Below are 230,686 nucleotides of genomic sequence, written 5' to 3' on the forward strand. Positions count from 1 at the left end.
GTCGGCCAGCGTGCGGGCGTCGACCCTGGCGTCCTCACCGAGCAGGTCGCCGATCGCGTCCAGGTCGATGTCCTCCAACCGGGCGCCCGGGTAGCTCTGCGCCAGCTGCTCCGCCAGCGCGTCCAGCTGCCCGAGCTCCTCCATGGCCCGGGTGGCCTCGCCCATGCCCATCGGGTTGTCGCCGCGGAACCGCCCGGAGCCCTGCCAGTCCTCGCCCGGCCGCAGCCCCTGCAGCTGGGCGTCCAGCTGGGCCAGGGCCTGTGCCAGCCGGGGGTCGCCGAACGCCTGCTGGGCCAGCTCGGCCAGCTCGGCGCGCTGCTCGGCGGACATCGAGTTGAGCATCCGCTGCGCGGCGGCCGCCCGTGCCGCGAGCAGGTCGACCAGCTCGTCGGTGTTCTGGGGGTTCTCCGGGAAGAACTCGCCGTGCTTGGCCATGAACTCGCTGAACTGCTGTGCGGTGTCCTGCCCCTGGGCATGCTGGGCCAGGAGGTTGTTGAGGTCGTCGAGCATCTCGCGAACCCGCTCGACGTCCTCCGGGCTGGCGTTCTCCATCGCCTGCTTCATGCCCTCGAAGCGCTGGTCCAGCATCTCCCGGCCGAGCAGGTCGCGGATCTCCTGGTACGCCTCGCGGGCCTCGGCGGAGCGCCAGTCGTAGGAGTCCAGCTCCCGGACCGCGCCGCCGGTGTCGCTCGGCAGCGCGTCGAGCTGCATCTCCCGGAACCGGGCGTCGTCACTGTCCTCGTTGCCCAGTGCCTCCCGCTCGGCGTCCATGGCGCGTTGCAGCAGCTCGCGGACCTCCTCCAGGGTGCCGTCCAGCCGGTTGTCGCGTTGCAGGTCGCGGCGGCGTTGCCAGACCTGGCGGGTCAGGTCGTCCAGACCGCGCCGGTTCTGCATGCCCCGGCGCAGCAGTTCCTGCAGGGCCTGCCGGGGGGACGAACCCTCCATCACGTCCCGGCCGATCTCGTCCATCGCGGCGCGGATGTCGAACGGCGGGGCCAACGGGTCCGGCCCGCCGGCGTAGGGCCCGTACGCGTACCGGCGGCGGCGCCGGCCGCGCTTTCCGGTGAACGGGGACTCAGCCATAGCTGACCGTGTCACCGTCGTCGGACTCGTCCTTGGCCAGCTTGCGGGTGAGGAACAGGTACTCCAGAGCCAGCTCGGCGGCCGAGGCCATCGGGCCGGGATCCTCGGTGCCGGACGCGTCGAGGCGCTTGGCCACCTCGGTGAGCGCGGATACGGACGGCAACGCGGCCACGACCTCGGCCGCCGGCACCCGCTCGCCGGTGCGCACCGGTCGGTTGGCGACCTGGTCGGCCAGCTCGGACAGGTCCACCCCGCGCAGCGCGAACCGCGCGGTGTCGGCGATCGCCCGGCGCAGCAGGTGCTCCAGGATCTCCTCCTCCCGGCCCTCCTCGCCGGAGGCGAACTCCAGCTTGCCGCGCAGCACGGCCGGTACCGACTCGAGATCGACGGGGCGGGCGTATGCCCTGGTCTCCCCGGTGATCGCGGCCCGGCGCAGCGCGGCGGCGGCCACCGTCTCGGCGGCGGCCACCGCGAACCGGGCGGACACCCCGGACGACTGGTCGACCGCCGTGGAGTCGCGCAGGTGCCGGGTGAACCGGGCGACCACCTCGATCAGGTGCCTGGGGACGTCGGCGACCAGCTCGGCCTCCTGCTGGACGAGCGTGATCTCGTCGGCCACCTCCAGCGGGTAATGGGTGCGCACCTCGGCCCCGAACCGGTCCTTGAGCGGGGTGATGATCCGCCCTCGGTTGGTGTAGTCCTCGGGGTTGGCGCTGGCCACCAGCAGCACGTCCAGCGGCAGCCGCAGCGTGTAGCCGCGGACCTGGATGTCGCGCTCCTCCATCACGTTGAGCAGCGAGACCTGGATCCGCTCGGCCAGGTCGGGCAGCTCGTTGATGGCCACCACGCCGCGGTGCGCCCTCGGCACCAGGCCGAAGTGGATGGTCTCCGGGTCGCCCAGCGAGCGGCCCTCGGCGACCTTCACCGGGTCCACGTCGCCGATCAGGTCGGCGACCGCGGTGTCCGGGGTGGCGAGCTTCTCGGTGTACCGCTCTGAGCGGTGGCGCCAGCGGACCGGCAGGTCGTCGCCCAGTTCGGCGGCCCGCCGGATGGAGATGGGTGCGATTGGCTCATAGGGGTGCTCGCCCAGCTCGGAGCCCTCGATGACCGGGGACCACTCGTCGAGCAGCCCGACCAGGGAACGCAGCAGGCGGGTCTTGCCCTGGCCGCGCTCGCCGAGCAGGACCACGTCGTGGCCGGCGATCAGGGCGCGCTCCAACTGGGGGAGAACGGTGGATTCGAAGCCGACGATGCCGGGCCACGGGTCGCGGCCCTCACGCAGCGCGGCGAGCAGGTTGTCACGGATCTCGTTCTTGACGCCCCGCAACGTATGACCCGACGCGCGGAGCGCGCCGAGGGTGCGGGGAGCTTCTGTGGGTGCTCGATCATCTGCGCTGTGAGGTACTGGCACCTCTCCACGCTACGTCGCAACGGCGTAATCCGCCGCACACTTGTGGTGGTCCGATGGATCAGTGCCGATGTCCGCGGTGATCCACTGGAGCAGGGCGGCGGCTTAGAAGGCCGGCCAGGGGATCGCCGGGCCGTACCCGGACGGCTCCGGGAACCTCGGGGTCGCCAGCAGCCCGTCCACCCGCTCGGACAGTGCGCGCAGCTCACGGCGGGTGAGGTGGTCCGCGAGCCGGGTGCGCAGGCCGTTGTCCAGCTCGCGGCGCACCGCCCGCACCGTGGCCCTCAGCTCGGTGGGCAGCTTCTGGCCCACCCAGCCCCAGAGCACGGTGCGCAGCTTGTCCTCCTCGTGCAGGCAGATCCCGTGATCGACGCCGTAGACGCGTCCGTCGACACCGGCGAGCACGTGCCCGGCCTTGCGGTCGGCGTTGTTCAGCACGACGTCGAGTACGGCCATCCGTTGCAGCTCGGGGTGGTCGGCGTGCACCAGCACGGCCGGCTCGCCGAGGGAGTCCCGGGCCCGCAGCACGGTCAGCCAGCCGTCCGGCACGTCGCTCGGCGCCAGCACGTCGACCAGCCCGCCGTCCTCGTCGGTGTCGATCCACAGCTGCACCATGCCCGGGCCGAACGGGCCCTCCCGCAGCAGCGTCGGCGGCACCATCACGCAGCCGTCCGGGGCGAACGCCTCGGCGAGCAGGTAGCTGGCGTACTCCCGGTCGGCGAGCGTGCCGTCCGGGAAGTCCCAGAGCGGCCGCTCGCCCCGGATCGGCTTGTACACGCACTTGGCGCGCACCCCGTCGAGCTCGATGTCGCAGAACAGGGTGGCGTTGGAGGCGTTCACGATGCGGCCGGTGACCTCCAGCCGCCCGGCGCTCAGCAGCCCGGGCACGGCCGGGTCGAGTGGATCCATCGGGGTCAGTGTCTCGCGTCCACGCTCAGGCTTCGGGTTCCCCGGTCACCGCACGCCGGTGGAAGCCGTTCTGCCTCGGGCAGATGTGCCCCTCCGGGTCCAGCGGCTCGGCGCACAGCGGGCACGGTGGCCGGCCGGCGGAGATGACCCGCTCGGCGCGGGTCGCGAAGGCACGGGCCTGGATCGGGGACAGGAACACCCGCACCGCGTCCGGGCCCTCCTCGGTGTCGTCCAACACCACCGACTCGTCGACCTCTTCCTCAGTGAACGCCAACAACTCCACCACTATCGAGCGAGAGTCGGCGTCCCAGCCGAGGCCCATGGTGCCGACCCGGAACTCCTCCTCGAGCGGCACGACGAGCGGCTCGGTGTCCACCTGCTCCTCGTCGACCTCCTCGGTGACCTCCGCGCCGAACCGGCGGGAGATCTCGGTCAGCAGCGCGCTGATCCGCTCGGCGAGCACGGTGACCTGCTGTTTTTCCAGCAGCACGCTCACCGTCCTCGAGTCTTCGACGGCCTGCAGGTAGAACGAGCGCTCGCCAGGCTCCCCGACGGTGCCGGCGATAAACCGGTCGGGCTGGCGGAAGACATGAATGACACGTGGCATGACAACCTCGACACTAGGCCACCGACCGCGCCCGGGCACGGCGGTACCGTCAACTCAAGATACCCCGGTTGCTCCGCCGACCACGGCGTCGGAACTCGGTTTCGCGGGGCGCCGGCGGCGGCCCCGCTTGGGTGGTGGCAGCAGTCCGGAGATGTCGCCCCCGGTGTCGTTGACCCGGCCGACGAACGGCCGCGTCTCGGTGTAGTGCACCACACTGATCGAGCACGGGTCCACCACGATCCGCTGGAACGAATCCAGGTGCAGCCCCAGGGCGTCGGCCAGGATCGACTTGATCACGTCACCGTGGCTGCAGGCGACCCACACCGCGGTGGGACCGTGCTCAGCGGTCACTTTCGCGTCGTGCGCCCGGATCGCGGCCACCGACCTGGCCTGCATCGCGGCCAGGCCCTCGCCGCCGGGGAACACCGCGGCCGACGGGTGCTGCTGCACCACCCGCCACAGCGGTTCCTTGAACAGGTTCTTCAGCTCCCGGCCGGTCCACTCGCCGTACTCGACCTCGGCGAGCTGCTCCTCGACCGCCGCGGTGAGTGCCCGCCCGGCCAGCAGCGGCGCCACCGTCTGCTGGCAGCGCTGCATCGGCGAGGTCACCACGGCCGCGATCGGTACCGGTTTGAGCCGCTGGGCGAGCGCCCAGGCCTGCCCCTTCCCGGTGTCGTCGAGCTCGACACCGGGGCTGCGGCCGGCAAGGACGCCCGACGTGTTCGACGTGGACCGGCCGTGCCGCAACAGGATGAGGGTCGTCACGACCGCCCACGTTACGTCCCGATCAACGATCCCGCCGCCGGCCCCCACTGAGTCCGGCGCTGAGTCCGGACTATCGGACCTGGTCGGTCGGCCGGATCAGCACCTCGTTGATCGCCACGTGCGCCGGCTGGGTGACCACGTAGAGGATGGCGTTGGCGATGTCCTCGGACTGCAGTTCGCGCATCGACTCGCGCATCTTCTCGGCGCCCTGCTTGGCTCCGGGGTGGGTGATGTGGTCGACCAGCTCGGTGGCCACCGCACCGGGTTCCACCAGCGAGATCCGCACCCCCTTGGCGGTCACCTCCTGGCGCAGCGACTCGCTGAACGCGTTGACCGCCCACTTGCTGGCGTTGTACACACCGGCACCGACGCGGGCCTGCCGGCCGGCCACGCTGGAGATGTTCACGATCTCCCCGGAACCCTGCTCGAGCATCCCCGGGACGGCGGCGTGGGTGAGGTACATCAGCCCGAGCACGTTCGTGTTGACCATGCGGCGCCAGTCCTCGGTGTCCGCGTCCACGATCGGGCCGAGCAGCATCACCCCGGCGTTGTTCACCAGCACGTCCAGGCCGCCCAGCTCGGAGCGGGTGCGCGCCACCGCGGCCTGGCAGGCGGCCTCGTCGGTGACGTCGAGCTCCAGCGCCAGCACCGTGACGCCTTCGCCGCGCAACCGCTCCGCCAGCGCGTCCAGCCGGTCCTTGCGCCGGGCGCCGAGCGCCACCGAGGCGCCCGCCCTGCCCAGTGCGACCGCGGTGGCCTCACCGATGCCGGAGGAGGCGCCGCTGACCAATGCAACCTTGCCGGCCAGTGCGGCCGAAGACGGGGTGCTCACGTTTCGCCACAGTAGGCCGGGGAGCCCCGGCCCGCCGCGCGGGACCTCAGCTCGCGGTCAGCCAACCGGCCGACAGCGTGATGATGATCGCGATCCCCAGCACCACGCGGTACGGCACGAACGCGGTGATCCGGTTGGTCGAGACGAAGCGCAGCAGCCAGGCCACCGAGGCGTACGCGACGATGAAGCTGACCACGGTGCCCACCGCCGTCGGCAGTGCCCCGACGCCCTGCCCCAGTGCCTTCGGCGTCTCCAGCACACCGGCCCCGACCAGCGCCGGAATGCCCAGGTAGAAGGCGAGCTTGGTGGCGGTGACCCGCTCGACCCCGCGCAGCAGCCCCGCGCTGATCGTCGCCCCGGAGCGGGACACCCCGGGGAACAGCGCCAGACACTGCGCGAAGCCGACGACGAGCACGTCGACGACTCCGAGGTCCGCCTCGCCCTTGTTCTGTGCCGGGTTGCGCTCGGCCCACCACATCACCGCGCTCCACAGGATCAGCGAGAAGGCGACCACCCACAGGCTGCGCAGCGGCCCCTCGATCAGGTGCTTGGCCGCCAGCCCGACGATGCCGATCGGGATCGACCCCAGGATGATCAACCAACCGAACCGGAACTCCTCGGAGCCCCGGCCGGATGGGCGCACCAGGCCGATCAGCCAGCCCCGGATGATCCGGGCCAGGTCCTTGGCGAAGTACACCAACACCGCGATGATCGCGCCCACCTGGATGACGGCGGTGAAGGCGGTGACCGCGGGGTCGTCGGTGCGCAGCCCGAGAAGTTTCTCGGCGATGGTCAGGTGCCCGGTGGAGGAGACCGGCAGGAACTCGGTCAGTCCCTCGACGATTCCGAGAACCACGGCTTGAAAGAGGTTCAACCCACCACCCGAGTCGGAGTCCGGGCGCGGCCCATCCGCACCCGGCGATCAACCTATCGCCCAGGCGCGACGGCCTCACCGGGACCCGTCCCTCGCCGCGCTGGGCCACTCGGTGGCACACACTTCGAAGGACTACCCGAGAAGGTGACATGAACCTGAGCCGGCGAGCTGTTGACATCTACCGACCATGAACAGCGGCCCCTAAGGTGGGGCCACCACGCCACATCGAGGTGGCTGTGGAGGAAGTTTCGCGGACCATGGGTGGAGGTGGCCGGTGGAGCGGACGAGCACTGGCACGATCGAAGGAGACAGCGTCGACGGGGAATGGGAGTACCGGCCGCTCCGGCTGCCGCCCGATGTATCTCGGGTCACGGCGTCGGTGCGGCTGGCGATTCAGGCCGAGTTCGGTGGTTGGGAGCTCTCCCGGGTGCGGCTCTACCCCGGCGGCGAGCGCAGGGTGTGGCTGCGGCGGCGGCGCACCAAGCACATGTTGCCCAACCTGACCGACTGAGTAACCCCGGGCGGGCGCTCGCTGGCATGGAGCCCGCTAGGGGACGAGAACCACCTTGCCCACGGTGCCCCGGCCGGCCAGCCTGCGCAGCGCCTCCGGCGCCTCGGTGAGCGGCAGCTCGGCACCGACCAACGGGTTGATCTTGCGCTGGGCCCACAGCTCCACCAGCGCGTCCTGCCACCTCGGGATCAGCTCCGGCGCCATCCGCTGGTAGTAGCCCCAGTGCACGCCGATCACGCCGTAGTTCTTGACCAGGATGTGGTTGGTCGGCGCCTCGGCGAACCGGCCGGCCACGAACCCGATCACCAGGATCCTGCCCTCGAACGCGACCACCTTGCGGGAGGCGTCGAACACGTCCCCGCCCACCGGGTCGTAGATCACGTCCGCGCCCCGGCCGCCGGTGATCTCCTTCACCCGGGCCACCAGGTCCTCACCGGAGTAGTCGATCACGTGGTCGGCACCTTGCGCGCCGGCCACCGCGCACTTCTCCGGCCCACCGGCGCTGGCGATCACGGTGGCACCGGCGGCCTTGCCCAGCTGCACCGCCGCACTGCCCACACCACCGGCGGCGGCGTGCACCAGCAGCGTCTCACCCGGCTGGAGCCGGCCCCGCTGGTGCAGCGCGCAGTAGCCGGTCTGGTAGGTCACGAACATGCCGGCCGCCTGCCCGGCGGACATCCCGTCCGGCCAGGCCCAGGTGTGCGACTGGGGCACCGTGGCGTACTCCGCGTAACCGCCGCCGTGCGCCCCGGTCTGGCCGATCACCCGGTCGCCCACCGTCGACGTCGTGCCCTCCCCGACCGCCACCACCTCGCCGGCGAGCTCCATGCCCGGGGTGAACGGCAGCGGCGGCCGCTCCTGGTAGCGGCCCTGGCAGATCAGGATGTCCGGGAAGTTGCAGGCCACCGCCGCCACCCGGACCACCACCTCGCCGGGCCCCGGGGTCGGCACCGGCAGCTCGACGAACTTGAGCACCTCGGCCGGTTCACCGAGCTCGGCCACCTGCCAGGCGCGCATCAGTGGCTGAGCTTGAGCGACGGCGGCGGGGTGCCACCGGCCGGGCCCGGGACGCCGCGGAAGCCGTACGGGGCGGGTTCGCGGCCGGGCTGGACGTACCACGCCTCGCCGGAGTTGCCCCGGTCCAGGATGCCCTCGACAGCGTCGGCCACATCGTCGGGCACGAGCATCGGGAAGTCGCCGAACTGGTCGCGGTGGTCGGCGATGAGCGGGGTGTCCACGAAGCCGGGGCAGACGGCGCAGGCCCGGATGCCCTCCTCGGCCAGCGACTGGCCGACCGCGCGCATGTAGCCGACCACGGCGTGCTTGGTCATCGTGTACAGCGCGTCACCAGCCATCGGCAACAGCCCGGCCAGCGACGCGGTGGCGATGATCGTGCCGCCGCCCGCCCGGCGCAGCGCCGGCACGGCCGCGCAGGTACCGAACACGACGTGGTCGACGTTCACACCGACGAGCTGGCGGTACTTGGCGACGTCGAGGTCGGTGACCCCGGACTGGCCGGCGGTCAGCCCGGCGTTCAGGAAGACGATGTCCAGCCGGCCGAAACGGTCCTCGGCCACCGAGGTCAGCATCGGCATGATGTCCGGGTCGGAGACGTCGCCCGGCAGCGCAAGGCCAGCCACCTCGTCGGCGATCCGGCGGGCGGCCTCCTCGTTCCGGTCGATGATCGCCACGTGCGCGCCGGCCGCGCTCAGCCGCCGGACCACCGCGGCGCCGATCCCGGACCCGCCGCCGGTGACCAGCGCGCCTCTACCCTTGAGATCCATCCCGCAACCCCTTCCCGCGACTGCTCGCGGTCTGAATGTCCATGGTCAGCTCCGTTGCCGCCGATGAGGGTGGCGCGGGTGTCAGCAGGTGCGCAGGAACCGGTCCAGCACGCGGGCACCGAACCGCAGCGACTCGACGGGCACCCGCTCGTCGACACCGTGGAACATCGAGGCGAAGTCCAGCTCGGGCGGCAGCCGCAGCGGCGCGAACCCGAAGCAGCGCACGCCCAGCTTCTCCTCGAAGTGCTTGCCGTCGGTGCCACCCGAGAGCATGTAGGGCACCGCGCGCGCGTCCGGGTCCTCGGCGCGCAGCGCCGCGCCCATGGCCTCGACGAGATCGCCTTCGAAGCTGGTCTGCATGGCCGGCAGGTGGGTGACCCACTCGCGGGTCACGTCCGGGCCCAGCAGCTCGTCCACCTCCCGCTCGAACGCGGCCTCCCGCCCGGGCAACACCCGGCAGTCCACGACGGCCTCGGCGGTGGACGGGATCACGTTCGCCTTGTAGCCGGCGCTCAGCATGGTCGGGTTCGCGGTGTCCCGCACGGTTGCGCCGACGATCCGGGACAGCGGACCGAGCTTGCGCACCGAGCCTTCCAGGTCGTCGAGCGGGAACTCCAAGCCGGTGACCTCGGAGATCGTGTCCAGCAGCTCGCGAACGGTGTCGGTGAGCACGATCGGGAAGCGGTGGTTGCCGAGCCGGGCGACAGCCTCGGCGAGGGTGGTGACGGCGTTGTCCTCGTGCAGGAAGGAACCGTGGCCGGCCTTGCCCCTGGCCCGCAGCCGCATCCAGGCCATGCCCTTCTCGGCGGCCTCGATCAGGTAGAACCGGGTGGGGTCGCCCTGGCGGTCGGGCAGTGTGAGGGAGAACCCGCCGACCTCGCCGACGGCCTCGGTGCAGCCGGCGAACAGGTCCGGCCGGTGCTCCACGAGCCAGCCCGCGCCGTACTTGCCGCCGGCCTCCTCGTCGGCCAGGAAGGCGAACACGAGGTCGCGGGGCGGCACGACACCGTCGCGCTTGAACCGGCGGGCGACGGCCAGGGTCATCCCGACCATGTCCTTCATGTCGACCGCGCCCCGCCCCCACAGGCAGCCGTCCTGGATCGCCCCGGAGAACGGATGCACCGACCACTCGGACGGGTCGGCCGGCACCACATCCAGGTGGCCGTGCACCAGCAGCGCACCCCGCGACCGGTCCGCACCGGGCAGCCGGGCGAACACGTTGTCCCGCCGCGCGGCCCCGGACTCCACCATCTCGATCTCGTAGCCGACCTCGGTCAACTTGGCCGCCACGTACTCGGCGGCCTCGCGCTCGCCGACCACGGTCGCCGGATCCCCGGTGTTGGTGGTGTCGATCCGGATCAGGTCGGCGGCCAGTTCGACGGCCTCGTCCTCGGCAGAGATGCTGGGTGTCACCGGATCTTCCTACCATCGGTGGTGGGGTTACGGGTGCCCCGCGGGGGTCAGCTATCCTGCTCCCACCACGGTCCGAGTGGCGGAATGGCAGACGCGCTAGCTTGAGGTGCTAGTGCCCTATTAACGGGCGTGGGGGTTCAAGTCCCCCCTCGGACACGCGCACTACCTACACGGGGCTGGGCTGTGACATCTACGGCCCGCTCGTGGGGCTCGTATCGGAGCTGAATCCGAAGTTGCTGGTAGAGGCGGCTGAGGCTTGCCGACCTGGCGTCCACGAGCGTCGCCCCTACATCTCCGAGCGAATCGACCATGGCGTAGATCTCGGCACCGGCGAGCAGTTCCGGGGCAGATGTGTTCTCCAGCTCCGCTCGTGCCGCGACGCGTTCGGCTTGTGCCTCATTGATGCCCTCGACCAGGGCAGCGGGATCAGCCCCCGCCTCGATGGCCGCCTGAAGTCGGCGCAGTCGCGCGTCAGCCTTGGCGAGTCGGGCCTTCACCGCTTCTTTCGCGCTGGAGCGACCGCCAGCACCGTCCTGCGATGCGACCAGCGCCGCGACCGTCTGGTCGACGTTCTCCCGCGTGAACAGGGTGCCGCCAACGCCGCCGCCCCGGGGGCGAGCGTGCGCGCCGTGCAACGGTAGTAGGTGCCGCTCCGGATCGTGGAGCCCTGCATTTTGCGGCTACAGATCCCGCAGCGCATCAGCCCACGCAGCACATAGTCGCGCGCCGTCACTCGGCCACCCCGGTCCGACTTCCGAGCAGTGGCAAGACCGCCGACTGCCTACGACCGACGGAGTAGCTGCACCTGGGTAAAGTCCTCGACCGACACGATCGCTGGATGCGCCGGCTGTCGCGAGCGCACCACCCGCTCCGCGTTGGCCCGCCGGAACCGGACTACATGCCCGGCCGCTACATCATCGGGATCGAGCAGCATCTCGTGCTTCACGTACCGGCCGAAGATCGCGTACCCGGTGTATCGAGGGTTGTCCAAGATCCATCGCACGGTGCTGCCCTGCCAGCCGTCAGCGAGCCGGTGGCGGTTCTGGTCCGGCCGCCGCGCGGACGGGCAGGGACGTCGTCGCGGTTGAGCCCGTGGGCGATGGCCCGGTCACCCCGCCCGTCAAGGTACTCGGCGAAGATCCGCCGCACCACCTCCGCCGAGGCCTCCTCGATCGCCAGTACTCGCAGTCGATAGCCCTCCGCGGCCTTGCGTGGATTCTGGTGCGGCCCCGCGTCCACGACGACATAGCCGTACGGCGCCCGGCCGCCCTGATGCCGACCCTCAGTCACGACTTGGGCATCCATCGCGGCGCGTACCCGCGCCTGTACATGCTGGCGCTCGGACTCGCTCATCCCGCCGAGCACGCTCATCAACATCTTGTGCGACGGGTTGCGGGCCTCGAACTTCCCGCCCAGCTCAGGTACCCATAGATCCACCCCGTACGCGGCCGGGCGCTCCGTCGACCTCGGTGACGCCGCACCGGATGTCGATGGCAGTGTCCGAGCGCCTCCTGGGGGTGGCCGAATGGGCGGTCCGCCATCTACCGGAGTGAGGTGTTTGCGTCACCGGTTTCCCGGCGCTCCGCGCGGGTACCGCCAGCGCCATGGCAACCAAGACCGACTTCACACCCGAAGAATGGACACTGCTGCGAGCCGCGCCGGTGCTGGCCGGGCTGCGGGTCGCCGTGGCCGACCACGGCGGGAACTTCGACGAGGTCGCCGCGATCGCCCAGGCCTTCGTCGAGGCGCACGAGCGGTTGTGGTCGACACCGCCCAGGGGCGGGGTGGTCGAGGAGATCATCGCCGACGGGCCGTTCTACGACCGCGCCCACTTCGGCGACTCGCCCGACAAACTCGACGCCGAGCGGATCACCGAGGCGAGCACCACGAGCCTGCGTGACGCCGTCGCCCTGCTGGAACGAAAGGCCAGTGCGGCCGAGGTGCAGGCATACCGCGAGTTCGTGCTCGACCTGGCGCGACGGGTCGCCGAGGCCCACCAGGAGGCCGGAATGTTCGACCACCGCGCCAGCCCGGTCAGCGAACGCGAACGCGCCGCGCTGGCCGAGCTGGCTTCGGTGTTCCCGGCCGCGCCAGCCGCAGGTACCGTCAACGCCGTCACGAAGACCGACTTCACACCCGAAGAATGGACACTGCTGCGAGCCGCGCCGGTGCTGGCCGGGCTGCGGGTCGCCGTGGCCGACCACGGCGGGAACTTCGACGAGGTCGCGGCGATCGCCGAGGCCTACGGCGCGGCGCACGAGCGGTGGTGGTCGAACCCCGGCGAGGGCGGGCTCGTCAATGAGATCATCGCCGACGGGCCGTTCTACGACCGCGCCCACTTCGGCGACTCGCCCGACAAACTCGACGCCGAGCGGATCACCGAGGCGAGCACCACGAGCCTGCGTGACGCTGTCGCCCTGCTGGAACGAAAGGCCAGTGCGGCCGAGGTGCAGGCATACCGCGAGTTCGTGCTCGACCTGGCGCGACGGGTCGCCGAGGCCCATCAGGAGGCCGGCGTGTTCGACCACCGCGCCGGCCCGGTCAGCGAACGCGAACGCGCCGCGCTGGCCGAGCTGGCTTCGGTGTTCCCGGCCGGCGTGCGGTCGCCAGCGCTCCAACCGTAGAGAAGTCACTGCCTCCAACAGGTCGCGCGCCCGGGCGGCCGCCGCGGGGGCACGCCGGCGGGTCGATTGGCGTCGTTGCCTCCGGACCGCGGCGAGAGGGAAACTCGATTGCACGACGATGGAGGGCGTGCGTAAGGACCACGCGCTGCACACAGATGGTTCGAGCATCAACCCCGCGACTGATGTCGAGCTTCGCTTCGGCTGCGCGGCGGAGGTGGCCATTGCGGTGGGCCGCGGAGGCGGTCAGCAACCCGGTGGAGCTGTGGCACCAGCCGGGGCGACCTGGCCATCAGCATCTATCCGCCAGCGGAGACCGGGCCAACCACAATCTGAGGATTCCCCTCGCCGGCGTTGAACTCGAAGCGGACCTGGGGATGCCCGAGACGCCGCGCGGGGCGGTGCTGTTCGCCCACGGCAGCGGCAGTGGCCGGCACAGCCCACGCAACCGCTTCGTCGCCGCGGAGCTCAACCGCGCCGGCCTGGCCACCGTGCTGGCCGACCTACTCACCCCGAGGGAGGAACAGCTCGACCTACGGACCGCGGCGCTGCGGTTCGACATCGACCTGCTCGCCGCGCGGTCACCAGGTTGTCCGACTGGGCGACCTACGCCGCGCCCACCGTCGGCCTAGGTATCGGCCTGTTCGGGGCCAGTACCGGCGCGGCGGCCGCGCTCATCGCCGCGGCGAACCGGCCCGCCACTGTGCAAGCCGTCGTATCCCGCGGCGGACGACCCGACCTGGCCGACGCGCACCTGCACCAGGTGCACCAGCCCACCTTGCTGATCGTCGGACAAAAGCGACCCCGTCGTCATCGAACTCAACCGCCAGGCGATGCGGAAACTGCGCGGGCCGAGCCGTCTGGAGATCATTCCGGGTGCCTCGCACCTGTTCGAAGAACCCGGCACGTTGGAACAGGTGGCGCGCCTGGTGCGGGATTGGTTCCTGCGCCACCTCCAGCCAAACCCACCCAGTGGCAACCATGGCTGAGGCCTGATCGGCGGCCAGCTCGGCCACCCGGGATCCGGTCCAGTGCGGCGCGAAGGCCCTCCCAGATCAGCTGTTGGTATGTCTCACCGCGTCGGCCCGCTTGGGAGGTCGAGGAAACGGGGCGCGACGGGGAGTCTCGCAAGGTCGGCGACCTGGCGTGGGTACCTTTCAATGTCGCCGGCGGCCACCGGCAGTGGTCGAGGCCGCACGCCGTGCGCCGTGCGCCGTGCGCCCGCATAGCGTTGCTGGCGAGTGCAACAGGCGCTCGTAGAGCTGAACCGTCTCGGTGGCAACCCGACGCCACCCGTAACGTGCCAGAACACGGTCCCGGCCGGCCAGCCCCAGGCCGGTTCGGCGACAGGGTTCGCGCAGCAGCACGCGTGCCACGCGAGCCAGCTGATCGGGTCGGCGCGCTGGGACATGCAACCCGGTCACCCCATCCACGACAGCGTCCGCGAGGCCTCCGACGTCGGCGCAGAGAACGGGGAGGCCGCAGCCCATGGCATCGAGTGCAAGTTTGCCCGTGCTATGCGACCACGGCACGCTCACAACCGCGTCTGAGCTGCGCAGCAGGGGCGGCACCTGGTCGGATGGGATGCCGCCGAGCAGCGTGACCCGGTCCGCGACCCCAACCCGATGGGCGAGATCCCGGATCCGCCGGGCGTCCCCATCGCCGGCGAGCGCGGCGGCTGGCGGCCCGCCCGTGACGATCAGTTCGGTGTCCGGCAGCGCGCTCAGCGCGCTCACCACGTCGTCGACGCCGTGCTGAACGGCAAGCGGGTCGAGCACGACGAGCCGGTACCGCACCGAGTGGAACAGGGCACTGCCGTCGGGGCTCATCCGCTGCACGTCCACCCCGTACGGGATCACGGAAATTCGGCTCCTGGGCACACCGAGGCGGACCAGGTCGGACAAGTCCGTCGCGCTGTGCGCGATGACGGCGTCCGCCTTTCCCGCGATGGTTCGCTCGACGTGCCCGCATCGGTGTCCCGCCAGTGACACGGTCGGCCTGGACCAGGGTCCATCGACACCGAGCCCGTGGAACGTCTGCACCACCGGGAGACCACGATGCCGACGGCCGGCCAGCAACGCGGCCAGCCCGTACACCCAGGCGTGCGCGTGAAGCACGTCGGGGGGCTCGCCGCGCCATGCGCCGGCCAGCATGTCGGCAAACTCGCCGAGATGCTGGCAGACGTCGACATTGTTCAACGCGACCGGCGGGCCGGCGGGCAGGGCCGATATCGCGGGCCCCAGGCCGGTCCGGAGCCGTTGGACGTCCTCCGGCCCGCATCGACGGGTGTAAATGATCACTCGATGGCCCAGGCTTCCCAATGCAATGGCCAACTGATGCGACTGGACCTCCCCGGCGTCCCGATACGTGCCGTTCAAGCCCGGTGAGTGAACGCCTGGAATCAGCATGGCGATGTTCACGCATGGGCCTCTCCCCGGGCGTGCGGTGTGTGGGATGTATGCGGAGGAAACACGGAGCCTGCTCGACGCCTTCGGGCCCGGCCACGCCTTCAGAACCCGGGGTCGTCGGCGGGTGCCCCGTTGGCCGGTGCCTCGGCCGGCGGCGGCATATCCCGTTGGCCGTTCAAGCGGCGCACAATCTCAGGGTCCGGCTCGACGGGGTGACCGAGTACCGGTCGTTTCTCGACGGCGATCTGAGTCTCCGCGATCAGCGTGCTCAACTGCTGCTCCCGAAGCCTGGACAGAACCGCCATCGTGACGCCGTGCGCCAACGCGGTGAGCAGCAGCAGGACACCGATCCGAGCCAGCAGCGGCTGAATGCCCGCATTCGGATCAAGACCGACCGAAGCGACGAGCGCAACCGCGCCCAACATGACCAGGTGAAATAGCACAGTGGCCAGCGTGGCGACCTGCCGGGCACGCCCGGGCCGGTAGACCTCGCCCAGGTAGCCGACACTGCCCCGGAACACCAGGTGGCCATCGATCGCCACGATTAGCGCACCCAGCAACAGGATCAGCAGTGGCTCAGCGCCGTCCATCGCGTCGCTCCTCCCCATTCGAACGTCCGAAGAGACCGCGACCCGGAACGACGTGGCAACCAAGCGACTCAGTCGGCCCGGGCCGACGTCCCACCCCACTCTGGGGACTAGCGGCGTCCAACGCAGCGGCCTGGGGTTGCCAAATCCACTAGGCCGATACTGCCATCACGGGACAGAGCCAGCCTTCGTGCATCCTGGCCGGGCCGCTGTCTGATGGAAGCGGCCCGGGCCGCCGGAGGTTCTCCCTTGTCGTGACACGGCACATCGGCTCTCCCCCGCGGCACCGGGGCAGGTACCGAGTCAATGGGACAGCGTCTTGAGTGTCTGAATCATCAGTTCAGCGGCTTGGGCAGCCTTTCGGCAGGCGAGGGGACGTGTCGAGGGGACTCCATTCGATGGATTGGGTCCGCCGACGTAGGCGACCAGCAGGCTCTGTCCGTCAGCCACGTCGATGTACAGCTCGCAGGCGTGGTTGGGATCGGCGGTGGGGTCGCTGGTTTGCACCGCGGGAAACCCCGCGACTTGAACGGTCTGCGCATGAGGATCGCTCAGCGCGGTCGCCGCGCTTTCGGAGACAAGAGTGCGCGCGATCCAGGTGTCTGCGGGGTCCGCCGAGGCGGTGCTCCACACACATTCCGCATCTCCTTCCTCGGTGCTGCCGTAGGGGGTGCCGGCGCCCACTCCCAGCTGACTAACCTGAGGACCGACCAACAGCGCGCACGGCTCGACACCGGTCAAGGGCAGGTTGGCAGGACGAGGCGGAAGAACCCGAGCTCGAGCGGCTGAATTGGCCGCGCTCGAGGACCGCGGGGCCGAACCGGGCGCGCCACCCGTCCCTGATCCGCAACCCGCCGTGCAGCGCAGCAGCAATCCGAAAATCAACGCCAGCCACATACGCCAACCCCAAACCGGGACCAGTGGCTGGTCAGCCTCATCCGACATCGGTTCCTCCTCCCCTGTCACGCGCGTACGCCTCGCCGAGATTCGGAAGCGTTTGGCAAGGGGCGGGATCAACGCGGCGGCTGCGACATCTCCGCAACCTCAATGATTCGCTTCGCCAAGACGAGCGAGGAACGGTACGGCTCCTCAGTCGTTGATCCGCCCGCGACGAGGGTCTTCTCGGCACTCTGGGCGAGGGCATCAAGTAACGTGGCGAGAGGGAAATCGCCCCACCACGGCGGCGCCGCCATTGCATGGCGAGCAAAGCGTCGCACTGCCTCAGCGGCATCGCGAAGCCAGTGCACGACGCCGGACACTTCCTCATCCGGGACCATTGTGAGCCCTTCTGTCAGCGCATCGTGTACGTGTCACTAATTCGTGGCCGCACGGAAGCAAGGGCCCGATCCAGCCATGCCTCGACCCACTCCATAAACAACGCCGCAGTGAAGACTCCCAGGGGTATCGCAATCACCACCACTTCATCCCACCCATCCAGTCGGCTGCGTTTCGCATGAGTCAGGTTGTTCTCCAGTGGCTGTTCTGACGGCTGTCGTCCGTCGTGACCACTAGCCGCGCTGCCCACCATGCCCGAACGAGGTTTGTCGGTCCTCGGCCTTTCGGAGCCAGGTTCGTCGGCCTCAGCGCTCTTCCGAGAGCAGCTATCGGCGGAACGCCCGCTCGAGTCCGTCGGAGGCCCTGCCACTCCACGGGTCCACGACAGCGATCGACTCCACCGGACCAAGAGAAGGGACACGTCCGGGCTGTGTGAGTCAACGTCAGAGACCAACGTCGCAATGCTCGCCCACACCAGGTCGTCCGTCCTAGTCGGCCGCGAACCGGCCCACCAGAGCCAACATGGTGAATGAAACCTTCCGACCTCACCAGCGCAGGGTGAGTCGGCGATCAACGAGGTCATTCCGAGATGGCTGCAGCAGCCGCAATGCACCGGGACGTACATCGAACGCGAGAGGGCTTTCGAGCTCAACGGCCTCTCCATCGATCCCTGCAGGAATCGACCGCGTGTCGGTGGTCATCGTCTGGTGCACCGTCGGCCAGGCAGCGACCAATGCACGACCGCTGACTAATCGGCCTGTTCCGCGCAACAGCCGCGCCGCGAATGGGCGGTCCGCTCCGGGAAGACCGACCAGGTACACCCACAACGTGCCCTCATCTAGACGGGGACGGAGTGCCGGACCTGGCGCGATACCCGGGGAATAGGCGTTGTTCGACACCAGCGCTACCAGCACCTGTTCGGGGGCCAGCACCCGGGCGGGAATCGCGGTGCTCAGCGACGCGCATCGGCCCCGCTGAAACATGGCACGCCGGACATACCGCGCCGCGACACGAACACGGCGGTGGCGATACTCGGGATCGCGAACCATGGCTGCGTAGAAACCCACCGAGACATTGTCCAGGAACACCCGCCCGTTGACCGTTCCCACATCGACTCGGACCTCGTGCCCGTCCGCGATGGCCGCGAGCTGACGGGCTGGATCGATGAGGTTAGCGCCGCAATCCTTGGCGAAGTGGTTGCGCGTGCCACAGGGCACAACAATCAGGGGAACGTCGAAATCGACCGCGACAGCCGCCACCGCGCTCATCGTCCCGTCACCCCCCGCCGCTGCCAGAATCTGCGCGCCTCCATCCACCGCATCCCGCGCAAGGACATCAGGCCCACGACCCGCACACACCTCATGAACGTCGATCTGCCGTGCGTGTGCGACCTGACGCACATGAGCCTGCAGCGTGCCCTGGCCCGCCGCCGGATTCAGGATGAGGCCGACGGTCGGTATCGCCGCCGTCTCGTCGTGTGTCGGAAGCACGTTGATGGCCAGACAATTCACTCATTACGCCGTTGCTTTTGGCGTGCTTTGGACGGAGGCCGCGGCGCGCCTCGAGTGAAGCGCGTGGGGACCAACGGGACGCTCGAAGGTCCGGATAAGCCCGGCGCAAGCATGGGACCCACGCTCTCAGCCGTCGCCGGGATGCGCCTGCATCCACCATGCCCGGATCGGCTCCCTGACTTCACGCCCGGGGGACCAGGCGACGCACCCGCGACGCAAGGACTCTGCTGTCTGTCGCCTGGCGCATGTCACGAGCATGAGATGGTCCCGAACTGTTCGGGCTGACCCACTCAGCGATCAGAGCGTCTCCCACCTAGCCGATAATGTCGCACTCCTTCAGTACCGAGACATTTGACCACCCGATATCCCGCACGCTCACGGATGACTCGACGCGTCCCGCCCCATACTGGTACCGGAGGTCGAATCGCAATCCGGTGTTGGACTTGCTGGACCGAGGCGGCCCTGGGCTCGGGAGCTGATCATTATCGACGGATAGCGGGGCGACCTGCTCGGACCGATCGGAAGGAACAGGGCAATGACCCTGCCCGTGAAGCGCGAAGACCGGATGCCGACAGAACGAGGTTGGGATCGGCTCCCCCAGCTCCAGGACATCTATGCGGAGATGGGTCGGATGTTCCGGGACTCGGCTGGACAACTCGGCGCGAGCTCGAACCCGTGGATGCCCTGGTCACCGGCGATCGACCTAGAAGAGACCAATGACGCCTACCTCGTCGAGATGGAGCTCCCCGGAAGCGAACAGGGGCGACGTCTCGGTCGACGTGGCCCAGAACGAGGTCCTTGTGCACGGCGAGATCAAACGCCGGGAGCGTAAGGGCATCCTGCGCCGACAGACTCGCAAAATCGGTCAATTCGACTACCGTTTCACGTCGCCCAGCGACGTCGATACCGACAAAATCACCGCGGAGCTGAGAGAGGGCGTCCTCAGCCTGCGCGCCCCAAAGGTCGAGGAAGCCAAACCTCGACGGATCCAGGTGACAGTGAAATAGCGGAAGGGCAAGCCGCTCTACCGCCAGGACACGCCGTGGATGTTAAACAATCCGATGGCGGCCCAAGGCGCCAACTCTGGCTTCGATATTGCTGACCCCCTCACCTACGCATGCTCCGGCGGTCAGGTTGGCCATGCGGTGGAGCGGGGGCAGGTCGATCGACACCGGGAATCCGAGTTCGTGCGCCATGTCTGTGCGACCTAAACGATCACCAGCGTCGCGTCGCGCTGCGTACGGCGTCCACACCGGCTCTGATCAGCGGTGCGGCGCTCGTAACTACGATGAGGCCCCGCTACGCAGGGCTCGTGGGGCCCCGCCACAGCCTGACCAACATCAGTTTCTCGGCCCCGGTACCGCTCACGGTTCGGGTCATGGCGCGAGGAAATGGACGGGCGCGGCGTCGAGTGCGCCGCTGTCGCTGCTCTGCTGCCTGTACGGCACGTCACCTACCGCGTCTTGACTCTCGCCGAGATGGCCCTGCCGTGCTCCGACGGCATGCAGGTCTTCATCTCGGCGAGGGACGACTGTGCCCGACATCCGCGCCACCTCCGGCCCGAGCATTGGCACACCAACACGTTCGGTGCACCTCTGCGGACGCAGGCGACCACTTGGGCACATACGTTGCCCCACCACGCTAGCGGAGAGCACACCACCGGCTCCCGGGTCAGCGGTCGACGAGGGGGCGGCGCGGGTTCCAGGTGGTGCCGCGCCGCCGATGGCCGATCTGGACCGGGTGATAACCCGCTGCATCACCCCGGTCGCTCGCGGATCGCGTTCCACACACGAGGAACCGTCCGGGCTGCGGGACTGTGCGCTTGCGCGGGCATCCTCGCCTGCAAGCAACCGCGGAGGCCCGGGCGGCTACGCTGCGGGAGTGACCGGGAATGATCCGGGCAAGGTGGCCGGTCCTGGCCTGGTTGATCTAGCTGGGCAGCTGTTGACGGTTCTGGATGAGTTCAGCGCCCATATCGCGGGGCAGATCCGTGAGCGTGTCTCGTTCTACGCGGGCGAGAGCATCGTGTCGCCGGAGGACCTGCGACTGTCGTGTCGGGCGAACGCCGAGTTCGTGCTGCACTCGATGAGGGATGACCGCGAGGCTGACATCAGTGCCGCTCAGCGGACGGGGCGCCTCCGGGCGGTGCAGGGTGTCCCGCTGCCGTCGGTGATGAGCGCATTTCGGATCATGTTCAGTCTGATCTGGACGCGTCTGGTCGAGCAGGCGCGCGGCACCGTGACGGTGAGCAGTGACGTCCTGGTCGACGCCGCGTCCGGTATCTGGGCGGTGCACGACATGTTCGCGGAGGCGATGGCTTCGGCCTACCGGGAGGCCGCGATGGCGCAGGCCTTGAGAGACGAGCGTGAGCGGTCCGCGCTTGTGGCGGCGTTGCTCGAGGGGCGTGTTCTGGAGGACGCGACCGTCTGGGAGATCGCCGACCTGCTGCGGCTGCCCCGTGTGGGCCCGTTCGTGGTCGTCGCCGCGGAGTCGCCGCAGATCGGGTCTGAGGCGCTGCCGCATGTGGAGACAGGTCTACGCGTCCGTGGGATCGGCTCGGCCTGGCGGCTGCTGCCGGAAATGCATGTCGGGGTCGTGCGACTGCCGGGCGAGCCGGACCGCCGACAGCTGGGCGACGTGTTGTCCGGGCTCGCCCAGCGGCGCGTCGGGGTCAGCCCGCCGTACCAGCGGCTGACCGAGACGGCCACGGCCCTGCGGCTGGCACGGATCGCCGTGGCCGCGGCGCGTCCCGGCAGCCCGGGTGTTTCTTTCTTCGACGACCATCCTCTCGCGGTAGCGGCCGTAAGCGCGCCGGACGCCATGCGGCGGGTGTCGCGGACCGTGCTCGGGACTGTGCTTGATCTACCAGCCGAGCAGTCGGCCGTACTGCTGGAGACGCTGACAGCCTGGCTCGACAACGGCGGGTCGGCCGAAGCGGCCGCCCAGCAGATGTACTGTCACCCCAATACTGTGCGGCAGCGGCTGAGGAAGCTCGAGTCCTGCACCGGCCGCCCGCTGGCGGACCCGCGGGCCGCCGCTGAGCTGAGTCTCGCGCTGCAGGCCGCGATCCTGCTCCCCGACCCGCAGACGTGAGCGCTAAGCGTTCGCGGCGGCGACGATGAGTTCGGTGACCTCACCTGGCCTGCTGATCATGGCGACGTGCGAGCTGGGGACCTCGGTGGTGACGGCCCCGGCTCGCGCTGCCATGGCCCGCTCGGCCTCGGGCGGGATCGTGGCGTCGTTTCCCGCGACCACGTACCAGCTCGGAATGGTCCGCCAGCCGGGGACACCGGACGGCGTGCTCAGGCAGGACAGCGCGAAGCCACGCTGCGCGGCGGCCATGAACCGTGCGAGGTCAGGGGCGACGTCCGCGCAGAACAGATCGTGGAAGTTCTCGGGGTCGATGTACCCGTCGACGTCTCCGTCGGGGGCGCCGGGGTACGAGCGGGTGATCAGGTGCTTGGCCAGGTCGGTCGAGCCACCCCCGAGCGTGAATGTATCCGAGAGCGTCTCACCCTCGTCTGGCGCGAAGGCGGCGACGTAGACAAGCGACTTCACCGTCGGGACCCCGGCGCTGGCGTTGGTGATCACACAGCCGCCGTAGGAGTGCCCGGCCAGGACCACCGGGCCCTCAATGCTCGACACGAACGAGCGAATGTACTGGCTGTCGCCGACCACGCCCCGAAGCAGGTTCGAGGGAGCGTACACCGGATAACCCTGCGCGGCGAGCTCGCGGTAAACCGCCGACCAACCGGACGCATCAGCGAACGCGCCGTGCACGAGGACAATGGTCGGCTTGCTGGCATCAGTCATGAAACGGCCTCCGAGAATGCCGGAATTCATTGGACGTCTCAAGCTAGGGCCCGTGGCGGCGGCACTCCGATGTTCCGGCCGACATCGAATTATCAGCCGGCGTGTGCGCGCGAACATTGCCCGGACGCGAAGGAACGTCCACCGAGCGCGATCGACAGAGCCATGCCCCGAGGATCGAGTGGCCATGAGCCGTGCCCCCCGTGACCTGCATTGCCTCAGATAGGTGGCAGGCAAGATTCTCACTCGAGGCGGGTCGCGCTTTACACCGTTCAGGCCGTTGCCATGGCCGCCTCACTAGCGTTCGCGGTGTGCCTCGAGCGGAATGGCAGCACTGCAACACGGTTGCCGTCGCTGCGCCACTCGGTCACCCTGCTGTGGTGGACGCCAGTGGCGTCGTCGCGTGGCCGGGACAGTCGAGCCAGGGGCACCCCGCCGGCGTCGACCTCGTGGTAGTCGACGTCGGCCGGCTCACCGGTCAGCACGAAGAAGTCCAGCGTGCGGTAGTCCTCGATGCCGAACGGAGTTCCAGTCACCCGCTACGCTCGTGCAGCGCGTCCGCCGCGGCCCGGTACCGGCGGTAGGTGTCCTCGATCGTCACAGCTCCGGGCTGGTCATCGTCGTGGGCAACCGATCCGCCGTACCCGGCAGAGCATCGTCCATCTCGGCCGCCACGGGCGGGGCACGGACCCGCCCGAGCCCTACTACGGCGTCGAAGTTCGCCGTGCCTTCCGGGACCGCGATCTCGATGTCGAGCACGGTCAGCAACCGGCCGAGTGACCAGTCAGAAGCCGATGACCTGCAGGATCTCGACGATCTCCCGGTCGCTGCATAGGTCGCGGACCGGCTCGAACACCGTGTCCGGCACAGCGGGGGAGGCAACGACCGCCGCCACGAAGCGCACTGTGGCGCCATCGTGCTCCGACAGCAGTGCCGACCCGAACTGCCCGCGCCGCAGCAGCTCGCGGGTGACCTCGTCGACCCCGGCGGCCGCGTCGTGGCGGACGTTCTCCCGGCCTGAACGCAGAGCGATACAACGCTGTGGCACCACAAGTGATCTCTTAATCAGCGCGTGTGACGGAGCGTGAGCCGTGTGGTTAGTGCACAACTCCCTCCTCGGACACCAGAAAGGCCCGCTGACCTGCGGGAACCAACGCCAGCCAACACAGTCAACGGAGATCAACTCCGGAGTAAGTGAAAAGATAGGTGAAAATGGCCTGCTTGCTGGCCGCTTGCTCTCGCTAGCACGGTCTGAGGTGCTACCGAGGCGCTAACACCTCCAGCAAGCACCCGTTGACCTGCGGATACCCTAAACGGATGAGCTGACTGGCGAGGCTCGGTCGTGGGTGGATCTAGTGGCCGACCGGGGACCGTTGAAGCTGGTCCACCTGGGCTGAGGCAGCCCGCAGGTACGTCTGATCATGGATCATGGAAAGTCATGCACGTCTACACGTTCGACGCCACGGCCTCGACCCATGACCAGCTGCGGGCCGGCGTCACCGAGGCTCGGATCTACGGCTCCCAGCACAGCCACCACCGGATCGTCGTGGCCGCACCCGACCGAGACACCGCCGCCCTGGTCGCCGCGCAGATGGTCTCCTGTCACCACATGTGCACCGGCCTCTATGACCGCGTCTGAGATGTGGCCACGGCCAAGATCAACGACCACTCCCCTTGGCCATGGCCGTTGATCTTGAGTGCCGTTGATCTTGGCCACTTGGACTAAGGTAAGGCTATGAAGGGGAAGGCACCGGGATGACGACCTGCGAGGGCAACCAGTCCGAGCCGTGAGACGCCGGGATAACGACCTGCGCGGGTTGAGAGTCCTCGTCAGCGAACGCGAGCGGAGTGATCGCCAGCAGGGCGGCGGTGGCAATGCCCACCGCGACTCCAGCCTTCTTTAGCACAATGGTTCTCCTGTTCAGAGCCTCGTAAGCCACGGGCCCAACGCCGGTAGGGGAGCTGGTGATGGCAATACGCAAGATTAGGGCATAAGCGCCAGGTAGCGCCAATTAGTGACCTGATCGTTGCTGGCGAATGTTGGCTACTCCGTTTCACATTTTGTGGCCCTAACCAGGGGGGACTGTGAGCTTGCTCGTTGCATTGCGTCACACAGAGTAGCGGGTGCCAAGTCGTCGTCAGGTCGGCATGGGACATGCCTAATGTCCAGCAATAAAATCAGACATTAGTTCAATCTTTTTATTCACGCACCACCGCTGCTGCGTCACCGACTGAGCTCCCGCCGCGACGACATCGCCCGCTTCCTCGACCGGGGACCACATGCCCACAGGAACCCACCTGCCCACCGAGCACGACGTCCGCGTAGCCGTCACCGAGATGCACCAGGCTGCGGACACCACCGGCGGGCGGCCAACCCCAGCCGGAGTGGCACGCCACCTCGGGCTGGCCAACACCACCTTCCGCCGCCGGTTCCCGCACATCGTGGCCGAACTCGCCGCGCCAACCTCCGATCGCCAGCCCTCCAGCTCCCGCCCCGCACGCACCAGCTATGACCAGCTAAACGACGACAACGCCCGGCTCCGCGAGCACAAGCGGGAACTGGCCGAGCATCTCGAGTTCGCCGTCGCCCAGCTCCAGCGCCTCACCCTGGACAACCACCAGCTCCGCGAGCAGCTCGAGACTGAACGCCAGATCACCCGACTGCCCCGTAGCTCGGCGAACCTCCGACACACAAAGGGTCGACTCATTCATAGACTTCCCAAATCGTCGCTGGGCTGCTGGGTGTCGGCGGCGCTTCGGTGAAGTGGAATTGGGCCCAACTCAGTTGATGGTCTTGTCCGCGAACCGGGCCAGGGTGGCGCGTAAGTATTCCCGTTTGGCCTCGCTGGGGCGGTGGCCCGATTCGTCGCAAACGAACAACTCAGCGCCCGGCCAAGCGCTCGCCAACTCGTAGGCGGTTTCCACCGGACAGCTCAAGTCAAGCCGGCCGTGCACGAGCGCACCGGGGATGCCGGCCAGCCGACCGACGTTGCCGATCAACTCGTCGTCGGCAAGCCAGCCGTAATTGGCGTAGTAGTGCGAGCAGATCCGGACGAACTCGATCAGATCGTCATCGGCGCGGGTGCTGAACGAGGTGGGTTTCGCGTTGGGCTCAAGGGACAACACGGTCTCCTCCCAACGGGCCCAGGCCAGCGCCGCCCGCTCCCGCACCGCCAGGTCCGGATCGCCCAGCAGCCGGGCATAGGCGGGGACCACGCTGGCCGCCTCGTCTGCGCCGGCAACGAACCGTTCGTACTCCTCAGGAAAGAACCGGGACACCCCGCCGTAGAGCCAGTCGATCTCTCTGCGGCGGGTGAGTAAAATGGCCGAGAGCGCGCTCTCGGACACTCGGTCGGGATGTTTCAGCGCGTAGGCCATCGCCAGGGTGCAGCCCCAGGACCCGCCGCGCACCAGCCAGCGGTTGATGCTCAGGTGCTCGCGCAGCAACTCCAGCCGGTCACGGAAGTCTCTCTCGAGGACTGGACTCGTGTCATCGCCGTGACTCAGACCGGCGTCCTGTTAGGGATGCGGGAAGTGATCCCCCACATGCAACGGACCGGCGGCGGAGCAATCGTCAATATCTCCTCCATCTGGGGGAACACGGCGGTCGCCGGCCTGGCCGCCTACCATGCCGCAAAGGGAGCGGTCCGCACTCTGACGAAGAACGCGGCGGTTACCTACGCGCGTGATGGCGTTCGCGTCAACTCGGTGCACCCGGGATTCGTCGACACTCCCATGACACGAGGTGTCGCCCCGGACGCCAACGCTCGGGTCATCGCGGCCACGCCGCTCGGCCGCGGCGCCAAACCGACCGAGCTCGCGTACGCCGTCCTGTTCCTGGCCCGCGACGAAGCCAGCTTCATCACCGGCGCCGAGCTGGCGGTGGATGGCGGCTACCTTGCCGCGTGACAAGGTGAGCCACCTTCAGGCTCCGCCCACTACTCCCCCGATGCCGCGCGACGGCCGGAAGTCGCCACCCGCACGATGGAGCACCGGACTCGATCGGGCACGTCCTAGCGTTCAGGCGACCGGGTGGTGGCGGCCGAGAGGTTCGTCTCGAGGTGTTCGAGCCCGCGCAGCAGCTCTCGGCGTTGGGGTTCGGGCATCTCGCCGACGGTGTCGGCCTCGAGTTGGGTCCACAACTGTTCGATGCGGTCGCGCAGGGCCGTCCCGGCCGGTGTGGAGTCGACCAGGGTGGCGCGCCGGTCGTGGGGGTCCGGGCGGCGGCGGACGAAGCCGGCCCGTTCGAGGCGCTGCACGGTACGGGTCATCGAGGCCGAGTCGGTGTCGAACTCGACCGCGAGGTCGGCCTGCCGCTGCGGCCCCCGGTCCCACAGATGCATGAGCAGCAGCTCGTGACCCGTGTGCAGACCCAGGCCCTGCAGCAGCTGCCGGGCTCGCATCATGTGCAAGCGGGTGATCCGGATCAGGGAATTACTGACCGGGCCACCTAATGCCGCCGTCGAAGACGGTGCGCGCCCGCGCGATGCCGAATCAGTCGCCACGACAACCATCGTAACCGTCCAGCCTGCAGTGAACCTCGAGCACCACGGCTCGTCGGATCCTGCCTGTGCCGCACGACACACAGCAACTAGGGGAATGTCGCGACCCAGTGCCGAGTTACCTGTTCTGGACAGTTAAATTGGGACGGCGAAGTCCGGCCGGCTACGAAGGAGCGACCATGAAAGCGATCGAGATGACCGAGCAGGGCGGCCCCGACGTGCTCCGCCTCGTCGAGCTGCCCGACCCGCAGCCCGGCCCGGGCCAGGTGTTGATCAAGGTGGACGCGGCCGCCGTCAACTTCTCCGACCTGATGCGCCGCCGCGGCGACGTGTACCCGGTCCCCACCCCGCTGCCGTTCGTACCCGGGGCCGAGGTCGCCGGCACGGTCGCCGCCCTCGGCGACGGCGTCGAGGGCCTCCCCGTCGGCACGCCCGTGTTCGGCACCGTCGGCGCCGACGCCTCGGGCGGCTACGCCGAGCTCGCGCTCGCCTACGCCGCGAACCTCATCCCCATCCCGGCCGGGCTGGACCCCGACGCGGCGGCCGGCATCGTCGTCTCCGGTCTCGCCGCGACGGTGCTACTGCACGACGTGGCACAGGTGGCCGCCGGAGAGACCGTATTCGTTCCCGCCGCCGCCGGCGGGGTCGGGACCTACGCCGTCCAGATCGCCAAGCTCCTCGGCGCCGGCAGCGTGATCGCGGGAGCCAGCACACCCGAGAAGCGGGAGATCACGCTCGGACTGGGCGCCGACGAGGCGGTGGACTACCTCGAGCCCGGCTGGACCGACCGCGTCCTCGAACTGACCGGCGGTCGGGGTGTCGACATCGCACTGGAGATGCACGGGCCGGCCCACCTCGGGCAGGCCCTCAAGATCCTGGCGCCCTTCGGTCGTCTGATCAACTATGGCTCGGTGGCCGGCACCGTCCACGGCCTCGACACCACAGACCTGGTGCCGCTGCTCTACGACCCGGCGCCGAGCCAGATCATCACCGGCTTCAACCTGGGTGTCTGGTTCGAGCACCGGCTCCCCCAGGCCATCGCGTCGTTGCAGCGACTGGTCGGGTGGATCGCTTCGGGCGAACTACACACCCCCAAGACCTACCCGTTCCCGCTGGCCGACGCGGCCGAAGCCCATCGCCTGCTCGAGAACGGCGCCACGACGGGGAAGGTTGTACTCAAGCCATGACGACCGGGTCCGGTGGGAGGGATGCCGAGCGCGTTGCCGTGGTTACCGGCGGCGCGGGGGCGATCGGGAGCGCGATCGTGGCGGGGCTCCGTTCGGGCGGTTACCGCGTTGTCGTGGTCGACCGCGACGCAGACATCTCAGCGGACCTGGCCCTCGAGGCCGACACGCGCCGGGCGGCCGCCGAGGTTCTCCAGCGGTACGGGCGCTGCGACGTCCTGGTGCACGCCGCGGCGGCCTTCAACGCCGCAACATTGGCCGAGGTTGACGCGGCGACCTGGCGGCATGTCCAGGCGGTGAATGTCGAGTCCGCGCTGTGGCTGGCCCAGGCATTCACCCCTGGCATGGCCGAGCGCGGCTTCGGGCGCATCGTGTTCATCACCTCGGACACCCTGTGGGACCCACCCGCCCCGATGCTGCTGCCCTACATCGCCAGCAAGGGCGCACTGACCGGCATCATGCGGACCCTGGCCCGCGCGCTCGGCCCGGACGGGATCACGGTCACCGCGGTCGCACCCGGCCTCACCGACACCCCGGCGGCGCGCACGGTGAACAGCGACGACGAGTTCGCCGCCACCGTCACCCGGCAGGCCCTCAAACGACCACTCACCCCGGCCGACACCGCCGCCGCGGTCGCGTTCCTCGCCAGCGATGCAGCCACGGCCATGACCGGCCAAGTGCTGTGCGCGGACGGGGGCCTCGTGCTGCGCTAGCCAGTCGACCAGGCCGGGCCGTGCCCCAAGTCGCCAGGATCCGCTGGCGCGAGCCGATCCCGCACGCTGCCCACTCGGAGCGGCCCGGCTTGGTCAACCCTTACCCCGGACCACCCAGACCCGCTCCATCGTGAGCCTGGAGGACTCCAACGGCGGCATCCCGCGCAGCGCGGCCATTGGCAGACGCCTGCCCATACCTGGCCGCGTCGGCGAGCTGCTGTGTTTGTGGGCGGGCTTGGGAGCAGTGCGCCACCGCGGGGGGTATGCCCACCCGCACGGGCCAGGACGGCTCACAGATCGGGTGGATACCCGACCGACGACGATCACATCCCGGCCTGCGGTCACGCCGATGAGCTGGGCGGTCTCCTAGGAACGGACTTCCTAGCACTACCGCACACTGAATAACGCGCGCCGGCTGCCGCACGCTGGTCGTAGTGGTCGGGCCGATGGAGTCGCGACCGGACACCGTGCGCGATCTCTGGAGGCCGTTGTGGCTGGCACAATCTCCCTGGACACCTACCGGCTGCTGGGCCGCTCGGGCGTGCGGGTCTCACCGGTCGCGCTGGGCACGATGACGTTCGGGACCGACTGGGGCTGGGGCGCCGATCAGGACGAGGCCCGCCGGATCTTCGACACCTACGTCGACCGGGGCGGCAACTTCATCGACACCTCGAACAACTACACCAACGGCACCTCCGAGCGGCTGCTCGGCGAGTTCGCCGCCGAGAAGCGCGACAGCCTGGTGATCGCCACGAAGTACACGATGGCGACCCGCACTGGCGACCCCAACTCCGGCGGCAACCACCGCAAGAACATGGTCCGCTCGGTCGAGGACAGCCTGCGCCGGCTGAACACCGACTACCTCGACCTGCTCCAGCTGCACGCCTGGGACGGGCTGACGCCGGTCGAGGAGATCCTGCGGGCGATGGACGACCTGGTCAGCGCCGGCAAGGTGGTGTACCTGGGCATCTCCGACACCCCGGCCTGGCAGGTGTCCCGGATGCAGGCGATCGCCGAGCTGCGGGGCTGGGCGCCGCTGATCGCGCTGCAGATCGAGTACAGCCTGATCGAGCGGACCGTCGAGCGGGACCTGATCCCGATGGCCGCCGAGCTGGGGCTGGGTGTGCTGCTGTGGTCGCCGCTGGCCAGCGGGGTGCTGTCCGGCAAGTACACGCATGCCGACCTGGCGCCCCGCGAGGGCGCCGACCTGATCGGCTCGCGCCGCGAGATCGCCGCCGGCAACGGCTACCTGACCGAGCGCAGCCTGGCCATCGCGGACGTGGTCAAACAGGTGGCCGCCGAGCACGGCTGCTCGCCGTCCCGGGTGGCGATCGCCTGGACGCTGACCAACCCGGCGGTGACCGCGCCGATCATCGGAGCCCGCACCCTTGCCCAGCTGGAGGACAACCTGGGCGCGCTGGACGTCGAGCTGACCGAGAGCCAGCTGGCCGCCCTGGACAAGGCCAGCGCGGTCGAGCGGGGTTTCCCGCACTCCTTCCTGGCCGGCCCGATGATCCAGAGTCTGATCTTCGGCGGCGCGACGATCCGGCCGAGGGCCTGACGTCCCTGGCCCGGCGCCGCCCGGGCCCGGTTCAGTGGGTCAGCGTGACTTTGCTCAGGCCGGCGGGCTGGTCGGGGTCGATGCCGTGGGCCTGGCACCGGGCCAGGGCGAGCTGCTGGCCGCGCACGGTGGCCAGCAGGCACTCGCCGGCGTGGCCGAGCACCGGCCAACCGACCCGCGCTCGGGCCGCAGCGCAGCGTGTCCTGGTCGGCCGGGCCGGAGCCTGCGAGGAGCACGGCGGGAGCCTCGGGGCGCACACGGCGATCGGGCCGTACCGGAAGTCGGCGGTGGAGAAGCCGTGCGCCATCACGCCGCTGGTCTCCTCCAGCCGAACCTGAAACCGGCGCACCCATCCCCGCGGATCTCATTCGAGCAAGCGGCTCGGTGGTTGATCACCGCAGGCGCACTACTGGGCATCCTGCCTTGGAGCCACCTCGCCAGCTCGGGGCGGCCCTGCCCAGCTCACCAAGCATCAGCCCCGGCAGCCGGCCGGGCCCCGCGGAATCCACGGGTGCCCCGTCGCTGGCGCCGCCTGTGCCAGCCGGGCCTGGCGGAGACCAGCACCCCGCAGGGCCTGCCGAGACCAGCACCCCGCACCCAACCACTCCAGCGGGCAACCCCGGCCACCGTCCCGCCCGATCCCGCCGCGGCCCCACCCCACCCCGGCACCGCACCCACCACCCTGCCCGACTCGCCTCCCACCGCACCACCCACGGCGCCACCGGCAACGGCACCGGACACCGCCCCAGCTCCGAACCAGGCCGCGCCCGAGGGATCGACGGCAGCGCGCAGCTGCGGGTCGCGCAAGCCGGAGACTGGGCCGCGGTGCGGTTACCGTCGAACTACGGTGCGGTCTACTTGCGGGCGTGAGCCGACCATGCCGCACGCGCCCCGCACAGCAAGCGCCCGGCCGGCGTGGCCGCAGCTAGAAGTCTGCAGGCCGAAGGCCCGAGCCAGGCATCTTCCACGAGGTCAACGCCAGCCACTAGCCTTTCGAATCCTCTCGACGAGGTCGGCGAAGGTGAAGTGCAGACCGCCCGCTTCACTCAGCCCTGCCCGGTGAAGATCGCGGGGTTCGCGCCGGCCGGTAACCCGGTGGCCGTGCTCAGCCGCGCGGGTGCGGTGTTCCTTGAGGACAGCCACCGTGGCGGGGTCCAGGGCGACAGAGGCCATGGATTCCTCGGTCTTCGGCGCGGTCTGGTTAGTTCCCAACCGTGTTGGACGATCTGGCGGAGGACCTCGATGCTGGCGGCGTCGAGGTTGATGTCGATCCAGCGCAGCCCGCTCTGGGTCCAGACCAGCGCCGGTGGCCGGTTCTCCGAGGGCAGTTCCACCCATTGTCGGCGTTGAATGTGATCAGTTCTTGGCGGATCGCGTCGTATGAGTGCCTTGCGCAGGGTCGTGCCGATCCCTTGCCTCGAGGGCGCGCGCCGACGGGGCGCTGGTAGCGGACCGCTTCCTGGCGTTCGAGGTCCTTGCTGGCGCAGGCTTTGGCGATCTCGTCGTTGTAACCGACGATCATGTCGAACATGTCCGCGACGTGTTCGACCCGCAGTTGAATCGACCTTCCGTCGCCGATGTGAGCGTCCAGCTTCATGGCGCACCGGTACAGGTTCCAGCGACGGCGTTGGCGATCGCACGGTATACGCGGTCGACGTCGGCGGACGTGGTACGCCAGTTGCTGAACGCGGCGCGCAGCGCGGGCATGCCATCAAGCAAGGTCGGCGTGAGGAACGTTTCGCCACCTGCGGTAACGGCGTCGGCGACCTGATCAGGGGTGAATCCGTCCACGGCGAAACAGACGACGTTCAGCCGGACTGGCGCGAGAAGGCGCACGTTCGGCAGGCCGGCGAGCAGCTCGCCGAGCCGCCGCGCCGCAGCGACGTCGCGTTCCACGATCTCCCGATGGCCGTCGCGACCGTACGCGGTGAGTGTGAACCACGCCGGAAGTGCGCGCAGCCGCCGAGAGGTCTCCGGGGTGAGGTGCACGAAGTCCGGGACGGACGTTGGCAGGCCGAGGTAGACGGCGGCGTTCTCGAAGACGGCGACCTGCAGGTCTCGCCTGCGGGTGAACTGGACGGCGGAGTCGTAGGGCACGTTGAGCCACTTGTGCAGGTCGACGCACACGGAATCCGCATCGGCAATGCCGTTGACCAGGTGCGCGTGCTCAGGGGACAGCGCCGCGAACGCGCCGAACGCGCCGTCCACGTGCAGCCAGAAGTCGAACCGGTCCTTCAGCGCGGCGATCGCGGCGATGTCGTCGAAGTCGACAGTATTGACCGTGCCCGCGTTGGCGACGACGATCGCCGGACGGCCCAGCGCATCCAGTGCGGCGGCGAGCCGGTCGACGTCCACGGCTTCGCGACCGGGCAGTTTCGGCACCAGCCGCATGCTGTCTCGCCCCATGCCGAGCACGGACAGTGCTTTGTAGACACTTGAATGCGGTTCGCCGGAAAGCACGGTGGCGGCACCAAGCGCGCCGACTCCCGCGTGGGCGACGGACACACCGAGCCGCTCGCCGAGCCATTCCCGTGCGATAGCAAGGCCGACCAGGTTGGACATCGTCGCGCCGGACACGAACGCGCCCACGTGGTCGGGGTGCAGGCCGAAAAGCTGGCGCAGCCAGTCGACCGTCTCGTGTTCCAATGCCGTCGCCGCGGAATCCCTCGCGCTATGGACATTCTGGTCGAACGTGCTGGTCAGCCAGTCGCCAGCGAGCGCGGCCGGAGTCGTGCCACCGACGACGAAGCCGAGGTAGCGCGGGCCTGCGCTCCCCGAGAAGCCGGGCGCCCAGCGGAGGGTGAACTCGTCGAGCGCGGCTCGCAGACCGGCGCCACGCTCCGGAACGGGAACGGGAGCGGGTTCGGGGCGCGCGCCGTTGACGACGGGCCGGGAGTCGACACCGGCCAGCACGTCTTCGGCGTACTGGCGGACGGCCTCCAGCAGCGCGGGCAGGTCGGCCAGGTCATCGGCAAGGTGCTCGTCCATTGGTAGTCAGGGACTCGGTGTCTTGCAACCTGGCTCCCCATATCCTTTCAGTCCGCAGCCTATCGACGTCCCAGGTAACGACCGCAGCCCATGGTGACGGCTCGAGGCCGACAGCGGGCGGTGACTGTCCCGATGGCGGATCGTTATTTGGACAGGTGTTCAGCGTGATCTCCCAGCTAGCCGAATACCTCCTGGTGGGGCGGCCGGTATTACGTCCGCGGGAGCGTCGCCGATGTCGGCGATCGGAGCGGAGAGCAGGAGTGCATACTCGGTGCGGCCGAGCAGTGGACTCGTGGCCGGAGCCGCTTCCGGCGCCGGAGCGCCCCCCGACACGGATTCATGCCTGTTGGCCAACTGCGGTATTGCGGCTCGGAGCGGACACCGACTCGGCTGACCTCCGCTGCAGCCAGGAGCGGTAGGCGCGCAGCGCGCGCCACTGCGCCAGCTGGTCGGAAACCAGCGCAAAGGCCGGGCGGGTACCGAGCGCGGGTTCGTGCCCTCGGGCTATCCGTCGCATCTGGTGGTGGACCAGCGCCATCCCGGCCGCCGAGGCGAGAGTCTTGTCCGACCAGGTCACCGGCCGCAACTGCCCATCCGCTTCCCGACCTTCCCGCCAGCGGTTCGGAAGATCCGGAGTGACCGCGAGTGCGGTGCCCATACCGACCACCGCGACACCGCCGGCGCAGACGTTCTCGGCCGTTGCCCGCCGCGTTATCCCACCGGTCAACATCAACGGCAGCGGGCTGGTCCTGACCAGCTCCATCGCCAGATCCAGGAAATAGGCTTCGCGGGCTTGAGTACGGTCGTCGGTGGCGCGGCCCGACATCGCCGGGCTTTCGTAACTGCCGCCTGACAACTCCACCAGGTCGACACCGAGCGGCTCGAGCATGGCGATCACCCGCCGCGCGTCGTCGGCATTGAAACCGCCTCTCTGAAAGTCGGCGGAGTTCAGTTTCACCGCAACCGCGAACGCCGGCGATACCGTGGCGCGCACCGCCCGCACCACGTCCAACAGCATCCTGGCGCGGTTCTCCAGCGATCCGCCCCACTCGTCAGTGCGCTTGTTGACCAGCGGAGACAAGAACTGCGACAGCAGGTAACCGTGCGCGGCGTGAACCTCCACACCGTCGAATCCGGCACGTTCGGCGCGCGCCGCGGTCGCGGCGAACCGCGCCACAGTGGCCTCGATCTGCTCCGATGTCATGGCGACCGGCCGGGCGAACCGCTTGCTGTGCCTGCCCAGTTCGACCCCCACCGCCGAGGGGGCCCATACGACTCCCGGCATGGTGGCCTGTACCTGGCGGCCGGGATGGTTGATCTGCATCCACACCGCCGCACCACCGGCCTTGCCGGCTTTGGCCCACTCCGCGAACGGCTCCAGCGGAGAGGCATCGTCGAGCACGATGCCGCCGGGGCCGGTCAGCGCCTCGGCGTGGACCATGACGTTGCCGGTGATCAGCAGCCCGGCACCCCCAGCACCCCAGCGTCGATACAGCGACAACAGCCGCTGGTCCGGAAGCTGCCCGTCGCCGGCCATGCCTTCCTCCATGGCCGCTTTCGCGATGCGGTTGCCAAGAATCGGCCCGGACCGCAGCCGCAGTGGCGAGAACAGTTCACTCGGCATCAGGTGGCCTCCTGTCGATCGACTATGATGTGTGCAGCGTTTACATTATGGAGCGATGTGAGCACTGTCAACATAGCTGGGGTAGTGATGCCGAAGGCGAGTGACTCGTACCACCACGGCGATCTGCGTGCCGCGTGCGTGCGTGCCGCGAGAGAGCTGCTCGAGGAGGACAGTGCGGCGCTGTCGCTGCGGGCGGTGGCGCGGCGTGCCGGCGTGTCTCCCTCGGCCCCCTATCGCCACTTCGCCGATCGCGACGCGCTGATCTCCGCGGTGGCCGCGGTGGGGTATCGCGAACTGGCCGAGAAGCTGGCCGCGGCGCACTCCTCGCCCTCGACGTCCGACGACCTGGCTGCGGTCGCCGTCGCCTATGTTCAATTCGCGCTCGAGCATCCGGCCCTGTTCCGGGTGATGTTCGTGGAGCCTTGTGATCCGAGCAGCGAGGAACGGGTGGTCGCGACCGCCGCCATCTCCGTCTACGTCGGCAACATCGTTCGGCACGCCTTTCCCGGTGCCGATCCGGATGCACTGGCGACCGCGGTGTGGGCGCTGGTGCACGGCCTGGCATTCCTGCACCTCGACGGCAAACTCGACACCTCCATCCCCGACGCGATCGCCGACCGGGTGCGCGCCGCCGTCCATGCGCTACTCAGCGTGTCGGAGCCGGCATCGCCGGCTGTGACCGCTGGATCATCGAACGGCGAGTAGGTAGGTCCTGCGGTGTCGAGCGCACGGTGGCTGGTGGCGGCGGCGAGCTTTCGGTGCAAAGTTCATGGCTTTGCGTGCCACTGTGCGGTGTCTCCGGAACCTGTGGCCGATGCCGAAGACCAGCGCGAGGCGCAGCGGGTCGGTGCCGGAGATGTGGGCCTCTTTCCCGGCCCGGATGCTCAACTGCGCCCACCGGATTGGCGCCCCGGACCGGCGCGGATTGCCTGCGCAGCCATCGGGCTGCCTTGACCAGGATGCGTACACTCCTGGGGGCTCGCCTGTGGCGGCCGGCGCAGAAACCTCGAAACTCTCCGCACCAGCGGCACGACGCCTAAGGTGGGTCAATATGTTGGAGCTTCGTCAGCTTCGCCATTTTATGGTCGTTGCAGAGGAACTCAGCTTCACGCGAGCCGCGCGGAAGATTCCCATCGCCCAGTCGGCATTGTCGGCCTCTGTGCGCTCGCTCGAGCGGCGCCTTCATACCGAACTGTTCAGAAGAACCGGACATTCCGTGGTATTGACTGAGTCCGGAGAAGTCCTGCTTGTCGAGGCACGCAAGGTGCTGCGGGCAGCTGACGAGGCAGAGGAAGCCGTGGCGGATGTCGAGGGAGGAATACGCGGAAGGCTTCGTATCGGCATCCTGCAGTCGCTCGCCTTCGGCGCGCTCACCGATCTACTCATCACGTTTCGGCGGCGGTGGCCCCTCGTCCAGATGGAGGTGCGTGTCGAACCGCGTGGTTCCCGCGAGTTGCTTCGCGCGGTGCAGCGCAGTCGGCTTGATATCGCGTTCGTCACGCTCCCGGACGCGTACCCGCAAGATGTCCACGTCACCCCCTTGAGCTCTGAGCCACTTGCCTTGGTGACCCCCGACGATCATCCGCTCGCCGGCAAGGAGACGATCGCTATCGACGACCTCGGCGGCGAAGCGTTCGTCGACTATCCGGAGGGATGGGGCATCCGTAGGATGGTCGACCAGGTATTCAGCGAGCGTCATCTCGAACGCGAGATCATTATCGAGGTGGCGGACTGTTCGACAGCCCGCCAGCTAGCGCTTGGCGGACTCGGGGTTGCCTTTGTCATTACCTCGGCGCTCCCGGGGGCGGAACCGGCTCTGCACCGCACCGAGCCAGCGATCGAGTTCGAGGTGTCACTCATCGCGTCGAAGAAGCCCGCCTCGCGGGCCGCCACGAAGGCTTTCGTCACTATGGTCGAGGAGATGTTCAGCCCAATCCCCCGGCGCGCCACGAACTGATCGCCCGCTCGATGAGTACGGCAACGCCTCGGACGGCCCGTCGCCCGACAGCGCCGGGCCCTCCGGGTGGCGTGAGCAGATCACCCCTGTCCGGCGCGGACGCCCTTCTCAACTTGGTCACCCAGAGCCTTGTCAACGTTGCGCCAGTACTCAAAGGCACGCTGGAGCACGGGCTCACTCACGCCATTAAGCAAGTGGCCGACAATATTGCCGACCAGTCGTTCGCGCGCCGCGCCGCCGAGCACGTCACGCACGAGTGTGCCGGCCTGGCGCCATTCGTCATCTTGCGGGCGCAGGGTGTACGCGACGCGGAGCATGTCTCCGTCGGTGTGCCAGCGCACCCCGGCGGCACGGTTGGAGTCGGCTCGCGGCCCGCCGTAGGAGTTCGGCGCATACACGGGATCCGTGGCGTTGCGAATTCGCATAACACCGTCCTTGGAGTAGCTGTGCACGTTTGACCTCGGCGAGTTCACCGGGATCTGTTTGTAGTTCACTCCCAGCCGGGCACGCTGCGCATCGGCATAGGAGAACCCTCGGGCCAGCAGCATGCGGTCTGGCGAGAGGCCGGTGCCGGGCACCTGGTTGTTCGGCTCGAACGCCGCTTGCTCCATCTCCGCGTGCGTGTCGGCCACGTTGCGGTCGAGCACCAGCTTGCCTACCTCGTGCAGCGGGTAGTCCGCCTGCGGCCACACCTTGGTCAGAGCGGGTTGTACCGGTAGGTGTTGGCCTCTTTGAACGGCATGATCTGCACCTTCAGCGTCCAGCTCGGGTACTCACCGCGCCGAATGGCGTTGACAAGGTCGCGCTGGTGGTAGTCCGCATCCTTGCCGGCCATCTCGTCTGCGTCGGCCTGGGGCAGAAACTCGATGCCCTGGTCGGTGATGAAGTGGTACTTCACCCAAAAGATCTCGCCAGCGGCGTTGATCCAGCTGTAGGTATGGCTGCCGTAGCCGTTCATGTGTCGCCAGGTACGCGGGATGCCGCGATCGCCCATCAGCCACGTCACTTGCGAGCGGATGAAGTGCTGGAACTTCATCGGATCGCGGAGGAAGAACACCGGGGTGTTGTTCCCGACAATGTCGAGGTTTCCCTCCGACGTGTACATCTTCACCGCGAACCCGCGGGGGTCACGCCAGGTGTCCGGGCTGCCCCGCTCTCCCGCGACCGTGGAGAACCGGACCAGCGTGTCGGTCTTGGTGCCGGGCTGGAACACCGCGGCCCGCGTGAACTCGCTGACGTCGTTGGTCACCTCGAGCTAGCCGAACGCGCCGTGGCCCTTGGCGTGCGGCTGCCGCTCGGGAATCCGTTCCCGGTTGAAGTTGGCCATCTGCTCGATCAGGTAGTGATCTTGCAGCAGGATCGGGCCGTCCGGGCCAACGGTGAGCGAGAACGTGTCGCTCGCGACAGGGATGCCGGCATCCGTCGTCGTGAGCCTGGGCTGCGTGTCGGTCATGCACAGTCTCCTTTTCTAGGTGGCTTTTCTAGATGGCGCCGAACTCACTTGTCGGCGGGGTTCAGGGCACGGAACACAAGACCGGCCAGTGCCCCGGCACCGAGCTCTACGAGGAAGTAGATCCATAGCGTCGACCAGGCGAACATGCCGCCGGTCGCGCCGCCCAACGTGACGGCCGGGTTGAACGACCCGCCGGAAATACCGCCGACCGCGAAGGCGCCGGCAGTGACGGTGAAACCGATCGCCAGACCGAAGAAGCCGTTACCCGACTGCTGCCGGCTGGTTGCCACGTTCAGTACAACCCAGCACAAGGCGAAGGTGAACAAGAGCTCCGCCAACGCGGCCGCGGTGAAGGCGTGACCGGAGAGGGTCAGAGTGCGAACGGTCGCGGGATTGACGACGGCGTGGCTCACCGCTCCGGCGAGAACGCCGGCCGCGAACTGCGCGATCCAGTAGGCGATGGCCTCGCCGATCTGGATGCGGCCCCGAAGCAGGACAGCCATCGTGACGGCTGGGTTGTAGTGCCCGCCGGAGATGTGCCCTCCCGCATAGATCATGGCCATCAGCACCGCTCCGGCGGCCAAGGGCGTGTACGTGCTACCGCTCAGCACCGCGGCTCCGACGGTGAAGACGAGAAAGAACGTCCCGAGCGCTTCGACGGCATACTTGCGGGCCGCCTCAGCCCACTGGCCCGTCGCGAGTCCCCCGTCGGGACGGCTGAGAACATCCGTCATGGTCCTTGCTCCTTCGTGACAGTTGATCCGGATCTGCCGTGCACCGAGGTCTCCCGCCGTGCGTCCTCTCGGGCACTCAGGCGATTACTTGGCCCGCGTGCGTCGGCGGGTAGGTCCAGTTGCTCCGGCTGAAAACCATCAAAGCGTTCGCTCGGCGTCGGGCGCTGCCCCGAACGCGTGCCAACTCGAGATAGCTGCAATCGCATCTGGCGATAGCCGACGCCGCGGATCCCAGAGTGGCTGCGGTCCGTTCTCGCGGTAATCGATTTGCTCGATAGCAGTTAGCGACGATGTGGCTTGGACGTCGTGCGCTAGCCGCCGTCATGCTGGGCACCGATGAAGCCACGCAGCGAATCGTGAGCAAGGGGAATCATGACAACAACGCCAAGTTGCGTTTACCTGAATCGCGCGGATGCCGGGACGCCGATCGAGTTCACCGTGAACGCTCACGGTGGTCGAGTGGCCGACGCCACGGAGGTGACACAGGCGGTGGCAGCCGTTGCCGAGCGCCCCGGACCGGTCCACTCGCGGCTCGAGCGAGGCCAGACTCCCTCGACGACGACCACATGCTCGACCTGGACAGTCGAGGACTACCGGTTCTGGGAAGCGCCACCTTCCTGGCCCGGGTGGTCTTGAGCTGACCGCGACGCGAGCAAGCTGTATCGCGCCCGGGAGAGGAGCGCTGGTTGGAGATCACTGTCCTCGGTTTCCCCGAGGAGCAGGCGGCGGTGCGGCGGGTGGCGACGCTGGTCGCCGGCGGCGCGCCCCCGGAGGAGGTGTTCGCCGCGGTCACCGCGGAAGCCGGTCGGCTGCTGGGGGCCCAACACTCAAGGATGAGCCGCTATGACCCCGATGGCGCGGCGAGGGTGGTCGCTACATGGAGCGGCACCGGCGCTGCCCACCCCGTCAGTACCCGCACGCCCCTGGGCGGGCGGAACCTGTACACACTGGTGTTCCAGACCGGCCGGGCGGCGCGCATCGACGACTATGCCGCCGCCTGCGGCCCAGCCGCCGGCCTCGCCCGCGAGCTGGGCGTCCGCGCGTCAGTCGCCGTGCCGGTAAGCGTCGAAGGCCGCCTGTGGGGTGCCATTTTCGTGGGCTCCACCCATGAGCCGCTACCTGCGGACACCGAGGCGCGGCTCGCCGGGTTCACCGAGCTGGCCGCCACTGCGATCGCCAACGCGCAGGCCCGCGAGGAGCTGCGCGGGTTCGCCGCCGGGCAGGCGGCGCTGCGGCGGGTGGCGACCCTGGTGGCCCGGGCGGCTCCGCCGCGAGAGGTGTTCGCCGCGGTCGCCGACGAGGCAGGGCAGTTGCTGAAGGTCGACTACACGGTCTTGAGCCGGTATGACTCGGACGGTCTGGCGATGGTCGTCGGCCATTGGGCCCGGGTTGACTCCGGGCGCCCGCTGGCGGTCGGGCTTCGCGTGAAACCCGAGGAACGGAACATCCAGGCGCTGGTTTCCGACACGGGCCGGACGACGCGGATCGACGACTCCGCCGCCGCCTCGGGCGCATTTGCCGATGCCGCCCGCGACTGGCAGCTCCAGACGTCGGTGGACGTGCCGATCGGGGTTGACGGGCGGCTGTGGGGTGTCATGAGCGTGGGATCTTGTTCCGATCCGCTGCCGGCCGGCACCGAGGCGCGGCTGGCCGGGTTCACCGAGCTGGTCGCGGCCGCGATCGCCAACGCCGAAGCCCAGGGCGCGCTGGCCGCCTCCCGAGCGCGGATCGTGGCCGCCGGCGATGCGGCCCGTCGCCGCATCGAGCGCGACCTACACGACGGCGCCCAGCAACGGCTGGTGTCCCTGAGCCTTCGACTGCGGTCGACGCAGGCCTTGGCTCCGGCGGGGGCCGGCGAGCTGGCTGGGCGGCTGGAAGGTGCGATCACCGAGGTGGACAGCGTGCTGGAGGAGTTGCGCGAAATCGCCCGCGGCCTGCACCCGGCCATCCTGGCCCAGAGCGGCCTGAACCCAGCGCTGCGGGCTCTGGCCCGCCGCTCCGCCATCCCGGTCCACCTGGATGTCCAGGTGGCGGAGCGGCTGCCCGAGCCGGTGGAGGTCGCCGCCTACTACGTGGTGGCCGAGGCGCTGACCAACGCGGCCAAGCACGCCCGCGCCCACACCGCCGAGGTGGAGGTGGCCGCCCGCGGGGGCACGCTGCACATCTGCGTGCGCGACGACGGCCGCGGTGGCGCGCACCTCGGCGGCGGCTCGGGCTTGGTCGGCCTGAAGGACCGGGTGGAGGCACTCGGCGGCCGGATCGCCCTCCACAGCCCGCCCAGGGCCGGCACTACCATGCACGCCGAACTCCCCCTCTGCGCCGCTGCCGGCGGCACCTCCCGCTGAGACCCACCGGTCGCAAAGCTCCGGCAAGCCCGCAACGAAGCTGGACGCCCGCGCTCCCGGCGTGGTTCCGGTGCAGGATCGTCCGCGTACACCCTGATCAACTACGGCGCCGCTGGTGGTAGGGCGCCGGCTGGGTCCGTTCGTCGTTCCTCTTCCGCACGCGTTCGGCTCAGGTGCGGGCCTGAGCGAGAGTGGGGATGATGCTGCAGATGAGCGGCGAGATGAAGGCAACGTCTCAGGCACAGACATTTTCCACCGCTCGGTTACTACGTTCGTTGGGTGACCGCGTTGTTCTGCCGGTTCGGCTCGGCGCGTCGGGCCGGCCACGGTTGGGCTGCTGGTCGTCGGTCTCGGCGTCCGGTGGTTGGTCGTCGGACCCTCCAACGGGGTTTGGAGCTCGTTTGTCGGACGGCCGGCCGCCGCCGAAGCCGTTTTGGCGGCAACGGCAACAGCGGGGGCCCGGGCGGCGGGGTCCCGTGAGCCTGACCCGGTGAGTGCCCGCGCTCAGCCCGCGCTCCTCCCCGGAGTAAGCATAATCAGCTGAGATAGTCAGGACCCGTTCTGGAGCTGCGCGGACGGCCATCGTCCGTTACGAACCGACGACCGGATCCGCCGAACGAGTTCCCGTGCCACGATCTCGGCGGCGGCCGAGACCCGTCCCGTCCTGGGCACGCCGAGGACGATCGAGCGCCAGACCTCGGGCGCGCACAGCGGTGCCGCGCTGAGCGTGCCGCTGTCGAGATCGCCCGCGATGCCGACGGCGGGAAGGATGGTCCAGCCTCGTCCACCGCGCACGAGCTGTTTCTGCAGGTTCATCGAGTTGGTCTGCACGACAGCGTTGATCTCCGCGCCGGCCTGTCGGGCGCCAGTGGTGATCAACGCGTGAAGGCCGTGTCCCGGCGTCGGCATAACGATCGGCCTCGCGACCACGTCGGCGAACCGAACCGGGCTCTCGGGGCTCAGGCCGTCGGCGACGGGTGCGACCGCCCACAACTGCTCGCGCACGAGCGGAGTCACGTTGAGCGACGGTGTGCTGGCCAGGTTGTAGAGCAGGCTCAGGTCGAGGTCGCCGTCGTCGAGCCACTGCTGCAGGTGGCCCGAGTAGGCAGTCAATACGCGCAGCTCGATGCCAGGGTGATCGCGCAGCACCGCACTCACCAGTGGCTCGGCCAGCAGTTCAGCCGCGCTCTCCAGTAACCCGACGGTGACGATCCCGGTGACCGCGCCCGGGGTCGGCGTGAGCTCAGCGCGGGCCCGATCGAGTTCGGTCAGCGCGCGCCGGGCCCGCTCGGCCAAGCTGATGCCCGCCTTCGTCGGACGCATGCCCTGGCGGGTCCGCTCAAAAAGTGACACCCCGAGTTCATGCTCCAACGCCCGGATCTGCCGGGTCACGGCCGGCTGGACCAGGTGCAGCAGCTCGGCGGCCCGAGTGACACTGCCGACCTCGACCACGGTCACCAGGGCTTTGAGCTGCTTGATGTCCATCGTGCTCCCGAATCATCTCGGCCACGCATGCAGGTATGCCAGATCGCTATTTTTCTCCGCCCACCATTCTGTTTCATGATATCTCCGGACCGGATGGAGAGGATCGCCGCGATGGACGGACTGACCGAGGAAGAAGCCGAGATCGTCTCGCTCGTGGGCGAGTTCGTCGACAAGGAGGTCCGGCCGCTCGCGCGGGAGCTGGACCACAACAACACCTACCCCGAGCAGCTCATCGAGCAGATGAAGGCGATGGGCGTGTTCGGCCTGGCCATCCCCGAGCCGTGGGGCGAGGCGCAGGTGTCAGCGCGCTGCTATGCGGCGGTCACCGAGGAACTGGCCCGCGGCTGGATGAGCCTGGCCGGCGCGATGGGCGGGCACACCGTCGTGTCGAAACTCGTGGTGGCCTACGGCACCCGGGAGCAGAAGGACACCTACCTGCCCAAAATGGCGACCGGCGAGGTCCGGGCCACCATGGCGTTGACCGAACCCGGCGGCGGCTCCGACCTGCAGGCGCTGCGTACCACCGCCCGGCGTGAGGGCGACGAGTACGTCATCAACGGGTCGAAGACGTGGATCACCAATGCCCGCCGGTCGGGGCTAGTGGCCCTGCTGTGCAAGACCGACCCCGCCGCGCAGCCAGCGCACCACGGCATCAGCATCCTGCTGGTCGAGCCGGGACCGGGCTTCCACGTCTCGCGGGATCTGCCCAAGCTCGGCTACAAGGGCGTGGAGAGCTGCGAGTTGGCCTTCGACGACTTCCGCGTGCCGACGTCCGCACTGCTGGGCCGCACCGAGGGCCTCGGGTTCGCGCAGATGATGCGCGGGCTGGAGATCGGTCGCATCCAGGTCGCCAGCAGGGCACTCGGCGTCGGCAGGGCAGCGCTAGAGGATTCGCTGCGATACGCGCAGGAGCGGGAGAGCTTCGGCACGCCGATCTGGCGGCACCAGTCCATCGGCAACTACCTCGCCGACATGGCCACCAAACTCGAGGCCGCGCGCCAGCTGGTGCACCACGCTGCCCGCCGCTACGACTCCGGCGAGCGCGCCGACCTGGAAGCGGGGATGGCGAAGCTGTTCGCATCCGAGACGGCGATGGAGATCGCGCTGAACGCCGTGCGCATTCACGGCGGCTACGGCTACTCGACGGAGTTCGACGTCGAGCGGTACTTCCGGGACGCCCCGCTGATGATCGTGGGCGAGGGCACCAACGAAATCCAGCGAACGGTGATCACCCGACAGCTGATCAAGCGTCACCCCCTCCCCCGCTGACCCGTCCTTCGAGGAACCACCATGCGTCATCCCCTGGACGGCATCACCGTCGTCGCCCTCGAACAGGCCGTGGCAGCCCCGCTGGCCACCCGCCACCTCGCCGACCTCGGCGCGCGCGTGATCAAAATCGAACGACCAGGGGCCGGCGACTTCGCCCGCGGCTACGACCAGACCGTGCACGGGCAGTCCAGCTACTTCGTCTGGCTGAACCGAGGCAAGGAAAGCCTCGAACTCAACATCAAGAACACCGCCGACCGGGCACTGCTGGCCACGCTGATCAACAAGGCGGACGTGTTCGTGCACAACCTGGTGCCGGGCGCCGTCGAACGACTCGGGCTGGACGCCCGGACTCTCCGGGCGGCGCAACCCGAGCTTGTGCACTGCGCGATCTCCGGTTACGGCCCCGACGGCCCGTATCGCTCGAAAAAGGCGTACGACCTGCTCGTGCAGTGCGAGACCGGGCTGGTGTCGTCCACCGGCACCGCGGACGCGCCGGCCAAGGCGGGAGTCTCCATCGCCGACATCGCCACCGGGATGTACGCCTACAGCGGCATCCTCGCCGCCCTCTACGACCGCGAACACACGGGGCGGGGCGCCAGCCTGCACGTGGCAATGATCGACGCGTTGGGCGAGTGGATGAGCCAGCCCGCCTACTTCTCCCGCTACGGCGGCCAACCACCCCGTCGGACCGGGGCGCGGCACCCCTCGATCTCGCCTTACGGTCCGCATCGGACCGGGGCGGGCACCGTGTTCTTCGGTGTGCAGAACGAGCGCGAGTGGGCCGTGCTCTGCCGCGATGTCCTGCTGCTGCCCGAACTGGTCGAGGACCCACGTTTCGCGACCAACAACAACCGGGTGGCCCACAACGACGAGTTGACCTCGATCATCGAGCGGGCCTTCGCGGAGCTGGACGCCGAGCAGGTCATCGAACGGTTCGACCGGGCGGGCATCGCCAATGCCCGGCTGCGCACGCCCGCCGAGTTCACCCGTCATCCGCAGCTGGCGGCCCGGCACAGGTGGCGCCCGGTCGACACGCCAGGTGGAGTCGTCGAGGCCCTGCTCCCGCCGGTTGTGGCGGATGCCTGGGAACCGGTGATGGGTGCCGTGCCCGCGCTGGGCGCGCACAACGACGCGATCCGGGCCGAGTTGGCCTCGAAGGTCGAATCGGACTGACCGAGGTCGTCGAGCACCACTTCCCGAGCGACCCCGGTTTTCATTCTGTGCATTGCAGGCATTGATGTGCGCCATGCTCCCCGCCGCCCTCGCCAGAAACCGTGCGGCCGAGGGCGCGAATATTGGTCACGTAAATAGCCAGCATACAAACTTCTCATGCTAAGCCCAGATCAATACCGGTCAATCGGGGATACAGTTGGTACATGATTGATCCGGCCGCGTTCAGGCGCAAATCAATGATCTGGATGAGGTGAGAGGCTATGCCATCCCCGACACTGGATGTCGAAGCCGCCGTCGTTGAAGAGAAAAACGGCGAGTTCCGGTTGAGAACGGTGAGCGTGCAGGCTCCTCGGCCCGACGAGGTACTGGTCCGGGTCGTCGCCACCGGCGTATGTCAGACCGACGCACACAGTCGCAGCCAGGATTACCCGGTGCCTCTTCCGGTGATCTTGGGCCATGAGGGAGCCGGCATCGTGGAGTCCGTCGGCTCGGCGGTCCGCGACGTCGTTCCCGGCGATCACGTGGCACTGACGTTCCCGTCGTGTGGCCGGTGTCGGGCCTGCCGGGCCGGGGCGCCGGCCAACTGCCAACACGGTTTCGAGCTCTCCTTCGGTGCTTCTCGCCTGGACGGCAGCAACGCGTACGGCGGCGGCGGGGTCCATGGTCATTTCTTCGGCCAGTCGTCGTTCGCCAGGTTCGCGCTCGCGTCCGAGCGCAACACCGTGCGGGTCGCCGACGACATGCCGTTGGAGCTGGTCGGACCGCTGGGATGCGGGCTGCAGACCGGGGCGGGGGCGGTCATGAACTCGCTCCGAGTGGGGGCGGGCCAGTCCGTCGCGGTGCTCGGCACCGGGGCGGTCGGGCTGGCCGCGGTGATGGCGGCGAACATCGTCGGAGCCACCACGATCGTCGCCGTCGACGTCAACGAGACCCGGCTGGCGCTGGCTTCCGAACTGGGCGCAACCCATACCGTCGACGGCCGGACCGAGAACGTGGCCGACCAACTGCGGAAGATCCGGCCCGATGGGTTCGACTACATATTGGAGATCACCGCCCGGCCGCAGATGTTGGCCATGGCCGTCGAGTTGCTCGCACCGATGGGGGTGGCCGCCCTCATCGGTGGAGCGCCGGCCGGGACGAAAGCACCCATCGACATGAACAGCCTGCTGAACGGCGGCCGGATGGTGCGCGGGATCGCGCAGGGCGATTCCCAACCCCAGATTTTCATCCCGAAGCTGGTGGAGCTCTATCGAACCGGTCGCTTTCCGGTCGATCGTCTAGTCCGGACCTACGAATTCGCCGATATCAACCAGGCCTTTGCGGACGCCTCCCGAGGGAGCGTCATCAAACCCGTCCTCGTGATGGGCGACTAGAGCGCAATCTGCGATCAGATCTGACAGCCAAGGAGAAAGGATGAGCGACATGACAAAGCCTCATTGGCTAGTGGATGACCTCGGCCCGAAGGGGGCGGCGTTCATCGACCTGAGGGATTTCGCACCCCCACCAGAGAACTCCCACGGGAGTCTGTTCCTGCCGGACCGGATTGAGAAGGGCTACCACGTCGAAGAGATCCGCGACGGCGCGTACTGGGTGTCGGTCGGCTGGTACGACTGCATGTTCGTAGTCACCGGCCGAGGCGTCGTGGTGCTGGACGCCCCGCCCGCCGTCGGGGAACGCCTCCTCGAAGCCATCGAGACGGTCACCGACGAGCCGGTCACGCACCTGATCTACAGCCACTGGCACGCCGACCACATCGGCGCCGCCACCATGTTCGGCCCGAACATCGAAATCGTCGCCCACGAACGCACCCGCGACCTGCTCGCCCGGTTCCCCGACCCCTACCGGCCGCTGCCGACCGACACCTTCGCCACCGACGCCACCTTGGACGTGAACGGCGTCAAGATCGAACTGTCGTACAAGGGCCAGAACCACTGCGAAGGCAACATCTTCACCTACCTGCCCAAGCAGAAGGTCCTCGCGGCCATCGACATCGCCAGCCCGGCGTGGGTGACGTTCCGGGACTGCGACTCCTCGGAGAACCTCGCCGGCTGGGAGCAGGCCCACCACCAGGTACTCGAGTACGACTTCGACACCGTGGTGTCCGGGCACGTGTCGCGCCTCGGCAACCGCGACGACGTAGTCGAAGGCGTCGAGTACCTCGACGACCTCGTCCGCTACGCCCGGCAAGCCCTGGAAACCATCCCGATCGAGTACTTCCACACCGGCATGGACGGGCCCTACCGGGCCGCGTTCCGCGCCGTCGAGGAGAACTACTTCGCCGCGCTGGTCAACTACGTGACCAAGAAGGTTCTCGAGCGGAAGACCTCGAACGGCATGCGGTGGGAGGAACGCCTCAACGGTGCCGACGTCCTCACCAAGCACAATGCCTTCGCGATCTTGGAGAAGACCCGCCTGGAGCGGACGCACAACGGCTACCTCCGGCGGGACGGCACGCCGACATCCGACAAGTTCTTCATCTGACCCGGGCAGGCGAGCAATGGGTTCTGATCACGAAGAGATCCGCGCGCTCATCGACAACTGGATCCTCTGGCGCGACGCCGGGGACTGGGCACGGTTCCGCACTGTCTGGCGTCCCGAGGGGCGGGTGATGGCCACCTGGTTCCAGGGCACCGGTGACGAGTTCATCGAGGTCAGCCGGCAGGGCTGGGAGCGGGGGGTGCGCATCCTGCACTCCCACGGCGGCACCACCGTAGAAGTATCGGGTGACCGCGCGGTCGCCCAGACCAAGATGACCATCTCCCAGCGGGCCGAGGTCGACGGCGTGCTCTGCGACGTCGTGTGCACCGGTCGGTTCGTCGACTTTCTCGACCAGCGGGCCGGCCGGTGGGGGCTGGTACTTCGCCAACCGATCTACGAACGGGACCGGATCGATCCCGTCGAGCCCGGCACCCGGCCGCGCCTCGACGAAGGCCTGCTGGCCCGCTTCCCGGTGGGCTACCGCCATCTGGCCTACCTGCAGACCCGCATCGGTTATCCGGTCAAGACCGACATGCCGGGGCTCACCGGCCCGCGAACCGAAGCGCTGTACGCGTTGGGCCGCGACTGGCTGGCGAAGACCACGGACCGACTCGACGACTGGTCATAGGACCGCTCGAGAGGAGAACCGCCGATGCGCGCGGTCAGGATCATCAAGTACGGCGGACCCGATGACCTCGTCGTGGCGGAGGTCGCCGATGCGAGACCCTCGGCGGGCGAGGTGCTGGTCGAGGTCAGAGCGGCAGCGGTGAACCCGGTAGACGTCGCCAACCTCGCCGGGAAGGTCCGGTCCGCGAGCGGGGCGCCCGCGGTCGACCCACCGAGGACCGCCGGCCGGGACTACGCCGGGATCGTCCTCGAAGGGCCCGACCACCTGCGCGGTTTGGAGGTGTGGGGTACCAGCGGGGAGCTCGCGGTCGCGCGGCCGGGCACGCAGGCGGACTACCTGGCGGTGCCCGAGGCTTCGGTTCGACCAAAGCCGTCGAACCTGTCGTTCGTCGAAGCGGCGGCGGTGGGGGTGAGCTACGCCGCGGCGTGGCTGTGTCTGTCGGAGCGCGCGGACGTGCAAGCCGGGGAGACCGTGCTGGTCACCGGGGCGTCCGGCGTGGTCGGCCGGGCGGCCACCGATATCGCGCACTGGCGCGGCGCCCGGGTGATCGGCGCGGACCTGAGGTTGGCCGCCGACCTCAACGTCGACATCGCCGTCGATACCTCGAAGCTGGACCTGGTGGGCGCCGTGCGGGATGCCACCGGCGGGGCCGGCGTGGACGTCGTGCTCGACACGGTCGGCGGGGAGCTGTTCGATTCGGCCGTCGCCACGCTGTGCCACGGCGGCCGATCGACGGTCATCGCCAGCGTGGGAAACCCCGTGGCGTCGGTGAACGTGCTGGAGCTCTATCGCAACGAGCGCTCCGTGCACGGGGTCAACACGCTCGATCTGACGCTCAGCAAGGCCGCCGACGTCCTGGACATGCTGCGCCGAGGGTTCGAGTCCGGCGCCCTGCGCGCACCGAAGACCGTGACCTTCCGACTTGCGGAGGCCCCGCGCGCTTACCGGACGGTGATGTCCGGCACCGGCGGCGCCAAGGTCGTGCTCGTGCCGTAGGAGTCCTACGGCCTCCTGAAAGGATCAACAGAACCATGTCGGAAACGACGGATTCCGAGCAGGGCGTCGCCCAGAACTGGATCGATGGCAGGTGGACCGACTCAGCGGTCCAGGCCGACAGTTTCGACCCCGCCACGGGTGAACTGATCGGTCGCTACGCTTCCGCTTCCCGCGCGGATGTCGAGCGGGCCATTCAGGCCGCTGATCAGGCGTTCCGGACCAGCCCCTGGCGGGCCGACCGCCGGCAGCGGGCACGGGTGCTGAACGCGATGGCCGACCGCGTCGAGCAACGCCGCCAGGACCTGATCGATCTCCTCGCGCTGGACAACGGCAAGGTCAGGGCCGAAGCCGCGATGGAGATCGACATGGTTCCGTCCAAGCTGCGCTACAACGCCGCCCTGGCAATGCGCGAGTACGGGCGAGCGGCCGAGGTCCGGCCGGGCCGGATCTCCATGGTGCTGCGCGAGCCCATGGGTGTGGCGGGGGTGATCACCCCATGGAACTCTCCGGTCATCCTGACCGTTCGGTCACTGGCCCCCGCGCTCGCGGCCGGCTGCACCGCGGTGGTCAAGCTGCCCGAGGAGACGGCACAGATCAACCGGCTGTTCACCGAGGTGATCGCCCAGACCGAGGGCCTACCGGCCGGCGTGGTCAACATGTTCACCAGCGACCGGGACGCGGCAGCGGCGATCATCGAGTCACCGGAGGTGCCCACGATCAGCTTCACCGGCAGCACGGCCACCGGGAAGGCAATCTCCGCGGTGGGCGCTGCCCAGCTCAAACGCTTCGGCCTGGAGCTTGGGGGCAAGACTCCGATGATCCTCTTCGAGACAGCGGACCTGGCCGAGGCGATGCCCGTACTGGAAAAGGCGCTGACGACCTTTGCCGGGCAGTTCTGCATGACCGGCAGCCGCCTGCTGGTGCACAGCTCGATCGCCGACGAGGTCCGCGCCCAGCTGGGCAAACGATTGGCGGCGGTTCGCCCTGGACCGGCCTCGGACCCCGCCAGCGACATGGGGCCCATGATCGACAAGGCCAACGTGGCCCGCGTCGACAAGATGGTCGACGCCGCCATCCAGGCCGGTGCCCGGGCGATCGTCCGTGGCGGACCGGTGACGGACGGCCCGCTCGCGCCGGGTGCGTTCTACCGCCCCACGTTGCTCGAGGTAGCCGATCCGAGCCTGACGATCCTGCGGGAGGAGGTGTTCGGACCGGTCCTGACGTTGGAGGTCTTCGACACCGAGGCGGAAGCGATCGCCCGCGCCAACGACAGCAGGTACGGCCTTGCGGCCAGCGTCTGGAGCCGTGACATAGACCAGCCGCTGCGGGTCGCCCGGGAACTGCAGGCCGGCACCGTCTGGATCAACGACTGGGCGATAGTCTACGACGAGTTCGAGGAAGGCGGCTACAAGCAGAGCGGTCAGGGCAGGCTCAACGGGCTCGCCGCACTCGAGGACTTCACCGAGTACAAGCACATTGCGCTCCGGCCAGGAGACGGCCCGCTCAACCCTGCGTGAGCGCGGCGGTCGGTGACTCGAGCTCGTCGAAGGCCGGGGCGGGAAGCATCGTCGTCAGCAGATCGACGAACGCCTGCGCGGCAGCCTTCAGCCGTCGCCGCGACGGCGATGCCAGGGCAACACTGAAGGTCGGCGCCGGCTCGAGATCGACCACGGCGAGCCGGCCCCTACCCGGGAGCAGCGACAGGGGCAGGGCGGCCACACCGAGGTCGGCTCGGACGAGTTCGACCAGGGTCGACAGATCCGGCACCTCGACGCAGACCTCGTGGACGATGTTGGCGCTGGCCAACTCCATCTCGACGCTCGCCCTGGTGCCGAACCCGGTCGGGAAGTCGACGAATCTCACCGGCCCCAACTCGCGGATCGGGATCGAGGTGCGGGCGGCCAGCGGGTGATCAGGTCGGCACACCAGCCGGATCGGCTCCGCGGCCAGCGGCAAGAGGGCGACACCGGCCGGGGGGCCGGCGGGCAGCGACACAAACGCCAGGTCGAGGTCGCCGCCGCCGACGGCCTCGGCCAGCGCGGCGGACCCTCCGGACGCGGTCCGCGGCCGAATATCCACCAGCGGTCGCTCCCGGTGGTACCGAGCCAAGATCTCGGCCACGTCGATGAGCGGCAACCCCTGCATGAGGCCGATCCGGAGCACGCCGCGCAGTCCACGCCCAACGTCGCCGACCGCCGTACCGGCGGCGTCGACCTCGTCGAGTATCCGCAGCGCCTGGGGCAGGAGCGCGCGCCCGGCGTCGCTGAGCGCCACCTGGTGCGAGGTGCGCTCGAACAGCCGCGCCCCCAGGTCGTGCTCCAGCCCGCGGATCGACACCGAGAGGGTCGGCTGGCTCAGGTGCAGCCGCCGCGCCGCCCGAGTGAAGCTACTCTCCTCCGCTACCGCGACAAAGTGTACGAACTGACGTAGTTCCATGACCGCCCCCTACTGCGGCTCGAGTTTGATCCCATTTCGGTCGGCCAGGTGGGCGACCAGCGCGGCGATGTCCTTGTCCCCCAGCCCCGCTGCCACGACGTCGTTCAACGTCGCGTGGGTGTGGTCGACCAGCGGCGTGTCGACGCGGCCCTCGGCCAACGCTTGCCCCAGGTCGATGTCCTTGACCATCAGCGCCGCCGTGAACGCCGCCGTGAAGTCGAGGGACTTCATCTGCTCCGACTTGTACCTGATGAACGGGCTGCCGGCCGCGCCCGCGCAGACGAATTCCAGCAGGTCCGCCCGCGCGACGCCGATCGCCTCCCCCAGCACGCTCACCTCGGCGACCGCGTGCGCGATGACGGCAACGATGAGGTTGTGCAGGATCTTGACGTGCCGGCTGACCGCACCCTCACCGGCGTAGATCACCCGGTGGGCCAAGGACTCCAGCACCGCCTCGGCACGCTGGTACGCCGACCGCGTACCGCTGCACACGATCGCGAGGCGCCCGTCCGCGATGACGGAGGGGCCGCCCGCGACCGGCGCGGCCAACACGTCGCCACCCACGGCCCGCGCCGCGGCGGCCACCTCGTCGCTGGCCTCGGCGCTGACGGTCGAGCAGTCGACCAGCAGCACTCCGGAGCTCGGTACGTCGAACACCCCGCCCGGACCGAGCGCGACCGCTCGCAGGTCGTCGTCGGTGCCGACCATGCTGATCACGACGTCGCAGTCTCGCAGTTCGCCCATGGTGGCGGCGAAACGCGCGCCGGCCTCGACCAGGGGGGCGGCCTTGGACCGCGTCCTGTTGTACACAGTCAGGTCCCAACCGGATGCCAACAGCCGCTCGGCCATGGGCCGACCCATGTTGCCGAGACCGACGAAGCCGACGCGCATGACGCCCTCTACCCGGCCGTGGCCGGCTGGCGGGCCGCGATGTGTCCGTTGCCCGAGTCGGTCGACTTGCCGGGCAGGTCGATGCCGTTCCAGTAGCGCACGCCGGTGACGAGCAGCTCGTCGGCCGGGAAGCGGGTGATGACCCGCGCTCCGTCCTTCTCGACGACGACCTCCTCCTCGATGCGGGCGGCCGAGCTGCCGTCCGGGGTCGGCCAGTAGGTCTCCAGCGCGAAGACCATGCCTTCCTGGATCTCGACCGGGTGCTCGAACGAGTGGTACCGGCTCATCAGCGGCTTCTCCCATACTGAAAGGCCGACGCCGTGGGCGTACTGCAGGCCGAACGCCTCTTCCTCGGAGGCGAAGCCGATGTCGCGAGCGGACGGGAAGGACGCCACGACGTCCGCGCTGGTCGCGCCGGGCCGCACCTGGGCGATGGCTCCGTCGATCGCCTCTCGTGCCCGCCGGTAGGCATCGCGTTCGGCGGAGGTGGCGCTGCCGACGTTGAGCGTGCGGTAGTAGCAGGTGCGGTAGCCCTGGAACGAGTGGATGATGTCGAAGTAGGCGGTGTCACCGGGGCGGATCATCCGGTCGCTGAACACGTGCGGGTGCGGGCTGCACCGGCCGCCGGAGATCGCGTTGACCGCCTCGACCTCTTCGCTGCCGAGGTCGTAGAGGGTCTTGCTGACCAGCGCGACGGTCTCGTTCTCCTTCACGCCCACCTGCAGGAACTGGTATAGCTTCTCGTAGGCGGCGTCCACCAGGCCGGCTGCCTGGTCCAAGAGTGCGATCTCATCGACCGTCTTGATCTGCCGTGCCCGCATCATGAGGCCCTGGGCGTCGACGACCCGCAGTCCCTCGGCCTCCAAGGCCCGCAGCTGGGGGATCTCGACGACGTCGATGCCGAGCGGCTCGCCGGCGAGGCCGTGTTCGCGCAGCACGTCCGCGATCTTGCGGGCGTTGCCCCGCTCCACGCCTACCTCGGTGTCGATCGCGCCGCGCCAGGTCGACAGGCCCGCCCGCCAGCTCTCCTCGGGCAGCCAGTTGAGGTACCGCTGGTGCAGGCGCGCGGCCGAGCCGATGTCCCACAGGATCGGCGCGTGCCCTCTGATCAGCAGGCACGCGCGGAAGAGCTTGTCTCGCGCCCAGTTGCCGATGTGGGTGCCGGTGGCGTACCGGATGTTGTTCATGTCGTACAGCAGGACGGCACCGAGGTCACTGCGGTCGAGCTCGGCCAGCGCGCGGGCCAGCCGTTGCTCGCGTAGGCGGGGGAAGGAGACGCGGTTCTCCCAGTCGGTCGACATGAACGTGCCGGGCGACGCGACCGGAGTCGTGTCCCGGGCGATCTCGCTCGGCTGCCAGGGTTGGGCCTTGATGGTGGACATCTCGCACCTTTCAAACGGGTGAGTAGGAACCTGCGGACGTCTCGAGCTCGCCGACGATCGGCCGGTCGTGGCCTCGGCCGGCCAGTTCGCACGCGACGTCGACGATGTGTTGTGCGGTCAGGCCGTACTCGGCGAAGAGGAACCGCGCGCTGGCGGCCCGGCCGAACGTGTCCGGGATGCCGATCCTGCGCAGCGGCGCGCCGAGGCCGGCTTCGGCGAGCACCTCGGCCACCGCGCTGCCGAGGCCACCGATCACGGTGTGGTTCTCCGCCGTCACCACGGACCGAGCGTTGGCGGCCAGCGCGCGCACGGTCGTCTCGTCCAGGGGCTTGATCGTCGTCACGTTGGCCACGTCGACGGTGAGCCCCGCTGCCCGCAGGGCCGCGGCCGCCCGCAGAGCGGAGGCCACGAGCATCCCCGAGGCGAAGATGACGGTGTCCACGGCTGCGTGCTCGCGGTGAGGATCGGGATCGACCAACTTCACCCTGTCCAGGTCGAGCACGTGGTCGTCGTCGAAGATGACCGGAATCTCACCACGCTTGAGCCGCAGGTAGACCGGTCCGGGCCGCTGCGCGACGGCCGCGACCGCCTGCGTGACCTCCGTGGCGTCGGCGACGTCGACCACCGTGAAGTTCGGCAGCGCCCGCATGAGCGCGACGTCGTCGATGGCCTGGTGACTCGGTCCGCCCGGCGACGACAGGCCAGGCATGAGTCCGACGATCTTCACGTTCAGCCCGGCGTAGGCGATCTGCATGGCGACCTGCTCGAAGGGCCGGCGCGTGGCGAACACCCCGAACGTGTTCACGAAGACCGTGTGCCCCTCGCGCGCCATGCCCGCGGCGAGGCCGATCAGGTTCTGCTCCGCCATCCCGCCGTTGAAGAAGCGCGACGCGAGGCGCGGGTCGTCCCGGAAGAGATCGGTCTCGGTCTGCCGGGTCAGGTCGGCGCCGAGACAGATCACCTCGGAGTGGTCGGCCGCGTACCGGACGAGAGCCCGTCCGTACGGCTTGAGGATGGTCCGGTAAGGCGGCTGCAGTGGCATGGTTCGTTCACTTCCAGCTCTGATCAAGGACACGATTTGGTTAATTGGCTTAGCCAGTTGTGGAGTGTTGCCGCAGGCCCGGCGCCCTGTCAAGCGCTGGCTAAAAATTTAGCTCGCGAAGGTCAGAGGCTTGACACGCCACCGGTTCGTTCGGATTATTGGCTAAGCCAGTTAGCCGGTTGCCAGGTTGGCGCCGGCTCCTCCAGAGCGTGCGAACCGGGTGGTGACCGAGGATGAGAACAAGACAGGGCGATGACGAAGACCTGCGTCGTGCCGCCTGGCGAATCAGACAGCGCGCCGTCGAGATGGTCGCAATCGAGGGCTTCGGCTATCTCGGTCAGGCGCTGTCCAGCGCCGAACTCGCCGCCGTTCTCTACCTGACCGCACTACGCCCCGGCCACGACCGGCTCGTCGTCTCCCCCGGCCACTACTCGATCGTCCACTTCGCGGCCGGCGTCGAGGTCGGCCTGGTCGATCCGGCCGAATTGGCGACCTACGGCAAGGACGGCAGCCGACTCGAAGCGATCGGCACCGAGCAGACCCCAGGGCTCACCGCGACGTGTGGCTCACTCGGCCAAGGGCTCTCCGTGGCGGCGGGGCTGGCGCTCGCGCTGCGGCTCGCCGACTCCGACCGGCACGTGTACGTGCTCATGAGCGACGGTGAGATGGAGGAAGGGCAGGTGTGGGAAGCCGCCCTGTTCGCCGCCCACCACCGCCTCGGGAACCTCACGGTCGTCCTGGACCGCAACAACAGCCAGGTCGATGGGCCGACCGAGTTCGTCACGACACTGGCCCCCGTCGTCGACAAGTGGCGAGCATTCGGCTGGGCGAGCGCCGAGGTCGACGGCCACGACGTGGCCAGCATTCGGGACAGCCTCGCCGCTCTGCGCGGCGATCCTCGGCCCTCGGTCCTCATCGGGTCGACATGGACGCTGTCCGGACTGGACCGCGTGCTGCCGGACGAGGCCGACGGCCACTTCATCAAGCTCAGCCCGGACATCGTCGAGCAGGCACGCAAGGTCTGCGCCGAAGGCGAGGCGACCGCCGCGCGGGTGCCCGCGCGGTCCTGGTAGTCGGCCCGCACATAGACCAGCGAGGAGATCCCGAATGACCGCTGACGCCTACCAGCCACGTGGCCTGCTCATCGACGGCAGATGGATCACCCCCGACGCGGTGGCCACCCTCTACTCGCCCTACGACGGTGCGCCCATCGCCGACGTGCCGCTGGGCAGCGCGGCACTTGTCGACCGCGCCGTCGAGGCGGCCCGGAACGCGCTGCGCGACAACCGTTTCGACCGGCCCGCTCGCATCGACGTCCTGGAGGCCGCGGCCAGTGCACTACGGACGAGGCAGGAGGAGTTCGCCCGCACAATCGCCATCGAGTGCGCGAAACCCATCAGGACAGCCCGGGCCGAGGCAGCGCGGACGATCGACACGTTCGCCTTCGCGGCGGCCGAAGCCCGCACGTACACCGGCGACATGGTCCCGCTCGACGCCGTCCCGTCCGGCACGGGCAAGGTCGCCTACACGATGCGGGTGCCGATCGGGGTCGTGGCGGCGATCGCGCCGTTCAACTTCCCCCTGAACCTGGTGGCCCACAAAATCGCGCCGGCTATCGCCGTCGGATGCCCTGTCGTGCTCAAACCAGCGTCGCAGACCCCGCTCTCGGCGCTACTGCTGGCCGACATGCTCACCGAGGCCGGGCTGCCACCCGGCTGGTTGAACGTCGTCACCGGTGGTGGCCCCGAGGTCGGCAACGCCCTCGTCTCGCACGCTGACGTCAACTACATCACCTTCACCGGTTCGCCCGATGTCGGCTGGGGAATCGCGGCCCGAGCCCCGCGGAAGCGAGTGCGGTTGGAGCTCGGATCAACCGCACCGCTGATCGTGGACCGCGACAGCGACTGGGAGACCGCGGCGGCGAAGGCCGCGGCGGCCGGGTTCGTCCAGGCCGGCCAGTCGTGCGTCTCCACGCAGCGAATCTTCGTGCACGCCGGCGTCGCCGCGGGTTTCCGGGACGCCCTCGTTGCCGGCGTAGCCAAACTGACCGTGGGGGCACCGCTGGCCGAGGATGTCGACGTGTCGGCGCTGATCAGCGCGAAGGACGCGCTGCGTGTCGAGTCCTGGGTGAACGAGGCCATCACGGGCGGAGCACGCGCCGACATCGGCGGCGAACGGATCGACAACGTCGTCACCCCGACCGTGCTGAGCAACGTCACCCGAGACATGCGGGTACAGGCCGACGAGATCTTCGGTCCCGTCGTGACGGTGACGGAGTTCGACGACTTCGACACGGCGCTCGACCTGGCGAACGACTCCCGCTACGGGCTCAACGCGGGCGTCTACACGAGCAACGTCGCCAAGGCGCTGGAGGCGACGCGACGCCTGGAGTTCGGCAGCGTCTACATCAACGACGTGCCCACCGTCCGCGCCGACCAGCAGCCCTACGGAGGCGTCAAGGACTCGGGAAACACCCGCGAGGGACCTCGGTACGCGATGTCAGAAATGACCGAACCCCGGCTGGTGACGATTCAATGAGCCGATCACTGAGCCGACGTCGAGACGGTGGCCTCTACTATGAGCCGAACGGCCGCGCCGGTGCCTGTGCACCGTGGGCGGCACCCCGGCAACAGACAGGGCTGCGGGAGCACAGTGGCAATGGCAACGCCAGGTCGTCGGTCGGACACCCAGGACATCGCCTCGTCGTTCCAGGTCGAGCCGGTGTCCCGGTTCGCCGACCGAGTGGCGGACCAGATCCGGAACTACATCGTCGACCAGGGCATTGCCGAGGGGCAACGGCTGCCCAGCGAACGGCAACTGGCCGAACTCGTCGGCAGTTCCCGGCCCACTGTCAGCCAGGCGCTGCGCTCGCTGGCGTTGCAGGGCCTAGTGACGATTCGCCCAGGCTCCGGCGCCTATGTACTCCGCAATCCGGCGAGCATGGTCCACGCGAGCATCGAGCTGATGCTGCGCCTCGAACCCGACTCGCTCAACGAGGCCGCACACATGCGGTTCCTGCTCGAGCTGACCGCGGGGCGGCAGGCCATCTCGCACGGCGTACCGAACCTGGAGCCGCTCAACCGCGCACTCGCCGACCTCTCCGAAGCACGCGGCAGCGCCCCCGAGTGGATCGCGGCCGACACGGTCTTCCACGTCGAAATCGTGCGACTGGCCGGCAACCGCTTTCTGACCAGCATGTTCTCGAGCATGCACACAGCTCTGGTGGAGAAGGCCTACGAGTCGTGGGTCTCCGCCAAACGAACACCGCGCTGGCTCACCGGAGCGGCCTTCGACCAACAGATCGCGCTGCACGAGCCCATGGCGCGCGCCCTGGCACAAGGCAAGCGCGAGGAGTTCCAGGACGCGGTGATCGCGCACCAACGCGCACTCCTCGACCACCTCGGGCTGGAACAGCCCAACTGGGACCAGGATCTCTGATCCCTGCAGCGGCGTGCCGCAGTGCACGCCCACCGTTGTTACATGCGGCTGTCCGAGCTGACCCGCGCGCGGGCAACGCCGCGCCATCCGGTCGACCGGGTGCCGATCACGGAGGTCGACACGGTCTGTGCCGACCTATTCGTCCTGGGCCTCACCCGCCTGGAAATCACCCGCCGGACGCAAGGAGGCGACCGCCATGGCTGCAATAGATGTCGGCGTAGGACTGCCCAGTCACATCGAGGGCGTCACCCGTGCCCAGTTGATCAACTGGGCACGCATAGCCGAGGACATGGGGGCGAGCACGCTCGCCTGTACCGACCGGGTGGAATACCCGAGCCTGGAAACGATGCTCACGCTCGCCGCCGTCTCGTCGGTCACCGAGCGGGCAAGGCTGATGACCAGTGTGCTCGTCGCGCCGCTGCGCACGGATAGCGCCCTGTTCCGCAAGCAGATCACGACGCTGGACCTACTCACCGACCAGCGACTGGTCCTCGGCCTCGGGGTGGGCCGCCGGATGGACGACTACGCCGCCTGCCACGTCGACTACGGCCGGCGCGGCGCGATCCTCGACGACCAGCTCCAGTCCGGAAACGCGCAGATCAGCGAGCTGCTCGGGTCGCGGCTGCTGTTCGGCGGGCAGGGTCCGGCGACTCTCGGACGAATCGCTCGACACGGCGGCGGCTGGGTCGCCGCCGCCGGACTCGGCGCCTGGCACACCGCGACCGCATTCGCCGCCGACGTGCGCGGCGCGTGGACCTCGGCAGGCAGGCCCGGGACGCCACGCCTGGTCGCCCTGATCTACGCCGCGGCGGGGCCTCACGCGCGCGACGACGCGTTCGCACACATGCGTAGCTACTACGGCTTTCTCGGCACGGAACGCGCCGACGAGCTGGCCAGCCACGTCATCACCGACCCCGGGCGGCTCGCCGAGACGAGAGACCAGATCGCCGAAGCGGGCTTCGACGAAGTGCTCTTGCTGCCGACCTCGGCGGATCCAATCCAACTCGAGGCGCTGAAAGTGGCTCTCCGCTGAGCTGCACAGCGTCCTCGGCCACACCACTACCCCACCGATGAGGAGGTGCACCGGTGTCCGCAGCGACGTCACCCCCACACGACCGCCACACCAGCGGTTCCGCCGCACACGGCCCCAGCGCCGTCGTCCGCCAGAACTGGGCAACGGCAGCCACACCCTGGCCGTTTGCCGATCATTCCATCGGATTCGACCGGCTCGCTCTACTCGGCCCCGAGGTGGGAACCACCCACACAGACCTCGGGATCGGCAGGCTGGCACCGGGCGGACGGATCCCCCCGCACGTGCGGTCATTCGAGCAGGCCATCTACCTGCTCGCCGGAGAGGTCGCCGTACAGCTCGAGGAACGCGCCTACCTGCTCCGCCCAGGCGACTTCGCCTTCATCCCAGTCGGCGCGCTGCGCGCGTTCGCCAACCGGGCCAGCGAGGAAGCACGGTGGCTCGATGTCGGTAGCCCCGTGTCGCTGCGGCTCGAGTCCGGTCGGCGGGACACCTTCTTCCCGACCGACGCGCCCGACAGAACGGCCGACGCGTCACCTCCAGACCTGGCCGATCCCACGCTCCGGCTGGTTGGTCACTACGAGGGAACCGACCCCGATCACCTGACCAAGGCCGTGACGAGCGCGGCCCGTGGTCGTGAATCGGCCGGGATGTACGCGGGACTGATCACCTACAGCGGCATCTCGGTGAAGATGCTGGTCGACCAGAACCGCGGCGCGCACCTGCTGACCATGTTCATGGTCGACTATGAAGTCGGCGGCGCCGCTCAGAACCACGAGCACCCGTTCGAGGAAGGCTACTTCTTCCTACAGGGAGAAACGGACTTCGAACTAGGCGGCCAGATCCACCACTTCCGCCCCGGTGACACCGCCTGGGCAGGCGTCGGCACCACCCACGCCTGCTACAACACCGAGGGCGGACGGGTCCGGTGGATCGAGACCCAGGCACCTGTACCGCCTCGGCAGCACAGCTATCGGTGGCCAACGGACTGGGAGCGATACGAAGCCGAACACTGCCAAGGAGGCGACAGGCATGCTTGACCATTACGTAGTCTTCCGCCCGGTCGAGGGCAGCGAAGCGGCGCTCGGCGAGGCATTGCGCGAGTTCGCCTCGGTCATCACCGGCTTGGCTTGCGTCCAAGACATCACCTGGGGCGAGAACACCAACGCCTCAGGACTCGGGCACGGCTTCACCCATGGCTGCTTCGTCCGCCTCACCAACGAGGAAGCGCTGCGCTCCGCGTACTGGAACCATCCCGCGCACCAGAAGCTGCTCGGCGAGCTCGAACGGCTACACACCGACCGCTTCGCGGTCGACTACCCGTCCACGGTCGAGCGGTCCTGAGACCAGGTCGCGGACCTGGGAGAGGCTATGGAAGCGCCGTAGAGCCCCGGCCTGCGCCGGCGACGAACTTGGCAGCTGAACTCGGAGATCGCGCGCCTACTTACGCCGTCGCTCACAGGCGAAGGTGCCTACGTGTTCATTACCGGCCGCCGACAGCCGGAGCTCGACGATGCAGTGGGGAGAGGCGTGCTGGTCGGCTTCAGCGGGGTCGACCGCCGCCGGGGCACAGCCATGTCGCCTCCCGGTCACGTCCCACCGAGTGGTGTAGCTCCGTTCGCGGGAGGTTCTGCGGTTTAGATCTGTGAGTGTCGTTGCGGTGCTCCTGGGTTGGAGTGCTTCAGGCTCGGTGGTGGCGATTTGGTGTGACTCGGTTTAGATCTGGCCGCTGCGGTGTGCCTTGGGCATGACCTGTCCGCCGGGTCGCCGGCACCGGCCTGGCCCACCAGGTTGGCCTGATCAGAAGCCTGTCCGCTCGATTGAGCTTCCCCGACTTGTATGTAGTCACCGGTTGGTTGGCGGGATGATCACTGGCCATAGCCTTCCGGAGGTGCCGGGTCGGGATCGCTCGTGAGCTTCCTGCCGCCCTTGAGGGGCTGGCTCCCCGGGGGTTTGTGGCCTGACCCGGCACCGGCCGCGGTCTGGCTCAACAGAGGTATGGGTTTCACAGGCTGAAAGTCGGAGTGCCGGCCGCGGCTTCCTTGTCGGTGATGGAGAGGAACGCGGTCTGATGGTCGTGATCGGAGTCGACCCGCACAAGTCCAGCCACACGGCGACAGCCCTGGATGCGGGCACCCATAAGACGCTGGAGACAGTGCGCGTCGAGGCGACGCTGGCGGAGTATCGGCGTTTGTTGAGCTGGGCGAAGCGGTTCACAGAACGCCGGTGGGCGGTGGAGAATGCCCGTGGGCTGGGCCGCCATCTTGCGCAGTGGCTGGTGGCGCGGGGCGAGACCGTGGCGGACGTACCGGCCACGGCAACCGCTCGGGTTCGGGAGCTGTCTCGGGGTGGCCGCCGCAAGAACGACACCCTCGACGCCGCGGCGGCGGCCTGTGTCGCCGCCCTGCACGGCGACGCGGCCCCGGTCGTGGCCGAGGACGCATCGACGGTGCTGGCAATGCTCGACGAGCGTCGCACCAACCTGACCCAGCAGCGCACCCGCACGGTCAACCAGCTGCATGCGGTGCTGCGTGAACTACTGCCCGGCGGGGCGTCCACCGACCTATCCGCGGATCAGGCGGCCGCGGCGCTCAGCCGGATCAGACCGGCATCGCGCGTGGAGCACGCTCGGAAAGACCTGGCCCGTGACCTGGTGGCCGACATCCGAGCTCTCGACGCCCGCCTCAAAGCCAACAAACAACACATGCAAACGTCGGTCGCGGAGTCCGAAACCAGCCTGACCGCGATCATCGGCGTCGGCCCCGTCGTGGCGACACGGCTGCTCGGCCGCACCGCACGCGCATCGCGGTTCCCCACCGCCAGTACCTTCGCCGCATATACAGGCGTCGCGCCGATCGAGATCGCCAGCGGCGACAAGGCACGGCATCGGTTGTCACGCCAAGGCGACCGCAAGCTCAACAACGCGCTCCACACGATCGCCCTGACCCAGGTGCGCATGCCCGGCACCCGCGGACGTCTCTACTACGACCGCAAGATCGCCGAAGGCAAGACCCACAACGAGGCCATGCGCGCCCTGAAACGGCGCCTGGCCGACCACGTCTGGCATGTCATGCTCGCCGACGAACGCCGACAAACACAAGCGGCAGGCCCGGGAGGACACCCGGGGGCGACTCTGACATCCAGCGCGGCTGACTCGACCCCTACCGCCAGCTCTTCGGAAAAGTCACTTCCCGGACCCACCGAGGACGACCTTACCCACCCCGACGAATCCGGAAGTTGACAAACACAGAGGAACCCCCGAGGCACGGACCCCTCCGGTGTGGGGTCAGCGTTCCTGGTCTGACCGGGTGCGGAGGGTCTCGAAGGTGATCGGGCTGTGCATTCCGATGCTGGAATGGCGCCTGTTGGGATTGTACCAGCACTCTATCCATTCGATACCGCGTTGGCAAGCTCGTCGCGCGCCTGCCACTGTTTCGAGTCGAGTAGTTCCAGTTGCATCGTTCCCCAGAACGATTCCATCATCGCATTATCGTAACAATCGCCGATCGTGCCCATTGAGGCGAGCAGTCCGGCCTCGCGGAGCCATTTCCCGAAGGCCCATGAGGTGAATTGGGAGCCGTGGTCGGAGTGCAGCACGGTCTGACCGTCGGCGCCTTCCTTTGCGGGTCGTCGGCGGATGATGGCCATGCCGAGCGCGTCGGTGACGAATTCGGTGCGCATGTGGTCGGCGATGGACCAGCCGACGATCACTCTGGAGTAGGCGTCGAGTACCGCGGCGCAGTAGATTTTCTCTTCTTCGGTGTGGTGTTCGGTAATGTCGGTTACCCATAGGCAGTTCGGTTCGTCGGCGATGAACTGGCGGTTGACTAGGTCGGTGCTGCCTGGGCGTCGGGGTCGGGGACGGTGCCGTGGCGTCGTCGCCGGTAGAGGCCCTGGATGCCGGCCTCGCGCATCAGTCGGGCGACCCGCTTGAGGTTCACCGGCAGTCCGAGACCGATCGTCAACTCGGCGTGCACGCGCGGTGATCCGTAGGTTCCGCGGGACTCGTGGTGAATCTGGCGGATCTGTTTGAGCAGCAACTCGTTCTCCTGGACACGAGGCGAATCGAGACGACCGATCCAGTCGTAGTAGCCGGATCTCGACACATTGAGCACCCTGCAGGTCACCGCGACATCAATGTTGTCGTCGGCGAGTTCACGGACCAGCGGGAATACTACTTTGGGAGAACATTCTCCCGGGCAAAGTACGCGGCCGCACGCTTGAGGATCTCAACCTCGACTTCCAGACGGCGCTTATCCCGGCGAAGCTCGGCGAGCTCCTTCTTCTCGGCGCTCGTCAGCTGTGTCGCGCTACCTGATTCGTCGATCTCGGCTTGGGTCACCCAGTTCCGCAGGCACGACTCGGAAATACGCAGATCCTTCGCCAACTCAACGAATGACTTGGACCGCTCACGGGCCAACTCGATGGCACGACGACGGAACTCGGGAGGGTGAGGAGGCGGCACGACAACATCCTTCCTGGTGGCCGTAGCCACCTCAGGTCGGGTGTCCGTACTCAGGGGGAAGCTCAACCACAACACCGACATCCACCACGCCTAGCCAGTCACAGAGACAACTGCGCAGGAACGGCCTCGAGCACAGCAATCTCGGCTACCAGGTGATGCAGTTCCTGGTAGCCGAGGTTTGCAGCTCATGATCTGAATAGCGAGCGGCCGGTCGTACCAACCTCCGGAGGTCTCGGTCTCGAGCTCTGCTCGGCTAACGAGGTAAGCCGGTTGACGCCTGCGACGGGTGCCGGTTTCATCACTTCTGCCTCAGAGGTAACACGACGCTAACCAGGTGCGACATCCATCACATGACCATCCGCACGTACCGCGGCGACGTGACCCCGTGACTTGGTGCTGGCGGATGTCGCCCCTCGTCGTCGTAGCATTGGTTGCGCTGCGGGCCAGGTGGCTGGCCGGTCTGGTCACCAGCTCCGCGCGCCGTAACGCCGCGCCCGCGTGGGCGCTGAGCTTGCTGCGGGGAAGCGGTACCGGGGTCTCGCAATTCTTCGTATGGGTCTACGTCGTACTCGGTGTGATCCTCGTCCTCACCGTGATCTCAGGCATCCTGAACTGGGTTATCGGGGAGATCAACCTCCAGCGCGAGTGCTACCGGCCGCTCCGAGATGTCCGGGCACAGCCCGCGCAGCCGAACTGGGCCGGCCCGACCAGAACGCGTTGGACGATCAGTGAACCGGGTACTCACGCCCCGGGGTCGGCCCGCCGGCCCGGAGACGCGACAACTGGACGGCGCTAGCCGTCGCGAACCACAAGCGGGTCCTGCCCGCATCAAGACAGTCTGAGCACCATCTACCCATCGCTCTGGTCGAAGCCCGAGCCACACTACGAAAGCCGGTCAGGAAGCTGCTCCCATCATGGTTGCGGCCGCCGGCGGTAATCGTGGCGCCGGACGAGTCGCAGAGCGAGGTAACCGACGATCACAATGTTGAGCACCAGAGCGCAGACCTTGAGCAGGCTTGGCTTGCTCAACAACTCCTGGACCTCCGGGATGAACAACAGCGCGGTGGACACCACCGTCAGGTACTCCCCCCACTCCCGTCGCCGCAACAGGCCGTAGGCCTCAGCAGCTTCCAACAATCCGTAACCGATCGCGATCCCGCCATCCCGCTGAGCCTTCCGCGGTCCAAATCCGGCTAGCTTCGAGATCAGTCGCCCGGTGACGTTCTGGCTGGGATCCAACCCGGCCCGCTCGGCGACCCGACGCGCAAGATCGGCCCAGTCCGCGTGGGCATGAGTCAACAGGATGAGACCGAGACCGACCAGCACCACAGCCCGCAGCGCCCGCTCGGCCGCGAGCACCGGAAGCAACCGGCTCTGATCCCTCCCCCCACCTCGCCCAGATTCCCCCCTCGGCGCATTACTCTCTGATCGAGTCACCATCCGGACTCCTTCGATCACTGGACACAGCAGTCGGCGCCGGAGGGGTGCGGTGGGGCCGTAGCGAATCAGCCCCTCTGCCACCCATCACGCGCAACCGGGGCGCCCACAGGGGTGGACGGGACGGAGCTTCTCAGAGAAGCGACTCCCTGTCAGGATCGGACACGCCTGGGGGACTCAGATGCCGGTCGAGCAGGAGTAGGAGCCCAGCATGTGCGAAGACTTGGTTCTGCCATCCCCGCCGTGGGGAACCGCCGCCGTCTCCGCCCGCCCCAGTTGAGGACCGGACCAAGGTCCAATACCGTTCAGTTACGGTTTTGGATGAGGTAGTTCGGTGAGTGCTGGGGGCCGGGCCAGGCACCGTGGTGGGCACGTTTGACGTGCCACTTGGGCATCTTTCGCTTGATGACCCTGGGTGCCGCCCGCAGTCGGCGGGCGGGGTTGAGCCGCCGAGCGAGTCGGCGCAGCGCGGTGCCCCAGACGTGGTTGGTGGCCTGGACGTTGTCAGGGGGGAAAGCGCCCGCGAGGGGCGACAGACTGGCGGGCGATGCGCAGGGCTGCGACGAAGCTGACCCGGTCGGGGTCGCGCCCGCTGTGCTTCGCGGTGTCGGTCATCAGGGTGCGGATCGCGTAGTGGCAGCACAGGTGCCCCCAGATCTCCTGCTGCACCAGGTCGGGTGACTTTGAGCGCAGCACGGTGCGGGGTCCGCGTTGGTGGGTCTTGAGCTCGTCGAGGATGAGTTCGATCTCCCATCGCTGGTTGTAGGCGGCGGCGAGGTCAACGGCGGAGACCTCGCCGGGGTCCAGCAGCGTGGTGAACAGTCGATAGCTGGTGTCGTTGCCTCGGCCGTCGTCGACCGTGTAGTCCACCGCCCGAACCAGCATCGGCTCGCTCTCACGGTCCGTACTCTTGCGCAGCATCGCCAGCCAGGAGCCGTCGTCGAGGTCACGCACGTGCTTGGCCTTGGGTCCGAAGGCATCGGTTCGGATCCGCCAGAGCAGGTCCGCGCCGGTCCCAGAGGCCTGGCGCCACAAGCCGTAGGAGAAGAAGCCACGATCGGCGAGCAGCAGCATCCCGGGCTCCAGCCGAGGCAGCAGCCGCTCGGTCAGGGTGGCCTCGGACTCGGAGTAGACGCCGATCTCGGCGGCGAACACCGCATGCGTGCCGCACTCGGCCAACGCCACGATCCTGGCCTGCGGAAACGCTGCCTGCTCGCCCTTGCTCACCCCGGGCCGGCCGAAAAACTTCGCGTTCTCGACGGTGTCCGCTACGTCCAGGCAGGTTCCGTCGATGGCGACCATCCGACGCCCAGCCAGCCATGACCCGGCCATCATCGGGGTCGCGAGAGGCTCGGCGACCCGAGCAAACAACGCCGCCATCGGCTCCGGACCGAGGCGCTGCCGGGCCTGAAAGATCGCCGACTTCGACGGCGGGTTGTAGCTGGCCTCCCATCCCGACGCCCACGCCAGCCCATCGGTCAGCTGACTGAGCACGTCCTCATACGAGCCCTCGGAGTACAGCGCCATCCCAATCGCGAAGTACGCCATCACTCGCGCCGGCAACGTGCGATTGCGCTGCTCGGTGCGGCCAGCCTCGGCGATTACCTCATCGACCAACTCCGGTGGAAACACCCGGGTCAGCACCCCCACCGAGACCAAATCCGACAAGCGACGATCCGAGACGGGCTTCTTCCACCCAGCACGAGGCACATCAGCAAACTACACCGATGTAAGCCTAACTGAACGGTATTGGACCAAGGTCGGCTCCTTGTCTGTGGTCCGAGCACTCGATTGCACGTTCGCACCTAGTGTTCACCTAGAGTTGGCAGCGGTTCGCGCGCGAACGCCCGAGGCTGCGCCCGACTGTTCGGCGTGTCAACACGGTGCTCAAATATTTTCGTCCGCGAGGCGGTTAACGATGTTCTGTCACGGGAAGGAGTGAATGTCACCGCCCTTCGCAGAATGGAGCCCACCGATGTTGCTTGGCCTCGCCGGTTTGTTACTTGTCCTGTGGCTGCTCGGATTCTTCGTGTTCCATCTCGGGGCCGTCGTCCACGCCGCCATCGTGATCGCAGTCATCGTCGCAGTCGTGCATTTCGTGCGCGGGCGCGGCGCACGGGTCTGAACCGACAAAAGTCACCGTCCCGGTGACCCGTTTTCTGCCACCGGGATGGTGACCCTGGTAGTGATCCAGATCGGGAGTCGATGGGTCAGGTCAGTGCTCCCGGAACCTGATCGCCCGCTGCCGCGGCAGCAAGGACGTCGGCGTCGGCGCCCTACCGACCGATGACCCAACATCGCCAGATCGTTCAGTTTTGCTGAACGCTGGACGCAGTGCTGGTGTCCGGTATGCGCGGGTGAATGGTTAGCGGCGGTGTCTATCGGGGCCTGGGCTGTTACCGGGGTCGGGCAGCCTGCCCCGCGCGGCTTGGGTGCCGCCGGGGTCGCCGCCCGGACCGCGCAGGATGTAGCTGGCGGCGACGGCGGCGACCGCGCCGAGCGGTGGGGCGGTGAGATAGATCCACAGGTCGTGCAGGTCAGAGCCGATGAGGGCGGGTGCGAGTGAGCGGGCTGGGTTCATCGAAGCCCCGCTGACGGGGCTGGACCATAGGCCAGCAAGTGCGATGTAGGCGGCAACTCCGAACGCGGACAGCGGGCCGATGTTCTGGGCACTGGAGGCGGTACCCAAGATTGTGCTGACCAGCCCGAGACTGAGGATTGTTTCGACGACGAAGGCCTGCGTGGCGCTGAATCCGGCTCCGGGCAGGGTCGCCCCCAGGTGAGCCAGATCGCCGAACGTCATTCTCAACACCATGCTCGCCAGCAGCGCACCAGCGAGTTGCGCCCCAAGGTAGCCCGGTACCCGGAGCCAGCCGAAGTCGCCTCGTAGCGCGAATGCGATGCTCACGATGGGATTGAGATGCGCGCCGGACACCGCGCCCATGAACAAGATGATCGCCAGGACCATCAATCCCGGCGACGTCACCTCCGCCACGCGGCCGATCTGACCGTGCGTGGCGGCGTCCAGGACCGGTGCGCCTGAGCCGACCAGTACCAGCAGAAAGGTGCCGAACAGCTCGCTGAACAGCCGCCGCCACTCATAACGAAGGTCGGCGAAGTCGCGGGCCCAGACCGGCGCACGTTCCAGTAGCCCGACGAGCTGCTCGCGGTGGCGGGCGTTCACGATGGCTTGGATGCGGTCGGGGTCGGCGTGCGGCGACGTGCGGGTCTGGTCTGGCTTCTCGTCTGGGCTCATCACCGCCGCCGGCTATGCACTGACGGCTGGTGGGTCCACGAGCCGACAGGGGATTTCGGCGTCCTCGTCGAGGTGGTAGCTGGCGCACACTCGGTGATAGCCGTCCGCGATCTGCAACGCTCGATCGGGCCGCAGCTCACCACGGACCAGCAGCACCGGCGACAGCGGCGTGCCCTTGGAGACTTTCTTTAGATCCTTCGCGACTTCGGGATCATCCGCCGGAAGTAGCGGAAGCCGCGCCGCGCGAAGAATGTCTTTCGCAGCCTGGTGCACCAGCGGCGCCTGCGACAGCAGACTCGACAGCGACTCGGCCAATGCGGGTGCGGCTATCAACCGCAAAAACGACGCCGCGGCGGGATAGTCATGCTCGGCCGGAGCGTCAGCCCAGCTCAGGGTCGGTTGCGTGGACTCCGATTTTTTTCCCATTCATGATGGTGACACGGTCCGACTCTCACCGCTGTCGATGTCCGCAACGAACCTCGCCATCCAACGAGCATGGTCCACTGAGCACCGTTTTGCGGATCCTCATCCGTACACCTGGCCCGGTGCCGGGGTGACACCGGCCCGAGAGTGGTCACTGTCGCCTCTTGCCCGCCGCCACCCGCGGTCACCCTCCGCCTCCAAGAGCCGGCAGACGAGTCGAACGTGTGCGGTCGGCTGCGCCGCTTCGGTCCCGCCCACCTGCACGACGTCGCACAGATCGAGCAGTTAGTACTGGACGACCTCCGCCACTAGCGCGGTACCCACCTCGAACACGACAACCTCGCACAGTTCGTGACCATCGCCGCCGTCCGCCTACTGGGGTCCCAGCCATCCGACACACCGCGCCACCCGACCGGGACCACACGGCCATCTCACTGAGAGCAACCTGGGAGACATCAAGTCACCCGGTCGATACGTTGGGTCTCGGATTGGTGACGGCGAGGTTACGAGAAGGCAAGGCTCCCCAAGTCCGTCGGTCCCCCGAACCGACCGCCACCCTCGCCGCACGGTCCGGAGGGTAGGACCATGTCACGGCATCGCTATCGGGTCGAACCTCATGCCGAGGTCGACCTGTTCGACGCTCTCGTTCCCGAACCGCGCTCAGCCACATCGCCACCCGACCGAGCACGCCCCGCACGCCCCGAGTGGGCGGAGTCCTCAGACTGGCCGTTGCTGCCGAGCCCCCGCATCTCCCAGTCAGGGCCGATGTCCGTGGTAGCCCCGGTCCTAGAGGTCCCCGCACCCCGATTACCCGAGCCGGGCTCACATTGGGGCCCCGACGCGCACACGGCTACGCAGCCGGATCCCGCACCAGATGACGTCGTCGACGCCGCGCATGCCCCGGACACCGTCCAGGACTGGCACACATCGACGACCCCCGACCAGGGCTTGGAGCGCGATACGTTCGACTGGGCTCCCTGGGACGGCGCGCAGGATGAGGCGCCCGTCCAGAACTCCCGGTACGCCCAGACAGGCGAGCCATCAACCGCCACGGGCTGGGGCCCCAGCACGAACGTCCAGCCGGTCGCCGAGCCCCTCCCCGCCCTGCCGCCGGTGGAGGACGACCGACCGAGCCACACGTCGACATGGTCCGCCGACCTTGAGCCCAGCACCCCAGCGGCCTACGACACCCCGCCACCAACGGACAGCTTGACGCAGTCACAGAGCGCGCAGCTACCCACCGCGCCCGGCACCGCGCCCGTCGTTACGCCGACCGGCAATGTTGAGCCCACCACGGCGTTGCGCCCGGTTGACGAGATCCGGCACGACGACGTCACCGATCCCACTGAACTACTCCACCTCCACACGACCGGCCCAGCACGGTCTACCCAGCATTCAACACGGGCCGGCACCCACCAGGCGCCCGCCGCGAGAGCGGGGACGCTGGCGCTGGTCACCTGCACCGTCCTCGGGCTCGTCGTAGGGGCCGGGGCCACGGTCGCCGTCGGTAAGACGTTCTGGTCCAACCCCGATCGGGGAGCGAGCCCCGCGCAGGTCGGCGCGGCCCCGCCAAGGGCGGCACCCGCTTCTACCTGCCCACCGTGCAGCGCTACGCCATCGTCGAGGACTCCGGAGCCAGCCCGGCACCGTCCGGCCAGGACGGGCACCTCGACATGTGGGTCGACGGCCAAGGTGGCAGCAAGTCCCCCAGCGACAGCTGCGTGGGCAAGATCACCGGTACTGGCATCCCCGCAATCATGAACCCGCCACCCGGCAAACCCGCCTCGATCGGAGCAGTGCCCTCGGCAGCGGATAGGGCGGCGTCCGCCGGGCCAGCGCCGGATGCGAGCGCCTGTTCGGTCGCGGTGGCTCGCAGAGGGGTCTCGCCCATGTTGGCCAGCGCCACCCGCCCGTCGACGACGGCGACCGCGACGATCGCCCAGTCGTTGGCGCGGTTGATGAACTTCTCATAGCCCCAGCCCGCGCTGCCGACGCGCGGCACCCTGACCTCGACGAGTATCTCGTCCTCGCCCACCGCCGTCTGAAAGTAGCCGCGGAAGAAGTCACCGGCGTCGATGCGTCTTTCCCCCGAGGGACCCTGCACGATAAAGGTGGCCCCGAGCGCCAAGACGGCGCAGGGCAGGTCGGCGGCCGGGTCAGCGTGCTCTGTGCCCGTCGTCTGGGCATCGGCGGACGGGGCCGGCGGTAGGGTTCCGGCAAGGAACACCTGGTCGGCCCATTGAGAATGTCCGAACCGGTGCGGAAAAGTGGTCGGGCTACGCGATGTGGTGTCACCACACCGGCCCAGGCACCAGAATCCTCAAGGACTGACATGCTCATCATGGTCTTACTCGCTCTCGGGTTCGCGCTCATCTTCAGCAACTGACTTAACCTCCGACGATCCGGGACCACCCCCGGCTAGCCCGCTCGAAGCGACGGCAGACCGCGACGTGCGGGAACCGTCCAGGCCAGAGAAGGCCAGGGCAGCCTCCACTCCCTAGACGCGCCCACTCTGGAGCGTTTCAGTGGTGGCATGACTGCAGAGGATGGAGCCGAGCCGTCCCCCGACCAGATCCAGGCTGCGGCGGAGAATCAGCCGACGCACTCCGGCGAACCACACGCCGGCGGCGGGTTGGGACGATTGAACTGGCTGCGCGCCGGTGTGCTCGGAGCCAACGACGGGATCGTGTCCGTCGCCGGCATCGTGGTCGGGGTGGCCGGGGCCACCGCCGCCAGCGGGCCGATCTTCACCGCGGGGCTGGCTGGGCTGGTGGCCGGGGCCGTGTCGATGTCGTTGGGCGAGTACGTGTCGGTGAGCAGCCAACGCGACAGCGAGACCGCCGAGCTGGCGCAAGAGAAACAGGAGCTCGCCGAAATGCCCACAGCGGAGCTAGCCGAGCTGACCGCCCTCTACGAGGCCAAAGGCCTATCGGCAGCTACCGCGCGCACCGTCGCGGCCGAACTCACCGCCCACGATGCGCTCGCCGCGCATCTGGACGCCGAATTGCATCTAGACCCCGCCGACCTGGCCAATCCCGTCCAAGCAGCGGCCGCGTCCGCACTGTCGTTCACCATCGGCGCGCTGCTACCGCTGCTGGCGATCCTGCTTCCCCCGCCGGGCTGGCGGGTACCGATCACCTTCGTGGCGGTCCTGATCGCACTCGGAATCGCCGGGGCCCTCAGCGCCCGCATCGGGGGCAGCAACGTACACCGCGCCGTGGCCCGCGTCGTCATCGGCGGAGCCATCGGACTCGCCTTCACCTACGGCATCGGTCACCTCTTCGGCACCGCGATCGGGTAACCGCACCGCGGATTCGATGGAGGTCGTCCGCGCACACCTGGAGCGCATCGCGGCGGTCGGTGACCGGGTCCACGCGATCGTGACCCTGTTTGGCCGACCAAGCGCTCGCCGCTCCAGCGGTGGTGAGTCTCCGGCGACCGCCAGCGGCATTTCACCGATCGGCCACGGCAGCGATACGATCTTCGTGCGCGGTCTGCCTGACGGGATGGTCCAGGCCCAGCTACGCCAGATCATCGCCCTGCTCGCGCACCAGTTTCCCGACCACGATCCCGGGAAAGCCGCGGACATCGCCGTCGACACCTTGCTCAGCGGAATGGGCCGGAGCTGACCGGCGGCCCAGGGCGGAAGCGACCAGCGTTCGAACATGGGGCGCTGAATGTGGGCGGTCACGAGAGCACGTCTCGGATTTCTCACAGTAATGAAGAACGCATGAGTGTTCTTTCTAAGATGACGACATGCCGGACACGGCATCTTGGCCTGGTCGTCGCCACAAGAGCACCGGTTTCCCCCGAAGTGCCAGGAAGACCCTAGTAAAATCGACGATGGGATCGCCACGGTTACCACGGTGCGGGAGGGATACCAAAGGGTGCGACCCTCCCGCCGCGCGGGGATCAGATTTCGCTACCTTCTTGATCGTCCGGTCCGTACGGGTCTGGGCATCCAGAGGCACCGGATGGCCTTCACAACTGTTCATCCGGCGCGCCGAGAACGCCTCCGGACACGGCATCGGTCTGGCCCTGGCGCGCAGCGTGGCCGAAGCCGAGGGCGGCCGGCTGCGACTCAGCCAACCGATGCCACCGACCTTCACCCTATTAATCCCTACCGCCGCGACCGACCACCCGGAGCCGGACTCGGCGAACGACCAGTCAGAGCCCAACGCCGTAACGTCTTGAATCAACATCACGATCTTGGTCACCAACAGTCGGACCTTGCCACGAATTGCTGTGGTTTACGGACTCCTGACGGACTGGCTGACGATCATCGGCGGCGCAGCCTACGCTGCTAGCTTCCAGACCCAGACAAGATCACGAGTTGCGAGCCGCAGCAGGAGGGTTGATCTCATTGGAAGCGGAGTGCTTCGACGGGTTGGAGTCGTGCTGCTCGTAGTGCCGGGTAGCCGCCTGCGACGAGGCCGATGACGATGCTGACGACGAAGGCGATTGCGACCGCTGTGGGGTTGACGTCGGGGGTGCCATATTTGGGGGCGATGCGCGGCACGAGTTGCGCGGCGGCGAGGGTACAGCCGACGCCGCAGCCGACGCCGGCGAGTCCGCCGAGCCCGGCGAGCACGATGGCTTCGGTCAGGAACTGTTTCATGATCGCGGCCGATCGGGCGCCGATAGCTTTGCGGATGCCGATTTCGCGGGTTCGCTCGGTGACCGATACGAGCATTATGTTGGCGACCCCGAGTCCGCCAACGACTAGCGAGATCGCGGCGATCGCCACAATGAATATGCTGATGAAGCCCAGGGTGTCATTCATTTTGTCGAGTCGGTCTTGCATGTTCTTGACTCGATAGTCGCGTTTGGAGGGATCCTTGATTAGATGGCTTACGTCGAGAGCGGGGACTATCTCGTTCATTGCGGGCATCACTCGAGCAGGGCTGGCGGCTTTGACGATGATTTGGAAGAGTTTGTTACCGCCGCCGAGAAAGGAGCGGGCCGCTTTGAGCGGCACCACCGCTGTATCTTGATTCTGCCCGGAGGAGACGAGGACGCCGGTCACGGCAAAGTTCTCCCGGCCCACGCGGACCTGCGCTCCGATAGGCGAGCGCCCGGTCGCGCCGAAAAGCGCGGCGGCGACGTCGGGGCCAAGAACGACCACCCGCTGGTCGCTCTGTTGATCGCTGAACATCTCGCCGGCGGCCAACTGCTGGTCGGTGATGGTGAGATAGTCGCTGGCTGATCCGGTGACCGCCACTTGATACTTGCTTTGCCCGTACGTTGCCATCGCCGGGCCGGTGACCACCGGGGTGACGCTAGCGAGGTCCCGCGCTCGGGACAGGTCTCGCAGCGCCTTCACGTCGAGATCGGTGAGGTCGTGAGTCTGACCGCCGAGCACGCTTCCGTCGATTCTTTCCACGGTGATCTGGCTGGCCATGGGCGCATAGGCGGCCGCATAGCCGGCCTTGAGGCCATCGCCCAAACCAACGAGAACGATCACCGCGGTGACGCCGATGATGATGCCAAGCGTCGTGAGAACGGAACGTAGTTTGTGCGCGCGCAACGATCGCGCGGCGACAACGCAGGTTTCAGTGATATTCATCAGGTGACCAGGTCGCCGGTCTCGATCGTCAATATGACGTTCTTAAGTGCCCGATAGGGCAGTGTGATCCATCGGTAGAGGCTGGTGGCGTGCTCCACTTCGATCATCCGCTCCTCGCATTCAGTGCTGTCGCCGATGCGAGGCGGTGACGGCTCTCGAATCGACCCGAGAGCACTGCGCGAAACCGCCCAGCCGCAGGCCGGTCAAGGTAGCCACCGCCGGGGTGGGCGAGCAAGGGGCGAAGGCTAGTTCTCAGTTGATCTGAGGTTCAACACGGCCGGGGTCACCTCCGGCACTGGTCTGGAACTGCAACGCGGACGAGCCGGCCTGTAAGCCGGACTCAGATCGGTCCCGACTAGGATCGTTGAATCGCCCGGGGTGTCCGGAGACTCGTTGTTCTGAGTCATCCGGCCTCGGCGAGGTCGGAGTTGTGAAGACGGTAGTAGGCCTGTTCGAGTTCAACGGGCGGAAGGTCTCCGTTGGCTTCGAGCAGGCGGTCGTTGTTGAACCAGTGCACGTAGTGCAGGTTGCGGCTTCGACCTCGTCGACAGTGCGCCAGGGCCCCGCAAGGCTTGATCAGCTCGGTCTTGAACAGCCCGATCACGCTCTCGGCCAGTGCATTGGCGTTGGCACCGCCCACTGACCCCACCGAAGCATCAATACCGGCCTCGGCCAGGCGCTCGGTGAACGCGATCGCGGCGTACTGAGCTGCCGGCGTCGTTGTGATGGATCAGTCCGGCCAGATCAGCGGCGCCGCCACGGAGTCGGGTCCAGACGGCCTGTTCCAGCGCGTCGAGCATCAGCACGGTGTTCGTCGAAGTGGCCGTGCGCCAGCCAAGGATCCGGCGAGCGTAGGCGTCAATGACGAACGCGACGTAGGCCATCCCGGCCCAGGTCGGGACATAGGAGAAGTCCGCCGCCCATAGCCGGTGGGGTGCTAGTGGCGTGAACACCCGATTGACCAGGTCCGGCGGTCGAGTCGCAGCCGGATTCGGTGTCGTGGTGCGGACCTGCCGTCCCCGCCGCGCACCTTGTAATCCCAGCTCACGCGTCAGACGTTCAACGGTGCAGCGGGCCACCGGGGTGCCCTCCCGGTTGAGCGCGAGCCATACTTTCCTGGCCCCGTAGACGCCGTGGTTGTCCCGGTGAACCACGCTGATGTGCTTCATGAGTCGCTGGTCCCGTTCGTCTTGAGCACTCGCAGCGCGAGCCCGGGCGTCGTGTAGGTCGATGGGGAAATCGAGGCGCCGTGCTCGGACAGCAACGCGCAGATCGACTCGACACCCCAGCGCAGGCCGTCGTCCACGCGACGGCCGGCGTGCTCGTCGATGAACTTCACGAGGGTCGCGGTGGCCAGTCGAGCTCGGCCGCGAAGAAAACCGAAGCGGCCTTGAGGATCTCATTGGCCCGCCGCCACTCCGCGACCTCACGCTTGAGGCGATTGATCTCGGCGTGCTCCTCGCTGCTCACCCCGACCCGCTGCCCAGTGTCGACCTCTGCCTGACGCACCCAGATCCGCAAAGTCTCCGCGCAACCGATACCCAACTTGGCGGCCAACGCCTCGATCGCCGACCACTGCGAGTCATAGCCCCCGGTCAACCCGAGACAAGACGGCGGCCAATTCCAATGCCCTGGCCAACCAAGCCGTCGTTGACAGGCCACATCCGCCCAGCCACATCCACCAGTCGCAAACCAACCACGGCTCCCGTCGCCACACCTCGTGGCCACGGCCACCCCGACACGTGGCCGGCAAGCCGCCAGCCTTGCCGCAACCACCGAGCCCGACCCAGCTACGGAGGCAATTGAACTGCGCCGCGCTGCAGTCGCCGCGCAGGTAGAGTCCCTGCGACGCTCGGCCGAGGCGATCGGCCGCGACCTCACCGAGTTCGAGATCTCGGTGACCCCGGTCGAACAACTCACCAACCAGATCGTCACCGACTGCGCCGCCCTCGGCCTACACCGCCTCGTCGTAGCACCCCCGAGAGGCGAATTCTGGCGAGCCGGCTGGTCGTACGCCGACTACGCGAACTTCATCCACCGCAAACGCCCCCGCCCAGATCGGAGCCGCCGAAATACCAGACGCCCCATGAGCGCAACGATGACAGTCGAGATCGGTCAGGGCGAATCTGCCTTCGGCGTCTGAGCGACGATGGCGAGCTCGACTCGGTCGTTGTGGGATCGAAACCGACCGCGGCCCGTGGGTGCAGGCGCCCGGCCGTCGGTCAGGCATCGCCGGTGGTCGTTGTCGGCCGCGAGCACGTCCCCAGCGGGCGCACGTCATGTCAGGCGGCGATCAGTTGTGGACTGTTCCGGTGGACATTGTGGCCTGCACCCCGCAACAGGACGTCGACGGCGATGTCAGCGGCGTGGACGGGATCGTAGTCGCGGAACTGTCGGGCGAGCATGCCCACGATCTGTTTGAGCAGGGCCTCGGCAATCCTATCGGGCAGATCAGCCTGGATGAGTCCTTCATCTATGGCCCGCCGCAGGAAGGCAGCAATTCGTTCATGCTGCCCGAGCCGCCGGCTGCATGGCTCGGCGTCGGAATGCGCCTGGTCCAGGTCGATCGGGTAGCGACGGGCCACCGCGATGACGCCCTCCATGAACCGGTGCAGAGCCACACCGACCGGTGCGCTATCCAGTCGGGCGTCGTCGAGCACCGCGTCGACCGCGTCGAGTTTGGTGTGCAGCACGGCGTCGCGCAGTGCTTCCCGACTCGCGAAGCGGCGGTAGACCGTGCGCCGGTCGACCCCGGCCGCAGCGGCGATCGTGGCGATGCTCGTGCCCGGGTCCTCGGCGAGCAGCCGAGCCCCGGTCCGCAACACCGCGTCGATGTTCCGTTCAGCATCCGCTCTCATAGCATTCAGGGTACTCTTTGTGACACTTGCATGCGCTTGAGTCACACGTCTCACCCTTTTGAGCCCATAATCGCCACAGTCGAGCGTCCGAAGAGGACGAGTGCCCAGGCGAGCAGTCCGAACGCGCCTGTGGTGAGGATGGCGCGGGCGAGGTTCCAGGCGGCCCAGCTGGATTCGTTGAACTGTGCGCGGACCTGGGTGACGTCGATGTGGGCGGGGTCGCCGGCGGCCTCGATCGCGTCGTTGAGCGGCACGTTGACGGCGATGGTGATGAGGAAGGCGACGCAGTAGAGGACCAGCGCGGCGGCGATCCAGACCAAAGCTGTTGTGCCTCGGTTCGCCACCGTGGCGCCGATGGTGAGTACCAGGGCGCCGAGGAATGCGGTGATCATGAACCACGGATTGATGATCGCCCGGTCGATTTGCTGGAAGGCTGCGACGAAGGTGCGGTCGTCGGTCGCGCGCAGGCCGGGCATGATCGTGTGTGCGAACAGAACGAAGCTGCCCGCGGCGAATCCCATCGTCATGGTTGCGCCGAGCAGGGTGACCGCGCGCAGGGTGGTGCTGGTCATCGAGGGCTCCAGACTCCGCTGGCGGCGGTGTCACGGGCGTAGTCTGTGAAGTCGCGCGGGGGACGTCCGAGGGCGCGTTGCACGCCGTCGCACAGATGCGCGTTTCGGCCGTCGAGGACCTCGCCGAACACGTGGCTCAGCGCGGCCACCACATCGGCCTGCACGCCGTGCTCGGTCGCCCCGGCGGCATAGTCCTCGACGCTGACCCGGATGTACTGGATGGACCGGCCGGTCGCGGCCGCGATCTCACCGACCGCGTCGGCGAAGGTGAGCAGGCGTGGCCCTGTCAGCTCGTAGAGCTCGCCGGCGTGCCCGTCCTCGGTCAGGGCCGCCGCCGCCACCTCCGCGATGTCGTCGGCGTCGACGAACGGCTCGCCCACCTCGCCGGCGGGCAGCGCGACCTCGCCGGCGAGCACCGAGTCGAGCAGGAAGTCCTCATGGAAGTTCTGGTTGAACCAGGCGCATCGCACGACGGTCACCTCGCCGCCGCTGTCGCGTACCGCCTGCTCGCACTGCCGTGCGCCTTCCTCCCCACGCCCGGACAACAGCACCAGCCGCCGCGCGCCGCTGGTCACGGCGACCCGGGCGAACTCACCGACGGTGTCGGCCGCGCCGGGGGCCGCGATGTCGGGGAAATAGGAGATATAGACCGCGCCGACCCCGTCCAGCGCGGCGGGCCAGGTGTCGGGCCGCTGCCAATGGAACGGCACTCCGGCGGTGCGGGAGCCGACCCGCACCGGCAGGTCGCGCCTGGTCAAGCGGGTCACCACGCGGCGGCCGGTCTTGCCGGTTCCGCCGAGAACGAGGGTTGGTTGGTCGGTCATTGTCGGGTTCCTTTCGGTGTTGCGCCTGTGGGCCAACCTTCGGTCTTGCCGCCAGGGCGAACAACGACAACACTCGCACCGAGCATTAACCCCGGTGTTAATGACAGTGGGGGTGGAGGATGGAGCGGCGCGATATCGAGATCTTCCTGACGGTCGCGCAAGAGCTGCATTTCAGTCGCGCCGCTGCGCGGCTGCATGTGACCCCGGCCCGGGTCACTCAGTCGATCAAGCTCATGGAACGACGAATCGGCGCCGCGTTGTTCGAGCGCACCAGCCGTCGGGTGGCGTTGACCCCCATCGGGCAGCGCCTCTACGACGATCTACACCCGGCCCACGAACAGCTGGTCGCGGGTATCGAGCGGGCGATACTCGCCGGTCGTGAGGTCCGTGGCACGTTGCGGGTCGGGTTCGCCGGCGCCGCCGCCGGACAGTTCATCCTCGCGGTCACCCGACAGTTCACCACCAGCTACCCCGATTGTGATGTTCAGATCCGGGAGAACCAGGTCAACGACGCGTTCAGGCTGCTCCGCGACGGTGAGATCGATCTGCTGTTCACCACCCTGCCCATCGTCGAGCCGGACCTGGCTACCAGCGAGGTCATCCTGTGCGAGAACCCGCTTCTCGCGGTCTGCGCCCGGCACCCCTTCGCCCGGCGTGAGTCGGTGTCGCTGACCGACCTTGCCCGCGCGACCGTGCTGCGATCTCCCAAAGCGCTGCCGCGGTACTGGGACAAAGCGATCGTCACCGGTGGCGGGGCATTCGCCGAGCGCGGGCCCGCGTTCAGCACGATCCAGGAGATGCTCGCCCTCGTCGGCGCCGACGCGGGGGTGTATCCGGTGCCCGAGCAGGCGCGTCACTACTACGCCCGCCCGGACGTCACCTACCTGCCGATCCGCGACGCCCCGCCCTGGGAATGGGTGCTCGTCCGAGTCACAGCCGCTGAGACCGGGCGAACGCGGGAATTCACCCGAGCCGCGCGCGACCTGGCCCGCACCGGCGCCGGCACGTTGAACCCCCCGGGCTGAGGGCCGGGTTTTGCTGGTGAGCACGGTGCTGGACGGGTTGTTGCTCATCCTGCGGGCTCGGCCCGAGTCATTGGACCATCACGGTGTGGACGTCGTGGATGTCCTCCAGACTCCTCGCTGCCCTCGTGCTCGCCCCCGCCACCTGCCTGACCAGCGCGATCACCTGGTCGCACTGGCGCCGCCGCCGACTACACCACGCCCGAACCTGCCACTACCGACGTCGAGGCCAACGACCGCCGCACTGACAGCCACCTGCCGTTGCAGTACTAGCCCCTGATAGGACCGCCGCGTCCGTGAAAGGTGCCTTGACCCCGGCCAGTCTGCCCATTGACCGGCTCCAAGACCGGGGCCGCCGGCCAGAACGCCCATGCGGTGGTGGTGCAGACCCCCGCCAAGAAATTCCTGTCCGCGACCGTCACCGGCACCATCGTGAACTGGTTCCAAACCAACAATCGGTTGCTGAACGCTGGGTCATACTTTCACCGAAACCCAGGCCAGCAGCGGCGCTCACGTCGCGGTCGTGGGCCCCTCCATCGCCGAAGTACTGTTCGGTTCCGATACGGCTGCGGTCGGCAAAACGATCAGGATCGGTTTCCTGCCCTTCCGGATCCTCGGCGTCATGAAGGACTACGGCTCCAACTTAAACAACAATGTGGTCATGCCCGAGACCGCCGCCCGTGTCCAGGACCGCCGCCAGCGCCCTCGCCTCATTCAGCCCGATCGGGGATTGTCCGCTCTCCAGTAGCGCCAACTCACCGGGGGTCATCGCTGCGCCGGTGGTCGCCTGCACCGCGGCGGCCAGCGATTCCAGCGGGATCCCGATCTCCACGCGCAGCGCTCTGACCCGGGCACCGAACACCGCGTCAGGGGAACGATCGCTGTGTCGCATAGATCACACGCTACGACTCTAACCTCGGCACCACCAGGTGAACCACGGCAACCAACACGAGTGGTGCGTGGTCAACCGAGGGGGTTGGAAGCGCTGGACACTCGGCTTGCGGTGATGGCTGTGCCCGACATGGTCCCTGCGACGTGGGCTATGTCCCCGACCCTGAATTGGTCCTTGGTGGCGGGATCAGTCTTGGTGCCGAACGCGGTCGCGTTGGTGATGATGACGGTGTAGGTCTGGCCGGTTGCCGTTAACACGGTCCAGGTTGATCCGTTCTCGGCTGTGATCGGGCCCGCTACGCGCGGGTGCCTGACAACCCCGGCGGCCGACGAGGTGGTCGGGGCGGGCGCGTTCGAGGAGGATGAACAGCCGGACAGTGCCAGTACAAGCGTCACCAGCGCGACCGCTGTCCTAGCGGTGAGTCGGGGATTCGCTCGGGGCAGCGCTGGGCGGTGGGAGGGGACCACTCGAGGCCTCCGTTGGTCGTGCAGCGACAAACTTGCTATCGGTACGGATAACGAGCACGGCTCGGTCCCGATGTGTACTGCCGCAGCCCGCAGGTCTCGTGGGCCGGCCGCCTTGCCCGTCCGTGCAGGTGGCGCGTCGAGGCGATCTTCCGGTGACCAAGTCTGGCCACTTCTATCCGCTCGGTCTGGTCCGTGACGCTGACCTGGATGTTTTCTGGGCTACGCAGCGACGAGATCGCCCTGCTGCGGGTCGGCTGTGTCCGCTGGCGACGCGATCGGCGGCGACTCCGGCCAGATCTTGGCGCGCGACGTGGTCTGCCTGCTCGACACACTACGAATAAGACCGGCACGGCGTTCGCCAAGCCGACAGATCCGATCCTCGGGCAGGCCCTCGACACTTGGCAGGCGACCCGGCGACTCAGCAGCGGACGCTCGATGGGCGCACTGAGCTTCCCGACTTGTATGTAGTCACCGGTTGGTTGGCGGGATGATCACTGGCCATAGCCTTCCGGAGGTGCCGGGTCGGGATCGCTCGTGAGCTTCCTGCCGCCCTTGAGGGGCTGGCTCCCCGGGGGTTTGTGGCCTGACCCGGCACCGGCCGCGGTCTGGCTCAACAGAGGTATGGGTTTCACAGGCTGAAAGTCGGAGTGCCGGCCGCGGCTTCCTTGTCGGTGATGGAGAGGAACGCGGTCTGATGGTCGTGATCGGAGTCGACCCGCACAAGTCCAGCCACACGGCGACAGCCCTGGATGCGGGCACCCATAAGACGCTGGAGACAGTGCGCGTCGAGGCGACGCTGGCGGAGTATCGGCGTTTGTTGAGCTGGGCGAAGCGGTTCACAGAACGCCGGTGGGCGGTGGAGAATGCCCGTGGGCTGGGCCGCCATCTTGCGCAGTGGCTGGTGGCGCGGGGCGAGACCGTGGCGGACGTACCGGCCACGGCAACCGCTCGGGTTCGGGAGCTGTCTCGGGGTGGCCGCCGCAAGAACGACACCCTCGACGCCGCGGCGGCGGCCTGTGTCGCCGCCCTGCACGGCGACGCGGCCCCGGTCGTGGCCGAGGACGCATCGACGGTGCTGGCAATGCTCGACGAGCGTCGCACCAACCTGACCCAGCAGCGCACCCGCACGGTCAACCAGCTGCATGCGGTGCTGCGTGAACTACTGCCCGGCGGGGCGTCCACCGACCTATCCGCGGATCAGGCGGCCGCGGCGCTCAGCCGGATCAGACCGGCATCGCGCGTGGAGCACGCTCGGAAAGACCTGGCCCGTGACCTGGTGGCCGACATCCGAGCTCTCGACGCCCGCCTCAAAGCCAACAAACAACACATGCAAACGTCGGTCGCGGAGTCCGAAACCAGCCTGACCGCGATCATCGGCGTCGGCCCCGTCGTGGCGACACGGCTGCTCGGCCGCACCGCACGCGCATCGCGGTTCCCCACCGCCAGTACCTTCGCCGCATATACAGGCGTCGCGCCGATCGAGATCGCCAGCGGCGACAAGGCACGGCATCGGTTGTCACGCCAAGGCGACCGCAAGCTCAACAACGCGCTCCACACGATCGCCCTGACCCAGGTGCGCATGCCCGGCACCCGCGGACGTCTCTACTACGACCGCAAGATCGCCGAAGGCAAGACCCACAACGAGGCCATGCGCGCCCTGAAACGGCGCCTGGCCGACCACGTCTGGCATGTCATGCTCGCCGACGAACGCCGACAAACACAAGCGGCAGGCCCGGGAGGACACCCGGGGGCGACTCTGACATCCAGCGCGGCTGACTCGACCCCTACCGCCAGCTCTTCGGAAAAGTCACTTCCCGGACCCACCGAGGACGACCTTACCCACCCCGACGAATCCGGAAGTTGACAAACACAGAGGAACCCCCGAGGCACGGACACCTCCGGTGTGGGGTCAGCGTTCCTGGTCTGACCGGGTGCGGAGGGTCTCGAAGGTGATCGGGTTGTGCATTCCGATGCTGGAATGGCGCCTGTTGGGATTGTACCAGCACTCTATCCATTCGAATACCGCGTTGGCAAGCTCGTCGCGTGCCTGCCACTGTTTCGAGTCGAGTAGTTCCAGTTGCATCGTTCCCCAGAACGATTCCATCATCGCATTATCGTAACAATCGCCGATCGTGCCCATTGAGGCGAGCAGTCCGGCCTCGCGGAGCCGTTTCCCGAAGGCCCATGAGGTGAATTGAGAGCCGTGGTCGGAGTGCAGCACGGTCCGACCATCGGCGCCTTCTGTGTCCGGTATCGGTTTCGCCCACCAGTTGGTGATCGCCATCTTCGGCGGCACCGCCCCCCTGATCGCCGCAGCGTTCGTCGGCGCCGGGCACCCCACGTACGTTGCTCTCTACATGATCGTGATCGTCGCTGTCTGCCTCGCCGTCTACTTCACGCTCCCGGAGACCGGCAGCAAGACGCTGCGAGCGACCGTCGCGCTGAAGGACCCGGAGATCGTGGAAGGTGAGCTAACGGCGCGCTTCCGTGGTGGTCTCGAAGCAGTCCGCACGATGCCTGGCGGCCACGCATGGGCTGAGGTGATCCAGAAGACTCCCGAAGTCGACCGACACTTCGCCATCCATGACGGTCACCTGATGCACCTCAACGAGGCCGACCAGGCCGCCTGGGGACAAGGCGGCAGCTCGATCATCACGGACGTGACCTTCACCGGCGGCGCTGGACGACTTCGAGGAGTGGTCGAGGCCTACGCCGAGCAAGGCGTTACCGAACTCGCGGTCATGACCTCTGGACCAGACATCCCAGGGGAGCTCGAGCGCTACGTCAACGCGCTCGCATGAGCCCGGATCGTGCATGTGAAACAGTTGCGGTCCCGGCATCGCTGGGACCGCCGCACAGCGACCGAGGGAGAACTGATGGCTTTCGATGGGTCCGCGATCGATCAGCTACTGACGGGCGCCGTTGAGAACGGCACGTACGAGGGTGTGGTGGCGACCGTGGTCGACCGCGACGGCGTCCTCTACGAGGGCTCGGCCGGCACGGCGAGCCCCGACACGATGTTCCGCAACGCCTCGATGACCAAGGCCGTCGCGACGACCGCGGCACTGCAGTTGCTCGAACAGGGCCAGATCGCCCTTGACCAGCCGGTCGAGGAGATCCTGCCCGAGTTCGCCGAGCTTCAGGTGCTCGAGGCCGACGGCAGCCTGCGTCCGCCCGCGAGCAAGGCGACGATCCGCCAGCTGATGACGCACACCGCCGGCCTTGGCTATTTCTTCCTCAACGAGGGTCTGCTCACCTACTGCGGCGCCAACAGCCTGCCCAGCCCTCTGAGCGGCGAGAAGGCGTCGCTGACCGCCCCGCTGGTCAACGACCCGGGCACGGTCTGGGAGTACGGCGTCAACATCGACTGGCTCGGTCTGGTCGTCGAGAAGGTCAGCGGGCGCAGCCTCGGCGCCTACCTGGCAGAGCACGTCTGGGGGCCGCTCGGCATGAGCGATTCGACGTTCTCGCCCAGCGACGCGCAGCGCTCGCGGCTGATACCGATCCGCACGCGCGCCGCCGACGGCTCACTTCAGCCCACCGACCTCGACCTGCCGGCCGAGTTCGACTGGGAGGCCGGCGGCCACGGCTCCTACGGCACCGCCCGCGACTACGGCCGCTTCATCCGCGGTTGGCTCCGCGACGGCGAGCTCAACGACACGCGCATCCTCAAGCCCGAGACCGTCGAGCTCGCGCTGCAGGACCACATCGAGGGCATCCCAATGCCCGAGATCATGAAGTCCTGCATGCCCGAGCTGTCCAACGACGTCCCGTCGCTGCCGTTCCCGCAGGGCTGGGGCCTCGGCTTCCACCTCACAAAGGCCGACCTGCCCGGCATGCGCAGCGCCGGGACCGGTGACTGGGCGGGGATCTTCAACACCTACTACTGGATCGACCGCTCCGCAGGCGTTGGCGGAGCGATCATGACCCAGGTCCTGCCGTTCTTCGACGCGAAGGTCGTCGAGGCGCTGCTCGCCTTCGAGGTCGCGGTCTACGCGCAGCTCCGCGCCGCCGTGGCGGCTCATGGTTGACCGCGATCTACGTACGCGAGTTGACCTCGCGACCGCATGGGCCGGGGGCGAACGTGGTGGCGATCGACTCGGGATCGGGGCTAGCGAACGCCACCATCCAGCAGCGTCTGGGTCGATGAGGACTTCGATGGTGCGCATGTTGCGGGAGAAGTAGCCGGGCGCAGGCCATGCGGTGAGGGCATTGCTCGAAGAAGGTGTAAGTGCACACCGCGGGCTCGCGGCAGCGTCCGCTCGACGCTGTTCAAGGTCGGTCGCTGGCTGCAGGCCGAGCACCCCGACGAGCTGGACGCGGCAGACCTGCGCAGCATGGGTCGCCGCGCTGGACCGCATGTCGGTGGGTGACTACGTCCAGCGCACCGCCGGGCTCACAGACCGCCTCGGCAAACCGCTTGAGGCGGCCTCGAAGTCTCTCGGGCATCCGCCGCTGTGCATCCGCGGCAGCTTCGGAGTTTCAGACACTGGTCAGTTCGGGAGAGAGCTGGCTGATGACAGCCTGTGTCACGTCCTCTGTGCTGTCCGTGCCGCCGAGATCCGGGGTGTGTGGGCCTTGCCGAATGGCGGCGACCACGGCGGCGTTGATCGCGGTGGCCGCGGCGATCGCCCGGTCATCGGCTCGGCGCTGGCCGACCCAGTCCAGCAGCATCGCGGCGGAGAGGACGGTGGCGAGCGGATCGGCCAAGCCCCGCCCTGCCAGGTCCGGCGCGCTGCCGTGGCAAGGCTGGAACAACGCGTGGGCGACGCCGATCTCCGCGGACGGTGACAGCCCGATCCCGCCAATCAGACCGGCGGCGAGCTCGGAAACGATGTCGCCGAGGAGGTTCTCGGTGACCACGACGTCGAAGCGGTCCGGGTCGAGGATCATCAGCATCGACGCCGAGTCCACGTAGAGCCGCTCCGTGGTGATCTCGGGGTGGCGGACGGCGACCTCGTCGAAGATCTTGCGCAGGAAAACGAAACTGGGCAGCGCGTTCGATTTGTCCAGCAGCGTCACCGTGCCCTGACTGCCGGCGGCCCGGCGCTTCTTGGCCCGCTCGAACGCAAGCTCGAAGAGCCGCTCGCTGGTGGCCCGCGTGATGGTCAGCCGGTCGGTGACGCTCTCGTCCGGGACGACAATCGGGTCGTTGCGGTGGGCGAACAGACCCTCGCTGGTTTCCCGGATGACCTCCATGCTGACCTTGCCCGAGCGCAGGGTCCGCAGGATGCCCTCGAACTGCTGGATGGGGCGGATGCTGGCGTAGAGCTGGAAGTGCTCGCGCAGTTCGAGCTGGGGGGCCACCTCGCGACCATCCTCCTGTCGAACGTCCGGCAGGCCCATCGCTCCGAAGAGCATGGCGTCGGCCTTGCCGAGCTCGTCCATCACCTCAGAGCTGATGCCCACTCCGGAGCGGCGGTAGAACTCGGCGCCGGCCTCGTATGAGGCGTATCGCAGCTGGTCTCGTGGTGACTCACTGTAACGTGCTCTTGCCGACGCCGTTGCGGCCGAGGACGGCGACGTATTCCCCGGGGCGGATCGACGTGGTGAGCCCGCGAGCCTGCCACTTGCGCTCGGGTGTGACATGAAGCTTCGCTCTGCGACCCACCACGCGAATCCGCGCCCGAGCCGCGCCCGAGAAGACCAACACCCGTCAACACGACGCAACACCCACCGACACACCCCACCGGGCGAGACCAGCCAGAACGGCACATCACGACACCGAGCGACACAGCCCGACACCTCCGGACGCTGACTCTTAATCAGCGGGTTCGGTCGATGCCCAGCCGTGTGGTTAGTGCACAACTCCCCCCTCGGACACCAGCACTATTCACCCGCCTCCCTAGGCGCACACTAACGTCAGCCGCCTTTTCCCTCGGCTCGTAGAGAACCTGCAGGTTAATGCCTGTGTACAGGTTGGCCAGGCTGTCCCGCTTGGCTTCGGATAGCGCCGCGCCCACGTTGCCGAGCGAATCGATCATCGCGTAGACCTCGGCGCCGGTGAGCAGATTCGGGACGGGCGCACGCTCGAGCTCACCCCGCGCCGCAGCCCGCTCCCGCTGTGCCTCGTTGATCACATCAACCAACGCGACGGGATCAACTCCGGACGCGATCGCCTCCTGGAGTCGCCGTAACCGGGTCTCAGCATCAGCAACTCTCCGCTTGCACATCTCCCGCCCGGGCGTGCCTGCCTCCGGGTTGTCCTGTGAGGCGACCAACGCCGTTACCGTCTGCTCAACATTGCCCGATCGAACAAGTGCCCGATCCAGCCGTTGACGGCATCTCTGATCGGATCCTCACGCAGGTACACCGCCGGAGGATGAGACTCAAGCGCCCGCGAGCCTGGGGTGGGAGTCCGTGCCGGACACCGGGCCGACGCGAGCGGACAACACGATCGGGATTGGCTCGCCGGAACCGGACCACATGCCCAGCCGCCACGTCGGCAGGATCGAGCAGCCGGTGGCCTGCGCGACTGAGTGACTGAGAGCTGCTTCAAGGACCCAGCCACGAGTTCACGGGGTCTGCGCCGGCACGTGCGGGGGCCGGCGTCGGTGGTGCCGGCCAGGTTCGACCCCGAAGGGCCAGCCGCCCGCCGCGGATTGCGCCCGGCGGCACGGTTCGACCGGCGGCGGGGCCGTTAGCGTGGTTGGGGATACAGCGGATTTCGTCCCGATCCCTGCCCGTCCAGGAGAGTTCGATGTCGGAGCAGCAACGAGTCACCGGCGCCACCGCCCCGGTCGCCGATCCGGAGAGGCTGTGGCCACCGATGGCGTTCCGCGCCGCGTTGGCGCTGAGCTTCGGGTTCGCCGCGCTGCTCTGGCCGGACATCACCGTGCTCGCGCTCGCGCTGCTATTCGGCGCGTGGTCGCTGGTGGACGGGGTGTCCTTCCTGGTCACGGGGCTGCGCATGGCCCGCGCGCACGCCGACGGGCGGGAGTGGCTGCCGTGGCTGGTCGCCGGACTGCTCGGCATCGCAGCCGCCGCCGTCACCGTGCTGTGGCTGACGATCACCGTGGTCGCGCTCAGTGTCCTGGTCGCCGTGCTACTGGTCGGCGTTGGCGTGGCCGAGATCGTCCTCGCGGTGCGGGTGCGCACGGCGGTCCGAGGTGAGGTGTTCGTGCTGATCGCCGGGATCCTCGCCGTCGCCGGCGGCCTGGCGATCGCGGTCTGGCCCCAGCCGGAGGCCATGACGCTGGCCATGGTGCTCGGCGGCTACGCGATCGCGGCCGGCATCCTGCACCTCCTGGGCGCGATGCGGCTGCGCGGCCTGACGCGGGGCGACCGCGCGGACGTCCGTTCCGAGTCGGCCACCGGGCGAGCCCAGCCGCGCAGCCCGTGAGTGTCGTGGGGTGTGCCTGTGTACCTAGAGGAGAGAACGGAGAGGATGCCTCGACGAGGTGGTTATCGCCGAGGCATCCTCTCCGGCCCTCGGCTAGGCCCCGAGCGGCGATCGCTGTCCACAACGACGCCGAGTGGGGCCATTTCAAACCGCCAGAGCCAGAGTGGGCATTGAAACTGATCGCCGACGTCTCGAGTGACAACCCGTTCTCAGGAGGCGATTGTGTGTGCTTTGGCGGAGGTGCCCGGGCCGGGCGCGGTGACAGGCGCCGGCTCGCAGAGTCCAGCGTCGGCCGATCAATGGTGGAAGAGCGCTGTCGTCTACCAGATCTATCCACGCAGCTTCGCCGACTCGAACTCCGACGGGGTGGGTGACATCAGGGGCATCACGGCCAAGCTGGACTACCTGGTGAAGTTGGGCGTCGACGTGCTGTGGCTATCGCCGGTCTATCCGTCGCCCCAGGCCGACCACGGCTACGACATCAGCGACTACCAGGACATCGACCCGCTCTTCGGCAGCTTGGAGGATCTCGACACGCTGCTGCACGCCGCGCACCAGCGAGGTACGCGCCTGATCATGGATCTTGTCGTGAATCACACGTCCGACCAACATCCCTGGTTCGTGGAGTCCCGGTCGGGCACAACCAGTCCAAGGCGAGATTGGTACTGGTGGCGGCCGCCGCGATATGGCATGCAACCGGGTGCTCCCGGAGCGGAACCGACGAACTGGAGTTCGATTTTCTCAGGCTCGGCATGGCAGCTCGACGACGATTCGGGTGAGTATTACCTGCACCTGTTCTCCCGGAAGCAACCCGACCTCAATTGGGAGAACGCCGAGGTCCGCCATGCCGTGTATGCGATGATGCGCTGGTGGCTGGACCGTGGAATAGATGGATTCCGCATGGACGTCATCAACCTGATCTCCAAGAATCCAAGTCTGCCCGACGGGCATCACCTGCCCCACCAGCCGTATGCCGATGGATCCGAGCACTACGTGTGCGGGCCACGTATCCACGACTTCCTTCAGGAAATGCGCCATAACGTCTTCGCCGACCGGCCTGGAAAGTATCTGACGGTCGGTGAGATGCCCGGCGTGACGGTGGACGAGGGAAGGCTGTTCACTGACCCCGCGCGCGGCGAGGTGGACATGGTCTTCCAGTTCGAACACGTCCAGCTCGACCAGGGCGACACCAAATGGGACTACGTCGGACTCGACCTACGGGATCTCAAGGCGTCGTTCGGCCGCTGGCAGGCCGGGTTGGCCGAGGTCGGGTGGAACAGCCTGTACTGGAACAACCACGACCAGCCGAGGGTGGTGTCCCGTTACGGAGACGATGGGCGGTACCGGGTGGCCTCGGCGAAGATGCTCGCCACCGTCCTGCATCTGCATCGAGGCACCCCGTACATCTTCCAGGGCGAAGAATTGGGAATGACCAACGTTCCCTTCGAGACGTTGGACGAATTCCGCGACATCGAGGCGCTCAATCAATACGCCGAAATGACCGGGTCCAAGCTGGCCACACCTGACGAGGCACTCGCCGCGCTGCGGATCATGAGCCGGGACAATGGCCGCACACCGATGCAATGGGACGCCGGTCCATGGGCTGGTTTCAGCATGGCCCGACCGTGGATTCCGATCAATCCCAATTACACGGAGATCAACGCCGAGGCTGCCATAGTAGACCCCGACTCAGTTTTTCATCATTACCGCAAACTAATTGAGCTCCGGCACTCCGAGCCGGTGGTCGTGCACGGCAGTTTCCACATGCTGCTTCCGCACGACGAGCAGATCTACGCCTTCCTCAGGCGGCTGGGCGGCGTCGAACTCCTCGTCCTCGGGAATTTCTCCTCGGCCGACGCCGTCGTGGACCTGCCGGACGCGGCCGACTGGGCCGGCGCGGACCTGCTGCTGGGGACGCAGCCGGACCCGGAGCCGGGCGCGCCGCTCGTGCTGCGACCGTGGGAGGGACGGGTGTACCGGCGCGCGCGGGAGGTCGGCGCGGCAGGCCGGTGAACAGCGACGGCAAAGCGCGTCGCACATTCCGGTGGGTGGCCACCGGCCTGTGAAGTGGGTACCTGCCGATGCCGTCGACGGCTCCTACGGATCACGCCGCAGCCGGATCCAGCGGTAGCCATAGCCGGCGAGATCGATCGCGCTGAGGTCGACCTTCTCGTCGTAGTAGCCGTCGGCGGCGACGCTGAGCGGCCGGCCGGGTTGGTCGGTCTGCATGCCGACGTCGACCCGGCAAGGCACGTTGGCGAGGTTGTGGAGGAACAGCAGGGCGCCGCTTTCCCCGGACGCGCGGTGCACGAGCACGTGGGGCGGTCCGACGTCGAGCATCATGTGCTGTCCGGAGCCGATCTCCTCGCACTCGCGCAGGGTGTGCAGGGTCCGCTCGAACCAGACGAGCAGGCTGTGTGAGTCGCGGCGCTGGTCGGTCACGTTCACCTGCTTGTACCCGTAGGGACCTTCGCTGATCACCGGCACCGGCAGGTCGCCCGGATCCGCCCGGGAGAACCCCGCGTTCGGGGTGTCGTCCCACTGCATCGGCGTTCGGATCGCCTCTCGCTCGGGAAGCTCGAGGTTCTCGCCCATGCCGATCTCATCGCCGTAGCGGATGACCGGGGTGCCCGGCATGGTGAACTGCAGGCTGTAGGCCATCTCAAGGCGGCGGCGGTCCCCGCCGAGCATGGGTGCGAGCCGGCGCCGGATGCCGCGGTTGTAGAGTTGCATGTTCGGATCGGGTCCGAAGGCGGCGAAGACGTCCTGTCGCTCCTCCGGCGTCAGCCGGCCTAGATCGACCTCGTCGTGGTTGCGCAGGAAAGTCGCCCACTGGCCATGCCGAGGGAGTTCGGGAAGTTCTCGCACCGTTTGCACGACCGAGCGGGCGTCCTGGCGGGCCAGCGCGAGCATGATCGCCTGGTTGAGCCGGAAGGCGAAGATCATGTGGAACCGGCTGGCGGCGCCGTCCGCGTGGCCGAAGTATTCCAGCACCTCCTCGTCCGACACGTTTGCCTCGGCCAGCAGGGCGACATCGCCCCGGTGCCACGACACGCTCTCGCGCAGGTCCCGGAAGCGGGTGTAGTCCGGCTTCGGTTGCTTCAGCGTCGAGCCCGGCTGCTTCGACTCGATCAGGAACGGTGCCGCGTCGACGCGATAGCCCGAGGCGCCGACCCGTAGCCAGGCCTCCGCGATCTTGCGGATCTCCTCGCGCACCCGCGGGTTTTCCGTGTTCAGGTCGGGCTCGAAGGAGTAGAAGCGATGGCGGTACCAGGCTCCGGCCAGCTCGTCGTAGGTCCAGATCTCGTTCTCGACGCCGGGGAAGACTGGTCCTTCGAATCGGTCTGGCGGTTCGGTGTCCGACCACACGTACCAATCCCGGAACGGCGAAGCTCGGTCCGTTCGCGCGGACACAAACCACGGATGCTGGTCGCTGGTGTGGTTGACCACGAAATCCAGCATCACCCGAATGCCGCGTTCACCAGCCCCATTCAGGAAAGAGCAAAAGTCCCCGAAGCTGCCGAACCGGGGGTCGACGCCGTAGTGGTCAGTGACGTCGTACCCGCCGTCCCGTCGCGGCGACGGGTGGATCGGGTTGAGCCAGATCGTCGTCACGCCGAGCCGCGACAGATAGTCCAGCCGTCTCGCCATCCCAGCGAAGTCGCCGACGCCGTCACCGTCGGTGTCCTGGAAGAGCCCAACGTCGACCGAGTAGATAGCTCCGTTTCGGTACCAGCGCTCGACCACGTGCCCCGCACCTCCCCATCCGCGGCCTTCCGGCCATCAGCGCCTCCGGATCACCGGTTCCTCGGCCTTGCCGTATGCCTCTCGCAGCGCCGGGATCAGCTCGTGCGCGGCGTACTCCAGGAATTCCGGCTGGGTGTCCCCACCCACCTGCGCCAGCGCGACGTGCCTGAAACCCGCTTCGGCGAAGGGGCGAAACCCCTCGATGTGCGCGGGGACGTCGGGTCCGCACACGATCGACGCGGCCACGTCCTCGGGTTGCACGCACTGGCTGGCGGAAGGCGAAGGCCGCGGTGCCGGGAAGCTCGGCGTTAACCTTCCAGCCGCCGGCGAACCAGCGGAACTGCTCGTGGGCCCGAGCTACGGCCGTGGCCCCGTCACGGTCCCAGCCAATCGGTAGTCGCCCGATCTTGTGCACCGTCGCGCCCGCCACGTCGTCGAACCAGCGCACCAGGTCGGCCCTGGGCTGCACGGCCACCATCGCATCGGCCAGGTCGCTGACGAGCCGGCGTGAGCCGCGCTGTTCGGTGAGCAGGGTATAGCCGAATGCGACCATGGCGTCCTCTCCAATCACGCCATGCCGGCATCGCCGGCTTATCGGACGATCCTGCTCTGCTGAAGGCGGGTTCACCTCACCCCGACACCGCCATAACCGCGCCCCCTGTCGGACTCGCAAGGGCAAGGTCAGACCTCCTCGTCGATCGGACATCGCGTGGTCAGATGAGGAATATCTCCCACGGGCCACAATGGTGGGGCGGCGTACGAACCTGGGCCTTCATTCGACGGCATCATCGGGCGCGGCGAGCGCGATGGGGCGAGCTGTCCCAATGCCTGGTCCTTGCGTTCGCACAGGGCCGCGGGCAGGGTGAAGCCCCCCACCGGCGACAGCGGTAAGGCCCTCGCGCTGTTGGTGCGCCAGCCGGCAGGGGGATAGCTCAGCAGGCGCAGCTGATAGGCGGTGGCTCGCCCTCGGGTCGGTCAACATCCAGCCCTCAGGTCTATTGCGGGGGTTTCCGGTGAGCACCAGAGGGAGCCGCACGGCCCGCGACGAGGCGGCTGGCGGCCGCAGCTGTGCGCACCGTACAAGTCCGCAGACGCCGGAGATCAGCAGACCGATCATTGCCAAATCGGGGGCGTCGTGCCGCTGATTTGATCACGCAAGATCCGCAACTGCTGGAGCCGTAATCGGGAGTCGGCGCGGTTGCTGCCGGTCGTTCTGCCGGGCCGGTGTGCGCCCGGGTATCTCGCCCCGGTGGGTTGGTTGCAACCGGATAGCCTGCGCGCAGAGTGTTCCCATGGGCGCGGCACACCCGCCTGGTCTCACCCGTCGCGGCCGCACCCGACACTGGTTAATCCACGGTCTGGCCGACAGATCGGCACGACATCACGGTCCGCACACACAGCCACGGCGCGACCAGCGGCGTCACCCGTGGTGGCAGGTCATGTGCCTCACTGGTGTGGACTACTTCTCCACGCTCGGCTATCAGCCGAGTATCGCCGCGCTGGCCGCCGGCTCCCTCTCGCCGCTGGCCACGCTCGTACTGGTGGCGGTCACACTGGGCGGCGTGCTGCCGGTGTATCGGCGGGTCGGCAGCGAGAGCCCAAACGGCGAGGGGTCGATCGCGATTCTGGAACGGTTGCTTCCATTCTGGCGGGGAAAGCTCACCGTTCTGGTCCTGCTCGGATTTGCGGCCACCGACTTCCTGATCACGATGACGCTGTCCGCCGCGGACGCGACCGCCCACCTCGCCGAGAATCCATTTGCCCCGACCTTCGTGCACAGCAATCGGGTGGCGTGCACGCTCTTGCTGCTGATATTGCTCGGCGGGGTGTTCCTTGCCGGCTTCACCGAGGCCATCGGCCTCGCGGTGGGCATAGTCGTAACCTACCTGTCGCTGAACCTCGTGGTGATCGCGACGTCACTCGGGGAAGTCCTCGCACGGCCGTGGCTGTTCGCCGACTGGCAACGTATGTTGCTCGCGGAGCACCATAGTCCGCTGGCGATGATCGGTGTTGTGCTGCTGGTATTTCCGAAGCTCGCCCTCGGGTTGTCCGGATTCGAGACGGGCGTGGCGGTTATGCCGCTGATCGAGGGCGACCCCGACGACACGGAGGACCACCCCGAGGGGCGCATCCGTCGAACGCATGCGCTTCTGGTTACCGCCGCACTGATCATGAGTACGTTCCTCATCTCCAGCAGCACCGTCGCCACGCTGCTGATACCGCCGGCGGAATTCGCCCCGGGCGGAGCCGCGAATGGACGGGCGCTTGCGTATCTTGCGCACCAGCAGCTGGGCAACGGATTCGGCACCATCTATGACTTCAGTACCATCGCTATCCTGTCGTTCGCCGGGGCTTCGGCAATGGCCGGCCTACTCAATCTGGTGCCGCGCTACCTGCCCCGCTATGGCATGGCACCGCATTGGGCCCGCTCGGTACGCCCACTCGTCCTGATCTTCACCGCGATCGGGCTACTGGTCACAGTGCTGTTCCGGGCTGACGTAGACGCCCAAGCCGGTGCCTATGCCACCGGCGTCCTGGTCCTGATCACCTCAGCCGCGATGGCGGTAGCGTTGTCCGCCCGCCGTTCTGGGCAACGGCGTAGCGCGGCCATGTTCGGCGTGCTCTCGGCGATTCTGGCCTACACAACCGCCATGAACATCCTCGAGCGACCGGAGGGTATCCAGATCGCGGCGTTCTTCATCTTCGGCATTCTTGTCGTATCGTTTTCGTCTCGGGTGGTGCGGGCGTTCGAGCTCCGGGTCACCTCGGTAACGCTCGACCCCGTAGCGGAGCGATTCATCAGGCGGCGCGCGCGGGACCCCCTCCGGATTCTGGCCAGCGATCCCTGCGAGGGTGGTGGCCAGGCTGACTACCGCCGGAAGATCGACCGTGCTTGCGCGGTGCACAACATTCCGGACCCGGGCTACATCCTCTTGGTCGAAGTCACCATCAGCGACCCGTCGGATTTCGAGGCGGCACTCCTGGTCACCGGCCAGGAGACTCAGGGATTTCGGGTCCTCAGACTGGTCAGCCCCTCGGTACCGAACGCAATTGCCGCACTCTTACTCGACATTCATGGGCGTAGCGGTACCCGTCCACATGTCTACTTCGAATGGAGCGAGGGTAACCCGGTACTCAACCTGATTCGCTACCTCGTGTTCGGTATCGGCGAGGTAGCCATGGTGACCCACGAAATCCTGCGCGAGTCTGAACCCAACCGATCCCGTCGCCCAGTTGTGCACGTTGCGTGACGCGCGGCGAACGTTACCCGCCATCGAGCCCCACCATGGATGCCGCGCAGCCCGGGGTGATGGCCTGTCCGGGATCGGCCCCGGCTCATCAACTTGGCGCACACGCGCTAATCGAAGTGTGTCTTGTCGGGTTCGTTCAGGGCGTGGGCCAGGCGTCGCCGAATAGCCCGGTGCATGCCCAGCTGGTCGATGGCTTCCGGATCAAACCAGGTGGCGGCCGCGGTCTCCTTGTTGTCGGGCTGGGGTTGTTGATCAGTCGAAGCGGTGGCATGGAAGCACACGGCGAATTGCTGATAGATCGGCCCATTGGCGTAGGCGATCACCTGGCCCGGGTCGCTGTAGATCCCGGCGACGGCGGTGGCCTCGATCGCGATCCCAGCCTCTTCGGCGACCTCGCGGACCAGGGCAGCACGGGCAGACTCCCCGACCTCGATCCAACCCCCCGGGAGTTCCCAACGCCCAGTGTCGGCTCGCTGAGCCAGCAGTACCTGGCCGCGCTGATTACGCACCACCGCGAACACGGCGGGACGGATGGCCTCCGCGCGAGGCGTGTGCGGCCCGCCGAAGTACTCCCTGCGTGCCGCAAACGTCGATTGGCGTGTGCGTGCCACGTCAGCCCGGCCCCGAGCGACCGTCACTGGAATCGATCTCGCTGATCGCGGGAGGTGATCCCTGGAGCGGTTGCTGGGCGGTCTCTCGCATGATCCAGACCGCGACCAGCCCGACCAGCCCAGCGGCCATCATGTAGTAGGCGGGCGTGTAGAGGTTCCCTGTCGTGCGGACGAGGTATTCGGCGACCATGGGCGCGGTCCCGCCGAACAACGAGGCCGCGATGTTGAAGGCCAGAGCCATCCCGGAGTAGCGGTGCGACGTCGGAAACATCTCTGGCAGCGCCGCTGGGGTGGTGCCGATGAACAGCGTCTGGCATAGCCCGAGCAGCAGTAGACCGGCGAGGGTCGCTGACCCGCTGCCGTGCTGGAGCAGCCAGAGTGCGGGCACCGAAAGCACGAGGTAACCCAGGCATGCCGCGGCAAGGACCGGGCGTCGCCCGACCCGGTCGGCGAGTCGGCCCACGAAGGGAATAGCGCCCAGCATCGCCAGCATGGTCACCACGGTGAGCAGCAAGCTGTGGGTGGTGTCGTAGCCCAACGTGCCGCTCAGATAGTTCGGCAAATACGACAGCACCAGATAGTTGGTGACGTCCAGGGCGAGCACCACCGCGATGGCCAAGAGCAACGCGCGTCGTTGCTGGACGACGACGTCGCGGAAGCGGCTGCGAGCCGAGCGCTGCCGCTCCGCACTCTCCGTCCGCTCGAACGCGGGGGTCTCGGCTATGCGAAGCCGCAGCCACACCCCGATCAGGCCGAGCGGCCCGGCGAGCAAGAACGGCACCCGCCATCCCCACTGCTGCATGCTCGCGTCGCCAAGTGCCGCCGTGAGCCCGGTGACCAGCCCCGCCCCGAGCACAAACCCGGTGACCGTGCCGAACTCGAGGAAGGAGGCGAGGAAACCTCTGCGCCGGTCCGGCGACGACTCGCTGATGAAGGTGGAGGCACCGCTGTACTCGCCGCCGGCGGACAGCCCCTGCACCAGCCGCGCCACGAAGAGCAGAATTGGCGCCCAGATGCCGATGGAGTCGTAGCTGGGGATCAGGCCGATGGAGAAGGTCGCCACGGCCATCACCAAGATGGTCGCGGTCAGGATGCGTTTGCGCCCGACACGGTCGCCGAGCAGGCCCAGCAGCACACCGCCGATCGGGCGGACGACGAAGGCCACCGCGAACGCGGTGAAGCTGTAGAGCAGCCCGCTCCCGCCGGTGTTCGGGAAGAACACCCTCCCCAGGACGACCGCCAGGTAGCTATAGATGCCGAAGTCGTACCACTCCATGGCATTGCCCATCGCTGTGGCGAGGACAGTGCGTCGCACCACGGCTTCGTTCATCACGATGGGTTCCTGGCTGCGTACCCGACGCTTGCGCCTACGGGTACGGGAGCCACGCGGTTGATGGCCGGGCATCAGACCTCCCCTAGCGGCTGGGGTTCTCGCCGGAGCCGGTCCGATTCACGCTAGGTGGATTTGCCAGGCGACCGGTATGCCCAGTTGGGTCGAAAGATGAGCACGAACTCACCCCGCGGTGCCGGAAATCCAGCGGAGATCGAACCTGCCGTGCCGTGGTGTGCCCGCCTGCGTCGAGAGCACTTTGAACCGTGCGGGCCGTCCGGCCCGGTCCCAGTACGGAGATGACGCGACTGGATGGGGTGGAGATGGACTATGACCGGTTCCTCTCGATCGTCGCTCGCGGAGCGGGTGTCGACGCGGCAGCCGCCGAGCGCGCGACCCGCGATGTGGTGGTGACCCTGGCCCGCCGAATTCACCGGGGACCACTCGCCGAGGTCACCCGGCATGCCCCCGAGCCGACCCGGGGATGGTTCTCGCCCAAATATCCTCGGGAGACCTTCGACGACGAGGAGTTCGTACGTCGAGTGGCCACCGCGCAGGAGGTCGACGTCGACTCGGCCGCCCGGCGGGTCCGTGCGGTGTTTTACGCGCTGAGCCGGGCAATCCCGGCCGACGCCCTCGACCCCCTCGTCGCGGAGCTCCCCAAGGACTTCGATCCGCTGCTCGGCCCGGCTCGGCGACCGCCGCCGCCGTGGCCTGTCGGGGAGTTTCTGGACCGGGTCGCTGACCGCGCCGGAGTCGATCGAGACATCGCCGCCCGCGCCACCGAGGCAACGCTCGAGATCCTCGCGGAACGGATCACTGGGGGTGAGGTGCGGGATCTCATCCACGAACTGCCCGTTGAGCTGCACCCACCCCTGGAACGCGGACGCGGCAAAATGGCATCCGATGGACTTGCCCGCAAGATGACGCTGGACGAGTTCGTCACCCGCATAGCCGAGCGCGAAAGGGTGCCGGCCGAGGTAGCGCGAGAGCACGCGCGCGCCGTGCTGTCGACGACGCGCGACGCGGTCCTACCCAAGGAGTTCCACGACATCGCCTCCGAGCTGCCGCGCATCTACGTCGAGGAACTCTGCTACCCGTAGGAGGCCGCTTCGTGCACTTCGGGCAGCAGTGAGAGCGTCGGTGAGCGCGAGCCGCGCATGGGGGGAGCTCGGTCCGGCCGCCGTGCACAGTGGCGTTGCCCCCGCTGTGCCAATCCTGCGACGACTATTTGCAGATCCCAGGTTGAAGTTCTCGAGGCCGGTTCCGGGGACGGTACTGACCGTCAACAAGTCTCACGCGCGCGGTGGTTGCGACGGATGATGCGATCTTTAGGTCGGCCGAGGCGCGCCCCGGTTCGTGGCGCTAGGCGGAACTCGTTGAGCTGGACCACACTCTCAGATCGGCGATCATGAGCACGCGTGCCGAGGCGAACAGGCCTGTGATGATCGCTTCGGCGCAGCGAGGCGACCAGGTCACTAGCCTCGGCGGTCGCCCGCTTTTCCCGATCCTCGGTCGGCCGGGCCGATACCCAGCAGGGGCCAGTAGTCGCCCGGCAGTTGCACTCTGATGTCGAAGAACTCGTCACCCATATCTGAGCGCAGAACCGCGAGGACCGCGGGGATGTCGCGCACTGCCCTCTCGACGTCGATCCCGGCGCGATCGGACACCCGCGCGGCAAATTCCCGCGCCGACATTCGCCGGTCCGGTGATTCCACCCCTCGACGGAGAGGTTGGTGCAGCTGCACGGGAAGCCGCGCGGCAAGGTCGACCACATCGCCGGGCGCGATCCGCTGCGCGAGTGTCTCCAGCACTGCCTCGGTCAGGCGGCGTGCTTGCTCGACGCTCGTGTCATTGAGGCTGGCGATCCGGGCCAGCATCCTCTCGCTCGGGTCGAGAACGGATCGACCGGACAGCAACGGTGCGTACTCACGGGGCAATTGCGCGGAGAGGTCAGCGAACTCGTCCTCGCCAATAGCCTGCCTCAGCACCAGGAAGACCGCGGCGGCGAGCTTCTCCGCCGTCCCCGGATCGCTGCCGTCTCGGCGCGCCACTCGGTGGACGAACTCCGCGACCCCGAACCGCTCCGGCGAACCAGCGGTGTGCAGGTACGGCTGCAACTCCGGCGGCAATCTGACCAGAACGTCGGCGGCCTCGCCACGGCTGAGATGCTCGGCCAGGGTGCTCAGCACAGCCTCAACGACCCGCTGAGAACTCGCCCGGTCGATTCCGGCCAGCTGCGCGACAAGCGTAGTGAATCGGTCAATGTCCATAGCGCTACCGGTGCCTCCTCTCGGATCCACGAATCTCACCCACTGTGCACGCGCGTGGGGTGAAGGGCTTCGTCCGTGAACAGCAATTCCGCACCGGTAGCCTGGCCACGACAGGGCAACGATGTCGCCTGTGGGGCGCACCGACGACGTGGACCCTGTGCGAGCGGGGATCCAAGCGGGAGCTCCGCGGCCACTCGTCCTGTGGGGACCGAGTTCGGATTCAACCCTGGTGCCCTCGGGCCCAGGCTTGGGCATTCCCGCGAGGGCACAGTGGAACAGCGACACGCCCCCGAGTACGCGCGCAGGAACGGGCTGCCGGGTTGTGCACGGCAGGGGGCAACGGTCTGCTCAGCCCGCGGAACCGTTTCGTAGCCGCCCAGCTGACATCATCGGTGAACGCGACCCAATCGTCATCGAGATGAAGTCATTCCGGCCAGCGGCCCGATCCACATGGAAAGGATACATCCGCATGGTTGACATTGGATTTCCGCCGTTCGACACCACGATCGACAAGACCAACCACGTGCTCAAGCAAATCGAGGCGGCGCTCGGGTGGTCGAAGGACCAGCGCAACCTGTCTTACCACGCGCTGCGCTCGGTGCTGCACGCACTTCGTGACCGGCTACCGGTAGACGAGGCCGCACAGCTCGCCGCCCAGTTGCCCGTGCTCATCCGCGGCATCTATTACGAAGGCTGGGATCCCAGCAGGGTCCCGATGAAGCTCAACCGGGATCAGTTCTTTGAGCGGATCCGGCGGGAGTTCCCCTACGAAGTCGAAGGCGGCCCGGAACGGCTCGCGCAGACCGTTCTTCGGGCGCTCCGGGAGTACGTTACCGACGGAGAATGGCGGGACTTGAAATCCACGCTGCCGAGCGAATTGGCTGGCGTCCTCCCCTAGGGGGCAGGCGCGAGCTGCAGCCCGGCCAGGATGTTGCGCAGGGTTGTCTGCGCCGCGAGACCAGCAATCGCACCGGCCACACCCGCCGACGCAAGCAGGGACACGCCCAGAGTGCGCAGGGCATCGAACGTCATCAGCATGGCGCCGAGGGCCAGCACGATGACCACCGCGGAGGTCAACCGCCGCATGATGCTGATCTGGGTACGCACGCGGGGGGAATCCGGCAACGGCGACCTCCCGCGCTGCGCCCACCGGGGCCATACGTCCACCGGAGATGGTCAGCTCGGCGACTTCGAATCCGCCCGCTCGATCTCGAGGAACCGCTCGGCGAGCCACACCAGCGCCGGCCCGTTCGGGTTCACCCCCGGAATCAGCTCAAGCACCTCGTACGCCTCGCCAACGCATCGCGAAACGAGTCCGCGCTGCTCGCTCTGAGCCTCAGACGACGCAGTCATGATCACCCCTCAGCTCGAGCGATATGGAGATCAGTTGCTCGGTGTTCGTCGTGCCGGCTCCACCCTGGCAATAAATATTGGTGAGGGCGCCGATCCGGCGGGGTGAGGTTCGGCTACGCGATTCAACCTCATGGACCGGGGGCCGCCCGCGTTCCGGCGGGTCAGTATTAGCCGACACATCCCCACGCTGAGGAGTGCCGGTGACCACCACGCCCAGCCGGACTGTCGGCACCCAACCATGGCTGCACCAACGCGGTCGCGAAGTGCAGTCATTCGGCACAGTGCGACACTTCCCGCTCGCCCTGTCGCGCGATGCCCGTATGTACTCCTGCCAACGGCTGAATCGCATCTCGGCCGACACCCAGATCCTCTACGCGCTGTACAAGAAGCACCACTGGCTGGTGCGCGGCCATACCTTCTACCAACTGCACCTCCTGCTCGACAAGCATGCCGGCGAGCAGCTCGCGCTGATCGACACCCTCGCCGAACGCATCCAGACCCTGGGTGGAGTGGCCGTTGGCGACCCGCGACACGTCGCCGAGCTCACCCAGATTCCCCGCTCGCCGGACGGGGTCGAGGAGGTCCCGGCCATGCTCTCCCGACTCCTGGAGGCGCACGAGTCCATCCTCATCGATGCGCATGACGCCGCTGCTCACGTCGCAGAGCTGGGGGATGACGGCACGAACGACCTGTTGGTGTCCGAGGTCATCCGGACGGGCGAGATGGAGGCCTGGTTCCTCGCCGAACACCTAGTCGACACACCGCTCGTGAGGGCGGACCGCCCGGAGGAAGACCGGTAGGTCCGGTGCGCTAGTGGCCTTGGCTTGCCGGCGCGCCGGACAGCATCGGGAGATCTTCCCGGGTGGCACGGTGTTCGTCGCTGTCCCGAATCCTTCGCCGCGGCCGGCCTTCCGCACCGGGTGGTACCGGGATGAACCGCCGCGCGATCGGTCTTCCCGGTACCACTCGGTGACACACCGGGCAGAACGGAGCACCGTCGACATCGTATGGAGACGGCATCGGCACGCCGTTCAGCGAGAAGAACTCCCACGTATCGCCGACCGCGTCGACGTAGAGCACGACGTCGTATTCAGCCTCCGACTGCCAGTGCGACTCGGGGCAGCGGAAACAAATCCGCTCCACCGCGATATCTGTGATCATTTGACAGCTCTTCCCGCCTAGTCTCCTATGGCCTCGAGTTACGGCTCGTCGGATTTACGCCATCGCCGAGCGCGTGAACCCCGTGCCCGGCCGCATTGACGAATCGCAAAAACGGCGCCGGCGAACAGCCCCGCCACTAGTCCCGCTGCCGGCTCCGACAGGGCTATACAGAGTGTGGCCAGCAGCACCGCGACCACAAGCATAATGTCTTGAATGCGCTTCCTCGCTCGAAATGATGAGGTCGACATGTCCCGCGCCATAAAGGCGGCGAGGCGGGGGTTCTCCGCGGACAGCCGCTTCTCGATTTCGCACAGAGCCTCGCGTTCCCGCTCAGTCGACATCTGATCTCCTCATTCGGTCCGCCCCCGGTCAGGCACATCGGTTGCGACAGTCCGGCTTGGTGTGACCTCCACAGTGGTCCACGCGCGGTTTCGCTGCATCGCGCCATAGGGCGCAACCTCGCGTACCGCTCCTGCCCCCGCGTGACGACATCGCGTGACGATATGGACCGGGCCGGTCATTCCCGTTCGCTGCCCGCCGCGGCCGCCGGTTCCGTTGGCCTCCGGTCCGACGGGAGACACATAACGCTGCCATGCGTACGTGGTGATCGCCATCACCAAGATCAATAACATGAGGATGAGCAACTCGATGCCCTCTGGATTCCATCGGAATGACTGCTCAGATTCACCGGTCACCACAAGCACACGGCGAATTCCAGCAACGCGTTGGCGTTGGCGGCGGCGGAGATCCTACAAAGGCGTTCCGGTCACCGGCACAGTCGAGGAGATCCAGGGCGCTGCCGCCGCGATGTTCTCGCTGTTTCCCGAGCCCCAACAGCTCAGGAAACTTCCAGAAGGTCACCCAGGTCATCCCGGTGAAGATCGCACTCACCACAGCGGAGTCGCTCTAGTCCCCAGCATGAACGTCACCGTGCATCGGCAGGCGAACCTCGGATCACCATTCGGGGCCTGGGTAGGATCTGGCGCCGCTCGCCGGTCACGAACGCACCAACCCCTCGACAACCTCGTGCACCGGGTGCCCGCCGAAGCCGTGCCGAAGCAACGCAACCGCCTTGGCCGCCGGCGTGTCGAGGTCGCGGTAGCTCATGAGCGCTTGCTGGCTGTCAGAGACCACCAGCGACGGGATGTCGCGCTCCAGCGCCCAGCACAGCAACCATTTCACTTCACCGGTGTCCTCGACATAGGTGGACAGTCGTGACAAGTCGGGGTTGTCGCGCAATCCGTCGCGCATCAGTTCCACCAACCACGAGCGGATGACCGAGCCGTGGCTCCAGTTATCGAACACGGCCGGCAGGTCGAGGTCTAACTCCGAGCGCATCAACAGCTCAGCACCCTCGGCGATCGATTCCACCATCCCGAATTCAATGGCGTTATGGACCAGCTTCACAAAGTGGCCCGAGCCGGGCGGGCCCACGAAGAGCGTGGCACGTTCATCAAACGCCAAATCCTTCAGCAGCGGCTCGATCAGTGCGTAGCCCGCGCTGTCACCACCGGCCATAAAGCATGCACCGTGTCGCGCGCCCCACAGTCCGCCGCTCGTGCCGAGGTCGACGAATCGGATGCCGGCCCGGGCGAACTCGCAGTGACGGCGGCGCGAGTCCTCCCAATGTGAGTTCCCGCCGTCCACCACGACGTCGCCGGGCGCGGAAAGTGCCCGCAGCTGCTCGCACACGCGCTCGGTCGGATCACCATGGGGAACATAGATGAGCACGATTCTCGGCGATTTCAGCTTGGCGATCAGATCCTCAAGCGATGCCGCCGGCTCCATCCCGTCGGCGGCGAGCTCGTTCGTGGCGCTCGCCTCCGAGTCGTAACCCACCAGGGTGTGGCCGTGCTCGATCGCGGCGCGCGCAAGGTTGGCGCCCATCCGACCGAGGCCGACAATTCCTAACCTCATTTCATCTCCCTGCTCATTTCTATTGCCCGTCAAGAGTGAAGTCGATGACCGTCTTGATCTCGCTGCCACGCTTGTCGAGGGCCTGCCTCCATTCGGCGAGCGAAACACGGCGAGTGATCAGGCGAGCGAGCCATTCGGGTTCAGCGGCGGCCAGCGCGTCGGCGGCGGCGGCGAAATGGCGACGGTTCGCGTTGACAGATCCGAACACGACATCGTTTCCCAGAACGAAGTTGTTGTTGAGCGTTCCCACGTCGACGTTAAGGGCTCGCCCGCGAGAGGAGACCCCGAGCAAGCACGCAACCGTCGCCGGTGGCGTGACCCGCACGGCGTCGACCACAAGCTCAGGCACTCCAGTGCACTCGAGCACGACGTCGGGATCCGCCGCGTGGCACGCATCCGCGACCGTTCCACTGTGGTACGAGGCGCCCAGCAACTGGGCCAGCTCCGGCTTGGGGCCGTCCCGCACCCGGTCCAGGATGTGGACTTCGAGCCCTCGCTGGACGCCCAGCAGCGCTGCCAGCAGACCGATCGGTCCCGCGCCGGTGATCAGCGCTCTCGCCAGCGGCGGGCATGCCCGATGTTTGATGCGATCGATCTGCTCCCAAGCCTTGGCGACGACGCTGGTCGGCTCGGTCAGGACGCCGAGCGAACCCAGTGACGGGTCTACCTTGACGGCGAACTCCGGCTCGAGCGTCACCCACTCGGCGCCGTAGCCGTCGAGTTCCTTGATGCCCCGCTCGCGGTAGCGGTTGTTTCGGCACATGTCGAACTCGCCCCGAGCGCAGCAGACACAGGGATCGGGATCCGGTCGCCGCACGATCCCAGCGACGAGGTCACCCACCGCGAAATCAGCGCCCTCGGGTGCTACCGCGACCCGCCCGAGCGACTCGTGACCGAGCACCAGCCAGTCGCGCCCCGGCGGAGACCAGCCATAACGGCCCTGAAGGATTTCACGGTCTGTTCCGCACACCCCGAGCGCTAACGTCTTGATCAGCAGTTGGTCCTCGCGCCGGCTCGGCTCCTCCAGCTGGCCCAATCGCTCCCGGCCGGGAGCCCCGGGGCTGACGACGATGCCGAGCATGTGTCTGCCTTACTGTGTAGGCCGACGTTCTTTGTGACTCCGATGTGAACACGTGCGCAGCGGTGCGGCCGGCCGCGGGATAAGCGAGCCGGTTGAGCCTCCCCGCACTCGGTGTCCGCCTCCTGTCAAATCGAACTGGAGGTGAGCCGGTCACGAATCGTGCACCAGGTCGAAATATTGGATCCCTTGTTGGACTCGTCGGGCCTATCAGAGCGAATATGGTAACCGGTACACCGGACAGTGGCGGAAAGGGCGCCATAGATTTGGTGTCGGCAGGCCGAGGTCCGTCAGGTCGGAGCGGGACAGAGTCGGCAACGGTTGTTCGCCACCGTTGGGTGGACGGCGTGGGCGATTTTGCTGGAATGACGAGCCGACTCGATTACCTCTCGCGGCTCGGCGTGACAACGATCTGGCTCAACCCGATCCACCCTTCGCCGCGACGGGACGGCGGGTACGACATAACCGACCATTACGGCGTTCACCCTCAGTTCGGCAGCTTAGGCGATTTCTGTGCTTTTCTGAATGGCGCTGGCGAACGCGGCATTCGGGTGATGTTGGACTTCGTAGCCAACCACACCAGCGACCAGCATCCATGGTTCACCTCTGCCCGGAGAGATCGCGACTCGCCGTTTCGAGACGTGTGGTCGGACACCGAACCCCCCGACCGCTTCGAAGGGCAAGTCTTTCCGGGCGACCGGATCCGGTGCCGCAGCGGCCGACGGTGCGGGGCCAATCGCTGCACGCATGGCGTGCTCGACTGCGTCGCGGAGCCATTCGAAGGCTTGTTGCTTCGCGGTCCAGAACACGACGCTGTTCTCGTCGGTGACTGCTTGGTTGGTCTGCTGCCCGACGCGTGATCGGCGCTCGGTGTCACCGCCGATGCTTCGTGGCCACATTGCCTAGCGGGTGACCGACGCCGAACGGACCCCGCTCATCCCCCGGCCGGATCGTCGGGACGCCTCTCGGACCGCTCGGCCCGCAGTCGGGCCTCCGCGCGCTGCGCCTCGGCCCGGGTGTTGCGCTCGCGGCGCAGCCACTCCGGCTGCTCCTCCTTCAACGCCGCGATCTGGGCCGTGGTCAGCGGCTCGGTGATCTCGGCACGAGCCAGCCCGGAGATCGACACTCCCAGTCGATCCGCGACGACCTGGCGGGGGTGCGGGCCGTTGCGTCGCAGCTCGCGCAACCACTCGGGCGGATCGGCCTGCAGGGCGTCGAGCTCGTCACGCGAGACCACCCCGGCCCGGAACTCGTCGGGCGTCGCGTCGGGGTGCACGCCGAGCTTCTTCGCCGCCGTCGCGGGCTTCATCGTCTGGGTCGACCTCTGCCGCGTCATATGCCCAGGATATCGGGGCCGGACCAGCCGATAGCATGGGCCGGTGACCGAGCCGGGCGACACCGCAGCCTTCCGGCTCGGCTACGTTCCAGGCGTCACGCCGGGCAAGTGGGTGCGGATCTGGGCCGAGCGCTGTCCCCACGTGCCCCTGGAGCTGGTCATGGCGACCACGGACGAGGCGGTGGAGCTGATCCGGACCGGCGCGGTGGACGCAGCCGTGCTCCGGCTGCCGATCGACCGGACCGGGCTCCACACGATCCCGCTCTACACCGAGACCATCGTGGCCGTCGTCCCGAAGGAACACGTGGTCGCCGCGACCGAGGAGGCCACGGTCGCGGACCTGGCCGACGAGATCGTCCTCCGCCCGCAGGACGACACACTCGTCTGGCCCGGTGACCGGCCGGGGCGGTCCGCGGAGTTCGCCCCCGCGACGACGGCCGCGGCGATCGAGCTCGTCGCCGCGGGCGTCGGCCTGCTGGTCGTCCCCCAGTCGCTGGCCCGCCTCCACCACCGCCGGGACCTCGTCTACCGACCGCTGGCCGACGCGCCGGGGGCAGGCGTCGGTCTCGCCTGGCCGGACGCGGAGAACACCGAGCTGATGGAAGAGTTCATCGGGATCGTCCGCGGGCGCACGGTCAACAGCTCACGCACCCCCCACCGAGACGGAACCCCAACACCGGGCAAACCTGCCCCCACAAAGAAGAGCGTTGCCCGGCGCCCTCCCGCCCGGCGCGGTACGCACCGTCGTTGAGTTCATCCACCGACCCGGCCACACAGCCCTCGGCGGTGAAGTCAACGCGTCCGCCATCGCGCCGACCGGGAGGACCGGGAGGACCGGGAGGACCGGGAGGACCGGGAGGACCGAATACCGGGCTGGGACGCAACCAGCCGCCCGGCCTGCAGCGCGTTCTGCAGCAGCCCCTCGGACACTCTGAGTAACCGTCCCTCTACTGTGGATGGCGGGACCGATCCTTTCTGCCTGTCCGGAAGCTCACCTGACAAGATCGATCGCGTAGCGCCTGATCTTGCGGTAGATGGTCGCCCGCGACATGTGGAGTTCCTTGGCCGCGGCGAGCTTGTCTCCGTTCGTCGCGGTGAGGCTGTTGACGATGGCATCCCGTTCGAGCGACTCGAGCGGGGTGAGCATGCTTCGGCTCACCGCGCGACAGCCGGGTGGCAGGTCCTGAGGTTCGATGACACCGGAACGACACTTTTGGACTGCGCTGCTCAGCGCGGCCTGCAGTTCGGTCACGTTCCCGGGCCACCGGCCCCGCAGCAAGTAGTTCATGGCCTGCGGTGAGCAGCGCACCGGATCACGGGGGCGCAGCCGAGTCAGCAGGACCGGGACGATGTCGCGGAGGTCATCCGGCCGATGCCGCAGTGGTGACACGGCGACGGTGACGGCGAACAGGTCGAGAAGCTCGTCGAAGCCGGGGCCAAGGTCGGTTGTCCTGGTCGTCGCCACCAGCCGCGGCGCTGAGCCGCCTCCGGTGTGCTGCGCCACCGGCCGCAGTTCCGCGAGAAGGTTCGGGAGGATCTCCGTCGGCAGCAGGTCGATGCGACGCAGCACGACGGTGCCCCGCCCGGCCGACAGAGCGACCCGCACATTGTGGAGCCAGCTGTCGGCGGTCGCGGCTGCGCCGGCGTCGAACACGTCCACGAACCTCTCCGGCGCGTGATACCGGTGGACGGCGTTCGCCATCGCGAGCTTGCCCGCCCCCGGCTCTCCTACCAGCAGCAGGGGCCCTCCGTCCCGATATGCGCGTAGCGCGTCGCGGCAGCAGCGCTTCCAGGTCAGGCTCGAGCCGGCGAGGCCCGGTACGGCCGAGGGCCCGCGACGGGGAGCGGTCCCGAGGTCCACCACCGGTGCGTCGAATCGGACGGCGACCACGCATCCGGCCAGCCCGGACTCGCTCCACGCCGGCGTGCACTCGAGCTGTGCGACATTGTCGGTGAGCTCGACGAGCAGGGTGCGGGGGCGGCCGCTCTCGATCGTGTCTGCGGCCTGGGCGAGCAACAGTGACTGATCCTCCGGCCCGAGTGTCAGCCGGGCAGCCTCGTTCATCATCATGACGTCGTTGTTCGTCGCCAGTACCGGCAGGCCGGTGCGTCGGCAGGTCGCGTGGTACTGACGTAGCAGTGCCAGCTCCCGTTGGCCCGCCGCGGCGAGCAGGGTCTTCTCGATACAGGTCGCGGTCTTCGCGGCGAGCGCCGCCAGCAGGGGTGTGGCTGTCCGGTGCCAGGTGGTCAGGTCGAGCAGGCCGATGGTCTTGTGACTCACCGGGTTCCGGATGGGCGCGCCGAAACAGGCGAGGTTGGCCAGGCCGTCGGCGTAGTGCTCGTTGCCGATGACCGCGACCGTGCTGTTGCGCTGCAGAGCGGTGCCGATGCCGTTGGTACCCACCTCGCGTTCGGCGTAGGCGAAGCCGGGAGCGAGGTTGACCTGGTCAAGCTTTCTCTCCAGTGCCGTGTCGTCGGTGGATCTGCCGAGAACGACGCCGTCCAGATCGGTGAGGATCACGCTCACCGGTTCGCCGCTCAGGAGGTCGGCCAGCTGGTCCAGCTGCGGCCGTGCGATCTCAACCAGTGGGGTGTCGAGGTTCGCGCTGCCGACATACCGCACCTCGACCCTGTCGGCCGACACGTTCCAGTCCTGGCATCGCCGCCAGGAGTCGAGGATCGCCGCTCGCACGTCTACGGCGGCGCCCTGCTCAGAGGCCAGGAAGTGCGCACGGGCCTCCGCCACCAGGCGTTGTGCGGCCACGCGGTGCCGTCGTGGGTGCTCCATCGCTCTCCCGGTCCGTAGACGCGTACCAAAACGGTAGCCCCGCCTGACTGTGGGACAGGTCTCAGCCTTGAGACGCATCGAGACCGTCGCGCCATGTCTGATTCCAGGCACCGCGATGACGAGCCGACAAAAATCCGAGCACCGGAGGTCAGGCGTGAGCCGACAAAGTCTCAGCAAGGCACACAAGAAGATCACGGAGCTGTCCTGGGAACCGACCTTCGCCACTCCCGCGAAGCGGTTCGGCACGGACTACAAGTTCGACAAGGCCCCGAAGAAGGACCCGCTCAAGCAGATCCTGCGCTCCTACTTCCCGATGGAGGAGGAGAAGGACAACCGCGTCTTCGGCGCGATGGACGGCGCCATCCGGGGCAACATGTTCCGGCAGGTGCAGGAGCGGTGGATGGAGTGGCAGAAGCTGTTCCTGTCTATCATCCCGTTCCCGGAGATCTCCGCGGCCCGCGCGATGCCGATGGCCATCGACGCGGTACCGAACCCGGAGATCCACAACGGCCTCGCCGTGCAGATGATCGACGAGGTTCGGCACTCGACGATCCAGATGAACCTCAAGCGCCTCTACATGAACCACTACATCGACCCGGCCGGCTTCGACATGACCGAGAAGGCGTTCGCGAACAACTACGCGGGCACCATCGGCCGGCAGTTCGGCGAGGGGTTCATCACCGGCGACGCGATCACCGCGGCGAACATCTACCTCACCGTGGTCGCGGAGACGGCGTTCACCAACACATTGTTCGTCGCCATGCCAAGCGAGGCCGCCGCGAATGGCGACTACCTGCTGCCGACCGTCTTCCACTCGGTGCAGTCCGACGAGTCACGGCACATCTCCAACGGCTACTCCATCCTCTTGATGGCGCTGGCCGACGAGGAGAACCGCACACTGCTCGAGCGCGACCTGCGCTACGCCTGGTGGAACAACCACTGCGTCGTCGACGCGGCCATCGGCACGTTCATCGAGTACGGCTCGAAGGACCGCCGCAAGGACCGCGACAGCTACGCCGAGATGTGGCAGCGCTGGATCTACGACGACTACTACCGCAGCTACCTGATCCCGTTGGAGAAGTACGGCCTGGTGATCCCGCACGACCTGGTGGAGCAGGCCTGGGACCGCATCAACAACGGCTTCTACGTGCACCGCGTCGCCCAGTTCTTCGCCACCGGATGGCCGGTCAACTTCTGGCGCATCGACCCGATGACCGACGCCGACTTCGAGTGGTTCGAGCACAAGTACCCCGGCTGGTACAACCAGTTCGGCAAGTGGTGGGAGGCCTACGCCCGGCTGAGCAAGCCCAACGGGCACAAGCCGATCGCGTTCGAGGACGTCGGCTACCAGTACCCGCACCGCTGCTGGACCTGCATGGTGCCCTGCCTCATCCGCGAGGACATGGTCACCGACAAGGTCGACGACCAGTGGCGCACCTACTGCTCGGAAACCTGCCACTGGACAGACGCCGTCGCGTTCCGCTCGGAGTACCAGGGCCGCCCGACACCGAACATGGGCCGGCTGACCGGAAAGCGGGAGTGGGAGACCCTCTACCACGGCCGCGACCTCGCCGAGGTGGTCTCCGAGCTCGGCTACGTGCGCGACGACGGGAAGACGCTGATCCCGCAGCCGCACCTGGACCTGGATGACCCCAAGAAGCTCTGGACGCTGGACAACCTTCGCGGCATCGAGTTCAACAGCCCGAACGTCCTGCTCAACCAGATGTCCGACGCCGAGCGCGCGGCGCACATCGCCGAGTACAAGTCGAACCCGAACATCACGCCGGCAGCCTGACCGGCGCGGTAGCCACCCCGTGGGGACCGAGCCGGGCGCAGCCACCGGAGTGCATGTCGCGGTGCACTCCGTTGGCCCGCCCGGCCGGTCCACCCCACCCCCACCACCGTTGAGGAGTGCGGCTGATGGCCGACAAACACACGGTCCGGTTCGAGCCGGTCGGCATCGAGATCGAGGCCACCGAAGGCGAGACCGTCCTGGACGCGGCGTTCCGGCAGGGCGTGTCGCTGATGCACGGATGCCGCGAAGGCCAGTGCTCGGCATGCAAGGTGTTCGTCCTGGACGGCGAGGTCCAGATGGACCGCTACTCGACGTTCGCACTGGCGGACTACGAGAGCGACGAGGGCTACGTGCTGATGTGCCGCGCGCACGCCTACAGCGATCTCGAGATCGAACTGGAGAACTACGACGAGGACATGATCCGGTCCGGGCTGCCCGTGGTGACGGTGCAGACCACGGTCGCCGAGATCACCGAGCTCAGCCACGACATCTCGCAGGTACGGCTGGCGCTGCCCGATCCTGGCGCGTTCCGCTTCCACCCCGGGCAGTACATCGACATCGCGGTCCCGGGGACCGAGGAACGCCGCTCCTTCTCGATGGCCAATGCCGTGGCGAAGCAGGGCTGCCTGGAGCTGATCATCAAGCGGTATCCCGGTGGGCTGTTCTCCGAGATGCTGGCCGGCTCGCTGTCGGTCGGCGACCAGTTGGAGGTGAGTGGCCCGTACGGCGCGTTCACCCTGCGGGTCTCCTCGGATCGGCGGTTGGTCTTCGTCGCCGGCGGCGCGGGCATGTCCGCGTTGCTGTCGCTACTGCGGCAGATGGCCGACAGCGGCAGTGACCGGGAGGTCGTCTACTACTACGGCGCCCGGACCGAGCAAGACCTGATCAAGCTGGACGAGCTCGCCGAGGTCGCCGGCAGGCTGCCGAACTTCACCTTCGTGCCCTGCCTCTCGGAGAGCTGGCCGGAGGACTGGCCAGGGGACGGCACCGGCGCCACCGGCCTGGTCACGAAGGTCCTCGAGGCGCGGGAGCCCGGACTCGCCCAATGCGACGTCTACCTGTGCGGGCCCCCTCCGATGATCGACGCGGCGCTGCCGCTGCTGGAGAGCGCCGGAGTACCCGCCGAGCAGGTCTTCTACGACAAGTTCACCATCTCGGCCGCCGCCGAGGGCTAGACCGTGCCGCCCATCCCCCAGCAGAGAGAAAGTGCCCGATGACGAGCAGCCCCACCGCGCCCGCCTCCGAGCGGAGCTTCCCGAAACCCGAGTTCACCGGGGCCGAAGCCGGCCTCCTGGAGTTCCCCAGCTCGAAGAGCCGGACCTACAACTACTTCACCCCGGCAAAGCTGCGGGCCACGGTGTACGAGGACGTGACCCTCGACGTCCAGCCCGACCCGGACCGGCACCTGACCCAGGGCTGGGTGTACGGCTTCGGTGACGGCCCGGGTGGCTACCCGAAGGAGTGGACCGAGCTCCGCTCCGAGGACTGGCACCGGTTCCTCGACCCCAACGAGGAATGGGAACAGACGATCTACCGCAACAACGCCAACGTGGTGCGGCAGATCCAGCTGAACCTCGCCAATGCGAAGAAGGCCAACGCCTACCGCAACTGGTCGTCGAGCTGGACCCGGTTCGTCGAGCGGCACCTGGGCGCGTGGATGCACGCCGAGCACGGCCTGGGCATGCACGTGTTCCTGTCCGAGCAGCGGTCCGCGCCCACCAACATGATCAACAACGCGATCGCGGTCAACAGCACCCACAAGCTGCGCTTCGCACAGGACCTGGCGCTGTACAACCTCGACCTCACCGAGTCCGAGATCGATTTCGACGGCACGCTGCACCGCCAGGCCTGGCACACCGACCCCGCCTGGCAGGGCGTGCGGGAGAACGTCGAGCGGCTGACCGCGATCGGTGACTGGGCCGAGTCGCTCTTCGCCGCCAACGTGGTGTTCGAGCCGCTGGTCGGCGTGCTCTTCCGCAGCCACCTGGTCATGCAGATCGCCGCCCGCAACGGCGACTACGTCACCCCGACCCTGGTCGGCGCCGGCGAGAACGACTACGACCGCGACCAGCGCTACACCCGGGCACTGTTCCGGCTGTTGACCACCGACGAGACCCACGGTGAGCACAACCGGGAGGTGCTCGCCGGGTGGTTGGCGCGCTGGGTGCCGCTCAGCGTCAAGGCCGCGCACCAGCTGCAGCCGATCTGGTCGCAGCCGCACGAGAAAGCCGTGACCTTCGCCGACTCGTGGCAGGCCGCTACCGAGGGCTTCCGCGCCCTGCTGTCCGACCTCGACCTCCCCGAGCCCAAGGAGCTGTCCCAGTGACCAGCGTGCAGAAGCCGCAGTTCGGATCGAGCACCGGCTCGTCCAACATGTGCGGCGTCACCCTGATGAACAACCAGATCGGCTACATCGTCGCCGACCTCCTCCGCGGCAAGGAGGACGTCACCGTCGAGGAGTTTCCCTCGATGATCCGGGTGGACGCGAAGAACGTGCTGACCTTCGACTTCGCCGAGATCACCGACATCGTCGGTTCGGAGTTCGACCAGACGGACTTCGAGGAGATCATGTCCACCCACTACGGCCGCATGGTCCATTTCGACGACCGGACGATGCTGTTCGCCAATCCCGAGGACGCCGCCGACTACATCGACTTCGACCTGCGGCCGGTGGAGGACTGACATGTACCACAAAGACGGCGAGCAATACTTCGTGGTGGACAGCCACATCCATTTCTGGGATGGCGGCCCCTCGAACCAGAAGAACCGGTACGGCGAGGGGTTCACCGGCTGCTTCTACGACTACCACCGCAACCTCAGCCCGAGCGAGTACGTCTGGTCGTTGGAGAAGTTCGGCAGCTACACCGAGCAGGACCTGGTGCACGACCTGTTCACCGAGGGGTACGTGGACAAGGCCATCTTCCAGCCCACCTACCTCACCGACTTCTACATCAACGGGTTCAACACCACCGAGCGCAACGGCGCTGTGGTGGAGAACCACCCCGGCAAGTTCATCGTCAACGGAGCGTTCGACCCCCGTGACGGCGAGGGCGGCCTGGAGGAGCTCGAGCGACTGGCCGCCCGATGGGGTCTCAAGGGCGTCAAGCTCTACACGGCGGAGTGGAAGGGCGAGTCGAAGGGCTACAAGCTGACCGACCCGTGGAGCTACCGCTACCTGGAGAAGTGCGAGCAGCTCGGAATCCGCAACATCCACATCCACAAGGGCCCGACGATCTACCCGCTCAACCGCGACGCGTTCGATGTCGCCGATGTCGACGACGTGGCCACCGCATTCCCGAACCTCAACTTCATCGTCGAGCATGTCGGGCTGCCCCGGCTCGAGGACTTCTGCTGGATCGCCACCCAGGAGCCGAACGTCTACGGCGGGCTGGCCGTTGTGATGCCGTTCATCCAGTCCCGGCCGCGCTACTTCGCCAAGGTCATCGGTGAGCTGCTGTACTGGCTCGACGAGAACCGGCTGACCTTCGCCAGCGACTACGCCATCTGGCAGCCCAAATGGCTGGTGGAGAAGTTCGTCGACTTCCAGATCCCCGAGGACATGCAGTCCGAGTACGGGGTGCTCACCACCGACATCAAGAAGAAGATCCTCGGGCTGAACGCGGCGAGGCTGTACGACATCGAAGTTCCGGCTGGTGCCAGATCAGAGGCCACCGCGTCGACAAACGGCGAGGCACCGGCCGTGGCGATCGGCTCGGCAACCCGGATGTCGATATGACCACCGCGAGCGAGCGCCTCGAGTCCGGTGTGCTGCACGATCTGGCCTGGCGGGCACTGGGTCAGGTCCGCGACCCGGAGCTGGACGAGCCGATCACCGACCTCGGCTTCGTCCGCGAGCTAACCGTCTTCAACACCGACGTGGGCGGCCCCGGCAGCGGGCTGAGCGCGCGGCTGCGGCTGCCCACCTACTTCTGCGCGCCGAACTTCGCCTACCTGATGGTCGCCGACACCCGGGACGCGCTGCGGGAGCTGCCCGGCGTCGTCGAGGTCCAGGTGCGGCTGGAGGACCACTTCGCCGCCGAGGAGATCAATGCCGGGGTGGCCTCGGACGCCGGGTTCGCCGGCTCCTTCCCCGGCGAGACCACCGACGAGCTGCACGAGCTGCGCCGGACCTTCCAGCGCAAGGCGCACTTCGCCTGCCTGGACCGGGTGTGTCGGCACCTCATCAACCAGGGGTGGGACATCGAGGCGTTGGCCGACGTGCGGCTGCGGGAGGTTCCCGAGTCGGCGGGGCGCGAGGGGCTGTTACGCCGGCGACGCGATCTCGGACTGCCCGCCGGAGGAGACGACCTGGTCCTGGTCGACGACCAGGGCCAACCGGTCCCGACCCGGGAGCGGGCCAAGACGCTGCGCTTCGCCCAGGCCGTCCGGGTCAGCCTGGAGGGGAACTCCGCGTTCTGCCGAGGCCTGCTGGGCACCCGGTACGGAGATCAGGAGGGCCCGCGATGAGGGCGGTTCAGCTCAGCAAGTACGACCAGAGGCCCGAGCTGGTCGAGGTGCCCGAGCCGCAGGTCTCCGGCCCGCTGGACGTGATCGTGCAAATCGGTGGCGCCGGGGTGTGCCGGACCGACCTGCACATCATCGAAGGACAGTGGGAGCAGAAGTCCGGGGTGGCCCTGCCGTACACCATCGGACACGAGAACGCCGGCTGGGTGCAGGCGGTCGGCGACGCGGTGACCAACGTCGCGGTCGGCGATCCGGTGATCCTGCACCCGCTGGTGACCTGCGGGCTGTGCGGGGCGTGCCGGGACGGCGACGACGTGCACTGCGCGAACTCCGCGTTTCCCGGTATCGATACCGACGGCGGCTACGCCGAGCTGCTCCGCACGAACGCACGCTCGGTCGTCAAGCTCGACCCGTCACTGGAACCGGCGGAGGTGGCGGCGCTGGCCGACGCGGGCCTCACCGCCATCCACGCGGTCCGCAAGGCCGCCGCGACGCTACGCCCTTCGCAGAAGGTCGTGGTGATCGGCGCGGGCGGGCTCGGGCACATCGGCATCCAGGTGCTGCGGGCGCTGTCGCCGGCCGAGATCATCGTGATCGACCGCTCCCGGGACGCGCTCGAACTTGCCGAGCAACTCGGCGCCCACCACGTCGTGGAGGCGAACGGCACCCAGGTCGAGGCCGTCAAGGACCTCACCGGCGGGCACGGGGCCGAAGCGGTCCTGGACTTCGTCGGCGAAGGTGGGGCCGTCGAGGACGGGGTCGCCATGCTGCGCCGGGCGGGCAACTACTACGTGATCGGCTACGGCGGGCGCATCGATGTGCCGACCATCGATGTGATCTCCACCGAAATCAACTTCATCGGCAACCTGGTCGGCTCCTACGCCGATCTGTCCGAGCTGATGGTGCTGGCCGCGCGCGGCCTAGTCACCCTGCACACCGCCCGCTACCCGCTCGAGGAGTTCGGTGCCGCGCTGCACGACCTCGAGCAAGGCACGGTCCGGGGACGGGCGATTCTCGTCCCCTGACCCGCGTTGCGCCGGGTCCCGCTGGCCGGGGTTCGGGACCCGGCGCCCCCGCACTGACACTCACCGCTTCCACACACTCGACGACGAGAAGGATCAGCCATGGCCAAGGACCTGCGGTTCAACATCGAAGCGCGCCGACTGCTGCAGACCGGCGTGGACACACTCGCCGACGCGGTCAAAGTGACGCTCGGCCCGAAGGGCCGCAACGCCGTGATCGAAAAGCTCACCGGGCCGCCCACGATCACCAATGACGGCGTCACAATCGCCCGGGAGATCCAGCTGCGCGACCCGTTCGCGAACATGGGCGCACAGCTGGTGAAAGAGGTCGCGAACAAGACCAACGGGGTGGCAGGCGACGGCACCACAACCGCGACCGTGCTGGCCCAGGCGCTGGTCCGCGAAGGCCTGCTCGCGGTCGACCGAGGCGCGAACCCGATGGCGCTGCGCCGAGGCATCGAGACCGCCGTCGAGGCCATCGTCGAGGCGTTGCGCGACAGCGCGCGCCAGATCCACGGCGAGGCGGAGCTGGCCAGGGTGGCGACCCTGGCCGCCAATGACGAGAAGATCGGCCGCGCCATCGCCACCGCCGTGGCCCGGGTGGGCGCGGACGGCGTGGTCACCGTGGAGGAGTCGCCGTCCTTCGGCCTCGACGTGCATTTCGTCGATGGGCTCGTTCTGGACCACGGCTATATCTCGCCGTACATGGTTACCGACACCGAGCGCATGGAGACGGTGTTCGCCGACCCGTACATCCTGCTGACCAACGAGAAGATCTCCCGGGTACAGGACCTCATGCCGGTGCTGGAGAAGGTCCGGCCGACCGGGCAGCCGCTGGTCGTCGTGGCCGAGAACGTCGACGGGGCCGCGCTGGGCATGCTGGTCGCCAACAACGTGCACGAGACGTTCCGTTCCGTCGTGGTCCGGGCGCCCGGCTTCGGCCACCGCCGGCTCGCCCAGCTCACCGACATCGCCACCGTCCTCGGCGGCAAGGTGATCACCGGGGACGCCGGCCTGAGCCTGCGGAACGTCCAGCTCGACCAGCTCGGCCGGTGCGGCAGGATCACCGTCACCGAGAACGACACCACCATCATCGACGGCGCCGGGACCACAGAGGCGGTGTCCCAGCGCATCGAGCAGCTCAAACGCGAGTTCGAGCGCGCCCAGAACGAGCACGACCAGGACTCCCTCCAGGAGCGCATCGCACGGCTGTCCGGGAGCGTCGCGGTCATCGAGGTGGGCGCCGCTACCGGTGTCGAGCTCAAGGAGAAGCAGCACCGCGTGGAGGACTCGCTGTCCGCGACCCGCGCCGCCCTCGACGAGGGCGTCGTTGCCGGGGGCGGCACCGCCCTCCTGCAGGCCCGCGGTGCGCTCGACAGCCTCGCGCTCGACGGGGACGCCGCCGAAGGCGCCGAGATCGTCCGTAGGTCCCTCGGCGAGCCGCTGCGCTGGATCGCCATCAACGCCGGATACGACGGCGCCCCGGTGCTTGAGACGGTGCGGGAACTGCCGGCCGGCCACGGCTTCAACGCCGCCACCGGAAGCTACGGCGACCTGTTCGACGACGGCGTCATCGACCCGCTGAAGGTCGCCCGATCGGCGCTGCGCAGCGCCGCCTCGATTGCGGCCCTGCTGCTCACAACCGAGACGCTGCTGGTCGAGGAGGTGCTGCACAACCCGGGTGCCATTGTCGATCCGGAGCTCGGAGACCTTGCCGAGGGAATGGTGCGGCCGTCCAACATCTACTGAGTGCAGTGCCAACCGTCGAGTAGGTGAATCCGCGCGGGGAGTTGCACCCGGCTTGCCACGGAATTCCGGCGGTCCGCACCGGGTTGGTTCGGGCATGAGCGTTCAGAAGACGGAGCTCGGCCTCGACGGGCCGGTCGGCGGCCACCTCGCCACTCCACGAGACGGGAACCGCCGCTAATGTCCGGGCGCCCGCTGCATTTCACGGCATTCATCTGGCCCAACGGCTACCACGAGTCGGCGTGGCGAGTCGTCGACGACGACGTGCGCGAGGTCCTGCGGCTGTCCTACTACACCGAGATCGGCCGGATCGCCGAACGCGGTCTCTTGGACTCGATCTTCCTGGCCGACAACATCGCGATTCCGGAGTATCGCGTCACTCACCTGCCGCAGACCCAGTTCGACCCGGTCGTCGTCCTGTCCGCGCTGACGGCGGTGACCGACCGAATCGGGTTGATCGGGACCGGATCCACGACCTACAGCAAGCCCTGGGACCTGGCCCGCCGCTTCGCCACGCTGGATCACCTCAGTGGCGGCCGCGCGGGCTGGAACATCGTCACCACGACCACGCCGCTGGTAGCCGCCAACTTCGGCGAACACAGCCACCCCGAGCACGCCGACCGGTACGCGCAGGCCCACGAGTTCGTCGACGTCGTGCAGCAGGTCTGGGACGGCTGGGACGACGACGCGGTCGTGGGTGACCGCGGCCGGGGCATCTGGGGCGACCGGGCCAAGCTGCACGCGCCCCACTTCCGGGGCGACCACTACGAGGTGGAGGGGATCCTGCCGTTCCCGCGTTCGCCGCAGGGCCGGCCGGTGCTCGTACAGGCCGGGCAGTCCTCGGCCGGGATCGGGCTGGCCGCCCGCTACGCCGACCTGGTCTTCTCCGGTCCTCCGTCGCCTCAGGCCGCGGTCGACCATCGCACCCAGCTGCGCGCTCGAGCGGCCGCGGCCGGCCGCGACCCCGATCACGTACTGGTACTCCCGGCTCTCATGGTGACCCTCGGCGGTACCGAGGCCGAGGCACGGGCGAAAGCACGCCATCTCGACGAGCTACGCAGCCCGGAGTTCCGGTGGCAGAACCTGCTCTACATGACCGGCCACCATCCCGACGAGTTCGACCCGGACGTTCCCCTGCCCGCCAAGCTCTACACCGGCGAACGGCTGCCGACCAGCGGCGCGCAGCGGTTGTACGCGGCGGCGCGGGAGCAGCCGGACCTGCCCTTGCGGGAGCTGGCCCGTCAGCTGGCACAGGGCCCGACCCAGAACCACTTCGTCGGAACGCCCGAGCAGTTGGCCGACCACGTGATCGCCTGGCAGGACGCGGGCGCGGCCGACGGGTTCACGATCATGGGTTCGACGCTTCCGGGAGAACTCAGCACGTTCGTCGACCATGTCGTGCCGATCCTGCAGGCCCGGGGTCGCTTCCGCACCGGGTACGCCGGCGAGACGTTGCGTGATCACCTCGGCCTCGAGCGTCCGGCCGCGCACCGAGCGACCAACTGACGAACAGACAGCCAGCCGGTTTTCCCGTCAGCGAGGTTGCTGCCGATCGAGCTGACCACCCTCGGCGTGGGCCCGTGCCTGGTCATCGGTGCCCTGCTCCGCCCTGTTCTCCCCCGGCCGGGCGCGACACGATGACGCTGGTCAGGAGGCCCCCGCCGCCAGGCTCGACGCGCCGGCCCGCCGACCGGGCCGCTGAGAGCCGACAGTCGAGAGTCGACAGGAGCCCCCATGACCGGTGGACCGGTGGACCCCGCCCGACGCGCGCACTACGACGGCGCCGCGTTCCGGACCCGGGCCGTGCACGCCGGCCAGTGGGCACCTACGCGGTGGCGGCCGCGGTCACGGACCGCACGGCGCTGGTGTGGGTCGAGACGCCGTCCAACCCGACGGCGGGGTGCTGGTGCCGCTGGAGTCCACCATCATCGGCGACTGGTACTACCCGTGGTACCGGGCGAAGATGGACATCGACTGACCAGCCCGCGCTCTGTCCGTCGCCACCGGGCGGGGGTGCCTCAGGGGCGCGGAGGGTGACCACTAAGCTGCTCGGCGTGACAGCCGTCACCCGACCCGCTCCCGATGCGGCCCTGTCGCGTCGGTCGCCGTTGGTGCTGACGAGCGCGTCGGTGGTGCTCGGGGTCGTGGCCCACGTGCTGGGCGGCGGTGGCGCCGCTGTCGACTGCGTACCGCTGCTGGTGGCCGCGGCGCTCGGCGTGCTGACGACGTTCGCCGCTCAGCGGGTCGCGGGTTTCACCTACCGTGGCGCACCCGTCGCCGTGGCGATGCTCGGCGTCGGCCAACTGGGGATCCACCTGGCGCTCAGCGCGTCGCTGAACTCCCATTTCGAGGCGGTCCCGGAACACGCCTCACTGGGGCTGCTCTCCGTGCTCGGCCTTCGCTGCGGCCTGCTCGCCGCGCACGCCGCGGCCACCGCGGTGCTGGTGGTGCTGCTCTTCGGCGCCCACCGGTCCGCCGAGTCGGCGCTCCACCTGTTCTCGCATGCACGTCGGTGCGCCCTGCGCATCGTGCTCGCACCGCCACGTTCCGACGGGCGGATCACGGCTGTCGTGGCCGCACCGGATCGGGTGCCTGCCTTCGTGGCGCAACAGTGGCGGCCGGGAGAGGCCACGTCACGCCGCGGCCCACCGCCGGCGTTCGCTCAGTAGTCAGCGCTTCCGGGTAACTCGTACGCCGCCGCGCTCCACACCTCCTGCCGCCGGACCACCGGCGCTGGCACAGGTCAGCCGTCGACGCCCCAGGCGGGCGTCGGTGGGGCCGATCGCGCACGTCGTGCCCGCGACCTCTCCGGCACGACGACGTCCACGGAACAGGTCGGCCGCTCCGGATCCGCGAGCCTCTCCCGCCGATCCGACTCCCCCACTCCCTCTGCTCACCAAGGACCTCTCATGATCAGTTCAACCGTCACCGATCCCACCGTTGACCGGGATCTGCCACCCCAGGCCGATCAACCCGGATCGCAGCCCGCCACAGCCCGTTTTCTCGACGGCTCTCGGGAGCTGGTGGATGAGCTGCGCTCCCGCCTCGCCAGCCATGACGCCGCCTCGGCACGCCGCCGCGAGAGCCTCGCCGCCGAGCTCGCCCGGCAGGAGTCGCTCTGGGCGGCCAAGGAAGAAACCCGGCTCCGGCTGCTCGCCGTCGCCGAGGAGGAGTACGAGACTGCCCGTCAAGCGCACGAAGCGCTAGCCGCGACCGCCGGCAACGCTGCCGAGGAGCTCTATGCGGTGAGCTGTCGCGCCGCGGCCCTGTTCAAAGCAGCCGTCCGGGCCGAGAGGGCGAGACGTGACGCCGTCCCCGCACTCGAGGCGGCCCACCGAAAGGTTCGCAACCTCGCGGGGGACACCTCAGATCCGTTGAACGTCACCCTCTACGAGTTCGACTTCAGCTCGCACGACCCGAGATTTGGTATCTCGCAGACCGCACTGGAGGTGTTCCCCGAGCTCAGACGCGAGCTGGCGCAGCTTCGCTCGTTCCAGCACGTCCCTACCGAGCGGGCGCGCGACATCGGTCAGTACGCGGCCGCGAACGGAAGTGCCCCCTCGACGCCCTGCGGTCCGCCGGCTGAGGCACCAGCCGGGGCGGACCAGCTCGACATCATCTTCCGCAGGTCGCAGGCAAAGCGGGAGCGGGACGACGAGACCCAGCAGGAGCCGCCTCGACGGCCGTGACCCGATGAGGTGCGACCGCTCCCCGAGATCACGCGGGCGCCGGCTCTACGGCCGGCAGACCGAGGAGGACCTGCTTGGCGCGGTAGGAAGACAGGACACGCGCCAGGAGCATGGCCGTCAGGTAGATGACGATGGTGGTCACCCACGCCTCCACGGAGGGGATTCCGATGTTGGTCTTCCCGAAGCCCGACGTTCCGGGAATGAGGCCACCGGTGATGGCTCCGACCACAAGCCCGGCGAGGATCGCCACGATCCCGCCCACATTTCCTGGTGAGGCCGCCGCCCAGGACGTTACGGCTCTGGATACGCCGTCTTGTCCGGCGGGCCGGCGGCAACCCGACAGCCGTTCCAGGAGGAACACGTCTATCGCCATGACGATGGTCGCGCACGGGAGGAATACCGCGCACATATTGGCCACGATGAAGAAGTTGTCCTGCAGTGAGGACGATTGCTCCATGAATGCGGCGACCGCCGCGCCGAGGACACCGAGTACGAGGATGGTCTCGATACGCCGCCGGCCACGCAGGAAGTTCTGCACGGCGTTGACCGCCTCGTAGAGATTGGCGTCGTTTACCGCGACCACGTTGATGGTGAATACCACGACGGCCAGCGCGGTGAGTCCGAACAGCGAGAACTGGGTGAAGAATTGCATCGTGGCACCCAGGGTCGAGGCGCTGGAGAGCTCGGCCATGAGGTAGCCGGCCGCGGGGAACACCAGCATCCCCAGCCCGTAGCCGACCACCAGCGGCATGATGTTGCGGCCGCGGTCGCGGCGGGCGTATCGGAACAGGTCGGGCTCGTTGCCGTACACGGCCACGCCAACCAGAAGTCCGACCGTGAGGAGGATGCCCTGGGTCGGCGGGACGTGCGGAGCGGCGAACAGGTTGGGTCCCACGGTAAAGGCGAGGGCCTTGATGATGGTGTACGCGCCCCACACAAGCAGAACGGGAGCCGCCAAGCGGGCGTAGCCGGAAACGCTGCGGAACCCGAGCAGGTTGTTCGTGATCATCACGATGGCGAACAACACGCAGAAGAGCTGCAGATGGGTGAGGCCGACCAGGCCGTTGAGGAGTTGCGCCAGGAATACCGCCTGGAACCCGTACCACCCCAACCCGGTCAGGACGAGAAGCACGGACGCCAGGGCACTCCCGGACTTTCCGAGAACCCCCCTTGCCAGTACCGAGTGCGGCTGGCCCGTGATGGTCCCCACGTTGGTCGCCAACAACCCGTAGCCGGCCATGACGACGACGGCAATCAGCGAGGCCCGCAACAGATCACCCAGCGACATGCCTTCGGAACGGGCCAGGTACCCGGTGTACATGTTGGAGACGGTCGCCTGGCACGTCACCCACAGCAGGGTCATCTTCAGCGATCCATCGCGCCGGGACTCCGGTACGACCTCTTCCAGCAAGTCCGACGACTCGAGCTTCGGCCGCTGGCCCGGTGACCCGGTTCCGGATTTCTCGGTCCGCGTCTGCACTGTTGGTGCCATCTTCACGGTGACTCCTGGTTTGATATGCGCGAATGGCCAGGACTATTTCGATTTGCCGTCAAGCCGGGAATTCCGCTTCAATGATGTCCAGAATGTGCTTGGCGATCCGCTCGGCCAGCAGCTCCACGAATCCGGCGTTCTCGAGATGCCGCTGCCCGGTCAGAGGTTGTTCCATGACGCCCTCTCCTTCGTGATTTCCCGCCATTCCCGCCACGGCGAGCTGGTGTAGAAGCGGGCCACAGCGGCCTCGAGCGCCGCGGCGGCGGATTGGCGGTCCCGTTGCCCGGGGCCGACTCGGCCGGCCAAAAATCCGCGTAGTTCCGACCGCATCGCGGAATCGTCGACCTTGGTCGCCCGACCTGCGGCGAAGACGAGTTCGCCGGCGACATACACCTGCCGCACCGCGGCTGGGCGTGCCCGTCGGACGACCGCATCGATCCGTTCGGCCGCGGGGTCCAGGTACGTCCCAGTGATCGACTCCCAGTCCAGCACCAGGAAGTCCGCGGCATAGCCCGGTTGCAGACGGCCGATGCGCCCGGCAAACGGTGTGCTGGCCGCCGAGCCATCCAGCGCCATGTCCAAGGCCTGGGTCGCCGTGGTGCGCGCGGTGGTGTCCTGACCGGGTGCCTGCGCCAGCGCCCAGGCCAACCGGATCTCACTGAACATGTCGCGGTCGTCGGCCAGACCTGCCTCGTCGATCCCGAGTGCCAGCCGGACGCCGTTTGCCCGCAATCGCGCCGTTGGTGCCAGGCCGCTGCGCAGGCGCAGGTTGCTCCCTGGGTTGTGGCAGACGATGGTGCCGCTGGCCGCCAGCAGGTCGATGTCCGCGTCGTCGATCCACACGGCGTGACCGAGGGTTAGCCGAGAGGACAGCAGCCCACGTTCGCGCAGGTACCCCACCGCGGTGCGACCGCCTGACAACTGGGCGGCGTAGACCTCCTGGTAAGGCGTTTCGGACAGGTGCATGTGCATACCGACGTTGTCGCGCTCGGAGATCTCGGCCGCGGCCAGTAGCAGTTCATCGCTGCACCAGTGCAGGTTCGCCGGCGCGAGTTGGATGGCGATGCGGCCGTCGGCGGCCCCGTGCCACTTTTCGCGTAGTCGCGTGTAGCTCGAGGCCAGTTGCTCCTCGGAGGATTCATAGCGAGCGGGCATCACCATGCGCACCGTCGCCTGCTCGTCCGGGGAGAGCGAAGCGATGAACTGCTCGTCGTCGGAGTACACGAAACGGTTCTGGTCCGTCAGCCCCCGGGAGTAGGAGACCCTCATGCCGACGTCGGCGTACGCCCGCAGCACGGCCGTGTCGGCCGCCTCATACTGCTCAGGATCGCCGCGTAGGCGCCCGTTGAGGTGTTGGACAGTGGTCACGCCGCCCGCGAGGAGGTCCACGGCGCCGCACGCGGTGTCGAGGTAGGGATCCACCTCCGGTGGCCCGTGCCTGCGGGCAATCCACAGTTCGAGCGAGTCATCGGGCACCCCGAGCTGAGTGGGGGTGAGTCCGACGTGGTGGTGGGCGTTGACCAGTCCGGGCATGACCAGCGAGGTGGTGGCGTCGATCTCGACCACGTCACCGTCGAGTTCGGGCAGATCCGCACGCGGTCCCGCGTACCGCACCGTCGCGTCCTGGATGACGAGTGCGCCGTCGCTGATCAGGTCGGACGTGTCCTGGTGTGAACCTGTGAGAAGCCTTCCCGCGAAAACCACGGTCGTGGCCGTCACCCGACACCACCGGCTCGGGCAGTGTGGAAGTGCCTTGTCGCTAAGCCTCGCTGCATGACAACACTTCAGCGGCTGTTCATGCCACCCCTGTTAAGTGGTGTAAAGCTCGTGTTAAGCAACCGACACGAGGGCAGTGATCGACAGCCTCGCCCAGGCGGTCCCGGTCCGTTCAGCTGGTCACACCGCTGTTCAGGGGCCGGGGCTGCTGACGAACACACATACGAGCTCGGCGGTCTCCTCCCAGGGATTGGACAGGCGGTGTGGTGTCGTGGCGGGAAAAGTAAGAGTGTCGCCCGGCTTCAACTCGTACCGCTCTGTGCCGACCTCGATGACCAGGCGGCCGGCGGCAAGGTAGTTGAACTCGTGGCCGGCGTGGCGGACGAACTCCTCGCCGGGCGGCGAGGTCGCTCCGGGTTCGTAGGTGAGGAGCAGGCAGTTCGCCCCGGGCAGGGCGTGGCCGCTGAGCACCCTGAACCGCTCGCCCCCTTGGAGATCCACGACTTGCTGGGCTTCGCGGCGGATCAACTCCACCGGCTGGCGCAGATGTGCCACCAGGCCATTGCGGACGACATCCCCGTGGCCGACCGGCGGCGGGAACGGGCCGGCCGCGACGGGCAACCCTGTCCCGTCCAGGCTCGTCGCCCCCGCGGAGAGATCGGTGAGCCGCACCCCGAGTTGGCGGGCGATCTCATAGGCGGTCTTGACCGTAGGGCGAGTCTTGCCCGTCTCGATCTGCGACAACGCGCTGGCACTGATGCCCGCACGCCGTGCCAGTTCGCGCAGGGATACATTCTGCCCCTCGCGCACCACGCGGATGGTGTGACCAAGATCGGCGACAACAGCGTTCGCCGAGGTCACCTGGCGGTCCGTCATGGCGCGGAGTCTATCGAGCCGCCGCTCACCAGAACCGTGGCGCGCACCGCGGACCCCATCCGCGCGGCCCGCGTGTTAAGTAACGTACAGTCGCCCTTAACACCTCCCGACTTGCAGCGCCCCGCGAACATGTTGTCGTCGGTGTCCGGACCCTCGGCTCACGGCACCAGCACGATCCGCCCGCGCAGGCCGCCTCGGGCGAGCTGGGCGTGGGCTTCCGCGGCTTCCGCGAGGGGGTAAATCCGCGCAACGCGTGGGGTCAGCAGACCGACCTCGGCGAGCGCGGAGAGGTAGGCCAGCCGGGCCGCGTCGGGGCTGGCGGCGATGTTCCGCACCACGACGCCCCGCCGCGGTCGCGGCAGCACGTCGACCCGCACGCTCACGAAGATGCCGCCGTCGCGCACAGCCGCCAGCGCGGGCTCGCCCAACGCGGCCGCGTCGAGCACGCCGTCCACGCCCAGTGGCACGAACCGGTGCACCGTCTCACTCAGCTCCTCCTCGCGCGAGACGAACCAGGTGGCGCCGTGGCCGCGGAGGAACCCCTCATCCTCCGGCCGGCCCTGCGCGACAACCCGCACACCCCGCGTTCTGGCCAACTCCACCGCATAGCCACCGACAGCCCCACCGGCGCCGGTGACCAGCAGGGTGTCGCGGGGACGCAGCGGGAGCTGATCCAGGGCCTGTGCGGCCGTCATCGCGTTGAGCGGGATCGTCGCCGCGAGCGTCAGGTCCATCCCCTCAGGAGCAACGGCGATGGAGTTGAGGGGGACAACCAGGTACTCGGCCTGAGCCTTTGTCGGGCGCAGGGCCCCGGAGTCGAACGCGATCACCGGTGTGCCGACCTCCAGCAGAGCACCCAGGCCGACCGCGTCGATCGTCCCCGCCGCATCCAAACCCAGACCGGCGTGCTCCATCTCCTCCAGCGGCCCGAAGACCCCGGCCCACACCGCGGCGTCCGCGGGATTGAGCGCGGCGGCCGCGACCTTGATACGGACCTGGAAGGGACCAGGTTCCGGGAGGGGGACCTCCACGATCTCGACCGCCTCCGGTCCCCCAACCTTCTTGACGACTGCTGCGCGCATCGACGTGCCTCTCTTCTGTTCCCAGCGTGTTGGTGATGGCGAGGGTGTTTCAGCGGTAGAGCGACGTCGACCGGGGCTCGGCGGCCGGGGGCGTGGTGAGGCCACGGGCGAGCAGCCAGGTCATGCGGCGGGGCACGTCGGCGAGCAGCGACGCCGGCGACAGCCGCCTCGGCAGCCGCACCGACCAGCGGTTCTCCCGGACGGCGTCGAGTACCGCAGCGGTGATCTCCGCCGAGTTGAGCTGCCGGTTGAGCCGCAGCCGGTACATGCGCTCGAACATGCCCGCCAGCGCCGGCTCGGTGCGGCCGTGCGCCATCATGTCGGTGCCGGCGATCTCGCCGAGCTCCACGCGGGTCACGCCGACCGGGGTGTCCTTGAGCTCGAACTGCAGGTTGACGGCGTGGTGGCTGAGGAACGCCTTGGTCGAGGCGTAGGTGGCGAGCATCGGCGGCACGACGATCCCCGCGAACGAGGACACATGGACCACGTGGCCTCGGCCCCTGCGGAGCATGCCCGGCAGGGCCTGGCGGGTCAGCTCGGCCGGCGCCAGCGCGTTGAGCCTGACCATGAACTCCAGCGTGTCGGCGCTCAGCTCCGTGAAGCGCCCGATGCCCTCGTCGGCGGCGTTGTTGACCAGGATGTCGACCGGCCCGTCGGCCTCGACCCGCGCGAGCAGGCCGCGCACGGCCGCGCGGTCGGCCAGGTCGCACGGGTAGGCGCGGCCGCCGGTGAGCCCGGCCAGCTCGGCCAGCGCGTCCGCGTTGCGGGCGACCAGCGCGACGTCGGCGCCGGCGGTGGCGAAGCCAAGGGCCAGGTCGCGGCCGAGGCCACGGCTCGCTCCGGTGATCAGGACCCGCGTGCCGGTGATCTCCATCTGGCTAGTCCCGACCAGCCGAGGTGGGGATGGGCTCGGCGGCGCGGTAGGCGCCGAGGATGGGTTCGAGCTCGTCGGGTGTCGCGCCGTGCAGGATCACCCGGTCCGCGCCCAGTTCGAACTCACGGCGGACCCGGGCGGCGCACTGCTCGGGCGAGCCGGTCGCCGACGGCTCCAGCCACTCGTCGGGCAGCAGCTCCGCGACGTGCGCGATCTGCTTCGCGGTCGCCTTGCCGTCGATGGGCTCGGCGAAGGACGCGACGAGCGGATCGGCCCGGAAGCGCTCGAGCACGGCCGGGTCCCAGCGGTTGGTCCGGACCATGAGGTCGCCGTAGTACTGCAGGTAGGTCGCGAGCCGGGCGACGGATTTCTTCAGCCGCAGCTCCTCGGGCAGGTGGTCGCCGATGGTGGCGAAGCACGACCACACCCGCACATCGTCGGGGTTGCGTCCGGCCCGCACGGCGGCGTCCTTGACCGTCGTCACCGCGCGCCGCAGCGTCTCCTGGGTGAAGTAGGTGTGCAGGATGACGTCGTCGAACACCCGGCCACCGAGCGCGAGGCTGTTCGGGCCGAAGGCGACCAGCGCGAGTGGGATGTCCTCGTCGAAGTCCGAGTCCAGCCGCAGGGCACGGTAGCTGCCGGCCGGCCCGTCGTGCCCGACGACGGTCTCGCCCCGCCAGAGCCGGCGCATCAGGTGGGCCCAGTCCTCCATCTGCGCGGTGGTGACCGGCGGCAGCCCGAACGCCTCGTAGAGGGCGGCCACGCCGCGGCCGATGCCCAGCGTGAACCGCCCGCCGGAGAGCCGGTGCATCGTGGTCGCCCAGGATGCGGAGATCAGCGGATGGCGCGTGTTGTGGTTCGTCGCCGCCGTGGCGATGTGCATCCGGGAGGTCACCGCACAGGCCGCCCCGGTCAGCGATGCCGCCTCCTTGACGTTCCAGCGCTCGGAGATGAAGCCGGTGCCCAGGCCCAGCTCCTCGCCGCGGCGGGCCTCCCGGAGCAGGTCGGCGGGGCCCTCCGGGGCGCCGGCGAGCAGGTAGAAGCCGAGCTCGTCGAACCGCTGCGCGCTCATCGCCAGTATCCGTTCTGGTGGGTGTTGTTCCATACGTCGGTGATCCGGCCGTCGACCACGCGGAAGACCTCGATGCTCGCGATCGCGCCGGCGGCGCCGCCAGGACCGGCCGTCTCGGCCTGGTAGACGATGGCGACGTGCTCGCCGTCGTCACCGGCGACGACGACCGGCAGCTCGAACCGGAGGCGCTCGACGCTCGCGCACAGCCGCTCCACCCGCTGCCGGGCCTGTCCCCGGGTCAGCGTGACGACCTCCTCCACGCCATGCCGGGTGACCTCGTCGGCGAGCAGCTCATCGGCCAGCGCGAAGTCGCGCTGGTTCCAGACGACGAGGTTGTACAGCTCGACGACCTCGCGCGCGGTACGCACCGGGGCGGTCACGAGAACACCGCCAGCGCGTCGATCTCCTCGATCGCCGCGATGCCTCGCTCGATCAGGCACAGGCACAGCTCACGTGCCCGGGCGGGCAGCAGCTCCCAACCGCGCACCGCGATCACCGGGAAGAGCAGGAAGAACGCCACCGCGAACCGGTAGTGCCGCCACGCCTGGTCGAAGCCGTAGTCGCGCACGCCGCCCTCGGCCAGCCGCTCGACGTACCCGCGCAGCAGCTCCTCGTCGTGGCCACCCCGTTCCGCCGTCGTCAGGCCCTGGCTGACGAGGTAACCGATGTCGACCGGCCCCGCCGCCAGCGAGGCGAGCTGGAAGTCGACCACGGCGAGCTGTCCGTCGCGGAAGAACAGGTTGTCGGCGCGGATGTCACCGTGGACCAGGCAACGGCGCTCGGTCAGCGCGCCGAGCGCGGTCGCCGTGTGCTCGCCGAAGCGCTCCGCGAAGCCGGCCACCGCCGCCGGGACCGGGGTTGGCGCCTGCTCGCGGTACACCCGCCAGCCCTCGGCGAACAGGACCGGGAACACCTGGCGGGTCACCCGGTCGTCCAGGCTCGGGAAGTCCCGCAGCAGGTCGGCGTTGGCCGGACGTGCCGACCAGGCGTGCAGGTCGGCCAGCTGCGCGATGCACTGCCGGGCGCGTGCCACCGAGAGCCCGGCCAGGTGGTCGGCGTTCTCCCAGTCGCCCAGATCCTCCAGGACCAGGATGAAGTCGCTCGACGCCTCGGCCATTCGCGCCGCGTAGACCCGAGGCGTGCCCAACGGGGCCCGGCCGGCGACCCGCTCGTAGAACGTCACCTCCCGCCGGTAGCCACCGACCAGGTCCATCGCCTCGCGGACGGCCGTGCCCGTCGGCATCTTGACCACGACGCTGGCCGGCACGCCGTCGTCGCCGGTCAGGCGCAGCCGGTAGAGCTCGGACGAGAAGCCGGTCTCCAGCGCGATCCGCCGCACCTCCACCGTGGCGACCCGCGCGCCCGGCCCGATCACCCCGCTCTCCCGCAACGCGGCCGTGAGCCACCGCCCGTCCACCGCTGCGATCGTCGCGGGCAGCGGAACCGTCGACAACGCCGTCACAGGTCCTCCGTGCACATATTTGACAGCAGACAACTAGATGAACAGCCAAGTTAGTTGTCGATCGTCTAATATGTCAACACTATGGCCACCACACGTACCCGCCGGACCCAGGCCGAGCGACTCGAGCTCTCCGGCCGACGGCTGCTGGCCGCGTCGGCGGAGCTGATCGCCGAGAAGGGGTGGGAGGCGACGACCGCCGCCGAGATCGGGCGCCGGGCCGGGTACAGCCGGGCGATGGTGCACGCCCGCTACGGCAGCAAGGACGCGCTGCTCGACACCCTGCTGCGGACCGAGTACGAGCAGCGGCTCGACCCACCCGCCGATGCGGCGGTCACCGGGCTGAAGCGCGCGCTCACACCGTTCGACCGGCTCGGCGAACTCTTCGCGGAGGATCCGGCGTTCCTGGAGTCGATGTTCGTGCTCAGCTTCGAGGCGGTCAAGCGCGGCTCTCCCCTGCGGCCCCGGATCACCGCCTGGATGGAACGGATCGCCGGCACGGTGGAACAGGGTCTCCGCTCGGGCATCGACGACGGCTCCGTCCGGCCCGATGTCGAGATCTCCACCGCCGTCGCCGACGTCGTGGCCGTCGGCGTGGGCCTCGCCTACGGCTGGATCGTGCTACCGGACCGCTTCGACCTCGCGGCCGAGCTCGACCGGACCCGCGCCCGCATCGCGCGCGACTACGGCGTCCCCGCGCCGCTCCACGGCGCACCGCAACGGTCACCTCGGGGCCGATAGCTCTGTTCCGAGGTGGCGACTGGTCAGCCGCCGAGGGGCGATGCCGTGGTCACGGGTCAGCGCGGGAACGTCGCGGTTCTCGCGGAACCAGCGCAGACCGAACACCGCCTGTCGGCCTCATCGGTCATGGGACCAGCCGCGGTGCCGCCCCGGAGAAGAACAGCCGAACGGAAACACTGCCCTCGTTGACCAGCCACGGCATGATCCGGAACCGGCGGGCGCCGGCCACGTGCATGGGATCGGCACCGGCGATCTCCCGGGCTCGCTCCAGCGAAGGCGCCCGGTAGACGAACGCGCCTGAGCCGTCCCAGGACTGCCCGTCCTCGCCAGCGAGCGGGCCGGCAACGAAGAGCACCCCTTCGGATTCCAGCCGCATCTGATAGGCCAGGTGCGGCTCCCGGTTGGCCAGCACCGCGGCCGGGCCGTTCGTCGCCTCGGACAGGACAAGGTAGAGCTGGTGCCCGGGTAGGCCCTTGCCGCGGATGTCCGCCGTGAGTTCCTGCCATGACACCGATTCCTCGCCGGGAGTCAGCTTGGACATGGGTCGATTCCTCCTGAGTGGACTATGGGAGACAGCGCCCGTTCCCGCTCCCTCAGTGGAATCGGGCGTAGTGCTGGCGCAGGAGGTCCTTGCCATAGTCATTGCCGTTGGGTGTGCGCACCACGGTGTGGACGTGGTACTGCTTGGGCTCGTCGTTATCCAGGAAGATCCCGGAATGGTTGTCGTACTCGACGATCAGCACCGGACTGTGGATCTTGTAGTAGCAGGGTTCCGATTCGCCCCAGCCGCCGATCCAGGCGAAATGGGTGTCGTCGAGATGGCGCCGAACCTGCTCGAGCCTGGCTTCCATCGGGCCGGAGGGCAAGGCAGCGAGATACGGCCGGATCAGGTTCACCAGCAGTTCGCGCTGCCCAGGCGACAGTCGGTCGCCCGCGATCCCCTCGTACGGGAGGATCAGATTGTCTTGTCCCGCGCCGGCCCTGGTTCGGCCGTCCGCCGCTCCGCTGAGCGCGGGGGGCAGATCGGCCGACCGGATCGACGGGTACAAGAGCGCGGCGTCCCGCTGGGCCGGGGCAATTGACGTCATCAGTTCGACGCCGGCCCTGATGTGGTCGGCGAACAATTGCTCTCCGTCGAACTCGGTGCCGACGAAGCTCGGCGTGAGCACGATCTGGCGCCCGAGGATAAGGCAGTTGACGTCCAGGTGGTGACCCATCAGCTGCCATCCCCATGGTTCGTCCCGCGATGGCGTGCCGAACAGGGTGAACCAGTACTTCCATTCAGTGAGCGTGTCCGGATAGCTGGCGCAGAGCTCGCCGAGTCGGCCGTTGAGTTGCATGGCATCGCGCACCAGCCCGTGCCCGGCCGCGCTGAGCGTCGCGGCGATTACCGCGAGCGCGGCCGCCCGCTGGCGCTCGGTCAATTCCTCCAGCAGCAGGCCGTGCGACGGGAAGGTAAGGAACGCGTTGATCCACAACCGCCATTCCGGCCCGTCGATCGCCGCGCTGGCCGCCGGACGCTGGCCCGCGTGCAATCCGTCCAGGTAGGCCCGCGCCGCGTGCACGACGCCGTCGACGTCGAATCCCTCGTCAGCGATGGTGAACAGGCCGGGCACGACCGTGCCGTCGGTGGTGATTCCAGCGAACGGCTCGGCGGCCCGCTGCCACACCGGGGCCAGTTTGGCTTCGCCGACGATCGCGGACAGCGCGGCGATGCCGGCCGCGTCGACTGGATCGAAGCTGCCGTTTCGGAACGGCAGGTGATGCGGCCTGGGCCGCGCGCTCTGATAGCGCATCCCACTCATCAAACGCACTCTTTCCACTCTGACCAGCGATCGGTGCGGGGGATCTGGTGTTGGTGAACTCCCTGACACGCTCTACCCGACACGCGCGTTATCGATGAACGCGGTCAACGCGTCCACAGTTGCGTCGGGCTGCTCGTCGGGAATGAAGTGCCCGGCTTCCGGGATGACGACGCCGGTCACGTTCTCTGCCCAGGGACTGACGGAGGCGGCCATGTCGGGGATCGAGCCGTGGGAGCTGGAGATTCCCAGGACCGGGATGGTCAAGCGCCCTCGTCCTGGAGCGAGAGCGTCCTGGTTCTTGCGCGCTGATTCCGGGGCGTCGCGGAAGTAGGCGAGAGAAGCTCGGAGTCCTCCCTCGGCTGCGATGGCGGCGGCGTAGTGGTCGATATCGGCGCTGTCGAACGTGTTCGGGTACAGGGTCTTGACCCTCAAGAACCAGGCCACGTAGTCACGCTCGCGGCCGGTGATCAGCGTCTCGGGCAGTTCGGGCACCAGGTGGAATGCCAAGTGCCAGGTCTTCCAGGCCCGTTCGGGATCCGTTGGGATGGTGTCCGGGAGGGTGATTCCGGGAATGCCGGCGTCGAGTAGGGCGACGCCGTGCAGGCGGTCTTGGTACCTCAGGGCGAGCGAGAAGGCGACGCAGGCCCCGATGTCGTGGGCGACGAGCCAGTACTTCGGCACGTTGAGCGCGGTCAGCGCGGCCTGGACGCGCGAAGCGACGGTGTGAGTGTCGTAGCCCCCTTGGGGACGATCGGAGTGGCCCTGTCCCGGCAGGTCGAGCGCGATTACGTGGAAGCGCTCGGCAAGGCGCGGCATCGCCTTGTGCCAAGCCCACCAGGTCTGCGGGAATCCGGCGAGCAGCACGACGGTGGGCCCGCTCGACCGACCGCCTGCCACGGCGTGAAGCCGGATTCCTTCCGCGTCGACCCAGCGGTGGGTGAAGCCCGCGAGTTCGCGCAGCGGCAGCCCGAGGACGTGGTTCTGGTCGGGAGAGCCGTTTGGGGCGATGGCTGCGTCGGTCACGCCTCGAGCCTAGCTCATCTTGGACTGTTCAGTTCAAGATAGGATGGGCAAGGCTGGCTCGAGAACGGGGTGCATGCGGGATGGCCGGGAAGAAGCAGTTCGACGTGGACATCGTGCTCGACGCGGCGATGGTCCAGTTCTGGCGGGCCGGGTACGCCGACACCTCGCTCGACGACCTCTCCAGGGCGACCGGATTGAACCGAAGTTCCATCTACTCCTCGTTCGGCGACAAAGACTCGCTCTACCTGCGCTGTCTGGACCGCTACGCGGTCCGGTATGGCGACAGGTACGACCAGGCGCTTTCCTCCGGTGCGTGCGGGGAACCGCTGCGGGCGGTACAGGCGTTTTTCGAGGTCACCCTCCAACGTATCGCCGACCCCGACGTGCCGGACGGATGTCTGATGGCTCAGACCGCGATGGCGACACCAGTGCTCAGCCCCGCTATCGCCACGCGTGCGATCGAAGCTGTGGGGCTTCAGCGTGCGCGGCTGCGGACCGCCTTGAACCTCACGGAGTTGACCGAGGGCGACGCCGAGAACTACGCCACTCACATCCTGGCGGTCAACCTGTCGCTGGCCGTGATGAGCAGGGCCCAGGCGAGCCAGCAGCAGCTCCGCACGATCGTCGACATCAGCATGAGCGCGCTCTCGCAGGCTTTACACAGCCGGGACTAGAGCCATAGCGCTCAGCCGTTGAGCGTTCTCAAGCAAGCAAGCCCAAGCCGCTGTACCACAGCGGACCAGGGTTGAGCCGGTCGCCGTGAAGTTTCATCATCTCGTCGAAGAACTCGAGTGGCGTGGGTTTGCCAGCGAGGATGCGGATCGCATCGCGCAGGTATTGGCGAGTCTCGTCCAGGATTTTCGGATCGTCGGGCAGGTTCTTGTTCTTGTGACCGGCGACTACAAGGCGCGGGTTCAGCGCGGCAATCCGATCGATTCCGGCGAGCCACGCTTCAAGGCCGCCGTCGCCGCCTTCGAGCATCATCTGATGGACACCGTTATAGGCGACATCGCCGGCGACGACGAGGCCGAGCGAGGGCACATGTAAGGCGGTGGAGTCGTCCGTGTCGGTGTGGCCAGTCTCGACAGCGCGCAAGACGTGGCCATCCAGCCAAAACCCATCAGCGGGTACAGGGACGGCCAGAACCGGCGTGTTCTCTGGGACCCCGGGAAAGGACTTGGCGAACCCCTCCTCCTTGCCCTCCAGCTGCGCACGCATCTGCCGGATGGTGCCCTCCGTGGCGTACACGACGCTGTCGGCATCGCCAAATCGCTCCAGCAACGACGCCGTCCCGAACCAGTGGTCGGGGTGGCCGTGAGTGATGTACACAACCGCGAGCCGCTTACCTGAACGAGCCACACCATCCGCGACCTGCGCGATTTGCCCATTGGTCAGCGGCGGATCCACCAAGACAGCGTCCCGCTCCCCGTAAATCAAAGTCGACGAGATCGGCGAGGAGACAATCTCCTCGCCGTTCGGCATGCGTAGAGCGATCTTCCTCGGGACACCATCCGAGACAAGGACCTCATAGGACAAACGGGAACCGAGTTCGGCCACTTGGGCAACCTCCGTCATGGATCGTTGCGCACCTTCTAATCCGACTCTACCGAGAGCGTTAAAGATCCAGCTCGGCCCTCAGCCGGCGGGACCACGCAGTCGTACCCGAGCAACGAGATCAACTCGGCGGCCTGCTTCCTTGCGCCCGGGTCGTTGCCGGCGATCGGCAGGGCGGTGCGGTCGGGCGCGTCCACGGGCCGCGGCAGTGCCGCCAGGTGTGCGTAGTCGATGTTGTTGAACCCCTTCACGACGTACGCCCCGGCCAGGTGCCGCTGCACCACTTCGCTATCGGTGAGCTCATGTGTTTCAGCCGGGCGAGCGTGCCACCGGTGTGTCCACTGCCGATGAGTCCAAGTGTTGCCATGCCTGGGAAACCTCCCGGTTGAGTGCCGATGTCGGGGACGGGCCTCAGGGTGATCAGAAGACGTAGGGGATGTCGTGGATGACGCCCAGGTGACGGACGCGCCAGACGCCGTCGGTCCGACGGAAGGCGAAGCGGTAGTACCCGGACTCGATGGGCTTGATGGTGCCCTGAGCGCCGAAGGTGCCGAGGGGCCACCCGCCCTCGGGCTTCGGGGTTCCGACGACGTCGAAGGTGATGAACTGGGTTTCGATGCTGGCCTCGTCGCCGTCGACGGAGACCAGGTGGTCGTAGGTGGTGTGGTGACTCCAACCCAGGGGCGGGTGCGGCGCCATGGCCGTGGACATGGCAGCCGCGATCTGCGCTCCTCCGGAGAGGGTTCCCAGCAACTCATCCCCATCGGGCCCGCGGTGGTGGACCTCGACGACGGCGTCGGCCTCGAAGAGCTTCGCCAGCGCCTCGCCGTCGCGCCGGTCGGCGGCCCGGGTGTATCGGGACACGATCCCCCTGATCTCACTCTCGGTGCTCATGACGTTCTCCGGCTTCTCGCTGTGGTGGCTATCGGTGCCCGGGCTTGTCCGGCAGACGGGCGACCGGTCGCTGGTGCGCCGCGGGCGGGCATCTGGAGTGACCGCAATCTGCATCTGTGAAAAGTACATATCCTCCGACAAAACTGCAACTGTGAAAGTTGCTAATATGGGGACGTCGGGAGCCACCCGGACCAAAGAGGGGTACGAGCATGCTGGACGTGAGGTTCTCCAGCGCACTGAAGGCCATGCTCCTACTGGGCCATGCCGAGGAAGAGGACAGTCCCGTCCTCAGCTCGACCCAGCTCGCCAGGAGTCTGAACACGAACCCGAGCCTGGTGCGCAAGCTGATGGTCACGCTGGTACAGGACGGTCTCGTCGCGTCCATCAAAGGCCGCGGCGGGGGTGTCCGCCTCGGCCGGTCCGCGGACCAGATCACCCTCGGAGAGATCTACCGCTCATCCATCGGCGACAAGCCGCTGTGGGCCCCCCGCCCGGAGGGCCCCCGGGAGTGCCTGGTCACCAACCACTGCGCCGAGTACTTCACCAAGCTCACCGACGAGACCGAGGCAGCCGTCCTCGGCGCATTGGCGGGCCGCACCCTCGCCGACAGCCTCGACGAGTTGCGCGCCATCGACCGAGCCGGCGGTACTCCCGCTCCGGAACGGCCGTTCCCCGCACCCCGTCACTAGCCGGGCTGGTTGACGCTGGGGCTTTCACGCAGGTTGGCGCGTGCCGCGGGTTCCTGTTCGCGGTCCCGTGACGAGGAGGGTGCGCAGCCGACGATGGCCTGGATGTCGACGGGTAGGCAGGCCACACGGGCGCTCCGTCCGGCTCGGCTCGCCTTGACTTGCGCGGTCCGACGGGTACTGTCCGATCAGGAAGTGAATCGAACAGTTCAGTATGGTTTCCACGAGAGGTGACATGTCCTTCATCGCCGCGCTCCCCAAGGCGGAGCTGCACGTCCACCTCGAGGGCACCCTCGAGCCCGACGAGATGTTCCGCCTTGCCGCGCGCAATGGGATCACGCTGCCGTGGGAGTCGACGGACGCGCTGCGTGCCCTGTACTCCTTCACCGGGCTCGAGCACTTCCTGCCGCTGTATTTCGAGGGCTGCAAGGTCCTCTGCCGCCGCGAGGACTACTACGACCTCACCGCCGCCTACCTGCGCCGCGCGGCATCCGAGGGCGTCCGCCGGGCGGAGATGTTCTTCGGCCCGCAGACCTTCCTCGACCGTGACATCCCCACCGCCGATCAGCTCGGTGGCATCCTCGACGCCATCGCCGACGCCCGCACGGACAGCGGCATCGACGGCGCCCTGATCGTCACCGCCCAGCGCCACCGCACCGAGGCGGCCGCGCTGGAGCTCCTCGAGGCCCTGCGCCCGTTCCGCGACTCGATCCTCGGTATCGGACTGGGTAGCGCTGAGGCCGGCAACCCGCCGTCGAAGTTTGCCCGGTTCTTCGCCGCCGCCCGCGACGAGGGCTACCGGTTGACCTGCCACGCCGGCGAGGAAGGTCCGCCGTCCTACATCCGCGAAGCGCTTGACCTGTGCGGGGTCGAACGTATCGACCACGGCTACACCGCCGCGCAGGATCCGGACCTCGTGGCTCGGCTGGCCGACGACGGCGTCCCGCTGACCATGTGCCCGCTGTCGAACCTGCGTCTGCAGGTGACTGCCGACCTCAGCACGTACCCCATCGCGGAGTTCATGAAGGCCGGTGTCCTCGTCACCGTCAACTCCGATGACCCGCCCTACTTCGGCGGCTACGTCAATGACAACTACGCCGCGCTGCAACAGCATCTCGGCCTTGGCCCCCAGGAGTTGGCGGCCCTGGCGCGCAACAGCTTCCTCGGCTCATTCGCAGACCGGTCGGAGATCGACCGGGCACTGGCCGCGGTCGCGGAGCACGAGGCGACCGCGTCGTGACGATCGGCATCAGCGGCACACTCGGGCGCGCCGGCGGTCCGGATAGCATCTCGGTCCGTGGCTAGCGGTCCATCGGAACGTGCTCGCCTCCTGGGGCTGGCCCGCGACTACGTCCTCGAGCACGGCGTCGTCGATCTCTCACTTAGCGAACTGGCACGAGGCATCGGGTCGAACAACCGGATGCTGCTGTACCACTTCAAATCCCTCGACCAGATCCTGGGCGCGGCCATCGACGAGATCCTCGACCGCAGCCTCTTCGTGGCCAAACTGACCGAGCTCATGCTGGCCGAGAAGTCGTCCGAGGCGCGGATCGCGGCCGCCTGGCAGCACATCTCCAACCCCGAGCGCCTGCCGCACCTGAGACTCTTCTTCGCCCGCTTCGGCATGGCCTCCGACCGGCCGGACCGCTACGGGCCGTTCCTGGAACGAACGCGGACGGAGTGGACCGAGGCCGTCGCCGACGCGCTCGCCGACGACGACCGGATCCCGGACCCGCGGCTGACCGCGACGGCGATCGTCGGCGTGTGGCGCGGGCTGCAGGTCCTGCTCATCGCCGGCGATTCGAGGTCCATTGTCGACTCGTCCCACACTCTCGCGATGAAAGCGCTGCTCCCGGCCTACTCGGACACCTGATCCGGGATCCAGTGGGCTTCCTGCGCTCGCTGGGCTGACAATTCCCGAGCCGGGACGGAACCAGTGGCCGCGCGGTGACGAGCAGCCGCTCTGATCCACCCGTCAGAGCCGAGCGTGACTCAATCACCTGCGGTAGGACTAGATCATGCAGGCACAGGCCACCTCGAAACCAGTCGTCGCGTTGGTTGTGGCTCTGATCCTTCTCGCCCTTCATCCCGGGGCGCAGCCATCCTCACCCGCGGCGACCGTGGCCTGCGTTACCCCTCGCGCCTCGAGCCCCGGCACCAGCCCTACCCAAGGAACACGCGGACACCGCGAAGGCGTCGGCGTGGTCGACATCAACACCCGCCTGCCGAAGGCCGCGGGCGCCGGGACCGGCATCGTGCTGGACGCCACCGGCGTCGTGGTTACGAACAACCACGTCGTCGACGGCGCCACCGCCATCACCGCGACCGACCCCAACGACGGACGAACCTACCGAGCGGACGTAGTGGGAACCGACCCACACCACGACATCGCACTGTTGCGGCTAACGGGCGCCACCGCCCTCCCGGTCGCTGTCCTCGGCAACTCCGACAACGTCCAGGTCGGGGACCACGTAGAAGCGATAGGCAACGCCCGCGGCCGCGGCGGCGCACCGACGATCACCACCGGCGAAGTGATTTCGCTCGACCGGTCGGTCGTCGCACGCGACGACTACCAGCACTCGTCGCACCAGCTACGCGGACTGATCGAGGTCGACGCCTCGGTCCAGCCCGGTGACTCCGGAGGACCACTCGTCGGCACCGCCGGTGTCATCGGCATGGACACCGCCGCCAGCGACCAATCCGGCTTCGCCATCCCGATCAACACAGTGCTGGCCACCGTCCACCGCCTCGCCCTCAACCACACGACCTCGCCCCCCAGACGCGGTCGGGCCACTCCCCCGGCAGACGACACGGCTGGCCCCGACGCACGACTGGCCCGCGCCCCACGCCGATAAGCTCAAGGGGACCCCGGTCCCAGACACTGATCGGACCGAGTGACTCCGACGCGTGCGAGGGGCCTCTGACGCCATGGCTGTGCGGGCGCTTGGGTAGTAGGTGAGCTGGCAGCGCCGCGGCACCTGATTATTAGCGGCTTCCACAGCCGAAAGACGGCGTGCGAGCCAATCCCGATCAGGGAGGCGCCAGGTCTTTTAAGCGGCCGCGGGTTGCAGGGTTTCGGGTCGTTCGACGAGATTGCGGCGGAGGCTACGAGTGACTGCCTTCACGGCGTCGATCAAGGCATGAACGACTGGGATCATGAACGGGCCCAGGACGAGGACCCCGTAGCAGATGAAGAGCCACACGAATTCGGTATCCATGACACAACCGTAGAAACGGGTTACCGCTATGACTATGGACTGCTGCCCAGCGTTCTACTGAGGCTATGTGCGGGTGCCACAAAGTCGGCGGACCACCAGTGTTGGTGCCCCAGCGTCCGGCTGAGGCCATGTGCGGACACCACAAAGCTGCTCAGCCCGGGTCGATGACGCGTACCCCGAGCACGTCGGCGACCAGGAGGGCGACCTCGAGGTCCAGCCTGCGTTCGGTCAGCGGGTGCCCGAGAACCTCTTCGGCCTTGCGTGCCCGGTAGTTGACGGTGTTCTTGTGCAGGTGCAGCAGCGCGGCGGCGTCGGTGTAGCTGCCGCCGCACTGCAGGAACACCCGCACCGTCTCGCGCAGCCGTGCCATCGGCTCGTCGTCGCGGGCGAGCTCTCCGAGCGTCCGGGTCACCCAGCGACGCACGTCCTCGAGGTTGTCCGACATCAGCGCGGCGATCGCGACGTGCTCGAACTCGACCACGGAGGGGGCGCGGTCCAGGCCGGCCTCGGCGACCGCCCTGGCACGCAGGGCGTCCCGATGCGAGGACCGGAACCCGGCGAGCCCGGAGGCGAGCTCCCCGAGGGCGACGTGCACCGGCGCAATTCCCGCGAGCTTGCTGTTCAGCAGCTCCACGTCCACGGTGAGCCGGCCGGCTGAGGAGAGCCACGCCCACAGCGTGTGGTCGTCGGCCAGCATGGTCAGTGGCTCGCGGCCGCCCGCCTCGCCGAGCACACGGGTCGCCGCCCGGAGGTACCGTTCGGCGTCCGGCACTCCTGCGTCCACCCAGCAGACCGCCGCGCGGTGCCAGCCGCGCAGCGAGACGCCGAGCATCTCTTCCGCCGCGGCCAGGTCGAGGGTGTCGGTACCCAGCACGACCCGCAGCTGGGCGGCTCTGGCGGAGTCGGACCGCCGGTCCCAGCGTTGCCGCTCCAGCTCGTAGATGTCGATCAGGTTCTCGATGGCCTGGTCGATGTAGCCGTTGGTGACCTTCGCGACCTGGTCGGTGGTGGCGATGACGTCGGCCACGCCGAGGTCGAGTTCCCCCAGGTAGCGCAAGGTCCATCGGACCATGCGGTGTTCCCCGAGCCGGTAGGCACGCAGCAACGCCTCCAGGGACAGCCCGCGCTGGGCGAACCGGCGGGCGTACTCCGCGGCGGCGGGCGGGACGGCGATCCGGGCGTCGCCGATCCCGTGCGCCAGGATGTCGAAGAGCGTGACCAGGTTCGAGGACGTGCTGGCCACCATCAGCTGGCGCACAGCCTCGTCGTGCCGGAACTCGGGGATCAGCTCGACGAAGTGGTCGGTCAGCTCGTCCGTCAGGGACGGAAGGTCCGCCTGAATCCGGCGAACCACCTCGGCGACGATCGGCTGCACATCGCTAGGCATAGACCAAGACCCTACATCGGGTGATCTGTGTTGTGGTCTGCACACAGTGGTCCGCGAATTGTTGTGTACCGCGACCCATCGTCACTGCGTTCACTCGTCGATACCTTTGCCACAGTCTCGAACCACCAATGCAATTCCGTTGGACCGGCAGTAGAGCTCGTCCAGCCACTCGTCTGCCGCACCACCACATTGTTGTGCACACCTAAGGAACTCGCCATGGGATTCACCAAACCGAACTTTCCACCGATCGACCCGGAGGAATTCCTCCGCAGGCCACTCATGGACCGGATGAAGTATCTGGCGCTGTGGTGGGTGGAGAACGGCTTCGGCACGCCGAAGGTGATCCACACCGTCTACGTGTTCAAGCTGCTGTTCTTCTTCATCCTCGGCGGCGTGGTGGTGGCTACGACCACCTCGCACCTGGTGTTCTGGGACGTGGCGAGCTGGTGGAACCAGCCGGTCGTGTACCAGAAGGTGATCTTGTGGACGGTGTTCCTGGAGGCCTTGAACGTCGCCGGGTCGTGGGGGCCGCTGGTCGGCAAGTTCAAGCCGATGACCGGTGGCGTCCGGTTCTGGGCCAAGCTGGGCACGATCCGGCAACGGCCGTGGAAGTGGGTTCCGTTCACCGCCGGTGACCGACGCACCGTGCTCGATGTTGTGCTCTATGTGCTGCTGCTGGCCTCGCTCGTCGCCGCCGTGGTACCAGCCGGGGTGATCACCCCGACCCTGGCCGCCGCTCTGCTGACCAACACCACCGGCCTGGTCGACCCGGTGCTGCTGATCGCCCCGGTCGTGCTGCTGGTGTTGGTCGGGCTGCGGGACAAGACAATCTTCCTCGGCGCCCGGGGCGAGCAGTACCTGCCCGCGCTGTTCTTCTTCGCCGTGCTGCCGTTCGCGGACATGATCATCGCGCTGAAGCTGCTGATAGTGGTGGTCTGGGTCGGCGCGGGCGCGTCCAAGTTCGGCAAGCACTTCGCCAACGTGGTGCCCCCGATGGTCAGCAACAGCCCGGCCATGCCGTTCAAGTGGCTCAAGCGTGCGCACTACCGCGACTATCCGACCGATATCCGGCCCTCCCGGATCGGCGATCTGATGGCGCACGTCGGCGGGACCACCGTGGAGATCATCCTCCCGCTGGTGCTGCTGTTCTCCACCAACCGGGTGATCACCCTGCTGGCGGTGGCCGGAATGGTGATCTTCCACCTGTTCATCGTCTCGACGTTCCCGCTGGCCGTGCCGCTGGAATGGAACATCGTCTTCGCCTACGCCACGATCTTCCTGTTCGCCGGCTTCCCGGCCGGGGCGGGCTACGGCGTCACCGACATGTCCTCGCCGTGGCTGACCGCGGTGGTGGTGATCGGCTTGGTGTTCTTCCCGATCCTGGGCAACCTGCGCCCCGACCTGGTCTCCTTCCTGCCGTCGATGCGCCAGTACGCCGGCAACTGGGCCTCCGCGGTGTGGGCGTTCGCGCCGGGCGCCGAGCGCAAGCTCAACTCGGTGGTCGGGTCCGTGCCGATCCAGGTCGACCAGCTCGCCGCGATGGGCTACGACCCGGCGGTCGCCGAGGTCACCATGCAGCAGACGCTCGCCTGGCGCACCATGCACAGCCAGGGCCGGGGCCTGCTCTCGCTGCTCCTGAAGCACCTGCCCGACGTGGACCAGCGCACCGTTCGGGAGGCCGAGTTCCTGTGCAACTCGCTCATCGGCTTCAACTTCGGCGACGGCCACCTGCACAACGAGGACATGATCAACGCCGTGCAGGCGCAGGCCCGGTTCGAGCCGGGTGAGGTGCTCATCGTCTGGGTGGAGTCGCAGTCCGTGCACCACGACTACCAGAAGTACAAGGTCATCGACCCGGCGCTCGGCGTGATCGAGCGTGGCACCTGGAAGGTCGCCGACGCGGTCAACGAGCAGCCCTGGCTGCCCAACGGCCCGATCCCGACGACCGTGACCTGGACGCGGCGCGCGGAACACGGCGCCGGGATATGAGCACCGCGGTGGTGGTGGGCGGCGGCCCGAACGGCCTGGCCGCCGCCGCGCTCCTCGCCCGCCAGGGCGTGCAGGTCACCGTGCTCGAGGCGGCCGAGGTGGCCGGTGGTGGGACCCGCAGCAGCGACCCGCTTATGCCCGGCCTGCTGCAGGACGAGTGCTCGGCGGTGCACATGATGGCGGTCGGCTCGCCGGCGCTGGCCGAGCTCGACCTGGCCCGCTACGGGCTGCGGTGGTGTGTGCCGGAGATCGACCTGGTGCATCCGCTCGACGGGGGCGATGCCGCCGTGCTGCACCGGTCGGTCGAGGCCACCGCCGAGGGTCTCGGGGCGGACGCGAAGCGGTGGAAGCTGCTCTTCGAACGGCCCTCGGCGACGTTCGACGACTGGGGCGGCGACATCATGGGCCCGCTGCTGCGGGTACCGAAGCATCCCCTGGGGCTGACCCGGTTCGGCCTGCCGACAGTGGTGCCGGCCACGCTGCTGGCCAGCGTGTTCAACACCGAGGGGGCCCGCGCGCTGTGGGCCGGCACCGCGGCGCACGCCATGCAGCCGCTGCACCGGCCGCTGACCTCCGCGATCGGGCTCGGCCTCCTCACGGCGGGCCACCGGCACGGCTGGGTGGTCGCCGAAGGCGGCTCGCGGTCGATCAGCGACGCGATGGTCAAGGTGCTGATCGACCACGGGGGGAAGATCGAGACCGGGGTACGGGTCACGTCCGCCGAGCAGCTCCCGGCCGCCGATGTGACGCTGTTCGACCTCGCTCCGGGCGCGGTCGTCGAGATCCTGGGTGACCGGCTGCCCCGCCGGGTGGCCAAGGGGCTGAGCCGGTTCCGGCACGGCCCGTCGGTGTTCAAGGTCGACTTCGCGGTTCGGGGCGGTGTCCCGTGGACCCACCCCGCCGCGAGCAGGGCCGGCACCCTGCACCTGTCCGGTGGCTTCGCCGAGGTCGTCGCGAACGAGCGCGACACTTCGGCGGGGCGGATGCCGGAGCGGCCGTTCGTCCTGGTCGGCCAGCAGTACCTGGCCGACCCGAGCCGCTCGGTCGGCGATGTCCACCCGGTCTACTCCTACGCGCACGTCCCGCACGGCTACACCGGGGACGCCACCGAGGCGATCATCGGGCAGTTCGAGCGGTTCGCCCCCGGGTTCCGGGAGCGGATCGTCGGCAAGACGGTGCGCTCGGCCGCGCAGATGGCCGCCTACAACCCGAACTACGTCGGCGGCGACATCGTGACCGGTGCCAAGGACATCCGTCAGCTGGTGTTCGGTCCGCGCGCCACCCTCTCGCCCTACGGGCTGGGCGTGCCGGGGATGTACCTCTGCTCGGCGGCCACCCCACCCGGGCCCGGCGCGCACGGCATGTGTGGCGCCAACGCCTCGTCCAGCGCGCTGCGCCACCTGAGCCGCGCTACCTGAGCCGCGCGCCGCACTGATCCGACCGACGACATCTCGGCCGTACTCACCCACCACCACGGAGGAGCCGATGCAGTCTCACACCGGGCCCGGGGATCTCACCTCGGTCGACCTCACCGATCTCGCCCTGTTCGCCGACGGACCGCCGCACGAGCTGTTCGCGCGGCTGCGTTCGGAATGCCCCGTGCATTGGAACAACACCGCTGACGGGCCGGGGTTCTGGTCGCTCACCAGGGGCAGCGATATCACCGCCGCCAGCTTGGACCCCGTCACGTTCTCCAGCGCGCGCGGCGGCATCTTCTTCCGCCCCGACACGCTGATCCCGCTCGAGGTCGGGCGGCGGGACTTCATGCTCTGGAAGGACCCGCCGGAGCACGCGAAGTACCGCAACGTGATCACCAAGTTCTGCCTGCCCCGCACGCTGATCCTCGTTGATGCGGTCGTCGACGACATCGTCACCAACACCCTGGACGCGGTCGCCCAGCGCGGGCGGTGCGATGTGGTCGGCGACATCGCCGTGCCCGTTGTCGCCACGGTGATCGCGCGGTTGCTCGGCGCCCCCGATGAGGACATCGAGCAGCTCAACGCCTGGACCCGCGACATCGAGCAGGGCATCACGCTCGACCTCAACCAGAGTGCCAGCGTCGAGGAGATGGGCCGGTACTGCGCCAAGCTCGTGGGCAGCCAGGTGGTCCGGGGGGTGGACAGCCTGGCGAACACGCTGGCCCAGCCGGACGGTGACGGCAATCGGCTCAGCCAGTCCGAGATCGCCGGGTTCTTCGCGATGCTGCTCTTCGTGGGGAACAACCACCCGCGCAATGCGATCTCCAGCGCGGTCCACGCCCTGCTGGAGAACCCCGACCAGCTCGAACTGCTGCGCGCCGAGTCCCCCAGGATGCGCACGACGCGGTCGGGTCTGGCGCCGGTGGCGCTGGAGGAGCTGCTGCGCTGGTCCACGCCGGTGAACTACCTGGCTCGCACGGCGACCACGGACACCACGATCGCCGGCACGGACATCAAGGCCGGCGACCGGGTCGTCATGTGGTACGCGTCGGCCAGCCGCGACCCGGACCTGTTCCCCGGCGCCGACCGGCTCGACGTGACCCGGGACAAGTGCGACCCGCCGCACTACGCATTCGGTGGCGGCGGTGAGTACTTCTGCCAGGGTGCCGCGCTGACCTACCGGATCATGTCGGTCACGTTGCGCGAGATCCTGCGCCGGTTGCCCGAGCTCGCGCTCGCCGGCCCCGTCACCTACGAGCGGTCCGCGTTCGTCACCGCCCCCACCTCCGTGCCGGTCAGGTTCGACCGGACCGGCTCGCTGGACACCCAGCGCCGCGAGCAGGACCTCGTCGACGAGCTGGAGCGCCTCACCGGGAAAACGGTCACCCTCGAAAGCTGACGGTCGACGACTCGGCACAGCCATTCCCACGAAAGGAGCTCATCAATGAGTACAGCCGAGGCGAGTGTCCAGCCGTCATCGCTGCTGAGTGCCCGACTGGCCGGACAGGTCTGTGTGGTGACCGCCGGCAACCAGGGCCTCGGGCGCACGATCGCCACCCAACTGGCCGCGCACGGCGCGCGGATCGCCTACACCGGCCGGTCCGCCGCGTCGCTCACCGCGACGACCGAGGAGCTGAAGTCACTCGGCGACGGCAACCACCTGCCCGTGGTCTGCGACGTGACCGACGAGGCGGCGCTCATTGCACTCGCGGACACGGTGTTGGAGCATTTCGGCCGGGTCGACACCGTGGTGGCGAACGCCGGCATCTCCGGCCCCACCAAACCGTTGGTCGAGCTGAGTTTGGCCGAATGGCGCGAGACGCAGGCGGTCAACCTCGACGGCGTGTTTCTCACCTTCCGGTCCTTCGCGCCGGCGATGATCAAGCAGGGGTCCGGGAGCCTCATTGCGATCGGGTCGATCGTCGGGAAGCGGCCACTGGCCGGTCGCTCCACGTATGCGGCGGCGAAGATGGGAGTGATCGGGCTGGTCCGGACCCTCGCGGTCGAGCTCGGACCGCACGGGGTCAGGGTGAACACGATCTGTCCCGGTGCGGTGAGTGGTCCCCGACTCGACGGGGTCTTCCGTGAGCAGGCGCGCGCACAGGGCGTTTCCGAGGAGGAGTTCCGCGCGGAGTTCCTCAAGGACGCGCCACTGCGCCGCATGGTCACCGAGACCGAGATCGGCGATGCCTGTGCCTTCCTCGCCTCGTCCGAGTCGCTCTCCATCACCGGCGAAGACCTCAACATCAACGCCGGCGCGGCCATGTATTGACGCACGCCCATGGTGCCCAGGCTCGGTCAACTCGGTGGGCGCCAGGTCCACCTGCACTCAAGCAGCGCCGGCACGGGGCGAGACCCGGACGGTCAGGTCGGCGTCCAACGCACCCGCAATCCGGCTCAAACCGGCAGAGTCGGCGTCGTGCCCCCCGCCTCGAAACGCGCCACAGCGGACTGGGTCATCCCAGCGGCAGCCGCCAGCTCAGCCTGGCTCCACTTGCATGCAACCCGAAGCTCCCGCACCGCGGCACCGAGCTCGAACGCCAACCGCGCTGCCGCGTACGCGGTTGGTAAGTCCCCCCTCGGACACCCTTGAGGGGTCGTGACCGCCGCGCGCACCGGACCCGCCGCGCGGACCCAGCCGGTCGCATGCCCACCGCGTGCGGACGCTTGCCCCACAGACATGAAACACGTTCTAATTCCGGGCATGGACTACGGGCTCGTACTTTTCACCAGCGACCGCGGCATCACCCCGGCGGCGGCCGCCAAGCTGGCCGATGACCACGGCTTTGCCACGTTCTACGTGCCCGAGCACACCCATATCCCGGTCAAGCGCCAGGCCGCCCACCCCACCGCCGGCACCGAGTCGCTGCCCGACGACCGCTACATGCGCACGCTCGACCCGTGGGTCAGCCTGGGCACCGCGTGCGCCGTGACGTCGCGGGTCAGGCTGTCGACCGCGGTGGCCCTGCCGGTCGAGCACGACCCGATCACGCTGGCCAAGTCGATCGCCACGCTCGATCACCTCTCCGGCGGCCGGGTCAGCCTGGGGGTCGGATTCGGCTGGAACACCGACGAGCTCGCCGACCACCACGTGCCCCCGGGGCGGCGGCGCACCATGCTGCGCGAATACCTAGAAGCGATGCGGGCGCTGTGGACCCAGGAGGAAGCGTCCTACGAGGGCGAGTTCGTCAACTTCGGCCCGAGCTGGGCATGGCCCAAACCGGCGCAGGCCCACATTCCGGTGCTGGTCGGCGCCGGCGGCACAGAGAAGAACTTCAAGTGGATCTCGGGGAACGCCGACGGCTGGATCACCACGCCGCGCGATGTCGACATCGACCAGCCGGTCAAGCAGCTCCAGGACACATGGGCCGCCGCCGGACGGGACGGCACCCCTCGGATCGTCGCGTTGGACTTCAAACCAGATCCTGAGAAGCTGGCCCGCTGGGCCGACCTGGGCGTCACCGAAGTGCTGTTCGGCCTGCCCGACCGTTCCGCCGACGACGTCGCGGCCTACGTCGAACGACTCGCCGGCAAGCTCGCCACCACGGTCTAGCACGGCAGCGGCGACGCGCACTACCGATCACCTTCGACGACATCGCCGGCCGCCGCGAGCCGTTCAGGCCGGTGTTCGGATCACGCTGCCGCAACGCCTCCAGCAGCGCCTCCCGCAACGCGTCCAGCGTTCCCGCAACCCCACCGGCTCGGGTTCGGTCAGGTGCCGGTGCCGCCAACGTCATGGCGCGGCCGAGCGCGGATGGAGTGGAGAGGATGAGCAGTTCGAGGGTCTGACGCCCTGGGAAGCAGGTGCGTGCGGCCGTTCGCGGTGAACGCGGTCCCCAGGTCTGCCTGCTCAGCCTCGGTGATCCGAACCAACGGTGCTGCCCGCGACGGCCGCCACCACACTGGATCGACGCACTCCCACGCCTGCGCGCGCAGTGGCTTCTTGTCCAACTTGTTGGTCGGCGTCAACGGCATGCGCCCGACCACACGGACGAACCGCGGTTGCCACTTGGTGCCCAGGTCGGGTTGCTCGGCCAGGAACGCATCGAACTCCGCCGGGTCGAACCGGGCCCCGGGCTCCAGCTCGATCGCCGCCATCACCTGGTCGCCGGTACGCGGGTCCGGCACCGGGTACACCGCGACCACCAGCACCCCGGGCAACCGGGCCAGGATGTGCTCCACCGGGGCGGCGGCAAAGTTCTCACTGTCCACCCGTAACCAGTCGTTGCCCCTCCCCGCGAAGTAGAAGTAGCCGGCGTTGTCGCGGTAGCCCAGGTCACCACTCCAGTACCAGCCATCGCGGATCCGCTGGGCGGTCGCGGCCGAGTTGCGGTAGTAGCCCTCGAAGACGAAGCCGGAGTCACGGCGCACCAGCTCACCGATCGCCGCCGGGTCGGCGATCTCGCCGTACGGACCGAACCGCACTCGAGGGCACTCCACCCCGGTGTCCGGATCGACCACCGCCACGTCCGCCTCGGTAGTGGGCAGCCCCAACGCCCCCGGCGGGGTCCCGGACACCTTGCCGATCGCGATCGGTCCCTCGCTGGAACCGTAACCCTCGATGCACCGGCAACCGAACCGGCGGGGGAACTCGACCAGGTCCCGGTCCGCCGCCTCGGTGCCGTACACCAGGCGCAGCGGGTTGTCGGCATCGTCGCGCCGCTCCGGAGTGGCCAGGATGTAGGCCAGCGCGCGGCCGACGTAGTTGGCGTACGTGGCACCGAAGCGACGCACATCGGGCAGGAACCCGGACGCGGAGAACCGCTCCCGCAACGCCCAGGTGCCACCGACCGCGAGCATCGGCGCCCAGCTCGCCATGAGCGCATTGCCGTGGAACATGGGCATCGCGTTGTAGGCCACGTCGTCGCGGCCGAGCCCCAGCCGACCCGTCATGTACTCGGCGGCCCGGGCGAACCGGCCCTGACCGCAGATCACCGCCTTCGGCGCACCCGTCGAACCGGAGGTGAACAGCAGCAACATCGGCATCGCGGGGTTGATGTCGACATCCAACCGCGCCGCACCGTCGTGTTCGGCCAGCAAACCACGATACCGGTCGCGATCCACCTCCAGAACCCGGTCCGAGGCGACGCCGGTATCCAACCCGTCCAGAAGCTGCCGATGCGCACCATCAGTGATGATCAGCTGACAGTCCACGTGGCGGATGTCGCTGGCCAACTCGGCGCCCCGCCGGGTCGGATTGATGCCCACCGCCACCGCGCCGGCCAACGCCGAGGCGACCAGCCAGAACAGATACTCCGGTGTGTTGTCCAGCAGCACACCGATGTGGAACGGGCCCCCGCGGCGCAACGCCAACGCCAGCACGGCCCGCCGCCGGCCCTCGGCCACAATCCGCACCCAGCTGTAGCGCCGGTCGCCGAACAGCAAGCCGGTATGCGGGTCCTCGGCGCGGGCGGCAAGTAGTTCGGCGGTCGTTCGCCCGGCCGATACCGGATGGGAAAGGCCGCCTCGACGCATCGCCTTCTCATCTCTCGGCACGACTCAACCGCCTCCTCAGGACCAGCACGCAGCACTAGGAAACTCTCAGGCCTTAATAGGGAACGTCAAGATCGCGTAAACTGCCGCCCTGTGAGTGACGATTCCCGGGCGGGCGAGGCCGTCGGCAGCTCGTGGATCGTGCCGCTGCTGGTGCTGGTATCCGGCACCTTCATGGCGGTGCTGGACACCAGCATCACCAACGTGGCCATCCCGAAGATGATGGTCACGCTCAACGCGCCACCGGACGACGTGGAGTGGATCGTCACCGCGTACACGCTGACGATGGGCGTGGTGGTGCCGGTCTGTGGTTGGTTGGGCAGCCGGGTCGGGCTGACCCGCCTGCACCGCTGGTGCATGCTCGGCTTCGCCGCCACCTCGGCCCTCTGCGGCCTGGCCTGGAGCCTGCCCAGCATGATCGTGTTCCGGATACTGCAGGCCGTCCCGGGCGGGATGCTGCCGCTCATCGCGATGATCCTGCTGATGCGGATCGTGCCGAAGACCAACATCGGCGCCGCGATGGGTATCTACGGGCTCGGTGTGACGGTGGCCCCGGCGGTCGGTCCGGTGCTCGGCGGCTACCTCGTGGAGTACGTGGACTGGCGACTGATCTTCTACATCAACGTCCCGGTCGGCCTGCTCGGCGCCACCGCCGCCGCGATGATTCTGCCGTCGGAGAAGCCGACCAGCTGGCCGAAGTTCGACCTGTGGGGCTTCCTGACCGTCGGCTACGGCATGTTCGCGCTGCTGCTGGCCTGCGCCGAGGGGCAGAAGTGGGGCTGGACCGGGTACCGCATCCTCGGGCTGTTCGTCACCGGGACGCTCAGTCTCGCGCTGTTCGTGGTGATCGAGCTGGACGTGCCCAACCCGCTGGTCAACCTGAAGGTGCTCACCTACTGGCCGTTCGTGAACTCGTTGCTGCTGCTGGTGGTGGTGATGACCGGGATGTTCACCGGTCTGTACTTCATTCCGCAGTACCTGCAGAACGTGCAGGGGATGCAGGCGTTCGACGCCGGGCTCGTGCTGCTGCCCGCCTCGCTGGTTGTGCTGACGATGATGCCGATCGCCGGCCGGATCTACGACGCGGTCGGCCCGCGCTGGCCGGTCACCATCGGGATGCTGATCGCGGCGTACGCGTCGTACCAGCTGGCGCAGATGAACGTGGAAACCCCCCGGCATTTCATCGAGCTCAACCTGGCGATCCGGAACCTGGGCCTGGGACTGTCCATGATGCCGATCATGACGGCCGGCCTGGCCGCGCTGCCGCCCACGCTGAGCAGTGCGGGCAGCACGATGAACAACGTGATGCGGCAGGTCATCTCCAGCGTCTCGGTCGCGGCGCTGACCGGGATGAACACCGACGCCGCCCAGCAGCTACTGGCGGACCGGGGAACGCTCTACTCCCAGGGAGCCCAGATGCTCCCCCAGATCGCGGAGTATCAAGCGCAGGGCGCGGGCGGCATGGTCGGGCTCTACACAATGCTGACCAACGAGATCACCACGCAGACCTACGCGAACGGGTTCTACCTGGTGGCGGTGATGTCGCTGGCCTCGGTGGGGCTCACCCTGGCGCTGCGGTCCGGCCGCCCGTCGATGGCGAAGTCGGCCAAACGTGAGGTCGTCGAGGTCTGATCCGCCGCGGCGCGGGTGGTCACCGCGGGCGCAGTCCTAGGGGAAGGTGGCCCCGCCGTTAGGGGCGGTGAGTGGGAGCTCCAGGCGCAGGGTGGTGCCGGATCCGGGCGGGCTGTGCAGGACGATTCGCCCGCCGAGCGCCTCCACGCGGTCCTTGACACCGAGCAGCCCGGTGCCCCGTGCCATGGCGCCACCACGCCCGTCGTCGCGGACCTCCACCCGCAGCAGATCGGCACCGTCGGCCTCGACGATGTCGGCCTGGACCTGGACCAGCGAGGCGGCGGCGTGCTTGGCGGCGTTGGTCAGCGCTTCGGACACCGCGTAGTACGCGGCGATCTCGACCTGCTCGGGCAGTCGCCCCTCGACCCCGACAGCCAGCTCGACGGGGACGGCGCTGCGTAGCGCCAGCGTCTCCAGCGCGGCGGGCAGCCCGCCCTCCACCAGAACGACTGGGTGAATGCCGCGGGCGAGTTCGCGTAGCTCGTCGAGTGCGCTCGTGGCCTCGTTGACCAGCGAGTCCAGCTCGGCCACCAGCTCACCGGAATCGGGCGGTGTCACCGCCTGTGCCGCGCGCAGCCGCAGTGCGAGGGAGACCAGCCGCTGTTGGGCGCCGTCGTGCAGGTCGCGTTCGATCCGTTGCCTGGCCTGGTCGGCGGCGGCGACGATCCGGGCGCGCGAGGTGGTGAGCTCGCCGTAGAGGCGGGCGTTGTCGAGGGAGACGGTGAGTTGGCCGGCGATGAGCGTGACGCCGTCCAGCCGCTCGGCGTTGAACGCGCCTCGGATGAGCCGGTTCTCCAGCAGCAGCATCGCCCCCGGGTTGCCACGGCTGAGGATGGGCAGCGCCAGCAGCGAGCAGCAGCCGACATCGGTGAAGTAGGGGTCGCGGGCGAACCGGTCGTCGCGGGTGGCGTCGGCCACGGCCAGTGGTTCACCGGTGCGTTGGGCGTAGCGCAGCACGGATGTCGGCAGCTCGTGTTCGTGGCCGGTGCCGCTGATCGGGGTGGTGCCGCCGGCGGGTGTCGGCCGTAGCCAGTCGTGCCGGTCGTTATCCCAGAGCAACAGGTGGACCGCGGTGGCGCCGGTCATCGCGCCGAGTACCTCGACCACTCGGGTGTGCAGCCGGTCGATGCTGGTCTGCGCGCTGAGTGCCTGCGACGCGGCCACGATGCCGAGCAGGTCCAGGGTCCCGGTGCTGACCCCAGCGCGGCCGCGCGAACCGTCGGTGGGCTCCTCGCCGCCGACGGTCACCTCGAGGGGGCGTAGGGCGGGGTAGGCCCAGTCGAGTTGGTCCACCTTCGCGCTCGCCCCCCAGGCCAGGTAGTGCTGGCGGGCTTGGGCCAGCAGCTCGAAGCCGGCGTGATCGTAGCTGCGGGCCAGGAGAAAGCGGGCCGCCCGTTCGGTGATCAGGGCTTGATGCCAGGGCCGGGGACGGCCGGCGACCTCGCGGCGCGCGGCGTCGAAACCCAGTGCGGCGGCGCGGAAGTCGCCGAGTGCCCAGGCGCGTTCGGCTTCGAGTAGCCGCAGCAGGTGCAGGAAGTTGTCCGGGGCGTCTGTGGCGCGCGCGGCCAACCAGCCCGTCACCTCATCCAGCTCGGACAGCGGACCGTCGTCGTGGTTGGCCCGTACCTCGCCCGCGAGGGCCAACCCGCGCAGCACGCGCGCCAGGGCGGACGGGTAGACGCCCAGGGCTGCCGGCAGCAGCGGCATCGCCGCCGCGGTGTGCCGCGACAGGCCGGCCGGATCGGCGAAGATGGCGGCGGCCAGCGCGCGGGTGTGGTGCGCATGGAAGAGCGCCAGCGGGTTGCCGACGTACCTGTCGGGCGCCACCTCGCCAGCCGCGGCGGGGCTTTCGCCGCGCAGCACACCGGCCAGCCAACGGTAGCCGTCGATCAACTGGCCGGTCTGTTCGCTGCCGGTACGCCGCAGGAAGTCCAGCCCGGCCTCCACCTCGGCGACGCAGGCGTCCAGCGATGGCGCGGCGTCCAGCAGGCCCGTGACCGCCGGGTAGTAGGTGTATCCCGCGTTCGCCAGGTCACCCCCGGCGATCAGCCCTTCCCGGGCCTGCCGCGCGTCGTGGACACCGTTTTCGATCGGCTCGACCCAGCAGCTGAGGAGAGCGAACCCGAAGCGCGCGTGCGAGGTGCCGGGCTCGTAGCCGCGGGCTTCGCCCAGCGCAAGGATCCGCCGCCTGCCCCGGTACCCGGCGGAATAGTCGCCGCGCAGCACCAGGGCGTAGTAGGCGGCATGACCCGCCGGGCCGACCAGGGCACGGGCCGGGCCGTGCTCGATCAGGATCCGCAGTGCCTCCAGGCCCAGCCACCCGCGCATGGAGAAGTACTGGCCGAAGAAGGTCGGCGGCAGCATCGCGTCGATCAGTGCGGACGCGGCGAGCAGCGTCGGGTCGGTGATGTCTGGCCGGGCCAGATCGTCGGCGGCGTCGGTATGGTCCAGCCACCGGTACAGACGGTCGGACTGGCGGTCGAGTTCGGCGGGGAGATGGTCCGCCGTCGGGACGTTGATGCCGAGCTCACGCAGCGACTCAACGCCCAGCCCGACCGCCTCCGCGAAACGGTTGCGATGGGTCAGGCTTCTCACCTGAACCGCCGTCGGACCCGCGCGCTGCAGGGCGGTGGGGCACAGCCGCATGATCGTCTGGTGTTCCTCGTCCGCCTCGTCCAGACGCCCGATGCTGTACAGGGCGGCGTGCCGGCCGGTATGTACAGCCATCAGCATGGCGGTCTCGCTCGGGTCGATCAGGCGCAGCGCCGCTGTCAGCAGTCCGTTCACCAGCGCGTAGTTGCCGGTCAACTGGGCTTGCTCGGCGGCGCGGCGCAGCAGCTGTACCACCCGGGCGCGTTCCGCGGGCTCTTCGACCGTGTCGGCCACCGGCAGGTACTGCTCGGCCGCAACCGCGAACAGCTCCGGTACCTCGCCCAGTCGTCGTGCCATGGCCAGTTGCAGGGTGCGTCGCCGCGGCACATCCAGGCTGGCCAGGATGGCCTCGCGGATGCGGTCGTGGCGGAACCGCACCGCCTCCCGCGCCCCGGGCTCGGCCACCAGCAGGGCCTCCTCGAGGGCGGGCGCCAGCGCCTGCTGCACCACGCCGGCTGGTGTGGCGGTGGCGGTCTGCAGCAGGCTCAGCTCGGCGCGCCCGCCCAGACACGCCATCGCCTCCAGCACCCGCCGCGACGGTGCCGGTAGGGCCTCGACGCGACCCGCCAGCAGCGCGGCCACGTCGGAGCCGCCGAGGTGCGTGCGCACGGCCGTGGTGTCCCACCGCCACCCGGCGGCGGTCATCGCCAGTAGGCCGTCGCGGCGCAGCGCGTTGAGCAGCTCCACCGTCTCGTACGGATTGCCGCAGGTGCGCGGATGGATCAGTTCGGCCAGGCTTGCGGCCGTGGCCGGGTCCACGTGCAGCATCTCGGCCACCATGCCGACCAGCCCCGACAATGACAGATTCTCCAGCCGCAGCTGCGTTACACCGGCCCGGTCGCGCCAGCCGGACAGGGGTACCACCAGCGGGTGCGCGGCGTCCACGTCGCCGTCCCGAAAGGCGCCCACCAGGAACAGGCCCTCAACGGCCTCCTCGCTGAGGGCGAGGTCGACGGCGCCGAGCGGGGTGCGCCCGGCCCACTGCAGGTCGTCGAGGAACACCACCACCGGTCGTTTCCGGGAGGCGACCGCGCGCGCCACCGCCACGCTCGCGTGCTGCGTACGTACCTGCGCGGTCAGCGGGTCCCCCGCATCCGGCTCCACGGCCAGTAGCACGGCGAACTCCGGTACCACCGCGGTCAGCAGGCCCGCGTTGGCGCCCACCGCCCGCAGGATGCGCTCGCGCAGGTCCGCCAGCTCATCCTCGGGCTCGGCCAACAGCAGCCGACCCAACGCCCGAAACGCCTGATATCCCGCGTCGAACTCGATATCCCGCCGGTACTGGTCGAACTTGCCGGCCACGAACCAGCCATCCCGGCCGGTCACCACCGTCCGCAGCTCATCGACCAGCGCCGTCTTACCCACCCCCGGCGCCCCGCTGATCAGCAGACCACGACATCGGCCGGCGAGCGACTCCTCGAACGCCTCCTTAAGGGTTGCCACCTGCGCCTCGCGGCCCACCAGCCGCGACGGCGGCACCAGCCGGACCGGAAAATCACGCTCGCCGACCCGAACCGCCGCCGCGGCCGGACCTGTCTGGCCGTGCCGGATCCGCTCCAGGTCATAGACCAGGCCGTCGGCGCTCTGGTAGCGGCGGTCCGGTTCCTTCTCCAGCAGGTGCAGGATGATCGCCGACAGCGGGGCCGGGACGGCCGGGTTCAGCTCCGCCGGCGGCCGCGGCACCCGGGCCAGGTGGGCATGGACCAGGCGCAGCGGGTCCCCGGAGCCGAACGGTGGCGCACCGGTCGCCAATTCGTACAAGGTGGCACCCAACGCGTAGAGGTCGGCGCGATGATCCACCGGCCGGCCGGTCCGCCCGGTCTGCTCCGGTGCCAGGTACGCCAACGTCCCCACGATCTGGGTGTGGTGGCTGAACTCGGGGCGCACCTCAGCCAACGGGCTCGCCAACGCGAAATCCACCACGCACGGGGCGCTGTCGCTGGAAACCACAACGTTGGCCGGCGTGATGTCCCGATGCATCACACCCCACCGATGCATGACCGCCACCGCCCGGGCCAACCGCACCGCCAACTCGATCAGCTCAGCACCATTCAGCGGCGTGGGCAGTCCCGCCAGGCTGCTGCCCCCCACGTCCGCCAACACGATCGAGTCCGGGTACGTCGGCGCATCCAGCAGTTGCGCGACCCCCGACACACCGCGCAGCCGGCCCAGCAGCCCCAGCTCATGCCGCAGCCGCCGCGGCGCGTCCGCCCCGATCGGCTGCTTACGGATCACCGTGCCGCCGGGCAGGAACAGTCGAGTCACCCGCGTGCGTTGGCTCTCGTGCACGACCTCGGTCCCACCCGGGGGATCTGGCCCCGGCCCGCCTGCCCCCATCCGACACCCCCAGCCGCCTCCGGACCCGCACCTCACACAGTGCGTACACCCATGCCGGGGCCAAGGCGAGAGCTCAAACCAGCGCAGTGGGCCTGGACGACGATACCGAGCACCCGCCGACGTGCCGGCCGCGGCAGCTGATCGGGTGGAGACGATCTCCTTGTGCTCATGGCCGGACACATCGTCCACGGCCAAACTCTGCACGGACAGATACCGGAGCGACCCCGGGAATGCCACTGGGGACCACCCCGGGTTCCCGCGGGCGGCGTGCCGATTCCGGCATACGGAATGTCCCGGTCCGCCGCGGCGTTCGCCAGTTGAACACTTGGAGGAGTCATGACGGGAACCCTGTGGGAGCGAGTTGATCGGGCACGCATGTTCTTCGACGCCAAGGACTACATCACCGCGGCGCGGATGTTGAGCGAGCTCGTTCCCGAGGTGCCGGAAGATGGCGCACTGCGCCTGCTGCTCGCCCGTGCGTACTACCACTCCGCTCAACTCGGCCGTGCCGAGAACGAGCTGCGCCTGTTGCTGGCGCGGGATCCCGCCTCGGACTACACGCACCTGCTGCTGGGGCGAACACTGCAGCGCCAGAGTCGGCACGCGGAGGCGCACCCACACCTGCGGATGGCGGCGGCCATGACCGGGGAAGCGTGACATCAAGGCCGGCGCCGACCACGTCTGCATCCAGGTGCTGGGCGTCGAACCCCATGTCGAGAAGCTAGCCTAGGAGTTCTGCTCAGCGCTCGCGGAGCAGCGCGGTGTCGGAGACGGCGGCGATGTGCGCGGCCATCGCGGTCGCCGCCGCTTCCGCATCGCCGGTCCGGATCGCGTCGGCCACCTTGCGGTGCGCCAGCAGCGATTCCTCAGGCCGACCGGGCTGTGTCAGCGACTCGATGCGGCTCTCTCGGATCAGCTCGGCGATCTCGGTCATCAGGCCGGCGAGCAGCCCGGAGTGCGCCGCCGCGGTCACAGCGGCGTGGAACTGCTCGTCCCCCGCCGCCCCCCGCCCGCCCTGCGCGACTTCGTGGGCCATCAGCGACAGGGCATCGTCGATGGCCTCGAGGTCCTCGGGCGTGCACCGCGAGGCGGCGAGCGCGGCGAGCTTCACCTCGAGGGCCTCCCGCGCCTCGATGACCTCCCGCAGCCGGTTGCGCCGAGCGCGCAGCGCGGCCAGGATCTGCCGCTCCGCCGGGACGTCGATGACCACCGCGCCGTCGCCGTGCCGCACGTCGATGACGCCCTGCACCTCGAGTGCGACCAGTGCCTGGCTCACCGATGCCCGGCTGACGCCCAGTTGGGCGGCGAGCTCGCGCTCGGCCGGGAGCCGGTCCCCCACCTTGATCCGCTCGGTGTGGATGTAGTCCAGCAGCCGCTCGACGAGCTGCTCGTACAGGCGGGCGCGGCTGACGGGCTGCAAGGCCCCCGGGCGCCGCGGGGGTGTCGCGCGAGGTGCCACCGGTCGGGTGCCGCCTTCCTCGTGTACCAGCTCACAAACGGTTGCCCACAGTCTAAGAGGCTAGTCCACTGGACCAATACCGGGAGCAACACCACTGGCTCTCGCCGGCGAGTTCCTTGGAAGGAAGGTTGTGACATGGCAACGACGGTTGAGGGGACGGGCTCAGGTGATCCGGCCGCGACCGGCCTCGCTGGGCACGACAGGCAGCGGCCACCGATCGTCTGGCAGGTGCTGAGCGCGCTCGTGCTCCTGGCGATGGGCGGGATCCACCTCTACTACGTCGCCGTCCTGGGGGCCGGAGGCCTGATCGGGGTTCTGTTCGTCCTGAACGCGATCGGCGGGCTCGTGCTGGCGATCGCGATGCTCGCTACCCGACGGAGGCTCCTGCGCCTGGCGAGCGTGCTGAGCCTGTTGTTCATGGCGGGCACGTTGCTCGCGCTGGTGCTCGCGTTGACCGTCGGCCTCCTGGGGATCCGGGAGCAGTGGGGCGGCGAGCTGGTCGCGCCGACGCTGGTCGTGGAGTCGATTGGCACGATCGTGCTCGTGGTGACCGCCACCCTGGTGTTCCGGCGTCGCGGGGCCTCCACTGCCGGCTCCACCAACTCTGGCCCTGGGAGCCTCACGTGATGATCAATCGCCGTACCTTCTCCACGCTCATGGCGTCCGGCGGCGTGGCCGCGTTCGTCGCCGGCTGCGCCACGACGCCCAACGCGGGCGGCACCCCGGCCGCTGTGGGCGCATCCGCGGCCGCGGCCCCGCCCCCGGCCGGTCCGCGCAACGTCGTGCTCGTGCACGGCGCCTATGCGGACGGGTCCTGCTGGGCGGACATCATCCCGCGGCTGCAGGCGGCCGGGGTCACCGTCACCGCCGTGCAGAACCCACTGACCTCGCTGGACGCCGACGTCGCGGCCACCCGTCGGGCCCTCGATGCCCAGAACGGGCCCACCGTTCTGGTCGGCCACTCCTATGCCGGCGTGGTGATCACCCAGGCCGGCGACCACCCGCTGGTACGTTCCCTGGTCTACCTCTCCGCCCGGGCACCGGACGTCAATGAGGACTACCCCGCCCTGGCCGCCCGGTTCCCGGCCTCACCGGCCAGCGCCGGGCTGGTCTACCAGGAGGGGTTCGGCGGTCTGACCGAGCAAGCCTTCCTGAACGACTTCGCCAACGGCGTCCCCACCGAGCGGGCCCGAGTGCTGTACGCGGCCCAGGGCCGCGTCGCGCAGACCCTGTTCGCCACCCGGAACAGCGTGGCCGCGTGGCGCTCGAAGCCGACCAGGTATGTGATCACCACCGACGACCGGACCACCGACCCCCAGCTGCAGCGCTTCGTGGCCAAGCGGATGGGCGCGAAGACCCTCGAGATCAACTCCGGGCATCTGTCGCTGATCAGCCATCCGGACACGGTCGCCCCGTTCATCCTCGACGCCGTGGACAGCAGGTAGCGCCGAAGGCCGATTGTCCGAAGGGCGTCCGCCGTGAGCTCGGTCAGCTCAGCCGTGCAGGAGGTATCGGCCGCCGACGAGGAGCGCGTAGATCCCGATCAGAGCCCACAGGACGTGCCACACGACTCCGTGAAGATGAGGCCAATCGCCGGCGTCGCCTGAGTCACCGGCGGTTCAGGCGAACACCGGATTGACGTCCATGTAGATCCGGTAGTCGTCGACCAGTCCGTCACCGCTGAGCCGGAAGATGTTGCAACAGGGCAGTGTCAGCTCGAGGCCGTCGTGTCGGTGGTACGTCACCCGCAACTCCGCCACCATGGTGCCCGGCTCTGGCCGCCACAGATCGGTGATCTCGTGGCGCAGCCCGGCGATCGACGCGGAGAACTGCCGGCTGGCGGCCACCAGGGCCGTCCTGCCGATGAGTGGCTCGGCGCTGCCGAACCGGAACGTGACCCCGTCGGTGACGAAGCCGCCGACCCGCTCGGCGTCACCCGAGTCCACCGCCGCGAAAAGCTCCCGGATGAACTGATCGACATCGCTGCTCGATGTGTGTGCGTTGGTCATGTCATCGGCTCCAGGTCAAGATCCGACGATCCCGAACCTGCTGACCGCGACGAACACGCCCAGCAGGGCCAACAGCAGCGGCCCACCCACCGCCTTGCTTTCGTGGCGGCGAAGGTGGACCACCACGGCGGCGAACATCAACAGCGCCGCGCCGGCGCCGGCCAACGGGGTGAGCGCCGGCGCGACCTGCAACGCCCAAGGCAGCACCAGCCCGACGGCCGCAACGACCTCCAGCAGGCCGATCAGCTTGACCCCTCCGTCCGAGAAGTCCTCGGCCCAAGCCATCGAAGCGCCGGACGAGATGAGGTCCTTCCGGCTCTTGATCAGTTTCACCGCGCCCGCGCCGAGCAGCGCCAACGCGAGGAGACCTTGCACGATCCAGGTGGCGGTATTCATCAGAGACTCCCTTGCCTCGTCGCCAACATGATTGAACTTTCAATCAATATCTTGGCCGACGACGCCGCCGCTGTCAACGATAATCACCCATATTATCGATATTCTTGCTCGACCTCTGCCCGTCCGTCGATCAGGCGTTGGCCGTCACTTCTTGACCAGATAGCCCGCGTCGACCGGAACGACGAGTCCGGTCAGATACCGCGAGGCATCAGAGGCGAGGAACGCCACGACATTGCTGACGTCGGCGGGTGTCACCCAGGGCACCGGCAGCGCGTTCACTGCCACATACCGCGAGTCGGGCTTCTCGGCATCCTCCCGGGTGGGCTGTTCGAGGTGGGGCATGAACAGGCGTCGGGTGACGTCGTTATCGATCATCGGGGTGTCCACGTTGCCGGGGCCGATGCAATTGACCCGGATGAACTCCGGTCCGACCTCCTGCGCGAGAGTCTTGGCCAGCGCGACTACTCCCGCCTTGGCAGCGTTGTAGTGACCGATCCCGGGCGGCGGCATGAGCGCGGCCCCGGAGGAGATCATGATGACCGATCCACCCCGCCCACCCGCCCGGATGTGGGGTACCGCCGCCTTGAGGGTGTGCCATGCGCCGGTGAGGTTGACATCGATCATGTCTTGCCAGGTCCGCTCGTGAATGTCGAGCACCGCGCCCAAGGAGAAGATGCCTGCGTTGGCCACGATGATGTCGAGTCGGTCGAGGCTGGCTACGGCGGCGTCTACCGCGGCGATGAGGGCGGGCAGGTCCCGCACGTCGGCCCGGGACAGGATCGCGCGTCGTCCGAGGTGCTCGATCAGCTCAGCGGTCTCGTCCAGGTCGGTGCGGGTGGCCAGTGGATAGTGCACGGTCGGCTCATCGGCCAGAGCGTCGATGCCGATGATGTCGGCCCCTTCTTCGGCCAGCTTGACGGCGTGGCTGCGTCCCTGGCCTCTGGCGACGCCGGTGACAAAGGCGACGCGCCCGTCCAGTGTTCCCATGGGGGCTCCTTTACGATCTTGCAGGTCAGCTCGTCGCCTCGGCGGTGACGTAGCGGCCGGGCGCGGGATCGAGCGCCGGGTGTTCGGCATCCCCGGGGGCGTCCGGCGCGGGGATGAGTGAGCCGGACCGTTCCTTCGCCCACCGTGCCCAGGGCTCCCACCAGCTGCCCTGCGTGCGGGTCGCCTGCTCGAGCCAGGCGTCCGGGTCCGCGCCCGAGGGCCCGCCGTGCCAGTAGTGCGCCTTGGGGTTGCCCGGTGGGTTGATCAGGCTGGCGATGTGGCCGGAGTAGCTGAGCACGAAGGTGGTGTCGCCGCCGACCAGCTGCGTGGTGCGGTAGCAGGACTTCCACGGGGTCAGGTGGTCGGAGACGGCGCCGGTGACGAACGTGGGCACGGTGATCCGGCTGAGATCGACCGGGGTGCCCAGTGCGGACAGGCCGCCCGGCTCGACCAGGTTGTTGTTCTGGAAGATGTCCAGGAACGTGTTGTGCAGCGCGGCGGGCAGGTTCGTGCCGTCGGCGTTCCAGGCCAGGATGTCGAACGTCGGCGGCCGCTCGCCGAGCACGTAGTTGTTGACCACGTAGCTGAACACGAGGTCGTCGGGCCGCATCCAGGTGAACGCGGCCCCGAGCTGGCGCGACGTGATCACCCCGGCCCGCTTGGACCGTCGCCCCACCAGGTCCAGGAGCGTCCGGTCGTTGTATGCGGTCAGGGGCGCCCGCTGGCCGAAGTCCAGCAGCGTGACCGCGAACGACGCGCTGTGCACCCTGGGGTCCCCGGTGGCCGCGAGATGGCTCAGCACGGTGCTGCTGATGATCCCGCCCGCGCAGAAGCCGACGAGGTTGACCTCCGGGCTGTCGGTGATCGCGCGGACGTGGTCGATCGCGGTGAGCACCGTCGAGGCGTAGTCCTCGAGGTCCCAGCTCCCCTGCGCCGGGCCGGGGTTGCGCCAGGACAGCAGGAAGGTGTTCAGCTGGTTGGCCACCGCGAACTCGACGAAGCTGCGGCCGGGGCGCAGGTCGAGGAAGTAGTACCGGCCGATCGGCGGGGGGACGACCAGGATCGGCCGCTCGTGGACCGTCTCGGTGCTCGGCGTGTACTGGATCAGTTCCGCCAGTGGCTCGCGGGCCACCACAGCGCCCGGGGTGAGCGCGAGGTCGCGCCCCACCTGGAACACGCCGGGCTCGACGGTGGCCGGCATGCCCCCGTTGTGGCGCAGGTCGTCGACCAGGTTGCGCAGCCCGCTCAGCAGGCTCGCACCGCCGGTGTCGAAGGCCCGCTTGAGCCCGGCCGGGTTGGTGACCAGCATGTTGGTCGGCGCGGCGGCCGCGGCGAGGATGTTGGCGGCGAACCGGGCCCGTTCGGCCAACCGGTGGTCCTCGACGTGGGCGTCGAGATCGTCGACGAGTGCGTCGAGGGAACCGGCGGCGGCGAGGTAGGCCTGCACCAGCCGCCGGAACAGCGGGTTCCGCGACCACGCCGGGTCGGTGAACCGGCGGTCGCGCTCGGCCGGGGCCAGCGTCGAGGTGCCGATCAGCACGCGGCCGAGCTCGGTGGCGAGACCAATCAGCTCCTGGCTGACCGCGCCGCCCCTGCTGAGTACCGCCGCGAGGGACTCGATCGCCTGTGTCGCCGAGGGCAGCCCCACCGGCTCGCCACCACCGATCTCGCTGTGGTCGTCAGTGTCGTCGGTGTTGTGGCGTTCACTGCTGTTTCGGCGCGCCATGGGAACCTCCGCGGCGGAACGTGGCGTACAGCTCGAGTAGGTCGGGTTTGTCCACCGCGCCGAGGTCCACGCCGGCGGCGAGCCCGAGGAGCAGCCGCTTCACCGGCACCTCGAGCTTCTTGCCGGTGATGGTGTGCGGAATCCCGGGCACCGCGATGACGTCGTCGGGCACGTGGCGGGGCGAGGCGTCGCTGCGGATCGCGGCGGTGATGCGCCCGCGCAGCGCGTCGTCCAGCGTGTGCCCGGGGCGCAGCGCGACGAACAGCGGCAGCCAGTAGCCGCCGTCGGGTGCTTCGACGCCGATCGCCAGGGCTTCGGCGACCTCGGGGAGGGCTTCGACCGCCCGGTAGATCTCGGCGGTGCCCATGCGGACGCCCATCCGGTTGAGCGTGGAGTCCGAGCGGCCGTGGATGACCGCGCTGCCCCTCGGCGTGAACGCGATCCAGTCGCCGTGGCGCCAGACGCCCGGGAAGGTGTCGAAGTAGCTCGACCGGTAGCGGGCCCTGTCCGCGTCGGCCCAGAAGTACAGCGGCATGGACGGCATCGGCGCGGTCACGACGAGCTCCCCGACCTGCCCGGTCAGCGGCCGGCCGTCGTCGGACCAGGCCTGGACGTCCACCCCGAGGTAGGGCCCGGACAGCTCACCGACCCAGACCGGCAGCAGCGGGTTGCCGCCGACGAACCCGCTCGCCACGTCGGTGCCGCCGCTGGCCGAGAACAGCGGCACCCCTGGGCCGACCCGCTCGTGGGCCCAGCGGAACCCGTCGGCGGACAGCGGCGAGCCGGTGGAGTGCAGCGCCCGCAGCGCGCCGAGGTCGTGGTCCCGCGCGGGTGACAGGTCGGCCTTCAGGCAGCCGTGCAGGTACGCGGCGCTGGTGCCGAACACGGTGACCCGCTGGTCGGCGACGATGCGCCAGAGCTGGGCCTGGTCGGGGTGGGTGGGGTTGCCGTCGTAGAGCACCGTGGTCGCGCCGGTGAGCAGCGCGGACACGGTGACGTTCCACATCATCCAGCTGGTCGAGGTGTACCAGAAGAACCGGTCCCCGGGCCGCACGTCCAGCTGCAGGCCGACGAACTTCAGGTGCTCCAGCAGGATGCCGCCGTGGCCGTGCACGATCCCCTTCGGCGTCCCGGTGGTGCCCGAGGAGAACAGCACCCACAGCGGATGGTCGAACGGCACCGGCGTGATCGACAGCTCGGCGTCGGTGCTGACGGCGCGCTCCCATGTCGTGCCGCCGGACTCCGCCGCGGGGGTATCGACCACGGAGCCGACGAGCACGGTCTCGCGCAGCGACGGGATGGCCGCGCGGATCGCCTCGACGGCGTCCGTGCGGTCGTGGTGGCGACCGCCGTACCGGTAGCCGGTGCTGGCGACCAGGACGACCGGCTCGAGCTGGGCGAACCGGGCCACCGCGCTCGCGGCACCGAACTCCGGACCACAGACCGCCCATACCGCGCCGAGGCTGGCGGTGGCCAGGAAAGCCACCACGGCCTCCGGCACGTTGGGCAGGTAACCGACAACGCGGTCGCCCACCTGTACGCCCTGCTCCCGGAGATGGGCGGCGAACGCCGCGACCTCACGGCGCAGCCGCGCACCGCTCCACTCCTCCGACGAACCGTCCTCGTGGACCGAGACGAGGGCCGGCCCAGCCCGTTCGACGTCGAGCAGGTACCCGGCGTAGTTCAGCCGCGCTCCCGGGAACCACTCCGCCCCGGGCATGGCCCCATCGCCGAGCACAGTGCGGGCCGGCGTGGTCAACCGCACCCCGAAGAACTCCCGCAGGGCATCCCAGAAGCCCGAGGGGTCGGCCACCGACCAGGCCCACAGATCGCCGTACTCGGGCAGCTCGAGCCCGCGCTCGCTCCGCAGCCAGGCGAGAAACGCGGTCATCCGCGCTGCGTCCCGGGTCGCCTGGTCAGGCGTCCACAGCGGGACCGGAGCCGGGGAGCTCATGCGTCCCACCCCGGGACTGTGCGCCGACCAGCACTACAACCAACCATGGCTCCACTATAACGACAGAGTTCATGATTATCGATATTCATGCTGAATTTCATTCGTTTGCCGCTCGCGGGGGTACACGCCGGTGAGCAGTCGTCACCCGCTCCGGGTGATGCGCTACCCACGAGGTCGGGCATGGCGGGCTGACGTGCGGTTCCCGAGAAAGGACACACCCGAGGAACCACGTCGCAAGCGACCCGACTCGACTACCCGAGCACCTGCTCCCCCGGGCCGCGCTCCCCCGCCGTGTCAGCGGGCGGACGGGTGCCCGGCGGTCAGGTCGTGCCGCTCGGAGTAGGCGATCAGCTGCCGGGGCGCGCGCTCGATGTGCTCGGTGAGCAACGCGATACCGGCGTCGGCGTCGCGGGAGATGGCCAGGTCGCGCAGCCTGGTGTGCTCGGCGGGAATGTTCCTGGTGTAGTCCTCGGCCAGCGCCCAGTACCACCGTCGGTAGAGCTCCGCGCTGTCGCGCAGCCCTGCCGCGATCGCTTCCAGCCGGGGACTGCCGCAACCGGCCAGCAGCGCCTGGTGGAAGGCACGGTGCGCGACCGACCAGCCCTCGTTGAACTGGCCGTCCGGGAGCACCGTGGGGGTGCGCTCCAGAGTGTGGTGGGTGGCCACGACAGCGGTCTCCCAGGCCACGTCGCCGTTGCGCACGGCCTGACCGAACGCGAGCGACTCGAGCTGCACCCGTACCTGGGCGAGGTCGGCCAGGTCCGCGACGGACAGCTCCCGCACGCTGAATCCGCGTTGCGGGTTCGCGACCAGCAGACCTTGTTCGGCGAGACGGGTGAGGGCCTCCCGAACCACCGATTGGCTGACGCCGAACCGCTGGGTCAGCTCGGCCAGCTTCAGTCTCGCGCCCGGATGGTACGAGCCGTTGAGGTCCAGGAGCTCGGCCCGCAGCGCGTCGAATACTTCCTCGGTGCGAGTGCTGCCGCTCCGTTCGGCGGACGTTCGCTGTGCGGGCATCACGGTAGGCTAATCAAGATTTTGCCCGTCTGTCGATATTTGGCCGGATGTACCGTGCTGTCGGGCCTAGGCTGGGGCGGGCCGCGCCACCGAGTCCGCAGACGCCACCGACGCTGTCGGCCGCGTGCCCGGGACGGAAAGCACTTCGCGCAGCACCTCGGTGAGCGCCTGGGCGGCCCGCGGTGTGTACTCGTCGGCGCGCCAGGCGATGTGCCGGTCGGGGCGCACCAGGATCGCGCCGCTGGAGCCGACCTCGCGCAGGGCCGCCCAGTCGCCGTAGGCGTCGACCGGTCCGTCCTGGGTGCCGATGTTGTGCACGTCGATGGCCACGCCGGTGGCGTGCGTGGCGGCGGCGGCCGCTTCGGCCCAGCCTTCCCCGCCGAGTCCCGTCAGCAGGCTGAAGTGGGTGCCGCTGACCAGGTCGAGGGTCGAGACCTGCCGCCGGTCGCGGTCCAGCCAGGCGTGCGGCAGGGAGGCGCCGGGCCAGGTGGTGGGGTGGTAGTAGAGCTCGGGGTCCCGGGCGGGCACGGGTTCGGGGGTGCCGTCGGACACCACGGCACCCTCTCGGTACCGGTAGCCGAGCTCGAACCCGTGCGCGTTGAACTGGTAGTTCATCAGCTCCAGCGCGGCGCGCACCTGGGCGCGGCGGGCCTCACCGGCCGGGCCCGGCTGGTCGAGCCCACGCAACGCGGCCCGGCCCTCCTCCTCCGACTGGCCGGGGCTGAACCCGAGCGCCAGGTGTACCTCGGCCATCTCCGTCGCACTGCGCATCGCCCGGTCCACGACCAGACGGCCGACCGGCTGGCGCTCCTGCGTGTAGGTGTCCAGCAGCCCGGCGCCGGCCTGACCGTGGATCACGAGCGCGAGCTTCCAGGCCAGGTTGAAGGCGTCCGCGATCGAGGTGTTCAGGCCGGCGCCGTTGGTCGGCGGGTGGCGGTGCACCGCGTCACCCATCGCGAAGACCCGACGGTCCTGGTAGCGGGCCGCGACCTGGTGGTTGATCGTCCAGGTGGCGAATCCCTTGATCTTGGGGTTGATCGTGTCGTCGCCCACGATCTGCCTGATCCGGGCCACGGCGAACTTCTCGGTGTGCGGGACGGTCTCGGTGGCCGGGTCGTAGGCGATCACCATCACGAACTCGGTCCACGGCTTGTGGCAGATCAGGGTGCCGGCACCGGTCAGGAAGGGAGTACCGGGCGCCGCGTGCCAGTACAGCACGCCCGGCCGGTAGGCCAGGTACTCGGTCAGGTCGGCCTCGAACCACACGTTCACCGCGCCGCCGAGGCCCGACTCGCCTTCGATCGGCAGCCCCGCCTGCTCCACGACCTGACTGCGGGCGCCGTCGGCACCGACCAGGTAGGCACACCGCAACCGGTAGGTGTCCCCGGTGGCCCGCTCCCGCACCAGGGCGCTCACCCCGTCGACGTCCTGGGTGTAGGAGACCAGCTCGTGGCCGAACCGGAGGTCGGCCTCGCGGTGCTCGCGCGCCGCGTCCAGGAGGACCGGCTCGAGCCGGGTCTGCGGCGCGTTGGCCATCGGGCTCGGGCTGGCCGCGCGGTAGTCCGCCGACCGGTCCGGGCCGGTGCCCCAGGCCCAGATCCGGGCCAGCTCACGACCGGCGAGGCTGGTGTGCCACACGTTGTTGGCCATCTGCTCCCTCGGCGTGGCCACCGCGAGCAGCCGCTCCTCGATGCCCATGTGCCGGAAGATCTCCACGGTGCGCTGGTTCACGATGTGCGCGCGGGGCGTGTGCGCGGTGCCGAGGTGCTTCTCCACCAGCACGTGCCGCACCCCGTAACGGGACAACAGGTTCGAGGTCGCCAACCCGGCGGGCCCGGCGCCCACGATCAACACCGGCACCTCCCGGTCAACTCGGTCAACCGCCACGGCCGATCACTCTCCTCAACGAGACGATCTAATATCGATATTCTATGCGAATATCGTTGACATCCGGAAGGGGTTGGCGCAAACTTGTTGAGAGTTCAATGGATGGATGATCCCTGCAGAGAGCTGGAGTGAGGAGCCAACGATGGCCCTACATCGCCTGACGTCGATCAGCGTCGGGGTGCCCAACGTGGCGGCGACCGCCGAGTACTACCGCGACTTCGGACTGACCCCGGTCGGCGAGACCTCCGACGGCGGCCGGCGCTTCGCCACCCGGGAGGGCGGCGAGCAGCTGCTCATCACCTACGCACCACGGCGGCGGCTGCTGAGCATGGGAGTCGGCGCGCGCGACCGCGACGACCTCGACCGGGTGCGCGCCAGCCTGGCCGGGCTGGACATCCCGCACATCGGCGACGGCGACCGCCTGACCGTTTCCGACCCGCACTCCCGGCTGGAGGTCACCGTCGAGGTTGCGCCGCCGGTCGTCGAGGAGCCGGTCGCCGTGGCGCCGACCAACGGGCCCGGCCGGGCGGACCGGCCGAACGGCCGGGCTCCCGCGGTGGAGCGGGAAACCCGGGTGCTGCCCCGCAAGCTGGGGCACCTGGTGATCGGCTCGGTCGACCAGGAGGCCACCCAGCGGTTCTTCGTCGACGGCCTCGGCTTCAAGATCAGTGACGAGATGAAGGGGCAGGCGGCGTTCCTGCGCTGCTCGGAGGACCACCACAACGTCCTCGTGCAGCGGGCGCCGCTGAACTTCCTGCACCACACCGCGTGGGAGGTCGACGACGTGGACGAGGTCGGCCGGGGCGCCTCCGCGATGCTCGCCGACCACCCGGAACGGCACATCTGGGGGCTGGGCCGCCACCACATCGGGTCCAACTTCTTCTGGTACCTGCGCGACCCGGCCGGCAACTTCTCCGAGTACTACAGCGACCTGGACTGCATCGTCGACGACGCCCTGTGGCAGCCGGCCGCGATCGAGGGGGCCCGCGCGCTCTACAACTGGGGTCCTCCGGTGCCCCCGTCCTTCCTCGCGCCCGACGACCTCGCGGAGCTGATGACCGGCTCGCACGCACCCGACAGCGGGGGCTGAGCCCGAGCTGACCGTCACCGCCACCCTCGCGGGCGCGGGCCCAACCACCCACCTGAACGTGAAGGAGCTGACACGATGCGCGTGGCAAGAGTGTCCGGACGACTGTCCCTGCTCGTCGGCAACGGGGCGGTGGACGTCCACGCGGCCAGCGACGGGCGCTTCCCCGCCGACCCGGACGCCGTGTTCGACCAGTGGGACGAGCTGCGCGAATGGGCCGGCGCCCGAGGCAACCACGGCGCCGAGCCCTACTCCCGCGACCAGCTCGGCGCCCCGGTGCTGAACCCGAAGCAGGTGTTCGCGATCGGGTTGAACTACCGCGACCACGCCGCCGAGTCCGGTGTCGCGGTGCCGTCGGCGCCGGCGGTGTTCACCAAGTTCGCCACCTGCCTGACCGGCCCGTACGACACGGTTCAGCTGCCCAGCGACAAGGTCGACTGGGAGGTCGAGCTGGTGGTCGTGATCGGGCGCCGCGCCTGGCAGGTCTCCGAGGAGAGCGCCTGGTCGCACGTCGCCGGGCTCACCGTCGGGCAGGATCTCTCCGAGCGCGCCGTGCAGCTGGTCGGGCCGGTGCCGCAGTTCTCGCTCGGCAAGTCCTACCCTGGGTTCGGTCCGATCGGGCCGGCGATCGTCACCTCCGACGAGCTCGCCGACCCGGACGACCTGAGCCTGATCTGCGCCCTCGACGAGGAGCTGCTGCAGAAGGGACGCACCAGGGACATGGTGTTCTCCGTCTCCGAGCTGATCGCCCGACTGTCCGCGGTCTGTCCCCTGCTCCCCGGTGACGTGATCTTCACCGGCACCCCGCCCGGTGTCGGCATGGCCCGCACCCCCGCCCGCTACCTGACCGGCGACACCACGCTGGTCAGCGCCATCGACGGCATCGGCGAGCTGCGCAACCCCCTCATCGCCAAGTAGGACGGGCCCACCATGACCGCAGCACTGAGCTTCCAACTGCGCCCCACCGAGTCGTTCGCCAGCACCGTCGAGTACGCGCGGCTCGCCGACGAGCTCGGCTACGACACGATCATGTGCTCGCACATCGCCGCGCGGGACTCGTTCACCACACTCGCCGCGCTCGCGCAGCACACCCAGCGGGTCCGCCTGGCCACCGCCGTGGCGCCGATCTACCACCGGTCCCCGGCCTCCATGGCACAGACCGCCGCCACCGTCGACGACGCCTCCGCCGGCCGGTTCATCCTGGGTCTTGGCACCGGCCACCGGGTCACCATGGGCGGCTGGCACGGCCAGGAGATCGGCAAACCGGTCCCGGAGATGCGCGAGTACCTCGCCGTGGTGCGGGCGATCCTCGCCGGCGAGGCCCCGCCCGAAGGGGAGCGCTGGCGGTCGAACTTCGCGTTTGTCGGGTTCACCCCCCGCCCGGACATCCCGATCTACCTCGCCGGGCTGTCCCCCGCGATGCTGCGGCTGGCCGGCGAGCTGGCCGACGGGCTGCTGCTGTGGGCCTGCCCCGCCAACTACGTGCGCGACGTCGTCATCCCCGAGGTGACCCGGGGCCGCGAGCGCGTCGGCAAGTCCCTCGACGGGTTCACCATCGCGGCGTCCGTCCCCTCCTCCGCCGACGGTGACCGAACCGTCGCGCTGGACGGGATCCGCACCGAGCTGCACCGCTACTTCGGGTTGCCGTTCTACCGCGCGATGTTCGAGGCGGCCGGCTACGGCAAGGACCTCGCCGCCTACGACGCCGCCGCCCCCGACCCGGAGGCGCAGAAACGCGCGATCGGCGAGGAGCTCATCGAGAACCTGTGCGCCATCGGCGAGCCCTCGGACGTGCGGCGGGGCATCGACCGCTATCGCGCGGCCGGCGCCACCAACCCGATCCTCACCGGCATCACCGGCACCGACTTCACTGCCACCCTGCGAGCCGCCAAAGCCGCCTGACCGGGCTCTCCGAGGAGCCGGAGCATCGTGTCACTGACGACAGAGGGAAACCCGGGGGCGCCTGGCCACGCCGAGTGCGCGGGGCCGCGCAGCCTCCAGCTGCTCCACCGGAACCGACTCATCGCGGCGCTGGATCGTGCGGCGACGGTCAAGGTCACGCTGATCTCGGCTCCGGCCGGCAGCGGGAAGACGTCGCTGCTGCGCACCTGGGCCACGGTGGCGGGGCAACGGCGCCTCGCCACCGTCGGAGTGCGGCGTGACGAGCAGGACGCCCAGCATTTCTGGCTCAGCGTGCTCAACACCGTCCGACACGCCTCCGGCCCGGTCGGGGACGCGGTGGTGGCCTCGCCGACACCCCAGTTCAACGGGCCGGCGATGGTGGACGCGGTACAGGCCGAGCTCGCCGGTAACCCGGGCGAGATCACCCTGGTCGTCGACGATCTGCAGGAGCTGAGGTCACCCGAGGCGCTCGCCGCGCTCGCCTGCCTGCTGGCCACGCTGCCCGCCAACGCGCACGCCGTACTGGCGACCCGGCGTGACCTACCGTTGCGGCTGCATCAGCTCCGGCTGGCCGGCGACCTCGCCGAGATCCGCGCGGCCGACCTCCGCTTCACCGAGGCCGAGACCCGCGAGCTGCTCGCCGCCTCGGGGATCAGGCTCTCCGGGGCCGCCGCCGCGCGGCTGCACCAGCGAACGGAAGGCTGGGCAGCGGGACTGCGGCTCGCGGCGCTGTCGCTGGCCGGCCATCCCGACCCCGAGCGGTTCGTCGAGGAGTTCTCCGGGACCCATCGCGCAGTCGCCGAGTACCTGCTCGCCGAGATGCTGGACCACCAGCCGGCCGAGGTGCGGCACCTGTTGTTGCGCACCTGCCTGCTCGACGGCGTGCACGGCGAGCTCGCGGACGTGCTGACCGGGCGCCATGACTCCGCCCGGCTCCTGCTGGAGCTCGAGGACGCCAACGCGTTCGTCGTCTCAGTCGACCCCGGGCGCACCTGGTTCCGCTACCACCAGCTGTTCACGGACCTGCTCCGCCTGGAGCTCCGCCGCACGCTGCCCGCCGAGGCGCCCGCCCTGCACCGGGCGGCCGCCGAATGGCTCGCCCGGCAGGGACACGTTGCCGAAGCGATCCGGCACACCCAGGCGGCGGGTGACTGGTCCGACGCGGCCCGCTTGCTCGCCGACCATTCGATCAGCCTGACGATGGATGGGCTCGGGGAGACCGTCGAGGCGCTCCTGCGGGCCTTTCCCCGGGGAGCGCACGCCGAGAATCCCGAGTTGGCCCTGGTGCGAGCGGGACGCAGCCTCGCCCACGGACGCCTGGACGAGGCGCACACCCACCTGACGCTCGCCGAGGCGCACGCCGGGACGACACCCCCCGATCGCCGGTACGGCCTGAGGGTGGCGACCAGGTCACTGAGGCTGGCACTGGCCGTGCGCCGGGGCGACCTCGCGGGTGTGCTGGCCCACGCCACCTCGGACGCGTCCCCGACACCCGGCGACATCGCGCTGGACAACGACCTGCGGGCGCTGGCCCTGCTCAACCTCGGGACCGTCGAAGCATCCCTGGCGCTGCCCGATGCGGAACGGCATCTCCGGGAGGCCACCGCGCTCGCGCACGAGATCGGCCGGCCCTACCTGGCCGCCGCCGCTCTCGCGCGGCTCGGGTTCGCCGCGAGAATCCACCCGTTCGCCGTCACCCGGCAACGCTGCCGCGAGGCGATCGAGTTTGCCGAACGACATGGCTGGGGTGCGGAGCCGATCGTCGCGCCGGCGCTGGTCACGCTGGCCAGCACGCTGGTGTGGACGGGTGAGCTCGACGAGGCGGAGCGGTGGCTGCTGCGCACCGCACGGGCGGTGGAGACGGACACCGGGCCCGACGTCAGGCTGCTCGTGCACATTGTCAGCGGCATGCTGCACTGCTGCCGCGGTCGCCACGGTGACGCGCTGCGCGAGCTCACCTCGGCCACGCGGCTGCAAGCTCACCTGCCGGACCCGCACGCGGTGGCGAACCAGGTCACCGACTGGACGGTGGCCACCCAGGTCCGCGCCGGACTGCTCGACGAGGCGCACGCCACGCTCGCGGGCCTCGACGACGAGCGGGCCGAGATCCGCAACGCCCAGGCCGCGATCCTCCTCGCGGAGCACGACCCGGGCGCGGCGCTGGCCGCACTGCGCGACGTGCTGGACGGCACCGCCCCGGCCATCGGTTACGTCACTGTCGTCGAGGCGCAGCTGCTGGCCGGGCGCGCCCACCGCCGGCTCGGTGACCGACGCGCCGCGACCGCGGCCGCTGAACGCGCCCTCACGCTCGCCGGGGCCGACCGGCTCGTCCTACCGTTCGCGATGACCGGCGCCACCGAGCTGTTGGAGTCGCTGCCTCGGCGGGACACGGAGTACGAGCCGCTGCGCACCGAGATCCTCGACGTGCTGCGCGGCTCCTCCGTGCTGTCCGTCAAGCCGCCCTCCGACCAGCTCGTATCCGGGTACCTCGAGAAGCTCAGCCCCGGCGAACTTCGGGTCATGCGCTACCTGCCCACGAACCTGTCCAGGCCGGAGATCGCCACCGAGCTGTCGATCTCGCTCAACACGGTCAGCACGCACATCCGCAGCATCTACGCCAAGCTCGGCGTCGGTGACCGGTCCTCCGCCGTGCGGCGCGCCCAGGAGCTCCAGATACCCGGCGCCGGTCGCACACGTTAGTCGGGCGGTCACCGGATCCCGGCGATGCGGGCTCACCGCGGCGAACTCCACCATCACGTCATGGACGGGGAGCCGGCGCTCTACACAATCCGAATCAACGGGCACCTTGGCCCCACCGCGCTGTCCGCGTTCCCGACGATGGAGCCGCACTGCTACGCCGCGCACACGGTGCTCACCGGCCGCCTCGACCAGTCCGCGCTGTACGGCGTGCTGGCCGAGGTCGAGGCGCTCGGCCTCGAGCTCCTCGAGGTCCAGAGGCACAACCGACGTGGCCGGTGAATCACCGCAATCAGGCGAGGCCCCGTCACCTGCTTCGCGGCAAGGTTGGCACCTATGAGCACCGACGAGGTTGTGGATTTTCTGGTCGTGGGTGGCGGCACGGCCGGCGCCGTACTGGCGGCCCGGTTGAGCGAGGACCCGCGCCGAAACGTCGTACTCCTCGAAGCGGGAAAGGCATACGCGCCCGCCGATTTCCCCCCGGTGCTCACCGACCTCGCCATCGTCGGTGGAGACCCTGAGCACGATTGGGGCTATACCGCTCGCGGCGGTCGACTGTCGCCGAAAATTGTCGCGCTGCGGGGCCGCACCCTGGGTGGCAGCTCCGCAATCAACGGGGCCGTCGCCGTGCGGGCGCGGCCGATCGACTTCGCCCGGTGGAATGTGCCGGGCTGGTCGTTCGAGGAAGTAGCGCCCATCTTTCGAGGGCTCGAGAACAATCCTGATGGCGCGGAGGAGTTCCACGGACGAAGCGGGCCATTCCCCATTCGCCAGCGGCGGCGCGAAGACCTCAGCCCGTCGGGCCAGGCGTTCATCGACGCCTGTGTACACGAGGGCTACCCGCCGATTCCCGACTTCAATGCCGATGTGCGCGGTGGGGTCGGGCCACTGCCGCTCAACGCGATCGACGAGGTACGGCAGAACACCGCACTCGTCTATCTGACCGCCGAGGTTCGGGCTCGGCCGAATCTGTCAGTTCGCGGCGATGTGGTCGTGGACCGGGTGCTCTTCGCGGACGGTGCGGCATCCGGCGTGGTCGCCGTGGGCGGCACGGTCCTTCGCGCCCGTGAGGTCGTCCTCTCGGCCGGGGCGTACGGATCGGCCGCGATTCTGCTGCGTTCCGGCATCGGTCCCGGGCGCGACCTGAGGGCCCTCGGGATCGAGGTCGTGGCCGATCTCCCGGTCGGCCAGCACCTGCAGGACCACCCGTTCTTCTACAACATCTACGCGTTGGCCCCGGGCCGCACCCAGATGGCACCGGGACCACTCGCCCAGCTGTGGGCGGCGACCAGCGAGGCCGCGACCGGCGAGCTCGACCTGCACATCAACGCGCAGCACCTGCTGGATCCCGCGATCAGCCCGACGGGCGGTGCGATCGTGTTCGCCATCTCGGTCGTCCAGCCGGAATCGCGGGGAACGGTGCGGCTGAGCAGCCGCAATCCCGCGGATCCGCCGATTATCGACAACAACTTCCTCGATACCGATCGCGATCGACGACGTTTGCTCGAGGGTGTCCGGCTCGCGCGCCGAATCGCCCGCAACTCTGTGCTGGCACCGTTCATCGCCGCCGAAATGATGCCCGGCGAGAATGTGCGGGACGACGCGTTACCCGATGCGGTCGAGTCCTCTCTGGCGTCTTACGGGCATCCGACCGCAACGGCTCCGATGGGCCCGGCCGGCGGCGAGCAAACCGTGGTCGACCCGTTCGGCGCGGTTCACGGGGTCGGCGGACTGACCGTGGCCGATGCCTCGATCATTCCGCTCGTGCCCTCCGCCGCACCCAACCTGACCATTGTCATGCTCGCCGAACGGATCGGCGCACAGCTCAGGGAACGGTCGTCCACGGTCCGCTCATAGCTCAGAAACTGCCGGCCGCCCCAGGTCGTTCGCTAGGAGTTCATCATGACTGACACCGCCGTCACCCAAGCCGAATCCATTGCCACGCCGACGTACCAATGGTATGCCGGTGGCCGATGGCGTACCGCTCCCGGCGTTTTTGACGACTTCGAGCCGTACACCGGCGACGTGTTTGCGCATGCGCCCGACTGCGGGGCCGAGGAGGCCAGGTTCGCCATCTCGGCCGCCGCCGACGCGTTCGGGGCCTGGGCCGAGACCGGGCCGGCGGAGAGGGCGCGCCTGTTCTTCAAGGCCGCCGAGATCGTGCGCAGGCGGCGGGCCGAGATCGCCGGGATCCTGGCGCGGGAGACCGGCAGCACCCTGCCGTTCTCCACCTTCCAGCAGGACCTCGTGGCCGCCACGCTCGAGCAGGCGGCCAGCTGGGTCTACCTGCCCAAGGGTGAGGTGTTGCAGTCCAACCTGCCCGGCACCCACTCGATCGGCGTGCGCCGGCCGTTGGGTGTGGTCGCCAGCTTCACCCCGTGGAACGGCGCCAACATCCTGTCCTGGCGGGCCGTGCTCAACCCGCTGGCCGCCGGCTGCACGGTCGTGGTGAAACCCTCGGAGTACGCGCCGATCTCGGCCGGGCTCATGGTCGCCGAGATCGCCGAGGAAGCCGGCTTCCCACCCGGGGTGGTCAACGTCGTGCCGCACGCCCCCGGGGCCGCCGGCCCGATCGCCGACGAGTTCTTCGCCAGCGAGGACGTCCGGTGCATCAACCTCATCGGCGGGGTCAAGACGGCCCGGATGCTCGCCGAGCGCGCCGGTCGCACGCTCAAGCGCACCGTCCTCGAGCTCGGCGGCTACAACCCGATGATCATCCTCGATGACGTCGACGTCGACTACGCCGTGCGCATGGCGACCTTCGGCTCGTTCTTCCACCAGGGGCAGATCTGCCTGAACACCAGGAAGATCATCATCCAGCGGCGCATCTACGACGAGTTCCTCACCAAGTTCGTCGAGCGCACCAGGTCCCTGCCGTCGGGCGACCCCCTCGATCCTCGAACCATCATCGGGCCGCTGGTTCACCAGGGCGCGGTGAACCTGATGGACGAGCGCGTCCGGGAGGCGGTCCGGCTCGGGGCGACCCTGCACACCGGCGGCACCCACGAGGGCCTGGTCTTCCAGCCCACCATCCTGACCGACGTGCCCCCGGGGGCCACGGCCGCCTCCGAGGAGACATTCGGGCCGCTGGTGATCGTCGAGCCCGTGGACACGGCCGAGGAAGCCGTCGCGGTCGCCAACCGGGTCCAGTACGGACTCACCTCGACGATCCTGGCCGGCGACACCTACCGGGCCTTCGAGCTGGCCCCGAAGGTGCTGCACGGCATCGTGAACGTCAACGCGCCGACGGTCAACGACGAGATCCACGCGCCGATGGGCGGCGTCCGGGACAGCGGCTGGGGCCGCACCGGCCCGGACAGCCTGGCGGACTTCACCGACGTCATCTGGATCAACACCACCAGCCAGGAACGCGAGTTCCCCTTCTAGCCAGCCGGGAGGTTGTCGTGACGTTCACCGTCGACATCCATCACCACATGCTGCCCGACTTCTTCTGGGCCGCGACGAACGAGGCCGGCAACCCCGTCGGGGGTGTCACGCCGCCGCCGTGGTCCCGCGAGGCGGCGCTGTCCTTCCTCGACGACGCCGGCATCGACGTGGGCATGACGTCGATCAGCACACCGGGTGTGCACACCGGTGACGACGGTGCGGCCCGCGCCCTGGCCCGCCGGTGCAACGAGCTCTCGGCCGAGCTGGTCCGGGACCGGCCCGACCGGTTCGGCGGGTTCGGTTGCCTGCCGCTGCCCGATGTGGACGGCGCGCTGGCCGAGCTGACCTATGTGCTGGACGTGCTTGGGCTGGACGGGGTGGTGCTGTTCAGCAATGCCCGCGGCGTCTACCTGGGTGATGCCCGCCTCGCGCCGCTGTTCGACGAGCTGCAGCGGCGGCAGGCGCTCGTCTTCGTCCACCCGAACGCCTCCCCCGACCCCGTCGCCCACACCCTCGGGCTGCCGGACTCCCTGATCGACTTCACCGCGGACACCACCAGGGCGATCGCGCAGCTGCACTACAGCAACACGTTCGCGCGGACCCCCGACGTGACCTACGTGTTCTCGCACGCCGGGGGCACCGTGCCGTACCTGGCCGGGCGGTTCGACATCGTCGACCAGATGGGGGTGATCCCCGGGGCGGAGCAGCGCTCGACCGCGGCGGACACCTTTCGCCGGCTCTACTGGGACACCGCGCTGTCCTGGACCGACCCGGTGCTCCGTTTGCTGCGCTCCACCGTCGGCCTGTCCCAGGTCCTGTTCGGCACCGACTACCCCTACCTGCGGCGCGACCTCGCCGTCAGCACCCGTCAGCGCCTCCTCGACAGCCCCGAGCTCGACGCGGCCGACCGGACGAACATCCTGGGCGCCACGGCGACGAAACTGATTCCCCGCCTCGGGCTCAGGCCGGCGGTGTAGCCGGACGCTCTCCGGCGCGCGTCGAGGAATGCTCAGGTGAGTACAAGGTCCATGGCTTCGACGCGAGGCTTGGGATTGACTCCGTTGACGAACGACGCAATGTCTTGGGTGACGGCGCGGGTCGCATCGGTGATCCCGTTCAGATAGAGCATTCCGTGCGGCATTCCGAGGTACCGGCGGGCGGTCGTCGGCGCACCGGCGGAGGCGACTCGACGGGCGAACGCTTCGCTCTCGTCGCGGAGTGGATCGTATTCAGCGGTCAACACCAAAGTAGAAGGGAGCCCGGTGAGGTCGGCTACACGCAGCGGACAGGCGAGCGGAGCGGACTCCGGAGTCGCTCCTCCGAGGTATTGCCGCCAGTAGAATCGCGCCCAGTCCTTGGGCAGCTGGATGCCATCGAAGAGGCTCCACGACTCGGTGTCGAGCGTCCCTCGCCCGCCAGCTCTACCGGTCGGGCCAGCGCGACGGCCAGCTCGGCGATGTCCTCCAGACAGCTGGCCAGCGGGCCGCGCATGGGGTGGCGGCGGTACAGCCGCCCTGACCCACGCAAGCTGACGCGGTTCGCTCGGACTGGCGCCCAGCTCTACGAGCGCGCCGCGTCGTAGAACCTCTCCAGCTCGGCTCCGATGTCGGGGCCACAGGGTTGGAACACGATCTCGGTGACGCCACGGGAGGCGAGGTCGTCCAGCCGGCGCCGGACCTCGTCGCGGGTGCCGGTGATCGTGGTGTCCCGCAGGATCGCGTGGCCGCCGGCCTCCCACGCGGCTAGGTCGGCCTCGTTGAGCTCGACGCAGTGTCCCGCGTGGACCGCGAGGTGCCGCTGCTCCAGGGGTGTCTTGTCCACGACCTCCAGCCACTCGGCGCCGGCGGGGATCTGGCGCACGGCGTCGGGACCGCCGAACTCGTAGGCGCCGTGATAGGCCAGGGCCCAGCCCGGACCCGCGGCGGCGCGGGAGTGCTCCGAGTCCGGCGCCTCCCCCTCGTCGAGCACCGTGCCCCACGCCAGGTACGGCACCCAGGAGTACTCGGTCACGAACTCGGGCAGCTGAAGGGTCACGAAGAGTCCGTCACCGAGTTCATTGGCGACCTTGTTGCCCTTGGGCCCGAGGGCGCCCACGAGAATGGGCACGTCGACCGGCCGAGCGGGGGCGTGTCCGTCCGGATGCAGCATCCGCATCTGCGCGCCCTCCCACTCGACCACCTCACCGCGCAGCAGCCCGCGATAGGCCCGGATGTAGGAGTCCATGTACGACCAGCTGATCGCGCCGTAACCCATGGCCCGGCGGCCGGTGAACCCGGTGCCGAAGGCGACCGCCACGCGACCGGGGGCCAGGGCGGCGAGGGTCGCGGTCGCGGCGGCGTTCACCATCGGGTGGCGCAGGCTCGGGATCAGCACACCAGGGCCGAGGCCGATCCGCTCGGTCCGGTCGGCGGCCAGCGCGAGGGTCATCCACACATCGGGGCTCTGCTGCGGCGTGTCGTAGACCCACGCCCTGGCATAACCCAGGCGCTCGGCAATCGCGATGTTGTCCGGCGAGTCCAGGGCGGTCGGAAAGGCGCAGGACACCTCCATGGGGCCCTCCATTTCACGGCTCGGATCGTGCGGGGGCGGCCGCTCCCGGCCCTCTGGAGCCTCCCATCTAGATCCCCCGCCGGCCACTCATAAGCCGTGTCAGTGAACGAGGTCCGGGGGCGGTTGCACCTCGCGTCGCAGGATCTTGCCGGTGGGGCCCTTGGGCAGGGACTGCGCGAGCCACACATGGCGGGGGTACTTGTAGGCGGCGACCCTGGCCTTCACGAAGGCGCGCAGCTCCGCCGGCTCGGCGGCGGCGCCCGGCTTGAGCACGACGGCCGCGCCGACCTCCTCGCCGAGTTCGGGGTGCTTGAGCCCGATCACGGCGGCCTCGGCGACGCTCGCGTGCTCGTAGAGCGCCTCCTCGATCTCCCGGGGGTAGATGTTGAAGCCCCCGCGAATGATCATCTCCTTCTTGCGGTCAACGATCGTGTAGTAGCCCTCGGCGTCCCGGGTGGCCAGGTCACCGGTGCGCAGCCACCCGTCCGGGATCGCGTCGTCGGTCTCCACCGGCCGGTTCCAGTAGCCCTTCATCAAGCCCTCGCCCCGGATCGCGATCTCGCCGATCTCGCCCTCCGCCACGTCCTCGCCGTCGGCGCCGACCAGCCGCAGCCGCACGCCGCGCACCGGGGTGCCGATCGTGCCGGGCTTGCGCTCGGCGTCCGGGTGGTTGAACGAGGCGACCGGGGAGGTCTCGGACAGGCCGTAGCCCTCCAGGATGATGCAGTCGAACTCGCGCTCGAAGGAGCGCATCACCTCGACCGGCATGGCGGCGCCGCCGGACACGCAGGTGCGCAGGGTGGACACGTCGGCCTCGCCCCGGGTGGGGGCGTGCAGCATGGCCGAGTACATGGTGGGCACGCCCTCGAACACGGTGACCCGGTCGCGGCCGACCACGTGCAGCGCCTTGCCGCCGTCGAACCGGGGAATCAGGGTCAGGCAGGCCCCGCTGAGCACGCTGGCGTTGAGCCCGCAGGTCATGCCGAACACGTGGAACAGCGGCAGGCAGCCCATCACGACGTCGTCGGGCCCGAGCTCGGTGAGCGTCTCGGCCGAGGTGCGGGCGTTGCTGGCCATGTTGAAGTGGGTGAGCTCGGCACCCTTGGGCTTGCCGGTGGTGCCCGAGGTGTAGAGGATCACCGCGGTGTCGTAGTCGTCCCGCTCGATCAGCTCGGTGGGTTCGTCGGGCAGCTCGCCGGGGCCCATCGGCCCGACCTCCAGCACCTGGACGCCCATGGTCGCGCCGGCCTCCCGCGCCGCGTCGGGCATCTGGTCGCCGACCACGACGACCTTCGCGCCGGAGTCACCGACGTAGTACTCCACCTCGCGCGCCTTGAGCAGCGGGTTCATCGGCACCACGGTCGCGCCGGCGAGCAGCGCCCCGAAACACGCGACCGGGAACGCCGGCACGTTGGGCAGCTGCAGGCCCACCCGGTCACCGGGCTCGACCCCGAGCCGGCGCAGCAGGGTGGCCATGCGGGCGGCGGCATCGCGCAGCTGGGCGTAGCTGAGCACCTGCTCGTCCAGCTTGACCGCCGGCCGGTCCGGGTGCTCCGCCGCCGTGCGCAGCAGGTGGTTGGCCAGGTTCGTCATCGGAGCCGGTCCTTCCGGGGGAGTTGGTCGAGAATCGAGGAGGCCACGGTGTCGGGCGGGCCCGTCGCGGCGACGGTGCACAGCAGGCCCCGCTCGGCGAACAGGTCGAGCACCGGTCGGGTGCTCTCGGCGAACACCCGCAGCCGGTGCTCGATGACCTCGGGGGTGTCGTCGGCGCGGCCCTCCAGCCGGGCCCGCCGCAGGATGCGCTCCACCAGCACCGGCGCCGGAGCGTCCAGCGCGAACACCCGGTCCGGCGGGATCTCACTGTCCAGCAGCGCCCTGGCCTGCGGCAACGACCGGGGGTACCCGTCGAGCAGGTAGCCGGTCGTCGCCGCGGCGGCCCGCGCCCTGGGCAGCACCAGCTCGCTGACCAGGTCGTCCGGGACGAGCGCGCCGGCCGAGACCACGCTGGCCACGGCCTTTCCGAGCGGGGTGCCGGCGGTGATCTCGGCGCGCAGCAGGTCACCGGTGGACAGGTGCGCGCAGCCCAGCGCGGCGGCGATCCGCACCGCCTGCGTGCCCTTGCCGCAGCCCGGCGGCCCCATCAGCACGATGTTCACCGAACTGTTCACCGTGCTGTTCACCGTGCTGTTCACCGCCGGCGCGCCGGGCGGGCGGTCATACGAACGCCCCGATCCCGGTGATGTCCCGGCCGACGATGAGCGTCTGCATGGTCTCGGTGCCCTCGAAGGTGTGCACCGCCTCGTTGTCGACCATGTGCCGGATGACGTGGAAGTCCAGCAGGATGCCGTTGCCGCCGAGCAGGTCGCGGGCCTCGGCCAGCACACCCCGGGCCTTGGAGGTGTTGTGCAGCTTGGCCAGCCCGGCCAACGTGGGGGCCAGCGAGCCGGCCTCGGCCAGCCGGGCGATCTGCATGCAGTACAGCTGCATGGCGGTCACGTCGGCGAGCATGTGCACCAGCCGCTGCTGCACGATCTGGAAGCTGGCCAGCGACTTGCCGAACTGCTTGCGCCGCTTCGAGTAGGACAGCGCGGCCTCGGCGCCGGCCACCGCGTGCCCGAGGGCCATCCAGGCGCAGGCGCTGCGGGTGCCGACCAGCACACGGGCGCAGTCGGCGAACGAGTTGGCCCCGGGCAGCCGGTTCTCGGCGGGCACCCGGACGCCCTCCAGCGCGATCTGGGCCTGCCAGACGGCGCGCAGCGAGCCCTTGCCCTCGATCACCTCGGCCCGGTAACCCGGGGCGCCCTTCTCCACCAGGAAGCCCTTGACCTTGCCGTCCTCGGTGTCGCGGGCCCAGACCACGATCACGTCGGCGATGCTGCCGTTGCCGATCCACTTCTTCGCGCCGTCGATCACGTAGAAGTCGCCGTCGCGGCGGGCGGTGGTCTCCAGGGAGACGGAGTCCGAGCCGTGGTCGGGTTCGGTCAGCGCGAACGCGCCGATCTTCTCCAGCGCCGCCATGCCGGGCAGCCAGCGCTGCTTCTGCTCCTCCGAGCCGCACTGCGCGATGGACTGCATGGCCAGGCCCGCCTGCACGCCGACGAAGGTGCCCAGGCTGCCGTCGCCCCGGGACAGCTCCATGTACACCAGCCCGCGCGACAACGGGTCCAGCGGCGGGCAGCCGTAACCCTCGATGCCGTCACCGACCACCCCGAGCTTGGCCAGCTTCTCCACCAGCGGCCAGGGGAACTCCGCGCGCTCCCAGTAGCCGTTGATCACCGGCAGCACCTCGTGGTCGACGAACTCCCTGGTCCGCCGCAGGTAGTCCAGCTGGGTCGGCGTCAGCTGGTCGGAGAGGGAGAGGTAGTCGGTGCCCAACGCGTCGCCGATACCCACCCGCAGGTCGTCCATGTGTGCCTCCATCACTGCTGGGCCAGGAACTTCTCGACGTGGGGAATCACGCGGTCGGGGGCGCACACGAGCTCGAGGTGCCCGCCCTGGTAGACGTGGCGCTGGGCGTGCGGGATGAGCGCGTGCAGGATGCGGGAGTTGGCCAGCGGGATGATCGGGTCGTCGTCGCCGGCCAGTACCAGGGTGGGCTGTTGGATCAGGGGCAGTATCGGCAGGCTGGTCCAGCCGGCGCCGGCGAGCAGCTGGTAGGTGTAGCCGGGCGGGTAGCCCTGGTGCAGCAGGCCGGCGACGAGCGCGGGGTTGGCGCGGGCGGTGCCGCCGTAGAGGTGGGCGGCGACGCCGCGGACGTAGCCCCGGTCGATGTAGCGGCGTGGTGTGAGCATGTGCCGCAGCACCAGGGGCGAGGCGGGCACCATCAGCGATCCGGTCGCCGTGGCCACCAGCACCAGCCGCCGGCACCGGCTCCGCTGGGTGACCGCGAACTGCTGCGCCAGCCCGCCGCCCCAGGAGATGCCGAGCACGTCCACGCGCGAGTGGCCCAGCTCGTCGAGCAGCCGGCCGACGCGCCGGGCCAGGGCGGGGAACCGGTAGGGCAGCCTCTTGGGCAGTGACTCCCCGACCCCGGGGGCGTCGAACCGGATCACCGGGATCGCCGGGTCCAGCGCGTCCACGAACGGCTGCAGCGCCGCCAGCTGGGCGCCGATGCCGTTCATCAGCAGCAACGGGGTCCGGGCCGGGTCCCCCTCCCGCACCACCACGTGCAGGCCCTGGGCGCTGGGTGGGCTCGTCTGGTCCACCGCACTCAACGCTCGAGCACGTAGCTGCCGGGCGCGGCCGTCACCACGCTGTAGCCCGGGGCGCCCAGGGCTTCCGGTGCTGGTTTGTCCGGACCGGACCGTTCGCCCAGCCACGCCAGGAAGTCTGGCCACCATGAGCCCTTCGTCAGTGTTGTGTCGGCCTGCCACGCCTCGGCATCCCCGCTGGTGCGGGCGGCGCGGTAGCTGGCCTTCGGGTTGGTCGGCGGGTTCACGATCGAGGCGATGTGCCCGCTGCTGGACAGCACGAACGTGACATCCCCGCCGAACAGCCGCGCGCTGCGGAAACAGCTCTGCCACGGCGAGATGTGGTCGGCCACACCGGCCAGCACGTACCCGTCCGTCTTGACCTCGCTCAGGTCAACCGGGGCGCCCAGCATGGTGATCCCGCCCGGGGCGACCATGGCGTTGGCCAGGCCCATGTCGACGAACGCGTGGTGCAGCCCGGTGGCCATCCGGGTGGTGTCGGCATTCCAGTACAAGATGTCGAAGGCGGGAGGCTGGCGACCCTGCAGATAGTTGTTGACCCAGTAGTTCCACACCAGGTCGTCCGGGCGCAGCCAGGCGAACACCTCCGCCAGCGCCCGCCCGTCCAGGTAGCCGCGCACCGACGAGGCGAACTTGGCCAGTGCGGCGGTCCGCTCGTCGATCAACGCCGAGGCCGTGCCCGCCCGGCTCTGGTCCAGCACGCAGACCCCCAGCGCGAACCCGGCGAACCGGTCGGCCTCGCCCCGGTGGGTCAACGCGGCCAGCGCCATCGACAGCAGGATCCCGCCCGAGCAGAACCCCAGCGGGATGACCGCGTCCGCCTCGGTGATCCGCCGTGCCGCGTCCAGGGCATCCAGGATGGCCTGGCCGTACGTGTCCAGGTTCCAGCTCCGGTGGCTGGCGTCGGGGTTGCGCCAGGAGACCACGAACACCTGCTGGCCCTGCGCCACCAGGTACTCGATCAAGCTCCGGCCCGGGCGCAGGTCCGCGATGTAGTACTTGTTGATCACCGGCGGCACGATCACCAGCGGTCGGCTGCGCACCTGGGCGGTGCGCGGGGTGTACTGGATCAGCTCGAACACCTCGGTGCGCAGCACCACCGCACCCTCGGTCACCGCCAGGTCCTTGCCCACCTCGAACGCATCCGAGGCCACCATCGTGGGCACCCGGGGAGCGCTGGCCAGGTCGGCGACCAGGTTCCGCACCCCGGTCAACGCGCTGCTTCCCCGGCTCTGCGCGGCCGCCCGCCAACCCAGCGGGTTCAGCAGCGGGTTGTTGCTCGGGGACAGCGCGGCCACCAGGTTGTCCATCGCGAAGCCCAGCCGCTCCCGGTCCCGCCAGTCCAGGTCCGTCTCGGCGACCAGCTCGGTGCCCACCGTGGAGGTCGCCAGGTAGGCCTGCAGCAGCCGCCGCAGCACCGGGTTCGACCGCCACGCCTCGTCGGCGAACCGCCGGTCCTTCGGCCCCGGCGCCAGCTCCGAGTTGCCCACCGCGATCCGGCCCAGCTCCTCGGCCAACTCCCCGGCCCGGCGCAGCGCGCCTCCCGGGTGGCGGGCGATCTCCAACACCAACCGCACCGCGGCATTGGCCGGCAGCATCCGGATCGCCGGCCACAACGCACCGTCGACCAGCAACATGTCCAGGGCCACGGCCTGATCGGCGATCGCGGTGGCGTCCGGCGAGTCCGCGAACTCGGGCGTCCCCGGCGTCTCCGGCGTCCCCGTCGGCTCGGGGGCGCTCATCGCCGCGCCGCCTCGGCCTCGAGCCCCTGGGTGGCGCGGCGGTCCCTGACGTAGGCCAGGAACCAGTCCAGCGCCTCGGGGTTGGCGAGGGTGGCCCGGTTGACCGCCCTGTCCTCCGGCACGCCCTGCAGCAGCCGTTTGATGGGCACCTCCAGCTTCTTGCCGGTGATCGTCATGGGGATGGCGGGCACAGCTACCACCTCGTCGGGCACATGGCGGGGCGACACCCGCGCGCGGATGTCCTGTCTGATCTGGTCGATGAGGTCTGGCGTCAGCTCGGTGCCGGCGGCCAGCGCGACGAACAGCGGCATGAAGTAGCCGCCGTCGGCCAGCTCGGCGCCGATCACCAGGCTGGCGGCCACCCCGGGCAGCCGGTCGACCACGGCGTAGATGTCCGCCGAGCCCATCCGCACGCCGCCCCGGTTGATCGTCGAGTCGGAGCGGCCGTGCACGACGTAGGTGCCGTAGCGGGTGGCCGTCATCCAGTCGCCGTGCCGCCAGATCTCCGGGTAGGTGTCGAAGTACGCCTCCCGGTAGCGGGCGCCGTCAGGGTCGTCCCAGAACGCTACGGGCATGGACGGCATCGGCTCGGTGATCACCATCTCGCCGACCTCGTCGACCAGCGGCATCCCCTCCGGCGACCAGGAGTCCACCCGTACCCCGAGATAGGGGGCCTGCATCTCGCCGGCGTACACCGGCAGCAGCGGGTTGGTGCCGATGAACGCGGTGCACACGTCCGTGCCGCCGCAGTCGGAGCCGAGCAGCAGGTCCCGCTTGACCTTGTCGTAGACCCAGTGCCAGGTGGAGGTGGGCAGCGGGGAGCCGGTGCTGCAGATGGCGCGCAGCGCGGCGAGGTTGTGCTGCTCCCCCGGGCGCCGGGCGGCCCGCTGGCAGCCGGTCAGGTAGGCCGCGCCGGTGCCGAACCGGGTCACCCGCTCTCCGGCGCAGATGGCGAACAGCTGGTCGGGCTCCGGGCGCACCGGGTTGCCGTCGTAGGTGACGATCGTCGCGCCCACCGCGAGCGCGGTGACGAGCACGTTCCACACCATCCACGCGGTGCTGGCGAAGACGAACACCCGGTCGTCGGGGCCCGTGTCAAAGTGCAGCGCGTGGCTCTTCAGGTGCTCCAGCAGGATGCCGCCGTGCGAGTGCACGATGCCCTTGGGCACCCCGGTGGTGCCGGAGCTGTACAGGATCCACAGCGGGTGGTCGAACGGCACCTGCTCGTAGCGCGGGGACGGGTCGCCGGCCACCAGCGCGTCGAACGAGAGCGCCCCCGCCGGTGGGGTGCCGCCGGCGCGCAGGTGCTCCACGACCACGGTGTGGCGCACCGAGGGCAGCGCCGCGCTCAGCTCGGCGAGGGTGTCCAGCCGCTCCACATCCCGCCCGCCGAACCGGTAGCCGTCCACCCCGAGCAGCACGGTCGGCTCGATCTGGCGGAACCGGTCCAGCACGCCGTCGGTGCCGAAGTCGGGGGCGCAGCACGACCAGATCGCGCCGACCGCCGCCGTGGCCAGCAGCGCGACCACCGCCTGGGGGATGTTGGGCAGGTAGGCCGCGACGCGGTCCCCCGGGCGCACCCCCATGGCGCGCAGCTCCCCGGCCAGCGAGGCGACCTGGCGGACCAGGTCCCGGCCGGTCAGTACCTCCCGCTCGCGGTGCTCCGAGATGCCCACGATCGCGGGACGGTCGTCGCGGGCGTGGCGCAGCACGTTCTCCGCGAGGTTCAGCCGGGCGCCGGGGAACCACACCGCGCCGGGCATCGCCCGCTCGGCCAACACCGCGCTGGGCCGGGACGACGCCAGCACGTCGAAGTACGACCAGACCGCGCCCCAGAACCCGTCCAGGTCCTCGACCGACCAGCTCCACAGCTCGTCGTAGCCGATCAGCGGCACCGCACGGTCGCGGTTGACCCAGGACTGGAAGTCGGCCATCCGGGAGCCGCGGGTGCGCTGCTCCGAGGGGGTCCACAACAGTTCCCGTGCGGTGCCAGCGCCGGTTGCCTCGCTCACGGGCCCTCCTTTGCGCCCCGGCCGTCCCCTGTCGTCACGAAGGTAGGGAGCGCGCCGACCGGGCCGCTTCGGGTTCCGGTACCAACATGTGCTCGGTTGCTATGCGCCGCGCCCAATGGCCAGCCGGCCCGCGCTACCTAGTGTCCTGGGTTCTGCCCACCTCTCTGCCCAACCCTCTGCCCAACCCTTCGTCCGGTCCGGAGTGCCCGTTGCCGCCACCCGCCCGCCGCTTGTCCGTGCGCGCGTTATCCCTGGTCACGCACGAGGTGGACAGGTGAGCTCAGGTGGCTATTCTCAACCGGTGGGAGTCGACGAGGCCTCCGTCGACGCGCGGCTGGCCGCCATCGCGTCGATAGTGTCCGACGGGTTCACCCGGATCGGACGGGACATCACGAAAGTGCTGCTCACCGAGATCCCCGAGCTGCAGGGCGACGAGCTGCTCGAGGGGCTGCTGCACGCCAGCGTCGAGGAGAACGTCAGCGGGATGCTGCACCTGCTCGGGCTGCAGGTCTCGCTGGACAGCGTCGCGGTCCCCAGCGCGGCCGCCGAGTACGCCCGCCGGCTGGCGCAGCGCGGCGTCAGCGTGATCGCGCTGGTGCGCGCGTACCGGGTCGGCCACGCCAGGTTCCTGGAGTGGTGCCTGCGCGAGCTGTCCGACCAGGAGGTGGAGCCGCACACGGTGCGCGCGGTCACGAACCGCATCCTGCAGCTCAGCTTCGGCTACATCGACCGGGTGTCCGAGCAGGTCGTCGGCGCCTACCAGCTGGAGCGCGACCGGTGGCTGCTCACGCAGACCGCGGTGCGCGCGTCCCGGGTGAAGAAGCTGCTCGCCCGCGAGGACCTCGACCTGGACGCCACCGAGTCGGCGCTCGGGTACCGGCTGCGCCAGCACCACGTGGCCATCGTCGGCTGGGTGCCGGAGCCGACCCAGGCCGGCGCGGGGCTCGTCCGGCTGGACCGGCTGGGGCAGTCGCTGGCCGCCGACCTCGGCTGCACCGGGCGCCCGCTGTTCGTGCCGTTCGACGAGTCCATCGCGTGGTTCTGGCTGCCCTTCGGCGCCCGCCCGAACGTCGAGTGGGCCAAGTTGGACGCCAGCGTCGAGGCGACCGACCCGACCATCCGGCTCGGCGTCGGCGAGCTGGAGAAGGGCGTCGAGGGCTTCCGCGCCAGCCACTACCAGGCCCTGACCGCGCAGAACGTGGCGATCGCAGCGCGGCCGCCGCACCGGGTCACCCTCGCCGAGCGCGTCGGGCCGATCGCCCTGATGTGCTCGGACCTGGAGGCCACCCGGGTATGGGTGCGCAAGGTGCTCGGCCCGCTGGCGACCGACCGGCACAACAACCCCGTGCTGCGCGAGACGCTGCGGGTGTTCCTGGAGTCCGGCGGCAGCTACACGGCGGCGGCGGAGACGCTCAACCTGCACCGCAACACCGTGCAGTACCGGCTGAACAAGGCCGGCGAGCTGCTGCCCGCACCCATCACCGAGCGCCGCGCGGACCTGGAGCTCGCGTTGCGCGCCTGCGACCAGCTCGGCTCGGTGCTGCTCAACGACGTGTAGGTGTATACGCGGGATGTTCGCGGTAGCTGTAATTGTGCCCCACACACCTCAGGCGACATGCTGACCGCATGGCGTTGCGCTGCCTTCTGGTCGACGATGACGCCCATTTCCTCGATTCCGCGAGGACGTTGCTCCAGCGGGAGGGGTTGCGGGTCGACACCGCATCGTCGGGTGCCCAGGCCGCCCAGCGGATCGGTGATCTGCGACCTGACCTCGTACTGCTGGATATCCGGCTTGGCGACGAAAGCGGCTTCACCGTGGCGCGTGAACTGCACGCGACATGGTCAACAGAGGCACCGTCCGAGGGCGCTCTGAAAATTATTCTGATCTCGACGTACTCCGCAACGGACTTCGGGAGACTCATCGAGGCGAGCCCGGTACTCGGGTTCATCGCCAAGTCGTCCCTCTCGGCCCGGGCCATCCGGGAACTGATCGAAGGACCTTCTAGCGCGCCCTGAGCCAGGTGAGGACCGCCAGGACGCGACGGTGATCATCGGAGCTCGGGGGCAGCCGCAGCTTCGTGAGGATGTGCTGGACATGTTTCTGGACCGTGGTCTCGGTGACCCACAATGCCCGGGCGATTCCGATGTTGGACCGCCCCTCGGCGATCAGCGCGAGCACCTCGCGCTCGCGCTCGCTCAGCGCGGCCAGCGGGTCGTCCCGGCGCTTCGCGCCCAGGAGCTCCTTGACCAGCGAGGGGTCGACAACGGAGCCGCCCTTCATGATCCGATCGAGAGCGTCGATGAACTCGTTGACGTCGGTGACCCGGCTCTTGAGCAGATAGCCCACCCGCTCCCAGGTGGCCAACAGCTCGACCGCGTCCCTGACCTCGACATGGGCCGACAGCAGCAGGATCCCGATGTCCGAGAACTCAGCCCTGATCTGATGGGCCGCGACCAGGCCTTCGGTGCGATGCGTCGGCGGCATGCGGATATCGATGACGGCCAGGTCCGGATGGTGCTCGCGGACCAGGTCGAGCAGCGCGGCGCCGTCGACTGCCTGACCGACCACCTCGAAGCCGGCCCGCTGGAGCAGGCTGGAAACCCCCTCGCGGACGAACACGTCGTCGTCGGCCACCACGACCCGGCCGCGACCCTGGCTCGCTCGTCCGACCTGCTCGTCGGCACCGTGGCTTTGTAACGTTGGAATCACCTGAAAATCCTAGATAGGACGAAACGGTTTCAACCATAGCCCGCTGTCCCAGCGTCACCTCGACGATCTAGGCCAGCACTACAAACGGCGGTAGGGTCCGCGAGTGGCCGACCACATCGCCGCGCTGGCCGGGGAGGTCGCACGCCGCATCGCGGCGCGGCTTGCCGACCTGACTCCGCAAATGACCACGCTGTTCGTCGACACGATTCCCGAGTTCCACCACGACCAGGCCGTGCAGCGGCTGATGGTCGCCAGCACCGCTTCGAACCTGAGCGCCGTCACCGACATGCTCATGCTGGGGATCTCACTCGAGGACATCGTGGTGCCGCCGGCGGCCGCGATGTACGCCCGCCGGTTCGCCCAGCACGATCTGTCGCTGGAGGCCCTGCTGCGTGCCTACCGGCTGGGCGAACACATGTTCCTGCAGTGGGCGATTGAGGATCTCAGGCGGCAGGAGCTGCCCGCCGACGACGCGCTCGCGGTGACCGGCCACGTCGCGCTGGTGCTCAACGGCTATATCGATCGGGTCATCGAGGGCCTGATCGACATCTACCAATCCGAACGTCAGCGCTGGCAGGAGCGGTCGGACGCGGCCCACGCCGCGCAGGTACGGGCGGTGCTGGCCGCCGAGGAGCTCACCACATCGGCGGCCGAGCAGATGCTGGGCCTGGCACTGCGCGGGTGGCACACCGCGGCGGTTGCCTGGGTCCACACCGACGATGCCGCGGCGCAGCTGGACGCGGTGGACCTGTTACTCACCGAGGCGGCCGGGCGAACGCCGATGACGGTGTACGCCGATGCCAGCACGATCTGGGCCTGGATGTTCTCCCCGAGCCGCCCCAGTGTGGACGTCGACCGGCTGGCCGCGCAGTTGACCAAGCATGACCAGCTCCGGATTGCCCTTGGCGAACCCGGCACCGGACTGGCCGGGTTCCGGTCCTCGCACGAGGAGGCGCTGCGCGCCCGCCAGGTGGCCGAGATCGACGCGCGGCCCACGCAACAGCTGTACCCGCACGCCCAGGTCGCCCTGGCGGGCCTGCTCATCGACCGACGCGACGCCGTGCGGCTGTGGGTGCAACGAACGCTCGGGGAGCTGGCGCGGGAGAACGAGGCGATGGCCCGGCTGCGGCACACGGTGCAGGTGCTGCTGGAGGCCAACGGGAGCTATACCGAGGCCGCCGCCCGCATGCACGTACACAAGAACACCGTCCTCTACCGGGTACGCAAGGCGGAGGAGCTGCTGGGCCGGCCGGTCACCGAGGATCGGCTGGCCATCCAGGTCGCGTTGCTCGCCTGCGACCAGCTCGCGGCCACGACCAGAACACCCGGACCTGAGACCACCGTGGCCGAGACGCACCTGGAGGGGCGAACGCCGGATACTGGCTAGCTGTGACGACAGCGGGTCTCTGTCGAGCGAGGCTGACCCTTAGGTTTGGGTCCACGGGGCGGAACCGACGCGCCACACGCGGCGGAGGTTCATCGACGACGAGGTCGAGCGCAAAACTGGGTCGGCGGAGTGACCGCCCAGCAGTGGGCCTATCCCCCTGATCCGGGAGGAAGCCCGAATGACGGACTCACGCCGCGCGGCGAGCACCAGCCGCGAAGGGCTCGACGAGGCTGACGGACAGTCGCTCGACCAAGACGGGGCGCGGAGCGCACGCGGTGCGGATCGCCGGCGCCAGGCCGTCCACCTCGTTCCCACGCCGGCCCCCGACGCCCGGGAGGCAGAGGGGCGCCGCTTTGGCGTTGGTCAACCGTCCGTGGGTCGCCGCGCGGAGTATGCCGAGCTCGACGGGGTGCTCTGGGCCGTTCGGGCGGGCAAGAGCCGGGCGTTGGTGCTGGTCGGCGAGTCGGGCGTGGGCAAGACGGCATTGCTGGACCACCTTGTCGCGGAAGCGTCGGGCTGCCGGGTACTGCGCGCCTCCGGTGTCCAGCCGGAGATGGAGCTGGCCTTCGGCGGGTTGCATCAGGTGTGTACGCCGCTGCTCGATCGCGCCGAGCGGCTGCCCGACCCGCAGCGGGAGGCACTGCGCACCGCGCTCGGGCTGGCCGCCGGGCCCGAGCCGGATCGGTTCCTGGTCGGTTTGGCCGTGTTGGGCCTGTTGGCCGATGCGGCGACCGAGTGGCCGCTGGTGTGTGTGATCGATGACGCGCAGTGGCTGGATCGGGCCTCGGCGCAGGCCTTGGCGTTCACCGCCCGCCGGCTGGTGGCGGAGTCGGTGGCGGTTGTGTTCGCCGCGAACGATGCCGAACAGATGCCGGAGTTGGCCGGTCTGGCTCGGCTGCGGGTACGCGGCCTGCCCGAGGCGCAGGCCCGGGAGCTGCTGGACTCCGTGCTGCCCGGCCATGTGGACGAGCGGGTGCTGGACCGGATCGTGGCCGAGGCGCGGGGCAACCCGCTGGCGCTGTTGGAGCTGCCGAGGGCCCTGTCGGCACCGGAGCTGGCGGGCGGTGGCGACCTGCCGGGCGCCTCGGGGGCGCCCGGGCGGGTCAAGGAGAGCTTCCGGCGCCAGCTCGCCGCGATGCCTGGCGAGACACGGCGGCTGTTGCTGGTCGCGGCGGCCGAGCCGCTGGGTGATCCGGTGCTGTTGTGGCGGGCGGCGGGCCGGTTGGGGATCGCGGACGAGGCCGCGGTGCCGGCGGCCGACGCCGGCTTGATGCGGATCGACTCCCGGGTGCGGTTCCGCCACCCGCTGCTGCGCTCGGTGGTCTACCGAGCCGCCGACGCGGAGCCGCGCCGCGCCGCGCACCAGGCGCTGGCCGAGGAGATCGACCCCCGGGCCGATCCCGAGCACCATGCCTGGCATGCGGCGCAGGCTGCCACGGCGCCGAACGAGCAGGTGGCCGCCGAGCTGGAGCGCTCGGCCGCTCGGTCCCGGGCGCGCGGCGGCCTCGCCGCGGCCACCGCCTTCCTGGCGCGGGCCGCCCAGCTGACGCCCGACCCGGCCAGGCGTGCCCAGCGCCGGCTGGCGGCGGCCCAGACCACCCACCACGCCGGCACGCCGGCCGCCGCCCTGCGGCTGCTGTCGATGGCCGAGGCCGGACCGCTGGACGAGTTGGGCCGTGCCGAAGCGGGACTGTTGCGCGGCCAGATCGCGTTCGTGAACCGCGCCGAGGAGGCGGCCTCGCTGCTCTGGGGTGCCGCCACCCAACTGGAGCGGCTCGACCGCCGGTTGGCCCGGGACGCGTACCTGGAGGCCATCTCGGCGGCCTGGCTGGTCGGCCCGGTGACAAGCGGGGTCGACCTGGGGCAGCTGGTCCAGGCCGCGCACGCCGCACGCATCACGCCGCCGCGCCCGGTGGACCTGCTCCTGGACGGGCTGGCCACCCGGCTCACCGACGGCTACGCCGCGGGTGCGCCGGAACTGAAGCGGGCGCTGCGTGCCCTGCGGGGGCCGGACAGGCCAAACGAGGAGGCGATGCGCTGGCTGCACCTTGCCACCGCCACCGCGGCGCACCTCTGGGATGACCGAACCTGGGAGACGCTGGCCACCGGCCATGTCCAGCTGGCTCGGAGGCTCGGTGCGTGCACGACGCTGTTGCACGCCCTCAATATGGCGACTCTCATGTACGTGTGTCTGGGCGAGCTGGCCGCGGCCGCGTCGCTGGCCGAGGAACAGACCGCGGTCAGTGAGGCGACCGACAGCCCCGTGCCGGCCTACGCCGCGCCGATGCTTGCGGCGTGGCGGGGGCGCGAAGCGGAGGCCGAACAGGTCTTCAAGTCGGTCGGCGACGAGGTGCTCCGCCGTCGCGAGGGCCAGGGTGTGATCATCGTTGACTGGTCGCGAGCGGTGCTCTACAACGGCCTTGGTCGCTACGAGGACGCACTGGCCGCGGCGCGGTCGGCGAGCGAGCTCCCGCCGCAGATCGGCTTGACGCCCTGGGCGGTGCGGGTCGAGCTCATCGAGGCGGCCACCCGCGCGGGAGAGCCGGAGCACGCCGCAGCGGTCTTCGAACAGCTCATCGAACCCACCAACGCCGCCGGCACGGACTGGGCCCTGGGCATGCAAGCTCGCTGCCGTGCCCTGCTCGGTGAGGGCCAGGCCGCCCAGGCCGCCTATCAGGAGGCGATCCAGCTGCTGGGCCGCACCGGCGTGCGGGGCGAGCTGGCGCGTGCCCACCTGCTCTACGGAGAATGGCTGCGGCGGGAACAACACCGGGTGGACGCCCGGCATCAACTGCGCACCGCCCACGAGATGTTCGCCGAGATGGGCGCGGAGGCGTTCGCCCAGCGGGCTGCCCGCGAGCTGGGCGCCGCCGGGGAGGCGCCGCGCAAACGCAAGCTCGAGACGACCGGCGAGCTCACCGGTCAGGAGGCGCAGGTCGCCGCCCTGGTCCGGGACGGGCTGTCGAACCCGGAGATCGGCGCACGGCTGTTCATCAGCCCGCGCACCGTCGAATGGCACCTGAGCAACATCTTCGGCAAGCTCAACATCACCTCCCGCCGGCAGCTCATCCGCAGGTCCCCGTTCCTGGGCGGCGCCGCCACCTCGACCGGAACACGCGGCGGCGGCTGAGGGGGCCGCGGCGCCGAGCAGAGCGGGCCGCCGGAGGGCGAGCAGGTCCGGCAGCGCCTCAGTCGCCCTCGACCGGGAGCGTCGACACGTGGGTGAACATGGTGAGAGCGCCGCCGGACAGGCAGGCGATGGCGATCACGTGCGCCACACCGGACTCGGTGAACACCAGCAACACCGCGCCGAGGACGAGGCAGGCGACGGTCGCAGCCACCGTCAGCCGGGTCGGTCTCCCGCCCGCGGTGTCCTGCCCGGCCGGCGTGGACGCCAGCTCGCGCACCGCTGCTCCCCCGTCGAACCGCCCGCTCAGGTGCAGGGCGAACAACAGCAGTAGCGACGGGACCAGCACGATCGCGCCGATCGCGACAACGACGGTGACGGCGAGCAGGGTGGACCGCTCGGCCGCCGCTTCGCGGATTGTCAGACCGGGCAGGATCCAGGGCTGTTGGGCGACGGCCCAGCCCACGATGATCGCGGCGACGGCGAGGGCGGCCGACACCCGAGCCGGCTCGAAACGGCCGCGCCAGACCAACACGAGCGTGCCGAGCCCGCCCACCGCGGAAACCACGACCATCGCGAGCCCGCCGCCGGCGGTGAGGCGGCTCCCGAACGAGGCGGCGTCGACGTTGACGACATTCAGGCCGACCAGCGCGAGGACTCCGGTGCAGACGCCCGCCCGCAACGCCCGGGCCCGGAAGTCCAGCTGCAGAGCCCGTTCGCCGGCCCGGTGGGCGTCGGCGGCCAGGTAGACCGCGGCCAGGTAGGCGGACGTGGCCACCGCGAGTACGCCGAGCACGATCGAGGTCGGGTTGAGCCAGCTGGTCACCGGGTCGCCCTGGGCGTTCCCGGGTGGCACGCGGCCGGTGGCGATGGCTCCGACGACGGTGCCGAGGGCGAACGGCGTCAGCAGGGAGGAGAGCGCGAACAGTCTCTCGGTCGCCCGCCGATCGCGGGCCGCCTCGAGTTGCCCGCGCAGCGCGTACGCGGCCCCGCGCAGGATGATCCCGATCACGGCAAGCAGCAGCGGCGCGGCCAGGGTGGAGGTGATCGAGGCGAAGGCGACCGGGTAGGCGGTCCAGCAGACGACCAGGATGAAGATCAGCCAGACGTGGTTGGCCTCCCAGACCGGCCCCATCGTGTGCCGCGCGTACTCGCGGGCGGCCGCGCGCCCGGCCCGTCCGCGGCCGGCGACCAGCGTCCAGAATCCGGCGCCGAAGTCGGCGCCGGCCAGCACGGTGTAGGCCACCAGGCCGACCAGTATGAAGACGACAGGGAGGTCAGCCAGCACGGTTGTGTCCTTCCAGTACCCGGCTGTCGCCCTCCAGCGGCACCCGGCGCAGGCGTCGCAGCAGCCAGCCGACCAGGATCGCCAACGCCGCGTAGACCGCGACGAGCGTGCCGTAACCGACCGGAATCCCGGTCGCTCCGGTCACCGCCCCCGAGGTGCGCATGACCCCGTATACGACCCAGGGCTGGCGGCCGACCTCAGTGGTGATCCAGCCGGCGATCAGCGCGACCACCGACAGCGGCCCGGCGGCGACCAGACCGCGGTAGAACCAGCGCGACCTCGGCAGCCGGCCCCGGCGCAGCCGGACGTAGAGGTACAGGGCGCCGAGCAGGGCCAGCAGGGTGCCGATTCCGACCATCGACTGGAAGGCGAACCGCACCACGTTCACCGGCGGCTGGTCCGTCACCGGCACGCTGGACAGGCCGGTGACCGTGGCATTCGGGTCGTGGAAGGCCAGCAGCGACAACATCCGGGGTACCCCGATCCCGCCGACCACCCGCTGGCCGTCGTACCAGCCCAGTAGGTGCTCGGGCGCCCCCGCCGTGGTCTGGCCGAGCCCCTCCAGCGCGGCCAGCTTCACCGGCTGGCCGACGGCGACCTCGCGGGCCACCCAGTCACCGATCACCGCCTGCAGCGGCGCGGCGATCGCGGCGGCGGACAGCACGATGGTCAGCGCGGCCCGTTCGTAGCGGCCCCACCGCCCCCGCAGGAAACCCCAGGCGTAGCTGCCCGCGAGCAGGAAGCCCGCGACCACATAGCCGGCCAGGTACATGTGGACGAACTCGTGCCAGAAGTACGCGTTCCCGAACAGCGCCGACCACGGGTGTACGTCGACCGCTCGCCCATCTTGCAGCCGGAATCCGCTCGGATGGTTCATCCAGCCGTTCACAGCGATGACGAAGAGCGCCCCGGTCACCCCGGCGAGCACCACCGGAATGCCTGAGGCGAAGTGCCGCCACGGCGTCAGCCGATCCCAACCGTAGACATAGATCCCGATGAAGATCGCCTCGATGAAGAAGGAGAAGCCCTCGAGCGTGAACCCGAGCCCGAACACATTGCCGAAGCTGGCCATGAAACCCGGCCAGAGCATGCCGAACTCGAAACTGAGGATCGTCCCGGTGACCACCCCGACGGCAAACAACGCGAGCATGACCTTTGACCAGCGCCTGGCCAGCAGGCGATAGAGCATGTCGCCGGTGCGCAGATAACGCCACTCGGCGAACAGCACCATCGGCGGGAACGCGATGCCGAAACAGACCAGTGGAATGTGCACCGCCAGCGACAGTGCCTGCATCTGCCGCGCCTCGAACAGGTACTGCTGATCGACCGGCCCGAAGCCACCGGTCGCGGCGGTCATCAGCACGCTCATTTCCGCACAACCGGGAATAGGCATATCTCACCCGCTGCGCTCGTTGAGCTCCGCATAGGCGATCCCGGTGAGGTTGCCCTGGGCCACCAGGATCTCCCGGCGGTTCGACCCATCGAGATCGGCCAGGTAGACCGTGCCACCCAGGTCGGTCACGAACATGCGCCCGCCGACCGGATCGAGAGCGATGCCGATGCCCTCCATCAGGTGGGTCGACAGGATCTCGGGCTCCCCGCTCCGGTTCGTCGCGTCCAGCGGGGCCCGATTCACGGTATTGCCGCGCGGCGGATCCCCCCGGTCGGTCCAGTACAGCGCGCGAGTTGCCAGGTCGAGCTCGATATCGATCGGCTCGGGCAGGTCTTTGAACAGCACCTCGATGTCGCCGCGAGCGGCCGGGTCATCGCCGGCGGGCACATCGATGCCGGCCCGCAAGATCTTCCCGAGTCCGGCGTCACTCGGGCCCTTCTGGGTCCAGTAGAGGTGCCCTCCGGCGACGTCCACGCCGACACCGACGCACCACTTCGTCTGGTCGCGGCTGTCGTCACCCTGCCCGGTCTGCACCAGTGTCTCGACGTTCGAGCCGTCGAGGTCGCAGCGCATGACCCGCATCCCCTCGCGGTCGGCCCAGTAGAGCTTCCGGCCCGCCGCCTCGAAATGCAGCTGCTTCGGCGTGTGGGTCCCGCCGCCGGGCACGATCGTCGTTCGATTACCTCCATCGAGGTCAACGCGTTCGATCGAGCCGTCGTTGAGCTGGGGAATCCCCATATTCGTCCAATAGATGTGGCCGGCGTCGACATCGACCGCGACCCCATCGGGGACGCGGCACCCGGTGACCAGGACCTTCTTGTCGGAACCGTCCGGGTTCACCGAGAACAGGCGCCCGCCACCACTCGCCTCGAGCACAAACAGTTTCTCCTGCGGCTGGGTCACAGTCGCTCCTTTCGGGGATGCGCGAGGATTTCCTTGCAATGGGAACTGTGCGCCGCACCGACGCGGCGGCCATCACCGGAAATACTCACTCCCGGTACTCAAAGACCGCGTCGACCATCATCTCCAGCTTGATCATGCCCAAGGCGGACTACTGGAGTGGGAGCTCGAGGCGCAAAGTGGTCCCTGACCCGGGTGGGCTGTCGAGGACGAGGCGCCCGCCGAGCGCCTCCACTCGGTCCTTGAGCCCGAGTAGCCCGCCGCCGCCGGGCACGGTCGCACCACCGCGTCCGTCGTCGCGCACCTCCACCCGGAGCACGTCGGAGCCGCCGCGCTCGAGGGTGTCGACCCGGATCTGGACCACCGAGGCCGCCGCGTGCTTGGCGACGTTGGTCAGGGCTTCAGAAACCACGTAGTACGCCGCGATCTCGACCTGCTCGGGCAGGCGCCCCTCGACCCCGACCGCCAGCTCGACGGGGACGGCGCTGCGCAGTGCCACTGCCTCCAGCGCGGCGGGCAGCCCGCCCTCCACCAGAACAACCGGGTGAATGCCCCTGGCGAGTTCACGCAACTCGTCGAGCGCGCTCGTCACCTCGCTGACCAGCGAGTCCAGCTGCGCCACCAGCTCGCCGGAATCGGGCGGCGCCCCCGCCTGCACCGCGCGCAGCCGCAGCGCAAGCGAGACGAGCCGCTGTTGGGCACCGTCGTGCAGATCGCGCTCGATCCCTTGCCTGGCCTGGTCCCCGGCGGCAACGATCCGCGCGCGCGAGGTGGTCAGCTCGCCGTAGAGGCGCGCGTTGTCCAGGGAAACGGCGAGCTGGCCGGCGATGAGCTTGACGGCGTCCAGCCGCTCGGCGGTGAACGCACCTCGAATGAAGCGGTTCTCCACCAGCAGCACCGCCCGCGGCGTACCGCGGCTGAGGATGGGCACCGCCAGCAACGAGCAGCAGCCGACATCGGTGAAGTATGGGTCGCGGGCAAACCGGTCATCACCGGTGGCATCGGCCACGACCAGCGTCTCACCGGTGCGCTGGACATACCGCAGCACGGTCATGGGCGCCTCGTGCTCGTGGCCGGTGGCGGCGGTCCCGGGGGCGGTGATCCCGGGGGCGGTGATCACGGTGGCGCCGCTGTCGGGTGCCGGCAGTAGCCAGTCCCGCTGGTCCTCGCTCCACGACAGCAGGTGCACGCCGGTGGCGCCGGTCATCGCGCTGAGCACGCCGACCAGGCGCGAGCGCAGCCCGGCGATGCTGGTCTCCGAGCTCAGTGCCTGCGACGCGGACACGATCCCGACCAGGTCCAGCATTCCCGTTGTGACCGCCGTGCGCCCGGGGTCACGATCACCGGGGAGGTCGACGAGATCCCCGCCGGCGGCGTCGGCGCGCAGCCGCAGGGACGGGTAGGCCCAGTCGAGTCGGGCCACCTTCGCGCTCGCCCCCCAGATCTGGTACTGCTGCCGGGCCTGGGCCAGCAGCTCGAAGCCGGCGTGTTCGATGCCGTGGGCCAGGTAGAAGCGGGCAGCCCGTTCGATGATCAGAGCCCGATGCCACGGCCGCTGCCGGTCAGCGACCGAGTGCCGCGCGGCATCGAAGGCCTGGACGGCGCCCCGGAAGTCGCCGACCGCCCAAGCCCGCTCGGCCTCCAGCAGCCGCACCAGGTACAGGAAGTTCGCCGGCGCGTCGACAGCGCGGGCGGCCAGCCACCGCGTCAGCTCGTCCAGCTCCGAGAGCGCTTCCTCGCGCTCCGCACCGTCGCTGGCGCGGGCCTGCCAGGCCACGGCCAGTCCGCGTAGCAGGCGGGCCACGGCGCTCGGATAGATGCCGGCGGCGAACGCCTGCAGCGACATCGCCGCCTCGGTGTGCCGTGCCAGATCGACGGGATCACCCAGGACAGCGGCGGCGGTAGCGCGCGTGATGTGCACGAGGAGAAGAGCGAGCGGATTGATCGACGTATCCGTGAGGACGCCGTGAGCCGTGGCGGCGGAACTCTCGCCGCGGAGCACACTGGCCAGCCATCGGTAGCTGTCCAGGTATTGGCCGGTCTGTTCGCCCCCGGTACGCCGCGCGAACGCCAGCCCCGCCTCCGCCGCCGCGGCGCAACTGGCCAGTGACGGCGCGCAGTCCAGCAGAAAATACACCTGCGCGAGGTGCGCGTAGCCGGCATAGGTCAGCTCGCCGCCAGCGATCAGCCCCTCCCGGGCCCGCTGTGCCGCATCGGCCGCGTTTTCGATCGGCTCGAACCAACAGGCCAACAGAGCAAAGAGAAAACGGGCTTCCGAGGTCTCCGGCTCGTAGCGGCGGCCCTCACCCAGCGCCAGGATCCGCCCCAGCGCCCGATACCCGGCGGCGTAGTCGCCGCGCAACGTCACAGCGGCGCCGCATGCGGCGCCGGCCGGGCCGAGCAGGCTGGAGCCCGGGCCGTGTTCGAGCCAGATCCGCATCCCTTCCAGGCCCAGCCACCCGTACAACGGCAGCTCGGCGAGGAAGTAAGCCGCCGGCAGGACCGCTTGAATCAGTCGGGTGGCAGCGAGCAGTGTCGGGTCGGTGAGGTCCGGCCGAGCCAGGTCGGCCGCGGCTTCGGTGTCGTCCAGCCACCGGTACAGGAAGGTGAACTGCTGGTCGAGCTCGCCCGGGAGCCGGTCCGCGTCGGGCACGGTGATGCCGAGTTCGCGCAGCGCCGCCAGCCCGAGCTCGAGGGCCTCGCCAAAGCGGTTGCGGTGGGTCAGGCTGCGTACCTGCACCGTTGTGGCATCAGCGCGCTGTACGGCAGTGGGGAGCAGGGCGACGATCGCGCGGTACTCCTCGTCCGCCGCTCCCAGCCGCCCCAGGCTGAACAGGGCGGCGAGTCGGGCGGTGTGCATCTCGACCAGCGTGGTGGTCTCAACCGGCTCGACCAGCCGTAGCGCGGCGGCTAGATACGAGCTCACCCGCGCGTGGTCCCCGGTCAGCTTCGCCTGGTCGGCGGCGTGCCGCAGCAGCCCCACCACCGCACGCCGCTCCTCGGCATCCTCGAGGACGTCGGCCACCGGCAGGTACTGCTCGGCCGCGACGGCGAACAGGTCCGGCACGCCGGCCAGTCGTCGTGCCATGGCCAGCTGCAGGGTCCGTCGCCGGGCCGGCTCCAGCCCCGCGAGGATGACCTCGCGGATGCGGTCGTGGCGAAACCGCACGGCCTGGCGCGCCCCGGGCTCCGCCACCAGCAGGCCCTCGTCAAGGGCCGCCGTGAGCGCCTGGTCCACCGCGTCCGCCGGCTCACCGAGGGCGGTTCGCAGCAGGCTCGCCTCGGCGCGGCCGCCCAGGCACGCCATCGACTCGAGCACCTGCCGGGAAGCCTGCGGCACGGCCGCAACGCGCGCCGCCAGCAGCGCCGTCACCTCGGAGCGGTCCAGATGCGTGGCTACCGCCGCGTTGTCCCACCGCCACCCCTGCGCCGTCGCCACCAACAGGCCGTCGCGGCGCAGCGCGTTGAGCAGCTCCACGGTCTCGTAGGGATTGCCGGAGGTGTACGGCTCGATCAGCTCCGCGAGGCCGGCGGCCGGGCCCGGGTCCACCCGCAGCATCTCCCCCACCATGGCGGCCAGACTCGGCCCGGACAGGTTGTCCAGCCGGATGAACCGCACGCCCGCCTGGTCGCGCCACCGGGCCAGCGGCTCGGCCAGCTGGTGCCCCACGTCCACCTCGTCCTCGCGGTACGCCACCACCAACAACAGGCCCTCGATCGGCCCCTCGCTGAGCACCGCATCCACAAACCCGAGCGCGGTGCGCCCGGCCCACTGCAGGTCGTCGACGAACACCACCAGGGGGCGTTTCGATGAGGCGACCGCACGCAGCACCGCCACCCCCACGCGCTGCGCCCGCACTGCCGCCGTCAGCGGATCACCCGCGTCGGGCGCCACCCCGAGCAACGCCGCGAACTCCGGGATCGCCGCGCTCTGCAGACCCGCGTTCGGGCCCACCGCCCGCAGGATGCGCTCGCGGAGCCGCACCATCTCGTCCTCGGGCTCGGCCAGGAGCAGCCGACCCAGCGCGCGGAACACCAGGTGGACCGCGTTGAACTCGAGATGCCGCCGGTACTGGTCGAACTTGCCGGCCACGTACCAGCCATCCCGGCCGGTCACCACCGCCCGCAGCTCGTCGACCAACGCCGTCTTGCCCACTCCCGGCGCCTCACCGACCACCACCCCCTGGCACCGGCCGGCCAGCGCCTCCTCCAGCGCCTCCTCCAACGCCGCCACCTCGGACTCGCGGCCCGCCAGCCGCGACGGCGCCAGCAGCCGCGCCGGAAAGTCGCGCTCTCCCACCTTCGACGGGGCCGCCGCCGAACGCCCCTCGGCGTCCCGTAGCCGCTCCAGGTCGTGGAGCAGGCCGTCGGCGGTCTGGTACCGGTTGTCGGGCTCCTTCTCCAGCAGGTGCATGACGATCGCGGACAGCAGCCCCGGCACGCCAGGCGTCACCTCTGCCGGCGGGTCCGGCACGCGCGCCAGCTGGTCGTGGACCAGGCGCAACGGGTCACCCGAGCCGAACGGCGGCTCACCCGTCGCCAGCTCGTACAGCATCGCGCCCAACGCGTACAGGTCCGCGCGATGGTCCACCGCCCGACCGGTCCGACCGGTCTGCTCGGGTGCCAGGTACGCAAGAGTCCCGGCGATCTGGGTGTGGTGGGTGAACTCGGGGCGAACCTCGGCGAACGTCGTCGCGGAGGCGAAGTCCACCAGGCACGGGGCGCCGTCGTCGGAGAGCACGACATTCGCCGGGGTGATATCGCGGTGCATCACCCCGCGGCGGTGCATCCCGGCCACCGCCCTGGCCAACCGCACCGCCACGCCGACCAGCTCGTCGACGGCCAGCGGTGTGGCCAGCTCCGCGAGGCTGGTGCCGCCCACGTCCGCCAGCACGAGCGACCCCGGGTACCGGGGCGCCTCCAGCAGCGGCACGACCCCGGCAACATCCCGCAGGCGCCGCAGCATCGCGGTCTCGTGCCGCAGCCGGCCCGGCGCATCCGCCCCCAGCGGCTCCTTGCGGATGACCGTGCGCCCGGGCAGGAACAGCCGGGTCACCCGGGCGCGGCCGCTGTCCCGGAGCACCGAGGCCCGCGCGGGCGGTTCCGGACCGGGCGGCAACCCAGCTACCTCCATCGGTCACCTCCCCACGGCCGGCCCACGTCCAAGACCGTACTTACACCTGTCCGGGGACCACGGCGACTGCGCGGGACGGGCCCGTGGGACCTGTCGTACCCCGGCACGCCCATCGGACCCCGGGTGCCCGTGCCGGTTCCCCGGGGGCAGCCCGGTGCGAAGCCCCGGGGCGAGCGCCGCCTCGCGGCGCAATAGTGGTGCTGAAAAGCCGAGCCACATCCACTGGCCAACAAAAGAACGATTTCGTCGGTCATAGCGGGGTTCGCTGATAGTCACACAACCGGCAGTGTTGGACAAGCCACCACTCGGCCCAGGAGGTTTCCCATGCCGAATCTTGAGGCCGGCAACCTCGATTACGTGCTTGCCGGAATGGCCTACCCCGCGACGTACTGGCAAATTCTCGCATGGGCGGATTACAACTGCGCCACCAGCAAGCTCCGAAAAGCGCTGTGGCAGCTCCCCGGCAAGACCTATGTCAACCAGCGGGCGATCGCCGCCGCCCTCTGGGAACAGTCAGGCGGGGTAGCGGCGTGCTCCCCGCCGCCCCCTACCGCCGTCCCGGCTCACCGCATTGTTCGCAAACGCTACGGCCGGAGTTATGTCCGCCCCGCAGTCAGGCGGATCGCATGAGCCGCCCAGATCTGGCTCGCACCGGGGAAGTCCGAAAGGCCGGCTTCTCGCTCCCCGGGGATGGTCGGTGACGACATCCAGCACCAAACCCAGTGTTGGCGGCTCGCCGTCACCGTCGGGCTCGCCGTCACCGACACCGGGTCCGACGGCCGAGTTTCGGCCGCCCCAGCAATCCCCGGCGGCGCCTCCGCCGCGCCCGAAGGGCACTCGCGCCCTGCTGGCCGTAGTGGCGACGGTGACCGTCGGAATGTTCATCGGGGTGGTCGAGTCGGCGATCGTCGGCGTGGCGTACCCGGCCATCCAGAAAGAGTTCGGCGCCACACACGAGGACGTCCAATGGGTCACCACCGCGTTCCGACTCACCCAGGGCGTGGTGCTGCCGGCCGCGGTCTGGCTCTACGAACGTCTCGGCGTCCGCCGCGCCTACCTGATCTCTCTCGCGCTGTACGCCGTCGGTTCGGCGCTGTGCGGTCTGTCCCCCAACCTGGCCTTCCTCATCGGGGCGCGAGTGATCCTTGCGATACCCACGGCGCTGACCCCGATCGTCTGCATGGCCCTCATTTACCACCTCATGCCCGCCCGGGCCGTCCAGGTGGCCATGCTCATCTACGCGACAGGGGTGATGGCCGGGCCGGGCTTCTCCCCCGTCATCGGGGGAGCCCTCGTCGAGTACGTCAACTGGCGGATGGTGTTCTACATCGGGATACCCCTCGCGGTTCTTGGCCTGGTCGCGGGGGCGATTCTGCTGCCGGCCACACCGCCCATCGGGCGGCGCCGATTCGACGCGGTCGGCTTCCTGTGTCTCGCCGTCGGGCTCTTCACGCTCCTGCTGGCCCTGTCGAAAGGCCAGTACTGGGGGTGGGACAGCTACCGGATCCTGATTCTGTGCGCGGTCGGCACGAACGCATTGGCACTGTTCGTCGTGGTGGAGCTACAGGTTGCGGAACCGCTGTTGAACCTGCGGACATTCACCTGCCAGCCGTTCGTCATCGCACTCGTCGCCGTCGACGTGGTCTTTGTGAACCTGCTCGCGGTCATCTCCTTCATCCCGCAGTTCCTGCTGCAGGTGCAGAGCCTCACCCCGACGAACGCGGGCCTGGTGCTGGTGCCGCAGGCGGTGGCCTGGGTGGCGGCCATACCGATCGCCGGACTCCTGTACAGACGATTCGGCCCACGCCTACCGGCAACTGTCGGGTTGGTGCTTCTCGGCGGCGCCACCGTCCTGCTCGCCCGGCTGAACGTGGACCTGCCCAGACCGGAACTGGCCACGATCCTGACGGTTCGCGCGGTCGGGCTGGGCCTCGCCATGATCCCGTTACTGGGCGGCGCGGTGGCCGCGCTCCCGAAAGAGCTCCTCGCCGCCGGCACTGTGTTCCGCACCCTGACCCAGCGCGTGGTCGCGGCCCTCGGGCTGGCCATCTTGACGGCACTGCTGAGCGCCCGGCAGGCACAGCACATGGCCGACCGGTCCGCCTTGATCGAATCCGCCGATGCGCACCGGAACCTGCCGTTCGCACCTCTGACCAGCCAACCGACCGGTTTGCTCGCGCTCTGGCAGGAAACCACAATCCGGAGCGCCGCCAACGCGTACTCGGATGTATTCCTTGTCGTCGGGCTCGCCACCCTGGCGAGTATTCCCTTGGTATTCCTTGCCCGCTGGGGAGACCAGCCGAGAATTCACCCCGAGGTGGCGGAGGTCGGTGCCTAGCGACTGAACCAGGCGCCGTGCGGAGTTGCGGCCTGGAACCGGCCGAATTTGTTGCCGAGATTGTGGAGTGATGGTGTACGCGCGAAATAGCGGTGTGAGCGAGATAGCCGACAGCTTATCGACCGGATTCGCCGCACCATTTGTAGGACGGGTCAGCGAGCTGCGCGTCGCCGATCGGTGCCTGGGCGAGGCGCTGGACGGACGCGGCGGGGTGCTGCTGATCGCCGGCGAGGCCGGCATCGGCAAGACCAACCTGGCCGAGCTGATCGGGGATCGCGCCCGCGGTCACGGCGCACCGGTGGTGTGGGGACGGTGTGTCGTGGCGGAAGGCGCTCCGGCGTTCTGGCCGTGGCGTCAGGTGCTGCGAGGCTGCCTGGCCACCGCGGCGACGGACGCGCTGGCCTGGCGTGGCGCTGACGTGGCCGATCTGGCTGACCTGGTGCCCGAGCCGGTGCCAGCCGCGGCGACGGACCCGACCTATCGACGGATGCCCAGTGAGCCCGGCGCGGCCCGGTTCCGCCTGTTCGAGTCGGTGACCGCCACGGTGGCCGAGGCCGGCGAGGCGGCGGGCCTGGTGGTCGTGCTGGACGATCTGCACTGGGCCGATTCGTCCTCGGCGCAGCTGCTGGCGCACCTGGGTCGGGAGCTGGCCGCGACGCGGGTACTGGTGGTCGCCACCTACCGGGATGACGAGATCGCACCCGAGAGTCCGGCGGGCGAGGCGGTGGCCGAGCTGCGTCGGCAACGGACCACCGTGCCCCTCCGGCTGGACGGACTGACCGAGGCCGAGGTCGCCGCCCAGCTGGAGAACACCTTCGGGCAGCGGTTCGGCCAGGATGTCGTTGCCGGGGTGGCCCGACGCAGCGGCGGCAACCCGTTCTTCGTGACCGAGATCGGCCGGCTGCTGGAGCAAGCCAGCCGAACCGGGCGGGACGTCCGGCTAGCGGCCACGGTGCTGCCGCACGGCGCCAGGGCGCTGATCCGCAAGCGGGTGGGCCGGGTCGGGGACGCGGTCCGGGAGGCGCTGCGCGCCGCCGCGGTTGCCGGTGCCGCCATCGACAGCGCGACGGCCGCCGCCGCGGCCGGCCTACCGCTGACCGGAATGCTCGACGCACTCGACGACGCGCTCGCGGCAGGGCTCGTGCGGCGCACCTCCCCGGGTGGCATCGAGTTCGCCCACCCCCTGGTGCGCGACGCCCTCGTCGCTGACCTGCCCACCTCGCTGCGGGTCGAGATCCACCGCCGAATCGCCGAGCACCTGGAGCTCGCTCACGCCGCCGAGCTCGATCGCCACGCCCCGGCGCTCGCGCACCACTGGCTGGGCGCACTGCCGGCCGCTGATCCCCGTCGAGGTGTCAGCTGGGCGGAGCGGGCGGCCGCCCAGGCACTCGACGCGCTCGACTACCAGGAGGCCGCCCGGCTCTACGAACGCGCGTTGGGCGCCCTGCGCCACGGCGGACTGGACCAGACCGACCGGGTCCGGCTCCTGATCGGCCGGGCGGACGCGCTGTGCAAGGCCGGCGACATCCGTGCGGCGATCGCCGATGCGACCGAGGCGGGCGAGGAGGCTCGCCGGGGCGGCGACCCGGTCGCGATGGGTCGGGCGGTGCTCACCCTCGAAGAGGTGCTGGACCCGACGTGGAGCTGTACCGCGATCCGACTCAGCCAACGGGCGCTGGCCCAGCTCGGGGACAGCCAGGTCGCGCTCCGCGCCCGCTTGATCGCCCTGCTCGCCGCGCACGCCGCCATCCTCTGGCCGGAGAAGGACAACCTGTCGGTGGGAGACGACCGCAGCGAGGTCCGCAGCGAGCGGTCAGTGGAGCTGGCCGAGGTCGCGGGCACCCCCGATGCGCTGGTGAGCGCGCTGCGCAGCCGGCAGGTGGTTCGAGCCACGCCCGACGGGGTGCGGGATCGCCTCGGGTTGGCACAACGGATCCTGACGATGGCCAAGGAGTCCGGCGATCTCCGGACCGCCTTCTGGGGCGGGCTGTGCCGAGTCGACGCCCACTGCCTCCTCGGTGACCTCGGCGCCGCCGAGGCCGAGCTGGCCCGTCTCGACGAGATCGCCGCGCTGCTGCGCCAACCCATCGCCGACATGCATGTCACCAGCGCGAACCGCGCGCTGGCTATCGGACGGGGCCGGTTCGCGGACGCCGGGCGGTATCTCGCGCACGCTCAGCGACTCGTCGCCGACGGCCTCTACCAGCGGCTGGGCTACTTCAATGCCGTGGTCGGCACCCAGCTCGCCGCGTTGACCGGCGACCCGGTGTTCGAGGCCTGCACCCATGCCCTCGAGGAGCAGACGTCGACGATCGGCGACCGGGCCGGCTCCGGGTGGGTCTATCTGGCCTCCTACTACGCGAGTCGCGGCGAGTGGGACCGGGCGGCGATCCACTACCGGCGGCTGCCGAGCTGGGACAGCTGGCATCTGCCGCGTCCGAGCGCGCTCCCGCGCCTCGAGGAGCGCGCCCGGCTGGCCGCTCTGCTCGACGACGTCGACGGCGCCACGATCGCCTACCAGCGGCTGTTGCCATGGGCCGACTACTTCGCCGCGTCCGGGAACGGCCAGACGACCTTCACCGGATCGGTGCAGCTGTCCCTCGGGGTGCTGGCCGCCACCCTCGGCAAACAGGACCGCTCCGCCCGCCACCTGCGGACAGCGATCGAGGCCAACCAGCGTGCCGGCCTACCTCCGTTCGACGCCCAGGCCCGCTTCGAGCTGGCCCGGGTACTGAGCCGGCGCGGCGACCGGGACAGGTCCGAGGCGCTCGTCCTCGCCTCGGACGCCGCCCGCCTCGCCGAGGAGCTGGGCATGGCCCCGCTGCACGCCGGCGCCGACGCGCTCGCGGGAACTCTGCGCCACACATCGCGCGCGGTCGATCCCACCCAACTGACCCGACGCCAGAGCGAGATCGCCGACCTCCTCGGCCGAGGACTCACCAACCGCCAAATAGCCGACTTCCTGTTCATTTCCGAAAGAACCGCGGAAAACCACGTGAAACACATCTTGCACAAACTCGGCTTCCACAACCGGAGCCAGGTCGCCGCCTGGGCGACCGCCAGCAACCAACCGGATCACCAGCCACGATTGTCGCCGGACCGCCACAGCCCGAACTGACCGCGCCGCTGTTTCGCGTCAGCAGCGAATTGAGTACCACCTGTGACTGCTTCTGGCCATGACGCTCCGATCGAGCTCGCGAATACTTCCGAGATGCGGTCCCCAAACCGCAAAGGATCGCCGAGCCCGCTGGGCCGCTGAACTGCATTCGGCGCGTACCTCCCGAACCAGCCCAGCTCCCCCGATAACCAGGAGACCACGAATGCAGGCCAACAGCACCGCCACGCACACCAAGCACAGAAGCCAGAACAGCGCGCGGGACCGCAGCACCCTTCAGGAACTGTGGCGGTTCAAGAACTATGCCGGCCCGGAACGGCACGCGTTGTACGGGGGCGTCGCAATGCGCGGGCTGGAACTGGTCGCCAACCTGGCCGCGCCGTGGCCGCTCGCGCTGGTGATCAACGATCTGCTGAAGGGCCAGGGCAGCGGCGGTGCGCTCCACGCGGTATCCGAATGGTTCGGCGGCTCGGCCGTGGCGATGCTCTCCGTCGCCGCGGTCGCCGTGCTGGTGATCACGGCAGCCTCCGGGTTGTTCGACTATCTGGGCGACGTCATGTTGAACGGTGCCGGCGAACGGATAACCTCGCGCATCCGGGCCGACGTGTTCGACTACACCGAGCGCCTGCCCATGACCTTCCACGACCGCCAGACCGTGGGTGAGCTGACCAGCCGGGTGGTCAGCGACACCTCCACGGTGGAGTCCAGCCTGCTGGACCTGTTCACCGACCTGATCCCGGCGGTGCTCGCCCTGGTCGGCACCCTCGTGGTGATGCTCGCGGTCGACTGGCGGCTCGGGCTGATCGCGCTCACCGTCGCCCCGCTGGTGTTCCGGACCGCGCAACGTTTCGCGCGGTTGACCAGGCAGTACTCGCGGAAGCGGCGCGCGGCCATCGGCGATCTGACCGGGTTCGTCACGGAGTCGCTGCAGGGCATCCGCACCGTGCACGCCTTCGGCAGCCAGGGGCTGGAAGATCGCCGCTTCGGCACCCAGAACGCCGACGTGCTCCAGCTCGGGCTGCGCAAGGTGGACATCAATGCCCGGTTCAGCCCCGTCCTGGAGCTGGTCAGCGCGCTGGGCACCGCGCTGCTGCTGTGGGTTGGCGGCTACGGCGCCCTGCACTCCTGGTGGTCGGTCGGGGTGCTGGTCGTGGTCACCAGTTACCTGCAGCAAATCTTCAAGCCGATGCAGACCCTGGCGAAGCTCGCCCCCAGCTTCGCCCAGGGCGCCGCGTCCGCCGCGCGCATCGGCGCCATCCTCGACCAGCCCGCCGACCACCTCGGCACCGCGGAATCCCTTCCGGAGCGGGTGCAGGGACGTATCGAGCTGCGCGAGGTCGGCCTGGACTATGGCCGGGGCCCGGTCTTCGAGGGGATCAGCCACACCGTCGAGCCGGGCGAACGCATCGCGCTGCTCGGGGACAACGGGGCCGGCAAGTCCACCCTGCTGTCGCTGATCGGCGGGCTGTACCGGCCCACCAACGGGCATGTCCTGCTGGACGGGCACTCGGTTCCCGACACCCCCGAGGACTGGCTGCACCAGCAGGTGGCGATGGTGCTCCAGGACACCTTCCTGTTCACCGGCTCGCTGGCCGACAACATCCGCTACGGCCGCCCCAACACCTCGCACGCCGAGATCGCCCTGGTCGCGGAGGCCGCCCTGGTCACCGAGTTCGCCGACCGGCTGCCCGACGGGCTGGACACCGTGATCGGCAGCGGTGGGGTCGGGCTGTCCGGTGGCCAGTGCCAGCGGGTCGGCATCGCCCGCGCGCTGCTGGTCAACGCCCCGGTGGTGCTGCTCGACGAGCCCACCGCCGGGCTGGACATGCACGCCGAAGCCGTGGTGGTGGAGGCGCTGACCAGGCTGATCGAGGACCGCACGGTGATCATGACTACCCACCGGCCCGCGATGAAGGCCCTGGCGACCCGCACGGTGTATCTGCGCCGAGGTGGCCACCTGGGGGACACGCCACGCAACGACGGACCGACGACGGACCACGACCTTGCCGCGGCAGGCGAGCAGTGAACCACATCGCGCCCTCAGTGGGGCCCCAGCGGTCATCCATCGACCAGTTGCCGGCCGTGCCCGGACCCTCGGCCGGCGAGGTGGTCCAGGATGCGCTGCGCGCCCAGGTCACGAACCTCCGTGACCAGGAGCCAGGCGCCCGGCGGGCGAATCCCGAAGCGGTCGCCGACATGCGGGTGACCGCCCGCCAGCTGCGCTGCACGCTGCTCGGCTTCTCCCGGACCCTGGCCCCTGACGCAACCCGCCCGGTGGCCGAGGAACTCAAGTGGCTCGGCGCCCAGCTGGCCGGCGAGCGCGATACCCATGAGCTCGTGGAGCGGCTGTCCAGCGACGTCCGGCTGCTGCCCGAGGACATGGTGGTGGGTCCGGTCGTCGCCGATCTCCGCGCGGCCGTTCAGCGCCTCGCCCAGGAGGGCGCCGAGACCATCACGGTCGCGCTGGACAGCCCCCGCTACCCGGCCCTGCTCCAGGCCCTCGACCAGCTCACGGACGCCCCACCGTTCACCCACCGCGCCGACGAACCCGCGCACATCGAACTCCCGATGAGCCTGGCAAAAGCGCTCCGCGCACTCGACCGTCGACTCGTCGAGGCGGACGACCTCGCGCCCGGCGGGGCCCACGACGTGGCGCTGCACGAGGCCCGCAAGGCCGACAAGCGGGTGCGCTACATGTGCGAGCTCGTCATCCCGGTGCTCGGCGAGCCCGCCAACCGCCTGCACCACCAGGCCGAGAAGCTCCAGAAGCTGCTCGGCGACCACCAGGACTCGGTGGTGGCCCGGGCCACGTTGCGGCTACTCGCCGCCGAGGCGCACGCCAAGGGCCACAGCGCGTTCACCTATGGCCTGCTCTACGCGCTCGAGTACCAGCGAGCCGAACAGGTCGCGCGCGAGCTGCCCGGGCGCCTCACCCAACTACACGATCCCCGCACGATCTCCTGGCTGCCCCAACCGAGCTAACTGCTCAGAGGAAGCGTATGTCCAGACCAAAAACCGCCCTGACCGTCGCCGAAACCGCGATCGGGCCGGCCGAAGACCCCTACCATTTCTATTGTCCCGACGTGTCCGCCGTGGACCACTATCTCGCCGCATTGAGCAGATATGTCCGCCATGCGGTGCGCATTTCCCCCCGACGCATCGCGGCGGTGCGGCGCGATGTCGACCGGCTGCTGGACCGGCGTATCGAACTGATGATGTCGGTGCCGGCACCCAGGGCCGCGAGATGTGAGTACCGGACGTGAGTACTACCGGGGATGGCTGACGGGCCGACTCGGCGCACAGTTGTGGTGCGCCATGAACCGGCACCACTCTCTCAACGAATGAATGGAGCAATTGATGGCCCCGCACATCGACACCAACCCCGATTTCTTCGGATTCTACGAGATGCTCAGCGCCTCTGAACGCGAGGAGCTCGCCCAGCTGCGGGAGTACCTCGAGAAGGAGGTCAAGCCGCTGATGAGTGCGGCGTGGGAGAGCTCCCAGTTCCCGTTCGAGGTGGTGGAGAAGCTCGCCAAGCTGCGTCTGGCCGGCTACCTCTACCCCGAGTACGGCGACGGCAAGGAGCGCAGCCCGCTGTTCCCCGGATTCGCCGGCATCGAGCTCGCCCGGGTCGACCCGTCGCTGTTCGTGTTCACCGGGGTCCACCTCGGCCTGTCGATGGGCAGCATCTACGGCGGCGGCGACGAGGAGCAGGTCCGGCGGTGGTTCCCCGACATGGTGGAGATGCGCAAGATCGGCGCCTTTGCGCTGACCGAGCCTGAGGGCGGCTCGGACGTGGCCGGGGGCATGCGCACCACCGCCCGCCGGGACGGCGACAGCTGGGTGATCAACGGGGCCAAGCGCTGGATCGGCAACGCCACCTTCGCCGACCTGATCGTGGTGTGGGCCCGCGATCTGGCGGACAACCAGATCAAGGGCTTCGTGGTGGCGAAGGGCACGCCGGGTCTGACCACGACCAAGATCGAGGGCAAGATCGCGCTGCGCACCGTGCAGAACGCCGACATCGTGCTCGACGGGGTGCGGGTGCCCGAGGCCGACCGGCTGCAGCGGATCCTCAGCTGGCGCGACACCGCCAAGGTGCTGGCGAAGACCCGGGGCGGGGTGGCCTGGCTGGCGTTGGGCATCTCGATGCGGGCCTACGAGCTGGCCCGCGAGTACGCGCTGAGCAGGACGCAGTTCGGCAAGCCGATCGCCTCGTACCAGATGATCCAGGACCTGCTGGCGAACATGCTCGGCAACGTCACCTCGGTCTTCGGCATCGTGGCTCGACTCAACCAGCTGGTGGCCGAGGACCGCGCCACCGGGCAGCAGGCCGCGCTGGCCAAGGCGGTGGCGACCACCCGGATGCGCGAGACGGTGGCCTGGGCCCGGGAGCTGTTCGGCGGCAACGGCATCGTGCTGGACTACGAGATCGCCAAGCTCTTCGGCGACGCCGAGGGCGTCTACTCCTTCGAGGGCACCCGGCAGATGAACAACCTGATCGTCGGCAAGGCGATCACGGGGATCAGCGCCTTCGTGTGACCGGCCGTGATCCGGCTGTGAGCCGGCTGTGACCTGACTGCCAGCCGTCCACGACCACCTGACCCAATCCGAAATGCGCACCGGAAAGAGACCTCGTGAGCGAGAACAACACCACCCCCGACCAGTTCCGACGCGTCACCATCGTCGGCGCCGGCACCATCGGTTACTCCTGGGCCGGGCTCTTCCTGGCCCACGGGCTCGACGTCACCGTCAGCGACCCGGACCCCGACGTGGAAGCCAAGGTCAACAAGGCCATGGCCGAACTGACCCCCGCACTGGACGCGTTGGGCCTACCGACACAGCAGTTGACCAAACGGCTGCGGTTCGTCACCGACCTCGAGGACGCCGTCGCGGACGCCGACGTCGTGCAGGAGAACGGACCGGAGCGGCTGGAGCTCAAGCAGCAGATCTGGGGCGTCATCGAGGACAGTGCCCCCGACCACGCCCTGTTCGCCACCTCCACCTCGACCATTCCGGCCACCGATATCGCCACCGCACTCCGGCAGCCGGAACGCCTGCTGGTCGGCCACCCGTTCAACCCGCCGCACCTGGTTCCGCTCGTCGAGATCGCGCCCGGCGAGAAGACCTCCGCCGAGACCATCGAGCTCGCCCGCGCCTTCTACACCTCCGTCGGCAAGCGCCCGCAGGTGCTCCGCAGGGAGGTCCCCGGGTTCGTGGCCAACCGGCTGCAGTCCGCACTGTTCCGCGAGGCGATCCACCTGGTCAGCGAGGGCGTGGTGACCGAGCAGGAGCTGGACGAGGTCGTCACCTCCTCGATCGGCATGCGCTGGGCGGTGGCCGGCCCGTTCCGGACCTTCCACCTCGGCGGCGGCGCCGGCGGCCTGCCCGCCTTCCTGGATCACCTCGGCAAGGCCCTCGAGGCGCAGTGGCGGGTGCTCGGCACCCCGAGCCTCGACGAGCCCACCACCGCGCTGCTGCGCGAGCAGGCCGCGCGGGACTTCGGGCCGCTGTCCGACATCCCCGCCCTGGAGACCCGGCGGGACCGGGCCCAGATCGCCCTGATGAAGGCCCTCGCCGAACTTCCGGCCACCGACTGACCAGGCCACCGACCGAACAGGAGCCAACCCATGGCCACCCGAGAGACCTCCAACGGGGCGACCACAACCGAGTCCGTGTTCACCGGCCTGAAGGTGGTCGACGCCGCCAGCTTCATCGCCGCCCCGGCCGCCTCGGCGGTGCTCGCCGACTTCGGCGCCGACGTGATCAAGATCGAGCCGCCGGGCACCGGCGATATGCAGCGGATCCTCAGCTCCGTGCCGCCCAACCCCCGCGCGGAGGCCAACTACGCCTGGCACCAGACCAACCACAACAAGCGCGGCGTCGCGATCAACCTGAAGTCGGCGGGCGGGACCACGATCCTGCGCAGCCTCGTCGAGTGGGCGGACGTGGTCATCACCAACTTCCCGCACGGGGTGCGCGAGAAGCTGCACCTCGGCTACGAGGAGGTCTCCGCCTGGAACCCCCGGATCGTCTACGCGGACCTCACCGGTTTCGGGGACGCCGGCCCGGATGCCGCGCTGCCGGGTTTCGACGTGACCGCGTACTGGGCGCGCACCGGGCTGCTCGACCGCATGCGCGACGCCGGGGCTCCGCCCACCGTGCCGGTACTCGGCAGCGGCGACTACATGGCGGCCATCGGCATCTACTCGGCGATCACGACGGCGCTCTACCACCGGGAGCGCACCGGCAAGGGGGCGAACGTGGGGACCTCGCTGCTCGCCGACGGGATCTGGGCGACGGCCACGCTCATGTCCGGTGCCCTGGCGGGCGGCAAGCCCTACGGCCTGCACGACCGCACGGCGCCGGCGAACCCGCTGATCAACCCTTACCAGACCGAGGACAACCGCTGGTTCATGCTCGTGACCGAGCCGGCGCGTTGGCCGCAGCTGGCGAAGGTGGTCGGCCATCCCGAGCTGCTCACGGACCCGCGCTTCGCCGACCCGGCCGGTTTCATGAAGAACGCCGCGGCGCTCGCCGCACTGCTCGACGCCGAGTTCCGCTCGCGACCGCTGGCGCAGTGGAAGGAGGCCCTCGACCGGGAACGCATCACCTACAACGTCATCCAGACCCCGGAGGAGGCCGCGGCCGACCCGCAGCTGCGCGCCAACAACATCGTCGTGCCGTTGGACGGGGTCCCCGGCCTGCCGGAGATCGTCTCCAACCCGATCACCCTGCGCGGAATAGCGAAGGTACCGGCGAGGCGAGCCCCCGAGCTCGGCGAGCACACCGGCGAGGTTCTCGCCCAGCTCGGGTTCAGCTCCGAGGAGATCGACACCTTCCGCGCCGAGGGAGCCATCCCCGGTGCGACCCAACTGGAGGAATCCCGATGAGCGTTGCGACCGATACGACGGGGTTGGTGCTCGCCGAGCCCAGCGACGGCGTGCTGACGATCACGATCAACCGCTCGGAGCAGAAGAACGCGATCAACCACGAGGTCGCGGTGGGGGTCGCGGCGGCGCTGGATCAACTCGACGCGGATCCCTCGCTCTCGGTGGGGGTGCTCACCGGCGCGGGCGGAATCTTCAGCGCGGGCATGGACCTCAAGGCCTTCGCGCAGGGGCAGATTCCCTCGCTGCCCGGTCGGGGTTTCGGTGGACTGACCCGCGCCGAGGTCCGCAAGCCGCTGATCGCCGCGGTCGAGGGCTGGGCGCTGGGTGGCGGCTTCGAGATGGCGCTGGCCTGCGACCTCATCGTCGCAGCGGAGAACGCCAAGTTCGGGTTTCCGGAGGTGAAGTGGGGTCTGGTTCCCGCCGAGGGCGGTCTGCTCCGGCTACCCAAGCGAATCCCGTACCACATCGCCCTCCGTGTCATGCTCACCGCCGAGCCGCTGGCCGCGACCGACGCCGAGCACTACGGGCTGGTCAGCGAGGTGTGCGCACCTGGCGCGGCGCTGCGGACCGCCCAGGCGATGGCCGGCCGCATCGGCCGGAACGCTCCGCTGGCGCTGGCGGCCGTCAAGCAGACCCTGCGGGTGACCCAGGGGCTGAACGACCGAGCCGCCTTCGAGCGCCAGGACGAGATCGCCGCCCCGTTGGCCGCCACCGAGGACGCGCACGAAGGCGCACAGGCGTTCGCGGAGAAGCGCGCGCCCGTCTGGCGGGGCCGCTGACCCGTCCCGGTCGCCACACCAGCCGCTGCCAGAAAGGAAGCAACTCATGACGTCAGGATCGACAAGTGCCGCCGAGCAGACCGTAGCCCCCAAGTCCCGGGTGGTCATCGTGGGTGGCGGGTTCGCCGGGCTGTTCGCAGCCCGGACGCTGCGCCGGAAGGCGGGCCACGAGGTCGAGGTGGTCCTGGTCAACTCCACCGACTACTTCCTCTACCTGCCTCTGCTGCCCGAGGTGGCGGGGGGTGTGCTGGAGCCCCGCCGGGTGGCGGTGTCGCTGGCCGCGAGGCTGCCCGGGGTCCGGGTGGTGCTGGGTGAGGTCCGCAAGGTCGACCTGGCCAACCGCCGGCTCACGGTCCGCAACCCCGAGGACGAGGCCGTGGAGCTGGAGTACGACCGGCTGGTGATCGCGGCCGGCGGCACGGACAAGCTGCTGCCCATCCCCGGGGTCGCCGAGCACGCCCACGGGTTCCGCGACATCCCCGAGGCGCTCTACCTCCGCGACCACATCACCCGCCAGATCGAGCTGGCCGACGCGTGCGACGACGCGGCCGAGCGCGACGCCCGGTGCACTTTCGTGGTGGTCGGCGCCGGCTACACCGGCACCGAGGTGGTCGCCCAGGGCGTCCTGCTGACCGAGGCGCTGCGCAAGAGCCGGCCGAGGCTGCGGGACCAGCGGATCCGCTGGCTGCTGCTGGACCTGGCGCCGAGCGTGCTACCCGGTCTCGACCCACGGCTGGGGCGTGGGGCCGACCGGGTGCTCCGCAAGCGGGGCGTCGAGGTGACCATGAAGACGTCGATCGCCGAGGCCACCCGCGAGGGCGTCCGGCTCACCGACGGCACCGAGGTGGCCACCCGCTCGCTGGTCTGGTGCGTCGGGGTTCGGCCGGAGACCCTGTTCGAGGGCCTGGACGTGCCGACCGTGAAGGGGCGGGTGACCGTCGACGAGTTCCTCGCCGTGCCCGACCACCCGGAGCTGATCGCCTGCGGGGACATCGCGGCGGTGCCCGACCCGGCCCGGCCCGGTGAGTTCTGCGCGATGACGGCGCAGCACGCCCAACGCCAGGGCTCGGTCGCCGGCCGCAACGTCGCCGCCTCGCTCGGCTACGGCGAGCGGCGGCCGTACCTGCACCGAGGCCTCGGCTTCGTGGTCGACCTGGGCGGGGTGCAGGCGGCGGCCAACCCGTTGGGCATCCCGCTGACCGGCTTCCTCGCCTTCCTGGTCACCCGCGGCTACCACCTGCTGGCGATGCCCGGCAACCGCGTCCGGGTCGCGGTGGACTGGCTGCTCGACGCGCTGCTGCCCAAACACCACGTGCAGCTCGGGCTGGTGCGCTCAGGGGCGGTGCCGCTGGACTCCGCCGATCCGGGACTGCCCACCTCGCCCGCGCGCCCGACAACAACATCGGCCTGATCGGTCTTCGCCTCCGGCAAACGATGTCCGGGTAGTGGGAGCGTCTCGCCGGTCCCTCGGGCACCGCATGAACGTGTGCTCCCTCGGGTGGGACTGTCGGGCGAACGTGCCAGGCTCTCCGGTATGGCGGCGACCACGACCACGACTACCGCGCTGCACGGACGTGATCCGGAGTCGACCGTCCTGCGCGAGGCGCTGAGCTCCCTGCGTTCGGGGACGGGCGTGGTCGTGGTGATCGAGGGCAGCCCGGGGATCGGGAAGAGCCGCCTGCTCGCCGAGGCGGTGCGGCTGGCGGGTCGGGTGTCAGCACGGGTGGGCTTTGGCGAGGCCGACCCGTCCGAGGCCGTCGTCGAGCTCGCGCCGCTGCTGCGGGCGCTGTTCGACGGGGCGGCGCCGCTGCTCGAGCGTTCCGCGCTGCCGGCCGCCCGCGGCGGTCCTGAGCAGCGCTACTGGCTGGTGCAGGATCTGGAGTCGTTGTTGGAGGGCGCGGCGGCGCTGGCGCCGCTGGTGGTGTGCCTGGACGACCTGCAATGGGCGGACAGCGGCACCCTGGCCGCACTGCGCGCGCTCCCGGCCCGGCTCGAGTCCGTCGCGGTCGCCTGGATACTGGCCGCCCGCCCCATCCAGCCCGGCAGTGTTCTGGCCGACGTGGTCGAGCAGCTCATGTCGCGGGGGGCGCGGCGGATCGCCCTCGAGCCGCTCACCCCGGCGGCGGTCGCCGAGCTCGCCTCGGAGGTCATGGGGGCGAGCCCCGACGAGGCGCTGCTCGAGCTCGCCGCGGACGCGGCCGGTAACCCGTTCTTCCTCGTGGAGCTGTTGCGCGGGCTGCGTGAGGAGCGGCTGGTGCGGATCGAGGACGGTGTGGCGAGGCTGCTGGAGGCCCGGCTGCCCAAGCGGGTTGCCGCCGGCATGCGGCACCGGCTCGCCCGCCTGTCGGAGTCCGCCCGCCAGCTCGCCGTTGCGGCCGCCTCGCTCGGCCGCGGCTTCACCGTCGGGGAGCTGGCGTCGATGTTGGGGGCTCCGGCCGCGTCCCTGCTCACCCCGGTCGAGCAGCTGATCGAGGCCGGCGTGTTCGCCGAGCGCGCCGACCGGCTCGGCTTTCGCCACGACATCATCCGGGAGGCCGTCCGGGAGAGCACGACGGTATCCGCGCGCCGGGCGCTCGACCGGCAGGCCGTCGATGTCCTGGTCGCGGCCGGGGCGATCCCGGTCGAGGTCGCCGCGCAGCTGGCCACCAGCGCGGAGCCGGGCGACGAGGTGGCGATCGGCCTGCTCAAGGACGCCGCCGACGCGCTCGGCCCGCGCGATCCGGCGGCGGCGGCCGAACTGAGCTGCCGCGCCCTGGACCTGATCCCCGTAGGTCACCACGCCGTCGGCCCGCTGGTCGCGACCACCACGGTCCTGCTGCACGCCGCCGGCAAGGCCGACGACGCCCAGGCGTTCGCGCGCAAGCATCTGCGGAACGTCGTTCCGGCGGCCGAGGAGGCGGCGGTGTTCCTCAGCCTGGCCAGCATGTTCGCCCTGTCGCCGGACGTGCGCGCCGACGCCGGGCGGCGAGCCCTCGCGCTCCGCGACCTGTCCGATCGGGACCGCGCCCAGCACCAGTCGCGGCTGGCCTACAACCTGGTTCAGGCCGGGCGGCCGAGGGAAGCAACCCAGCAGCTCCAGCAGGCTCGAGCGACGATCGAACGCGCCGGAGACCGGGCGGCGCGCTCGATCTCCGCGCTGGTCGAGGGGGTGCTGCGGTACGTCGACGGCCGCTTCGAGGATGCGCTCGCGGTCCACGAGCAGGCGATGCGCGACGGCTTCGGCCCCGGTGAGGAAACCCGCGAGTGGGTCGCCCGGCAGTGGCGCAGCGAGCTGCTCGCCGTGCTCGACCGGTTCGAGGAGTCGGTCGAGCTGATCTCGACCGGTATCGCCGCGGCGAACCGGGAGCGGCAGGGGTTCGTGCTCGACTTCTTCGAGACCTGGCGGGGGCGGCAGCTGTTCCAGACGGGTCACCTGGCCGATGCGGCGGCCGTGCTCGAGGGCCGCTTCGATGCAGCCGGTGGTATGCCGGTGGTCGGCGCGCTCTACGCGGCGGGCGTCGTCGCCCTCGGGCGGGTCGCGATCCATACCGGTGACGAGCGGCAGAGGCGCGAGACGGCGGCACTGGCACGCGCGATGGTGGCGGATGGCACGCCCGCCAACCGTGGACATGGCGGCTGGCTGCTCGCGCTCGGGGCGATGGCGGACGGCAAGCCGGCGGAGGCACTCGCGATGCTCGACGCCGCCGGGCTCGCTTCGGCCGGCGGCGGCGCCCGGCTCTACCCGGTCGACGTCACCGACGAACCGCAGGTCGTCCGGATCGCGCTCGCCGCCGGCGATGCGCGGCTCGCCGCCGACACGGTCGCCTCGGCGGAGGAGCGGGCGCGGCGCAACCCGGGGATCGGCTCGGTGTGCGCGGCTGCCGCGCACGCCCGCGGTCTGCTCGACGCCGACCCGGCACCGCTCGCCGAGGCCTGCCTGGTCTTCGAGGCGGGCCCTCGGCCGATGGCCCTCGCCTCGGCGCTGGAGGACCTGGGGGTCGGACAGCTGCGCACCGGCACACCGGCGGCGGGACTGGACTCCCTCGGTCGCGCGCTCGTCCGCTACACCGAGGCGGGTGCGACCTGGGACGCGAGCCGGGTGCGCAGGCGGCTGCGCGCCAACGGGGTCCGCCGCCGGCTGGTGACCAGCACGCGCCCGGACGCCGGGTGGGCAGCGCTCACCGACTCCGAGCTCGCCGTGGTTCGCCTCATCGCCGCGGGGCTCACGAACCGCGAGACGGCCGTGCGGTTGTTCGTCTCGCCGCACACGGTGAACAGCCACCTGCGCCACGCGTTCACCAAGCTCGGCGTCAACTCCCGCCTCGAGCTCGCCCGCGTGGTGGCCGCGCACGCCGAGGAGCCGGCCGCGCAGAACTAGGTATCGCATGGCCGTGCGATGTCGCACGGCCGTCGCGGGCGCAGTGTCGCTGTCAGGTCATCCGACCGAAAACAGCGACAGCGAAGGTCTCACCATGTCTGGACTGAACGGAAAGATCGCCGTCGTCACCGGCGGGAGCAGCGGCATCGGCCTGGCCACCGCGCAGCGGTTCGTCAAGGAAGGCGCCTACGTCTTCATCACCGGCCGACGGCAGTCCGAACTGGACAAGGCGAAGGCCCTGCTCGGTGAGAACGCGACGACCGTGCGGGCCGATGCCACCAGCACCGCCGACCTCGACCGCCTGTTCCAGACGGTCCTGGAGGAGAAGGGCAAGTCCTGGTCGGCTCCATCGCCGGTTACAAGGGCATCAACGGCTACAGCACCTACAGCGCGACCAAGGCGGCGGTGCGCTCCTACGCCCGCACCTGGACCCAGGAGTTCAAGGACCGGGGCATCCGGATCAACACCCTGAGCCCCGGGCCGATCGACACCCCGATCATGGACGGCCAGGCCGACACCAAGGAAGGCGCCGACGCCATCCGCGCCGCCTTCGCCTCGGTCATCCCGCTCGGCCGCATGGGACAGCCCGAAGAAGTGGCCGCCGCCGCCTACTTCCTGGCCTCCGACGAGAGCAGCTTCGTCACCGGCACCGACCTCGCCGTCGACGGCGGCATGGCCCAGGTCTGAATCCACCTCCCGACCGCTGAAGGACTCCCCCATGACCAACTCCGTGATCGGCCTGAGCATCGACTTGCGCGCCACGAAGCCACCGGCGGGCAAGAAGGCGGCACGCTCGAAGGGCGCCCCGTCGTCATCCTCACCATGACCGGCGCCACCAGCGGCAACATCCGCAAAACAACCGGTCATGCGGATCGAGCGCGACGGCACCTACCTCGCCGTCGCCTCCGCCGGTGGCGCACCGAACCACCCCGCCTGGTACCACAACCTGATCACCCACCCTCGGCTGCGCCTGCAGGACGGAACCACGGTGCACCGCCTGCGCGCCCGCGAGGTGTTCGGCGTGGAGAAAGCGGAAGCCTGGGAACTGGCCGAATCGCGATGGCCGCACTTCCCGGAGTACCGCGCCAAAGCCGGACGCGAAATCCCGATCCTGCTCCTCGAACCGGACCCGGAACGATGACCACTCGTCCGATCCTGGCGCTCGTGGTGCCCGCCTGTCATCTCCCCCGCCGCTGAACAGGGCCGTAGCTGGGCAGGTCACACTGTCAATGTCAATCGACATTGACATTGTGGCCTCGCGAGAGGTAGAACACTGTCGAACGACATTGTGTGAAGCCCCGAGGTGGCCGGCCAGCGACGACCTCCTCGATGGAAGCCTTGACGACGACACCCGAACAGGGCACGGCGACGGCGTTGCTCGACACGCGTTCGACGAGCGCGGGCGGCGCCACAATCGGGAGCAAGAGCATGGGCAAGTTGCAGGGGAAAGTAGCGGTCATCACTGGCGGCACCGCGGGCATTGGGCTCGCCGCGGCAAAGCTCTTTGTGACGGAAGGCGCCTATGTCTTCATCACGGGCCGCCGACAGAAGGAACTCGACGATGCCGTGAAGGAGATCGGCCACAGCGTCTCCGGCGTTCAGGGAGATGTTGCCAATTTGGGCGATCTTGACCGCCTCTACAAGACGGTCAAGGCGAGGGGGCGGCTAGATATCGTCTTCGCCAACGCCGGCCTGGGAGAATTCGCTCCGCTCGAAGCGGTGACGGAGGAGCACTTTGACAAGATATTCAACATCAATGTGAAGGGGGCGCTCTTCACCGTACAGAAGGCGCTACCGGTACTGAACGACGGAGGCTCCATCATTCTCACGGGTTCCGTCGCGAGCGCAAAGGGAACTCCGGCGTTCGCGGTCTACGGCGCGAGCAAGGCCGCCGTCCGGAATTTCGTACGCGGATGGACCGTGGAACTGAAGGACCGCCGTATCCGCTCCAACGTCCTCAGCCCCGGTCCGATCGCAACGCCACTATCGGCGGCGCAGCCGCGGGACACCATCGAGAAGATGACGTCCACCGTTCCGATGGGCCGCATGGGTGAGCCCGATGAGGTGGCTAAGGCCGCGCTGTTTCTAGCCTCTGACGACTCAAGTTTCATCACGGGCATTGAGCTGTTCGTCGACGGCGGCAGAGCCCAAATCTGATACCTCGGGGAGATCCGATCATGTACTTCGACGACTACGTCCCCGGCACGGTGTCGACACTGCGGACGGACACGGTCTCCGAGGCATCCATCATCGAGTTCGCGCGGAAATTCGACCCTCAGGAGTTCCACGTCAATGCGGCAGCGCACGGCGGGTTGATCGCCAGCGGCTGGCACACCTGCGCGCTGGCCGGCCACGCCATGGTCACCGGCTATCTTTCCGCGGAGTCGAGCCTCCCCTCCCCAGGCGCCGACGAGGTGCGCTTCCACGCACCCGTGCGTGCCGGCGACACCCTCACCTGGCGCGCCACCGTGCTGGATGCGCGCCCCTCCCGCTCGAACCCCGCCCGCGGGATCGTCCGGACGCTCGTCGAGGGGGTCAACCAGAACGGGTCAGTGGCTCTCAGCATGACCGCCGTCAACCTGATGCGCCGCGGCCCGGACATCTGACCGGGAACGCCGCGCCGCCCAGCCGGCACTCCTAGTGGGCGACTGCCATGAAGCGTTCGAGCTCGCCCACGAGGTCGGGGCCGACGGGCTGGTAGATGATTTCGGTGATACCTGCTTCGGCGTAGCGGGCGAGTTGCTCGCTGACCTGCGCCGGCGACCCTGTGACGGTGGTGGCGGGGATCGCCTTCCAGCCGCCGGCGGCCCACGCGGCTTCGTCGGCCCGGTTGAGTCCGACCAGGTGCTGGTCGTGGACGGCGAAGTGGCGTTCGCGCTCGGGTTGGGCGGTGATGACGTTCAGCCATTCTCGGCCGCCGGGCAACTGTGTGACGTCGCCGCCGAATTCGTAGGTCGCGTGGTAGGCAAGGGCGTGTCCGGCGCCGGCGGCGGCCCGTACCCGTGGAGAGTCCAGCGTCTCCTGGTTCTCGAGCACCGTGCCGTGGATGCCGAGGGCGGCCCAGGAGAACTCGTGGGCGTGGTCGGTCTGGTTGTTGACGCTGAACAGACCGTCGGCGATCTCGCGGGTGATCGCCAGGCCTTTGGGGCCCAGGGCGGAGATCAGCACGGGCAGCTCGATGGGGCGGTCGGGGGCGTGACCGTCGGGGTGCAGCATCCGGATCGGGTGTCCGTCCCACTCCACGGCTTCGCCGCGCAGCAGCGCGCGGAACGCCAGGACGTAGCTCTTCAGGTACGACCAGGTGGCCGGCGATGCCCCGAGGGCTCGGGCGCCGTTGAACCCGGTGCCGAACGCGACCGCGACGCGACCCGGCGCCAGCGCCGCCAGCGTGGCCGCGCCGGAGGCGTTGACCATCGGGTGGCGCAGGCCGGGCACGAGCACACCGGGGCCGAGACCGATCCGCTCGGTGCGCCCCGCGGCCAGTGCGAGCATCGCCCAGACATCGGGGCTCTGTGCGGGGGTGTCGAACAGCCAGGCACGTCGATAGCCCAGCGTTTCGGCCGCCGCGATGTGCTCGGGCGTGGCCAGCGAGGTGGCGAACTGGCAAGAAATTTCCATCGACTCAGTCTCCGACCTTGATCAAGGCCTTGCCGAAGTTCTGCCCGCGCAACATGCGCAGGAATGCTTCGGGCGCCCGCTCCAGCCCCTCGGTGACATCTTCCCGGTACTTGATCCGCCCGTCGGCGATCCCGTCGGACACGACGCGCAGAAACTCCGGGTAGTACTCCGCCACGAACTCGGTGTTGAAGAACCCACGCACAGTCATGTTCTTGGTCAGCACCACCCGCAGGGTCTCCGCTAGCCGATCACCCGCTGTCTGGCCGACCCCGTTGTACTGCGCGATCAACCCGCACAACGCCACCCTGGCGAACCTGTTGACCAACGGCAGCACCGCCTCCCACGCCGCGCCACCGACGTTCTCGAAGTACACGTCCACCCCGTCCGGGCAGGCGGCGGCCAGCTGTTCGGCGAAGTCCGGTGCACGGTGGTCCACCGCGGCGTCGAAGCCGAGATCCTCCCGCAGGTACCGGCACTTGTCCGGCCCACCGGCGATGCCCACCGCGCGGCACCCGGCGATCTTGGCCATCTGGCCGACCACCGAACCCACCGGTCCACTCGCGGAGGACACGACCACGGTCTCCCCCGGCTTCGGCCTACCGATCACCATCAGCCCGGCGTACGCGGTGAACCCGGGCATGCCGAGCACACCCAGCCCGGTGGTCACCGGGGTCAGCGCCGGGTCCAGCTTGCGCAGGCCGATGCCGTCGGACACCGCGTGGCTGACCCAGCCGGCCGGGGCCAGCACCGTGTCCCCCTCGGCGTAGTCCGGGTGCTCGGAGTGCAGCACCTCGGCGACCGCCTGACCGTGCATCGTCTCCCCGACACCCACCGAGCCGGCGTAAGCGCTCCGCTCGTCCATCCGCATGCGCATGTAGGGGTCCAGCGACAGGTAGCGCACCCGCAACAGCAGACCGCCCGCCGGGACCGGCGGCGGCGTGAACTGCTCCAGCCGGAAGTTGTCCAGCACCGGCCAGCCGGACGGCCGCCCAGCCAGCACCACCCGGCGTGCGGCGATCCCGCCCATTGCGCGCTCCTCGCATTCTGAGTCCGCCGAACCGGACTTCTCAATGTCGTTCGACATTGTGTCTACCCGCACCGAGCGGCGATGTCAATGTCAACTAACATTGAGATGTCCAGCCCTGCCCGCTACAGTCGCGCCGAGAGGCACGGCTTGGGAGACGACAGTGGGTATCACGAAGCAGCAGGCCGCGGAGAACCGCGAAGCGATCGTCAGCGCCGCGGACGGCCTGTTCCGTGAGCGCGGAGTCGAGGCAGTCGGCCTCAACGAGCTGATGGGCGCGGCCGGGCTGACCCGCGGCGGGTTCTACAACCACTTCGCTTCGAAGGACGCACTCGTCGACGCCGTCCTTGCCACGGCGATGGCAATCGGGTCGGGCAACCTCGACCGGGCCATCACGGCATCCCGGGCCCGCGGCAGCGACCCGTTCACCGAACGCATCGACTGGTACCTCTCCCCCGAACACCGCGCCGACATCGAGCACGGCTGCCCGAACGCGAGCTTCGCCGGCGACGCCCGCCGACTGGACCCGGCCGCCCGCGCCCACTACGCGAAGGGTCTGGCGGAGAACCTCGACCGCCTCGCTCAGATTGTCGACACCCCCGGGCTCAGCGAAGGCGAGCGACGGGCGCGCGCGATCGCACTGTTCAGCGAGATGGCCGGCGCACTGCTCCTCTCCCGTGCTGTCGCCGATGCCGACCCGGCCCTCGCCGATGAAATCCTCGACAGCGCCCGCACAGACCTGCACAACCGCATGGGCGCTGCCTGGTAACAGCCTCTCGACCGCTCGCTCGACGCACGTTCCTGACCTCGTCGTGGCTTGCACAGTGCGGTCAGACCGTCCGCTTCGAGGCTGATCGGCGCACAAGCGCTCGATCCGGCCAGCGGAATGGCCCGGATGGCGCACGTCCCGGTGGCCCGCTGACTCGTTGCGTGCTGAGAGGCATTATCAGCAGAGCCCGAGGACTCCACATGACCAGCACAGCCCCGCTGCCCGCGCCGCAGGACTCGCACCAGCCGCCGGTCGGCCCCCAGGAACCCGGCGAGCTGAGCCCCGTCGACGGGATCCCCGGCGACCCGGGCGAGCTCGGTGCGCGCGAGCAGCTGCGTTGGTTCAGCACCCTCTGGGTGATGGCGGCCGCGGTGCACTTCACCGACAGCAACCCGTTGTCGGTGCTGCCGGTGCTTGCCCTCGGCCTGCCGGTGCTGCTGTTCCCGACCTCCATGCCGGCGTTCGGCCTGTTCGTCGCGGTGGCCGCGGTGACCGGGGCGATGAGCCTGCCGACGGCGGCGAACCACAAGGTGCTGAGCCTGTTGGTCGCACTGGCGTTCGCGGCCGCCGCGCTGTTCGTGTGGGTCACCCGCAACCGCCCGGACACCCGGGGCACGTTCCTCGCGCGCTGGCTGGAGGCGGCGCGCACCCCAGCCGGCCTCACCCTGCTGGTCGTCTACCTGTTCACCGTCTTCGACAAGCTGAACACGGCGTTCTTCGACCCCGCGACATCGTGTGCCGGCCGCCTGCTCGACCAGATGCTGGACTACAACGGGATCGCGGTAGAACCGAGCGCGTTGCTCGTGCGGACCGCGGCGATCGGCACGGTTCTGGTGGAGACGACCATCCTGGTCTGCCTGGCGGTGCCGCGGCTGCGGCGCTGGGGGCTGCTGCTCGGGATTGGGTTCCACCTGGTGCTCGCGCCGGCCTCGTTCTGGGACTTCGCCACCATGGTGTTCACGCTGTACGTCCTGTTCGTACCGACCCGGGTGTTCGCCGGGTTGGCATCCCGGTCAGCCGGCATCCGGCGGTTCGCGCTGGCCGCATTCGCGCTGCACATGATCTTGGCGATCACGGTGAGCCTGGCCGGCACGGAAAGCAGCCCGTTCGGCCCGCGCTGGCACACCCTGATCGTGCTGACCTGGTACATCGCGGTGCTTCCCTTGCTGGTCCAGCTGGTGCGGGCCTTCCTGGCCGACCGCGAGCCCTGGCCGGGCTGGCGGATCCGGCCGGTGTTCCTGCTGCTCGTCCCACTACTGGCGTTCGTCAACGGGTCAGCGCCCTACCTGGGTCTGAAGACCGTGAGCAGCTACTCGATGTTCAGCAACCTGCACACCGAGCCGGGGGTGGCCAACCACCTGCTGGTGGGTCTGGCCGGCCCGCGGCTGTTCCCGTACCAAGCGGACACGGTCACCGTCACGAAGGTCGACATCCGCAGGGGCGGCGGCTCGGGGTCGGTCAGCCTGCCCGCGTGGACGGAGGAGAACCCACCGACGACCGTTCCGTCGCTGGAGCTGCGGCGCGTGGTGGGGAACTGGCGGGAGGCGGGCGTTGCGAACATCCGCCTCGACTACCTGCGCGGCGGGGTGCCGCACTCGGTGGCCAACGCGCTCACCGACCCAGTTGTGGGCGCACCGCTGCCGTGGTGGCAGCAGCACCTCATGTCCTTCCGGGCGATCTCCTCGGGCGACGGCCCGGACATCTGCCGCTGGTGAGCCCTGGCCGTGCCCCGACCAGCACAGCGAGGCACTCGGTCTGGCGACGCCGGGCGGGGTCGGTCGCACGTGGGGGTCAAACAACCCATCCCCCGCCCGGCGGTGTGGGGAGCGGACATCCGAACGTCGCTGGTCTCGGCCCGGACCGATCGCCATCCCGTACTCGGGCCACAAGCGACCCTTCGGCCGCATAGCGATGGTGGCGGCACGGGCCCAGCCTGGGCGCCGGCCATCAGATCGCGCGCAACGGAATCTCAACAGATCCTCAACGGCCGGCGCTTGCCTGCGCGTCGTCCGAGGGCCACCATCGTCGCCGTGGCTCAGCGCCCGGAGACGTGCGTGCTGGTCGTCGACGACGACGAGCGCGTCCGGACGGTCGTAACCTGGCAACTCGAGGCCGACGGGTTCACCGTCAGGCAGGCGTCGGACGGTGCCGGTGCGCTCGAGGCGATCAGCGAACAGTGCCCGGACCTGGTCGTGCTCGACCTGTCGATGACCGGCGTGGGCGGGCTGGATGTGCTGCGCCGGATTCGCCAGCGCCCGGCCCGAGGGGCGGACGGACCCGGGTCGCTGCCGGTGATCGTGTTGTCCGGGCGTAGCGGCGAGACCGACCGCATCGTCGGGCTGGACCTCGGCGCGGACGACTACCTGGTCAAGCCCTTCTCCCCGGGCGAACTGGCCGCGCGGGTGCGCTCGGTCCTGCGTCGAGCGGGCGGAGCGGCCGCCGGCTCACCCACGGAACTCGGCGGCCTGGTCGTGGACCCGGCCACGCGAAGAGTCAGTGTCGACGGCCGGGCCGTCGAGCTGACCGCCCGCGAGTTCGACCTGCTGGCGTTCCTGGTTCGCCATCCGGGCCATGTGTTCAGCCGGGCGCAGCTGCTGCACCAGGTGTGGAGCAGCGCGCCGGAGTGGCAGCGCGAGGCGACGGTGACCGAACACGTGCATCGGCTGCGGCACAAGCTCGAGGCCGATCCGGCCCATCCGCGCCGGCTGCGGACCGTGCGCGGTGTCGGCTACCAGTTGGAGCCGTGACATGGACTCAGGCGCCCCGACTGCCCGCGCACCAGGGTTCGACCTCAGCCATCGCGACAGCCTGGGGCTCCTGCGCCGACAGACCACGGTCCTGGAGCTGATCGCGTTCGGCGCGACGCTGCCCGAAGTGCTCACGGCGGTCACGACGGCGCTGGAGGAGCTCATGCCGGAGAGCCACTGTTCCATCCTGCTGCTCGACGCCGCGGCCCAGACCTTGCACCACGGGGCGGCCCCCTCGCTGCCCCTGGCGTACTCGAGAGCCGTCGACGGGTCGGCCATCGGCGAGGATGCC

The 230,686-nt window shown here is 69.0% G+C and carries 208 protein-coding genes, 1 tRNA gene and 5 pseudogenes (2 of these 214 only partly in view); 109 read left to right on the forward strand and 105 right to left on the reverse strand.

Features of this window, described 5'->3' with window-relative positions; translation table 11 throughout:
• The 7 genes from ACTXG6_RS36810 to ACTXG6_RS36840 all read right to left on the reverse strand — a co-directional run.
• Positions 1-1,083 carry the 5' portion of a hypothetical protein gene (locus ACTXG6_RS36810; protein ID WP_445183937.1) on the reverse strand. 891 nt of this gene lie to the left of the window's left edge, so only the first 1,083 of its 1,974 coding nucleotides appear in the window; its start codon is at positions 1,081-1,083; its stop codon lies beyond the left edge, outside the window.
• Positions 1,076-2,494 (reverse strand): ATP-binding protein, encoded by a 1,419-nt coding sequence (locus ACTXG6_RS36815; protein WP_445183938.1) that lies wholly within the window; start codon positions 2,492-2,494, stop codon positions 1,076-1,078. The genes ACTXG6_RS36810 and ACTXG6_RS36815 overlap by 8 nt, the downstream gene beginning before the upstream one ends.
• A 102-nt stretch (positions 2,495-2,596) precedes the next feature.
• The gene (locus tag ACTXG6_RS36820; protein ID WP_445183939.1) at positions 2,597-3,400 is read right to left on the reverse strand and encodes an SCO1664 family protein; all 804 of its coding nucleotides are present in this window, start codon (positions 3,398-3,400) and stop codon (positions 2,597-2,599) included.
• Positions 3,401-3,425: 25 nt separating this feature from the next.
• Positions 3,426-4,007: a DUF3090 domain-containing protein gene (locus ACTXG6_RS36825; protein WP_445183940.1), complete on the reverse strand. Its 582-nt coding sequence runs from the start codon at positions 4,005-4,007 to the stop codon at positions 3,426-3,428.
• 54 nt (positions 4,008-4,061) lie between these two features.
• Entirely contained in the window at positions 4,062-4,772 is a 711-nt protein-coding gene (locus ACTXG6_RS36830; RefSeq protein ID WP_445183941.1) for a histidine phosphatase family protein, read from the reverse strand.
• Between the two features lie 70 nt (positions 4,773-4,842).
• Positions 4,843-5,604, reverse strand: coding sequence for an SDR family NAD(P)-dependent oxidoreductase (locus ACTXG6_RS36835; RefSeq protein ID WP_445183942.1), 762 nt, complete (start codon positions 5,602-5,604; stop codon positions 4,843-4,845).
• 46 nt (positions 5,605-5,650) lie between these two features.
• A complete protein-coding gene (locus tag ACTXG6_RS36840) occupies positions 5,651-6,478 on the reverse strand; it encodes an undecaprenyl-diphosphate phosphatase (protein WP_445183943.1) in 828 nt (275 codons plus the stop codon).
• Between the two features lie 274 nt (positions 6,479-6,752).
• On the opposite strand from ACTXG6_RS36840, the gene ACTXG6_RS36845 reads away from it, so the two are divergent.
• Complete coding sequence (locus ACTXG6_RS36845) at positions 6,753-6,989, forward strand: DUF5703 family protein (RefSeq protein ID WP_445183944.1); 237 nt, start codon at positions 6,753-6,755, stop codon at positions 6,987-6,989.
• Between the two features lie 36 nt (positions 6,990-7,025).
• Here ACTXG6_RS36845 and ACTXG6_RS36850 read toward each other — a convergent pair whose 3' ends face one another.
• The 3 genes from ACTXG6_RS36850 to ACTXG6_RS36860 all read right to left on the reverse strand — a co-directional run bounded on the left by ACTXG6_RS36850 (position 7,026) and on the right by ACTXG6_RS36860 (position 10,186).
• On the reverse strand, positions 7,026-8,006 hold the full coding sequence (locus ACTXG6_RS36850) for an NADPH:quinone oxidoreductase family protein (RefSeq protein ID WP_445183945.1): 981 nt from the start codon (positions 8,004-8,006) through the stop codon (positions 7,026-7,028).
• A complete protein-coding gene (locus ACTXG6_RS36855; protein ID WP_445183946.1) occupies positions 8,006-8,773 on the reverse strand; it encodes an SDR family oxidoreductase in 768 nt (255 codons plus the stop codon). Before ACTXG6_RS36855 ends, ACTXG6_RS36850 begins: the two co-directional genes overlap by 1 nt.
• 81 nt (positions 8,774-8,854) lie before the next feature.
• Positions 8,855-10,186 carry a M20/M25/M40 family metallo-hydrolase gene (locus tag ACTXG6_RS36860; protein WP_445183947.1) on the reverse strand — a complete coding sequence of 444 codons (1,332 nt, stop codon included), beginning with the start codon at positions 10,184-10,186 and terminating at the stop codon, positions 8,855-8,857.
• A gap of 70 nt (positions 10,187-10,256) precedes the next feature.
• On the opposite strand from ACTXG6_RS36860, the gene ACTXG6_RS36865 reads away from it, so the two are divergent.
• Together ACTXG6_RS36865 and ACTXG6_RS36870 are read left to right on the forward strand one after the other, a co-directional pair.
• Positions 10,257-10,342, forward strand: a tRNA-Leu gene (locus tag ACTXG6_RS36865).
• Positions 10,343-10,419: 77 nt separating this feature from the next.
• Positions 10,420-10,827, forward strand: a complete 408-nt coding sequence (locus ACTXG6_RS36870) for a hypothetical protein (protein WP_445183948.1) — start codon at positions 10,420-10,422, stop codon at positions 10,825-10,827.
• Between the two features lie 140 nt (positions 10,828-10,967).
• Here the strand turns inward: ACTXG6_RS36870 and ACTXG6_RS36875 are convergent, their stop codons facing one another.
• Positions 10,968-11,189 (reverse strand): recombinase family protein, encoded by a 222-nt coding sequence (locus ACTXG6_RS36875; RefSeq protein ID WP_445183949.1) that lies wholly within the window; start codon positions 11,187-11,189, stop codon positions 10,968-10,970.
• Complete coding sequence (locus ACTXG6_RS36880; RefSeq protein WP_445183950.1) at positions 11,129-11,623, reverse strand: recombinase family protein; 495 nt, start codon at positions 11,621-11,623, stop codon at positions 11,129-11,131. Before ACTXG6_RS36880 ends, ACTXG6_RS36875 begins: the two co-directional genes overlap by 61 nt.
• Positions 11,624-11,790: 167 nt before the next feature.
• On the opposite strand from ACTXG6_RS36880, the gene ACTXG6_RS36885 reads away from it, so the two are divergent.
• Positions 11,791-12,810: a hypothetical protein gene (locus tag ACTXG6_RS36885; RefSeq protein WP_445183951.1), complete on the forward strand. Its 1,020-nt coding sequence runs from the start codon at positions 11,791-11,793 to the stop codon at positions 12,808-12,810.
• A 374-nt stretch (positions 12,811-13,184) separates the two neighbouring features.
• Positions 13,185-13,439: a hypothetical protein gene (locus ACTXG6_RS36890; protein WP_445183952.1), complete on the forward strand. Its 255-nt coding sequence runs from the start codon at positions 13,185-13,187 to the stop codon at positions 13,437-13,439.
• Here the strand turns inward: ACTXG6_RS36890 and ACTXG6_RS36895 are convergent.
• The 6 genes from ACTXG6_RS36895 to ACTXG6_RS36920 form a co-directional block, all read right to left on the reverse strand.
• A complete protein-coding gene (locus ACTXG6_RS36895; protein ID WP_445183953.1) occupies positions 13,436-13,678 on the reverse strand; it encodes a hypothetical protein in 243 nt (80 codons plus the stop codon). The genes ACTXG6_RS36890 and ACTXG6_RS36895 overlap by 4 nt on opposite strands.
• A gap of 286 nt (positions 13,679-13,964) precedes the next feature.
• Positions 13,965-15,227 (reverse strand): glycosyltransferase, encoded by a 1,263-nt coding sequence (locus ACTXG6_RS36900; RefSeq protein WP_445183954.1) that lies wholly within the window; start codon positions 15,225-15,227, stop codon positions 13,965-13,967.
• Positions 15,228-15,316: 89 nt separating this feature from the next.
• The gene (locus ACTXG6_RS36905; RefSeq protein ID WP_445183955.1) at positions 15,317-15,805 is read right to left on the reverse strand and encodes a hypothetical protein; all 489 of its coding nucleotides are present in this window, start codon (positions 15,803-15,805) and stop codon (positions 15,317-15,319) included.
• Positions 15,806-16,105: 300 nt separating this feature from the next.
• A complete protein-coding gene (locus ACTXG6_RS36910) occupies positions 16,106-16,747 on the reverse strand; it encodes a DUF3558 domain-containing protein (protein WP_445183956.1) in 642 nt (213 codons plus the stop codon).
• 68 nt (positions 16,748-16,815) lie between these two features.
• Positions 16,816-17,079: a hypothetical protein gene (locus ACTXG6_RS36915; RefSeq protein WP_445183957.1), complete on the reverse strand. Its 264-nt coding sequence runs from the start codon at positions 17,077-17,079 to the stop codon at positions 16,816-16,818.
• A 543-nt stretch (positions 17,080-17,622) separates the two neighbouring features.
• On the reverse strand, positions 17,623-18,588 hold the full coding sequence (locus tag ACTXG6_RS36920) for a diacylglycerol/lipid kinase family protein (RefSeq protein WP_445183958.1): 966 nt from the start codon (positions 18,586-18,588) through the stop codon (positions 17,623-17,625).
• Positions 18,589-19,304: 716 nt separating this feature from the next.
• Here ACTXG6_RS36920 and ACTXG6_RS36925 point away from each other — a divergent pair.
• Positions 19,305-19,595: an Hsp20/alpha crystallin family protein gene (locus ACTXG6_RS36925; RefSeq protein WP_445183959.1), complete on the forward strand. Its 291-nt coding sequence runs from the start codon at positions 19,305-19,307 to the stop codon at positions 19,593-19,595.
• A gap of 874 nt (positions 19,596-20,469) precedes the next feature.
• A complete protein-coding gene (locus ACTXG6_RS36930; RefSeq protein WP_445183960.1) occupies positions 20,470-21,681 on the forward strand; it encodes a PucR family transcriptional regulator in 1,212 nt (403 codons plus the stop codon).
• Between the two features lie 3 nt (positions 21,682-21,684).
• On the opposite strand, the gene ACTXG6_RS36935 is transcribed toward ACTXG6_RS36930, so the two are convergent.
• The 4 genes from ACTXG6_RS36935 to ACTXG6_RS36950 form a co-directional block, all read right to left on the reverse strand.
• Complete coding sequence (locus ACTXG6_RS36935) at positions 21,685-22,401, reverse strand: alpha/beta hydrolase (protein WP_445183961.1); 717 nt, start codon at positions 22,399-22,401, stop codon at positions 21,685-21,687.
• 269 nt (positions 22,402-22,670) lie between these two features.
• Positions 22,671-22,934 (reverse strand): hypothetical protein, encoded by a 264-nt coding sequence (locus tag ACTXG6_RS36940; RefSeq protein WP_445183962.1) that lies wholly within the window; start codon positions 22,932-22,934, stop codon positions 22,671-22,673.
• Between the two features lie 61 nt (positions 22,935-22,995).
• Positions 22,996-23,157 carry a hypothetical protein gene (locus ACTXG6_RS36945; RefSeq protein WP_445183963.1) on the reverse strand — a complete coding sequence of 54 codons (162 nt, stop codon included), beginning with the start codon at positions 23,155-23,157 and terminating at the stop codon, positions 22,996-22,998.
• A 25-nt stretch (positions 23,158-23,182) separates the two neighbouring features.
• On the reverse strand, positions 23,183-23,449 hold the full coding sequence (locus ACTXG6_RS36950) for a hypothetical protein (protein ID WP_445183964.1): 267 nt from the start codon (positions 23,447-23,449) through the stop codon (positions 23,183-23,185).
• Positions 23,450-23,836: 387 nt separating this feature from the next.
• On the opposite strand from ACTXG6_RS36950, the gene ACTXG6_RS36955 reads away from it, so the two are divergent.
• Both ACTXG6_RS36955 and ACTXG6_RS36960 read left to right on the forward strand, forming a co-directional pair.
• Positions 23,837-24,037 (forward strand): hypothetical protein, encoded by a 201-nt coding sequence (locus tag ACTXG6_RS36955; RefSeq protein ID WP_445183965.1) that lies wholly within the window; start codon positions 23,837-23,839, stop codon positions 24,035-24,037.
• Between the two features lie 641 nt (positions 24,038-24,678).
• On the forward strand, positions 24,679-25,161 hold the full coding sequence (locus tag ACTXG6_RS36960; protein WP_445183966.1) for a hypothetical protein: 483 nt from the start codon (positions 24,679-24,681) through the stop codon (positions 25,159-25,161).
• Positions 25,162-25,179: 18 nt separating this feature from the next.
• Here the strand turns inward: ACTXG6_RS36960 and ACTXG6_RS36965 are convergent, their stop codons facing one another.
• Positions 25,180-25,845 (reverse strand): alpha/beta fold hydrolase, encoded by a 666-nt coding sequence (locus ACTXG6_RS36965; protein WP_445183967.1) that lies wholly within the window; start codon positions 25,843-25,845, stop codon positions 25,180-25,182.
• Here ACTXG6_RS36965 and ACTXG6_RS36970 point away from each other — a divergent pair.
• Complete coding sequence (locus ACTXG6_RS36970; protein ID WP_445183968.1) at positions 25,831-26,307, forward strand: SDR family NAD(P)-dependent oxidoreductase; 477 nt, start codon at positions 25,831-25,833, stop codon at positions 26,305-26,307. The genes ACTXG6_RS36965 and ACTXG6_RS36970 overlap by 15 nt on opposite strands.
• Before the next feature lie 104 nt (positions 26,308-26,411).
• Here the strand turns inward: ACTXG6_RS36970 and ACTXG6_RS36975 are convergent, their stop codons facing one another.
• Positions 26,412-26,804 carry a MarR family winged helix-turn-helix transcriptional regulator gene (locus tag ACTXG6_RS36975; protein WP_445190202.1) on the reverse strand — a complete coding sequence of 131 codons (393 nt, stop codon included), beginning with the start codon at positions 26,802-26,804 and terminating at the stop codon, positions 26,412-26,414.
• 275 nt (positions 26,805-27,079) lie between these two features.
• Between ACTXG6_RS36975 and ACTXG6_RS36980 the strand changes: the two genes are divergently transcribed.
• From ACTXG6_RS36980 to ACTXG6_RS36990, 3 genes are all read left to right on the forward strand, one after another.
• Positions 27,080-28,087 (forward strand): quinone oxidoreductase family protein, encoded by a 1,008-nt coding sequence (locus ACTXG6_RS36980; RefSeq protein WP_445183969.1) that lies wholly within the window; start codon positions 27,080-27,082, stop codon positions 28,085-28,087.
• A complete protein-coding gene (locus ACTXG6_RS36985; RefSeq protein WP_445183970.1) occupies positions 28,084-28,797 on the forward strand; it encodes an SDR family NAD(P)-dependent oxidoreductase in 714 nt (237 codons plus the stop codon). The genes ACTXG6_RS36980 and ACTXG6_RS36985 overlap by 4 nt, the downstream gene beginning before the upstream one ends.
• 490 nt (positions 28,798-29,287) lie before the next feature.
• On the forward strand, positions 29,288-30,358 hold the full coding sequence (locus tag ACTXG6_RS36990) for an aldo/keto reductase (protein ID WP_445183971.1): 1,071 nt from the start codon (positions 29,288-29,290) through the stop codon (positions 30,356-30,358).
• Positions 30,359-30,389: 31 nt separating this feature from the next.
• On the opposite strand, the gene ACTXG6_RS36995 is transcribed toward ACTXG6_RS36990, so the two are convergent.
• The 3 genes from ACTXG6_RS36995 to ACTXG6_RS37005 form a co-directional block, all read right to left on the reverse strand.
• The gene (locus ACTXG6_RS36995) at positions 30,390-30,707 is read right to left on the reverse strand and encodes a hypothetical protein (RefSeq protein WP_445183972.1); all 318 of its coding nucleotides are present in this window, start codon (positions 30,705-30,707) and stop codon (positions 30,390-30,392) included.
• Positions 30,708-31,951: 1,244 nt separating this feature from the next.
• On the reverse strand, positions 31,952-33,346 hold the full coding sequence (locus ACTXG6_RS37000; RefSeq protein WP_445183973.1) for a pyridoxal phosphate-dependent decarboxylase family protein: 1,395 nt from the start codon (positions 33,344-33,346) through the stop codon (positions 31,952-31,954).
• 337 nt (positions 33,347-33,683) lie between these two features.
• Entirely contained in the window at positions 33,684-34,970 is a 1,287-nt protein-coding gene (locus ACTXG6_RS37005) for an NADH:flavin oxidoreductase/NADH oxidase family protein (RefSeq protein ID WP_445183974.1), read from the reverse strand.
• 87 nt (positions 34,971-35,057) lie between these two features.
• Between ACTXG6_RS37005 and ACTXG6_RS37010 the strand changes: the two genes are divergently transcribed.
• Together ACTXG6_RS37010 and ACTXG6_RS37015 are read left to right on the forward strand one after the other, a co-directional pair.
• Positions 35,058-35,675 carry a TetR/AcrR family transcriptional regulator gene (locus ACTXG6_RS37010; protein ID WP_445183975.1) on the forward strand — a complete coding sequence of 206 codons (618 nt, stop codon included), beginning with the start codon at positions 35,058-35,060 and terminating at the stop codon, positions 35,673-35,675.
• A gap of 346 nt (positions 35,676-36,021) precedes the next feature.
• Entirely contained in the window at positions 36,022-36,927 is a 906-nt protein-coding gene (locus ACTXG6_RS37015; RefSeq protein ID WP_445183976.1) for a LysR family transcriptional regulator, read from the forward strand.
• Positions 36,928-37,007: 80 nt separating this feature from the next.
• Here ACTXG6_RS37015 and ACTXG6_RS37020 read toward each other — a convergent pair.
• Positions 37,008-38,380: pseudogene (locus ACTXG6_RS37020) on the reverse strand (catalase).
• A 44-nt stretch (positions 38,381-38,424) separates the two neighbouring features.
• Positions 38,425-39,114, reverse strand: a complete 690-nt coding sequence (locus ACTXG6_RS37025; RefSeq protein ID WP_445183977.1) for an MIP/aquaporin family protein — start codon at positions 39,112-39,114, stop codon at positions 38,425-38,427.
• Between the two features lie 686 nt (positions 39,115-39,800).
• On the opposite strand from ACTXG6_RS37025, the gene ACTXG6_RS37030 reads away from it, so the two are divergent.
• Positions 39,801-41,459 (forward strand): sensor histidine kinase, encoded by a 1,659-nt coding sequence (locus ACTXG6_RS37030; RefSeq protein WP_445183978.1) that lies wholly within the window; start codon positions 39,801-39,803, stop codon positions 41,457-41,459.
• A gap of 549 nt (positions 41,460-42,008) precedes the next feature.
• Here ACTXG6_RS37030 and ACTXG6_RS37035 read toward each other — a convergent pair.
• Positions 42,009-42,944: a LysR family transcriptional regulator gene (locus ACTXG6_RS37035; protein ID WP_445183979.1), complete on the reverse strand. Its 936-nt coding sequence runs from the start codon at positions 42,942-42,944 to the stop codon at positions 42,009-42,011.
• Between the two features lie 111 nt (positions 42,945-43,055).
• Between ACTXG6_RS37035 and ACTXG6_RS37040 the strand changes: the two genes are divergently transcribed.
• From ACTXG6_RS37040 to ACTXG6_RS37070, 7 genes are all read left to right on the forward strand, one after another.
• On the forward strand, positions 43,056-44,213 hold the full coding sequence (locus ACTXG6_RS37040; RefSeq protein WP_445183980.1) for an acyl-CoA dehydrogenase family protein: 1,158 nt from the start codon (positions 43,056-43,058) through the stop codon (positions 44,211-44,213).
• Between the two features lie 21 nt (positions 44,214-44,234).
• Entirely contained in the window at positions 44,235-45,386 is a 1,152-nt protein-coding gene (locus tag ACTXG6_RS37045) for a CaiB/BaiF CoA transferase family protein (protein ID WP_445183981.1), read from the forward strand.
• Between the two features lie 260 nt (positions 45,387-45,646).
• Complete coding sequence (locus ACTXG6_RS37050) at positions 45,647-46,759, forward strand: NAD(P)-dependent alcohol dehydrogenase (protein WP_445183982.1); 1,113 nt, start codon at positions 45,647-45,649, stop codon at positions 46,757-46,759.
• Positions 46,760-46,799: 40 nt separating this feature from the next.
• The gene (locus ACTXG6_RS37055; RefSeq protein WP_445183983.1) at positions 46,800-47,867 is read left to right on the forward strand and encodes an MBL fold metallo-hydrolase; all 1,068 of its coding nucleotides are present in this window, start codon (positions 46,800-46,802) and stop codon (positions 47,865-47,867) included.
• 16 nt (positions 47,868-47,883) lie between these two features.
• The gene (locus ACTXG6_RS37060; protein WP_445183984.1) at positions 47,884-48,492 is read left to right on the forward strand and encodes a nuclear transport factor 2 family protein; all 609 of its coding nucleotides are present in this window, start codon (positions 47,884-47,886) and stop codon (positions 48,490-48,492) included.
• A gap of 24 nt (positions 48,493-48,516) precedes the next feature.
• Positions 48,517-49,488 (forward strand): quinone oxidoreductase family protein, encoded by a 972-nt coding sequence (locus tag ACTXG6_RS37065; RefSeq protein ID WP_445183985.1) that lies wholly within the window; start codon positions 48,517-48,519, stop codon positions 49,486-49,488.
• A 35-nt stretch (positions 49,489-49,523) separates the two neighbouring features.
• On the forward strand, positions 49,524-51,005 hold the full coding sequence (locus tag ACTXG6_RS37070) for an aldehyde dehydrogenase family protein (RefSeq protein ID WP_445183986.1): 1,482 nt from the start codon (positions 49,524-49,526) through the stop codon (positions 51,003-51,005).
• Here the strand turns inward: ACTXG6_RS37070 and ACTXG6_RS37075 are convergent.
• From ACTXG6_RS37075 to ACTXG6_RS37090, 4 genes are read right to left on the reverse strand one after another with little or no spacing between them, the layout of a single operon-like run.
• On the reverse strand, positions 50,992-51,924 hold the full coding sequence (locus ACTXG6_RS37075; RefSeq protein WP_445183987.1) for a LysR family transcriptional regulator: 933 nt from the start codon (positions 51,922-51,924) through the stop codon (positions 50,992-50,994). The two genes, ACTXG6_RS37070 and ACTXG6_RS37075, sit on opposite strands and share 14 nt — an antisense overlap.
• Before the next feature lie 9 nt (positions 51,925-51,933).
• Complete coding sequence (locus ACTXG6_RS37080; protein ID WP_445183988.1) at positions 51,934-52,815, reverse strand: NAD(P)-dependent oxidoreductase; 882 nt, start codon at positions 52,813-52,815, stop codon at positions 51,934-51,936.
• An 8-nt stretch (positions 52,816-52,823) separates the two neighbouring features.
• Entirely contained in the window at positions 52,824-54,197 is a 1,374-nt protein-coding gene (locus ACTXG6_RS37085; RefSeq protein ID WP_445183989.1) for a M24 family metallopeptidase, read from the reverse strand.
• Between the two features lie 10 nt (positions 54,198-54,207).
• Positions 54,208-55,239, reverse strand: a complete 1,032-nt coding sequence (locus ACTXG6_RS37090) for a transketolase family protein (protein WP_445183990.1) — start codon at positions 55,237-55,239, stop codon at positions 54,208-54,210.
• Positions 55,240-55,472: 233 nt separating this feature from the next.
• Here ACTXG6_RS37090 and ACTXG6_RS37095 point away from each other — a divergent pair, with 233 nt between their 5' ends.
• The 7 genes from ACTXG6_RS37095 to ACTXG6_RS37125 all read left to right on the forward strand — a co-directional run bounded on the left by ACTXG6_RS37095 (position 55,473) and on the right by ACTXG6_RS37125 (position 62,948).
• A complete protein-coding gene (locus ACTXG6_RS37095; protein WP_445183991.1) occupies positions 55,473-56,312 on the forward strand; it encodes a 1-deoxy-D-xylulose-5-phosphate synthase N-terminal domain-containing protein in 840 nt (279 codons plus the stop codon).
• Positions 56,313-56,346: 34 nt separating this feature from the next.
• Complete coding sequence (locus ACTXG6_RS37100) at positions 56,347-57,777, forward strand: aldehyde dehydrogenase family protein (protein ID WP_445183992.1); 1,431 nt, start codon at positions 56,347-56,349, stop codon at positions 57,775-57,777.
• A gap of 120 nt (positions 57,778-57,897) precedes the next feature.
• On the forward strand, positions 57,898-58,677 hold the full coding sequence (locus tag ACTXG6_RS37105; protein WP_445183993.1) for a FadR/GntR family transcriptional regulator: 780 nt from the start codon (positions 57,898-57,900) through the stop codon (positions 58,675-58,677).
• A 196-nt stretch (positions 58,678-58,873) separates the two neighbouring features.
• Positions 58,874-59,710 (forward strand): LLM class flavin-dependent oxidoreductase, encoded by an 837-nt coding sequence (locus ACTXG6_RS37110; RefSeq protein WP_445183994.1) that lies wholly within the window; start codon positions 58,874-58,876, stop codon positions 59,708-59,710.
• Between the two features lie 215 nt (positions 59,711-59,925).
• The gene (locus ACTXG6_RS37115; protein WP_445190203.1) at positions 59,926-60,747 is read left to right on the forward strand and encodes a cupin domain-containing protein; all 822 of its coding nucleotides are present in this window, start codon (positions 59,926-59,928) and stop codon (positions 60,745-60,747) included.
• A complete protein-coding gene (locus ACTXG6_RS37120; RefSeq protein ID WP_445183995.1) occupies positions 60,740-61,051 on the forward strand; it encodes a Dabb family protein in 312 nt (103 codons plus the stop codon). The genes ACTXG6_RS37115 and ACTXG6_RS37120 overlap by 8 nt, the downstream gene beginning before the upstream one ends.
• A gap of 727 nt (positions 61,052-61,778) precedes the next feature.
• Positions 61,779-62,948 carry an IS110 family transposase gene (locus tag ACTXG6_RS37125; protein WP_445183996.1) on the forward strand — a complete coding sequence of 390 codons (1,170 nt, stop codon included), beginning with the start codon at positions 61,779-61,781 and terminating at the stop codon, positions 62,946-62,948.
• Between the two features lie 143 nt (positions 62,949-63,091).
• On the opposite strand, the gene ACTXG6_RS37130 is transcribed toward ACTXG6_RS37125, so the two are convergent.
• The 3 genes from ACTXG6_RS37130 to ACTXG6_RS37140 all read right to left on the reverse strand — a co-directional run bounded on the left by ACTXG6_RS37130 (position 63,092) and on the right by ACTXG6_RS37140 (position 64,238).
• Complete coding sequence (locus ACTXG6_RS37130; protein ID WP_445190204.1) at positions 63,092-63,520, reverse strand: IS3 family transposase; 429 nt, start codon at positions 63,518-63,520, stop codon at positions 63,092-63,094.
• Between the two features lie 14 nt (positions 63,521-63,534).
• Positions 63,535-63,813 (reverse strand): IS3 family transposase, encoded by a 279-nt coding sequence (locus tag ACTXG6_RS37135; protein WP_445183997.1) that lies wholly within the window; start codon positions 63,811-63,813, stop codon positions 63,535-63,537.
• 68 nt (positions 63,814-63,881) lie between these two features.
• A complete protein-coding gene (locus ACTXG6_RS37140) occupies positions 63,882-64,238 on the reverse strand; it encodes a transposase (protein ID WP_445183998.1) in 357 nt (118 codons plus the stop codon).
• Positions 64,239-64,575: 337 nt separating this feature from the next.
• Here ACTXG6_RS37140 and ACTXG6_RS37145 point away from each other — a divergent pair, with 337 nt between their 5' ends.
• Positions 64,576-64,968, forward strand: a complete 393-nt coding sequence (locus ACTXG6_RS37145) for a hypothetical protein (protein ID WP_445183999.1) — start codon at positions 64,576-64,578, stop codon at positions 64,966-64,968.
• 116 nt (positions 64,969-65,084) lie between these two features.
• Here the strand turns inward: ACTXG6_RS37145 and ACTXG6_RS37150 are convergent, their stop codons facing one another.
• Positions 65,085-65,531, reverse strand: coding sequence for a DUF2127 domain-containing protein (locus tag ACTXG6_RS37150; protein ID WP_445184000.1), 447 nt, complete (start codon positions 65,529-65,531; stop codon positions 65,085-65,087).
• Between the two features lie 582 nt (positions 65,532-66,113).
• Positions 66,114-67,319 (reverse strand): IS4 family transposase, encoded by a 1,206-nt coding sequence (locus tag ACTXG6_RS37155; RefSeq protein WP_445183392.1) that lies wholly within the window; start codon positions 67,317-67,319, stop codon positions 66,114-66,116.
• Positions 67,320-67,584: 265 nt separating this feature from the next.
• Between ACTXG6_RS37155 and ACTXG6_RS37160 the strand changes: the two genes are divergently transcribed.
• Positions 67,585-67,734 (forward strand): lmo0937 family membrane protein, encoded by a 150-nt coding sequence (locus tag ACTXG6_RS37160; protein WP_445183354.1) that lies wholly within the window; start codon positions 67,585-67,587, stop codon positions 67,732-67,734.
• Between the two features lie 240 nt (positions 67,735-67,974).
• On the opposite strand, the gene ACTXG6_RS37165 is transcribed toward ACTXG6_RS37160, so the two are convergent.
• The 3 genes from ACTXG6_RS37165 to ACTXG6_RS37175 form a co-directional block, all read right to left on the reverse strand.
• Positions 67,975-68,865, reverse strand: coding sequence for an MIP/aquaporin family protein (locus ACTXG6_RS37165; RefSeq protein ID WP_445184001.1), 891 nt, complete (start codon positions 68,863-68,865; stop codon positions 67,975-67,977).
• Positions 68,866-68,877: 12 nt separating this feature from the next.
• Complete coding sequence (locus tag ACTXG6_RS37170; RefSeq protein WP_445184002.1) at positions 68,878-69,291, reverse strand: hypothetical protein; 414 nt, start codon at positions 69,289-69,291, stop codon at positions 68,878-68,880.
• A gap of 1,606 nt (positions 69,292-70,897) precedes the next feature.
• Complete coding sequence (locus ACTXG6_RS37175) at positions 70,898-71,515, reverse strand: FAD binding domain-containing protein (protein ID WP_445184003.1); 618 nt, start codon at positions 71,513-71,515, stop codon at positions 70,898-70,900.
• Positions 71,516-71,821: 306 nt separating this feature from the next.
• On the opposite strand from ACTXG6_RS37175, the gene ACTXG6_RS37180 reads away from it, so the two are divergent.
• From ACTXG6_RS37180 to ACTXG6_RS37190, 3 genes and pseudogenes are all read left to right on the forward strand, one after another.
• A complete protein-coding gene (locus ACTXG6_RS37180) occupies positions 71,822-72,589 on the forward strand; it encodes a VIT1/CCC1 transporter family protein (RefSeq protein ID WP_445184004.1) in 768 nt (255 codons plus the stop codon).
• Between the two features lie 16 nt (positions 72,590-72,605).
• Positions 72,606-72,917, forward strand: a complete 312-nt coding sequence (locus ACTXG6_RS37185) for a hypothetical protein (RefSeq protein WP_445184005.1) — start codon at positions 72,606-72,608, stop codon at positions 72,915-72,917.
• Positions 72,918-73,293: 376 nt separating this feature from the next.
• Positions 73,294-73,482 (forward strand): annotated as a pseudogene (locus ACTXG6_RS37190) (hypothetical protein); the annotation flags it as partial.
• A 166-nt stretch (positions 73,483-73,648) separates the two neighbouring features.
• On the opposite strand, the gene ACTXG6_RS37195 reads toward ACTXG6_RS37190, so the two are convergent.
• Both ACTXG6_RS37195 and ACTXG6_RS37200 read right to left on the reverse strand, forming a co-directional pair.
• Complete coding sequence (locus tag ACTXG6_RS37195) at positions 73,649-74,854, reverse strand: ABC transporter permease (RefSeq protein ID WP_445183424.1); 1,206 nt, start codon at positions 74,852-74,854, stop codon at positions 73,649-73,651.
• A gap of 403 nt (positions 74,855-75,257) precedes the next feature.
• A pseudogene (locus ACTXG6_RS37200) lies at positions 75,258-76,453 on the reverse strand (IS3 family transposase); the annotation flags it as partial.
• 121 nt (positions 76,454-76,574) lie between these two features.
• On the opposite strand from ACTXG6_RS37200, the gene ACTXG6_RS37205 reads away from it, so the two are divergent.
• Positions 76,575-76,997, forward strand: coding sequence for a hypothetical protein (locus ACTXG6_RS37205; protein WP_445184006.1), 423 nt, complete (start codon positions 76,575-76,577; stop codon positions 76,995-76,997).
• Between the two features lie 139 nt (positions 76,998-77,136).
• Here the strand turns inward: ACTXG6_RS37205 and ACTXG6_RS37210 are convergent, their stop codons facing one another.
• The 3 genes from ACTXG6_RS37210 to ACTXG6_RS37220 all read right to left on the reverse strand — a co-directional run bounded on the left by ACTXG6_RS37210 (position 77,137) and on the right by ACTXG6_RS37220 (position 79,108).
• Entirely contained in the window at positions 77,137-77,679 is a 543-nt protein-coding gene (locus tag ACTXG6_RS37210) for a TetR/AcrR family transcriptional regulator (protein ID WP_445184007.1), read from the reverse strand.
• Positions 77,680-77,762: 83 nt separating this feature from the next.
• On the reverse strand, positions 77,763-78,284 hold the full coding sequence (locus tag ACTXG6_RS37215) for an anthrone oxygenase family protein (protein WP_445184008.1): 522 nt from the start codon (positions 78,282-78,284) through the stop codon (positions 77,763-77,765).
• Complete coding sequence (locus ACTXG6_RS37220; protein WP_445184009.1) at positions 78,281-79,108, reverse strand: NmrA family transcriptional regulator; 828 nt, start codon at positions 79,106-79,108, stop codon at positions 78,281-78,283. Before ACTXG6_RS37220 ends, ACTXG6_RS37215 begins: the two co-directional genes overlap by 4 nt.
• A 119-nt stretch (positions 79,109-79,227) precedes the next feature.
• On the opposite strand from ACTXG6_RS37220, the gene ACTXG6_RS37225 reads away from it, so the two are divergent.
• Together ACTXG6_RS37225 and ACTXG6_RS37230 are read left to right on the forward strand one after the other, a co-directional pair.
• Positions 79,228-80,133 (forward strand): LysR family transcriptional regulator, encoded by a 906-nt coding sequence (locus ACTXG6_RS37225; protein WP_445184010.1) that lies wholly within the window; start codon positions 79,228-79,230, stop codon positions 80,131-80,133.
• A 466-nt stretch (positions 80,134-80,599) separates the two neighbouring features.
• The gene (locus tag ACTXG6_RS37230; protein WP_445190205.1) at positions 80,600-80,878 is read left to right on the forward strand and encodes an ABC transporter permease; all 279 of its coding nucleotides are present in this window, start codon (positions 80,600-80,602) and stop codon (positions 80,876-80,878) included.
• Between the two features lie 215 nt (positions 80,879-81,093).
• Here the strand turns inward: ACTXG6_RS37230 and ACTXG6_RS37235 are convergent, their stop codons facing one another.
• On the reverse strand, positions 81,094-81,417 hold the full coding sequence (locus ACTXG6_RS37235) for a DUF5666 domain-containing protein (RefSeq protein WP_445184011.1): 324 nt from the start codon (positions 81,415-81,417) through the stop codon (positions 81,094-81,096).
• 766 nt (positions 81,418-82,183) lie between these two features.
• Here ACTXG6_RS37235 and ACTXG6_RS37240 point away from each other — a divergent pair.
• Positions 82,184-83,353: an IS110 family transposase gene (locus tag ACTXG6_RS37240; RefSeq protein WP_445183996.1), complete on the forward strand. Its 1,170-nt coding sequence runs from the start codon at positions 82,184-82,186 to the stop codon at positions 83,351-83,353.
• A 45-nt stretch (positions 83,354-83,398) separates the two neighbouring features.
• Here the strand turns inward: ACTXG6_RS37240 and ACTXG6_RS37245 are convergent, their stop codons facing one another.
• Complete coding sequence (locus tag ACTXG6_RS37245) at positions 83,399-83,773, reverse strand: transposase (protein ID WP_445184012.1); 375 nt, start codon at positions 83,771-83,773, stop codon at positions 83,399-83,401.
• Between ACTXG6_RS37245 and ACTXG6_RS37250 the strand changes: the two genes are divergently transcribed.
• Both ACTXG6_RS37250 and ACTXG6_RS37255 read left to right on the forward strand, forming a co-directional pair.
• Positions 83,763-84,290 (forward strand): hypothetical protein, encoded by a 528-nt coding sequence (locus ACTXG6_RS37250; RefSeq protein WP_445184013.1) that lies wholly within the window; start codon positions 83,763-83,765, stop codon positions 84,288-84,290. The genes ACTXG6_RS37245 and ACTXG6_RS37250 overlap by 11 nt on opposite strands.
• A gap of 75 nt (positions 84,291-84,365) precedes the next feature.
• Positions 84,366-85,520 (forward strand): serine hydrolase domain-containing protein, encoded by a 1,155-nt coding sequence (locus ACTXG6_RS37255; RefSeq protein WP_445184014.1) that lies wholly within the window; start codon positions 84,366-84,368, stop codon positions 85,518-85,520.
• A gap of 451 nt (positions 85,521-85,971) precedes the next feature.
• Here the strand turns inward: ACTXG6_RS37255 and ACTXG6_RS37260 are convergent, their stop codons facing one another.
• From ACTXG6_RS37260 to ACTXG6_RS37270, 3 genes are all read right to left on the reverse strand, one after another.
• Positions 85,972-86,949 (reverse strand): isocitrate/isopropylmalate family dehydrogenase, encoded by a 978-nt coding sequence (locus ACTXG6_RS37260; protein WP_445190206.1) that lies wholly within the window; start codon positions 86,947-86,949, stop codon positions 85,972-85,974.
• A 16-nt stretch (positions 86,950-86,965) separates the two neighbouring features.
• Entirely contained in the window at positions 86,966-87,142 is a 177-nt protein-coding gene (locus tag ACTXG6_RS37265) for an ATP-binding cassette domain-containing protein (RefSeq protein ID WP_445184015.1), read from the reverse strand.
• A gap of 112 nt (positions 87,143-87,254) precedes the next feature.
• The gene (locus ACTXG6_RS37270) at positions 87,255-87,710 is read right to left on the reverse strand and encodes a hypothetical protein (protein ID WP_445184016.1); all 456 of its coding nucleotides are present in this window, start codon (positions 87,708-87,710) and stop codon (positions 87,255-87,257) included.
• Between the two features lie 479 nt (positions 87,711-88,189).
• Here ACTXG6_RS37270 and ACTXG6_RS37275 point away from each other — a divergent pair, with 479 nt between their 5' ends.
• Both ACTXG6_RS37275 and ACTXG6_RS37280 read left to right on the forward strand, forming a co-directional pair.
• Positions 88,190-88,831, forward strand: a complete 642-nt coding sequence (locus ACTXG6_RS37275) for an HdeD family acid-resistance protein (protein WP_445184017.1) — start codon at positions 88,190-88,192, stop codon at positions 88,829-88,831.
• 240 nt (positions 88,832-89,071) lie between these two features.
• Positions 89,072-90,844 (forward strand): glycoside hydrolase family 13 protein, encoded by a 1,773-nt coding sequence (locus tag ACTXG6_RS37280; RefSeq protein ID WP_445190207.1) that lies wholly within the window; start codon positions 89,072-89,074, stop codon positions 90,842-90,844.
• Positions 90,845-90,928: 84 nt separating this feature from the next.
• On the opposite strand, the gene ACTXG6_RS37285 is transcribed toward ACTXG6_RS37280, so the two are convergent.
• Both ACTXG6_RS37285 and ACTXG6_RS37290 read right to left on the reverse strand, forming a co-directional pair.
• Positions 90,929-92,578 carry an alpha-amylase family protein gene (locus ACTXG6_RS37285; RefSeq protein ID WP_445184018.1) on the reverse strand — a complete coding sequence of 550 codons (1,650 nt, stop codon included), beginning with the start codon at positions 92,576-92,578 and terminating at the stop codon, positions 90,929-90,931.
• A 36-nt stretch (positions 92,579-92,614) separates the two neighbouring features.
• Complete coding sequence (locus ACTXG6_RS37290; RefSeq protein ID WP_445184019.1) at positions 92,615-92,839, reverse strand: hypothetical protein; 225 nt, start codon at positions 92,837-92,839, stop codon at positions 92,615-92,617.
• Positions 92,840-94,032: 1,193 nt separating this feature from the next.
• Here ACTXG6_RS37290 and ACTXG6_RS37295 point away from each other — a divergent pair.
• Positions 94,033-95,829 (forward strand): amino acid transporter, encoded by a 1,797-nt coding sequence (locus tag ACTXG6_RS37295; RefSeq protein WP_445184020.1) that lies wholly within the window; start codon positions 94,033-94,035, stop codon positions 95,827-95,829.
• Positions 95,830-95,936: 107 nt separating this feature from the next.
• Here the strand turns inward: ACTXG6_RS37295 and ACTXG6_RS37300 are convergent, their stop codons facing one another.
• Both ACTXG6_RS37300 and ACTXG6_RS37305 read right to left on the reverse strand, forming a co-directional pair.
• Positions 95,937-96,350 carry an NUDIX hydrolase gene (locus ACTXG6_RS37300; protein WP_445184021.1) on the reverse strand — a complete coding sequence of 138 codons (414 nt, stop codon included), beginning with the start codon at positions 96,348-96,350 and terminating at the stop codon, positions 95,937-95,939.
• A 91-nt stretch (positions 96,351-96,441) separates the two neighbouring features.
• Entirely contained in the window at positions 96,442-97,755 is a 1,314-nt protein-coding gene (locus ACTXG6_RS37305) for an MFS transporter (RefSeq protein WP_445184022.1), read from the reverse strand.
• Positions 97,756-98,069: 314 nt separating this feature from the next.
• On the opposite strand from ACTXG6_RS37305, the gene ACTXG6_RS37310 reads away from it, so the two are divergent.
• The gene (locus ACTXG6_RS37310; protein WP_445184023.1) at positions 98,070-98,873 is read left to right on the forward strand and encodes a DUF2267 domain-containing protein; all 804 of its coding nucleotides are present in this window, start codon (positions 98,070-98,072) and stop codon (positions 98,871-98,873) included.
• Positions 98,874-99,248: 375 nt separating this feature from the next.
• On the opposite strand, the gene ACTXG6_RS37315 is transcribed toward ACTXG6_RS37310, so the two are convergent.
• Positions 99,249-100,298 (reverse strand): DUF2267 domain-containing protein, encoded by a 1,050-nt coding sequence (locus tag ACTXG6_RS37315; protein ID WP_445190208.1) that lies wholly within the window; start codon positions 100,296-100,298, stop codon positions 99,249-99,251.
• 214 nt (positions 100,299-100,512) lie between these two features.
• Here ACTXG6_RS37315 and ACTXG6_RS37320 point away from each other — a divergent pair, with 214 nt between their 5' ends.
• The gene (locus ACTXG6_RS37320; RefSeq protein ID WP_445184024.1) at positions 100,513-100,941 is read left to right on the forward strand and encodes a DUF2267 domain-containing protein; all 429 of its coding nucleotides are present in this window, start codon (positions 100,513-100,515) and stop codon (positions 100,939-100,941) included.
• Here ACTXG6_RS37320 and ACTXG6_RS37325 read toward each other — a convergent pair.
• Positions 100,938-101,150: a hypothetical protein gene (locus tag ACTXG6_RS37325; protein WP_445184025.1), complete on the reverse strand. Its 213-nt coding sequence runs from the start codon at positions 101,148-101,150 to the stop codon at positions 100,938-100,940. The two genes, ACTXG6_RS37320 and ACTXG6_RS37325, sit on opposite strands and share 4 nt — an antisense overlap.
• A gap of 446 nt (positions 101,151-101,596) precedes the next feature.
• Between ACTXG6_RS37325 and ACTXG6_RS37330 the strand changes: the two genes are divergently transcribed.
• Entirely contained in the window at positions 101,597-102,196 is a 600-nt protein-coding gene (locus ACTXG6_RS37330; RefSeq protein WP_445184026.1) for a Dps family protein, read from the forward strand.
• Between the two features lie 10 nt (positions 102,197-102,206).
• Here the strand turns inward: ACTXG6_RS37330 and ACTXG6_RS37335 are convergent, their stop codons facing one another.
• The 4 genes from ACTXG6_RS37335 to ACTXG6_RS37350 all read right to left on the reverse strand — a co-directional run bounded on the left by ACTXG6_RS37335 (position 102,207) and on the right by ACTXG6_RS37350 (position 105,555).
• The gene (locus tag ACTXG6_RS37335; protein ID WP_445184027.1) at positions 102,207-102,557 is read right to left on the reverse strand and encodes a hypothetical protein; all 351 of its coding nucleotides are present in this window, start codon (positions 102,555-102,557) and stop codon (positions 102,207-102,209) included.
• 38 nt (positions 102,558-102,595) lie between these two features.
• A complete protein-coding gene (locus ACTXG6_RS37340) occupies positions 102,596-102,898 on the reverse strand; it encodes a DUF3040 domain-containing protein (protein WP_445184028.1) in 303 nt (100 codons plus the stop codon).
• Positions 102,899-103,553: 655 nt separating this feature from the next.
• Positions 103,554-104,474: a phosphogluconate dehydrogenase (NAD(+)-dependent, decarboxylating) gene (gene gnd, locus ACTXG6_RS37345; RefSeq protein WP_445184029.1), complete on the reverse strand. Its 921-nt coding sequence runs from the start codon at positions 104,472-104,474 to the stop codon at positions 103,554-103,556.
• Between the two features lie 19 nt (positions 104,475-104,493).
• Positions 104,494-105,555 carry a glucose 1-dehydrogenase gene (locus ACTXG6_RS37350; RefSeq protein WP_445184030.1) on the reverse strand — a complete coding sequence of 354 codons (1,062 nt, stop codon included), beginning with the start codon at positions 105,553-105,555 and terminating at the stop codon, positions 104,494-104,496.
• 344 nt (positions 105,556-105,899) lie between these two features.
• Between ACTXG6_RS37350 and ACTXG6_RS37355 the strand changes: the two genes are divergently transcribed.
• Positions 105,900-106,412, forward strand: coding sequence for an alpha-amylase family glycosyl hydrolase (locus ACTXG6_RS37355; protein ID WP_445184031.1), 513 nt, complete (start codon positions 105,900-105,902; stop codon positions 106,410-106,412).
• A gap of 74 nt (positions 106,413-106,486) precedes the next feature.
• Here ACTXG6_RS37355 and ACTXG6_RS37360 read toward each other — a convergent pair whose 3' ends face one another.
• Positions 106,487-106,888: a DUF5997 family protein gene (locus tag ACTXG6_RS37360; protein ID WP_445184032.1), complete on the reverse strand. Its 402-nt coding sequence runs from the start codon at positions 106,886-106,888 to the stop codon at positions 106,487-106,489.
• A 43-nt stretch (positions 106,889-106,931) separates the two neighbouring features.
• Between ACTXG6_RS37360 and ACTXG6_RS37365 the strand changes: the two genes are divergently transcribed.
• Positions 106,932-107,639: a LysR family substrate-binding domain-containing protein gene (locus ACTXG6_RS37365; RefSeq protein WP_445184033.1), complete on the forward strand. Its 708-nt coding sequence runs from the start codon at positions 106,932-106,934 to the stop codon at positions 107,637-107,639.
• A 240-nt stretch (positions 107,640-107,879) separates the two neighbouring features.
• Here the strand turns inward: ACTXG6_RS37365 and ACTXG6_RS37370 are convergent, their stop codons facing one another.
• The gene (locus tag ACTXG6_RS37370; protein WP_445184034.1) at positions 107,880-109,652 is read right to left on the reverse strand and encodes a sigma-54-dependent Fis family transcriptional regulator; all 1,773 of its coding nucleotides are present in this window, start codon (positions 109,650-109,652) and stop codon (positions 107,880-107,882) included.
• Between the two features lie 178 nt (positions 109,653-109,830).
• Here ACTXG6_RS37370 and ACTXG6_RS37375 point away from each other — a divergent pair, with 178 nt between their 5' ends.
• From ACTXG6_RS37375 to ACTXG6_RS37425, 11 genes are all read left to right on the forward strand, one after another.
• Positions 109,831-111,471, forward strand: a complete 1,641-nt coding sequence (locus tag ACTXG6_RS37375; protein WP_445184035.1) for a methane monooxygenase — start codon at positions 109,831-109,833, stop codon at positions 111,469-111,471.
• 125 nt (positions 111,472-111,596) lie between these two features.
• Positions 111,597-112,646: an FAD-binding oxidoreductase gene (locus ACTXG6_RS37380; protein WP_445184036.1), complete on the forward strand. Its 1,050-nt coding sequence runs from the start codon at positions 111,597-111,599 to the stop codon at positions 112,644-112,646.
• A 38-nt stretch (positions 112,647-112,684) separates the two neighbouring features.
• Positions 112,685-113,797 carry an aromatic/alkene monooxygenase hydroxylase subunit beta gene (locus ACTXG6_RS37385; RefSeq protein ID WP_445184037.1) on the forward strand — a complete coding sequence of 371 codons (1,113 nt, stop codon included), beginning with the start codon at positions 112,685-112,687 and terminating at the stop codon, positions 113,795-113,797.
• The gene (mimD, locus tag ACTXG6_RS37390; protein WP_445184038.1) at positions 113,794-114,153 is read left to right on the forward strand and encodes a propane 2-monooxygenase effector subunit MimD; all 360 of its coding nucleotides are present in this window, start codon (positions 113,794-113,796) and stop codon (positions 114,151-114,153) included. Before ACTXG6_RS37385 ends, mimD begins: the two co-directional genes overlap by 4 nt.
• A 1-nt stretch (position 114,154) precedes the next feature.
• The gene (locus ACTXG6_RS37395; RefSeq protein WP_445184039.1) at positions 114,155-115,207 is read left to right on the forward strand and encodes an amidohydrolase family protein; all 1,053 of its coding nucleotides are present in this window, start codon (positions 114,155-114,157) and stop codon (positions 115,205-115,207) included.
• Positions 115,204-115,938 (forward strand): iron-sulfur cluster assembly protein, encoded by a 735-nt coding sequence (locus ACTXG6_RS37400; protein ID WP_445184040.1) that lies wholly within the window; start codon positions 115,204-115,206, stop codon positions 115,936-115,938. The genes ACTXG6_RS37395 and ACTXG6_RS37400 overlap by 4 nt, the downstream gene beginning before the upstream one ends.
• A complete protein-coding gene (locus tag ACTXG6_RS37405) occupies positions 115,935-116,960 on the forward strand; it encodes an NAD(P)-dependent alcohol dehydrogenase (RefSeq protein ID WP_445184041.1) in 1,026 nt (341 codons plus the stop codon). The genes ACTXG6_RS37400 and ACTXG6_RS37405 overlap by 4 nt, the downstream gene beginning before the upstream one ends.
• A 99-nt stretch (positions 116,961-117,059) precedes the next feature.
• Entirely contained in the window at positions 117,060-118,706 is a 1,647-nt protein-coding gene (gene groL / locus ACTXG6_RS37410; protein ID WP_445184042.1) for a chaperonin GroEL, read from the forward strand.
• 177 nt (positions 118,707-118,883) lie between these two features.
• On the forward strand, positions 118,884-120,209 hold the full coding sequence (locus ACTXG6_RS37415; protein WP_445184043.1) for an NtaA/DmoA family FMN-dependent monooxygenase: 1,326 nt from the start codon (positions 118,884-118,886) through the stop codon (positions 120,207-120,209).
• A gap of 548 nt (positions 120,210-120,757) precedes the next feature.
• Positions 120,758-121,372 carry a hypothetical protein gene (locus ACTXG6_RS37420; RefSeq protein ID WP_445184044.1) on the forward strand — a complete coding sequence of 205 codons (615 nt, stop codon included), beginning with the start codon at positions 120,758-120,760 and terminating at the stop codon, positions 121,370-121,372.
• Between the two features lie 240 nt (positions 121,373-121,612).
• Positions 121,613-122,392 (forward strand): hypothetical protein, encoded by a 780-nt coding sequence (locus ACTXG6_RS37425; protein ID WP_445184045.1) that lies wholly within the window; start codon positions 121,613-121,615, stop codon positions 122,390-122,392.
• Positions 122,393-122,420: 28 nt separating this feature from the next.
• On the opposite strand, the gene ACTXG6_RS37430 is transcribed toward ACTXG6_RS37425, so the two are convergent.
• The 8 genes from ACTXG6_RS37430 to ACTXG6_RS37465 form a co-directional block, all read right to left on the reverse strand.
• Entirely contained in the window at positions 122,421-123,884 is a 1,464-nt protein-coding gene (locus ACTXG6_RS37430; RefSeq protein WP_445190209.1) for a cytosine permease, read from the reverse strand.
• 159 nt (positions 123,885-124,043) lie between these two features.
• Positions 124,044-125,417 (reverse strand): amidohydrolase family protein, encoded by a 1,374-nt coding sequence (locus tag ACTXG6_RS37435; RefSeq protein WP_445190210.1) that lies wholly within the window; start codon positions 125,415-125,417, stop codon positions 124,044-124,046.
• A 375-nt stretch (positions 125,418-125,792) separates the two neighbouring features.
• Positions 125,793-126,461, reverse strand: coding sequence for a helix-turn-helix domain-containing protein (locus tag ACTXG6_RS37440; RefSeq protein ID WP_445184046.1), 669 nt, complete (start codon positions 126,459-126,461; stop codon positions 125,793-125,795).
• Positions 126,462-126,634: 173 nt separating this feature from the next.
• Entirely contained in the window at positions 126,635-127,558 is a 924-nt protein-coding gene (locus ACTXG6_RS37445) for an NADP-dependent oxidoreductase (protein WP_445184047.1), read from the reverse strand.
• Between the two features lie 49 nt (positions 127,559-127,607).
• Complete coding sequence (locus tag ACTXG6_RS37450; RefSeq protein ID WP_445184048.1) at positions 127,608-128,432, reverse strand: SDR family NAD(P)-dependent oxidoreductase; 825 nt, start codon at positions 128,430-128,432, stop codon at positions 127,608-127,610.
• Positions 128,433-128,436: 4 nt separating this feature from the next.
• Entirely contained in the window at positions 128,437-129,504 is a 1,068-nt protein-coding gene (locus ACTXG6_RS37455) for a TIGR03857 family LLM class F420-dependent oxidoreductase (protein ID WP_445184049.1), read from the reverse strand.
• On the reverse strand, positions 129,501-129,884 hold the full coding sequence (locus tag ACTXG6_RS37460; RefSeq protein ID WP_445184050.1) for a nuclear transport factor 2 family protein: 384 nt from the start codon (positions 129,882-129,884) through the stop codon (positions 129,501-129,503). The genes ACTXG6_RS37455 and ACTXG6_RS37460 overlap by 4 nt, the downstream gene beginning before the upstream one ends.
• Entirely contained in the window at positions 129,881-130,966 is a 1,086-nt protein-coding gene (locus tag ACTXG6_RS37465) for a phosphotransferase (protein ID WP_445184051.1), read from the reverse strand. The genes ACTXG6_RS37460 and ACTXG6_RS37465 overlap by 4 nt, the downstream gene beginning before the upstream one ends.
• Before the next feature lie 81 nt (positions 130,967-131,047).
• Here ACTXG6_RS37465 and ACTXG6_RS37470 point away from each other — a divergent pair, with 81 nt between their 5' ends.
• On the forward strand, positions 131,048-131,704 hold the full coding sequence (locus ACTXG6_RS37470) for a TetR/AcrR family transcriptional regulator (protein WP_445184052.1): 657 nt from the start codon (positions 131,048-131,050) through the stop codon (positions 131,702-131,704).
• A 124-nt stretch (positions 131,705-131,828) separates the two neighbouring features.
• Here the strand turns inward: ACTXG6_RS37470 and ACTXG6_RS37475 are convergent, their stop codons facing one another.
• From ACTXG6_RS37475 to ACTXG6_RS37485, 3 genes are all read right to left on the reverse strand, one after another.
• On the reverse strand, positions 131,829-132,245 hold the full coding sequence (locus ACTXG6_RS37475) for a YciI family protein (protein ID WP_445184053.1): 417 nt from the start codon (positions 132,243-132,245) through the stop codon (positions 131,829-131,831).
• Positions 132,246-132,297: 52 nt separating this feature from the next.
• A complete protein-coding gene (locus ACTXG6_RS37480) occupies positions 132,298-133,509 on the reverse strand; it encodes a DUF3500 domain-containing protein (protein WP_445184054.1) in 1,212 nt (403 codons plus the stop codon).
• A gap of 72 nt (positions 133,510-133,581) precedes the next feature.
• Positions 133,582-134,532 carry an alpha/beta fold hydrolase gene (locus ACTXG6_RS37485; protein ID WP_445184055.1) on the reverse strand — a complete coding sequence of 317 codons (951 nt, stop codon included), beginning with the start codon at positions 134,530-134,532 and terminating at the stop codon, positions 133,582-133,584.
• Positions 134,533-134,636: 104 nt separating this feature from the next.
• Here ACTXG6_RS37485 and ACTXG6_RS37490 point away from each other — a divergent pair, with 104 nt between their 5' ends.
• Positions 134,637-135,206: a TetR/AcrR family transcriptional regulator gene (locus ACTXG6_RS37490; protein ID WP_445184056.1), complete on the forward strand. Its 570-nt coding sequence runs from the start codon at positions 134,637-134,639 to the stop codon at positions 135,204-135,206.
• A gap of 28 nt (positions 135,207-135,234) precedes the next feature.
• Here the strand turns inward: ACTXG6_RS37490 and ACTXG6_RS37495 are convergent, their stop codons facing one another.
• The 3 genes from ACTXG6_RS37495 to ACTXG6_RS37505 form a co-directional block, all read right to left on the reverse strand.
• Complete coding sequence (locus ACTXG6_RS37495) at positions 135,235-136,107, reverse strand: MBL fold metallo-hydrolase (protein WP_445184057.1); 873 nt, start codon at positions 136,105-136,107, stop codon at positions 135,235-135,237.
• Between the two features lie 17 nt (positions 136,108-136,124).
• Positions 136,125-136,370, reverse strand: coding sequence for a hypothetical protein (locus ACTXG6_RS37500; RefSeq protein ID WP_445184058.1), 246 nt, complete (start codon positions 136,368-136,370; stop codon positions 136,125-136,127).
• A 136-nt stretch (positions 136,371-136,506) separates the two neighbouring features.
• Positions 136,507-136,980, reverse strand: a complete 474-nt coding sequence (locus ACTXG6_RS37505; RefSeq protein ID WP_445184059.1) for a nuclear transport factor 2 family protein — start codon at positions 136,978-136,980, stop codon at positions 136,507-136,509.
• A gap of 209 nt (positions 136,981-137,189) precedes the next feature.
• Here ACTXG6_RS37505 and ACTXG6_RS37510 point away from each other — a divergent pair, with 209 nt between their 5' ends.
• From ACTXG6_RS37510 to ACTXG6_RS37525, 4 genes are all read left to right on the forward strand, one after another.
• The gene (locus ACTXG6_RS37510; RefSeq protein ID WP_445184060.1) at positions 137,190-137,669 is read left to right on the forward strand and encodes an RrF2 family transcriptional regulator; all 480 of its coding nucleotides are present in this window, start codon (positions 137,190-137,192) and stop codon (positions 137,667-137,669) included.
• 232 nt (positions 137,670-137,901) lie between these two features.
• The gene (locus ACTXG6_RS37515; RefSeq protein ID WP_445184061.1) at positions 137,902-138,906 is read left to right on the forward strand and encodes an adenosine deaminase; all 1,005 of its coding nucleotides are present in this window, start codon (positions 137,902-137,904) and stop codon (positions 138,904-138,906) included.
• 57 nt (positions 138,907-138,963) lie between these two features.
• Complete coding sequence (locus tag ACTXG6_RS37520; RefSeq protein WP_445184062.1) at positions 138,964-139,539, forward strand: TetR/AcrR family transcriptional regulator; 576 nt, start codon at positions 138,964-138,966, stop codon at positions 139,537-139,539.
• Between the two features lie 328 nt (positions 139,540-139,867).
• A complete protein-coding gene (locus tag ACTXG6_RS37525) occupies positions 139,868-140,521 on the forward strand; it encodes a S1C family serine protease (protein WP_445184063.1) in 654 nt (217 codons plus the stop codon).
• 514 nt (positions 140,522-141,035) lie between these two features.
• Here the strand turns inward: ACTXG6_RS37525 and ACTXG6_RS37530 are convergent.
• Positions 141,036-142,271, reverse strand: a complete 1,236-nt coding sequence (locus ACTXG6_RS37530) for a PucR family transcriptional regulator (RefSeq protein ID WP_445184064.1) — start codon at positions 142,269-142,271, stop codon at positions 141,036-141,038.
• 216 nt (positions 142,272-142,487) lie between these two features.
• Between ACTXG6_RS37530 and ACTXG6_RS37535 the strand changes: the two genes are divergently transcribed.
• The 4 genes from ACTXG6_RS37535 (at position 142,488) to ACTXG6_RS37550 (ending at position 147,950) form a co-directional block, all read left to right on the forward strand.
• Positions 142,488-144,260, forward strand: coding sequence for a DUF3556 domain-containing protein (locus ACTXG6_RS37535; protein ID WP_445184065.1), 1,773 nt, complete (start codon positions 142,488-142,490; stop codon positions 144,258-144,260).
• Complete coding sequence (locus ACTXG6_RS37540) at positions 144,257-145,678, forward strand: phytoene desaturase family protein (RefSeq protein ID WP_445184066.1); 1,422 nt, start codon at positions 144,257-144,259, stop codon at positions 145,676-145,678. The genes ACTXG6_RS37535 and ACTXG6_RS37540 overlap by 4 nt, the downstream gene beginning before the upstream one ends.
• A 67-nt stretch (positions 145,679-145,745) precedes the next feature.
• Complete coding sequence (locus ACTXG6_RS37545) at positions 145,746-147,077, forward strand: cytochrome P450 (protein WP_445184067.1); 1,332 nt, start codon at positions 145,746-145,748, stop codon at positions 147,075-147,077.
• 45 nt (positions 147,078-147,122) lie between these two features.
• Positions 147,123-147,950 carry an SDR family NAD(P)-dependent oxidoreductase gene (locus ACTXG6_RS37550; protein ID WP_445184068.1) on the forward strand — a complete coding sequence of 276 codons (828 nt, stop codon included), beginning with the start codon at positions 147,123-147,125 and terminating at the stop codon, positions 147,948-147,950.
• A 125-nt stretch (positions 147,951-148,075) separates the two neighbouring features.
• On the opposite strand, the gene ACTXG6_RS37555 is transcribed toward ACTXG6_RS37550, so the two are convergent.
• Positions 148,076-148,384 (reverse strand): helix-turn-helix domain-containing protein, encoded by a 309-nt coding sequence (locus ACTXG6_RS37555; RefSeq protein ID WP_445184069.1) that lies wholly within the window; start codon positions 148,382-148,384, stop codon positions 148,076-148,078.
• Here ACTXG6_RS37555 and ACTXG6_RS37560 point away from each other — a divergent pair.
• Entirely contained in the window at positions 148,383-149,231 is an 849-nt protein-coding gene (locus ACTXG6_RS37560; RefSeq protein ID WP_445184070.1) for an LLM class F420-dependent oxidoreductase, read from the forward strand. The two genes, ACTXG6_RS37555 and ACTXG6_RS37560, sit on opposite strands and share 2 nt — an antisense overlap.
• A 158-nt stretch (positions 149,232-149,389) precedes the next feature.
• Here the strand turns inward: ACTXG6_RS37560 and ACTXG6_RS37565 are convergent, their stop codons facing one another.
• Positions 149,390-151,174 (reverse strand): AMP-binding protein, encoded by a 1,785-nt coding sequence (locus ACTXG6_RS37565; protein ID WP_445184071.1) that lies wholly within the window; start codon positions 151,172-151,174, stop codon positions 149,390-149,392.
• Between the two features lie 90 nt (positions 151,175-151,264).
• Between ACTXG6_RS37565 and ACTXG6_RS37570 the strand changes: the two genes are divergently transcribed.
• Entirely contained in the window at positions 151,265-152,803 is a 1,539-nt protein-coding gene (locus ACTXG6_RS37570; RefSeq protein ID WP_445184072.1) for a DHA2 family efflux MFS transporter permease subunit, read from the forward strand.
• 36 nt (positions 152,804-152,839) lie between these two features.
• Here ACTXG6_RS37570 and ACTXG6_RS37575 read toward each other — a convergent pair whose 3' ends face one another.
• On the reverse strand, positions 152,840-157,720 hold the full coding sequence (locus ACTXG6_RS37575; protein ID WP_445184073.1) for an AAA family ATPase: 4,881 nt from the start codon (positions 157,718-157,720) through the stop codon (positions 152,840-152,842).
• Between the two features lie 408 nt (positions 157,721-158,128).
• On the opposite strand from ACTXG6_RS37575, the gene ACTXG6_RS37580 reads away from it, so the two are divergent.
• On the forward strand, positions 158,129-158,449 hold the full coding sequence (locus ACTXG6_RS37580; protein WP_445184074.1) for a tetratricopeptide repeat protein: 321 nt from the start codon (positions 158,129-158,131) through the stop codon (positions 158,447-158,449).
• 82 nt (positions 158,450-158,531) lie between these two features.
• Here the strand turns inward: ACTXG6_RS37580 and ACTXG6_RS37585 are convergent, their stop codons facing one another.
• A complete protein-coding gene (locus ACTXG6_RS37585; RefSeq protein ID WP_445184075.1) occupies positions 158,532-159,212 on the reverse strand; it encodes a FadR/GntR family transcriptional regulator in 681 nt (226 codons plus the stop codon).
• Positions 159,213-159,386: 174 nt separating this feature from the next.
• Here ACTXG6_RS37585 and ACTXG6_RS37590 point away from each other — a divergent pair, with 174 nt between their 5' ends.
• Entirely contained in the window at positions 159,387-159,878 is a 492-nt protein-coding gene (locus tag ACTXG6_RS37590; protein ID WP_445184076.1) for a hypothetical protein, read from the forward strand.
• On the forward strand, positions 159,878-160,696 hold the full coding sequence (locus tag ACTXG6_RS37595) for an alpha/beta fold hydrolase (protein ID WP_445184077.1): 819 nt from the start codon (positions 159,878-159,880) through the stop codon (positions 160,694-160,696). The genes ACTXG6_RS37590 and ACTXG6_RS37595 overlap by 1 nt, the downstream gene beginning before the upstream one ends.
• Before the next feature lie 174 nt (positions 160,697-160,870).
• Here the strand turns inward: ACTXG6_RS37595 and ACTXG6_RS37600 are convergent, their stop codons facing one another.
• The 7 genes from ACTXG6_RS37600 to ACTXG6_RS37630 all read right to left on the reverse strand — a co-directional run bounded on the left by ACTXG6_RS37600 (position 160,871) and on the right by ACTXG6_RS37630 (position 169,227).
• Positions 160,871-161,260, reverse strand: coding sequence for a nuclear transport factor 2 family protein (locus ACTXG6_RS37600; RefSeq protein WP_445184078.1), 390 nt, complete (start codon positions 161,258-161,260; stop codon positions 160,871-160,873).
• 15 nt (positions 161,261-161,275) lie between these two features.
• Positions 161,276-161,656, reverse strand: coding sequence for a DoxX family protein (locus tag ACTXG6_RS37605; RefSeq protein ID WP_445184079.1), 381 nt, complete (start codon positions 161,654-161,656; stop codon positions 161,276-161,278).
• Between the two features lie 144 nt (positions 161,657-161,800).
• On the reverse strand, positions 161,801-162,643 hold the full coding sequence (locus ACTXG6_RS37610; protein ID WP_445184080.1) for a mycofactocin-coupled SDR family oxidoreductase: 843 nt from the start codon (positions 162,641-162,643) through the stop codon (positions 161,801-161,803).
• Between the two features lie 25 nt (positions 162,644-162,668).
• Positions 162,669-164,369, reverse strand: coding sequence for a PHA/PHB synthase family protein (locus tag ACTXG6_RS37615; protein WP_445184081.1), 1,701 nt, complete (start codon positions 164,367-164,369; stop codon positions 162,669-162,671).
• Positions 164,347-166,323: an acetoacetate--CoA ligase gene (locus tag ACTXG6_RS37620; RefSeq protein ID WP_445184082.1), complete on the reverse strand. Its 1,977-nt coding sequence runs from the start codon at positions 166,321-166,323 to the stop codon at positions 164,347-164,349. The genes ACTXG6_RS37615 and ACTXG6_RS37620 overlap by 23 nt, the downstream gene beginning before the upstream one ends.
• A gap of 294 nt (positions 166,324-166,617) precedes the next feature.
• Complete coding sequence (locus ACTXG6_RS37625) at positions 166,618-167,340, reverse strand: GntR family transcriptional regulator (RefSeq protein ID WP_445184083.1); 723 nt, start codon at positions 167,338-167,340, stop codon at positions 166,618-166,620.
• 66 nt (positions 167,341-167,406) lie between these two features.
• Complete coding sequence (locus tag ACTXG6_RS37630) at positions 167,407-169,227, reverse strand: FAD-dependent monooxygenase (protein ID WP_445184084.1); 1,821 nt, start codon at positions 169,225-169,227, stop codon at positions 167,407-167,409.
• 142 nt (positions 169,228-169,369) lie between these two features.
• Between ACTXG6_RS37630 and ACTXG6_RS37635 the strand changes: the two genes are divergently transcribed.
• From ACTXG6_RS37635 to ACTXG6_RS37670, 8 genes are all read left to right on the forward strand, one after another.
• Positions 169,370-170,317 (forward strand): VOC family protein, encoded by a 948-nt coding sequence (locus ACTXG6_RS37635; protein WP_445184085.1) that lies wholly within the window; start codon positions 169,370-169,372, stop codon positions 170,315-170,317.
• Between the two features lie 75 nt (positions 170,318-170,392).
• On the forward strand, positions 170,393-171,232 hold the full coding sequence (locus tag ACTXG6_RS37640; protein ID WP_445184086.1) for a fumarylacetoacetate hydrolase family protein: 840 nt from the start codon (positions 170,393-170,395) through the stop codon (positions 171,230-171,232).
• 12 nt (positions 171,233-171,244) lie between these two features.
• Positions 171,245-172,216: an LLM class flavin-dependent oxidoreductase gene (locus ACTXG6_RS37645; RefSeq protein WP_445184087.1), complete on the forward strand. Its 972-nt coding sequence runs from the start codon at positions 171,245-171,247 to the stop codon at positions 172,214-172,216.
• A gap of 27 nt (positions 172,217-172,243) precedes the next feature.
• Entirely contained in the window at positions 172,244-174,916 is a 2,673-nt protein-coding gene (locus ACTXG6_RS37650) for a LuxR C-terminal-related transcriptional regulator (protein ID WP_445184088.1), read from the forward strand.
• Between the two features lie 60 nt (positions 174,917-174,976).
• The gene (locus ACTXG6_RS37655) at positions 174,977-175,195 is read left to right on the forward strand and encodes a hypothetical protein (RefSeq protein WP_445184089.1); all 219 of its coding nucleotides are present in this window, start codon (positions 174,977-174,979) and stop codon (positions 175,193-175,195) included.
• Positions 175,196-175,249: 54 nt separating this feature from the next.
• Entirely contained in the window at positions 175,250-176,770 is a 1,521-nt protein-coding gene (locus ACTXG6_RS37660) for a GMC family oxidoreductase (RefSeq protein WP_445184090.1), read from the forward strand.
• A 45-nt stretch (positions 176,771-176,815) separates the two neighbouring features.
• Positions 176,816-178,300, forward strand: a complete 1,485-nt coding sequence (locus ACTXG6_RS37665; protein WP_445184091.1) for an aldehyde dehydrogenase family protein — start codon at positions 176,816-176,818, stop codon at positions 178,298-178,300.
• A gap of 17 nt (positions 178,301-178,317) precedes the next feature.
• On the forward strand, positions 178,318-179,277 hold the full coding sequence (locus ACTXG6_RS37670; RefSeq protein WP_445184092.1) for an amidohydrolase family protein: 960 nt from the start codon (positions 178,318-178,320) through the stop codon (positions 179,275-179,277).
• A gap of 32 nt (positions 179,278-179,309) precedes the next feature.
• On the opposite strand, the gene ACTXG6_RS37675 is transcribed toward ACTXG6_RS37670, so the two are convergent.
• The 8 genes from ACTXG6_RS37675 to ACTXG6_RS37710 all read right to left on the reverse strand — a co-directional run bounded on the left by ACTXG6_RS37675 (position 179,310) and on the right by ACTXG6_RS37710 (position 188,815).
• Positions 179,310-179,918: an alpha/beta hydrolase fold domain-containing protein gene (locus ACTXG6_RS37675; RefSeq protein ID WP_445190211.1), complete on the reverse strand. Its 609-nt coding sequence runs from the start codon at positions 179,916-179,918 to the stop codon at positions 179,310-179,312.
• Positions 179,861-180,850 carry an LLM class flavin-dependent oxidoreductase gene (locus tag ACTXG6_RS37680; RefSeq protein WP_445184093.1) on the reverse strand — a complete coding sequence of 330 codons (990 nt, stop codon included), beginning with the start codon at positions 180,848-180,850 and terminating at the stop codon, positions 179,861-179,863. Before ACTXG6_RS37680 ends, ACTXG6_RS37675 begins: the two co-directional genes overlap by 58 nt.
• 99 nt (positions 180,851-180,949) lie before the next feature.
• Positions 180,950-182,443, reverse strand: a complete 1,494-nt coding sequence (locus tag ACTXG6_RS37685; protein ID WP_445184094.1) for a long-chain-fatty-acid--CoA ligase — start codon at positions 182,441-182,443, stop codon at positions 180,950-180,952.
• Positions 182,440-183,030 carry an adenylate kinase family protein gene (locus tag ACTXG6_RS37690; protein ID WP_445184095.1) on the reverse strand — a complete coding sequence of 197 codons (591 nt, stop codon included), beginning with the start codon at positions 183,028-183,030 and terminating at the stop codon, positions 182,440-182,442. Before ACTXG6_RS37690 ends, ACTXG6_RS37685 begins: the two co-directional genes overlap by 4 nt.
• Before the next feature lie 34 nt (positions 183,031-183,064).
• Positions 183,065-184,258 carry an acyl-CoA dehydrogenase family protein gene (locus tag ACTXG6_RS37695; protein WP_445184096.1) on the reverse strand — a complete coding sequence of 398 codons (1,194 nt, stop codon included), beginning with the start codon at positions 184,256-184,258 and terminating at the stop codon, positions 183,065-183,067.
• A gap of 11 nt (positions 184,259-184,269) precedes the next feature.
• Positions 184,270-185,055 carry a poly(3-hydroxyalkanoate) depolymerase gene (gene phaZ, locus ACTXG6_RS37700; RefSeq protein WP_445184097.1) on the reverse strand — a complete coding sequence of 262 codons (786 nt, stop codon included), beginning with the start codon at positions 185,053-185,055 and terminating at the stop codon, positions 184,270-184,272.
• Positions 185,056-185,060: 5 nt separating this feature from the next.
• The gene (locus tag ACTXG6_RS37705; RefSeq protein ID WP_445184098.1) at positions 185,061-186,803 is read right to left on the reverse strand and encodes a PHA/PHB synthase family protein; all 1,743 of its coding nucleotides are present in this window, start codon (positions 186,801-186,803) and stop codon (positions 185,061-185,063) included.
• Positions 186,800-188,815, reverse strand: a complete 2,016-nt coding sequence (locus ACTXG6_RS37710; protein WP_445184099.1) for an acetoacetate--CoA ligase — start codon at positions 188,813-188,815, stop codon at positions 186,800-186,802. The genes ACTXG6_RS37705 and ACTXG6_RS37710 overlap by 4 nt, the downstream gene beginning before the upstream one ends.
• A 274-nt stretch (positions 188,816-189,089) precedes the next feature.
• On the opposite strand from ACTXG6_RS37710, the gene ACTXG6_RS37715 reads away from it, so the two are divergent.
• Both ACTXG6_RS37715 and ACTXG6_RS37720 read left to right on the forward strand, forming a co-directional pair.
• Positions 189,090-190,373 carry a PucR family transcriptional regulator gene (locus tag ACTXG6_RS37715; protein WP_445184100.1) on the forward strand — a complete coding sequence of 428 codons (1,284 nt, stop codon included), beginning with the start codon at positions 189,090-189,092 and terminating at the stop codon, positions 190,371-190,373.
• Positions 190,374-190,441: 68 nt separating this feature from the next.
• A complete protein-coding gene (locus ACTXG6_RS37720) occupies positions 190,442-190,831 on the forward strand; it encodes a response regulator (RefSeq protein WP_445184101.1) in 390 nt (129 codons plus the stop codon).
• Here the strand turns inward: ACTXG6_RS37720 and ACTXG6_RS37725 are convergent.
• Positions 190,818-191,525: a response regulator gene (locus tag ACTXG6_RS37725; protein ID WP_445184102.1), complete on the reverse strand. Its 708-nt coding sequence runs from the start codon at positions 191,523-191,525 to the stop codon at positions 190,818-190,820. The genes ACTXG6_RS37720 and ACTXG6_RS37725 overlap by 14 nt on opposite strands.
• Before the next feature lie 103 nt (positions 191,526-191,628).
• Between ACTXG6_RS37725 and ACTXG6_RS37730 the strand changes: the two genes are divergently transcribed.
• Positions 191,629-192,912, forward strand: a complete 1,284-nt coding sequence (locus ACTXG6_RS37730; RefSeq protein ID WP_445184103.1) for a PucR family transcriptional regulator — start codon at positions 191,629-191,631, stop codon at positions 192,910-192,912.
• Positions 192,913-193,285: 373 nt separating this feature from the next.
• Positions 193,286-196,042, forward strand: a complete 2,757-nt coding sequence (locus tag ACTXG6_RS37735; RefSeq protein ID WP_445184104.1) for a helix-turn-helix transcriptional regulator — start codon at positions 193,286-193,288, stop codon at positions 196,040-196,042.
• A gap of 58 nt (positions 196,043-196,100) precedes the next feature.
• Here ACTXG6_RS37735 and ACTXG6_RS37740 read toward each other — a convergent pair whose 3' ends face one another.
• The 4 genes from ACTXG6_RS37740 to ACTXG6_RS37755 form a co-directional block, all read right to left on the reverse strand.
• A complete protein-coding gene (locus tag ACTXG6_RS37740; protein ID WP_445184105.1) occupies positions 196,101-197,327 on the reverse strand; it encodes a cytochrome d ubiquinol oxidase subunit II in 1,227 nt (408 codons plus the stop codon).
• Positions 197,317-198,684: a cytochrome ubiquinol oxidase subunit I gene (locus ACTXG6_RS37745; protein ID WP_445184106.1), complete on the reverse strand. Its 1,368-nt coding sequence runs from the start codon at positions 198,682-198,684 to the stop codon at positions 197,317-197,319. The genes ACTXG6_RS37740 and ACTXG6_RS37745 overlap by 11 nt, the downstream gene beginning before the upstream one ends.
• Before the next feature lie 39 nt (positions 198,685-198,723).
• Entirely contained in the window at positions 198,724-199,623 is a 900-nt protein-coding gene (locus ACTXG6_RS37750) for a hypothetical protein (RefSeq protein WP_445184107.1), read from the reverse strand.
• A 148-nt stretch (positions 199,624-199,771) separates the two neighbouring features.
• On the reverse strand, positions 199,772-204,754 hold the full coding sequence (locus ACTXG6_RS37755) for a protein kinase domain-containing protein (protein ID WP_445184108.1): 4,983 nt from the start codon (positions 204,752-204,754) through the stop codon (positions 199,772-199,774).
• 324 nt (positions 204,755-205,078) lie between these two features.
• Between ACTXG6_RS37755 and ACTXG6_RS37760 the strand changes: the two genes are divergently transcribed.
• The 18 genes and pseudogenes from ACTXG6_RS37760 to ACTXG6_RS37845 all read left to right on the forward strand — a co-directional run bounded on the left by ACTXG6_RS37760 (position 205,079) and on the right by ACTXG6_RS37845 (position 224,842).
• Positions 205,079-205,384 (forward strand): hypothetical protein, encoded by a 306-nt coding sequence (locus ACTXG6_RS37760; RefSeq protein ID WP_445184109.1) that lies wholly within the window; start codon positions 205,079-205,081, stop codon positions 205,382-205,384.
• A gap of 235 nt (positions 205,385-205,619) precedes the next feature.
• A complete protein-coding gene (locus ACTXG6_RS37765; RefSeq protein ID WP_445184110.1) occupies positions 205,620-207,092 on the forward strand; it encodes a DHA2 family efflux MFS transporter permease subunit in 1,473 nt (490 codons plus the stop codon).
• A 94-nt stretch (positions 207,093-207,186) separates the two neighbouring features.
• The gene (locus tag ACTXG6_RS37770; protein WP_445184111.1) at positions 207,187-210,210 is read left to right on the forward strand and encodes a helix-turn-helix transcriptional regulator; all 3,024 of its coding nucleotides are present in this window, start codon (positions 207,187-207,189) and stop codon (positions 210,208-210,210) included.
• A 202-nt stretch (positions 210,211-210,412) separates the two neighbouring features.
• Positions 210,413-212,233: an ABC transporter ATP-binding protein gene (locus tag ACTXG6_RS37775; protein WP_445184112.1), complete on the forward strand. Its 1,821-nt coding sequence runs from the start codon at positions 210,413-210,415 to the stop codon at positions 212,231-212,233.
• Positions 212,234-212,289: 56 nt separating this feature from the next.
• The gene (locus ACTXG6_RS37780) at positions 212,290-213,189 is read left to right on the forward strand and encodes a CHAD domain-containing protein (RefSeq protein WP_445184113.1); all 900 of its coding nucleotides are present in this window, start codon (positions 212,290-212,292) and stop codon (positions 213,187-213,189) included.
• Between the two features lie 17 nt (positions 213,190-213,206).
• The gene (locus tag ACTXG6_RS37785; RefSeq protein WP_445184114.1) at positions 213,207-213,470 is read left to right on the forward strand and encodes a hypothetical protein; all 264 of its coding nucleotides are present in this window, start codon (positions 213,207-213,209) and stop codon (positions 213,468-213,470) included.
• Positions 213,471-213,564: 94 nt separating this feature from the next.
• A complete protein-coding gene (locus ACTXG6_RS37790; protein WP_445184115.1) occupies positions 213,565-214,749 on the forward strand; it encodes an acyl-CoA dehydrogenase family protein in 1,185 nt (394 codons plus the stop codon).
• Between the two features lie 95 nt (positions 214,750-214,844).
• A complete protein-coding gene (locus ACTXG6_RS37795; protein ID WP_445184116.1) occupies positions 214,845-215,807 on the forward strand; it encodes a 3-hydroxyacyl-CoA dehydrogenase NAD-binding domain-containing protein in 963 nt (320 codons plus the stop codon).
• 30 nt (positions 215,808-215,837) lie between these two features.
• Positions 215,838-217,100 (forward strand): CaiB/BaiF CoA transferase family protein, encoded by a 1,263-nt coding sequence (locus ACTXG6_RS37800; RefSeq protein ID WP_445184117.1) that lies wholly within the window; start codon positions 215,838-215,840, stop codon positions 217,098-217,100.
• On the forward strand, positions 217,097-217,879 hold the full coding sequence (locus tag ACTXG6_RS37805) for a crotonase/enoyl-CoA hydratase family protein (RefSeq protein WP_445184118.1): 783 nt from the start codon (positions 217,097-217,099) through the stop codon (positions 217,877-217,879). Before ACTXG6_RS37800 ends, ACTXG6_RS37805 begins: the two co-directional genes overlap by 4 nt.
• A 46-nt stretch (positions 217,880-217,925) precedes the next feature.
• Positions 217,926-219,290, forward strand: a complete 1,365-nt coding sequence (locus ACTXG6_RS37810; protein ID WP_445184119.1) for an NAD(P)/FAD-dependent oxidoreductase — start codon at positions 217,926-217,928, stop codon at positions 219,288-219,290.
• A gap of 123 nt (positions 219,291-219,413) precedes the next feature.
• Complete coding sequence (locus tag ACTXG6_RS37815; protein ID WP_445184120.1) at positions 219,414-222,236, forward strand: ATP-binding protein; 2,823 nt, start codon at positions 219,414-219,416, stop codon at positions 222,234-222,236.
• A gap of 94 nt (positions 222,237-222,330) precedes the next feature.
• Positions 222,331-222,708, forward strand: a complete 378-nt coding sequence (locus ACTXG6_RS37820; RefSeq protein WP_445184121.1) for an SDR family NAD(P)-dependent oxidoreductase — start codon at positions 222,331-222,333, stop codon at positions 222,706-222,708.
• Positions 222,603-222,923 (forward strand): SDR family NAD(P)-dependent oxidoreductase, encoded by a 321-nt coding sequence (locus ACTXG6_RS37825; RefSeq protein WP_445190212.1) that lies wholly within the window; start codon positions 222,603-222,605, stop codon positions 222,921-222,923. Before ACTXG6_RS37820 ends, ACTXG6_RS37825 begins: the two co-directional genes overlap by 106 nt.
• A pseudogene (locus ACTXG6_RS37830) lies at positions 222,924-223,040 on the forward strand (hypothetical protein); the annotation flags it as partial.
• 55 nt (positions 223,041-223,095) lie between these two features.
• Positions 223,096-223,377: pseudogene (locus ACTXG6_RS37835) on the forward strand (nitroreductase/quinone reductase family protein); the annotation flags it as partial.
• Positions 223,378-223,664: 287 nt separating this feature from the next.
• Positions 223,665-224,393: a glucose 1-dehydrogenase gene (locus tag ACTXG6_RS37840; RefSeq protein WP_445190213.1), complete on the forward strand. Its 729-nt coding sequence runs from the start codon at positions 223,665-223,667 to the stop codon at positions 224,391-224,393.
• Between the two features lie 20 nt (positions 224,394-224,413).
• A complete protein-coding gene (locus ACTXG6_RS37845; protein ID WP_445184122.1) occupies positions 224,414-224,842 on the forward strand; it encodes a MaoC family dehydratase in 429 nt (142 codons plus the stop codon).
• A 31-nt stretch (positions 224,843-224,873) separates the two neighbouring features.
• On the opposite strand, the gene ACTXG6_RS37850 is transcribed toward ACTXG6_RS37845, so the two are convergent.
• Both ACTXG6_RS37850 and ACTXG6_RS37855 read right to left on the reverse strand, forming a co-directional pair.
• The gene (locus ACTXG6_RS37850) at positions 224,874-225,854 is read right to left on the reverse strand and encodes an LLM class flavin-dependent oxidoreductase (protein WP_445184123.1); all 981 of its coding nucleotides are present in this window, start codon (positions 225,852-225,854) and stop codon (positions 224,874-224,876) included.
• A gap of 4 nt (positions 225,855-225,858) precedes the next feature.
• Positions 225,859-226,938 carry an NADP-dependent oxidoreductase gene (locus tag ACTXG6_RS37855; protein WP_445184124.1) on the reverse strand — a complete coding sequence of 360 codons (1,080 nt, stop codon included), beginning with the start codon at positions 226,936-226,938 and terminating at the stop codon, positions 225,859-225,861.
• 103 nt (positions 226,939-227,041) lie between these two features.
• On the opposite strand from ACTXG6_RS37855, the gene ACTXG6_RS37860 reads away from it, so the two are divergent.
• From ACTXG6_RS37860 to ACTXG6_RS37875, 4 genes are all read left to right on the forward strand, one after another.
• Positions 227,042-227,647: a TetR family transcriptional regulator gene (locus tag ACTXG6_RS37860; RefSeq protein ID WP_445184125.1), complete on the forward strand. Its 606-nt coding sequence runs from the start codon at positions 227,042-227,044 to the stop codon at positions 227,645-227,647.
• 200 nt (positions 227,648-227,847) lie between these two features.
• Positions 227,848-229,362: a hypothetical protein gene (locus ACTXG6_RS37865; RefSeq protein ID WP_445184126.1), complete on the forward strand. Its 1,515-nt coding sequence runs from the start codon at positions 227,848-227,850 to the stop codon at positions 229,360-229,362.
• Positions 229,363-229,701: 339 nt separating this feature from the next.
• Positions 229,702-230,394 (forward strand): response regulator transcription factor, encoded by a 693-nt coding sequence (locus ACTXG6_RS37870; protein WP_445184127.1) that lies wholly within the window; start codon positions 229,702-229,704, stop codon positions 230,392-230,394.
• Between the two features lies 1 nt (position 230,395).
• Positions 230,396-230,686, forward strand: the 5' portion of a protein-coding gene (locus tag ACTXG6_RS37875; RefSeq protein ID WP_445184128.1) for an ATP-binding protein. The gene runs 1,377 nt beyond the window's last position; the window shows 291 of its 1,668 coding nt (coding positions 1-291); it begins with the start codon at positions 230,396-230,398; its stop codon lies off the right edge, out of view.

The organism is Pseudonocardia sp. Cha107L01 (assembly GCF_052566575.1).

Bases quoted from the DNA above. Each gene is read 5' to 3' on its own strand.
- ACTXG6_RS36820 (WP_445183939.1), bottom strand. From the start codon at position 3,400: ATGGATCCACTCGACCCGGCCGTGCCCGGGCTGCTGAGCGCCGGGCGG.
- ACTXG6_RS36825 (WP_445183940.1), bottom strand. From the start codon at position 4,007: ATGCCACGTGTCATTCATGTCTTCCGCCAGCCCGACCGGTTTATCGCC.
- ACTXG6_RS36850 (WP_445183945.1), bottom strand. From the start codon at position 8,006: ATGCGCGCCTGGCAGGTGGCCGAGCTCGGTGAACCGGCCGAGGTGCTC.
- ACTXG6_RS36855 (WP_445183946.1), bottom strand. From the start codon at position 8,773: ATGGATCTCAAGGGTAGAGGCGCGCTGGTCACCGGCGGCGGGTCCGGG.
- ACTXG6_RS36885 (WP_445183951.1), top strand. From the start codon at position 11,791: ATGGCAACCAAGACCGACTTCACACCCGAAGAATGGACACTGCTGCGA.
- ACTXG6_RS36890 (WP_445183952.1), top strand. From the start codon at position 13,185: ATGCCCGAGACGCCGCGCGGGGCGGTGCTGTTCGCCCACGGCAGCGGC.
- ACTXG6_RS36895 (WP_445183953.1), bottom strand. From the start codon at position 13,678: ATGATCTCCAGACGGCTCGGCCCGCGCAGTTTCCGCATCGCCTGGCGG.
- ACTXG6_RS36905 (WP_445183955.1), bottom strand. From the start codon at position 15,805: ATGGACGGCGCTGAGCCACTGCTGATCCTGTTGCTGGGTGCGCTAATC.
- ACTXG6_RS36910 (WP_445183956.1), bottom strand. From the start codon at position 16,747: ATGTCGGATGAGGCTGACCAGCCACTGGTCCCGGTTTGGGGTTGGCGT.
- ACTXG6_RS36915 (WP_445183957.1), bottom strand. From the start codon at position 17,079: ATGGTCCCGGATGAGGAAGTGTCCGGCGTCGTGCACTGGCTTCGCGAT.
- ACTXG6_RS36925 (WP_445183959.1), top strand. From the start codon at position 19,305: ATGACGCCTACCTCGTCGAGATGGAGCTCCCCGGAAGCGAACAGGGGC.
- ACTXG6_RS36935 (WP_445183961.1), bottom strand. From the start codon at position 22,401: ATGACTGATGCCAGCAAGCCGACCATTGTCCTCGTGCACGGCGCGTTC.
- ACTXG6_RS36955 (WP_445183965.1), top strand. From the start codon at position 23,837: ATGCACGTCTACACGTTCGACGCCACGGCCTCGACCCATGACCAGCTG.
- ACTXG6_RS36960 (WP_445183966.1), top strand. From the start codon at position 24,679: ATGCCCACAGGAACCCACCTGCCCACCGAGCACGACGTCCGCGTAGCC.
- ACTXG6_RS36975 (WP_445190202.1), bottom strand. From the start codon at position 26,804: ATGATGCGAGCCCGGCAGCTGCTGCAGGGCCTGGGTCTGCACACGGGT.
- ACTXG6_RS36980 (WP_445183969.1), top strand. From the start codon at position 27,080: ATGAAAGCGATCGAGATGACCGAGCAGGGCGGCCCCGACGTGCTCCGC.
- ACTXG6_RS36985 (WP_445183970.1), top strand. From the start codon at position 28,084: ATGACGACCGGGTCCGGTGGGAGGGATGCCGAGCGCGTTGCCGTGGTT.
- ACTXG6_RS37000 (WP_445183973.1), bottom strand. From the start codon at position 33,346: ATGGACGAGCACCTTGCCGATGACCTGGCCGACCTGCCCGCGCTGCTG.
- ACTXG6_RS37005 (WP_445183974.1), bottom strand. From the start codon at position 34,970: ATGCCGAGTGAACTGTTCTCGCCACTGCGGCTGCGGTCCGGGCCGATT.
- ACTXG6_RS37010 (WP_445183975.1), top strand. From the start codon at position 35,058: ATGCCGAAGGCGAGTGACTCGTACCACCACGGCGATCTGCGTGCCGCG.
- ACTXG6_RS37015 (WP_445183976.1), top strand. From the start codon at position 36,022: ATGTTGGAGCTTCGTCAGCTTCGCCATTTTATGGTCGTTGCAGAGGAA.
- ACTXG6_RS37025 (WP_445183977.1), bottom strand. From the start codon at position 39,114: ATGACGGATGTTCTCAGCCGTCCCGACGGGGGACTCGCGACGGGCCAG.
- ACTXG6_RS37035 (WP_445183979.1), bottom strand. From the start codon at position 42,944: ATGGACATCAAGCAGCTCAAAGCCCTGGTGACCGTGGTCGAGGTCGGC.
- ACTXG6_RS37040 (WP_445183980.1), top strand. From the start codon at position 43,056: ATGGACGGACTGACCGAGGAAGAAGCCGAGATCGTCTCGCTCGTGGGC.
- ACTXG6_RS37045 (WP_445183981.1), top strand. From the start codon at position 44,235: ATGCGTCATCCCCTGGACGGCATCACCGTCGTCGCCCTCGAACAGGCC.
- ACTXG6_RS37050 (WP_445183982.1), top strand. From the start codon at position 45,647: ATGCCATCCCCGACACTGGATGTCGAAGCCGCCGTCGTTGAAGAGAAA.
- ACTXG6_RS37055 (WP_445183983.1), top strand. From the start codon at position 46,800: ATGAGCGACATGACAAAGCCTCATTGGCTAGTGGATGACCTCGGCCCG.
- ACTXG6_RS37060 (WP_445183984.1), top strand. From the start codon at position 47,884: ATGGGTTCTGATCACGAAGAGATCCGCGCGCTCATCGACAACTGGATC.
- ACTXG6_RS37065 (WP_445183985.1), top strand. From the start codon at position 48,517: ATGCGCGCGGTCAGGATCATCAAGTACGGCGGACCCGATGACCTCGTC.
- ACTXG6_RS37070 (WP_445183986.1), top strand. From the start codon at position 49,524: ATGTCGGAAACGACGGATTCCGAGCAGGGCGTCGCCCAGAACTGGATC.
- ACTXG6_RS37075 (WP_445183987.1), bottom strand. From the start codon at position 51,924: ATGGAACTACGTCAGTTCGTACACTTTGTCGCGGTAGCGGAGGAGAGT.
- ACTXG6_RS37080 (WP_445183988.1), bottom strand. From the start codon at position 52,815: ATGCGCGTCGGCTTCGTCGGTCTCGGCAACATGGGTCGGCCCATGGCC.
- ACTXG6_RS37085 (WP_445183989.1), bottom strand. From the start codon at position 54,197: ATGTCCACCATCAAGGCCCAACCCTGGCAGCCGAGCGAGATCGCCCGG.
- ACTXG6_RS37090 (WP_445183990.1), bottom strand. From the start codon at position 55,239: ATGCCACTGCAGCCGCCTTACCGGACCATCCTCAAGCCGTACGGACGG.
- ACTXG6_RS37095 (WP_445183991.1), top strand. From the start codon at position 55,473: ATGAGAACAAGACAGGGCGATGACGAAGACCTGCGTCGTGCCGCCTGG.
- ACTXG6_RS37100 (WP_445183992.1), top strand. From the start codon at position 56,347: ATGACCGCTGACGCCTACCAGCCACGTGGCCTGCTCATCGACGGCAGA.
- ACTXG6_RS37105 (WP_445183993.1), top strand. From the start codon at position 57,898: ATGGCAACGCCAGGTCGTCGGTCGGACACCCAGGACATCGCCTCGTCG.
- ACTXG6_RS37110 (WP_445183994.1), top strand. From the start codon at position 58,874: ATGGCTGCAATAGATGTCGGCGTAGGACTGCCCAGTCACATCGAGGGC.
- ACTXG6_RS37120 (WP_445183995.1), top strand. From the start codon at position 60,740: ATGCTTGACCATTACGTAGTCTTCCGCCCGGTCGAGGGCAGCGAAGCG.
- ACTXG6_RS37125 (WP_445183996.1), top strand. From the start codon at position 61,779: ATGGTCGTGATCGGAGTCGACCCGCACAAGTCCAGCCACACGGCGACA.
- ACTXG6_RS37145 (WP_445183999.1), top strand. From the start codon at position 64,576: ATGTCGCCCCTCGTCGTCGTAGCATTGGTTGCGCTGCGGGCCAGGTGG.
- ACTXG6_RS37160 (WP_445183354.1), top strand. From the start codon at position 67,585: ATGTTGCTTGGCCTCGCCGGTTTGTTACTTGTCCTGTGGCTGCTCGGA.
- ACTXG6_RS37165 (WP_445184001.1), bottom strand. From the start codon at position 68,865: ATGAGCCCAGACGAGAAGCCAGACCAGACCCGCACGTCGCCGCACGCC.
- ACTXG6_RS37170 (WP_445184002.1), bottom strand. From the start codon at position 69,291: ATGGGAAAAAAATCGGAGTCCACGCAACCGACCCTGAGCTGGGCTGAC.
- ACTXG6_RS37180 (WP_445184004.1), top strand. From the start codon at position 71,822: ATGACTGCAGAGGATGGAGCCGAGCCGTCCCCCGACCAGATCCAGGCT.
- ACTXG6_RS37185 (WP_445184005.1), top strand. From the start codon at position 72,606: ATGGAGGTCGTCCGCGCACACCTGGAGCGCATCGCGGCGGTCGGTGAC.
- ACTXG6_RS37195 (WP_445183424.1), bottom strand. From the start codon at position 74,854: ATGAATATCACTGAAACCTGCGTTGTCGCCGCGCGATCGTTGCGCGCG.
- ACTXG6_RS37215 (WP_445184008.1), bottom strand. From the start codon at position 78,284: ATGACCAGCACCACCCTGCGCGCGGTCACCCTGCTCGGCGCAACCATG.
- ACTXG6_RS37220 (WP_445184009.1), bottom strand. From the start codon at position 79,108: ATGACCGACCAACCAACCCTCGTTCTCGGCGGAACCGGCAAGACCGGC.
- ACTXG6_RS37225 (WP_445184010.1), top strand. From the start codon at position 79,228: ATGGAGCGGCGCGATATCGAGATCTTCCTGACGGTCGCGCAAGAGCTG.
- ACTXG6_RS37240 (WP_445183996.1), top strand. From the start codon at position 82,184: ATGGTCGTGATCGGAGTCGACCCGCACAAGTCCAGCCACACGGCGACA.
- ACTXG6_RS37245 (WP_445184012.1), bottom strand. From the start codon at position 83,773: ATGGCGATCACCAACTGGTGGGCGAAACCGATACCGGACACAGAAGGC.
- ACTXG6_RS37255 (WP_445184014.1), top strand. From the start codon at position 84,366: ATGGCTTTCGATGGGTCCGCGATCGATCAGCTACTGACGGGCGCCGTT.
- ACTXG6_RS37275 (WP_445184017.1), top strand. From the start codon at position 88,190: ATGTCGGAGCAGCAACGAGTCACCGGCGCCACCGCCCCGGTCGCCGAT.
- ACTXG6_RS37310 (WP_445184023.1), top strand. From the start codon at position 98,070: ATGACGCGACTGGATGGGGTGGAGATGGACTATGACCGGTTCCTCTCG.
- ACTXG6_RS37315 (WP_445190208.1), bottom strand. From the start codon at position 100,298: ATGCCCAAGCCTGGGCCCGAGGGCACCAGGGTTGAATCCGAACTCGGT.
- ACTXG6_RS37320 (WP_445184024.1), top strand. From the start codon at position 100,513: ATGGTTGACATTGGATTTCCGCCGTTCGACACCACGATCGACAAGACC.
- ACTXG6_RS37335 (WP_445184027.1), bottom strand. From the start codon at position 102,557: ATGATCACAGATATCGCGGTGGAGCGGATTTGTTTCCGCTGCCCCGAG.
- ACTXG6_RS37340 (WP_445184028.1), bottom strand. From the start codon at position 102,898: ATGTCGACTGAGCGGGAACGCGAGGCTCTGTGCGAAATCGAGAAGCGG.
- gnd (WP_445184029.1), bottom strand. From the start codon at position 104,474: ATGAGGTTAGGAATTGTCGGCCTCGGTCGGATGGGCGCCAACCTTGCG.
- ACTXG6_RS37350 (WP_445184030.1), bottom strand. From the start codon at position 105,555: ATGCTCGGCATCGTCGTCAGCCCCGGGGCTCCCGGCCGGGAGCGATTG.
- ACTXG6_RS37360 (WP_445184032.1), bottom strand. From the start codon at position 106,888: ATGACGCGGCAGAGGTCGACCCAGACGATGAAGCCCGCGACGGCGGCG.
- ACTXG6_RS37380 (WP_445184036.1), top strand. From the start codon at position 111,597: ATGGCCGACAAACACACGGTCCGGTTCGAGCCGGTCGGCATCGAGATC.
- ACTXG6_RS37385 (WP_445184037.1), top strand. From the start codon at position 112,685: ATGACGAGCAGCCCCACCGCGCCCGCCTCCGAGCGGAGCTTCCCGAAA.
- ACTXG6_RS37395 (WP_445184039.1), top strand. From the start codon at position 114,155: ATGTACCACAAAGACGGCGAGCAATACTTCGTGGTGGACAGCCACATC.
- ACTXG6_RS37400 (WP_445184040.1), top strand. From the start codon at position 115,204: ATGACCACCGCGAGCGAGCGCCTCGAGTCCGGTGTGCTGCACGATCTG.
- ACTXG6_RS37405 (WP_445184041.1), top strand. From the start codon at position 115,935: ATGAGGGCGGTTCAGCTCAGCAAGTACGACCAGAGGCCCGAGCTGGTC.
- groL (WP_445184042.1), top strand. From the start codon at position 117,060: ATGGCCAAGGACCTGCGGTTCAACATCGAAGCGCGCCGACTGCTGCAG.
- ACTXG6_RS37415 (WP_445184043.1), top strand. From the start codon at position 118,884: ATGTCCGGGCGCCCGCTGCATTTCACGGCATTCATCTGGCCCAACGGC.
- ACTXG6_RS37425 (WP_445184045.1), top strand. From the start codon at position 121,613: ATGATCAGTTCAACCGTCACCGATCCCACCGTTGACCGGGATCTGCCA.
- ACTXG6_RS37430 (WP_445190209.1), bottom strand. From the start codon at position 123,884: ATGGCACCAACAGTGCAGACGCGGACCGAGAAATCCGGAACCGGGTCA.
- ACTXG6_RS37435 (WP_445190210.1), bottom strand. From the start codon at position 125,417: ATGCCCGGACTGGTCAACGCCCACCACCACGTCGGACTCACCCCCACT.
- ACTXG6_RS37445 (WP_445184047.1), bottom strand. From the start codon at position 127,558: ATGCGCGCAGCAGTCGTCAAGAAGGTTGGGGGACCGGAGGCGGTCGAG.
- ACTXG6_RS37450 (WP_445184048.1), bottom strand. From the start codon at position 128,432: ATGGAGATCACCGGCACGCGGGTCCTGATCACCGGAGCGAGCCGTGGC.
- ACTXG6_RS37455 (WP_445184049.1), bottom strand. From the start codon at position 129,504: ATGAGCGCGCAGCGGTTCGACGAGCTCGGCTTCTACCTGCTCGCCGGC.
- ACTXG6_RS37470 (WP_445184052.1), top strand. From the start codon at position 131,048: ATGGCCACCACACGTACCCGCCGGACCCAGGCCGAGCGACTCGAGCTC.
- ACTXG6_RS37475 (WP_445184053.1), bottom strand. From the start codon at position 132,245: ATGTCCAAGCTGACTCCCGGCGAGGAATCGGTGTCATGGCAGGAACTC.
- ACTXG6_RS37480 (WP_445184054.1), bottom strand. From the start codon at position 133,509: ATGAGTGGGATGCGCTATCAGAGCGCGCGGCCCAGGCCGCATCACCTG.
- ACTXG6_RS37495 (WP_445184057.1), bottom strand. From the start codon at position 136,107: ATGACGGAGGTTGCCCAAGTGGCCGAACTCGGTTCCCGTTTGTCCTAT.
- ACTXG6_RS37505 (WP_445184059.1), bottom strand. From the start codon at position 136,980: ATGAGCACCGAGAGTGAGATCAGGGGGATCGTGTCCCGATACACCCGG.
- ACTXG6_RS37510 (WP_445184060.1), top strand. From the start codon at position 137,190: ATGCTGGACGTGAGGTTCTCCAGCGCACTGAAGGCCATGCTCCTACTG.
- ACTXG6_RS37515 (WP_445184061.1), top strand. From the start codon at position 137,902: ATGTCCTTCATCGCCGCGCTCCCCAAGGCGGAGCTGCACGTCCACCTC.
- ACTXG6_RS37530 (WP_445184064.1), bottom strand. From the start codon at position 142,271: ATGCCTAGCGATGTGCAGCCGATCGTCGCCGAGGTGGTTCGCCGGATT.
- ACTXG6_RS37535 (WP_445184065.1), top strand. From the start codon at position 142,488: ATGGGATTCACCAAACCGAACTTTCCACCGATCGACCCGGAGGAATTC.
- ACTXG6_RS37540 (WP_445184066.1), top strand. From the start codon at position 144,257: ATGAGCACCGCGGTGGTGGTGGGCGGCGGCCCGAACGGCCTGGCCGCC.
- ACTXG6_RS37545 (WP_445184067.1), top strand. From the start codon at position 145,746: ATGCAGTCTCACACCGGGCCCGGGGATCTCACCTCGGTCGACCTCACC.
- ACTXG6_RS37550 (WP_445184068.1), top strand. From the start codon at position 147,123: ATGAGTACAGCCGAGGCGAGTGTCCAGCCGTCATCGCTGCTGAGTGCC.
- ACTXG6_RS37560 (WP_445184070.1), top strand. From the start codon at position 148,383: ATGGACTACGGGCTCGTACTTTTCACCAGCGACCGCGGCATCACCCCG.
- ACTXG6_RS37555 (WP_445184069.1), bottom strand. From the start codon at position 148,384: ATGCCCGGAATTAGAACGTGTTTCATGTCTGTGGGGCAAGCGTCCGCA.
- ACTXG6_RS37580 (WP_445184074.1), top strand. From the start codon at position 158,129: ATGACGGGAACCCTGTGGGAGCGAGTTGATCGGGCACGCATGTTCTTC.
- ACTXG6_RS37590 (WP_445184076.1), top strand. From the start codon at position 159,387: ATGGCAACGACGGTTGAGGGGACGGGCTCAGGTGATCCGGCCGCGACC.
- ACTXG6_RS37595 (WP_445184077.1), top strand. From the start codon at position 159,878: ATGATCAATCGCCGTACCTTCTCCACGCTCATGGCGTCCGGCGGCGTG.
- ACTXG6_RS37600 (WP_445184078.1), bottom strand. From the start codon at position 161,260: ATGACCAACGCACACACATCGAGCAGCGATGTCGATCAGTTCATCCGG.
- ACTXG6_RS37605 (WP_445184079.1), bottom strand. From the start codon at position 161,656: ATGAATACCGCCACCTGGATCGTGCAAGGTCTCCTCGCGTTGGCGCTG.
- ACTXG6_RS37610 (WP_445184080.1), bottom strand. From the start codon at position 162,643: ATGGGAACACTGGACGGGCGCGTCGCCTTTGTCACCGGCGTCGCCAGA.
- ACTXG6_RS37615 (WP_445184081.1), bottom strand. From the start codon at position 164,369: ATGGCGCGCCGAAACAGCAGTGAACGCCACAACACCGACGACACTGAC.
- ACTXG6_RS37620 (WP_445184082.1), bottom strand. From the start codon at position 166,323: ATGAGCTCCCCGGCTCCGGTCCCGCTGTGGACGCCTGACCAGGCGACC.
- ACTXG6_RS37625 (WP_445184083.1), bottom strand. From the start codon at position 167,340: ATGCCCGCACAGCGAACGTCCGCCGAACGGAGCGGCAGCACTCGCACC.
- ACTXG6_RS37635 (WP_445184085.1), top strand. From the start codon at position 169,370: ATGGCCCTACATCGCCTGACGTCGATCAGCGTCGGGGTGCCCAACGTG.
- ACTXG6_RS37640 (WP_445184086.1), top strand. From the start codon at position 170,393: ATGCGCGTGGCAAGAGTGTCCGGACGACTGTCCCTGCTCGTCGGCAAC.
- ACTXG6_RS37645 (WP_445184087.1), top strand. From the start codon at position 171,245: ATGACCGCAGCACTGAGCTTCCAACTGCGCCCCACCGAGTCGTTCGCC.
- ACTXG6_RS37655 (WP_445184089.1), top strand. From the start codon at position 174,977: ATGGACGGGGAGCCGGCGCTCTACACAATCCGAATCAACGGGCACCTT.
- ACTXG6_RS37660 (WP_445184090.1), top strand. From the start codon at position 175,250: ATGAGCACCGACGAGGTTGTGGATTTTCTGGTCGTGGGTGGCGGCACG.
- ACTXG6_RS37665 (WP_445184091.1), top strand. From the start codon at position 176,816: ATGACTGACACCGCCGTCACCCAAGCCGAATCCATTGCCACGCCGACG.
- ACTXG6_RS37680 (WP_445184093.1), bottom strand. From the start codon at position 180,850: ATGGAGGTGTCCTGCGCCTTTCCGACCGCCCTGGACTCGCCGGACAAC.
- ACTXG6_RS37685 (WP_445184094.1), bottom strand. From the start codon at position 182,443: ATGACGAACCTGGCCAACCACCTGCTGCGCACGGCGGCGGAGCACCCG.
- ACTXG6_RS37695 (WP_445184096.1), bottom strand. From the start codon at position 184,258: ATGGACGACCTGCGGGTGGGTATCGGCGACGCGTTGGGCACCGACTAC.
- ACTXG6_RS37705 (WP_445184098.1), bottom strand. From the start codon at position 186,803: ATGAGCGCCCCCGAGCCGACGGGGACGCCGGAGACGCCGGGGACGCCC.
- ACTXG6_RS37720 (WP_445184101.1), top strand. From the start codon at position 190,442: ATGGCGTTGCGCTGCCTTCTGGTCGACGATGACGCCCATTTCCTCGAT.
- ACTXG6_RS37745 (WP_445184106.1), bottom strand. From the start codon at position 198,684: ATGACCGCCGCGACCGGTGGCTTCGGGCCGGTCGATCAGCAGTACCTG.
- ACTXG6_RS37755 (WP_445184108.1), bottom strand. From the start codon at position 204,754: ATGGAGGTAGCTGGGTTGCCGCCCGGTCCGGAACCGCCCGCGCGGGCC.
- ACTXG6_RS37760 (WP_445184109.1), top strand. From the start codon at position 205,079: ATGCCGAATCTTGAGGCCGGCAACCTCGATTACGTGCTTGCCGGAATG.
- ACTXG6_RS37775 (WP_445184112.1), top strand. From the start codon at position 210,413: ATGCAGGCCAACAGCACCGCCACGCACACCAAGCACAGAAGCCAGAAC.
- ACTXG6_RS37785 (WP_445184114.1), top strand. From the start codon at position 213,207: ATGTCCAGACCAAAAACCGCCCTGACCGTCGCCGAAACCGCGATCGGG.
- ACTXG6_RS37790 (WP_445184115.1), top strand. From the start codon at position 213,565: ATGGCCCCGCACATCGACACCAACCCCGATTTCTTCGGATTCTACGAG.
- ACTXG6_RS37800 (WP_445184117.1), top strand. From the start codon at position 215,838: ATGGCCACCCGAGAGACCTCCAACGGGGCGACCACAACCGAGTCCGTG.
- ACTXG6_RS37805 (WP_445184118.1), top strand. From the start codon at position 217,097: ATGAGCGTTGCGACCGATACGACGGGGTTGGTGCTCGCCGAGCCCAGC.
- ACTXG6_RS37810 (WP_445184119.1), top strand. From the start codon at position 217,926: ATGACGTCAGGATCGACAAGTGCCGCCGAGCAGACCGTAGCCCCCAAG.
- ACTXG6_RS37815 (WP_445184120.1), top strand. From the start codon at position 219,414: ATGGCGGCGACCACGACCACGACTACCGCGCTGCACGGACGTGATCCG.
- ACTXG6_RS37820 (WP_445184121.1), top strand. From the start codon at position 222,331: ATGTCTGGACTGAACGGAAAGATCGCCGTCGTCACCGGCGGGAGCAGC.
- ACTXG6_RS37840 (WP_445190213.1), top strand. From the start codon at position 223,665: ATGGGCAAGTTGCAGGGGAAAGTAGCGGTCATCACTGGCGGCACCGCG.
- ACTXG6_RS37845 (WP_445184122.1), top strand. From the start codon at position 224,414: ATGTACTTCGACGACTACGTCCCCGGCACGGTGTCGACACTGCGGACG.
- ACTXG6_RS37850 (WP_445184123.1), bottom strand. From the start codon at position 225,854: ATGGAAATTTCTTGCCAGTTCGCCACCTCGCTGGCCACGCCCGAGCAC.
- ACTXG6_RS37855 (WP_445184124.1), bottom strand. From the start codon at position 226,938: ATGTCGAACGACATTGAGAAGTCCGGTTCGGCGGACTCAGAATGCGAG.
- ACTXG6_RS37865 (WP_445184126.1), top strand. From the start codon at position 227,848: ATGACCAGCACAGCCCCGCTGCCCGCGCCGCAGGACTCGCACCAGCCG.